The following is a 170787-nucleotide window of genomic DNA, read 5'->3' as shown; positions in this document are numbered from 1 at the left end:
CCGGCCGAGACCGGTACAACGCCACCGCGTCGGCCTTGAACTGCGCGGGATAGTGCTTGTTCGCCATCGTGCTCCAGGACTCCTGATCTACCCGGACCTCACGATCCAAGGTTCAAGTGTCCAAGATCAAGGGGGAGGGCCCACGGTCACGGGCACGTCCTTGTTGCCCGGCGCGATGGCGCAGTGGACCACCGACTTCAACAAATCACTGGAGTTGTTCTCGACACCAGGACCTGCGCAGAGCCTGGCGCTGTGGAATCGCGCAGGGTTCAACCCCCGCCCGCATTGGACGTGGAAGCAGCGTGGCGGCCGCGGCAACGGCCCGGTCTTGATCAAGCCGAACCATGTCGAGGCGGTCATGCAACAGTGGCTTCGAGTTCGGCACGACGTCGCCCATGGGCACGCGACGATCACCGCAGCGCGAGTGCTGGGAGCCGTGCGAGATCCTGGGGCCTCGGCGGCCACCCAGGCCGCGCCTACGATCCGACTGACGGACGCGATCGACTGCATGCACTTCTTCCGGTCCGTCGTCAAGGTGACGGCTGACGCTGGCGCTCAGTATGTCGGCGCTGCCCCTCCTTCCTGGACCACGGTCCCAGCTCTCGCGCTTGGTTTGCACGTCACGGCCCTGTGACGGATCAGCTGGCTCTATGTCACTGACAAAGATCTTGTAGGCAACTGCTGACATCACTTGACGCTCAACACGTGTCAGTGCGTGCGGCATGTCGTATGGGGCCTGTGAGGTGCTGCTCGTAGCCTGGCGCAACAGATCCATCGGGACCGATCGAGGGCGGCGCTGGGGTGAGCACGGCAGGCGAGCCGAAGACCACGGCGCTGCGCGACGCCGCGGTGCGGAGGTTGGTGGAGCTCGCGGCCGCCGGCCCGTTGCCAGCCGCGCAGGTCGCGTTGGTGGCGCAGGGTCTGGGTGTCAGCGAGCGCACGGTGTGGCGATGGGTGGCGGCCGCGACCGGTTCGGCCACCCCGACCAGAAAGCGGTTCGTGGTCACGGCCGAGGTGCGGCAGCGGCTGGCGTTCTGGCGCGGCAACGTCGTGGCGGTGCACCGCGAGCTGGTCGACGCCGCGGCGGCCGGCGGCCCGGAGGCGCCGTCGCTGGCCACGCTGTACCGGGCCGTGGATCGACAGCTGTCGCCCGGCGACCGGGCCGGGCTGCGTAAGGGTGAGCAGGCGGCCCGGGCGCGCATGACGTGTTCCTGCAGCGGCCGCCGGCGCACCGCAACGAGGCGTGGGAGTCCGATCACGTCGAGGCGCCGGTGGAGGTCGACGTCGATGGGCGGCTGGTGAAGCCGTGGGTGACCTGGTTCGTCGACACCGCGACGAACATGGTGCTGGGCACCGCGGTGACGCCGGGCTCGCCGAGCCGGGAGAGCATCCTGGCGGCGCTGCGGGCCGCGATCAGCGTGGAGGACCCGTACGGTCCGGCCGGCGGTCTGCCGCAGGCGATCCGGATCGACCGGGGCAAGGACTTCCTGTCGCGCACGGTGGCCGCAGCGTGCGCGGTGTTCGCGGTCCGGATCGCGGACCTGCCCGGGTACACGCCGCACTTGAAGGGCTCGGTGGAGACGCTCAACGGTGCGGCGAAGTCGATGTTCTTCGCCGGCCTGCCGCGTTACACCCAGGCGCCGCGGCTGGCGAACCGGCGCCCGGCGGATCCGGATGCGCCGGCGTTGCGGTTCGAGGTGTTCGTCGACGAGCTGCTGGCCTGGGTCAGCTGGTGGAACGAACATCCGATGGACACCCTCGACGGGCTCAGTCCGCTGCAGGCGTGGGAGCAGGACCCGACGCCGCTGAGCACGGTCCCGGCCGGTGACCTACGGCTGTTCACCCTCGAAGACGACGGCCGGGTCCGGCGGATCACGACCAAGGGCGTGCAGTGGCGATCGCGGTACTACGTCGGTGCCTGGATGGCCGGGTACGCCGGGTGCAGGTCAGGGTGCGGTGGATGCCGCATCACGACCACGAGGTCGAGGTCTTCGACGCCCGCACCGGCACGTACCTGGGTTCGGCCGGGCTCGCCGATCAGGCCAGCGCGGAACAGGTCAAGGCGGTGCGCCGGGCCCGCCAGTCACGCCGCGATCGGCTGTCGGCCGAGCTGCGCCGGGCGGAGAAGGCCCGCCGGCAGCGGTACGCGGCGGTGACGACCGCGGAGCCGGCCCGGCCGCTCGGCGCGATGACCCGCGACGAGGCCACGGCCGAACTCGTCGACGCGGGCGACGCCGCGCTGCGCTCGCAGGCCCGGCCGCGGGTGGTACCGCTCGGGCCGCCGGAGCCGGGCTGGGTGCTGCCGCGCTCGGCCCAGCAGCGACCGGCTGATGCCGCCGGCATCAGCTCCGGATCCGAGGAGAAGGACACGCCCGCGCCGTGACGACCTGGTTAGAACTCGACGAACGCGACGACCACTACCTGGGGCTGTCCGGGGCGCATGTGGTGGCCACCGAGTCGCTGCTGGCGCTGCGCGACAACCTGGCCGACGTGCTGGCCGCGCGGGCGATGATGTGCGTGCACGGCGACGCCGGGCTGGGCAAGACGCTGTCGGTCAACGCCTCGCTGCGGGCGCTGGCGCCGGAGGAGGTGTGCCGGGTGCAGTTCCGGGCCCGGCCGACCCCACGCGACATCCGGCACGTGCTGTTCGACTCCCTCGGCTGCTCCGGAGCGCCGCCGGCACGGCCGATCGAGTTCGACGCGCTGCTCAAGCGGGTCCTGGCCGAGCGGCCGCGGGTGCTGGTCTGCGACGAGTCGCAGTGGCTGTCGCGGGAGTGCTTCGAGTTCTGGCGGCATCTGTGGGACGACCCGCGTACCGACATCGCGATCGTGTTCGTCGGCGGTGGCGACTGCTACCGGGTGCTGCGCCGCGAGCCGATGCTCTCCTCGCGGGTGTACGTGTGGCAGGAGTTCCGGCGGATGAGCCGTGAGCAGGTCCTCGACGTGATCCCGGTGTACCACCCGGTGTGGGCAGGGGTGGACGCCGAGTTGATCGCCTACGCCGACACCCACGCCGGGCACGGCAACTTCCGGGCCTGGTCGAAGATCACCTCGCACGTAGTGACCGGTATGGCCCGGCTGCATCGGCCGGCACCGGACCGCGACGTGATGCAGTGGGTGTTCTCCCGGCTCGGCGGCCGTGACGAGTGATCCCGTCCGGGTGGGCATTCTGCTCGACCCCGACGACGACGTGACGGTGACCCGGACCCTGCTGGCCTTCCACGATCCGGCCACCGAGACGTTCGTGATGCATCCGAGCGCGACGAGCCGGCGGCCACGCGATGTGGCCCACGACGTACTGGTTGCGCTCGGCGCTCCGGCGGCCGCGCTCGGCGCCCAGGGGCTGGCCCGGGCGGGCAACGCCTGGGCCGCTGTCCGGGCATGGGTGTCGGCCTACCGCATCGACTACCTGATCGTTCTGCGCGCTCACCGGTTCGACGCCGACACCTGGGAGCACCTGATCGACCTGACCCGCACCACCGAGATCTCGTTGCTGCTGGTCTGCCACACCCCTATGGTGCCGGCGGTGCTGGCCGCCACGGTTCGCGGCGTCACGTGCCGGGTCACCGACTTCGCCGGGCTGCTCCAGCTGGCCGACGAGCAGCCGGCGCTGCGGCCCCGGCGGACCCGGCCGCAGCCGCGCCGGCGCTACGGCGATCTGCCTGCCGGTCTGCCCGTCAGCCAGGTGATGCACTACCGGGCTGACGTGTACCGCCGGCAACCACCGGAGGTGTTCGCGCTCGTCGACGAGCTGTACGGCCGCGGCCTGGACACGGCCTGCCGTTGGTTGCAGCCTCCGCAGCGGCTGGCGGTCGGCGAGACCACGTTCGCCGGCGAGCGCCTGCAGCGCCTACTGGCCGAACTGGTGCACGACAGTCCCTCCCGGCAGCACACCCTCGCTCTGCTGCGCGGCCTGCAGGCCGGGTTCCTGCTGCACGGGCACTGGCTGGCGATCCCGAACCTGGCCAACCTGGCCGGGCCCGGAACGACCAGCCCGCCGGTCACCGCCGAGACCGTGGCCCGGATCCGTGCCGGCGTCGCCCACCCGGTGCTCGCCGCCGGCCTCGCCCTGGCGCTGATCACCGGCGTCGACCTGGCGGCGCTACAGTCGTTGCGCCTGGACGCGCTCGTCGCACCGATGCATCAGGTGCGGATCCCGTTCGACGTCGGCGAGGTCCGTGGCGCGAGCAAACAGCGCTACGCCGCCGGCGCCCCGCCACGCTCGGTCGCGGTGTTCTACGTCGCGCCCGCGGCCCGGCCGCTGCTGCACGCCGCCCGCGCCTTCTTGTTGGCCCGTCACCCCGGCGACCGGGGGCAGCGGCTGTTCGCGGGGTTCGACCCGGTGCGGGAGCACCTCGAGCAGGCCGCCGCCCAGTGCGGGCTAACCTTGCCCGCTGCGCCGCCCGACCTGGTCGGCTACTGGCCGATGCGGGTCCGCTGGTCACGCCACGACCGGCCGGTGCACACGGCCACTCCGCGCCACCCGGCGCCGGGCCGGTCCTGCATGACCGCAGTGACGCCTGCGGCCTACCCGGTGCTCGCCCCGGCGCCGTACCGCTACTTGCACGAGCGCGTCGGCAAGCGCTGGCACGACACCGGCCGCAGTCCCGGCGTCGTGGTCCACCTGGTGCATGCCTTCCTCGACGGCACTGCCGCGCTGCGCGGCAGCTACCAGCACACCGGCCGCAAACGCCGCCTGCGGGTCCTCGAACAGGACCTGATCGCCTGCCACTTCGCCGTGCGGACACCACCGGTTCCCTTCCACGATGAGGTCACCGTGCACCCCGACATCGCGTTCGCGCTGCGGCTCACCGACCGGCCCGCCCCCGCCGAAGCACGGCGGCCGCGATGACTGACGCCCGTACCGGGCGGGTCACCATCCTCATGGACGCCTCGGACGACGTCGCGGTGACCCGGGAGCTGCTGAGGCGTCATGATCCCGGCGGCGGCCGGGTGGTGGTGCACCCCACCCCCGCGACCCTCGGCGCGGCCGCGCTGGCGCACGACGTGCTCGCCGCGCTGGGTCGGCCGGTGCACCTGCTGCGCCGGGAGAAGCTCGTCTCCCCCACGCTGGCATGGCGGGCGGTCGCCGGCTGGATCACCGGTGAAGGCGTCGAGGAGCTGATCGTGCTGCGTGCCCATCGGCTCGGCGCCGGGGCCTCCGCGCACCTGGTCGACCTGGCACACCGCACGCCGGTGACGATGTTGCTGGTCTGCCACGCGAGCGTCATCCCGCCCGCGCTGCGGGCGGCGGTGCATGGCATCGGCCACCAGCTGCTCACCACGTTGCCTGCCACGGCGCTGATGCGATCGCCGCGGGCCTTGCCGGGGCCGCGCCCTTTCGTCCGGCTCCCGAAGTTGCCCGGGGGCGCGGTCCTGCACTACCGGGCCGACGTTCACCGCCGGCACGTCCCGGAGGTGATCGCCGAGGTCGAGCGGCTGTACGGGCACGGCCTGGACTCGGCCTGCCGCTGGCTGCCCCACCGCAACCCGCAGACCGACCAGCCACAGCCGGGCACCTCCACGCCGGTTGTCGCAGGAAACGTGTACGAGTCGAGGGTGCCAGAGGGGTACGACGTATTTCGATGTCTGCCGGTCGGCGTGGCGGGCGTGTCACCCGTCCGGGTGGGTTGTCGCGGGGAATGGGTCATTTCCTGCGGTGACGGGGATTGCGCTGGCCCGGCCTCGGCGGCCACCTCTGCCGGCGGCCCGGATCACCTCCGGATCACGCGCCTCGGGCAGTCCGGGTCGTCGCAGTCCGGGAAGACGGTAGTCCCGCCACGCAGGTCAGCCCAGCGCGAGGACCGCTTCATGCAGCTCGAGTCGGCCCGGCGTCGTCGGAAAGCGGGTCGCCAGCACGGTGTCGAGGGTGCGCAGTTCCGTGCCGATGCGGGCCGAGCCGGTGAACGCGGCCGCCGTGGCGCTGCGCAGGCCGAGCGCGATCGCCCGATCCGGCTCCGGTTCCTTCACGGCGAGCACCGTGTTGGCGAGTTTGGCCAGCAGATGCCCTTGATCCCGGCGCAGGTGCTCGCCCGTCGCCTTGATCTTGTCTTCGAGGATGCGGACAGCGGCCGCGGCCTGCCCGCACGCCCGATAGCCGCCGGCGGACTGCTCCTGCAGCACGTCGAGACTGTATTGGTGCAGGTAGACCGGCGCGGCCGGGTCGTAGTCGGCGGGGTGCTCGCGCAATAGGGTGGCGGCGTCGTCGATCTGCCGCTGGAAGCGGGTGGCGTCTCCGTAGAGCGCCCAGCCGCGGGCCTGTTGCTGCGCGGCCAGGGCGTGCAGCCGAGGATGGGTCGCGCCGGGCACCTTGCGAGCGCCGGCCGCCAACTCGATGACCTCACGCGGATCGTTGTCCAGCAGCGCGATGTTCGACTTGCGGATCATCAGGTACGCGACCATGGTGTAGTCGCCCGCGGCCTGCGCCCATCCGGTGGCGCGGTCGGACCAGTACCGGGCGGCTGTGGTGTCCCCGAGGTCCTGCTGGAGCCAGCCGGCGAACTCGGCGTACTGGGCCAGCAGCCGTAGCAGCGGCTCAGTGCTGTCGGGTGAGGAGGTACGCCGCAGCCGATCGAGCACCCGAATCTGGGCGAGGGTGGTGCCGAGCAACTGCCGCGGGCCCATCATCTTGTCGGCGGTGAAGTGCTCGGTCAGCAGCCGGGAGAAGTAGCCGAGCACCTGCGTGTCTACCGGATACTGCTCGGCGATCACCTTGGCGACGCGGTCGGCCTGATCCTGATCGGTGACGCCGGCGGGCAGCGCGCTGCGTAGCAGGCCGGTGGCCAGGAGCTCGCCGAGCTGGCGGCGGGACAGCTTCACCTGCACCGTCCTTCCGTCCGGTGTGCACATCTGCAAGGTCACGCTATCGCTGGGGTCATCATCGACACGTAGACCGGCCAGTGGTAGAGCCGTACGCCCTTTCGAGGGCGGCGGTTGGGCGGGGGCGAGCGAGCGCAGCAGCGTGAGCAGGCCGCCGGCGTGCAGGGCGGTGTCGATGTCTTTGACCCAGTCGGCGGCGGGCAGGTGCTCGCCGTGCTCGGCGCGGCTGAGCCGGGTGTGGTCGTAGCGGGCCTGGGCGGCCAGGGCGCGCAGGCTCAGGCCGGCCTCGGTGCGCAGGTGGTGCAGGACCACGCCGAAGACGTGGCGTACGGCGTCGCTGTCGGCGTCCATCGGGCCGCCTCCTCGGGATCCGTTGCCGTCGATGTTGCCGCAACACCGAAGCCCTTCTCAACCCGCAGCCGTCCGATGACGCTGAGTGCATCGGGCGGGACGTGCTCCACAGGCCCCGGCCGGATCCTCTCCCCTTCTGGAAGGAGCACCGCCATGACCACCGAACTGGACATCCCCGTCGTCGGCGCCCGGGCCGCCGACATCCTCGCCCAGATCGAGGCGCACCCGCTCTACACCCACCTGACCGAGAGCTCGCTGAAGTACACGTGCTGCTGGTTCACCACCACCGGCTACGCCACGATCAGCGACTGGAACGTGGAGCAGGACTCGCCGAAGCTGGCGATCGAGGGCCTGCGGGTGCTCGCGCTCAAGGCCGCCGTGCTGGAGGCCACCGGCGACGAGGACCGCGCCGAGCTGCTGGTCGCCGCCCCGGTCGACGAGATGGTCCACGCCATCCTCGCGCAGTGGAACGTGATGACGAAGATCCAGGAGGATCTCGGGATCCGGTTCAACCACGCCACCGACCTGGAGGAGTTCGGCTACGAGGTCGGCGGCGAGACCGACCAGCTGTACGCGGCGGCCGGCTGGGGCCCGAAGCCGATGCGGTACTGGCTGCCCACCAGCGAGGTCAACCGCCGCCTTGACGTGCTCGGCCGGCTGTACGAGTCGATCGGCATCCAGGGCCACGGCGCCTCGACCCGGATCAACTTCGACACCCCGGTCCCGGCCGCCGGCTGAGAGGCTCAGGTCCGGGTTAGCTCCCGCGACATGACTTTCCGCATCGCCTTCACCACGTCGCGGGAGGCGAACCGGGTAGCGGCCTCGCGTTCGGCGCGGGCGACCGCGCCGAACATCCGCTCCTGCGGCACGCTGCGCAGCATCGCGACCAGCCACCCTTCGAGGTCCTCCAGCCGCTCCGGCAGCTCCAGGGCCTCCGGCGTGGGTGCCGGCGCCGGGCTGTCGAGGTCCGGCACCGGCGCCCCGGCCGACTTGTACTCACCGACGGGCATCCCCACCCGGTACGGGTGCACGCACACCGGCACGCCGTCCGAATCGGCCCGCCAGCCAAGCTCAGGGTGGTACGGGTACCGCGGGCCGGGCCTGGCCAGGACGTCGAATGCGCCCGGCCCCAGTGTCTGGGCCGGGCACACCGCGCAGGTATCGGCCTCCCAACGAGGCAACGGACCCGTCATAGCCCGCCATGGTAGCCATACCCAGAGAGGGTCGCCATGACCGTATTGTCCAATCCCCGCCATCCGCTGGTCGTCACCGCGTACCGCGACGCCCGCGCCCTCTACGGCGATCACCTGGTCGAGGGCCGGCCCGCCCTGGCCCACTCCGCCGCGGTCGCCGCCGCACTGGTCCGGCACGTGCCCGACGCCAGCGCCGAACTCGCCGCGGCGGCACTGCTGCACGACCTGCCCGAGTTCGCCCCGGCCGGCGTCGACGCGAAGGCGTTCCTGGCCGGCCGGTACGGCGAGGAGACTGCGCACGTCGTGCTGGCGCTGGCCGGCGAGCACCAGGCCCTCGACCAGCCGGACCCGCCGATCGAGACCGGTGACTACCCGGTCCTGCTGCTGTCCACCGTCGACAAGGCCGTCGCGTTCGCCTCGAACATCCGGCGGGCCGAGCAGACCGGCGACGCGGGCGCCTACTTCGCCGCCAAGACCGCCCTGGTCGGCCTGCTGGACTACTTCCGCCGCTACCACCAGGCCGGGATCGGCCTGCTGCCGGTGTCGCTGACCGACGAATACGGCCACGTCATCGCCCAGGTCGACACGGCGCTGGCCGCGCACCGCGCCCGGCACGCCACGCCCGTCGGCGGTGCGAGTGCCCCGTTCGCGGCCAACAGCGGCCGCGGCTGGTGAGCCCGGTCCGGCCGCGGTGAGCGGGCAGCCGTCGCGGTCGGACCGCCCCAGCACTCGCGGCGCAGAGGGCCGCTGCACCCACGATCCGCTCCCGCGCCAGAACCCACGACTTGTCAGCAGTGGCGAATCCTGCTGACAGCGAGATGGCGAACGAGCGCTGACAACGACGTGGCGACTCCCAGCAGCCTCCCCGGCGGGGACCTCCCGGGCGTGGTCCCCCGCCGGGGCGCCGGCTTCTCGGCGCGCCGGGGGACCACTCAGGACCGCGGTGCGGGAACGACGTCGAGCAGTTGCTGGGCGCGGTCGAATGCGATCTTGCGGTGGCCGTAGCTGGGCCACCGGGCGTGCATCATCTCGTGGACAATGACGAGCTCGGCCTGGCCGCGGGTCGGGCACAGTTGCCGGTTGAGGTAGATCAGTGGGACCGGAACCCGGGCACCGGGCTCACCGACGAAGGCCGCACCGGCCCACCACCGCCCCACCTGCAGTCCGGTGCGCCGGCACCAGGTCACGGCGTCCAGCACGACGTCGACCGTGATGCCGGCGGCCGCGGCGAACTGATGGGTGCGGGTGACCAGCCACCAGGGGTCGGCGGGCATCGCCGCGAGGTGCGGGTCGAGGTGATGGCGCAGTTCCTGGGTTCGCAGCTGGGTGATCGTCATGGCGCGGGCGGCTCCTCGGCGGCGGTACCGGACAGGACGCGGTCGAGATAGCCGGGCTCGACCTGCAGGATCGCGGCGAGCTCGGCGCGGCGTTCGTCGATGTCGGCCTGACCGTTCTCGAGCTGGCTGTAGCGGGCCTGGCTGATGCCGAGGCGCTGGGCGACCTGGCCCTGAGTGAGGTTGCGCAGCGCGCGCAGCAGCTCGAGGGTGACGGGGGCGTCGGGGTCGAGCAGCTCCGCGGGCTGCACCTGCAGCACGTCGGCGAGCGCGTGCAGCCCCTTGGCGCTGGGCTGGTGGTTGCCGTTCTCGTAGCCGAGGACCTTGAGTCGCTCGCGGGTCACCGCGGCGACCGAGGGATCGCCGGCGCGTTCGGCCAGACGCCGGCCCAGCGCCTCCTGGCTGCGGAAGCCGGCGCGCAGGCGCTGCTCGCGCAGGCGGGCGCCGCTGAAGGCGGTGATGACGTGACGGGCGCGCGGCATGGGTGGTGCTCCGTTTCGGAGGTCGGGCGTGGAGGCGGCGCTGGAAACGCCGGCGCGCGGCACGTGCTCCGTGCCGCGCATCGGGAGCCGGGTCAGGACGCGGACAGGTCGTCCATCGCGAACCGGGTCGCCAGCATGAGCACGATCTGGTCGAACCGGCCGGGGGCCCAGCCGCGCGCGGCGGCGAGCGGGCTGTGCAGCGCGTCGCGGATCGCCCGCGCCAGCGCGGCGGCCGCCTGCTCCGGGGTGTCGCCGATGCCGAACAGGTCCTTGTGGAAGTCGTGCTGGCCGGTGCCGATCCCCGTGGCCATCCAGCCCATGCCCGGAACCGGGGCGAGCACGTAGCCCGCGACGTACGTACTCCGGGTGATCTTCATTGCGAACTCCCCCGATCCATCGATAGTGATATCACTGTAACGTTAGATTGATATTCGCACAACGGGGTTGCCGGGCGTCAGGCGTAGCGGCCGGTCCAGGAGTCCTCGAGGAGGGCGTCGAGGGCCTGCTCTTCGGCGCCGGTCAGCCGGGATCCGACGAAGGTGTCCCAGATGTCGAGGACCTCCGCGGCGGTGCCGGTCGCCGGGCGCAGATGGGCCTGCTGGCCGTTGGCCAGAGGTAAGAGCAGGCCACCGCCGTCGGCGGGTGTGGGTGGGCCGGCGACGTCCAGGCCTCGCCGGCGGCATTGGCTCAAGGAGAACACGAGGGTCTCGTCGGGGCCGGTGAAGGGTGCGGCGAGCGGGCGCAGCCAGAGACAGCGGGGGTTGTCGGCGTCGGGTCTGCAGGCTCGGGCCAGGGGTGCGGAGAAGACGGTGTCGCCGGTGGGGTCGGTGATGACGAGCTCGGCGCCGTCATCCACCAGTTGCTGCACGGTGTCCTGCCAGAGGGGGTTCATGGGCGCTCCTGTTCGCGGTGTGCGGTCTTCGGTCAGGTGACGACTTGGTCGATGGGCCGCCCGCGCAGATGGGTGACGCCCTTGGCGGTGAGCAGTTTGAGGATGCTGGCGCGTTCCTTCTGACTGGAGCAGACGATCCGGCTGGGGGCTTCGGCGCCGAGCAGGTCGATGCCGTCGCGGAACATGATCTCGTTGTTCGAGGCGCCGAACTTCGCGATCTTCGCCGGGTCGCGGGTGACCGAGGTGGAGTAGTGGTGGTTCTTCGGGTTGATCGCGCCGTAGTGGTCGCCGTCGTAGCCGTAGTAGTCGGTGCGTCGCATCAGCACCTGGGGGTCGTCCCAGACCAGTGCGGGGCCGCTGCTGGGCGCTGAGGAGTTGACTCGCAGGAACACGGCGTTGGCCCCGCCGGACTTCTTGTCGGCGTCCTCGCTCTTGCCGAGGCCTTGTGCGGTGCCCATCGCGGCGCGGCGTTCGGTGCTGGCCAGCACGCCGGTGGACAGCATCGGGGCGAGTCCTCCGCCGCCGAGGTGGTGCACCAGCTTCTTGTTCTTCCACGCCTGTTGCAGGTGCTGCGGGTTCGCGGCGACGTCGAACCGCGACCAGGTCAGCCAGCCGCCGCTGCGGATCGGGGTGGGGTCGTAGCCGGCGCTGGCGGCCAGGGCGGCGCCGCTACCGTGGCCGGTGGCCGCGGCGACGGCGTCGCGTACGGCGGTGACCTTCTTCGGCAGCACCCGGGCGGCCGCCTCCAGCTGGAGGTCACGGGCCATGATCGCCAGTTCTGTCTCGCTCTTGCCGACGGCCTGGTGGGCGTGGCTGTAGAACAGCTCCTGCAGCACCAGGTTCTGCAGCTGCGCCGAGTCGGCGAGCGCGCCGGAGACGGCCGGGTGCGTGCCGAGGCCTTGGGCGGTGATGTTGGCCTGCAGGTAGCTCCACTCCCCCTCGCTGGCGGTCATCGGCCGGTTGACCAGGTGCAGCTGGCCGAGCCGCTTGACCAGTTCGGGGGCATTCCCGCCGCCGGGTGGGGCGATCACCTCGAGCTTGCCGCGCAGGCTGTAGTCGGCGTTCTTCTTCTCGTTGGCGCCGTAGGGCCGGTAGATCGCCTGGTAGCCGTCGCCGAGATCGATGTCGTACTGGGTGCCGGACGCGGAGCTGCGGCTGGTGCCGTCCCAGCTGCTGGCGCCGGTGACCGGGTCGATGACCGCGCCGATGCGGCTGGCCGGGCCGGAGACGGTGGGCAGCCCGTCGGTGGAGCTGACGGTGACCGCCACCATCTTGGTGACGGTGGCCATGCCGGTGTGCAGGTACGGATCGACGTGCGGGACCTTGCCGCCCTCGGCGTAGGCGGCGGTGACGGTGCCGTCGACCCGCGCACCGATGGCGTCCAGATGGGCGCGGTAGTAGGCGGCCATCGCCTTCTCGTCGTCGGTCGCGTCGGGGTTGGCCTCCACCGCGGCGACGGCTGTCTCGGCGGAGTTGACCAGCCCCAGCACCGGCTCCGGGATGGGGCCGCCCTTCTTCAGGGCGCCGTTGACCTTCTTGGCGGCCAGGGCGAGCTGCTCGTGCAGTTGCTGCTCCTTGTCCATCGGCAGCCGGCCGGTGACCTTCTCCTGCACCTGTTGCGGGACCATCTCCTGCTTGCCGAGGGCGAGCGCGTCGAGCAGTTTGGCCTCCGCCTGCTCGTCGACGGTGGCCAGCAACACCTCGCGGGGCCCGTCGGGGCTGTCGTAGGCGACCAGGGTCACCGCGGCGTCGACGAGGTCGGCGCCGCCGACGAGCGCCGGCACGCCGGTGGCCACCCCGACGGGCACCTGCTCGGGCACCGGCAGCACGGGTTTGTCCCGGGGGTCGACGTCGTCGGCGTCGCGGGCCGGCTCCGGCGGCGCGGGCTCCCCGGGTGGTTCCGGCCCGGCCTGCTCGACGCCGGCCGGGTCGGTGAGCTCGTCGCCGGCGGGATCGCCCGATGCCGGTGGCGTGCCGGTGGCCTCGGCCGCCGGTTCGGGCACCGGCTGCTCGAGCACGTCGGCCGGCTCGACCGCCGCCGGCGGGTCGCCGAGCTTGGTGTCGATCGCCTCGAGAATGCCCTCCAGTAGCTCGGTGGCCTTGTCGGCCGTCAGCGTGTCGGCTGGTGTGGGGCCGGCCAGGGTGATGGTCGGTTCCACGGTGTATGACTGGTGGCTGTTCTTGCCGCCGGTACCCATGGTGGTCTACCTCCCCGAAAGCAGTGCGGTGGCCGAGGAGAGCTTGAGTTCCTCGGTGAAGAAGGTGCTGAAGGCCTGCCGCAGGCCGTTCTTGCGCTCGACGGCGGCGTCGAGGAAGGCCTCGGCGACCTGCGTGGTCGTGACCTTCTCCGCGGGGATGCCGAGGCTCTTGGCGGCCCGCTTGCGCATGCCCGCGACCCAGGGCACGTCGGCTTTGGCGCCGGTGTAGGCGGTGTCGTGCAGCATGGTGCGCCATTGGGCGTCGGGGATCTTCTCGATCGCGGCGAGCACCGGATGAGCCACCGCAGGGTTGACCGTGACGCCCTTGGCGAGTTTGCCGCCGAGGTGGGCCTGGTACAGGTCGTGGGTGACCGTCGCGCCGACGGGGTTGTAGGAGAGGCTGAGCTTGTCCTTGTCGCAGAACTTGTAGGCCTGGCCGAGGTCGATGGCGACCATGCCGCCGGCGGGGGTGCGCAGCAGGTTGTCCTTGTGCCCGTCGTGGTTGCTGACCGCCCAGGCACCGACGTGGTACCGCACGATCGCGTCCACGTCGGCCTGGCTCCAGGACTTCGGAGCGCCGGGGAAGTGGGAGGCCTGGGTGAGCAGTGGTTGCACCGAGCCGCTCTTGCCGTTGACGGTGCGGTGGTAGACCGGGACCGCCGGCAGTCCGGCGGAGCGGAAGACCGCGGAGGCGTCGGCCTCGGCGGCGGCGCGGGCCCCGCCGCTGGAGTCGCGTTTGAACATCCACTGCTTGCCGTCCGGCCCGGTGTGCAGGCTCTTGCTGTGGGTGCCGCCGAGGTGGCCGGCCGAGGTGCCCTTGCCGAAGTCCCAGGCGCTGACCACCTTGGTGTCCATCGGCTGCGGCAGGCCGCTGTTGCTGGCCGCGTGGTGCTTGAGCGCGGCGACCAGGTCGGCGTGCTGGGCGGCCCAGCTGGATCCCTTCGCCGTGACCACGGGCTTGGCCGCCGCGGTGGTGCTCGTCGTGACGGTGGTGCTCTTCGCGCCGATCAAGTCGCCCACGGTCGGCGCCGCAGCCGCGGCCGCGGGGCTCGCGGCCGGTGCCGGCGCGGTGGCTTTCGCGGTCACGGCCGTCTGGATGTCGGTGGTGTCCTGGGCCGCGTCCCACTGCCCGGCGATGTAGTTCTGGACCTGCGCCCGGGTGGCCTTGTCGGCGTGCTCGAGGCCGAGTTCGGTGGCGGCTTGGCGCAGCTGGCCCAGCGGCTGGGTCTTGGCCCACTTGCGGAAGCCCTGGGTGTAGGACTCGGGCCAGACGGTGGTGTAGTCCTTGCCCTGGACCGGGACGAACGCCTTGTTGCTCCAGGCCTTGATCGACTCCTCGGTGCCGTGGAGCTCGCCGGTCAACGTCGCCATCGTGGTCAGCGCGGCCGGGTCCATCGCGGCCCAGTGCGCTTCGTTGTACGGCGTGAACTTCTTCCCGATCAGGGCGGCGTGCTGCTCGATCAGGTCCTGGTGCTTGGCCAGTTGACCGGCCCGGGTGCCGGCCAGCTCCAGCAGTTGCGCCCGCTGCTCGGCGACGGTGCCGGGCCGGGCGATGTCGATGACCTGTGAGGTCGACAGCACGCTCGCCTCGGCGCCGGTCAGCGTGCCGGCGTCGACCAGGTCCTGCCGCAGCTGGATGGCCAGGTGCGGCTGGATGAGGCCGTTGTCGAGGGCCTGGGTGATGCTGTGCGCGGCGGCGGCCTGGGCCGCGGCCAGGGCCTGCGGGTCGTCGGGGCAGGTGGCGGTGGCCAGCTTGTTCTCGAGCGCGATCAGCTCGGCGAAACCGGTGTTCACCTTCTGGGCGTGGTCCAGGTCGGTGTAGGCCTTGGAGGCGATCGAGATGTCGGCCAGGGTGGTGGCGAGCTGAGCCTGCAGCCCGGACACCTCGGCCACGGTGGCGGTCCACTGCCCCTCGGCGGCGGCCGGGGACGGCGGCGGCAGGTCGGCCAGGGTGAGGCCGTTGATGGTCTCGCCGGCGGCCAGAGCGGCGTATCGGGCGTTCGCCACCGCCTGGATCTTGATTTTGGAGGCGCTGCCGTTGTCGTAGTACGGGTCGAGCACGTGTACGAGCGGGTGTGGCTGTTTACCGGAGAGCCCGACCAGCTGCGGATGGTCGAAGCCCTCGGCCGCGGCGAGGTGCTGGAGCTGTTCGGGGGTCAGTTGCTGCAGCCAGGCGAGGGTCAGCGCATGGCTGTCCTGGTACGCCGGGTGGTCCCCCTGTTCGGGGGTGTTGGCCGATTCCAGATAGGCGGCGTCGGTCAGTTGCACCAGCTGCTGGTAAGTGTCGCTGATGGCGTCGAGATCGCCCAGCGGCTGGCCGGTCAGCGCCTGGATCTGGGCGAGGGCTGCCGATTCGGCGAGGGCCGGCACCGTCGCGGGCACCTCGTCCTCTCCAGGCTCCTTACCTGCGGTGGGGGCCACGTTGTAGGCCTGGTGGCTGCTCTTGCCTCCGGTGCCCATCAGCGCTCCGGGGTGAACAGCGGCAGCAGCACGGCCAGGACCTCATCGAGGGCGAACTCGGCGGCGGTGCGCAGGTCCACCTCGGCGGGCCCGGCGTCGATCTCGGCCAGGGCGAGCCCGCCGTCCTGGGCGAGCCATTCCGGCAGTGCCGCGGCGATCGCGGCAGTGGTGGCACCGGCCAGCCGCTCGCGCCAGCCGTCCGCGTCGTCCCAGGTGCCGGGCACCCACACCACCGCGTGACCGGGACGCGCCGGGTCGGTGTCGACGGCGAGCACGGCCACCGGGTGGACCGCGGCGCCGAGTGTGGTGTCCCAGACGGTGAGCAGGAACCGGCGGCGGCTCGCGGTCATCGCCGGTCCTCGGGCAGCAGCGACGCCATGTAGGTGACGCTGGCGGTGAACGCGTCGACGGGGCGGGCGTGCAGGTCCTGCCGGCCCTCGGCGGTCATCACCGCGCCGTGCAGCGCGAACTGGTGCGGGTTCTGGCTGACCAGGTGCAGCCGCGGCCCGAACAGGTCGACCGCCAGGTCGATGCGGGCGGCCCGCGACAGTCCGGTGATGATGACCGGCAGCTGCGGGGGCAGGTTCTCGGCCAGCCAATGCAGTCCGGGCAGCACCCAGGTCTGCCAGTCGCTGTCCTGCCGCACGGTCTGCAGGTTGATCGCGACGGCGGGCGGGGCGGTGTCCTCGACCCAGGCCGCCCACCGGGCCAGGTCCTCGAGCCGGTACCAGTACAGGTTCGGCACGGTGGTCATGCCGGCCTGGACGAACTCGTCGGCGATCAGCAGCGACATCCGCATCGACAGCAGGTGCTGCGAGCGCGGCCAGTTCCCGAAGATCGAGTAGTTGGGGGCGAGGACCAGGTCCCAGCCCTGCGCGGCGATGCGCTCGACGAGCCGGTCGGTGCGCCGGCGGGTCCAGAACGCTTCGACGAGTGGGTCGAGGCCGTAGCCGACCAGCACGGCGAGCTGGCCGGGCCGCAGCCCGAGCACGTCGTGGACGTCGCGGTCGACGAACCGCGGGTACAGGGCGGCGGTGTCCGGGCTGAAGACCCGGCGCAGGCCGACGCCGTAGGCGCCCCACCGCAGCTGGGTGTCCAAGGCGCCGACGGCGGAGCCGTCGGTCTGCGGGATGAACCGGGGCAGCCCGGCCGGCAGCCGGCCGCCGCCCAGGTCGATGTCGTCGAACTCGAGCGTGCCGCCGACGTCGGCCATCCAGGCGCCGATGTCGGTCCGTGATCCGCACCGCACGGGGCAGGTACGGCACACGTCCCCGACGCCGGGCCCGGGCCGTGCCTCGGCGCGGGCGCAGCCGCAGTAGGAGCAATCGGCGTTGGAGCCCGAGCACAGCGGCGCGATGACCGCCGCCGGGTCGGCCGGGTCGGGGCCGGCGTACCAGGGGCAGCGCCGGCAGTCGCAGCCGGCGGCCGGCGCCAGCAGGGGCAGGGAGACGGGCATGGCGGGCTTCTCCGAACTCTTCTCAGGCGGCCACGGCCGGGGCGGGTGGCTGATCGGCGTCGGGGGTCAGTGGCGCGCCGTCGAGCAGGCGCAGGATCTGCTCGGCGAGCAGGCGCAGCGAGGCCGTGTCGTAGCGGCCGGGCCGGGCGCCGCTGCGCAGTTCGGCGGACAGTTGCCGCAGGGCGCCGAGCGCCTCGCTCATCACCGGCCCGTCCAGCACGGGCGCCGCCCCGGGCGCGGGCGCCGGCCCGGGCGCGGGCGCCGGCCCGGGCCCGCCGGGTGCGGTGCCGCGGCCGGGGTCGGCGGGGTCGGCGGTGCCGTCGTCGGTGCTGGCGGGGTCGGGGCGGGGCGCGACGTCGTCGCGGGCGCGCAGTTTCTCCGCCCGGGCCAGGTTGGCCAGGTCCCGGGCGGCTTCGGCGGCGTCGACGACCTCGACAGCGGAGCCGGCCGGTTGCGGCCGGTGGGCCTCGGCGACCGCGGCCGCCAGCAGGTCGGGGCGGCCGCGGCTCTTCACCGCGGCCCAGATCTCGTCGGCGACCGACGCCTGGTCGCGGCGCAGCCCGACGAACCGGATCCGGGTGTGCAGGGCCACCTTGTGGGCGTCCATGTCCTCGACCAGGTCGCGGGGCAGCGCCTCGAAGGCGCGGACCAGTTCCCGGGCTTTGCGGGGGCTCATCTGCAGGCCGAGCCGGTCGAGGACCTCACTCCAGGGGGCCGCGCACCGCGCGTCGTTGGCCCGCAGCCGGTCGAGTTCCCGGAACCGCTCGGCGGGGTCGTCGATCGCGTAGATCTCGGCGGGCACCGGCCGGCCGGCGGCCAGCAGTTTGCCGACCAGCACGGCGCAGCGGTGAAACAGCAAGCCGGCGGCCTGCTCGCCGGGAGTCAGCGGTTCGCGGGCGAGGTTCTCCACCAGCTGCCAGACCCGGCGTTCCTCCTCGGTCAGCGGGCCCGGGCAGACCACTGCCGGGATGCTCTGGAAGTGCGGGTTGTCGGCCATGTGGACCGCACCCCACCGGCCGGCGCGCAGCCGCCGCTCGCCGAGGGCCAGCAGCCGCCGCGGCGGGCCGTCCGCGGTGGTGATCTCCTCCACCAGGATCGGCTGCAGGTAGCCGATCTCCGCGATCGACGAGATCAGGTCCGCGAGCTCGCGCGGCACGGTCGAGTCCCCCGGTGCCCGGCCCTGCACGTCGGTGCCGGGAGCACCGGGGCCGCGCAACGGCAGCAGCTCGAAGCGGCGCTGCCGCAGCCGCGGCGACAGCGCGCCGAGGCGCCGCAACAACGACAGCTGGTCCTCGCCCGCGTCCATCCGGTCCTCACCTCCCTACTGCCACCAAGCGCATCGGGGCGCCGTTGGCGTACAGCCAGAGGTATTGCGGCGGCGAAACCGCCGGTGGAGGTCGCCGTCGCGGTGCTGGCGCGGGAGACAGCACCGCGGTCGGCACGCCGGGCTGCGTCACCGGATGCGACGGGTATGCGGCCGCGCCCTGCATCGGCCGTGAGTCGTTGGGGATGTGGTGGCCAGTGTCGTGGCCTCGGGGGCAGGGAGGGCCGCGTGGTCTGCGTACAGGTGACCGATGGCGAACTGTGGGCCATGGACATGATCGACCACGAGGTCGTGCAGGCGGTGGTTGGGCTCGCGCTCGCCGCGGGCTGCCACAACGTGGCCGTGGATTTCGACCAGAAGGACCAGCGCTTCCACGTGGTGGTGCGGCGCGGGCCCTGCGCGGGGGCGACGGAGTATTTCGCGCAGATGCTGTCGCTGGCTGCCGCGATCGAGGAAACCTCGGTCGACGGTGCCATCCGCGGGTTCCACGAGGAGGCGCCCGGCTTCTCCGAGGCGTGTCAGCGGCTCGCGCCCGCGGTGGCCCGGCACGGACGCAGGCCGGCCCCGCCGGTGGCCGCGGCGGGTTGACCGGCCCCGGGTTCGCCGGCCGCCGCGGCGTGGCCCGGTGGCGGGGCTGGGTCAGACCGGGGCTGCAGTCGTCGACGGCGGTGACGACGGCGGCCGCGGGCTGAGCAGGTCGAGCAGGGAGGGCTGCTGATACGCCGGCCGCGGCCGGGTCACGATCGGCGGCGCCGAAGCGTCGGGCTGCTGGGCGGCCGCCCAGGCGGCGGCGCCGGCGGCGAAGCGGCGGGCGGACAGGACACCATCGACTGCCTGGCGGATCGCGGTCCAGACCAGCCCGCGGGCCGGATCGGCGGGCGCGGCCGGCTCGCCGCGCACGCTCTGGATCGTGGTGACGGTGCTGCTGGCCGGCGGCTGGTTGCGGTGGACCAGGATCACCGTCGGGGTGCCGTGGCCGGGGATGTAGGCGCCGGAGGTGTCGATGACCCAGGTCAGGTCGTAGGCGGGCAGGTACTGCTCGATGAAGGGCCTGCCGAACTCGCGCTTCATGAAGCTGTTCGCGGTCAGCTGGGCGCAGAACCCGCCCGGCACCAGCAGCTCGTTGATCAGCTGCATGAACGGCAGGGCGAGCGAGAACTTCCCGTGGCAGGTCTGCCGGTAGCGGGCCCGGATCGCGGCGTTGGCCACCGGGTCCTTGACCGTGATGTAGGGCGGGTTGGCCAGCGCGACGTGGTAGCGGGCCCGCTGCAGCAACGGCTCGGCGTCGTCGAGCAGGCTGTCCGCGGCCGCCACCTGGATCGGCAGGTCAGCGGGGGCCTGGCCGGCGGTCCAGCGGCGACCGTCGGCGCGGCAGGCCAGCGTGAGCAGCCGGTACCGGGCGATCTGTGCCGCGTACGGGTCGATGTCGACGCCGTGCACCGCGGCGAGGGCCTGCTCGATGCTGCGGTGCCGGCCGCCCGGGCGGCCGGCGAGGGCGCCCGGCAGCCTGATCGCGGCCTCGACGAGCAGGTGGCCGGTGCCGCAGGCCGGGTCGATGAGCCGGATGCCGGGCCCGAACGCCGTGACGGCGTCGGGCACGGTGAGGTCCCACAGCAGGTCGGAGACGAACTGCGGGGTCTGGCACAGCGCGCGGCTCTTGCGCGACTCCGCGGACAGCGCCTGATAGAGGTCGCCGAGGCTCCGGCCGTCCGGGCGGTACGGCGGGTCCGGGATCGGGTGCGCCCGCCAGAGGTCCTCGACCGGGGTGAGCTCCGGCGCCGACACGGTGAGCGCCCGGTTGACGTGCGGGTCGGCCAGGCCGGTCAGGGCCGGGTGAGCGCCGGCCAACGCGGCCAGCGTCGCGGGGAGGCTGCCGTGGTCGTCGACGAGCCCGTTGTCGAGGGCGTGCCGGACCAGGGCGGCGGTGTGGACCCAGCCGACGGCGGCTGCGGTCGGCATCTCGGCGGCCAGCCGGGTCACCGTGGCGTGGGCGGCGCGTAGCGCCGCGCCGGGCAGGCCGGCGCTCATCGGCCGGCCCGTGGGCAGCCGAGATGGGCGGCGGTGCACCAGTGCAGATCGGCGAAGGTGATCCCGCCGGGCTGGTAGGCCGCCACGGCCAGTCCGCGGGCCAAGGCGTTGAACGCCTCCCGGCAGTGCTTGCCGCCGTACTGCAGGTCGTCGCCGTGGGCGGCCACGACGTCGGCGCACCTGCGGGCGATCGCGATGCGCTGCTGATCGTCTTGCGCGCGCAGTTCCAGGATGTGCAGCGGAACCGCGGCCAGCAGCGTGATGGCGAGCGTGTCGAGGGTGGGCTGAGGACGGCCGGGTCCGGGCCGGGTCATGACGGGACCTCCGGGAAGAGCGGTGAGGGGCCGGTCTTGCCCGGCCGGGAACCGTGAGCCGGGCAAGACCGGGTCGGTCAGGGCAGCTGCTCGCCGTAGAGGGCGCTCAGCGCGGTGATCAACTCGTCGCGCGTGCTGGTCGTGGTCACGGCCTGGCGGATGCTGTCGGCGGTCACCGTGACGTTGCCGTCGGCGTCGCAGTCGGCGGCGAACAGTGATCCGCCCGGGATGAAGCGGTACAGGGTGCCGGCGAACTCGTACTTGGGGTCCTGCCAGACGGTGAAGCCGAACTGCAGCGGCTCCCGCTCCTCGTCGGCGTCGCCGTCCATCAGCCGCATCAGGTCGGTGGCGATGTCCTCGGCGGTGCCCAGCCTCATGTCGTCGGCGCTGAGCCAGGTGGTGCCCGGCTGGGTGATCTCGGTGATCGTCTTGGCGTCGACGTCGTGGCCGGTGTGCTCGCTGAAGACGTCGGCGGCCGCCTGGGCGTAGTTCTGCGGCAGGGCGTCGTGGAGGTCGAGGGTGAGAGGGCTGCGGTCGCTCATCGCGGTGTCACTCCTGCCGTCGTGCGGGCACGGGGGAACCGCCCGGGACGCGCCTGGGCCAAGGAGGATTACTGAGGGAAACGGCGGGTCAGGCCTCGCCGTGGTCGGCCTTCCAGCACCCGTAGCAGTTGCCGTCCGAGAACAGCTTGTGCACCTCGTGGCGGCGCTTCGGGCAGGTCGTCAGGCGGACGTCGTCGTACCGATCCGTGGCCTCGGCTGCCCGGTAGGCCTCACAGGTGCGCTGGTGCGGCTGCTGGTCCTGGCAGCGAAAGCCCATGATCGCGGCGCCGTGGTCCTCACCGACCGCCCACGCCCCGGCGGTGACCAGGCCGTGAACGTTGTCACGCAGCGCGAGGTACCAGGCGGGCAGCTGTCCCAGCAGAGTGGTCAGCTCGGCCTCGGCCGTGGTCAGTGACTCCTGGACCTCCGTGGCCGCGTCCGCGATGTCCGCCGTGCTGCTCATGCTCGCTCCCCGTGGTCGACGTCTGCGCCCTGACCCCCTAATGATATCAATCTAACTATAGAAGTACAAAGGTTTTTTCGGTTGGGGTGGCACGGCGCCCGGCCAGGGTTCTCCGGGGTCAGCGGCCACCGGATCGCAGGCCGGCGCCGAGCTCTACCACCGGTCCGGGGCGCGCCTCGGCGAGCAGGTCGGCGGGCTCGTCAGCCAGCGGGGTGCGCCAGATCGGGGCGTAGGGGCCGGCGTCGAGGACCTCGTCGAGGCGGGCGCAGCCCAGCCACAGGGTGTCCAGGTGCGCACGGATGTGCCGGTCGGCGTGGCAGAGCTCGGTGAGCACGTCGATGCGGTGCCCGGCGGCGGCCGGACTCTGGTCGGCGAAGACGATCAGCAGTTTGGGGAAGACCGGGTAGACGCGCGTCCAGGCGGGCCGCGGCGGGGCTGCGCCGGGCGCGAGCGCCGGCCCGGTGTAGGTGAGCAGCTCCGCGTACGTGCGGATCTTGTTGCGGAGCACCAGCGGGCTGTACTGGCCGCGGTCGATCTCGCAGAACCGGGTGAGCAGGGTGTCACCGGTGTCGTGGCGCAACCAGCACCGCACGACCAGGTCCGGCACGACGGTCTTGGCCCGGGGGGCGTGCCCGTAGCGGTGGCCGACCTCGTGGTCCCAGTCGAAGGGGCCGCAGTGGTGGCCGAGCCGGCGGGCGTGGCGGGCGAAGGCGATGCCCACGTCGTTGCCGAGCAGGGTGTGCCGCTGCAGGGCGTTCGCGGCCTTCTCTGCGGTCATGACGTGGCGGCGTTCGTGCACCAGGTGCTGCACCGCGGCGCGACCGGTGTCGGTGGCGTACCACACCAGCCGCGGCCGGGCCCGGCTGGTGTTGCGGTCGGAGACGTGCGCGAGCATCCCGATGTCGGCCAGGCGCCGGGTGACGGTCTGCATCCAGCGGGTCTTGCGGTGCGGGGCGAGCAGCGCCCGCAACTGCTCGGTGGTGAGCAGCCGGTGGTGCAGGCAGGCGGTCAGCACGTCGGTCTCCAGCTGCGACAATCTGCGGGCGACGGCGGGCTGCGCCGTGGTGGCGCTCACTGCTGCTGCACCGGTCGGGTGCGGCGCCCGGCGGGCAGGTTCAGCACCGTAGCCTCACCGCCGGCCGGTTGTTGCTGCGGCCGCGGTGCCGGGCGCGGCCGCCGGCCGGCGAGCAGGGCGGTGGCGATCCGTTCGTCGAGGGTGTCGAGGCCGGCCAGGGTCTCGGCGATCGGCGCGCGGCGCAGGTTGACGTCGACCGCCTTCTCGATCACGGCCGGTGCGGTCTCGTCGTACAGATCCGGATAGGTGTCGGAGACCTCGAAGCCGTACAGGAACATCGGCTCGGTGCTCTTGCCGTTGAGCCGGAACGACGCCAGGGCGGTGTACTTGTCCAGGCCGGTGATCTGGTCGGGCGGGAACTTGCTGCCCCATTCCCGGGCGATGACCCGGGCGCTGTCGGCGCTGGACGCGGTGGTGATCAGGTGGGAGCGGTTGGTCAGGAAGGCCTCGCGCAGGTAGTCGGGCAGCCGTTCGACCGACTGCGCGGCCGCGGCCACCCGCAGCCCGAACTTGCGGGTCTCCTCCAGCATCCGGGCCAGGTCCCGGGTGGCGTACTGCTGGATCTCGTCGGCGAACAGGAAGAACGGCCGGCGCCGGTCCGGCGGCAGGTCGCGGCGCGACAGGGCGGCACGCAGGACGTCGTAGAGCAGAAGCGCGGTGATCAGCTTGTCCTTGTCGCCGGAGCCGGAGGGGCACGCGAGCACGATCTGGCCGGCGTCCATCGCCGCGCGCACGTCGTAGGTGGAGTGCGGGCTGCCGAACAGCGCGGCGACCCGGTCGGAGGCGCGCAGCCGGTCCAGCATGTTGGTGACCGGGGTGATCGCCTCCGCGCTCAGCTTCGCGAACCGGGTCTCCCAGAAGCTGCGGGTGTGCTCGCCCAGGTACGGCAGCACGGCGGCGCGCCAGTCCTCGTCGGCCAGGATCGTGGTCATCTGGAAGATCGTGGGCTGCAGGTCCGAGGGCAGCCGCAGTCCGAGCTCGCACAGCGACTGGGCGGCCATCTGGGTCAGGGTCTGGGCCCGGTTGTTGACGTTGCCCCAGCCCATCGCGGAGGCGAACGAGGCGACCACCGCCGATACCCGCTCCTCGACCTCGGCGGGGCGCCGGCCGGCCATGTTGAGCGGGTTCCAGCCGGCCTGGGTGTCGCCGCCGGCGGACAGGTTCAGCTCCAGGACCCGGTCGGCGGCCGCGCCGAGGTAGGGCTTCATCCGCTCCAGGGCGTCGGCGTGCGGGTCCAGGTACATCAGGCCGACCGGCACCTCGACGTTGGCGATGTGCACCGCCTGCACGATCGCGCGTTCGCTCTTGCCGTACTCGGCCCGGCCCAGGTTCAGGCTGAACAGCGACTCCTTGGCGCGGGTGCCGACGGGTCGCCAGCCGCCGCCGGTGACCGGCGCGAAACCCTGCGGCAGCAGCCCGGGCGTCTTGGCGGGGCTGACGTAGAGCGGCATGTCCTCCGGTGCCGCCGGCAGTGCCGGGGTGCGGGCGACCGCGGTGCTGGCGCATTTGGCCGTCGGCGGTTTCAGCAGCCCGAGCAGCTCGGTGGTGCGCACCCGCCGGGTCCGGCGCGGCGCGAACAGGCCGGTGCGCGCCCGGTGGTCGAACCAGCCGCGCCGCCACCAGGAGTCCGCGCCGTCGAGCCAGCCGCGGCCCAGGTGCACCCCGCAGACGCGCCAGTAGTTCTCGCCGGCGAACTGCTCCCACGCGGCGAGCATCACCCGCAGGTGCCCACGGGCGCGTTCGGCCGACACCGACTCGACCCGGATGAGGACCTGGACCTGCCAGAGCGGATCGGTGGCGAACAGCTTGCCGCTCAGCGCCCGGGTCTGCACCCGCATCTCCTCGGCGACGATGCCGACCCGGCGCAGGCGGGTGGATCCTCCCCCCAGCATCCCGCTCTGCTTCTGCCGGGCTTCCGCGGCTTCGTCGCGGCCGCGTTGCTCGCGTTCGGCGTCGGCGACCGCGCGGCGCCGCCACAGCCGCTCCCGGGCGTGGGTGACCGCGGCCAGGTCGACGTGCACCACCACCCGGTCGCCGTCGTCGACCAGGGCCATGGCGCGGGCGAACGCGTCGAGCGGGTCCGGGTCCAGGCCGCGGTCCTTCAGCGGCAGCCGGTCGGTGCGCGCCAGGGTGAGCTCGGCGCGCAGCACGGTGCGCCGCCCGGGCCCGGGGGAGGATCCTCCGTCGCCGCTGTCGCCGCTGTCGCCGCCGGGCTCGTCGGGGTCGGGGTGGAAGCGCGGTGGGGCGCTGGTGGCCGGGCTCTCCCCCGGCGCCAGCGGTGCCACGCCGGGCCACAGGGCGGCGTGCAGCACCGGCCGGGCGTGGTCGGGCACCGACAGGCGGTAGCGCAGCAGGCCGTCGCCGTCGCCGGCCAGGGTGACCCGGACCGCGCTCGCCGAGCGCGGGAGCAGGCTCACGGCCCGACGTGCCCGAGCCAGCTGGGTAGCGGTCAGCAGAACTGGACCGGGAGCGGGGTCGAAGACTGAGTCCGGGATCAGTTCGTAGGTGACTCGGGTCTTCAAACCGAGATGCGCCAGCAGGGCGTAGACGCCGACCACGCCAAGAGCCAGGCCGGCCGCCGCGCCACTCCACGTCGCGACGGCAGTCACTGTCACGTGGCTGAACCACTCCTGCAGATGCGGCAGCACACTGTCGGGGGTGGGTAAAGATGTCGGCTTCGACAACAGGGTGTTGTCACCGGGGCTGGGCTGGGCAAACACTGCGCCCGCCGAGATCGTCAATGCGCAGTCTTGACGCACTCTAAACGCAGTCTTGACGCACGCGGCGCGGGACCGCAGCGGGTCTCGGCGGGGCGGCGGGATCCAGGGCACGACGGTGGCCTCCTCGCGACGACGCAGCACACGAAGCTCTCGACCCACCAAGCGCATCGTGGGCCTCGCGCCGTACAGAACCGGCCGTCCCGGCAACTGCCGGCCACCGCCGCCGGGCTGGGGGCAGCGGTGGCAACGGGGGTGTTGTCACGTCGTGAGCAGCGCCGATGCCCGGCTCAGGGGTCTGCCGGTTCCGGCTCGCGCGGGTGTAGCAAGGTGGTCCGGTGGATTTCATCGAAGACCTGCTGCACCGCCGCACCGACCTGTCGACGTTCCTGATCCACCTGACCCGCGACAGCCCGGAGAAGGGCGGGCCGACCGCCCGGGAGAATCTGCTGTCCATCCTGGACGAGGGCCTCATCGAGGCGCGTACCGCGTTCGGTCCCGCGGCGCATCTGGAGGACGAGTTGCGGCCCGTGGTGACGCAGAAGGTGGTCTGCTTCACCGAAACCCCGCTGGAGCACACCTGGATGATGCTCAAAGACATCAAGGGCCGCACGGTGCACTTCCAGCCCTACGGGCTCGCCATCACCAAGACGACGGCCCGCAAGGGCGGTTGCAACCCGGTCTGGTACTCCCACATGGCGCTCAAGAAGGGCCAGTGGAAGGACTTCGCCATCACGGCGATCAACGAGATGGTCAGGGCGGCCAAGGCCCGCGCGACCGGCGAGGACGGTGCCGTCGACTATGAGCAGCTGAGCGCGGAGCCGGTCTTCAAGTTGACGCCGTTCTTCGAGCAGATGGGCTACACGTCCAGCACCCGCAAGGAGTTCTGGTGGGAGCGCGAGTGGCGGCATATCGGCGACTACCACCTGCCCCAGCCGCGCCGGATCGTCGCGGTGCTGGCTCCCGCCGACGACCACGATCAGCTCCGCGAGGACCTGGCCGAGATCGACGAGCGGTGGAGCCGGCGGCCGCTGCTCGATCCCCGGTGGGGACTGGAGCGCATGATCGCGGCGATGGCGCAGATCAGTGACGAGCACATCGGCCCGTTCCCCGAACGCGACTGAAGCCCTGCCACGAGGCGGTACGTCCGGTCGGCGGGGCGCGGTGGCGTCCGGGCCGGTGGGTGCGTGATGACCTTCAGGGACGCATGGCTTCCGCCGGCACCGGACGTCCCGCCATGATGCTCATCGGCAGCTGCGGCGCCGGTGCTGAGCAGGTCCACGAGCGTCGGGCCGAGGCGCATCGTGCCGTGCGGTCCCGGCCGCGGCACCGGCCGTCACGGTGACCCCTGGTGGAATCCTCAGCCGGCCGGAGGCGGCGGGATCGCGCCGTCAAGCGGGCTGCGCCATCTCCCGGACGTGTCGTCGCGGCCGATGACCGTGGGGTGTCGGGACGCGAGCCACTCCTCGACGGTGCCCGGGTCGTCGCCGCAGGCGCGCTCGAGCTCGGCGAGGGTCGCGTACTGCCGGGAGGGCAGCCGGGGCTGGTCGGCACGGGGCAGCCGCGACACCTCGGAGATCTCGGGCAGGGCGAGACCCGGCTTGCGGGCGGCCTGCAGCAGCTGCGCGAGCAGAGCGCGGAGCTCGTTGTCGGGGCGCTGGCTCATGTCTCCTCCGGGGGTCACCGCTGGTCGATCACATCGAGGGCCAGGCCCGGGGCACGCGGTCCGCGCGCCCCTGGGCCGTCTACGCGTCGTCGTCGGGGCGGTGCTCGTAGCGCAGGTACCTGCCGGGCTTGAACTCCAGCTGCAGGTCGAAGTGGTGGCCGGGCACCCATTCACCTTCGCGCTCGCCGCGCACCGGCGGCACCCAGTCCTGGCCGATCTCGCCGTCGTACACGATCTGCTCGTCGCCGTTCTCGTCGCCGGGCTCGTCGGCGAGCCAGGCCAGCAGCGGCATGTCGTCGGGGTGTTCGGCGATCGCGGCGAGCAGGCCGGCGACCGTGACGGGCTCGACCCGGTGCTCGTACTCCTCGCCGCGGACTTTGTATCCCCTGCCGTTGCTGGTCAGCCGGTTGTAGGTGCCGGTCGGGTGGTCGAGCACCAGCACGAACCGCATCCGGCCGTTCTCGGCCACCACCGGCGAGGCGCTCAGGAAGGTGCCGCGCACGACCTGGGTGTCGCCGTCGAACTCGCCGCCGGGCTTCTCGGCGGTGAGGGCCATGACCGGCATGTCCCCCGGCACGGGCTGCAGCGCCCGCCGCAGATCCCCGACGGTCCAGGCCGTGACGGTGTGCTCGAACTCGATCTCGATCTCGTGGCGGCCGACCGGTCCCCGGCCGACCTCTCGCTGGGTGGGCCGCGCCGCCGGTGCCCGGCCGGCCCGGCGCGCGGCCGTGGCCAGGTCGGCCAGTCCGGGCCAGCGGCTGCGGGCGCCCTGGCGGGTGATACCGGCCGCTGTGCCGAGCTCGGTGTAGGAGGCACCGGCCTTCGCGGCGGCGGTGGCCTCGGTCTTGGCCCATTCCTCGGCGAAACCCGCGGCGGCCATCGCGATGGCGACCTCGGCCACGTGGGCGCGTCTGGCCTCGGACGTGGTCCCGCGGCGTAGGGCGGCCACGGCGTCGCGGTCGGCTACCTCCAGCACGCTCACCGCGACCGTGCCGAAGACCTCGATCATCTGCGCCCGCAGTGCCGCGTGCTGCTCCGGTGTGAGCACTCCACCCTCCTTGACAAGACTTGTTGTCACCATGCCGCCTGACAACAAGTCTTGTCAACTTAGAGGGCGGCGCCGACGGAGATCATGAAGGCGACCGGGTCGGTGGCGGTGGCGCTCGTCTGGTCGCCGCGGTGGACTTCGAAGTGCAGGTGCGGGCCGGAGGAGCGGCCGCTGGAGCCGCTGAAGCCGATCTGCTGCCCCGCGGTGACGTGCTGCCCGGCGGTGACGAGGGGCCGGCGGATCTGGTGGCAGTAGCGGGTGTAGATGTCGCCGGCGTGCCTGATGTCGACGTACCAGCCGCACCCCCTGAGCCCGGGGTTGCCGTCGCGGTCACAGCCCCAGTCGGCCGGGCTGACGTTGCATTTGACGCGGGCGACGACCCCGGCGGAGGCGGCGTAGATCGGGGTGTTGGACGCGACCATGATGTCGACGCCGTGGTGGCTGGGCCGTTCTGCGGTGCGGAAGCCGCTGCCGACCGATCCGGTGGTCAGGGGCCTGGTCCAGCCGGAGGCGGCGATCTCACCGGACCCGGCGCAGTGCTGGTCGACGGCGGCGCCGGCGGCGTTGCCGGCGCCGTCGGCGAGCGCGTTGACGATCGCGGTCGCCTGGGGTTCGTGCTTGGCGTAGGCGTCCGGGTAGGCGCTGATCTGCACGGCCTGGGCGGCCCGGGTCAGGGCCATGGTGGCCCAGCCGTCGACGGTGAGCAGTTTGTCGTAGAACTTCCCGGCGGCGTAGGCCGGGTCGAGCAGCTGCGCGGGCGTGCCCCATCCCTGGCTGGGGCGCTGCTGGAACAGCCCGAGGGAGTCATGGTCGTTGTCGTCGCCGAGGTGGCCGAGGTTGCGTAGCCCGGACTCCTGCAGGGCGGTGGCGATCGCGATGACCCAGCCGCGGGCGGGGACGTTCTTACGCTGTCCCACGGCGATGATCACGGCGGCGTTGCGGCGTTGCTCGTCGGTGAGTTCGCCGACGGCGGGCAGGGGTTCGTCGGGGTCGACGGTGACGTCCCCGCCACAGTCGGCGGCCGCGGCGCTGGTGAGCATGTCGCCGCCGCCGAGCACGGCGGTGCCGCCGCAGCACAGCAGAATCAGAAGCACGGTGCCGGCGGCGATTTTGCCGATCATCGGGCGGGCTCCCAGTCGAGGGTGTCGACCTTCCAGCCGCCGCCGGTCTGCTCGATCAGCGTCAGGCGCAGGGTGCCGGCGTCGGTGGGGATGCTGGCGTCGGCGCCGCCGAGGGTGGCGGTGAGCGTGGGTGCTGCGGTGACGGTGTCGGCGGGCACGACGGCCGGGTCGATGCCGGGCAGGGCCCCGGCGAGGGTGGGGGTGGCCAGCGCGGTGAGCCGGGTGGCCCAGGTGGTGGCGTCGGAGCCGGTGTGCCGGGTCCAGGCCCGGGCGAAGCGGTCCGCGACGGCGGCGGCGCCGGCGATGTCGGCGTGCGGGTCCGGGGCGTAGAGGGAGTCGTCGTCGATGTAGTCCGCGTCGCTGGCGGTGGGGCTGACGGCCGCCGCGCCCGCGCCCGGGTCCGCGGCGGTGGCGGTGGCGGTGGCGGTGGCGGCCGGGGCGGTGAGGGCCGGGGTGGTGGCGGCCGGGGCGGTGTTGATGCGCAGCAGGAGAAGGACGGCGGCGGTGAGCGCGGCGAGCAGCGCGAGCAGCCGCCGGGGGTTCACCCGCGGGTGGTCAGCGGTCACGGTTCTGGCCCCTGCCGCCGGAGGAGGTACGCGTCGTCGTCCGGAGCCGACCGCCGCACATCAGCGCGGCCGCCGCGGTGGGGAAGTGGCGGTCGAGTGGTCATGCCATTCCGGTCCCGCCGCAGGTGGGACATTCGATGTCCTGGAAGTCGCCGATCGCGTCGACGTAGACCTGCAGGGTTCCGGTGCCGGTGCAGGACGGGCATCCGCCGCGGCCGGCGCCCTGGCGGACGCCCTGGGCGAACGTGCGGCCGGCGGTGATCGGGTGCCGGACGGTGGCCTGGACGTCGTGCCAGACCGCGCGCATGCTCCAGGCCTGGCCGCCGACCCCGCCCATCCCGGAGCCGCCGATGCGGGCGCGGTCGAGGCGGCGGGTGGTGTGGCGCACGTGGGTGCGGGCGTTGTGGCTGATCCGGCGGTGCACGGCGAGCAGGATGAGCGCGATGACGTCGACCATCAGCAGGCGCAGCAGGAACCCGCCACCCTCCACTTTGATCATGGCCCCGGTGGTGACCAGGAAGAAGCTCAGGGAGCCGAAGCCGACGATGATGACGGCGACCACCGTGGTGGTCGCCCCGACCCACACCCACAGCGCGCGGCGTCCGGGCCCACCGGTCAGCGAGACCGGCAGCGCGATGACGAGCAGGGCGGCCAGGAACGCCAGGGCGACCTGGCCGCCGAGGACCGGGATGACCACGCCGACGACGACGTAGATCAGCAGGATGAGTGCGCCGATGGTGACCAGCAGGGTGCCGATGATGCGTGACCCGGTGTCCTGGCGCAGGTGTTCGGCCAGGCGCGGATCGCAGTCCTTCATCGGCAGGTACATCGGGCTTTCCTCACGCCCGGTCTTGAGGATCTTGTTGTAGGTGTCGAGGCAGGGGTGCGCGCCGTCGCCGGTGTCGTCGAAGACGACGCCGTAGGCCAGCTGCTGGTGGGGCTGGCGGACGAAGACGTCGACGATCGCCTCCTCGAACGGGTCAATGACGTTGTTCGGGGTCAGCCGGCCGGTGTTGGTCGCCGGGTCGGTGTCGTCCAGCGGCAGGGCGGCCAGGGTGATGCCGATGTCGCGGGTGGTGCCGAGCAGGCCTTCGTCGCCGAGGACGGTGTCGGCGGGTGCGGCCAGGACCACGCCGCTGATCCCGGCGAGGGCGAAGGAGATCAGGATCTCGCCGGCGCCTTTGCCGACGCGGCCGCGCAGGGCGGCGAACCCGAACCAGAACACGCAGATCATCAGTGCCATGTGGACGATGCCGAACCGGTCGACGACCTGGGTCTGGTACTCGTCGGCGACGTGCGCGGCGGGGCCGAGCAGCGCGTCGGCGACGCCGAAGGTGATGCTGGCGTTGAGCAGCCAGCACGCCGCCCGGACGATCATCTTGTCGAGGCTGAGCACCCAGTCGGCGATCATCGTGCCGAGTCGGACGTCGCTGTTGGTGAGACCGTCGACGGTCCCGTAGGCGGCGTCGAAGTAGTAGGCGTCGAGCAGGTTGCCTTCGCGGTCCTGCACGATGTTGTTGGCGTCACCGAACAGGGTGCTGGGCTGGGTGTAGGCGTTGAGCTTCTCGCAGTCCATGACCGGGCTGTCGGGCGGCAGGATGTCGATCAGGGGCGGGTCGTACGGCTTGCCGGAGCCGACGTAGCACTTGTCACCGGGGTCGGCGGCCGCGGGCACGGTCGGCAGCCAGGCGATCAGTGCCACGGCCAGCAGCACCAGCAGCCGGGCCCCGGTGCGCCGGTGCTGCCGCGGGCGCGGGGTCATGGCCGGCCTGCCGTGGCGTCGGGGGTGGTGCGGATCGCGGCCTGCAGCCGGTCGACCGGGGGGATCAGGACCCGCAGCCGCCCGATCCGCTGGTGGATCTTGGCGAGGAACTCGCCTTCGCGGCCGGGCTGCACGATCGAGTCGCCGGTGGCGGGGTCGATGTGCGACAGCGGCGACAGGTCGTCGGTGATGGTGCGCAGCAGCCGGGCCCGCACGTCGCGGTCGGTGACGCCGAGCGCGTCGACGTAGCGCTCGGCCAGGCGCCGGTTGCGCTGGCGGCCGATGAAGGTGGCCGACAGCAGACCGAGCAGGGTGTCGTCGCCGGTGTCGTCGGGGTCGTGGCCGGCGAGCAGGATCCCGGCGTGGTTCTTGCGGCCGTCGCGGATGAGCTCGAGGACGGTGTCGTAGCCGGGTGAGCCCTCGCCTTCGCGGGTCAGCCAGTAGCACTCGTCGGCGTGGACCAGCACGAACCGGCGGTCGCCGAACGCCACCGTCTTGGCGATCAGTGCGGAGAGGGTGAGCACGGCGCGGCCGAACAGGGCGGCGAACGGCAGCTTCGCCGCGTGCAGGTCGGAGCGCAGTTCGTGGCGTTTCGGCAGGGCCATCTGGTGGGTGGCGAACACGATGTGGTCGGCGGACAGGTCCAGCGGCGGCAACCGCTCGTCGAAGATCACCGCGCAGACCGGTCGGCGGGCGGCCGCCGACAGCTGCCGGGCCAGCATCCCGGCGGCGGTGTTGCCGCGGTCGGCGTCGGCGGCCAGGACGTCGATGACGGCGTTCATGCTGCGGCCGGGCTGGTCGGCGACGGCGGTCAGGGCCTCGGCCAGCACGGTGCCGGTCTCGCTGGTGGCTTCGACGCCGAGCAGCTGGGCGATGAACGTCTCCGCCGCGGTGAGCCCGTCCAGGCCGGGCAGCACCCGCAGCGGGTCGAGGCTGAAGGCACCGGGCCGGGCCAGGTCGACGACCTGCACCGACCGCTCGCCGAAGACCGCGCGCAGGAACACCGACTGTTCCTGGGAGCGGGTGCGGTCCCAGCCGATGGTGCGGCCGCCGCCGGCGCCGACGTCGGCGAGGATCTTCTTCAGCGTGACGGACTTGCCGGCGCCGAGCTCGGCGAACAGCCCGAGGCTGGCGGAGATGTCGCGCTGGGTCCAGCCGGCGATGTTGAGCTGCACCGGCTCGGCCAGGCCGGTGTCGGCGGTCAGGCCGAGAACCTGCCCGGTGCGGTCGCCGAGCCGGGCACCGACCAGCGGCATCGCCTTGGCCAGGTCGTCGGCGAGCAGGAACTGCCGGTAGTCGTCGACGACCCGCGGGGACACGACGCCGGGCAGCATCGCCGCGTAGCAACCGATCTGGTCACCGGTCGGCCGGACCGCGATCATCTCGTCGGAGAAGGTCAGCCGCAGCGCCTCGGCCCGTTCCTCGCACTCGCCGCGGGTGGCGCCCCACACACCCAGAAACACCGTCATCTGGTACTCGACCTCGGCCTGGTTGGCGTCCAGGCCGGCCTGTTCCTCGGCGAGCTGCCGCTGGCCGGTCAGCACCCAGTCCGGCACGTCCTCGGTCAGGCCCGGGTCCTCGTTCTCGCCCGGCGTGTACTCGCCGAGCTGGTCGGCCAGTTGCCGCCGTTTGCGGCCGACCCGGGTCTTGGCCTCAGGCCCGGGCAGCACGGTGGCCCGGATCGCCCAGTCCACCGGGAACGGCACGTCCTCGTGCAGGCCGGCCAGCCACTCCCCGCCGGGGAACAGCCACTCGGCGGGCAGGTCCGACAGGGTCAGGAACGCCTGGTGACTGACGCCGGCGTCCGGGGTGGTGACCCGCAGGTAGCGGTGGCTGAACGGGTTACCGCCGGTGGCCGGGCCCCCGTCCCGCAGCCACCGCAGCCCGGCGTCGACCAGCGACCGGCCCCCGCCGGGGGCGGTGGTGGTCTGGGCCGTGGTGGCGGCGCGGCCGCCTTCGTCGAGGTGGACCTCGCCGAGGGCGGCGTAGCTGGCGGTGCGCAGCCGTCCGCCGCGCCACACCGTCTCGCGGCGCTGCCGGTGGGCTGCGGCCAGTGGCGGTTCGCCGGCGGTGCCGCGCCGCGGTGCCCGCCGGTGGATCCACAGCACCTCCTCCGGGCGGGCCGGGGTCAGCCCGGCGATCGCGCGGGTGACCCGGGTGGCCTGCGCGGCGCGGGCCCGGACCTCGGCCAGGCTCGGCGCCGCCGGCGCGAGCCCGAACGAGCGGGCCAGCTGGGAGGCGGCACCGGACAGCGCCCCGAACGCGGCCGCCGCGGTGTTGGCGGCCGGCAGCGGCAGCGCCAGCCAGTAGCTGCGCTCACGCAGGTCGCTGCCGGCCAGCAGCGTGCGGTAGGCGGCGGCGAGCTCGGCGTAGACCGGGTGCCGGGCGGCGTCGATGCCGGCCAGGCTGCGCTGCACCGTGTCGTCGGCGCCGATGCGTCCGCACAGGCTCAGCAGCAGCGGCTCGCCGCGCAGCGCCCGCAGCAGGGCCGCCGCGGACCGGCCGTAGGAGATCTGGTCCTCGCCGGTGGCGTACCGGTACGGGACCGGGTCCAGGCGCCACAGCGCCCAGACCGTGCCGTCGTGGGTCCAGGCCAGGTTGCCGACGATGGCCCGCAGCGGTTCAGCCGGCAGGTTCGCGGACAGCATCAGCGGCCTCCGGTCCTGGCCGTGGCGAGCAGCTCGGCCAGCCCGACGGTGCGCGGCCGCGGTGCCGCCGGCGTCACCGCGGCGGCAAGAACGCGCGCGGGCTCGAGCTGCGCGGCGGGCAGCTCGGCGACGACGCAGCCGCGGCCGGACATGGTGACCGGGGCCGGGGTGCGGTACGACTGGCCGCGCAGGTAGCCGGCGCGCGGCTGCAGCAGGTAGGTGGCCGCGGCGAGCAGGGTCCGCACCGGGTCGCGGCCCTCGATCCGGGTCCGGCGGGCCGCGTAGGTCAGCGCCGCCGGCAGGCCGACGCCGATGAGCAGGTTCCCCGGGCCGAAGTGCGCCCACAGCATGCGGGTCTTGACCAGCAGGTAGATGCTGCCGACCAGCAGCGCCAGCTGGGTCAGCGTGTAGGGCCCCAGCGGCAGCGTCCACCGCGAGCCCGGCCATTTACGGATCAGGTACGGCTGCCGGCGCCCGGCGGTGTACGACCGGCCGACCGATCGATGGTCGGTGCCGGCCATCAGATGGCCCCGCCGTCGACGGCGGCCGGGTGGGTGCCCAGCACCCGCTGGGTCGCGAACTCGCTTTCGAACATGTCGCCGAACACGTCGACGTTGGTCAGCAGCATGTAGACGAACGCGGCGCCGATCGCGAAGACGACGAGTTTGCGGATGCCGCCGCGGGTCACGATGAGCAGCCAGACCCCGAAACCGACGACCAGGGTGAGGAAGAAGAACGGCAGCTGCTCGTCGGCCCAGTTGAACAGGCTGTCGATCCGGTTGGTGATGTCGCCGGCCAGCACGACGCTCGGTTCCACGACGAAGGGCTCCTTTCTAGCGGGTGGACCCCGACGCGGCCGGCGCCGGGGCGGGGCCGGACGAGGTGCCCGGCCGGTCCGACGGCCGGCTGCTGCCGGTCCGGGTACTGGTGTCGGCGCTCGGCAGGACGGGCGCCGCGTCGATCGCGGTGATCTCCCAGCGGCCGCCGCGGACCGCCATCGACAGCGGGTAGGTCAGCCGCCACTCCCCCGGCTGCTCGCCAACGGTGGCGGCGACGGTGGCCAGCAGCCGGGCCTGGGTGCCGTCGGCGGGCACCTGCCCGCCCCGCAGCTGCTCACCGCCGGCGGCGGCCAGCCGCTCGAGGCGCACCTGCGTGTACGGGGCCGGGGTGACCGCGGCCAGGCTCACGCCCGGCGCCAGATAGCGCTCGATCTCCGGGCCGCCGGCGAGCAGGGCGGTGAAGAACCGGCTCAGGGTGTCGGCGAGCGGCTGCCCGCTGGTCGACAGGGTCCGGTCGTAGGCGAGTTCCTGCCGCTCGGCCGGGGCCAGACCGGCGACCTGCGCCGGCAGGGCCGGCGCCGACCAGCCGGCACACGTACCGTCCGCCGTCGTGGTGGCCGGGCGGCGGGTGAGCGTGACAGCGAAGAACTGAATACCGACCGCGGTGCTGCCGCCGTTCTTGGCGGTGGCGGCGACGTCGGCGCCGACCACGTACGACCAGGTCGCCGGTTGCGGGCCGGGCTGGACACTGACGGTGTAGGTGCGGGTCGCGGTGCGCTGCCGCTGCGGCAGCCGCGGCTGCTCGGCGCCGAGCAGGGTGGCCAGCACGGGGGCGTCACCGGTCAGCCAGGCGGCGACCAGTAGCTCGGCACAGCCACCCGGCGGCTGCTGCGCCGGGGCGGCCGACGCCGGGATCGCCGACGGCGCGGGGCCGCGGCTGCCGCCGGGCCGGGCAACGCCGAACAGCCCGAGCCCGACCGCGCCGATCAGCAGCGTCCACAGCAGCGCGTACAGGCCACGGCCGGTCATCGCCTGCTGGCGGCTGGACCCGCGCAGCCCGTCCGGAGCCGGCCAGTCGTCAAGGGATTCGGCGGCCGCCGGCGGCTGCGGGGTGACCGCCTGCGGGGTGGCGACGAAGGACGGCACCGAGGCCGTGTTGCGGCGGCGCATCACGCGGCCGCCAGCCGCGGCCGGACCTGGCGCATCGCCTCGAGCAGCACCGCCATGTCGACCTCGGCGAGGTCGTCGAGCAGTCCGAGCGCGTGCAGGGCCGGGCCGTGCAGGAACACGTCGAGCCGCTCCAGCAGCGTGCGGTCCAGGGCCCGCCGGGAGGCGAGCAGTTCGTCGAGTAACGCCCGCAGTTGCTCCTCGGTCCCGGCGACCCGGGCCAGCCGCACCGCGACCTCGTGCACCTCCACCACCACAGCGCCCCTCCTCGTGCCGGTTGCCCTACCGCCACCAAGCGCATCGAGGGGCCTGGCGCGTACAACCCGCAGCTCAGGCGACGTGCGCCAGGGCGGTTCGCAATCGCTGCTCGGCCTGGCTGCGCAGCGCGAACAGGCCGGTCGCGGAGCGCCCGAACCGGCCGGTCAGCGACCGGACCGGTGCCTCGTCGACGCGGTGGGCGGCCAGCAGCAGCGCCTCCTCGCCCGACAGGACCCCGGTGCGGCGCGCCCACAGGAACAGGTCGATCACCTCGACCCGTTCGCCGGCCTCGTGTTCGGCGCGCGGATCCGGTTCGTTCTCGTCGACCGGCAGCAGCCCCACCGGCACGCTGCCCTGGTCGCGGCGGGCCGCCCGGCTCAGCCGCTGCTGGCAGTCCAGCAGCAGGTTCGCCGCGATCCGCTTCGGCCGGCGCCGCCACGGGTAGGTGCGGATCAGCGTGGACAGTTCGGTCAGCACGTCGGCCTCGGCTTCCACCGGGTCTCCGGTGACCGCGGTGATGCGCCGGATGAGCCGGACGGCGCCGGCCAGCATCAGCTGCAGCAGCACCCGCGCGGCCAGCTCGTCGTCGCCGCCGTCGCGGGCGGCGAGCCGCGCCAGGGCGGCGAGGATCTCATCGGAGCGGTCCTTGTCGAGGCGGTCCTCGGTGGCCGTCCGCACCGCCTGCAGGTCGGTGAAGGGGGCGAGGGCCGGTTCCGTGGCCGCCCACCGGGTGAGCGCCGCACCCGCCGTTCTCGACACGACCAAGGCCTGCCATTCGGCTTCCATCCGCCGTAGCAGTCCCATCCCCTGTCGGCTCATGGCCGTCCTCCCCGCTCGTTTTGTGGTGCGAGCAGGAGCCTGCTGAGCAGGTGTTATCGGGGGTGTGGGCGTTGCCATTGGCGGGACCGCTGCCCCGTGCTGCCACCCGCGGACCAGCCCGGCCGGTCCGGACCGGCGAATCAGCCGGCGACGGCACGGACCGCCCTCCGCGGGCCGTAAACATTTTGTTTACGCGGTGGGAGACTGAGGGGTATGAGCCGCACGCCGGACGAGCCGGTCCCGCGCTACGCCCTCGCCGACGCCGCCCGGGCCGCCCGCATGATCCGCCGTCTGCGGGCCGAGGCCGGCGACCCGGATCTGGACGCCCGGTTCCCTGCGGATGTCGTCGACGACGCCGACGTCGACGCGGTCGTCGAGTACACCCACACCCACCGGCGGGTCAGCGCGCTGGTCCGGGCCGCCGAGCTCGAGCATCGGGCGTTGCTGGTGCAGTACCAGCACCAGCGCGACAGCGCCGCCTACGAGCGGCGGCTCTTCGCCGTGCTGGAGACCGGGTATCAGCTCGGCGTGCGGCCGGCCAGCTACGGCGATCCGATGGGCCTGCACAGCCGGCAGGCCGTGTACCAGCGCCGGACCCGGCTCGCGCGTCAGCGCGCCGCTGCCGGGGTCAGCGATCGCGAACTCGGTGACGAGGGCCGCGCACAGGATTGGCTCGACGAGCACACGGCCGAGCTGCGGGCCCTGGCCGACGTTTTGATCGACCACCGCGACGCGCTGCTCGACCTGGTCGACGGTGAGCCCGCCCGGCAGGAACTCGCCCGCAACATCGACGCGGCCGGCACGCTGATGAGCTCGCGGCGCCCGTCCCTGGAGTTCTGCGGCGCCGTGGCCTACGCCGTCCACGCCCTGCGCCCGGGCGCTGCCCGGCCCGCGCCCGACCCGGCGGTGCAGGAGCAACTCGCCTGGGGCCTGCGGCTGCTCTGGTAGGCCCCGCGGCACACCCACCTCGCCCCCGGGACTCTTCGCGCGTCGGCGGGCTACAGCCCCGGCCGGGGCGCCGTGTGAAGGGGGTGTTGTCCCCCGTTGCTACCCGTTGCCACCCTGGTCGACAGGTCACCTGGCGAGGGGTCGGCACCGGGCCGGACGACCCCGGCGCCGCCGGCGGAGGCGTGAGTTTGCCTGCCGGGCACGGGGGTATTTCGACCTTGCAGAAGGCCCCTTCCTGCGGGTGTTGCTACCCCTGCCGGGACGGTGTTGCTACCCCTTGCGCTGGCAAGTTGCGACCCACGCAGGTGGCCCGGTTGCGACCCTCCGCGCAGCGGTTGCGCCCCGGGTTGCGACCCCCTCCGGGAACGACTTGCGACCCTCGCAACCCTGAGCTTGCGGGAACGCGCGGGCCCATCGCGGCGCCTCGTCGCATCACACCGCCGCGGCCCTCTGCCGACCCGGCACAGCGGACGGACGCGTCCACGGCCGGGCACCGCGAAGGCGCTGCGAGGCAGCACACCACCCACCGGCGACAACCCCGGCCGCACCGGCACGGCGGGTCGCAGATCCGCTGGTGAACCAGGGTTGCTACCCACTTGCGCAAGGCCTGCGTGACGGTGGCGCAACGCCGCTCTGCGACCCTTCCGGCGCTCACTCAGACGACCGACCACAAGCCCCTGCTGGCTCCCGGAACCGCCAGGACCGCCGGATCCCCCGACCACAGCGAGGCTGCGAGGCAGGTCCCGCAGTCTCGCCGCGGCATTTGCGACCCGGGGACCGGCGAGTCTGCGACCCCGAGGGCGCAGGGCTTTGCGACCCCGACCGTGGGGATTCTGCGACCCCTTGCCACCGGGGGTGCCGCAACGACGGACGGCGGTTTGCGACCCCCGCGTGAGGAGGGTGGCAAACCGCCGTCGGTGTGCGAGCGGTCGCTACGGCACGGCTATGCCGCCATGGCGGGATCCCGGTCGCCGGCCGTCTGGTCGACGGTGGTGGACTCCGGCTCGGCCGTCGGCCGCGGCGTGGATGCCGCGGTCACGGGTGCCCGTTCGACCGGTTCCTGGCCGGCCGCTCGCTGCATCTCGGCGAGCCGCTCCTCAGTCAGCTGTCCGTTCTGGCCGGCGCTGCGGATGTTGGTGATGGTGCGTTCGGACATGCGGTGCCGCTCAGCGAGAACCCGGTTCTCGGCCGGCTCGGCCTGGATCGCCTGCCAGACCGTCAGCCACTGCTGGTAGGTCCCGACAGTCCGTGGCGTGGCTACCTGACGCTGCCGCGGCGGCGTGACGGCGCCTTCCTCGGCGGCCCGCTGAGGGTCGCCGGCGGGCAGCTCGGGCGTCGCCGGGTCGGGCGCCGGCGAACCGTTTGTCACGGGCCCCGACGTCGCCGCGTCCTCCCGCGCAGGTTCGACGGTGGCAGGGGCCGGGTCCGGATCCGCGAGGGCCGGGTGGTCCGCGGCCGCGGTGACGGGCTCACCCAGGTGGCGAATCGCCTCAGGGCTGGTCAACTCCTCTGCCCGCATCGCGAGCGCGACCCGCCGTTGCACCTCGCTGAGCATGTCGTTGGTGGCGTTCAGGCCCATCCGGCTCAGGCGCTTGCGCGACCAGCGGCGCCGCCAGGCGCTGAGGTCCTCGTGGTGGATCCGATAGGCCAGCATCGCCATCTTGGTGATGCGGCGCTCGACGGCGAGGCGTTCCAGGTCAGGATCGTCGTCGGGGATGAGCCAGCCCCAGCGCTCGGCCAGCCGGCGTGGGCTGTAGGCGAACCGGCCGCGGGTGCGGCGCTGTCCCGCCGCGGTGAGCGCGGCCCACCACATCAGGAAGATCATGCAGGGCAGCGCCAACCGGAGAAGCTTCTCGGTTCCCGTCACGGCGTTGCTGGCGACCACGACGCCGGAGAGGCCGGCGATCAGGGCCGCGATGTAAAGCATCGGCCCCGGATGGCCGGGGCTGACCACGTTCCCGGCGGCGTCGTACGTGGTGGTGCGCCGATACTGCTCGGCCGCCAGCGACGTGGCGGTCAGGAAGCAAATCTCGAAGACGGCGAAGACCAGCACGGCGAAGACCTTGGGCAGCCGCAGCTCGTCGACGGCGATGACCCACATGCCTTCGGCGTTCAGCAGCAACGCGAGGTTCATGCTCAGGGCCAGCGCGAACGGGCGCAGTGGCCGCTTGGTCCGCTTGGCCCACACCACCAACCCGAGCATCGCCAGCAGACCGAGCAGTCCCCCACCGAGCAACAGCGCACCGGCATAGTCACGGACGAAGGCAGTGATGCCGTCCCAGGACATGTCGGGCATACGGCTACGCCCCCGTTTCTGTGATCAGAGTGTTCATCTGGCTCTCCTCGTGACTTCGGTGCGGCGAAGATCGTGTCACGTTCGGTAGGCGAAATTCAGGACCTACTCCACCAAGCGCATTAGGGAGTCGTATCCGTACGGCCCCGTGATGGATACCGAGTGCACGCGCACGCGGTCCGCAGATCGCGTGCTCCACCGGACGGCCGGACCGCCTGGCGACAGATCGCGTAGGCAGTGCCGCATACGGCCGCCGCCATGGCGATCGCCTTACGGATGGGCACGGTCCGCCCTGTCCCGGGTTCCACCGAGGGGCGGCCGTGTCGAGGGTTTAGCGCGTTAAACGTGGGCCGGGTCGACGGCAACCACCGGTGCCAGCCACACCGTGTGCGGCGTTTAGCGCGCTAAACGCCGCACACGGTGTCGAGCGCGCTAAACGCTCTCACCCTCCGGCGCCGGCTCCTGCAACAACGCCTCCAACGCTGTGCGGTCGACACCGGGGAAACGCAGCAGAAGCGCGTCCAGGACCGTGTCTCGGTCGACCTTCACCAGCCGTGAACTCAACTTCTGGGCCGGGGTGTACGAGGGTCGTCCCGTCCGCTTGACCGGCTGTGGCTCAGGATCCACCGGCGTTTGCGGTTCTGCCTCGGCCGGTGTCTCCGGCAGTTCCTGATTGAGGAGCCTCGCCTTGATCGACAGGGCCTCTTGCAGCTGCGCAGCAGGATTCGGCATGTCGTAGACCCGTCGGGCCTGACGGAGCGAGAAGGGCGCCGCCTCGATCACGTCCTGGACCTCGGCGGGCAACTCAGTGAGTTGTTGATACTGGGACACCCAGCCCGGCGACTTCTTCATCGTCTGCGCCACCGACCGCCCGGAGCTGAGCTGCAGCATCTCTTTCACGCCGCGAGCGGTCTGCATGACGGTCAGCGGCTCCTGGTGGACGTTCTCTTCCAGGGTCAGCGACATCCAGTCCGCAGGGGTCTGCGGCGCTCGATCGCCATGCAGGACGTTGATCTTCAGTGACAGCAGACCTTCAGCGGTCGCGGCGACGAATCGCCGACCACCCCCGATGATCACGAATCCCGAGCGCCCGACCTGGTTGACGTACGGGGTGTCATGGAAGACCCGGCGGAAGTGCTCGACCGTCACGACCGGGACCGGATGGAGTTGCTGCTCCTTCAGCGACTGACGGAGCTCCCGCATCTTCGGGGAATCGGGGTCGATGTTCGTGCGGGGGTTGAGCGGGTTCGGCGAGAGTTCGCCGAGCTTCGCCATCGTTCGCGCCTCGGCGATCGCTCCAGGATCATTTCGGGGCGCTGGGGGAGTGGCGGCAGGAGGCACGTCCGGCGCCGTCCGGGCGGCCGGCGCGGCAGCCTTCACGGGCGCGGCGGGGCTGGGGCTGGCCGGTTTCGGCAAGGGACTGCCCTTGGCCGCACCCTTTGCTGCGTCCTTGGCCGCCTTCGCCGCCTGGATTTCCGCGAGGTTCGCCATAGTCAGATCCCCCGCTGCGTCGTCTCGATCGCCAGCGCCTGGAACTCCCCGAGGACCTCCAGCGCCGGCCGTGTCCGCCGCCCCACGGTGCAGATGGTCTTCTTCGAGACGAGGGTCCATTTGCGGATCGTCGTGTTCATGAGCGGATATCCGCGCTCGGTGATCCACTCCACGGCGGACAGCAACTCGCCGTGCCCGTTACGGGCTTCCCAGTTGACGATGACGATCGCGAAGTTGTCGCCGACCTGGGGCCTGATCATCGTCTCGATCGTCCGTTCGGTGGGCTTGCGCGACATCTGCTCGGCCAGCATGGGCACCAGGATGAAGTCGGCGATCTCGATGGCGGCCTCTGACCGGGACAGGTCGTCGAACGAACCCGCTGTGTCCACGAGGGTGTGCCGGTACTTCTTGGCGATCGCCGGGACGGCTCTGATCTCGGCCGGCGTTGTCGCCTGCAGGAAGTCGAAGGGAAGGCCGGTCGACTCACCGGTCGCCAGATTGCGGCCGTTCAGCACGGTGCCGCGGGTCATCTGCTCGGCCTGCGCTGCCGCGTCGGCTGCATCTTGGACGGCGTCCGCTCCGGACGCCTGCTTGTCGGTGTCGACGTACAGCACGCTCGACTGGTCGGGCACCTCGGGAGACGCCGTGTTGGTATTCGCCGACGACAGGACTGCCGCCAGGTTCAGAAGGGTGGTCGTCTTACCGACGCCGCCCTTCTGGTTCACCGCGCTGATGATCAAGACTCTGCCTTTCCTGGGGTTCACCCTGGACCCGTTCCAGGGCTACTGAGGAGTGGGGGACAGACAACGAACGGGTACGCCCAGCACGCTCATGGAGTGCGCGGCGCTCGACTTCCTGAACAGCCTCCCAATCGTGACGATTGACCCGAAACGCCGAAGACCGTAAATGGTCAGCCGCAGGTCATGGCGACATCCTATGAGGCTGACGATGACAGCGAGAATTCAATGCACTAACGATGCATCTGAGGCGTTATGGCAGCGCCAGGACCGTCAGCACGGCCGCACCCCAGAGACCAACACGCCCAGACGTTTAGCGCGCTAAACGTCAACGGATCTCGACCGGGCCCCATCACAGCCCACCCGCTCCTCGTCACGCGTGAGGGGGAGGCGTTTAACGCGTTAAACGCCTCCCCCTCACGCGTGACGAACCACCTCGCACTCAGCTTCGGCGGCGGGTGGCTCCGGGACGAAGTCGATGGTTGTGAATCGTGGTGGGGATGCCATCCGGGTCGACGCATTGATGCCCGGCCGGGGCGCTGCAGAACGGGCAGGCCTGCTGCAGTGCCTGGTCGCGTTCGGCGCGGATAGCGGCTTTCACCGCCGGCGGGAGATGCGGCCAGCAGCTGGCAGCGCGGGTGCCGTCAGCGAGACGGACACGGGTTCCGTTGCAGCGCTTCTTCTGAGCTCCGCCGTCGCAGCTCAGCTCCGTCGCGGCCGCGAGCTCCAGATTGTTGCGGCCGCGCAGGTAGGACACACTCGCCGGCACCTCGGGTGCCGCTGCCGCCAGGTCGACAACGTCGCTGGGGGAGAGCTTGCCGGCCCAGCGTTCACCGTTGTGTCGCGTCGTGGCCAGCGGCTCATCCCGTGTCACTACCTCGGCGGCGGCCTGGAGCACGAGGAACTCGCTGTGCAGACGTCCCGCCGCGTTCTTCACGATGGTGTTCAGCGCCGCGGTGTCGAACAGCGCCTCGGGATCGTCGGCGTCCGCAGCGGTCAGTTCAGCCGCTTGCTGAAGCTGCTCGAGCACGCTCACCAGTTGGCATTCGATGTCGCGAACGCGGCCCATACCAGGGATCCCGGTAGCCACCGACCCGGAGTTCTGCACCGGGACGCGACTCGGCGTCCCGGTCGGCGGCTGCGGTGCCCGAACATGGTGGTCGGCTGACGGTACGGAGAGGCGAGCGCTGCCGGCGGTGCGGCGCGCGGCTTTCCCCCGGGTCTTGTGCTTCGCCACCGCCACAGCTTATGGCCCCTTCTATCCGTTCCCTGGTCGTGCGCGCCGGGGCCACAGCCACTCAGTTCCCGTCGCCGCGGTGCCATTCGGCGGGCAGCCCGCTACCCGGCTGGCGTGCCGCGGGCCAGTCATGATCGTGCGGGTCGATCTCGGTGGCCGCGGGCCGGCTGCGCAGGGCGTCCAGCTCGGCCCGGGCCTGGGCCATCCGGTCCGGGTCCGCAGCCGTGCGGCGAGGCGTGGTCGGGGCTGCCGTTTGCGCCGCGGCCGCCGCGACGGCCCGGGCGGCCTTACGGCCGAGCTGGGCTCCGGACTGCTCGACGCCGGCCTCGGCGTCCCGCGCCTCCAGCGCGGCGCGCACCGCGGCCTGTGCGGCCGCGTCCGCAGCGCGCTGGGCTGCGGCCCGCTCGGCCTGCCATGCCGCCCGGACCGGGCTGTACCACCGCACCACTGCGTCCGGGTTGGTCAACGCCCGATGCAAAACGATCTTGATGTAGCGCAAGGGGGAGTGCGCCGCCCCGGGCGGCAGCAGCCCCGACGCCGCATCGGCAAGCCCGTGCTGCTCGATCAACGTCACCAGCTCGTCCGGATGCTCGAGCCACTCCCGGCTCAGCTGAGCGCCCAAGGTCAGCGCCAGCTGACGCAGCCGAAGACCACGTTCCCGGGCCACCTGGCGATCGTGCTGAGCCGGATGACGGCGCGAATCGTCCAGGAACCGCTGCGCCATCGGCAGCTGCCGTGCCACCGCGGCCGCCAGCGGTTTCGCCCACCACAGAGTTGCTGGAGCCCGGCGCTGCCGCTGTGAAGCGCGACCATTCCCGTAGTCCGTCCTAGGACGCGTAGAGGTGGGGCCCGAGTCCACTGCCGTCGATGCGCGCGAAGCGCGGCCTTTGGGTTTGCCACCCCGGCCGACAGGCCGCTTCCCACCGGCTAGCGGTGACGTTGGTGGAACAGGGCTAGACAGACCCCACAGCAAACCGGAAGTAGATCTCCTAGCTGAACCCCTAACGGGGGAGGTAGCAAAAATTCGAATCCTCTCTGCTCTCTCGAACGCCTCCTCCACCCGCGCCTCCGCAGCCGCCGCGGCCGCTCGGATAGCCCGATGAGCCGCCACCCTGGCGTAGGCATCCAGCGGGGGAGAGGCCGCCCGCGTGGCCCGGGCCCGCCACGCCAACGCCTCATCGGCGGCCTGCTTGGCCTGCGCCTGCCACGACCCTGCCGCCTGCGCCTGCAGCTGCCGGCCCGGGTCCGTGGGCGCTGCCACAGCCGCCTGCAGCAGCAAGTCCTCCGCACGGCGCTCGGCAACCACCGCACGAGCCTCCAGCAGCCGGGCCTCCACCGCCTCGGCCTGCCGGTGGGCATCAGCCACCACCCGCTCCTCGGCCGCCACCAGGTCCTCGGCGATCTGCAGCAGCTGCGCCAGCAACCGAGCCGACTCACCCAGATACGCCGTGGGATCCATCTCACTGCGATGCACCGGCGCGAAGTCGTACACACTGCGACTGCGCCGGCGACCGGTCGCCTCCCGCACCGCGAGCGTGCAGGAGCGGCCCACCATCACCCGCCGAGTGCTGCCGAGCTCCACGCTGCGCGCCCAGCCGGTCGTCACGGTCCGCGACGCCACCCGCGCGAACCGCGCCGTCCGGTGCAGCCCGGCCATGGTGCGCCGGCCCGAGCCGGTCCGCGCGTCCACCGCCATCACCGCCACCACCAACGGGTACGCCGACGGCCGGCCCCGGGCCGACACCTGCCGGGCGGTCCGGTCGGCAGCGTCACGGGCCAGGAAGTCCGCCAGCAGCCACCAGGCACGAGCCTGTCGCCGCTCGCCCCGGGTCAGACGCAACCGGCCACCTGACCCCGTACGCGACAACCGGGGCAGCGCGTCGACGACCTCGGCCACCCGATCGCGCCAACCCACGGTGTCGTCCAGGCGCCGCTGCGTGCGCCGCACCCAGGCCAGCGCCTTCCGATGCTCGAGCGTGAGCTCGTCGACGGCCTCACGCTCGCGGGCCGCCTCGGCCTGGTCCTGCTCGTGCACCGCGCGGACGCCCGCGATCCACACCGGATCCTCGCAGCGCCAGCACCCGGACCGCCGCCGCGCCGGCGCCGGCCGGGCCGGCCGCGAGCGCTGTCCGCGCCTCCACCTCCGCCGGGCCTCCACCGCCGCCGGCGGCAGATCCACCTGCGGATCGCTGTCCTGCCCGCACGCCTCGCAGCGCAGCCGCTCCACCAGCTCAGCCAGCTGCCCGGCCTCATCCGCGCTCAGCCGCCGGTCTCCGCGGCGGGCCCGTTCCTGGCGCGATCGCCAGCACGTCAAACACAGCGGGGTCGCGTCACCCGCGGTGCGCTCGCTCAGCCCGCGCCGCGGCCGGGGCACACCGGCAGCGACACAGTCCGAGCACCACTGCTGCTCGCCCGTCGCATACGGCGCCCGCAGCGCCGGCGGGACCTCAGCCACATCAACCAGCGGTAACTGCCCCGCCATCGCCGGCCGCCGCGGCAGCAACGGCAGATGCGTCTGGCACAGCTGCAGCACCAGGTCGACCGCGGGCACGAACCGGCCACCGCTGTGACACGCCGCGCACCAACCGAACAGGTACGCGGGCACGCCCGAGTCCATCAGCACGGTCATGACGCGACACCCACGTCATCACCAAGCGCATCGCGACCCACGACGCGTACAAAATCCCAGCTCAGCCGGGTGATAGCTGCAACGAGACGGACAGCCGACTCCGCGACAGCGACACGAACGGGCACGGGCTCGAAGGCACCCGAACCGAGGGCGCGCGGCATCACACCGACACGCCGAAGGCTGATTCGGGCACAAAAGAAGCCCCCACCCGGGGGCTCTGCTATCTTTGCCTCCAGGTAGTTGCAGGAGCCCTGGACCCCACACCACTTGCGGCCAAACAAGACTTGGGGGTTCGGGGCTCCCTATTTTTTTGTGAGCGCTCTTGTGGCTTAGGCCTCCAAGGTCAGACTGGGTCCTCGCGGATCGTACGGGTCAGCAGAGACAAAATCGGGCATCGACACGCTAGGACGCGGTTCAGGACGTTGTGACGCTTCCGTAACGACGAAGAACCGGTAGATAGCTTGGCTTCCTTCTGACCCCCATCCGACGTCCCACATGGCAAGTTGTCGGCGGTAGTCCCCTCCAGATCCTTCTGAACGGGTTGTAGCCTGCCCAGCGTGTCGAATCCCACCGAGAGTCTCTTCCCCTATGTGGTGGTTCCCGCGCTGAGCCCAGGCGCGCAAGGTCGGCTCGTGCCTGCCTATGCACAGCGGGCCGCCGCGACGTGGATCGATGCTTTCCTGTTGTCCGGCTCTACCACGCGCGGGGATCTGCTCTCGGTTGGACAGCGCGCGAGCCTGATTGATCAGTGGCTGGAGCACCTGCCGGCGCACCGCTTGATCGCGTGCTGCTGGACGGATCACGACGTTCAAGAAGCGGCCAGGCGCCAGGTCCCTGCCATGGTCGTGATGCGGGACCTGCCGAGCCAGCAGGCGGCTCTCGATCTCTTCGCAACGCTGCCTACCGGCACGTACGTCTACAGCCATCCGATGTACTCGCCCGCCACCCTGGATGCGGCCCTCGCCGCGGCGGCTGCGGCGGCTGGTGTTCTCCCCGCCGGCGGGAAGATCGCCAAAATCGGGTTGGCCGAAATCGCTCAGCTCCGCGCCGCGACCGGCCCGGGGTTCCGGCTGTGGGATGGGTCGTCGCGCGACATCGCCGCACGGCTGCAGGCCGGAGCGGAGGGCGTCATCGCTACCCCTCTGTGTCACCTTCCGACCCCCTTCCCATCTCAAGATTTGCCAGTCCTGCAGGCTGCGCTCGACTACGTCCAGGCGGAACTCGACGCGCTACCCACCCGCCCGCAGCGCACCAGTCTGTTGCTGACCTACGCGTTCGGCGATGAGCCGAGCAGCCTCAACGGGGTTGACAGTCCCGGTGTCGATGCTGATGTCAACGCTTCCCAGGCGGGGGGTGCTTAGCACCGCTGCGACGCGCTGATCGTCGTCTCCGGTATCCCGCTGCCGGATGCGTTCTCGAAGCACCTCCAGATCGCAGTGCAGCTCGACGATCAGCCACGACGCCTCAGGTGTCCGCTCCACCACTGCCTCAACGGCTTCCGGCTGACCAAGGTGCACCACCGGGACCTGGCCTTCCTGCCAGATCTGCTGGAGTCCAGGCAGGTCAACCAGGTAGATGGCACCGTACCGACGGTTAGCCCAGAGCACCGCAGTCGCCGGCATAGATGTCGCTTGTTCCATGCTGATCATGCGATAGCCAGCCGTTCGGCCAGGTCCAGCCTTGAGCCGCTCGAAGTGCGCGTAGCCGGAGTGGCTGCCAGTCAGCGCCCTGGTCACGGTGTCTTTTCCCGTGGCTGGGGCGCCGTAGAGAATCACGCCTCTCATCGGACTCCAATCGCTGCCAGAAGTTCAGCGGCTTGCTCCTGCAGCGGGCGAGCGCCGGCCGAGTTGTCGATGATGCGGTGCGACAGAGCTGGGCGGTACTCAAGGTCGACGCCCTCAAGGTAGTTTTCCCAGGCTGTGAGCTTGGCCGCGTCGCGCGCAGCTCCCCGATGCCGGAGGTAACGCCGCATCGAGTCGGCATCACACCGCACCCAGATCGTGTGAAGGTCTGCACCCAGTCCGTCAATCGTGGCTGCCGTACGGTCACACCACGCCTGATCCCGCAGCTCCCGGACAAACGGAGCCGTGACCACCACAGACACGCCACAGCTGGCGTTCTCCGTAGCCGTAGTCATCAGGGCCTCGTACTCAGCTGGGCGAATGGTCGACAGGTACGTATCAGACTCACGATCATTCGGTGAGGTGCCGAGTTGCTCCAGCGCGGCCTCGACCACCGGTCTGGTCGTCGAATCCTTGTCGAGGATGGCAAAACCGGTCCGACGCGCCAGGATGCGCCCGAGCTCGGTCTTCCCGGAGCCGGCATAGCCGCCGATAAGGATGACCTTTGCACGGTCGCGCACCGCTTCAGACGCTGGTGGGCAGTGCACGATCCGGCTGGACCTCGCCCGGTTCACGACAAGGCCCTCTTCAGCCAGGATGCCCATTGCTCGGTTGATCGTGGCGACGGACGTGCTCCACTCCGCAGCAAGCTCACGCGTGGAGGGCATCTGGCGGCCATGCACCAGCTTGCCGGCGTGAATGTCGTTGCGGATCGCCTGGGCGATCACCAGAGCGCTGGTGCCTCGCTTGAGAGGGGGCTCCGTCATGCAGTTCCTTCTCCGATCAGAGTTCTTGGAACAGACGCTAACAGAGCGCGAACAGATCAACGATCAATGCCCACGATCGGGGATCGTTTTCGGGCTTTTTCGGCGGTTCAGGGGGCCTTGCCGACTGCCAGTAGGTGGGAGCTGGCCGCAAGTAGCTCGGGGTACGGCTCGGCCATCCGGGCTGCAGTCAGGACGGACTGGAAGAGTTCCTCTCTCGGTTCTGATCCGGACTGCTCTACTGCCTTGAGCAGCGACCAGGCCGGCCCTTCGACCCCGAAAACCCTTACGTCTATGAAGCCGGCGTCGCGTAGCTCGTTGGCCAACTCCTCCGCGCGGTGGAAGTAGGCGAGGGTGAATCCACGCTTTCCGTCGTGAACAGCTGTGCGGAGGATCGATGCGATGGAGAGTTGTAGGCGCTCGGTCTGTAAATGCGCCAGGGCAACGTGCTCGAACAGTGAGGCGTATCGGTTGATCGCTGCGGCGGCCACGAGCCCTCCGCGCCTCACCACGCGGCGGGCCTCGCGAAGTGCCTGTTGCCGGTCCGCCGGGTCGGGAAGGTGGTAGAGGGGGCCCAGCAGTTGCACTACGTCGTAGCTGGCGTCTGCTTTCTCCAGCGCGCGAGCATCACCCAGCGCCGCGGAGCAAACCGTGGCGGCTAACTCGACGTGCCGCACGATTGGATCGATCAGGTCCACGTGGTAGCCGTCCTTGACGAGCCATTGCGCATGAACTCCCGCCCCGCCCCCGACGTCAAGCACATGGGCGGGCGGCGCCGGCAGGAAACGGCGCAGAATCTCCTGTGTTCGCAGCAGCTCAAGTCGACCATCTGCCGACATACTGAGCCGCACGCTCTCATCGATGACCTGGGTGTAGAAGCGGTCGACCTCCGGTGCAAGCTCTGGCCTTGACATAGCCACAGGCTAACCTGTGTACCGGTGGACCAGTCCAACGTCTCTTTCGACCAGACGCGGAACCGAGAAGGAGATTTAGTGGCGCTGCTGAAGTATGAGGAGATCGCAGAGTCCTTGCGGTCTCGGATCGCGGCCGGAGAGTTCGCACCCGGCGACACGCTTCCCTCCGGGCGGGATCTGGCCGAGCAGTGGGCTGTCGCGCGAGCCACCGTCGTCAAAGCGATGGATGTCCTACGAGCCGACGGAGTAGTTGAGGCCCGGCAAGGGACGGGATTCATCGTCGCCGAAGCAGCAATCGGCCGGCCTACCGGCGGCCGCCGAGCCGGCACAACTCGCGTCACGGGCGGCATGCCCTTCCGGCGAGTGGGCGAGCCTGACTGGTTGGTGCCACCTGATCACATCGGTTCGGTCCTCAAGCTTGCCGCCGGTGCAGAGGCGTTGCGGCGTGTACGCGTGATGCTGTTGCCTGATGGCAGCCCGCACAGCTATGTGCAAGCCTGGTTTCCCCCCGACGTAGCCGGCCCTTCGCCCCGGCTCGCTCAAACCGCCCCAATCGCGGAAGGCACCACGCGATACGTGCGTCGCCAGACAGGTCGTTATCCGGTGGAAGGTGTGGATGTCACCAGCGTCCGACTCGCGACGGAGGAAGAGGCGATGCACCTCGCGCTGCATGGGCCAACGGCTGTAGCTGTTGTCCGGCACACGGCTTATGACCAGGAGGGTCGCCCGCTGGTCTGCGAGGAAGGCGTCACACCCGAGGGGTTGTACGAACAGGTGGACACCTACGAGATGTAGACCCACCACCGCAGATTACGCCGGACCGGTCCACCGGTCCGGCGTTTTGTTCGCCTCGGTCAGCTTTCACCTGGAGAAATGGCCCACGGTGGGGCTCATGCAGGCGCATCCTGGCTTGACTGGACCGGTCCACCGGTCCAGTCTTGCTACAGGTGCGGACAGCGAGTGAATCCGTTGACGCTCTCTGCTACCAACTGTTACGTTCTGTTTCGTTCAGTATCGGTGTCACTCGGGCCAGTTCCGAGAGGCTGTCGCCTCCCCGAAAACGGCCAGAGGGCCGAGCCATTGGCCGGCTCGACCCTCTGCAACACCCGACACCAGTCCCCACCTGGAAGGAAACGACAAGTGCCTCTCACCAGAGTAAGGGAACCCGGATCGTCGGTCGTTCCTGCTCCCCGCCCGGTTCCCTCCCCTACTCAGTACGAAAATCGGCCCTCTGAGGTACATGCGTTGGTCCACCGGTTTCGGACCGGTGACCAGGACGCATTCGCCGTTCTCTACCGCCGCTACCAGCCGCGGGTCTTGGCCTTCATCCGGCGCCGCGTTCGTGACGCGCATCTGGCGGAGGATCTGACCTCGGACACGTTCGTCAAAGCGGTAACCGCGCTGCCCCGGTTGCAGGTTTGCGGTGATGACCTCGGTGGCTGGTTCACCACGATCGCGCGGCATGTGGTCGCGGATCATTTCCGAGCGGCTGACGCGCGGCCGGTGGTGAGTCTGCTGCCGGATCGGGACTTCGGGGTGGTCGAAGAGACCAGCGCGGAGGACGCGGCGGTGCAGCGGGATCAGTGGCGTCGTCTTCTCGCCGCGATCCAGGGGCTGACGCCGCGGCAGCGTTCGGTGGTGGTGCACCGGCTGCTGCTGGAACACACCAGTGAGCAGACTGCGGAGTCGCTCGGCTGCGGGGAGCAGAACGTCCGTCACATCCTGGGTCGGGCCCGGCAGCAGCTGACCGGTCTTCTCCGTCCGGAGGCGGTGACGGCCGCATGAGGACTTCCACTGTGGTCTCGGCGGTGCTGGCGGCGGATAACCGTCGGCTGCGGCGGCGGGTACGGGCGGCCCGGGCGGAGCTGGTGCAGGTCCGCGCGCGGCTGGCGAAGGTGCAGGCGGCCTCGTTGCGCGATCCGCTGACCGGGGCGGCGAACCGGGCCGGCCTGATGGCTGAGCTGCGGCGCCGCTCGGCCGGTGAGGGCGAGTTCGCGGTCGCGCTGATCGACCTGGACAAGTTCAAGCAGATCAACGATGTTCTCGGGCACGCCGCCGGGGACGAGGCGCTGATCGGCGTGGTGTCCCGGCTGCGGGCGGTCGTCGACGAGCTGGGCGGCCTGGTGGGCCGGCTCGGCGGTGACGAGCTGGTCGTGGTCGTGCCCTCGGCGTCGGAGGAGAACTCCATCGAGCTGGGCACGGACCTGGAGCTGGCGGTCGCCGAGCCGATCGACGCGGACCTGTGGGTCTCGGCCTCCATCGGGCTGGTCCACGCAACACCCGGCGACGACCCCCGGCAGCTGCTGGCCACCGCCGATCACCTGATGTACGAGGCGAAGGCCGCTGGTGGCGGTCGGCTGGCCGAGTACGACCTGGGCGACGAGTTGCTCGAGGTGACGGAGCGGCCCGTGTTCCGGTCGCGGGAGCTGCTGCGCACCCAGATCGCCGTCGCCGAGGCATCGGGGAGGGCCGAGCGATGAGCTTCGCGACCCCTTCCGCTGCTGCGGTGCCGCTGGTGGCGGGCTGGTTCCGGGTGCAGGTGCAGCTGGACTGGACCGCACCCGGCCACTACGACGCGGGCGCCGAGCTACCCTGCCGGATTTGCACGGTCGCCACTCCGCAGCGCGACGAGCTCGGGGGGCCGGCGCACCAGGCGTGTGTGCAGGCCGAACTGGAGGCGCGCGGGCTGGAGTTCCTGCGGTCGCTGGTGGCTTCGGCGGCGGTGCCGTCGCGGCGGCCGCGGCCGTCGGTTCGTACGCGGCGCTCGGTGCGGCCGCGCCGGCGTGAGGCGGTGGCGCGATGACGGCCCTTCCTGTTCCCTCGCCCGGATCGGCGGCTTGGCGGGCCCGCTACCCGGTCCCGCCGGACCTTGACCTGGAGTGCGGCCCGTGGTGCCGGCTCTGTGACGCGGTGCTGGTCATCGAGCGACACGGCTGGCTGTGCGCGCAGTGTCTGGCCTGGTGGGACCGCAACGGCCGGCGCGGGGTGTGGGTCGCCGACGGTCCGGCGCTCGAGGGCGTCACCGTCAGCACGGTCGTCGACCTTGGTGAGCAGCCGGGCCCGGCGGCCGCGCGGTGGCGCCGGTTCGACCTGGCCCTGGCGCTCACGATCCCGGCCGGGATCGTGCTGGGCCTGGGTGCTGCCGCGGGCCGCGAGTTGGTGCAGCAGGCGGAGCAGCCGCTGTTGTGGGCCGCGGTGTTCATGCTGGCCGGTCTGCTGCTGATCGGGGCGGGCCTGGTTCTGGCGGCGCGCTGGTGGGCCGGGCACGCCGGTGGAGGTGCCCGATGAGTGGCCTCGACCTCGGTGGTCCGGACGGCACGGGCGCGGTGCTGGCGGTCTTCCAGCGGGTGCGTCTGGACTGGTCGGACGCCTCGCACTGGTCCGACGACGTGGCGTCCTGCCGGCGCTGCGACACCCCGACCAGAGGGCGCGACTCCGTCGGCGCGATTCATCTGTCGTGCGCGAAGGCGGAGCGGGCCGAGGAGATCCTCGGGCGCCGCACCGACCGGCTCGGCCACGACCTGATCGACGAGCGGTTCGGGCTGGCTGCCGGACGGCCGCTCGCCGACGACCTGACCGGGCACCCTGTGCCCCTGGCGCCGGAGGTACGACGGTGAGCATCGATCACGAAACCGGCGTGGTGGCGTGGCTGCCGGCCGTGGGCCCGGCCGTGCCGCGGTTCGTGCAGCGTGGCGGTCTGCTGCTGCCGGCGGACCTGGACGTCGAGCCCACGGCGGCCGCGGCCGCCGAGCCGGGCGAGACCGAGCCGGAGCCGGTCGTGGCCCCGGAGCAGGTGGAGCAGACCGGGCCGGGCACCGATCTGCAGCCGCGCGATCAGGGAAGTGACCTGGAGCCGGCCGAGGTGGAGCCGGAGCTGGTCGACGCCGACGACGAGCCGGTGGGCGACGAGCCGGTGGGCGACGAGCCGGTGGGCGACGAGCCGGTGGGCGACGAGCCGGGATCGCGGTGGGCGTGGCTGCAGCCGCGGCGTACCAAGGCCGACGAGTCGGCCGGCGAGCTGGCCCGGCGGCTGGCCGCGGACCGCGCGGTCATCGAGGTCGGCCGCGAGGACGAGTTGAGCCGGCGGCTGTCCGACGCCGAGCACCAGATGGCGCTCGACGGGGTGGCCGAGCAGGTCACCGCGGTCCGGCGTGAGCGGGCCGAGCGGGCCAGGGACGCGGTCGAGGCGGAGAAGCTCGCGGCGCTGTACCGGCACACGGCCAGCGCCGGTGAGCGGGCCCGGATCGCCGCGGAGATCAGCCGGACCGGAGAGATGCGGGCGCTGCGGATCGCCAAGCTGCAGAAGGCAGTCCTGGCAGCCGGGCTGCCCGCGCTGGTCGGGTTCGGGCTCTGGTCGACCGCCGGTGTGCACGGCGGCCTGGTCAAGCTGATGAACCTGACCGAGTGGTCGGCGGGCTGGATCGCCGCCTGGCCGGTGGAGCCGCTGCTGATCACCGTCGTGGCCGGGCTGATCGTCTTCAAGGCACTGCTGAAGATGTCCGGCGGCGACGTCGACTGGCGGGTCGTGGCCGCCGAGGTCGGCGTGTTGGGACTGTCGCTCGGGCTGAACCTGTTCGGCGGCTGGCCGGAGCACGACGTCGCGGTGGCCACCGCGATCGGCACCGCGATGGCCCACTCGGTCGGCGCGATCATGGCCGCGGTGACCGCCTGGCTGATCGGCGTGCTGATCGATCTTCTCGCCAAGGCCGACCCGTGGACCGGGGCGCCGCGGATCGCCGATCTCGGCCTTCTGCCTTCCGGAAATCCTTCCGGCAGCCCTTCCGCAACGGCTTCCGCCAGGGCTTCCGGACGGGCTGCCGAAACCGCGATCAGGCGGGGAAAACGTGCTCCGCTGCCGGTCGACCGGACGGCGCTTCCGGAAGAGATGCAGAAGCTTCTCGACGCCGTCCGCGACGCGATCACGCAAGGCCGGCTGGGCCCCGATCCGACGGCCTACTCGATCTACCGGCACGTGATGAACAACCGGGGTGACCGGGCCCGGTCCAAGGTTCTCGCCGAACTCGTCGACGGGTGGCGGCCGCCGCTGCGGGCCGTCGGCGAGGTCGACAGCGCCGCCGGATGAGCCAGCCGGCCCGGACGGCTTGGCCGCGACGTCCGGGCCGGCTCTCCCGATCGCTGCCACCCCCCATCACGGGTCCAGTCCAAGACCCTCATCCGACGGGCATCACCCACACAGAAAGGCAGGCCGGGCGGTGAGCGCACTCCCTGCAGAAAACTACCCTCAGTCACACGAGCCGCGGATTCCAGTCCGGCCGGAGGCGGAGGTCGTTGACCTCGCCGATCGCAGGTCAGCGGCGCGAGAGACCCCTCCCCCACCGGAAAAGAACCGGCACGAATCGGCACAGAAGGTCACCTCCGATTCCGGCCCGGATTCCGGCCCCGGAATCACTCTCGGTGACATTCCCGGGGACTGGGACAGCATCCGCGCGGTCTGGACGGGCACCCCGGAGCCGCTGAGCGCGATGACCGACCGGGTCAAAGCGGCCCGCGGCGCCGAGGACCCCCAGCAGGTCGCGCTCGCCTGCTGGGCGCTGCTGGTGATCGTCCCCCGCGCGGTGCTGCACGGCGTCTCGTGGGCGCTGGAGCACCCGCTGCGCACCATCGCGATCGGCCTGCTGCTGGCCGGGCTGATCGGCGCGCTCACCCTCTGACACCCCTTGCGGAAAGGAGCCACGTTCCCATGACCGAAGCAATGACCCTGCTGGGCGGCGCCGCCTTCATCGCCCTGTCGATCTTCTTCAAGTTCACGCCCCGCCTTCGGGTGCTCGTCGGCCTGGTGGTGGGCGCGCTGCTCGCCGGCGTCGTCACCCACTGGATCACCCACTGGTTCTCCCAGGGCGTCACCGCCGTCTCCGGGCCGCTCGCCCAGGCGGTCGGGCAGCCCACCAACGCGGTGCGCGTCGCCTTGCCGAGCGTGGTCGGTTTCATCCTCGCCGTGATCGTGATCGTCTTCCTCAAGGGCAAGGGCGGCAAGGGCGGCGGCAAGGGCGGGGGCGGCGGTAAGGGCGGCGGTCTCGCGCACGCCGCGCTGGCCTGCGCGCTGCTGCTGCCGATCGTGGTCACCTCGCTCGGCAGCGTGATCAGGAGCGTGTCCTGATGGATCCCGTCTCCTTCTTCACGATCCTGGTCTGGCTGGCCTTCGCGAAAGGTGCCGTGATCCTCGCCGAGGACGCCGCGTACGCGGTCCGCGGCAAGCAGAGCCCCCGCCAGCGTGAGCGGGCCGCCCACCAGGCGGCCGAACGGGCCGCCGTAGCGGCCGGGCAGCCCACTCCGCCCCCGCCCGGCGGGGCGTGGGGCCGGGCCAAGGCCGCCGTCGGCGGCTACCTGGCCGGGGTGGCCGAGGACGCCACCGCCAAGGCCCGGGCCCGCAAGCGCCGCGCGCAGGCCCGCCGCGACGGCAACCGCGCCATCGACGGCATCTTCCTGGACTTCGAGGACGAGGCCGGCTTCTACAGCGACTGCGACGTCTGCGGCTGGTCCAGCCGCCGGTTCCGGGTCGAGGCCAACGCCCTGGCCGCCGGCCGCGAACACACCCGCGCCGAGCACCCCGAGCACTTCCAGCACCGGCCGGAGATCGATGACCGGCCCGATCCGGGCACGGCGGGCAGTCCCGGCACGACCGGCAGCGACGGGGAGGCCGGCCCGCAGCCGGCCGAGAGCCGGCCGCGGTTGCGGGTGATCCCCGGCGGAGCCCGGGACGATCACGCCCCGCAGGGCGCCCGACCTGATCAGGACCAGCAGGTGGCCGGCGGCTCCGGGTGGGACTGCTCGGCCTGCGGGGCCGGCGCCGACGGCTACGCCAGCGACGAACTGGCCTGGGCCGCGTTCGAGCAGCACGCCTGCCGCCCCGCCGACACGGTGCCCGCACCGGCGGCCACCCTGCAGGACAAGCAGCGTGCCCGGGTGCTGTTCGGTCGGTGCACGCACCCGTCGCTGACTTGTGACCGGTTGCCTTTCTCCGGCTTCTCCGAGATGTGTCTGCAGCACGATGTCGAGGTCACCGGCCGGTGTGTCTTCATCAAGGACTCCGTCAGCATCGACGCGGTGCGCTGTACCGCCCGGGTGTTGCCGGGGCGGATCCATTGCCCGGAGCACGACGCCGTCGTGCGGCGCCTGGCCGATCCCGGCCCCGCCCCGGCCACTGATCACGAAGCGGCCTGCCCCACCCCGCAGCCGTCCGCCACGGACGACGACCTGATGGCGCTGGCGGAGGCCACCCATGACCCCGGTGCCGGCACCCCGGCCGGCACCGGTCAGCAGAAGAACACCACCGAAGGGAGCACCACCGTGAATCTGGATGCCACTGGTCCCGAGGAGATCCGTACCGCTTTCTCCACCGCCGCGGCGACCGCGGGTGAGCGGGCCGAGGAGATCTCCGGCCTGGCCGGCGTGCTGGCCGAGGCCGCGGACCGCTTCGAGGGCCTGCAGATGGCGCCGACCACCGTCGAGCACATGCGGGAGGCCTCCGAGGCCTTCCAGGCGGCCAAGGCGCTGATCGACAACGCGCAGGAGTCGCTACAGGCGGCCCTGGCGGACTTCAACGCCAAGGACGGTCACGTGGCCGACACCGTCGCCGACACCGGCGGCAACCTCGCCAACCAGGAAGTCCTGGTCGGCGGCTGACCCACCCCGGGGGCCTCGCGCCGGCGTCGGCCGGGGCCCCTACCCCCTCTCCCCTGCTTCCCCGTCACCGCCCTTGGTTCAGGAGGACATCCCATGTCGAGCACCACCAAGCAGCCCTCGATCGGTGAGGTTCGCACTCGGCGGGCCCGCAAGCTGGGCATGTTGTCCGTCGCCGGTGTCGCCGGCATCGTCCTGGCGCTGCGCTGGGCGGTCCGCAAGACGTGGCGGCGGGCGTTCCCCCTGTACTGGGTCGGCGCCGAGCTCGGCCTGGTGTGGCTGTCCGGGCCGCTCGGGATCCCGGCCGGCACCGTCGGCCTGGCCGCGCTGATCGCCCTGATCACCGCGGTGGTGTGGCCGGCCCGCAGCCGCCTCGTACGGGCTTGGCGGGCAGCGATCGTGCTGGTGCTCGGCGCGTTCGCGGTCGCGTCGGTCGCAGCCGGCGGCCCGGCCGCCCTGACCGCGCACCCGTTCCTGACCGGGTTCCTGCCGCTGCTGGCCGCCATGGCGCTGGGCTGGCCGTGGTGGCACCACCTGCGCTCCGACCAGCCGGTGCTGCCCGAGCCCGAGCCGGAACTGCAGGCCGCGCCGCGCAACGAGATCGACCCGCTGACCGCCCACTGGATGCGCCGCTGGGACCACGAGGTCGTGGCCTCCGGAGTGTGCGCGGGCACCCAGGTGCTGCGGGCCATCGAGCCCCGCGCCGGGGTCACCGACCTGATCCTCAAGCTCATCCCCGGCCGCGGGGTCACCCCCGCCTCGCTGATGAAGAAGGGCGGCGAGGTCGAGGTCGCCCTGGAACTCGACGAGAACACCGTCGGCTTCTCCTCCACCGGCAAGGCCGCCCGCATCCGCTGCTCGCTGACCCAGCGCTCCTACATCGCCGGCGGCGTGCCGTGGACCGGGCCGACCATGCGCGACGGCCAGTGCGTGATCCTCACCTACGTCGACGGCACCCCCGGCCTGTGGACGTTCATGCCGCCCGGGTTCGGCGTCAAGGGCGGCCTGGTCGTCGGGACCACCGGCTCCGGCAAGTCCCGCGCCCTGGGTGTGCTGATCGCGAACCTGCTGCACGACGGCTGGATGGTCGCCATCGGCGACTCCCAGAACGGCCAGAGCCTGCCGGCGTGGAAGACCAAGACCGACTACCACGCCGGGCCCGCCGCGGTGATCCTGCTGATCGCCCGCTTCCACGCCGAGATCATGTACCGGTCCAAGAAGCTGGCCGACGCCGGTGTCGAGGTGTTCGACGAGAACGACCCCCGGGTTCGCAAGCTCGGCTTCAAGAAGATGATGGGGGTCATCGACGAGTGCCAGCTGGTGCTCATCCGCAACACCCCCGTCGTGCCGCTGGCCGAGCAGGCCGCCGAGACGATGCGCAAGACCGGCTGCGGCCTCATCTTCGCCACGCAGATCCCGCAGAACGGCTCCCTGGGCGGCTCGATCCGGCTGCGTGACGCCCTGGTCGGCGGCAACACCCTGGTGCTACGGCTGTCCAACCGCGGCTCCGGCTCGACGATCCTGCCCGACGACTTCGTCGGCGACCCGTTCGCCATCCCGGACATGGACGCTCAGGGTGTGCCCACCGCGGGCATGGGCTACCTGCGTTCCAGCAAGAAGGTCGGCATGATCGGCCGGACCGCGAAACTCGACGAGGCCGCCGCGGCCGCCGCCGCGCCGCACGTGCCGGTCGTCTGGAACGTCGAGGCGGTGGAGTCGATCACCCCCGTCAAGACCACCACCACGGCCGCCACCGGCGCCGGCACCGACACCACCGGCAACGGCGGCAGTAGCAGCCTCGCCAAGATCGCCGCGCTGTTCGGCGGGGGAAAGCCCGCCGCGCAGCCCGCCGCCCCGCAGTCCAGCCCCGAGTGGGTCATCTCCTGCCTGCGCGCCGGACCGGCCTCCGCGCAGGCGCTGCTGGACCGCCCCGACGTCCCCGTCGGCAAGTCCCAGCTGTACGCCCTGCTCAAGACCATGCACGAGCGCGGTCAGATCGTGCGCCCGGCCGAAGCCAACGGCGCCTACACCCTGCCCGCCCCGGTCAGCGCCGGACGCTGACCGCCGCGGTGACACCCGGCCCCTACTCGGGGCCGGTGGTCGCCGCGGCCGCCAGACCCGCAACCGCCACGGCCGCACCACTTCGCCCGCATCCCCTGCCCCGGACCTCGCGCGCCCTGAAGAACGGGAGACCACCCATGGCCCGCCGCCGCAAACAGCAGGAACCGACCCCCGAACCGGCCACGTTCGGCCCCATCGCCCGCGCAGCCTGGAACGGCATGACCACCGGCACCGGCCGGGCCGTACGCGGCATCACCCCCCTGGCCGACGGCGCCGACCGCGAACACGGCCAGCCCCACGACGCCCTCGGCACCGTGCTGCTGCTGACCGGACTGCTGCTCGGCGTGGCGATGTGGACGCACCCGGCCGGCGCCGTCGGCACCGCCCTCGGCGCGATCGCCGCCGTCGCCGACGCCCTCATCGGGATCCTCGCCTACGCCGCCCCCATCGCCCTGGTATGGCTGGCCGTGCAGGTGCTGCGGCTGCCCGCCGGGCTGGCCACCCCCACCCTGATCCGGCAGACCGGCGGCACCGCCCTGGCCGCGGCCGCCGTCGCCGGCATCGCCCAGCTGCTCACCGCGGCGGGCGGGCTGCTCGGCCGGCTCACCGGCACCGCGCCCGCGTCGCTGCTGTCCGCCTGGGTGATGCTGCCGGTCCTGATCCTGGCCCTCGCCGCCGGACTGATCACCGTCGTCGGGTTCACCGTCCCCCGCCCGCGGCGCCGCCCCCAGCAGGCCGCCGACCCACTGCTCGACGACCTCGACGACCTCGACGACGACACCGACGACCTGGACGGCGGGTTCCCCCTGCCGGCCGGGCCCGCCGCAGCGCCGGTCTCCCCCGCCGGCCCGGCCGCCACCCCGGCGACACCGGTCCCGGCCGCCCCGGCGCCCGCCGCCGCGGCGGCACCCGGCCAGGCGTCACCGCGGCAGGCCGCCACGACCGGGCAGGCCGCCGCGAACGGGCCGGTATCCGTCGGCAACTGGACGCTGCCGCCGCTGAGCCTGCTCAAGGCCGGTGACCCGCCGAAGAAGCGCAGCGCGGCCAGCGACGCGGTCAAGGTCAAACTGCAGGAAGTCCTGCACCAGTTCAAGGTCGACGCGAAGGTGGACGGCTACCGGCGCGGCCCGGCCGTGACCCGCTACGAGATCGCCGTCGGGCCCGGGGTCAAGGTCGAGAAGGTCGAGGGCCTGCAGAAGAACTTCGCCCTCGCCCTGGGCACCCCCAGCGTCCGGATGCTCTCCCCGATCCCGGGCAAGAGCGCCGTCGGTGTGGAGGTCCCCAACAGCGACCCGGACACCGTCACCCTCAGCGACGTCATCGCCGCCTACAACGCCTGGTCCAGCCGCAACAGCCACCGCCTGCTCGTCGGTTTGGGCAAGGACGTCGACGGCAACGCCGTCACCGCCGTGCTGGCCCGGATGCCGCACCTGCTCATCGCCGGCGCGACCGGCTCCGGCAAGTCCGCCTGCCTCAACACCCTGCTGGTCTCGGTGCTGACCCGGGCCACCCCCGACGAGGTCCGGCTGCTGCTGATCGACCCCAAGCGCGTCGAACTGGCCGCCTACAAGGGACTGCCGCACCTGGTCATGCCGATCGTCACCCAGCCGGCCAAGGCCCACCAGGCACTGCAGTGGCTGGTCGCCGAGATGGACAGCCGCTACGACCAGCTCGCCGCCGCCGGCGTGCGCAACATCGACGACTACAACACCAAGGCCCGCAAGGACGGCACCGCCACGATGCCGTACCTGCTCGCCGTCGTCGACGAGCTCGCCGACCTGATGATGGTCGCCAAGGCCAACGCCAAGGCCGCCAAAGCCGCCGGTGACGACGACGGCGAGCCCACGGTCGAGGACCTGATCGTGCGGATCCTGCAGCTGGCCCGGGCCGCCGGCATCCACCTCGTGCTGGCCACCCAGCGCCCCAGCGTGGACGTGGTCACCGGCCTGATCAAGGCGAACCTGCCGGTCCGGCTGGCGTTCGCGGTCTCGTCGCTGGCCGACTCCCGGGTCATCCTCGACACCCCCGGCGCGGAGAAACTGCTCGGCCGCGGCGACGGCCTGTTCGTCCCGCCCGGCACGTCGGTCCCGGTCCGGCTGCAGGGCGCCTGGGTCGACGACACCGAGATCGCCGCGATCGTCGCGTTCTGGCGCCGCCAGCAGCCCACCGGCAGCAACAGCCCGGCCCCGGCCGCCCCGGTGCAGCAGCCTGCCGCCCCGGCCGAGACCGCACCGCCTGCCGAGCAGGCTCCGGCCGGCCGGCAGCTGGCCGACGTCGACGCCGGCGCCGACCAGGAGGTGTTCCTGCAGGCCGTCGAGCTGGTCGTGTCCAGCCAGTTCGGTTCGACGTCGATGCTGCAGCGCAAGCTGCGCATCGGCTACGCGAAAGCCGGCCGCCTGATGGACCTGATGCAGGACGCCGGGATCGTCGGGCCGTCCGAGGGCTCCAAGGCCCGCGACGTGCTGATCAAGCCCGACGAGCTGGCAGGTGTGCTGGCCGGTCTCGACACCGACGGTGACCCCGAGGCCGGCGCCGCCGTCCTGCCGTTCCCGCAGCGCCAGCGCCGCTGACCCCCTGTCTCCCGGCCGCCACCGGCGGCCGGGGCATCACCCCGCACCGAAAGGACCCGATCATGCTCGACACCGCCGCCCGCCTCGACCAGGTCAGCCGGTTCTGCGACGACCTGCAGGCCCTTCGCCGCCCGGTCCCCGGCGTCGCCCGCATCGACAATGCCGGGACCGTCACCGTCGGCACCTACGCCGACGGCACCCCCGCCGGCTGGCCGCTGTGGCTCGCCGGCCACGGCCGGCACACCACGGTGGTCGGCGCCGCCGGCTCCGGTAAGACGCTGCTGCTGCGCTCACTGCTGTACGGCGTGGCCGCCGCCGACGTCAACGCCCAGATCATCGACCTGGGCCCTGGCCAGCTCACCGGCCTGCCCCATCCCACCGCCCGTGACCTGGACGCCGCCCGCACCGTGCTCGCGACGATCTCCGGCATCGCCCGCCGCGACCGTACGGGCACGCTGCGGCTGCTGGTCATCGACGACCTGACCCTGCTCACCCGCGACCCGGTCGCCGCCAGGATGCTGCACCACCTGGCCTTGGTGGCCGCCGACGCTGGCATCGCCATCGTCACCAGCGTGCAGTCGCCGCAGCTGCGCACCTACGGCGCGGCCGCCCTCGGCCGCGACGCCGAGCATCTGCGCGACCTGCTGTCCCAGGAACTCGTGCTGCAGCGCATCCCCGCAGCCGCCACCGCCACCATGCTGCTGCCGCACGGCCCGGACCTGCCCTACCTGGCGTCGCGTCTCGGCGACGGCACGCCCACCGCAGGCCTCGGGTTCCTGCCCCGCCACCGCCCGACGCCGTTCCGGGCCTGGCTGCCCTGACCACCACCCTGCGGCTCCTGACCTGGCACTCCCATCCCAGAGAAAGGCACCCGATGACCGCCACCACCTCCCACACCACCGACCTGGACACCCTCGCCGCTCACCTGGTCGAGATCGGCCGGACCTGGTCCCACCCGGCCCCGGCCACCGCCGAACAGACCCGCCAGCGCCTGCACTGGGCCGCCGAGGACCTCCTCGACCTGCTCGACGGCACCTCCCGGCTCGGCCCGCTCGAGCTGACCCACCCGTGGAAACACGGCGGGCAGATCATCGGCGGTGACCTGCGCCGAATGTTCGTCAACGGCTACCCGAAGGGCACCGGCATCGACCAGCAGCTCCTGCTCTCGTGGATGTTCGAGCTGATCCACGACCACGCCGGGCAGACCGGCCCGGACCTGTTCGCGATGGGCGCGTTCCTGACCGGCTTCTGCCGGGTGCTCGTCGCCGGTGCCAACGGCATCAGCTACCAGCTGGTCCTGGTCGACGTCGACGAGCACGGCCAGACCGTGCGCCGCGGCGAGGACCTGGTACCCGCGCTGACCGACGTGTTCGCCGCGGCCTGGGCCCGGTGGATGCAGCAGCGCGGCGAACCCGTCGCCGCGCAGGCGGAGCCCGCGACCGGGATCGCCGGCGTCGACCCGGCCGACCCCACCGTCATCGACTGGCCGGCCCGGCAGCAGGCGGCGCTGCTGCCGTTCACCGTCACCGGTGGCCGGCCGTTCAACCCCGTCGAGCAGGACTGCGCCGTCGGGGAGGGCCGCGGCGAGCTGTACCTGTGGGGCGAGAACCGGACCGCGGACGCCGTGGTGCTCGCCGTCGACGAGCACGGCCACCGGCACCTGCTGATGGTCTGCCGCGACGACGGCCGTGGCTGGGCGCTGCCCGGCGGGTTCGTCGACGATGGTGAGGACGCGGTCGACGCCGCGATCCGGGAGCTGTTCGAGGAGACCGGGCTGCGGCTGCCCGGCGTGATCTGGACCGTGCACGGCTCCCGGTACGTCGCCGACTCCCGCAACACCCTGCGGGCCTGGATCGTCACCACCGTGGTCCGCACCGAGATCACCGCCGGCCGCTACGGGCCCAGCCCGCTGCCGGCTGTGTTCGGCGGCGACGACGCCACCGACGCCGCGTGGCTGCCCGCGGACAGCGTCGACCAGCTCATCACCGAGCTGGACGCCCGCTACGACGGCAGGCTGTTCCCGGCCCACCGGCCGCTGCTCGACGAGCTGCTCGACCCCGACGAGACCGAGGCCTGGCTCCGTGAACACGCCCACGAGCAACTCGACGGCCGCACCCCGGAGCAGCTGCGGCTGATCGCCGAGCGGGGCCTGCGACTGACCGCCGCCATCGAGATGACCATGGGCCGCCTCGACGACTGGTACAGCGACGACACCCGGGTGCCGGACCTGACCGCCTACCTGCGCCACCTCACCCAGGCCCACCACGGCATCTGCACCCACTGCGACCGGGCCATCTGCGCCCCGCACCCGGTCACCGAGCTGCAGCCGCGCCCCGTCTGGCACCCGGGCCGCTGGTGGCAGGCGGCGCGCGAGCTCGGCCGCGGGCTGGCCACCGCCTGGCACACCCTGCGCTACGGCGACGTCCGCATCGCGCACATCAGCTGCCGCCCGCCGCAGCACTGGTCCTGACCCTCACCTGGAACGGGCGGCCCCACCTTCTTTGCACGGACTGCGGGGCCGCCCACCACCTCGAAAGAGAGGCACCACCATCATGCACACCACCCCCGAGCAGACACTCGCCCCGCTCCCGCACTCTGCCGACCTTGACGACCTGGTCGACGAGACCGACGCCGTCGTGCTCACCCTGCGGCTGGACGCCGAGACCGCCACGCTGCGGATGCTCGAGCCCCGCGTCGACACCAAGGCCGGCACGCTGCTGTCGCTGTCGTCCGGGCTGCTGGTCGCCGCCCTAACGCTGCTGGGCACCGGCAAACTGCCCGCCGCGGCCGCCGCGACCGTCGGTATCGCCGCGCTGCTGCTCGGCGCCGCGGTGCTCGCCCTGACCGCCGCGCTGCGCCCGAACGTCGGCGCCAGCTTCGGGTTCGTCCGCTGGGCCCGCATCGGCTCCGACACCCAACTCGTCGCCGAACTCGCGGCCGCGCCGGTCGTCGACAGCCTCGCCGGCTGCACCGAACGGGCCGCTCAGCTGCGCTGGCTGTCGGCCAGCCTGCTGGGCAAGTTCTCCCGGCTGCGGACCGCGCAGAGCCTGCTCGTCGCGGCCCTGGCCGTCGGCATGGTCGCCGCGGTCCTGTCCGCGATCGGCCGGTGACCGCCATGACCGTCACCGACTCCCCCGCCCGCGGCCCGCTCTCCGCCGACGCCCTCGAGGCCGCCCGCCGGGCCGCCCAGGGCACCCCGCCGCGGCACGGGGCCGTGCCGATGGGGATCCGCTACCGCGATACCGCGCCCGCCCGCCCCAGCGAGCCGGCCCCGCAGCGGCCCGCCTGGCTCCAGGCCCTGGTCTCGACCCCCACCGAGCTGCTGGAGGACATGGACCCGCGGCCCGCCAAGCCCCGCACCCGCCGCACCTCCGGCCCGGTCCCGGCCCCGAAGGCACCCGTCGCAGACCCGGCGAACGGCTCGGCGTCGGCGGCCACCACCCGTCCGGCGGTCCTCGTCGATACCCCGACCGAGGCCGCCCCCGAGCCCGAGTCCGTCGTCGTGTTGACGCCCGACCCCGAACCCGTCGTCGCGCCAGCGCCGGTGTCCGAGCCCGCCCTCGTTTCGGAAGTGAGTGCCACCATGCCGTCCACCAGCGCCGCGCCCGCAGAGCAGCAGGACCCGGACCAGCAGGACCCGCAGCAGCAAACGCCCCTCGCCGAGCACAGCACGGCTGAGGAGACGATCGAGCAGATCCTGGCCCGGGCCGAGGCGTGCCCGAGCGACGCCGTGCAGGTCGCCGCTGCGGCGCTGCGCGATCAGGCACAGCGCCTGGGTGAGGCGCTGCGCATCGAGGCGCAGGCCGGTGGGCTGCGCGAGCAGATCGCCGCCCTGGACGCCGAGATCGCCGACCGGACCACCCGCCGCGACGCGCTGCGCGCCGAGCTGGAGAAGCTGCTCGCCGGCGACGTGACCGTCTCGGCCGAGTCGGGGCCACGCCACGAACCGACGGCGGCCGAGGTGCGGGCCTGGGCCCGCGACAACGGCTACGAGATCAGCGACAAGGGCCTGATCCCCGGCGGAGTCCGGGCCGCCTACCAGCGGGCCCAGGACGGCACCCGATGACCGCCGCTCCCGGCGAGCGCCGGACGCTGATCGTCACCCGCGGCCTGCCCGGCAGCGGCAAGACCACCGCCGCGCTGGCCTGGGTGGCCCAGGACCCGACCGGCCGGGCCCGGGTCGGCACCGACGGGATCGTCGCCATGATCCGCCCGCCGATGCCGTACACGCAGATCGAGGCCGTCGGCCTCGGCCTGCAGGCCGACCGGGTGGAGCAGGCGGCCGTGCACGGCGCGATCGCCGGGCTGCTGGCGGCCGGTGTCGACGTGGTGTGTGACGACGTCAACCTGCTGCCCCGGCACCTGCACGCGCTGCACCAGCTCGCCGACCGGTGCGGAGCCGACGTCGAGGTGTGGGACCTGACCCACGTCGACGTCGCCACCTGCATCGAGCGTGACGCCCAGCGCGGCCGCGACGGCGGCCACACCGCCGGAGCCGACCAGATCCGGGCCAAGCATCGGATCTGGCTCGCCCATCAGGCGGCCGATCGTTGCGGGCTGGTGGGCGCCCGATGACCGTGCTGAGCCTCACCGGCCTGACTGACGGGCCGCTGTCGCAGGTGGGGGTCGCGCTGGCGTTCCTCGGAGCCCTGGCGGCCCTCGGCGTCGGGCATCTGGCCGGCGACACCATCCTGCAGTCCGACACGGCAGCCCAGGGCAAGGGCTACCCGTCCGACGACCGGCTCGCCGCCGGCGTCCACCCGTGGACCGGCTGGGGGCACTGCCTGGCCCATTGCGGTTCGTACCTGGCCGCGCAGGCCGTGATGGTGGCGATCGTGGCGCAGGTCGTGCCGATGACCTGGCCCGGTCTGGCCGCCGCCCTCGCGCTCAGCGGCTGCACCCACGCGGTCATCGACCGGCGCTGGCCGGTGCGGTGGGTGATCGCCCGTAAACGGTGCACCGGCTGGGCCGATTCGCATTTCTGGATCGATCAGGCCATGCACTGGGTGTGCCTGCTGGTGGCCGCTGTGCTGGCCGCGCGCGTCAGCACCGGCACCGGCGCCGCGCTGGCCGCCGCCGCCGGGCTGGTGCTGATCGGCGACGCGCTGCGCTACGAGGCCCGCCACGCCCGCGGCGTCACCGCGGGCGCCGCCCCCACCGACCGGTTCTGACCACAGGAGACGTGCCATGACTGCTGTCCTGCCCACCCCCGCCTCCGTCACCACGATCGGCGCCCGGCCGGCCGACCCCGTCACCCAGATCCGCAAGGCCGCCGACCGGCTGCTCGACCTGCCCGCCACCTCCCTGGTCGCCGCGATGGCCGGCGTGCTGACCACTGCGGCCGGCGACATGTACGGCCGCGGCGCCTATGAGCTGCCCGGTGCCGACGGCGAGCCGCTGGTCGCCGACCCGGCCGGTCCCCGCCCCGACTGGAGCGCCGCGCTCGGCCTGGCCCGGGCCGTGCTGACCCACCGTGATCCCGCCCCGGCCGTCGCCGGTGTCCGGCCGAAGACCGTGACGATCTGCGGCTCCACCCGATTCCGGACCGCGATGACCGCGGTCAACTATCGGCTCACCCTGGCCGGGGCGATCGTGCTGGCCCCCGGCGTGTTCGGCCACGACGGTGACCCGCTCACCGACGACGACAAGAACCGCCTCGACACCCTGCACCTGCGCAAGATCGACGCCTCGGACGAGATCGTGGTCGTCAACGTCGGCGGCTACATCGGTGAGTCGACCCGCGCCGAGATCGCCTACGCCCGCTCCCGCCGCATCATGGTCACGTTCCTGGTCGACGCGGCCGGTGAGCCGAAGCCCTGGTACCGGCAGCTCGGCGGCACCGCCGACGAGCTGTTCACGGCCGCCCCGGTCGAGGGCGGCCGGCGATGAGCCTGACGAAGATCTCGTGGGCCGACCGGGTGTGGAATCCGCTGCTGGGCTGCACCCGGGTCTCCGACGGCTGCGACTCCTGCTACGCGATCTCCACCGTCCACCGGTGGGCGCACAGCCCGAACCCGACGGTGGCGGCCGCGTTCGGCGGGCTCACCGAGCACCGCGACGGCCGTCTCGACTGGACCGGCCGGGTCAACCTGCTGCCCGGGCGTCTCGAGCCGCTGGGTGTCCGCAAGCCGCAGCGCTGGTTCGTCAACTCTCAGGCCGACCTGTTCCACGAGCAGGTGCCGCTGTCCCACATCCAGCAGGTCCTGGCCGTCGTCGCCGCCGCTCCCCGGCACACGTTCATGGTGCTGACCAAGCGGCACGCCCGCATGGCCGCGGTCATGCGCCGGCGCGGCCTGGCTCGGGCCGTCTGGGACATCGCCGCCGACACCCGCGGCGCCCACCCGGCCGCCGACGGGTGGCCGCTGCGCAACCTGTGGCTGGGCGTCTCCGTCGAGGACCAGCGGTGGGCCGACATCCGGATCCCCGCGCTGCTGGACACCCCGGCCGCCGTCCGGTGGATCTCCGCCGAGCCGCTGCTCGCCCCGATCGACCTGCGGCCGTACCTGGCGGCCGCCACCGGCACCGAAACCCAGCCCGGCCTGGGCAGGGTCGCCGGGCACCAGCCGCAGCTGGACTGGATCGTCGCGGGCGGGGAGTCCGGCCCGCACGCCCGGGCGATGAACCCCGCCTGGGTCCGGGCGGTCCGCGACCAGGCCCTCAGCACCGGCACTCCGTTCTGGTTCAAGCAGTGGGGCGCCTGGGCGCCCACCGGCCGCCACGCCAGCACGCTGAGCCCGCGCAACACCCGCGAGCTGCTGGCCGGGCCGCCGCTGGACGCGCACGGCAACCGCGAGGTCATCGAGCATCTCGGCACGACCCGGGCCGGTGACCTGCTCGACGGGCGCATCTGGCAGCAGCTGCCCGTACTCGGTGAGAGGAGCCCGGCGCGATGACCACCACCGACCAGCGCACCCCGGCCGCAGCCGCGGCCGATCGGCGGCCGACCGGTGCCGGGCTGGACCACGAGCGGCTGCGCGCCGCCCTCGGCGATCTGCCCGGCCTGCTGCGCATCGCCGACCTGGCCCGCTACTTCTACGGCCCGGGCGACTGCGCCGAGGGCGAGTGCGAGCACATCGGCGAGGCGGAGCAGTGCCCGCTACTGGCCGTCCGGTACGCCCGCGCCGACGACCTGGACCGGCTCCACGACGCCGTCACGATCCTGGACCGCGTCCACGAGCTCGCTCAGCGCGGGCTGACCGTCAACCCGGCCGTCGGCCTGGAGCTGTTCGCTCAGATCGTCGACCTCGCCGCCGCCGGCGCCCGGCTGCGGGAGGCGCCGTGAGGACCCGCCGCCGCGGCGTTCAGGCCGGCGACGACGATCCGGAGTTCGTGGCGATGGTCGCCGCCGTCGAGGCGTTGCGGGCCACCACGTGGCCCGGGCCGGGCCCGCAGCCGCCCCTGGCGGTCGCGCACCGGCACCCGGACACCGGCCTGGTGACCTTCCACCTGCACGGCCTCCCCGAGCAGTTCGACTTCCTGCGCGCCGCGATCGCCGCGATCGCCTGCGCCGACCACACCCTCGACCCCGCCGACATGACCCGAGACCAGCTGGTCGCCGAGGTCCTCGCCCTGCGCGGCGAGCTGCACCAGGCGACCGGACAGCAGACAGGAGCGAGGCGATGACCACCACCGCACACCGCACCCCCGGATCCGGATCCAGGGCCCGGCTGCGGTTCCGTACCGCCGGTGACCTCGCCGAGGCCTTCGCCGCGGACGTGCTGACCGCCATGCAGGCCGACGCCCAGGCCCTGGCCGAGAGGTCCGGGCCGTCGGCCGGGTCCTGGCAGGCGCTGGCCGACAGCCTCGGTGAGGCCTGCGCGATCGCCGAGCGCGAGCAGCAGCTGCAGCGCACCGAGCGCCGGCGCAGCGGCCGCTGATGGGCCGGATCAGGGCCGCCTTCCACGATCCCGAAGGCCAGGCGTTCGGGATCCCGACGTTCTGGTGGAAGGGCGCCCCGGACGGGCTGGCCACCGTCCGGCAGCTGCGGGCCAAGGGCCTGCGGCCCGGTGGCCAGCCGATCGCCGCCCAGGTCCTGTGGGCCGGTGTCGGCGGCACCCGCACCGCGTTCCTGTACGACGTGTCCCGGGCGGTGCCCAAGCGGACCGCCACCCCCGCCCAGCAGCGCGCGATCGCCGCGGCGCTGCTGGCGCGGCGGACCTGTTCCACCTGCGGCGAAGTCCGCGACTACTACATCCCCCGCAAGTTCGGCGAGTGCCTGACCTGCCACGACCACCCCGGTACCGCGGTACCGGCCGCCAGCAAGGGAGCGTGATCTCGATGCCCCACGCCGCCACCCTCGACGTCATCCACCACGACGACACCCGCACCCGCTTCACCGACGTGCGCTACCAGCTGCACCGCGACGGCATCCGGATCTGGAGCGCCGACGGCGAGCACGCCATCACCGACATCCTCATGACCCAGGCCTACCGCCCCGCACCGACGGGAGACGACCGGTGATCCTCGACGCCGTCGGAGCCGACCAGATCCGCTCCGGACTCGCCACGGCCACCACCACCGCGCAGGAGCACACCACGAACGTCGGCACCCTCGCCGGCATCCTGGCCGAGGCCTGCGACCGGTATGAGCAGTGGGGCATGGCAGCCTCCACGCTCGCGCTGCTGCGCGACGCGGCGGTCAAAGCCACCTCGGCGCACACCCTGCTCGACGCGGCCACCTGGCAGCTGCAGGAGGCCACCAGCGACTTCGACGCCCGCGACGGCCGGGTCGCCGAGGCCGTCGCCGACGCCGGCAACCTGATGCAGGCCGCCGGCTACGCCGAGACGTTCACCCTGCCCAGCACCGGCACCACCGTCACAGCCCCCGTCGCGAACGCGGGCGGTGAGCCGGATCAGCCCGGCACCGAGCCGCAGATGAGCCCGGCGGAGTACCTGCTGGCTCTGGAGGACATCCGCAACGGCATGGCCTGGATGGCCAACAACGAGGGCAACCCGCACTGGCGGCCGTCGCCGCCCAGCCCGGAACTGGACGCCCAGCTGACCACCGACAGCGCAGCCGACCAGGCAGCCGAGGACCAGGGGCTGCCCGCTCCGGACCGGGTGACCTGCTACACCCACCAGAGCTGGCTGGCCGACTGCGTCTCCGACCCCTCGCACTCGCGGCCGGGACTGGCCGACGGCGCGGTCGCCCCGTACAACTGGTGCGTCGATCACCGGCTGCCGGTGCAGGTCTGCCAGTGCTGGCCGGCCACCGTTGACGGCACGCCGCCGGCCGCTGGCGACCCCGGCCCGGCCGGTGAGGCCGGCGATCCGGCGGCCGCGTGGGCCGGCAGCTACCGGATGAGCCCGAAACCGGTCGCGTCCGGCGCGATGATGGGCGACGACGAGTTCCGGCAGCTGCTGGACGACGGCCTGCCCGAGGGGCAGGCCATGCAGGCCCGCACCGACGGCGAGTGGGCCGACGTGCCGGTCCGCACCCCGGACGGCTGTGATCACCGCAGCGGGGTGTGCGTCGACTGCACCGCCGGCTGGTCGCAGCGTGAGCGCCTGCGGGTGGTCCAGGCCCCGCCGCCGTACGAGGCACCGCAGCAGAGCGGCGACGATTTCTACGCCTTCGGCGGCGAACTGGACACCGGCAAGCCGCCGTACTGGACGCGCCGTGACGGCCGCACCGTCGTCTCCCAGTCCCTCGGCGGCGAGGTCACCCGCACCGAATACCCCGACCTGGACACCGCCCGGGCCGCGTTCGCCGAGGAAAGCTGCGACCCCGACGGCGCCGGCGCACCCCACCCCCACGACCTGATCACGGTGCACTGGGGTGAGCACGAGGGCACCCGGTTGCGGGTCGTGGCGGTCACCCGCGGGCCCGGCCGCGGTGACTACACGGTGCAGGCCCAGCCCGCCGACGGCGGCCCGCCGGTGCAGGTCGGCCTGCACTTCGGCCAGTACCGCATCGAGCGGCGGCGGCCCGCGCCGCGCACATCATGACCGGGGTCGCGATCGTCGCGGACGCGGCCGGCCCGGAACAGATCCGGGCCGGCTTCACCGCAGCGCTCACCGCCGCCGACGACCACACCAGCCACATCGACGGCCTCGCCCGGCTACTGTCCGAGGCCGCTGACTGGTATGAATCCCTACAGATGGCCGGAACCACCGTGGCTCACCTGCGTGACGCCGCCACCGCGCTGACCGCCGGCTCCGGGCACCTCGACGCCGGGAGCGAGCGGCTGCAGGCCGCCGCCGGCGACTTCGAGGCCCGCGACGGCCAGGTCGCCGCTGCCGTCGCGGACGCGGGCAACCTCATGGACGCCGCGGGCTACGGCGAGAGCTTCACCCTCGCCGCATCGTCGGGCACCCCGACCTCCACGGATGGGAACGACAGCATGAGCACTGCCTCTACCACCGGCGCCGGGGACGATCCGGGCCCGCGCTCGGTCCGGATCAAGTCCGACGAGACCGAGCCGTTCGACGTGGTTGTGACGCCCAGCGCCGGGACGGTGCGTATCGATCTTGCCGCTGGTGATCCGGAGGACTCGGACGAGTACGAGAGTCCCTTCGTCGTCCTCGACGAGGCGGCTGTTGCCGCCTTGAGTGACGCGGCTGCGGTCATGGAGGCTGCTGAAAAGCAGGCCCGGGCGGCGCACAGGAAGCTGGATGTCGCGCTGGACCGGCTCGAGCGGCGGCGCGACACGTTGCAGAACAAGCCCTACGAGTCGCCGCAGGCCACGGCCATACTCGATGAACTGCGGGAACTCGACGATCACAAGGGCCAGTTGTTCAAGCGGCTCCGCCGGCAGGCGCGCAGCCAGCTCGGCACCGAGCAGCTGAAGGCGTTCCACGACCTCGAGTCCCAGCTCGCCCCGGGCACCGATTGGAGTCCGATCCGCGCCGCCCAGCGACAGGTCATGGCTGAGGCCGGCGTCGCAGCCGAAGACCCGTTCTTCGCCGATCAGGCCGAGCACGACGATCTCGTCGGACGGTGCGCGGACCTCCGCCGGCAGCTGCAGGCCGTCCCGCTCGTACCGTTGACTGCGAAGGAACAGGCGGAACTCGATCGGATCACGTCCGAGATCACCGAGACGGAAGCCGCCCTTGCCGCTCAAGGCGACGACCGGGAACTCGCGGACGGCACGATCGCCACGCAGGACGGTTCGGGTCTGGCCTGGCGTACGACAGTCCGTGACGGTGCCACCGTCACGCACCGACTCGCCGCGGCCGCCGACGACACCGACGTGCCCGAACTCACCGGCGGACAGCTGCGCCAGGTGATCCGGGCTGTCACTCATGCCTGGGAACAGGCCCGATGACCAGTGGTGAGGTGCTTGAGGCGGCCGGCCCGGAGCAGATCCGGGCCGCGTTCAGCACCGCCGTCGACACCGCGGGCACCCATGCCGGTGACCTGACCGGCCTTGCCGGCGTTCTCTACGCGGCCGCCGACCGCTACGAGGCTCTGCAGATGAGCTCCAGCACGCTCGAGCATCTGCGCGAGGCCGCGAGCGCCCTGGCGGCCGCGGCTTCCACGGTCGGCACCGGTGAGCAGCAGTTGCGTGACGCCGCCGCCGACTTCGACGCCCGCGATGGCCAGGTCGCCGCGGCGGTGGCCGAGGCGGGCAACCTCATGGACGCCGCCGGCTACGGCGAGAGCTTCACGCTCGCCGCACCGTCGGGCACCCTGACCTTCACGGATGGGAGCGACAGCATGACCACTTCCTCCACCCACGTCGGCACCGGCGCCGAGCCCGCAGAAGAGCGGGACCTGCGCAGCGAACGTGACCGGCTGGCCCGCGGGTTCTACCTCAACGGGTGGGACAGCTACGGCCGTGACCGGGCCTGGGAGTGGGACGCCGGCCGGGTCGATGAGCAGCAGCGGGCGGACGCCTACGAGGTGGCCGACAAGATCCTGGCCGACAGGGCAGCGATCGCCGACGGCCCCGGTGCCGACCGGATGCAGGTGATGCGTAAGCACGGCGTCACCGCCTGCCCGGACTGGTGCCCGCAGCCCGACGACGAGGACCAGTACGAGGAGCACATCGGGCCGGGCAGCTCGTTCACCACCGCCAACGGCGACACCGTGACGGTGCGGCCGCGGGTGAGCTGGTTCTCCGACGTCGACCCCAGCGTCGACATCATCGCCAACCCGGGCGAAGGCAGCGACGGCGTGGTGCTCAACGCCGCGGAACTGAGCCGGCTGCAGCAGATCAGCGGGGACGTCTTCGACGACGCCCAGCACCACCACGTCTACGCCCCGGCCGAGCAGAGCAAGCCTGCCTACCCGGGTGCTGTGTTCGACGCCGCGGACGCTGCCTGGGACGTCAGCGACCCGGCCGCGGCTGCCGAAGCTTTGGACTTGACCAGCCGGGCCGGCGGCTACTACTTCACCGAGGCCGACGACGCCGCGGACGACGAGACCGACGGGGGCCCGTATCTGGACTGGTCGTGCGGCAACCGTCAAACCCAGGTGCGGCATCTGGAGGCCGGGGACGGCGTCGACGCCACCGTCCTGAAGCTCAGCGGCTCCGAGCTGCGGGAGCTGCGCGACGGCATCGGCCGGCTGATCGGCGCCGTCAACGACGGCCAGGGCGATCCCGGCGTGCTGCGCCCGGGCGACGAGGACGAGGGCGCCTACATCGACTGGAGCTCCGTCGAGGACGGCATGCGGTTCGTCGAGTTCAGCGACGGCGACACCGCGGTCGTGCTCGACATGCCCGAGCACCGGCTGCGGGAGTGGTACGAGCGGCTGGCTCTGCAGGTGCAGCTCGACGAACAGGACAGCCAGTGAGCGGCGGTGAGGTGCTGGACGCCGCCGGGCCGGAGCAGATCCGGGCCGCGTTCACCACCGCCGTCGACACCGCCGACGCCCATGCCGGTGAGCTGGGCGGGCTCGCCGGGGTGCTGGACGCGGCCGCCGACCGCTACGAGGGTCTGCGGATGACCGCCAGCACCCTGGAGCACCTGCGCGATGCCGCGACCGGGCTCGCCGCCGCGGCGGCCGCGGTCGGCACCGGGCAGCAGCAGCTGCAGGCCGCCGCCGCGGACTTCGACGCCCGAGACGGCCAGGTCGCCCAAGCGGTCGCCGACGCCGGCAACCTCATGGACGCCGCCGGCTACTCCGAATCCTTCCCCGTCGGCACCGCAGCCGGCGCTCACTCCTCTCGTCAGGAGACCTCCATGTCCAGTGAGGCGGCAGCGCCGGCGGCCCAGCGCGGCCACTACAACCCTGATCAGCCGCGCGCTGCCGATGGCAAGTGGGTCAAGGTCGGTGACGCCCTGGGCTACGCCGACGGGGAAACCTGCTTCGCCACGGACCGGGTGGCCGCCGGTGCCGGCGGAGCCGACACCGATCTCGCGCTGATCGAGTACCCCGACGACGGCACCAACCAGGTCGGCACGTTCGTCAGCGTCGCCACCCCGAAGGGCCAGTTCAACCCGGCTACCGGCCGGGAGAGCCCGCGCGACGACGAGGACGGCAGCTGTGAGTTGACCTACTGCGCTCCGCAGCTGGCCCCCGACGAGGCCGAGGCCGCAGCCGACCGGCTCGACGAGCTGGCCGGGATGGTCGAGTCCGGCTACCGGCCGCCCGAGCCGACCAAACACACCCGGGCCCGGCAGCGCCTGGAGCTGCTGCTGGCCGAGAAACACGCCAGCAAACGCGAGCGCATCGGGGTCGGCCAGGACGAAGAGTTCCCGCTCACCACCGGCGAGCTGCTGAAGCTACTGGTCGAAGCCGACCCGACGCTCAGCTCCCCGCAGACCCGGCACCCGGTCCGGGCCCGCGCCGCCGTCGCCGGCGGCGGTGAGGACGGCACCGTGTGGCTCGACATCGCCCCGGACAGCACCGGCCAGATGCGGGTGATGGTCACCGCGGTCGAAGGCACCGAGTCCCCCGACGACGAGTTCTGGCAGCCCTACGCGTCGCAGCACACCCCGGAGAGCGCCCGCGAGCTCGCCCTCAAACTGCGGGCCTTCGCCCGGACCGCCCGCCGCCGCCCGTGGGACTCCGACAGCTGAGCCTTCACCCTCAAGCCCCGCAATCAACGGTGGGCCCCTCTCCCGGTTCGGAGAAGGGGCCCACCGCCCGTTCCGGCCCGATCCCGCCCTGTGGATCCGGGACGCCACACGCCCCACGGTCCCCGTCTGCGCGCCCACTTCGCCATACAGTGACATCCGTCGCTTCGTAGTCGATCGATCACGGAAAGTGGGCGCGGATGGGGAAGGCGGATGAGGCTGACGCGGCCGAGGTGCGGCGCCTGCAGGAGGAACTCCAGCAGGCGCACACCGCGCTGGCCGGGCTCGGCAAGGGCAGCCCGGACCGGGCCGAGCAGGTGCTGACGGTGTTCGCGGCGACCGACCGGCTGCTGGACTTCGAGGACAAGGTGCCGCGGCGGCGTGATGCCCGGCTGCGCAAGGTCTCCAGCGCGATCGTGTACGTCGCCGGGGGGCTGGCCGCGCTGGGGCTGATCGCCTCGGCGCTGCTGATGGCGACCCACCGGGCCAGCTGGTGGTACCTGATCGCGGTGATCCCCACGGCGATCCTGGCGGGCGGGCTGACGGCGGCGGAGCAGCGGTCCCCGGTCAGCGGGCATCGGCTGCGCGCCGGTGCTCTCGTCGTGCTGGCGCTGACATCCGGGCTCATCGTGACCGTGGTCGCCGGGTTCCTGACCGCCTGGGCGCTCGCCGGTGTCGTCGTCGGCCTGATCGCCGCGTTCGCGCTCTGGGCCGCCGCTCCCGACGACGACGCGGAGGTGACCCGGTGAGCGACCCGACCAACAGCGCCGACACCGCGACGGCACTCAAACGGCTGCAGCAGAAGGTGTCCTCGCTCGCCGACGACGTCGACGACCTGCAGACCGAGCAGCGGCGGCTGTCCAGCCGTATCCGCGACGTCGACGACCACGCCGACGAACTGGACACCGGACTGGAACAGGTCCGCGAAGATCAGGACGAACTCCGGACCGCTGTCCGCGACGACCTGGAGGCGATCGCGGCGACGGTGCGGGACCTGGCCTCCTCGGTGGGCTGGATGGAACGCCGGCTACGGGCCGAACACGATCTCAGGCCGGCGCCGCTGGACGATGCCGACGACACGCTGCGGCAGCTGGCCGCCCGGGCCCGCCGGGGCAACGAGTCGGAGTCGGTGCTGCTGACCCCGGCCCAGCGGGCCGCCGAGCAGCGGGAGATCACCGGGCTGGACAACGCCCTCAAGCGGATCGCGCAGAACACCGAGCTGGCCCTGCAGCAGAGCGCCACGCTCGCCGCCACCGCGATGGGTACCCCTGAGCACGCCAGCGCCGCGGCGTCTTTCCGGACGGCTGTCGCGACGATCGAGGGCACCCAGCAGCAGCTGCCGCGGCTGCGTAAGGACGCCGCCGAGGCCCGCCGCAAGCTCGAGCAGGACGACGAGCACCGGGAGGTCCACGGCCCGCAGGTAATGACCGGCACCTCCGCCCGGGCCCAGCTGGCCGCCCGGCTACGGGCCCGGCTCGACACCGCCGTCGCCGACGGGGCACCGCTGCCCACCTGGCTCGTCTTCGCCCTGGGCCACCAGCCCGTCGCCGAGGACGTCGACGCCTGGATGAAGCTGGCCACCGCGCTGCTGGCCTACCGGGTCACCTACGAGGTCACCGATCCCACCGTCGCCCTCGGCCCCGGCACCCACGACGACCCCCGCCGCGAGGCCTGGCGCACCGAACTCGACGAGCAGCTGCAGGCCCGGCGCCGGTGGCCGCTGGGGCCACGTCGCCGGTGAGCCGTACGCAGCACCGGGCCCTCGTTCACGGTGCTGACCTCGTGACCGGGAGAGGCCGGAGGCCGATGATCGCACCGCTGATCATCTGACCCCCAACGCTGTCCGGGCGCGACCGGGTGCCGGCTTCACCGGAAGCCGGCACCCGGTGGTTTCTCCTCTTCCTTTTTAGGAGTGTTTGGATCCTCGTATGCGCGGCGGTTCGCCTTTCCCGGCCCGGGCCGCAGAGGGTGCAAAGCCCGGTGCGGCGGGTCCGGGCGGCGCCGGGCACGCCTCGGTGATACCGCCCGGTGGAGGGTGCCCGCCGACCACCCCGCTTGCCATCTACGGCAACGGCCGTTTACCCAGCTCACGGCCCACTTTCAGTGGTATGACGTTGTCGGATCAATCGGTCCCCGCAGCGATGGGAACGCAGGCACCTCGGCGAGTCCGCCGGGCCGCCTGGTGCGGTTGGCGGGCGGCACCGGCGGCGAGGGCTGGTGTTGCCGGACCACCCCTGTCCGGCAGGGGCCGCGGCGAGAACCGGCCCGGTGGGCTATAGGCCCATCGACGGGCCGTGGTCGGGGTGCGGATCCGGGTGGTCGCGGTAGTGGTCGATGCCGGTGGCTACCTGCCGCCTGTGCTGTCGCCGACGTGGTTGCTGGCGAAGTAGAGCAGCCGGAGACCGTAGGTGAGGGCGCTGTAGCCGTCCTCGGCCGCCCGCAGCTCGTCCTCGGTGAGCCCGCCGTTCTCGGCGGCGTGCTGGAGGGACTGCGCCAGGCGTTCGCGCGCCAGAGGCGCCCGCCGGGCGGTCTCGTCGAGATCATGGTGGAGAAGACCCCGGCCCAGCTCGGCGGCGTCACGCAGGGTGGCCTGGACGTCCTCGCGTCGTTCGGCCTCGCTGTGGTCGCGGTAGGGGTCGTTCTCCCAGTCCTCGATTTGGGACGGCAGGGTCGTGCCGGGGGTAGGCCGGCGCCGCGGGATGCGGCTGCTGTGGACCAGGCATGGCTGCTCCCCGGCTCGCTGGTGCGGCACCGGGGCGCCGGCGATCGCCGTGGGGCAGGAGCAGCCGAAAGCCGCCAGCACTGCGGCACGGATGGCTTGCGGATCGGTGCCGGGAGCGGCGGCCGCGGCGGCTCGGTCGGCGATCAGGTCGGGAAAGGACCTCACGGTGCTCATGCCGATACCTTAAGCAACTGTCCACACCGTTCGGATCGGCGTGTCACCACGGTTCGGTGGACGTCCGGCGGCCGATCTCGTGAAGTTGCGTGAAGAGGTCCTCGCGTTGCTGCACCGCCTCCCGGGCGGCCTGGGCGGTGGCGGCCCGTTCCAGCCGTTCGGCTTCCGCCCGGCGCAGGCGGGCCTGGTTCGCGGCGGCGGACGCCACCTCGAGGGCTGCGCGCCGGCCTTCCCCGCCCCGCGCGTAGTAGGCGGCTCTGCGCTGGTCGGTCCACTGGTGGGCACGTTCGGCCGCGTGGTGCTGCTGCCGTTGGCTGACGACGGTCATGGCGTGGCGCATCTCGCTCCAGCCTCCCGGCATGATGTCGTCCAGCTCGTCGCGGTCGACCCACCGCCACTGGCGTAGCCGGCGCTGCACCCGGTAGAGCAGTTGCTTGCGGGGTAGCCGGTCGTTCCAGCCGGTGTCGGGGTGCGGGGTGGTGTCCGGCATCTGGTTCAGGGCGTGGATCACGTCGCGGACGCACCAGCCGCCGTTGAAGTAGGGCCGGCAGATCTCGTAGAGGTCGGCGGGATCGAGCGGGCCTTCCTGGCTGTGGCGCAGGCCGACGACGAGCTGCTGCAGCACGGCGATCGCGGCCATGCCCTGCTCGAGTCCCGAGGGTGCCTGGCGCGGGTCGAACGCGAGGTTCTCCGGTTCGGCGGGGGTCAGGCAGTGCTGGCACTGCCACACCCGGCCACGGGGTGTCCGGAACGTTCCCCATTTCGTGTTCGGGGTGAAGCAGGTCTGACAGTCGCTGGTGGGGGGTGGATTGTCGACGGAGCCGGCGCCTTCCCACATTGCTGTTCCCCCTCTGCCTCGCGGTACCTGGCGCAGCATACCGGCGTAATGGCCGTCGATCTCGGACACGGATTGTGGACTCGCCGCGGACGGCGGCGCGGAGACGCGGGGCTCCTCGGTGCGGCCAAGCCCGAGGAGCCCCGCGGGCATGAAGGGGTCGAATGCCGGGTCGCGCGGCTGGGTGATCAGCCCCAGTGGCCGCGGGCTTCCAGCTGGTCGGCGTGCGGGCCGCAGTAGCCGTCGTAGCCCTCCCCGTCGTCGAGGCGGGCTCCGCACACCGTGCCGTCTTCCGCGAAGCCGCAGACGTCGCCGGGATCGGCGTCCAGGTCGGCGGCGTGGGCAGGGCGGGGCGGTTCAGTAACCGAACTCATAGGTCTGCCCGACCAGGGTGGGGTCGCTGCAGGCGGTGACCGTCACGTCGTACCAGGCGTCGCCTTCGGTGCGGCCGGTGCCGGTGAACGCGAAGATGTGTTCGTAGAGCCAGGCGCTGTGGGCGTTCTCGTCGTCCGGTGACGGCGGGGCGGGGATGACGGCGTCGGTCACGTGGGTGTCGATCGTGTCGCCGTCCTCGTAGGTGTTCTCGATCGTCAGGCTGATGGTGATGGTGGCCGCGGCTGACGGGGCACCCATCGCCTCGGTGCCGAGGTCATCACCGGGATGCGACACGGGCCGCTCCTTTCGGCAGGCGCTTGTTTCCTGCTCCCATTATCCCGCAAAACCTATGCAAGTAACAAGGTTTTTGGAGATCGGATCGAGCAGCGCGGGACGGCTCTCGCTGTTCAGTCCGGTCGGCGCGGTCGACGCCGAGGCCTGGTCCACAGCCGAGCTCAACGGAGCTCGCACCTGTCCACCGTGGGATCCAGCAGCCCGGCAATCCGCTCCGGTCACCGCCGCCTCCGGCCGTGCGGTGAAGGACCGGCCGGGAGCCGGTATCCTCAGGTCTACGGTGGCCTGCGCTGCCGGCTTCTCCTGTCGTTGCCAGCCCACGCCCGGCGATGCGACACCGAGGGACAAGGCGATCGTCACGCAGTCGTAGCGGCTCCGGCACCGTCCATGACACCGGTGATCGCGTGGGGACCATCGGGGAACAGGATCAGCCGTGAGCAGGGACTACGCTGCCAAGAACCTCGCCGACCAGCTGGGCATCCCGTATGCCGCCGCCCTCCGCCAGATCCGCGCGGGTGCGGCACCGGCCCCCTCTCCGGAAGCGGACGCCACCGGCCTCCCGGTCCGGGCCGCGGCGCCGATGACGAGCGGCCTCGCGGCCCTCGACGCTCTCACCGGAGGCTTGCGCCCCGGCCAGCTCGTCACGTTCGCCGGCCCGTCGATGTCGGGGCTCAGCGTCGCGCTGGCCACCGTCGCGGACCAGGTGGCCGTGCGACAGAACGTCTCGACGCTGTGGGTGGAGATGGAGTCCGACACCCGAGTCGTCGGGGAACGGCTGCTCGCCGGCGTGGCGCAGGTGGAGCTGGATCAGCTGCGCAAGGGCTCCGAGGACGTCCTCGAGCGGCTTCGCCCGGCCCTGCAGGTGATGGCCCGCACCCCGCTGTTCATCGAGGTCGACCTGACCTCCACCGACGCGGTCAAGCGCGCGGTCCAGGTCTCGCCGCACCGCCCGCGGCTGCTGATCATCGACGGGGTCCGCCTGCTCGACCTGGACCGCGACGAGGACGACTACGGCGCCCATCTCGACCGGCTGGCCCGGCGGCTCAAGGAGTTGGCGGTCGCGCTCGACATCACGATCTGCGTGTCGCAGCCGGTGCTGTCGGTGACCGACGTGACGACCGCTCCCGATCTGGAGGGCTTCGTCACCCACGCCGATCAGGTGATCCTGCTGCATACCACTGGCCGGGACTCGCGCCACTCCACCTGGACGCTGGCCGAGATGGAGTTGGTGAAGAACCAGGCCGACCCGACCGGCCGGATCCCGGTCGTGGCCCACTTCGCGGTCGGCCGGTTCGCCTCGGATCCCGGCGCCGCCGGCGCCGCGCGGCGCTAGACCGGCGATCGACGGACGCCCGGGCTCACCGAGCCGGGCGCTCCGGTTCGGTGTGGGGTGAGGAACCCCCGGACACGAAGATGGGGCCTTCGGGCAAGGTCGAAGGCCCCATCGGGGTGTGGCGGGCCGGAGCCCGCGGTCGGTCAGCCGACGTGCTCCGCCGGCGGCGCGGCGGCCGCCTTGGCGGGCCGGCCGCGCTTGCGTTCCCAGCCGGCCGCGAAGCGGCGCCAGGTGCCGGCGAGCCAGATGCGGGCGCCCTGCCTGCCGGCGAGCTTGGCGACCATCGGCAGCTTCTCGGGCTGTTCCTTGACGAGCTGGTCGATGCGCGCCGGACTGACCCCGAGGAACTCCGCGGCCTCGGTGACGCCCCACAACTCCGGTACGCGCGGGCGCAGCAGGCGCAGGTCGAACTCCTGCTGAGTCATGACCTCGATCGCGACCGGCTCGGCCTCCATCAGGCCGGCGGCGGCGTCGGCGACGGCCTTCTCGGCCCGGGTGAACGCGGCACGCATGGTGCCGGCGCCGACGGTGAGGTGCAGGGCGACGCGAGCGTCATCCTCCACAGACACCGCGGGGGCAAAGTCGGCCAGCCGGTCGGCGAGCTCGTCGACGACGTCGTCGCTCACCTCGCCGGCCACGGCCAGCTCGACCCGGACGCTCCAGGGTGCGGTTGCCATGCGGGTACTGCCTCTCCTCGTATGACGCTCGGGGGCGGGACCGGCCCGGCCGATCCCGCCCTCCCCGTTCTACCGACCCGGCGGCGGCCAGATCAGCCCGGCCCGCAGCATGGCCGCGAGCCCGTTGGCCCAGGCACGGGAATCGCTGGGCGTTCCGGAGAACGTGGCAACCGGCCGGTTGCTCTCGTCCTTGATCATCCAGTGGCCGCGGCTGGTTCGGCGAACCGTGAAGCCTTGGTCTTCGCAGGCGTCGAGCAGCAGACGCAAATCCTTCGCGCTCTGCAGCTTCCTACCAGATGCCATCATGTCCCCTTGCCTTTGGACTTGTCAAGGATAAGCATAGATCAAACCTATGTACTTGTAAAGGTTTTCTGGGTACGGTGATCGCACGGCGGCACTACTGCGCAAGCCCTCCGCAAGCGCCGCGAAGCCGACTTCACCAGGGAAGACACGGATACGCATGCAGCAGATCATCACGACGTCCACCGGACGCGGCCCTTGAGGAACATCGGAACGAAAACTGGCGCTAAAGATGATCTTGAAGTCGGTCGAGCGGGCACAGCCTCGATGCCGCTCGTGGTGCTGGGTGATCTACTCCTGTGGTGCGCGAGATCGAGTGGGACGAGGTCCAGGATTGGTTCGATCCTGTGGGGAACGGCAGCGCGCCGGACATTGCCATTGCAGACACGACGCTGGACGACTGGCAAGCGTTGCTCACGATGATCCGGACGGATGGCTGGCGCGCGGAGTACGAGATCGGCGATGAGCGTGTCGGTGTCCCGGCCTCGGCCGCTGATCTCTTCGTGCCCAATCCGGAGGGCTGGCTACGGTCGCTGTGGGTGTGGCCCCAGCCGGACATTGAGCTGATCTTGAGGGTGTGGACTCCGGAGGTGATCGTCGGTGACGTCAGCCTGCACGAGTTGCAGGGGCAGGAGCGTCTGGACGACTTCTGCGGAATCCTGCGTCGCTTGGGACAGCGGCTGGGCAAGCGGGTGGGAATGTACGCGGAGGGCTGCTACGACGCCTACCCGCCGATGCTCGCCTACGAGGTCACGCAGGACCGCGTGGTGTTCCTCGCCGGCCCATGGCGGGCCTGAGCTCCCGGGCTCAGATCGCGCCATGGGCTTCGTTGACGTGCAGTGGCAGCCTGTGAGTCCCGGACGACCCGATTCACCTGGTGATCTGCTCGCGGGTGGCGCTTATAGCGGCGAGCAGCATCTCGTCCGCACGCATATCGGCGTCGAGGTCGCCGAGGGTGAGGTCCACCCGCTGCCGCGAGGCCAAGAACCGATCCAGGTAGGGAAGTATCGGCCGCGCATGCGGCCCCATCAGTGCGAGGACGCGCAGCGCCTGGGGCGCGTACAGGTCGTCGGCCAGGTACTTCGGCAAGGCCTTCAGTAGTTCAGGCGCTATTGCGGGACCGTCCTGGAGCCATAGCGCGCCTGCCGATTCCACTTCCTCAAAGCCCGCAACCCGGAACAGGCTCCGCAGCTGCTTGCGCTGGCGGACGGTGAGCCCGCCGTTCTGGGCGAGCCAAGTCAGTAGGCGTGATGCGAAACGCCCTCGACGAGGTTCTTCCGGTAGCTCGGCGAGATACCGTTCGGCCACCTCACGGTCTGCTGTGACGTGGAGAAGGGCGAGCGTTGCGTCTTGTGTCGGGTACTGCCGCAGCTCGGAGGCTGCTGCGGCGGCACCTGGGCCGATCTGTCGCAAGGCGTAGAAGGTCAGGTCCGGGGTGTCGTTCTCGGCGCCTTGGAGTCTGGCGATGAGTTCCGGCACCGCGGTTGCCGCGGCCGGGCCGAACGCGGCGAGCACTCGCATCGGCAGTTCCGGCGCGCAGGAGGCCGGAAGCGCAGCCAAGATCTGCCGGGCGGCGGCTACTGGCGTGTCTGGATCGGCACCGGCATGGGCGACCGCTCGGAACGCTTCGGCCAAGCGAGGCTCGCGGCTGTCGTTGCGCATCAGCTGTACCAGATATGGCACCGCTCGGTGGTCGCCGACGCAACCCAGCGCGGTTGCTGCCAGCGAACCGACCTCGGGGTCGTCCATCAGCTCCGCAAGATTGTTGGCGGCCAGCCGTGATGCGGTCAACGACGCCGCCACCGCGTGCAGCGCCACCGATCGGATCTCGGGAGGGCCATCCTTCAGTAGGCCAGTCAGCATCGGAGTTATCCGGCCAGGGGCTGCCCGCCACGCATGCATCGCGGTGACAGCCATCTGTACGCCTTCGAGCCTGACCTGTGGACTCTCAGTCGGGTTCGCCAGCCGCCGCGCCCAGGAGCAGCAGGTGTTCTCTCGGTCGAGGCTGACCAGCGCCCGGGCCCAGCGCTGACCTGCTGTCTTCACAGGCCGGAAGCCCGGCGCGTCGAGAACGCCGGCGGAGGCCTGCAGATCGGTGCGGATCGCAGCGTCCAGCGCCGGCCAGGCCGCCGGATCGTCTTCGTCGAACACGGCGATGTTGGCCAGTAGCCGGACGGCCGGAACGGGATCCGACTGCAGGTGTCGCAGAATGGCTCGCCGTCGCGGAATCTTGTGCCAGGGCATGGCACTCACGAGGGCGACCCGGACGGTCGCATCGGTCGAGGCATTCAACGCGGCCAAGGCCCGCTCGGGTTCGGCGGTGTTCGCCAGTAACGTCGCCGCGGAGCGCCGCACCACGATGTCCGCGTCGGGCAGGGCCGGCTCGGCGGTGTCCGCGAGCAGCGGCCAGCCGGAGGAGGCCTGGTCGCATAACTGGTTCAGCAGCTCGAAGATCGTTCGGCGCGCCGACACGTTCTCGTTGGTCGTGAAGGTCAGCAGGCGACGGGTCATCAGCCCGTCCCGGTCAGCCCGGACGAAGTAGGAGATGTGTTGCCGGGCATCACTGCTGGATTTCAAGACGTCGCCCGAGGCGACGCCGGTCTCCAGCCATTCCCAGTTGGTAGGCGATCCTGTCGCCGCCGGGCCGTTCACTCTGCGAGGCGCGAGGCGCCTTTCCGGTAAGTCATGAACCTGATCTTCGCTTACGACCGTTCCCGGATGCAATGCGGGCAAGTATTCGCAGCGCAGCATGTCGGACATGATCAGTGCTTCGTGCGACGGGGCTCTCGCAGAAACGTTCGTTTGCGATAGACCCCTGCTGGGCCGACCGCCCCAGGGGTCGTCGCAGCGCAGCAGTCTACCGAAACCCACATCGAAAACAAGACACCGTAACTTCGCCCAGCAGACGAATTTCGATAGAGTCGGTCGGTGGGACACAAGATCGGATACGCCCGAGTCAGCACCGCCGACCAAGATCCGCAGCTGCAACTCGATACGCTCGCCGCCGAGGGCTGCCTAAAGATCTACAAGGACGTCGCCACCGGAACTAAGGCCGAGCGTCCTCAATGGCAGGCATGTCTGGGTGACCTTCGCCCTGGCGACACCCTCATCATCTGGAAGATCGACCGGCTCGGCCGCAACCTGCGCGACCTGGTCGACATCGTCGCCGCGCTCGAAGAACGCGGCGTCGGGGTCAAGTCGCTGACCAACGGCATCGTCGACACCACCACCGCCCACGGCAAGCTCGTCTTCGGCATGTTCGCGCTCCTGGCCGAATACGAGGCGGCCCTCATCAAAGAGCGCACCCTCGCTGGCCTGACTGCGGCCCGAGCGCGGGGCCGGGCCGGCGGCCGCAAACCCAAGATGACTCCCGCCCTGATCAACAAGGCGCAGCGCATGTACGACTCGAAGCAGTTCACCATGGCCGAAATCGCGGCTTCATGCGGCGTCACTCCCATGACCATCTACCGCAACATCAAAACCACCCCGGATACCACCACCTGACCAGCATCCGGAGTCAAGATCACCTACTTTGCCCTTTGCCGGGGCTTCGGAGTTCCGGACCTCGGGTCCTCAGCGTGATGCAGCGCTGCGCTGCCGCAGGAACGGTACGACTGCGTCCAGGAAGCCGGCTGGCTGATCCCGGTGCACATAATGACCGGCGGTGATCGTGACCAGCCGGGCGTCCGGCATCCGGGCTGCCGACTGCGCCAGAAACGCCTGCCGGTCGTGGCTGCTGGCCCCGTCGACGATGAGCGTCGGGGTCTTGACCGCGTCCGTGCCCTCCCACCAGGACGGATCCGGATCGGTCAGCTGAGCACGGATCGCGTTGATCACTGCGAAGTCGAACGGCGTCGGCTCGTCCGGTGCGGCCAGCGGCGGCCGGTGCAGATCTCCGGGCCGCGGCACTGTCGCGTCCTCCAGCACCAGATGCGTGACCCGATCTGGGGCCGCCTGCGCCACCAGCACCGCAACAACAGCCCCCATGGAATGCCCGACCAGCGCAACCCGCTCCAGCGGCACCGCATCTAAGAAGCCGAGAACGTCGTCGCGCATCAGTTCGAACGAGTAGTCACCAGGACGGTCGCTGTCCCCGTGCCCGCGCAGATCCAGCACGAAGACGCGGAACGCGGCGGCCAGCCCGTTCAGCACAGGGTTCCAGTCAGGCCCGCTGTCACCCAGCCCGTGCAACAACACCACAGGTTGCCCGCCCGGATCCCCGGCTACCCGATAGCGAATGCTGACATCGCCCACATTCATCGATTCGAACACGCGGTCACCGTAGCCAACTACCGCGACGCTGACGAACTCGGGAAGCAGTAGCGGAGGAGCCGAACCCTGGCGGTGGAGCGGCTGCTGTCCGTCGAGGCGCTGGACTTGTCCGTGGCGCCCAATGGTGACCAGGTGTATTGGCTGGCCATCGGATTGCGGTGCCGGGTCGTCGGTGGCGACGCCCGGGTCAACGATGACGAGTCCGTCGACGTCGGCTGGTTCGACCCCAAGGCGGTGCCGGCTCTTGCCCTGCATCAGGCTCGCTGCCTGCAACTCGCGCTGGCTGATGACGCCGATGCTTGGGTCGCTGGCCGTTCCGCTCTCGCCCAGTCGGCGTAGTTTGTGGCGCGGGCAAGATCCAGCGGCATGCTGGCATCAGCCCACGTCGGTGTCCGGATCGCGTAGCGGCCTGAGTCGCTGTGCGCTCGTGTAACTGCCGGAGCCAGGCGATCTCCCTGTCTGTCCAGGTGCCGCCGTGGTTCGCCGGGGTATTCCGCTGGGGACGGGAAGGATCCGCGTTGGCGGCCGCGGAGAGCAACCCGGCCAAGACGTGAAGGTGGGCACGAACCGGCATGTGGCCGTCGATCCGGGTGATGATGTCGCCGTCGCCGTCGGCCCCCGTGACCTCGATCGTGATGCCGGTCGCGTCGGTGGACATCCTCAACCAGCCCGAGCCGCCCGGCTGATCACGCGTGGCCCCGGCCCGGCCTACCCGCAGCTCAGACGGCCCCGCTGGCCAGGTGCACCGTCAATGAACTCCGCCGAGTCTTCCACGCGCTGGTCATCGAACCCGCCGCCGCATCGCCGACGTCATCGCCTGGTCCCTATTTCGCCGACGGCATCAAGCCGCACCGCGAGAACCAGCCACTACGCCCGACAAGCCCTCAAAGAGCCGTAGAACAGATCTCCTGCTGGAGTATTAGATCAACTGCCTAGTGTTGATCTAATACCTGGGAGCTACGGCGACCCTTAAGGGACAAGCTGAGGCGCTCACTATGCCGTTCATAAATCCCCGTAGCAGCGGGCCAGCACCAAAGGCAGCGCTGGTCAGCACCAATACGCTGAGCAGGGCGGTCGCACGCCGAGTCGCCGCTGAAATAATCAGCATTTTTGTTTAACTTCGGGCTCGAAGCTACGGCTTGGGCCAACAAAAATCAGAGGTAATGTGTCGAACGTTAACAACTTTGTTTATTTTTAATGAGCAATCTCTTTCACCCGAGCCAAGACATAGACAGATGACAATCATGCTGGGTACGCTGGTCGGCACGGGGGCCCTTTTTTGTATCAAAACCGGAAAGATCTTTCTTTCGCGGCCCCTCTACCGTTCTTCCTTGATGGAGGGTACGTCAATGAAGCATGCCTTCAAGGCAATGATCGTCGCATTGGCCGTGGCAATGGCGGCCATGGTGCCTACATCCAGTGCGTCGGCCTCTATCCCACGATCGCCGACCCCGTCGGCGACTGCGGATCCGGTCGTATCGATCATGAGCGCCTTCGGGACCGCCCCGGTGCACACCTTCAGCTACTCCTGGGGCGGCGCAACCATCTCCGTCCCCGCAGGCTGCCTGTTCAACCACGCTATCCACGGCTCCGGCAACTACGTGCAGAGGCACATCGTCGGTACCGACTGCATCGGCCCGGGCTACTGGTGGGGCGGGTTCTGCAACTACCAGTTCCGGATCCGCTACTACAGTACGTCGAATCAGAACTACTCGACCTACACGTCGCCATTGACTTCTCGGTGTGACTACAACACCAGCTATACGTTCAACCAGAATCTGAATTTCCGGACCGGCTACGCATGCGCAATCCTCGTCATCAACGGCGCCGAGCGAGCGCGGCAGTGCCATAACATCTTGGCATCATAGGCCCTGATAGACCAAATCGGCTGACGACTCTGACGGCTCTGCAATCGCCGCACCCGGGCCGTCAGCCGATTTTTTTTTCTTTACGGACACGGCGACGCCGGATCACGTCGGCTACGCCGTAAAAAGCAACGCTCACCAGTAGGGCCGGCACGAAGTAGGTGCCGATGATATGGCCCAGCCCCCAGCCCGATTCACTGAAAATAAAATCTAAACTCATCGCTATGTTGCCCCTTTTTCCTTCGATAACGTCAGCCCTTGGGCATGACTCGATCGTTGTCTATAGCTCTAGCACCATAACCGCCTAAGCCATCTGAAGTCACCCTGACGCACCCCCAGCCAGAAACATCAACTAGACAGACGCCCCGGCAGCGGCTCGTAGCCGAGAGCAGCACACCGATCAGGACGGCGGGAGCCTGCGCGCCAGGTCGATGTCCTGGGAGGCGCCCACCGGACGCAGAAGCTTCGGGCGGGCGGCTGACAGCATGTGCTGGACACCGGACGACCTCGGGGAGGCGCTGTGAAGCCCGTCGTGTTTCATCAGGCCGATGGCCGATGGCCGGCTGGTACGTCGTTGCTGCATGTGTATGTGCTGGTGGATCCCGATCGGGACGCCGAGGTGGTCCGGCTGGTCGACGCCGGCCAGGGCGCGGCCGCCGGCTTCGCGGTCAGCCCGGTGGCGCGGCGATGGCTGCATCTGACGATCGACCAGGTCACCGACCCGCCGGGGGCGGACATCTCGCCTGCGCAGCAGACCGCGCTCATCACCGAGCTACAGCGGCGCGCCGCCGGGCTGGCCCCGTTCGAGGTGCAGATCGGCTCGCTGCTGTCCTACCACTCCGGGGTGATCGCCGATGTGCACCCCGACGACGATCTGGCCGAGCTGTACGCGGCCGTGCACGACGGCATCCACAGGGTCCTCGGGCCCGCTGCCGCCCGCTACCCGTACCAGCCGCCGCATCTGAGCATCGGCTACGCCCATGCCGAGGGCGACTCCGACCAGCTCCAGCGGCTGCTGCGCCGGGTCCGGCCCGGCCACGCCACGCTGCACGTCGACACGATCCACCTGGTCGACGTCACCGCGACCACCGGCACCATCCGAGAGATCACCTGGAGACATCTCGCAGCGATCCGGCTCGGCACCGGCACCGCGCTGGTCACCACCCCCGCGGCAACGCCGCCCCGCTTCCCCGCCGATGTCCGGCACCCGGTGGGATCCGCTGAGCTGGCCACCGGCCTTCAGCTGGTGTCGCTGGCCGGTCGCGCGGTCGCCGCGCGCCACCGGGGCCAGCCCATCACGGCGATCCGCCCCGGAGCCGAGGGGGCCTTCGCCGAGATCCGCTACGCCGGCACTCTCGACGCGGACGTCCAGGCGCTGAGCGTGCTGGCGGCCATCACCGCCGCCACCCGGTATCTGGAGCACCTGGGGCAGGACGACCCGCAGAACCTCGCCGTGATCATGGACTCCACCCGGGCCGAGGTCGCCCGGGAACGCGTCCAGGTCCCGTGGGACACCCTGGCCGCCGAAGCCGGCCAGGTCGTCGACCGCCACTGGGACGCGGTCATGAGCCTGGCGCAGCGCCTGGCCGACAACGCGGGCATGCACGGCGCCCTCTGAGGAGCGCTCCCGGCACGGGCGCTCCCGCCATCGCGGCCAGACGTACTCTGACCTCATGATCACCCCCGCGTTCGGTCCCGTCGCCGATGCCACCGCGGACGTGGCCGCCGCCAACATCGCCGCGTTCGCCGCCGACGTGCACACCAACGCCACCGAACGCGGTATCGCGCTCGGCTACACCCCGCAGGTCGGCGAACCGCAACGCGATCCGGACCACGACGCCGACGGCCGTTTCGCCTGGACCATCACGGTCAACGGGGCGACCGTCCGGGTGCTGATGCCCGGCGTCGACGCCGCGGTGCTCCGGCACGTCACGTCGGGCCAGCGGGTCGGCGGCTACCTGCCGAGCGATGTGCCAGCGCTGCGGGTGGGCGACTCCTGGGCCTGGTGGACCACCGCGGCGATGTGGGCGGCACCGCTACCGGCCCGACCGTGACCCCGGTAGCACCCGGGCCCCCGGCCCGGCCCCCGCAGCCCGTGGACTGGGGTGCCCTCACCCCGCGACTGCGGCCCGGCGACCGGGTCTGCATCACCCACGGCCGAGTCGCCGGGCACATGGCGGCGATCGGGATACCCGTCTGCTCGCACTGCCGTCAGATGATGAGCACGGTCCGGTTCGGCCGCGACGGCGTCCCGAACCGCTTCGAGGAGCCGATCCCACCGCACTGCGACGCTCCGGAGCGGCACCCGTTCATCGGCGGGGCCGTGACGATCAGCTGGCTACCGTGCCCCTGCCCAGCCGCCCAGTCCGGGCAGGGCGGCCACCGGGCCTGGCGGTGCTCAGCGTGCACCACGCAGGGCCGGACCACCGTGCTCCAGTGGCCGACGTGCTCACGCACCGACTAATTCCTTCTCCTGGACGAGACGGCCCTCGACTGACGATCTTGTGAAAACTAGCGGTAAGGCTGGTCAGAGGGCATTCGGATGATCTTGGGGCTCCGCCTGTTCGTGGCTGCTGGTTGCCGGGTTGCCATGGATGACGCGGTGGATGGTGGAGCGGCCGACGCTGTATTCCTCGGCGCGGTCGGCCAGTGTCGATTCTGAGGTGCTGTGCACGGTTGCCCGAAGTCCTTTGCACGGGGTGAAGCTCAGAGCATTCGCGAACGTTGAGGAGCCACAGAAGCGTCGTACCGGTAGGGCATGATCGCGGCGTGATTGAGATTTGTGAGCCCGGCGGAGAGCAGGACGTCCGGTGGGTGATGGCGGCACTACGTGGGGCCGGCGAGCCGGAGTTGGACGCCGTTCCCTGGGCGCGGTTCACTGACGAGTGCTGGGCACCCGACGCCGTTCCCAATCTGCTGCGGGCGCTGTCTAATCCCGACCACGCTTCCAGCAGCCTCAGCGAGCTGTGGACCATCGTGCGCACCGAGGGCACCAGCGACGTCACCGGAGCCCTCGCGGTGCCGTTCCTGCTGCGAATCGCCGCTGACCCTGCGGCGTCCCAGCGCGGCGAGCTGTTAAAACTTGCCGCCGAGGTGGGACACCGAAACCACTTCGGTACGGACATGCGCGCGTCCTTGTTCCAGATGGTCGACGAACAGGACCGCGAGACGATCGACGGGTACGGGCGCACCGTCGCGTGGACCTGCCAGGCGGCGCGGGAGGCGGTCACGGTCGACGCCCCGCTGCTGATCGGCCTGCTCGACGATCCGACTCCACCGGTCCGGGCGAACGCGGCATACGCCCTGGCCGGCGCGCTGATGCCACCGCCCGAGGTGACGGCCGCGATGCGGGAGCGCCTCGCGGTCGAAACGTCCCCGGCCGTACGGATCAGTCTGGTGCTGGCTCTCGCGCAGTTGGCGGTGGAGCACGCGGACTCGGACGTGACGGGGTGGACGGCTGCGCTGTGGGCCGACCTGGGCAACCTGCCTGACGTGCGGTTCGCCGCCGCGTTGGCCTGGTTGTGCGCGACGACCGAGCCGGTGCCGGATCGGATGCTGGACTTGTTCGCCGAGGTAGTCGACGTTCGCCTGGCTGAAGCGATGGATGATGTGCCGTGGCCCAACCACAACCTTCGCCGTGGCGGGCTGGCCGCGTGGCTCGTTGCCTTCCTGGGCGACATGCCAGATGTCCAGACGGATCTGGTGGCACTCCTGGCGGTGTCGCCCCACCCAGCTCTGCGCGCATCGGCCCTGCGTGCGGCCTACGCTGTGGCCAGCGAGTGGCGGTCGCGGACCGACGCGATGATCGGCTTGCTGGCGGATCGGCTGCACGACACTGATCCGGCCGTACGGCGCAGCGCTGCTCGGCACCTGGTCCGGGCCGGAGCCGCCGTCGCGTCCGCCGCCGATCGGATCGCTGTCGCGCTCGACGACCCGGACCCCGAGGTGTGGGCCTGGACGGTCGTAACGCTGGCTCGTCTGGGCGACGCCCGCGCGGTCGAGCCGCTGGCGGACCTACTGAGCCGGCCGGCCTATCCCTGGCCCGAGCCCCGCTGGCATCCGGATGGCAACCCCGATCCGGGCAATCTGTTACCGGCGATGAGCCCGTACGCCGAGCGGCTCGCACCGGTTGTCATAGCACGTCTGGCCGACATGGGCAACGGCTGGCAGCGTCTCCGGTGTGATCTTCTCCAGGGCATCAGCCACTGGGGCGAACATGGAGCCGGCGCTGTCGCACTGCTGACCGAGCTGCTGACCGTGCCGAACAGCGATCGCACCACCGTCGTATCCTGCCTCGCTCGGATCGGTCCGCCGGCCGCCGCGGCGGTGCCCCTTCTCGACCGACTGGCCGCTGGCGCCGAACCCGGCCTGCTGGCCATCCTGGTCTGGACACGCTGGCGCATCACCGGGAAACGCGCCGAAGACACCGCCGCTACGCTGGCCCAGCTCGCCTCGCTGGCAAATAACGGATCCCAGCCTCTGCGCCTGCTCGCCGACCTGGGTCCCGTCGCCGCGGCACACGCGCCGGCAATCCGCGCCCGGCTGAGCGCCGACAATCACTTGACGACCAGAGTGCAGGCAGCTTTCGCGCTGTGGAGCGCCACCGGCAACACAGCCGACACGGTGCCTATTCTCACTGCCGTCCTCGATGAGTCCTGGGAGTGGAATCCGTTCGGCTCCGCTGACACCACCGTCGTGGACTACCTTGCCCGGATGGGTCCGGCGGCAGCGGCCGCAGTGCCGGCGTTGACCGCCTTCCTCGAAGCCGATCGCCGGATCGGGCAGTTTGGTTTGAACGATCCAGTCGACTGGGACCAGCGTTGCCGACAGTCGGCTATGGCCGCGCTGCGCGCCATCCGTCCAGCGCCGCGCTGACTGAGGGATCCTGTTGGGTGTCCGCGACATCTCCGTCAGATCCCAAACCCATCATGTCATTTTGGGGTACACCCCAACACCACAGTCACCACCAGCCGCAAAGAACGTCAGAATAGGGTCCGGTGTGGTGTTTCTTGACGCTTGCCCGATGGCTCCATAGAGTCCAACCTGACAAAAGGCGGTCAGGAAGGTGAAGAGGATGCGCGTCGGCTACGTCAGGGTCAGTACCGTCGACCAGAACACCGTCCGGCAGCTCGACGGCATCGAAGTGGAGCGCGTCTTCACCGACAAGGCCTCCGGCAAGGACACCACCCGCCCCAAGCTCGACGAGATGATCGCGTTCGTCCGCGACGGCGACACCGTCCTCGTGCACTCGATGGACCGGCTGGCCCGCAACCTCGACGACCTGCGCCGCCTGGTCCGGACGCTGACCGGCAAGGGCGTGCGGGTGGAGTTCGTCAAAGAGCACCTCGTCTTCACCGGCGAGGACTCGCCGATGGCCACCTTGCTCTTGAGCGTGATGGGCGCCTTCGCTGAGTTCGAGCGCGCCCTGATCCTCGAACGCCAGCGCGAGGGCATCGCCGCGGCCAAACAGCGCGGTGTGTACACCGGCCGCAAACCCGCGCTCACCGTGGACCAGGCGCAACAGCTGCGCGAGCGGGCCGCCGCCGGCGAGAGGAAGTCCGCGCTGGCCAAGGAGTTCGGTATCAGCCGGGAGACGGTCTACAGCTACCTGCGCCCTGCAGCCGTCACAGGGTGATCGGCGGCGAAGAGCCGGTCGAGTTCGGCGGCGTCCGGTAGGAAGTCGGCCGGGATGCCGAGGCGTTGCAGGATGAGCACCTCCACCTCGTACCGGTCCCGGGTGCGGCGGTTCGTGGTGGCCAGGTCCAGTAGTTGCCGGGCGGCGGCGCGGTCGGTTCGGGCTCGGTTCATCGTGTCCCTCGCCGCGTGGGCGAGGTCGCGCCAGACATTGCGATACGGGGAGGGCCGGTCGCCGTTGTACACCCGGCCCGGCGTGGGCGGCCGGATGGCGGGACCGAGAACGCCGCGAGCCGTGATCCGGCCTTCGGCGGCCAACTGCACTGCCACCGCGGCCGCGCGCAGCATCGCCTTCTGGACCGGCCACGCCAGATACTCGTACGGCTGCCAGAGCTTCAGCCCGGCTCGGACTGGATGCCCGGCGGTCTCCCAGACCAGCTCCAGCGTGCCGCCGTCGCGCCGGCCTACCGTGCCTGGTGACAGGCTGACCTCGTGCAGCAGAGTGCGCAGCAGCCGGAACCACACGCCGGCGTGCAGGTCGCGGCCGGGCAGGCTAACTCGGCCCGTGAGCAGCGCCTGCTGGGTGTAGCGGTCCAGGGTGCCCAGCGGCTCGGCCACCGGCACCGGCTCGGGCGGCTTGCCGTGCAGGATCATCTCGATGTTGACGGTGGCGGCGTCCTCCAGCCGGCAGCCGTGCTCGGCGCAGCTGGCCATCAGCGGCAGCCGGTCGAACAGCGCCCGGGTCCGGCCCGGCCGGCCGGCGCAGACCGGGCACGTCTGGTGGTGCCGATACCGCGGCAGCCACGGCCCGCGCCACAACTGGTATCGGCTCAGCGCGTTCCCGACCCCGGCGCGCGGCGCGAGCAGCACCGAGTGGGCGCGGACGTAGTTGTCGAACGAGGCCTGCCGGTCCGAGGCGTCGAGGGTGTCCAGCAGCCACGGCCGCCAGCCGGCCAGGGTCGTCGCCCGGATCCGGGCCAAGTCGACACCGGTCCGCTCCGCGAGTGCGGCGAGCATGGCCGCAGGCGGGTCCCGGTCGAGATCGTGTGGCACGGTCAGGCCGACCAGTCCGAGGTTGCCGGTGAGCAGCTCGGCCGGCGGAAGGGCGTAGAGCTCGGCGAGGCGGGCGAGCCACGACGACAGCGCTTCCAGCGGGCCGGGCGGTGGGTGCAGCGGCCACCGCGGCGGGCTCATACGAGTTCCCGCTCGAACAGCCGGCGCCGCTCGGTGGGCCCGAGGTAGGAGGCCAGCTGCAGGGTGCGCTGGTTGATGGCCTCCTCACCGGAGTTGATCGCCGTGATCGCGGCGCCGGTGAGCAGCCGCGTCAGCTCGCCGATCGTGCCCTCGCTGCGGGTCAGCAGGTAGCGCGCCATCTCCTCGGTCGCGATCGGCGACGGCCGGCGCAGCGGAAACGAGGCGGCGAAGCTGGCCAGCAGCGAGCATGCCTCAGCGCCGGGCTGCCAGAGCGGCAGGGGGAACGGCTCGAACCGGTTCTCCAGCTGGTCGTCGGAGCGGATCGCCAGGTACGCCTCGCGGGTGCCGACCCCGACCAACGGGATCCGCAGCTCGTTGCCGAGGAACCGGATCAGGTTGAGGAACTCGCGGCGTACGTCGCCGCGGCCGGCGAGGACGTTGTGCAGCTCGTCAACGATCAGCACTCGCACGCCGGTGGCGCGTAGCACCGCCAGGGCGACCTGCTCGAGTTCGGCCAGACGCTGCCGGGGCCGCAGCGGTGCGCCGAGCGCGGCGAGCACCGCGACGTAAAAGCGGAGCACCGACGGCTCGGACGGCATCTGCAGCGCCAGCACCGGGATCTCCTCCCGATCCGGGTGCGAGATCGGCGGGTGCAGACGCCGGAACTTCTCCACGATCATCGACTTGCCGTTGTTGGTCGGGCCGATCAGCAACAGGTTCGGCATCCGCTGCCGGGCAGGCCACACCAGCAGTTCCTCCAGCCGTTCAACGGCCTCGGCAGCGCGGGAGTAGCCGATCCACCGTTCAGCGCGCACGTGCCGCAGCCGCTCCTCGTCCGGCAGCAGCGCGACCGGCCGAGCACCGAGGTGCAGATGGTCCAGGTCCATGGCCTTCCCGCCGGTGCTCACCATTCCTCGATCACCGCGAACGGCTCCGCGACGGCCACCGATCCGGCCGACTCCGGCGGCGGCACCACGGCGTTCGGCGCCGAGGTCCGAGCCACCGGGACTGCGGCCCGGCGCTGGACGTCCCGGCGGGCCCGGCGGGTGGTCGCCGCGGCGGTGTCGGTGATCGTGCGCATCTGCTCGACCATCCGGAACAGGGCGGTCTCGTCGACCTGGGCGCGGCCCTGCTCCCGCAGCCGGGCGACGGCGGCCTGCTGCTCCCACAGGGTGACCGGCGGGTGGGCCAGGGTCCGGTACGGCACCTCCAGGTAGGCGCCGCCGTCCGGGTCGAGCACCCAGATCCGGCTCAGGTCCCGCGGGTCGCGGCGCAGCACGAACCGGTCGAGGCGGTTGCGGCGGGCGATCCACGGCTTGAGCGCATCGCTGAAGTACCGCACGTGATCGATGACGAACCCGGTGCGGGTCAGCGTCCGGCGGATCACCGGCAGGAAGTCCACCAGGAACGCCGTCTGCCCGGTCACCGTGATCGGCGGGGTCACCGCGGTCCCGGCGCCCCAGACCGCGGCCGGGGTCTGCCCGAGCGTGGAGTGCACCTGCCCGTGATAGGAAGCCACCGCCAGGGCCAGCCACCGCTCCAGCTCCCGGACGGTGAGCACCGCCTTGCCGTCGGAGTCGTAGCCGCCGCGCTGGCGCGGATTGGAGAACGTGGTGCCCGGCAGTTCATGGACCAGCTGCATCATCGTGCCGATCACCCGCTCGACGATCCCGCCGAAGTGCGGCAGGCCCGGCGGCCGCCACTTCACCTTGATGCCGTGCTGCTCACAGCCGCGACGCAGCGCCTCGCCCTGGAACTCGGCCGCGTTGTCGACGTAGATCTCCAGCGGCTTGCCGCTCATCGGCCACACCGCGACCACGCCGAGCCGCTCCAGCCAATCCCGCTTGTCGAGCACCGCGTGCGTCAGGCACAACCCGACCGACAGCGCCGACGGCGCCTCCAGAGTCACCACCAGACCGACCACGCAACGGCTGAACACGTCAATTGCCGCGGTGAGGTACGGCCGGCCGATCGGCAGCCGGTGCCGGTCGTCGACCACGATCAAGTCCACCGGCGTGTGATCCATCTGCACCTGCTGCAGGATCGCGGTCACCGGCGGCGGCTCCCCACCGGCAGCCTGCAACGCCCGCGCGGCGTCCGGGCCCTGCCGGGCGGTCGTGGTGGCCACCGGATCCAGCCGTGCCGCACGGCGAGCGAGGGTGCCCCGCGACGGCACCTGCAACCCCTGGGCGCGGCACCGGCGGACGACCTCCCGGTGAACCGCCGCCAGCGACCGGCGCTGCCGGGACACGTACTTACTACGCAGCACCTCGCGCATCACCGTCTCGACCGGCTCCGGCAGCAGCTCACGGCCCCGGCCACCGCTGGACCGGCCCGGAACCAGATCGGATGCCAGACCGGAACCGGCCCGCCATCGGGCCAGCATCGCGTACACCTGCCGTCGCGACACCCCGAGCTCCGCCGCGGCCGCATCCGCGGCGGCGTGCCCGACCGTCCTCCCGGCAGCAAGCCCGCCGATCACCTCGGCTCGGCGCACCGCCAGATTCCAGGCCTCCACAGGTGCGGTCAGCACACCCCGCTCGAGTAACGCCGGCTCATCGACCATGCCCAAACCTTCACTGCCGTGCACAGGAGTACGGAGCAAATCGACCGTAGTGCACACGAGTCCAGACCAGCGGAAAGTTCACACTCCCGTGCACGGCACCCGGTCAACCCCATAGCTCCATGCAGAGGACTGCGGAAACTGACAGCTGACCTGGGGAGCCGACCCACCGCCGCCCTGAGTCCCGGGGCCGTTCCACAACCATGGAAGTGGAACGGCAAGTTCAGAAGTTCAGTTAGACACGCCCGAGGCATCGAACACCAAATTGCCCCAATCCCCGTCTGGCTCATCGACGACCTGCCAGCCTGCTGGCCACACATCTTGGTGCCGTAGTCCCAGAAGGACCCGTACACGATCCATACCTGGGCGCCCCTGCTGAAAGATCGCCCCGTCGAACTTCACGGTGCCGCTGAACTTCGCCCTGACGAACTTCACGGCGCTAGTGAAGGTCACTTCATGGAACCTCGCGGCATTGGAGAAGGTCACCCAGTCGAAGGTCGCGGTGTTGGAGAAGGTGGCTCTGTCAAACCTCGCGGCGTTGGAGAAGGTGGCTCCGTCGAACCTCGCAGTGCTGATGAAGGTCGCTTCATCGAATCTGGCGGTGCCGGTGAAGGTCGCCTTGCTAAACCAGGCAGCACCGGCGAAGGTCGCTGTGGTGAAGTTGGCCTGGCCTACATGGGCTCGATTGAAGTGCCAGTTAATGAGATATGCGCCAGCTAGGTCGAGGTTGATGCCCCGCCAGAACGGCTGGTCGGTTGCGGTGCTGGCCTGCTCAAGGGTGACCTTAGCGGGCAAGGTCAGGTGGGTGATCAGGATGCGTTGCGCCGTGATCCGTACTTGCAGTTCCTGCTGAGGGTCACGGCCCACGGCCGGTGGCGCGGCGGGCATGGACAGGTCGGTGACCGGTCCGGTGGCGGCCGGCACGGTGGCAGCGGGTGGGGTGTAGGGCATGCGCAGGTAGGCGCAGAGCACGTTGACGATGGTCTGCCGCTGGCCAGGATTGTCCTGTGCGACACGCTCCAAGGCATATAGGCCACCGAGGCGTACGGCTGCGTCGGCGGAGCCGAGTTGCTCGACCGCTTTGGTATACAGGTCTGTTACCCGTCGGGCGGCTGCATCGGTCTGGGTGTGTTCCTGCGCCTCTCGGGAGAGCTGGTGGTTGTTCTCGGAGATCTCCTGAGCCTTGAGTGCTACCTGATGGTTACGTTCGGCGAGGCGATGGGTCTGCAGGGCGACTTCGTGGGCGCGTTCGGACAGCCGCTGTCGTCGCACCGCAAGCAGGAGCGCGGCAACCGCTCCGGCAGCGGCAAAGAACCCCAGTCCGTACTTAAGAGCTTCGATTTGCAACTTGGCTTGATCGGTCGCGTCGGCGGGGTGAGCGGCGATCTGCAGCATCGCCACCACAATCGCGGCACCCGCCACGGCGACCACGGCAACCACGGTTGCAATACCGGCATCCGACAGCACCCATGGCACCCGCAAGGGCTCGAGAACTGCGACTTGGCCGCCGTCCGAACCGGATTGCGCTGTTCGTTCGCCGGCATGGGACCGCCACAGCACGACACCACAAGCCGCCACCACCACGGCAGCAGCCGTTAGAGCTGGATAGTCATGGGCCAAGCCCGTGACCCACCGGACCCATGGCCACTTCCACGCTTCAAAATCGATTAGGCAAGCAGATGCCAACACCATCACCGCGAAGGTGATCACTCGTCGGTACGACACGACCCCATCTTGCACACCGTCCGCACCTACCCCGGAACGTTCCGCTTCCTTGGAACCGGAACGTTCCGGTTCCAAGGAAGTGGGACAGCAGCGGATCCAAGATCATCGCTAACGCCAGTTCCCGTTCCGGTGCTCCTCAACGGCCGACGCCGGCTGACGGTCACCGTGACCCCGACCCAGTACGGACGGGTCCTCTACGCGGTCGATCGGGTCGGCACCTTCACCCTCGAACCGCCCACCTACACCTACGACCTGACCGGCATGGGACGGCGGGTGCACGTGCGCTACGGCCGCGTTGACGGCCCCGATCCTTACCACCGCTCGCGCGACCTGCCGGACCCGCCGCGGGTGTGCACGATCGTCCTGGGCGGCGCTGCGGTGCTCGACGTCGACGACCTCGGCCGGTCCTCGTGGCGGACGCTGCCGGTCACCCGCGTCGACGGCAGCGAGGTGCCGGACGGCACCCGCCGCCGGACCTGGGAGATCGTGCTGGCGCTGGTCCAGGACTGGCTGAACCGCGCCGACCACGACGAGCTCGCCGGGTTCCACGCCTGGCACCACGCGCCGCGCCGGATCGCCGATGCGGAGCGCAGCATCGACCGGCTGACCGCCAAGATCACGCCGCTGCTGACCGAGCTCGCCGCCGAGCACCACCGGCGCGCCGCCGAACTGGCGGTCCTCGGGCGCGCTGCCCCGCCCACACCCGCCCTGCCCGATCCGGCGACTCGCGAGGGCCAGGCCATCCTGACGCTGCGCGCCGACCTGGCCGCGCTCTACCAGCGTCACCAGCTGCCGCCCGGGGAGCTCACCGCGATGCTCGAGCGCTGGCTCGCCGCGCAGGGTTTGGCGGTGAGCCACCGGTGACCAGCACTGCCACGACCGCGGCGCCGCGGCACAGCCCGGTGCCGGCGATGACCGGTCTCGCCGACTTCCGGCGCCTGGCGGTGGAGGGCAGCCGGTGGCACCGCTGCGGACCGCGCGTCGGCTCGGCGATCTGCACCGTCACCCACGCCGCGGCGGGCAGGGTGCCGCGGTTTCGCGGGATCCACGACGACGCCTCGACGTTCACCCGGGCCCGCCTGGACCTGCCGCCTGCGCCGTACCTCCGCTTCGACGGCGACACCATGCACGTGCTGGCCGACCCCCGCGACCCGACCGCGATCGTCGTCTCCTGGCGTTACCTGGGCCGCATGCCCGTACCGCCGCAGCGCCCGCCCGCGGGCCCGGGTCCGCGGGTGGTCTGCCGCGTCGACCGGCTGCAGCCCGGCGACGTCGTCTACGGCCCGGCCGAGCTGGCCGGTCCCGGTGCCGGCGGCTTCACGGTCACGGCCGTCGACCTGACCACCCAGCCCGCCACCGTCCACACCCGCGAGCAGTGGCCGCTGCGGTACGCGCCGTGGCAGCTGCTCGTCACCGTGCCGGACGGCCGGCCGGAACGGTGCCATCCGGTCCCGGTCCGGCCGCGCCGCGAACCGGCACGGGTCTACCTGACCGTGAACACCGTGGCCTGGCTCGGCCGGCCGGATCTGGCCGACATGCCCAAGTGCATCAGCCGCAACCGGCTCGCCGGCTACCGCGGCCGGCGGATACCGCGGTCGCTGGCGCTGCTGCTGCTGGACTCCGGCGGCTTCACCGAGCTCAAGGACAACGGCGGATGGCGCCAGGACGCCCAGCAGTTCGTCGACGAGGTCCGCGGTCATGTGGCGCAGCTGGGCCCGGACCGGGTGGTGGCCGTCGCCCAGCAGGACTGGATGTGCGAGACAGAGGTCATCAACGGCGGGCACACCAAGGACGGCCGGTTCGTCGGCACCCGCTGGCTGCTGGACCCGCACTGGCGGCTGAGCCTCGACGAGATGGTCGCGCTGCATCAGCGGCTCACGGTGGACAACCTGGTGCAGCTGCGCCGGCTCGCTCCCGACCTGCCGATCATCGCGGTGCTGCAGGGCCAGACCCTGCAGCAGTATCTGCGGCACATGGCGATGTTCGAGGCGGCCGGCGTGCGTTTCGGTGAGGAGCCCCTGGTCGGCCTCGGCAGCGTCTGCCGGCGGCAGGGAACCCAGCAGACCGCCCGGATCGTGCGCGCGCTGGCCGCCTTCGGGCTGCGGCTGCACGGCTTCGGGGTCGGCGCACAGGGCCTGAGCCTCTACGGGCGCGAGATCGTCTCCACCGACTCCAACGCCTTCTCCTATCACGGCCGGCGGCTGGGGCTGTGCCCGCACGGCGCTGTGCGGTGGGAGGCCAACTGCCCGGTCAACGCCCGTTCCTGGTGGGTCAAGGCCCAGGCCCGCCTGGCCCGGGCCACGCCGCGCCCGGGGCGCGAGGGACGTCACGCCCGGCTCGGGGCAGCCGCACGTCGCCCGCCGGGTCACAATGAGCCGTGACCGGTCTGCGAATCTCCCGGTAAGGCAGGTAGCCCGCTGATGCCCGACCTCACCACCGCCCAGCAGGATCGGATGCAGCGCCTGCTCGTCACCGCGCTGCGCGAGGCCGTCGACGCCCTGCCGGACAGCACCGGTGAGACGGCCGCTCGCGCTCTCGCCGACCGCCGCACCGCTCTCGACGCGCTCATCGACCGGCCGCGGCAGCCGTAACCGACAGCTCGCCGCGGGCGGCCAGGACGTCGGGCGCCCAGAGCGCCAGGTCCGCGGGCTCCAGGTCCATCCGCAGACGCTCGTACCGCGCACCGTGACGCAGCCGGCCCAGCTCGTAGGCGGTGTCGACGCGCACCTCGGCCACGAGCTCCGGCGCGACAGGGTGGAAGCCCAGCGGCTCGCCGCTGCCGGGCAGCCCGGTCCACGTGGCGGGCAGCGGCACCGGCCACGGGTGCCGCCCCGCGGACACCGGCCGCAGCAGCCCGGCGAAGTCCTGCCGATGGGCGCTCGCGATCGCGTGGGTACGCCCGAGGAACCGCAGCCGTCCCTGTTCGTCCCAGCGCCCGAGCAGCAGGGCCCGGGGCGCGGACACCGAGCCGGTCACCCCGCCGATGATCGCTTCGATGGTGTGCAGCGCCTTGTGCTTGATCCACGCCGCTTTGCCGGGCACGTACCGGCCGGTGAGGGGCTTGGCCACGATGCCTTCCACTCCGGCCGCCGTCCAGTCCCGCAGCCACTCGCGGGCCCAACCGACATCCGGGGTCTGGGGGCAGACCGGCAGTTGAGGGCCGGCATCGGCCAGCAGCTCGCTCAGCCGGGCCCGACGCTGCAGCAAGGGCTGGTCCAGCAGCGCCGTACCGCCGGCATCGGCCAGCAGGTCGAAGGCCACCAGGTGGACGGGATGGGCGGCGGCTTCCTGCGCCAGTGCCCGCCCGGCCGTGACCCGGCGCTGCAGGGCCCGGAAGTTGGTGCGCCCGGTCTCCAGGTCCCAGCTGATCAGCTCACCGTCCAGTACCACGCCGGCCGGCACGCCACGAAGGCATTCCAGCAGGTCAGGATAGTAAGGCGACAGGTCACGGCCCCGCCTCGACTGCAGATACACCCCGTCGCCGAGCCGCCAGGCAAGGCACCTCCAGCCATCCCACTTGGGCTCGTAGCCGAGCGCGGCACCGCCGGCGCCGGCGACCGGCAGATCCGCGACAGCGACCGCCCGCATCGGCTCGACCGGTGGCCGCAGCAGGCGCGGCAAGGACCGGCTCACCACGCCACGCTATGGCCGGGCAGTGGCCTTGACAGGCGAAAACACGGAATCCATGGCGGCCCGGGAAGGTGATGCCTCGCCCTCCACCATGATCAACAGCTACGCTGGACATAGAACATGTGTTCGACATCGGTGGGTGTTCCCGCGAAGATGCCCGCCGAGCCGGACGCCGAGGTAACCGCCGTCGCTTCCCCGCGGCACAGGTCCGGCCAGTGGGGAGGAGCACGGGCGTGGCAGGCAGACAGGCCGTCTGGGCCGGCACCGGCCGCATCAACGGCGTCGCCGGCGTGCGCGCCGCCCTCGACCGGGTCAACACCGCCGCCGCCCGGCGCGCGGTCACCGGCACCCTCGCCCTGCCGCTGCAGACCGGCACCGAGGCCGAACTGGCTGGCGACACCACCGAGGTACTGCCCGCCGTCGAGCAGCTGCAGCCCCTGCTCCCGTGGCCCGGCGGCTTGCGGCGGGGAGCGACGATCGCCGCGGTCGGCTCGACCACCCTGCTGAACCTGCTCCTGGCCGGCGCGATGCGTGATGGATCTTGGGCCGCCGTTGTCGGCCGGCCCGACTACGGGGCGCTCGCCGCCGGCGAGGCCGGCATCCCCCTCGAGCGGCTGGCGCTCGTCGCCGATCCCGGACCGGACTGGCCCGCCATCGTCGCCGCCCTGATCGACGGCGTGGCCGTGGTCGTCGTCCACCACCACGGCCCGGTCGCCGAGCCGATCGCCCGGCAGTTGCAGAGCCGTGCCCGCCAGCGCGGCACGGTGCTCATCCCCACCACCGCCTGGCCGGCCAGCGACCTGGTGCTCACCGCGACCGGCCGGGGCTGGACCGGCCTCGCCGCCGGCCGCGGCCGGCTACGCAGCCAGCACCTCAGCATCCACGCCACCGGCCGCGGCCGCGCCGCCCGCCCACGTACCGGGGACCTGGTCTGGCCGCCGCCCGTCCCGGAGCCGTCACAGCGCATCCCGCCGCCTGCCCCCGAGCCCGCGCCGGTGCCCGAGACTCCCAATCCGCTCTGGGACGACCTCATGCCGGCGAGTGCCCCGCAGGACCCCTGGGCGCCGCTGCGCCAGGAGATCGGGCTCCGCCGCTGACCTCGCCGGCCCTCGCCCGGACCCGCTCAGCCCCGGTGACGCTCCGGGAGCGGCACGGTGTGCCCCACCGCGTCGCTCCACCACCAGGGGCTGCCGTTGACGATCACGCACGGGGCCGCGAGCGTCAGGCCGCGCACCTGGTCGAGGTCGACGCCGGGCATCAGGATGACCTGGTCGCGCCCGTTGACGGACAGGCGCCATCCATAACGGCCGTCATGGTCGGAGGCCTCGTCGCGCTCCGGCTCACCGACCACCGCGGTGTAACTGTCGGGCCGGCCGTCGATCTCCGCCCGCGTGATGGCTTCCCGTTCGGCCGCGGCCGCCACCTCCGCAGCGAAGGTTCGCATGTTCGCGGCGGCCACCTCCAGGTGAGCGCCGTCAACGGCCTGCATTCCAGGAATGATCATCGGTCAACCGTAGGCCGGGACGGCCCGTCCCGGGATCGGGGTTGCGGGGGTGTGTCGCTCGTCGTGACGAGCGGGGGCGGGCGGCCGGCCCTGCTGCAGGAAGCCACCCGCCCCACTCACCCCAAAGAGACCCTCACGACTACCTGACTAGCGCCTATAGTCATGGTGTGAGTGACGACGTCGGCCCTCTTCTGGGTGCCCACGAGATCCGGATCCGGCTCGGCAACGTCAGCAGGCAGCGCGCCTATCAACTGACCAGCCGCGCTGACTTCCCGAGGCCCATCGCCGACCTGGCCCAGGGCAAGGTGTGGCGCGCCGAGGACGTCGACACGTGAATGGCCGTGCACCGGCCGCCGGCGTCGCGCTGACGGATGGGCCGCTCTGCCGCACCGGCGGTCGCGCCCGGGCGCGCGCCGACTCGCGGCGCCGACAACCGCCTCGATGCCGCGGCAACACCGTACGGTGACGGGCATGGATGCATCCGGTGCCAAGCCGGCACGCGCGCGGAGCCTGGCGCTGCTCGGTGAGCACGCCGGGGCCCGGACCCGGACGGTCGACGAGCACATGTTCACCGTCGGGCAGTCCTCATGCCGCCTGCAGTTGTTCACTGGAGCAGGACTGCGGCCGGTGGCGATCGCGACGCAGACCGACCGGGAGGGCGCGTCGTTGATGAACCGCGCGGAACGGTTCGTCGAGGCGGTGTGGCAACGGCACTGCCCGGGCGAGTCCCAGCCGCCGATCTTCATCGCCCATCATCTGCGGGCAGCCGGTGACCGCGGGTTCAGCCACTACGGCTTCACCGTCACGGGCCCGTTCGCGGTAGGCAGCCCGCCGAGCTGGGGGCCTCGCCTGACCATGGACGAGCTCATGGCGCTGGTCGGCGGCCCGGTCGATGCCGGGCGAGGCGACGGGTTCTCCGCCCCGCCACCGCCGGCTGAGCCGTGGATGCGTTTCGAGGTCGCCGCGGTGATCGGCCTGCCCCGGCCCGACCTGGACGGCGAGCCGGCCTGCATGCCGGCGGGGACGCCGTGGTGGCGGCGCCTGGTGCGGCAGGTGGCTCCGAGCCGCGCCCAGCGGGGCTGCTGCTGGTATCACGACGTCGACTGGCGCGCCGCGTCGCAAGCGGCGATCACGGCGCTCGCCGCGGCGCACGCGCGGCGTCTCGAGCCTGATCCGGACGAGGACCCGCAGGATGCCCTCCTTGACGCGGCGGTGACCGCGCTGGAGGAGCAGGACCTCGACGCCGCGACGGTGGAGGCTGCGGGAACCCTGTTCTTCGACCCGATCCAGCCGGAGAGCCCCGGCGGTGCCGTCCCCTACATCAACGGCCGGCACCGGGCCCAGGCGATGCTCGACAGCGGGGTGCGCCGCACCGTGATCGGCCGCTGGATCTACCCCGACGAGGCCGACCGGTGACCGGGCCGTCCGACACGACGATCAGCGCGCTCATCGCCTCTACCACTCAGGTCGGCCGGGTATCGGGCCGCGAACCGTGGCGCGAGTTCCTGCTCCGGCTGACCGGCGGCCGATGGCCGCGGCGTCGTGGCTGGCCGGTCGTGCCCCGCCTGGCCACGCCCTGGCAGGACACCGTCTCCCCCGAGCGCACCGGCTGGCGGATGCGCGCTGCCAACCTGCCGTCCACGACCCCCGGTGACACCGACCGCGACGAGTTCGCCTTCGCCGTCGACTACCAGCGCTGCACCCGCTGCCGTATCGGCTGGGTGGAGCAGCCCTGCACGCTGTTGCTGCGCTCGTCGAGGTTGAACGCGGTGCGCTTGGCCCGCTCGTCGGACTCCGCGGCCCGGAACCCGAGCATGTAGAGCAGCCGCGGCGGACGGCCGAGGTCCCCGAGCCGCCGGTACTCGGCGGTGATGGTCGTCGATCCCGGCCCGGACTTGTGCTCCGAGGTGCAGAACCTGTTGCCGTTATTGGGGAACCGGCCCCGCCGTTCGATGTGGTCGAGCAGGTCCTGCTCGTCGGGGTAGTTCTTCGGGTTGCGGCTCGTGACAACCAGCCGCAGCCCGAGCAGGTCGGCCTGCTGTTCCACCAGCTGGCGGGTGCCGGGCCGGTCGCCGAACGCCCTCACCAGGGGCTCGGCGTTCGGGCCCATGTCGGCGGTGCCCGGCCACGTCACCCGGTCGCCGAGCGCGTTGTACTGCACGACCAGCCGGTCGAGCGGGTAGCCCTGCGCAAGCGCCAGCCGGTAGACGGCGATCTTCATGGCCAGCGAATCCTTGCCCGCCGACGAGTTGAGGATGCCGCCGTCGTAGTCCCACAGGTCGATCTCCGGAAGGTCGATGTCGAGCAGCGCGAGCCGGCGGGCGGTCGCGCATTCGACGGCGTGCAGGTCAAGCACGGATCAGCTCCTTCGGTGCGGGGTCCGGGATGAGCGGGTACGCCAGGACGTCGAGCCCGAGCGGCGTGTGCCGGCGGGTCACCCGCCCGCCGAGCCGGAAGACGAAGCGGTGGTTGCCGCGGTGCCGGACACGGATGACGCCGATCTCGGCGAGGGCGTCACGCAGCCAGCCGGCGTCGGCCAGTCCGGGCGGCGGTGGTGTCGCGCCGAGCTCCACGAGCCGCCGGATCTGCCCGGCAGCGCCCTGCTCCTGCCTGCGGATCTTCTGGGCCGACCGGTCCGGGAACACGGTCAGATCCGGCAGGAACGTCAGGGTGCGCGCGGTGGCGCGGCCGCAGTAGGCAGCCCCATAGGCGCGGTACAGGTCTCCCACATGACCGTGCATGCCGACCATGGGCCGGGGCATCGGGTCGGAGAACGCCACGACGCCGCGTAGGCCGTGCTCGGCCGCAGCGCCGAGCACCCGGCGCACGAACCAGGTCTCCTGGCGGAGTGTACGGATTCGTATGTGACGAATGGGTCGTCCTGGACCGACCTTGAACGCCGGCGTTCCCCAACCACTTGACCTTCTGTTGGCGGTCCCGGGTGCGGGGCCACGGTTGCGGCCGCGTACTGCAAGGTTGGGTAGCGGCGTGTCGAGTGATGCCTCCATTCGTTGTCGATGAAGGAGCATTGCGAGATCTGGCTGTTTGATTCGCGGCCGGAAGAGGAGTGGGTGATGACCTTCGAGGCACATCGCGCAGTGATAGACGAGCTGCTGGCCACGTGGGACTCGGATAAGGACTTCGAGGTACGGATCAAGCACGCGCCGCGCGGCAGGGCCGCCGTCGCATTCACGGCGAACGCCTATCGGTACGCGAATGTTGTTCGGATGTTGTGGGACCAGGAGATTTATGCGGAGACCGTTCCACTCGCCCGCACCTGCTTCGAGTCCGCGGTGCTTGCGGCGTGGGTTCAGCAATCCGATGCCACCGTCGTTGATGCCCTACTGCACGAGACCTTTCGTAACGGGTACAACCTCATGAAGCAGCTCAAGGAGGCGAACGTCCCGGTACCTGCGGAGGTCGAGGCCCGGGTGACCGCGCTCCGGAGCGCTATCGCGAAGCCTGCGCCGGACATATCGGTCCAAAAAATGGAGGATATGTGTCGATCCTTCCGTGGTGGCAGTCAGCTCTATTTGATCTTCAGGGTCCTCAGTGGCGAGACCCATGCGCTCGACGCGTTGCGGCGCTACCTCGTCGAGGACGATGGCGAGCTGGTTCCGATCAAGAACGCTGGGGATCAGCCGGGCGGAGCCGTGCAAACGTCGTACCTCGTAGCGTCGTCGCTGGTATGGGCCGGACGCGCGTCCGATGAACTTGAGATGCATCATCCGCACAAGAAGGTCCTCCGCAAGGCCGCAAGAAGTCTGCGTTGCTATCCGATCTTGCATAGGTGAACGAACCCATAAGATGCCGATTTGCATCGGCTGTGTCCTTCCGTGGTCTATTCCTAATTTCTTGGCGGAGTGCACGGATTCCTTGGTGACGAATGCGTCTGGCCGGAGCGGCCACCAAGAGCCCAGCACGTTCGGCGGCAAGGTAACCGCAAGCTAGCCAGGGTTGATTCTGGCGCCACCGGGAACGGGTGCAGGACTTCGTGCCTACGGACGCTACTCCTCGCCACCCTCGTCCCATCTTCGCTGATTAATCTCGTGCTGAAGGTCATCCAGGCGGGAATCGTACGAAGCCAACCGCGTGCGCCGGGGCGGCCGCTCTCCGGGCAGCAGATCCAGGCCGTCCAACGGGGGTTGCCACCATTGGGGGATCGGAGGCAGTCCGAGGCGTCGAACCGCGTCATTGGCATTCGGCCGAGTCAGGATCTGATAAACCGTTTCGACCGCTGGTCGCTTCAGTGCTTCGTCGTTAAAGGTGTAGTACAGGGGCCTCACCTCCTTGTCAGCCCACATGGCGGCGAAGTTGGCGACCTTACCGGTCAGGAAGTTGCGGTTGGGATCCGGACGCCGATCGACTACGCCGAACCGGTGCAGCAACTCGGTAGACCGCCATGCATGGCGACTCAGCCGAAACTCGGTCTGGCGCCGCTCGGCGGTGAGGTAGACGCCCATAAGTTTGTGCTCCCGAGCGTGCCGCCACCGTAGTAGCGACAACACGAGGTATGTCGCGATCTCTGAGTCAGTCAGGGCGAACAACCATAGGTTCGTGAAGAAGTGCCTGGATACCGGCACGGCGTGATCATGGTCTGGTTTTGTGTATCCGTATTCAGCAGATGTGCCGTCCTCGGCCTTAAGCCGCTGCAGGTCATAGCTCCGGCGCCCTTGCCTTTGACGGTCCCGTGGAACCGTGAGTACACGGTGCTTCTCGAGCCCTCTGATCGCCTCACTGATCTGCCTGGCTCGCAGATCACTTGCGGTACGGCCGGTGCCACGTGCCGGCGCAGCATCGGTGAGTACCAGTTGGAGCCACGACAACCGGGTGTCCCCATGCTTGGGCGTAACCCTTCTGCCGGGGACTGTGTACGGCGTCCAGTCCAGGGTGCACTGCTCGTTGAAGATCATAAGAAGTAGCAGGCGCAGCTGTAAGCCCTTGGACTGGATCAAGCGCGGCAGCAGTGGCCCTTCCGGACGGTCCAGGCCGGAGATAAATCCGGAGCGAATGTAGATCCACTCGCTCCGGTGGCTTCCCTCCCAGATTCGAGTCAAATTCTCCTGGACGACATCGGACAGGAACCGGCCGTGTCCGATGTCCTTCGCGGCGCGCAGTCCGTTGATTAGCTGGACACGTGCCGCGTTGGTCCTCGTCACTCGGCACCACGGCCGCGCATGGCCTCGACATACTTGGTGATATGTGACAGCACGTTGAGATAGTGACGCCGTGAGCTCGGGCGCCGAGCGAACAGGGCCGCGACGGCTGTGATCATCATGCAGAGGGTGACGGCGGCCAGGGGGGCGGCGATTACGAGAGCCCCCAGGCCAAGCTGGCCAACGAACTCCGGCATGTGAGAACCTCCAACTGAGTCAGCACTGAGGTCCGCTTCCCATGCTTTCCAGGGCGATTGGGAACGCGGGCCTTTGTGTTGTGCCGAGCGGCGACAACACGGTCAAGGATCGCGATGATTCCTCGCCCTGTCGCGTTGCTGATCTTGTGGGAGGGGGTGTCAGGTCGTCGATCCGGACAGTCAGTAATCAGCACCTAACATTTATCTGGTTGTTGAGGGGTTGTCGTCAAGGGGCGTACATCAGCTGATCCTGGCGGTGACGCAGTCCGGCGTAGTCGCTGCGAGCGGCCCCGGCGGCCTTGGACCACATCCTGACCTGGCTGTCGAGCACGGTCAGCGGTATGGGGTGGTGAACGCCCACGGCTCGGCTCGTCGGTTCTTGATGATCACTTGGGTGCTGGAGGCGCTGAGTGGTTCGTCCTCCGGAGATGCACTGCCGTAGAAGTTGTCACCGGGTCCGAAGGTCGACGTAGGTACCACGTGTAGCGCCGGTGGCTTTGGACCACTTGGCGGCGGCGCCGGCCGAGAGGCCGATCTGCTCGGCGAGTAGTGCTGGTGGGAGCTGAGCGGCGAGGGCGGCGAGGGCGGCGTTGCGGGCTTGGAGAGCGTTGTGTAATCCCAACTTGGCGGCTCGGTCGCGCAGCCGTTCCCCGGATAGGGGCCGATTGCCCTGGCTGCTGGGAAACAGCCAGCGTGAGCCGGTCGTGCGAGAGTGGTCGGCGACCCCGCGGGCGAGGCTGGCCAGAGGTTCGCGGAGCCGGATGGGCGTGGCGGCCAGAGTGATGGTGGTTCGGCCGTCGGTCACAGTGACCGCGTCGAGGTCGAGGGCGGCCAGTCGGGTGATGCGCTGGCCGAAGAGCAGGACGAGGACAGCCGCGAGGCGTGCGGGTGGATCGTCGTCTTGATCGCGCAGCAGGCGCTGGGCCAGGGCGAGGCGTTCCTCGTCGTCCAGCATCGCCCGTTGATCCCGGCTGACGCTGGCGGGAACGTCCAGCTCCGCGGGCATGTAGTCGTGGGCGACGGCCCATTTCACAAACGAGCGCAGGGCGGATCGGTGGCTGGGTAGTTCAGCGACCCATGCGTCGAGTTGTGTCTGGGTGACGCTGGTAAGGCCACCGGCGTTGGCAGTGGTGGTGGCGGCGAACAACGTGGCGGTCTTGATCCGATCCAGGGGCCAGCGCAGGAGCTCGGACCGGACGGCGGCGCCTTCGCTGATCTTGCGTTGCAGCGGGCGGGTGACTGACCATCGCACGTAGCGGCGGATGACGAGCCGCGTTGGTTCCGGCACGGTGGCCAGCAGCGCGTCGACGCGCTGGTGGTAGGGGTCGAGCGTCGGTGCGCGCTCTGGTTGGCGTCCGTTGATGAGGTTGCAGGTCGGGCACCGGTCGTCGCGGAGTTGTCGGGTGAATAGGCCGCAGCCGACGCATTGGTATAGAAATCGCAGGTCAGCGCAGGGTGGGCACTGTGGTGGTGTGCCAGCGGCGGCGACGTTGGGCTGGACGGCGTAGCAGGTGGCGCAGGCCTGAGGGTCGGCAAAGGCCAGTTCGACGCACGGGCGGCAGATCGGGCCGGCGGGCCAGCGTAGTTCGGCCTTGGTGATCGTGCCGCAGCGGGCGCACTCGAGCCGCTCGTAGGCCCAGCAGCGGGTGCAGCGTGGGGGACCGCTAGCTCCGCCGAGGTCGTGGTGACCGACGCGACCGCATCCCGTGCAGGCGACCGGCGGCTTGCTCTTACGGTGGCAGACGGCGCATAGCGCGGTGCCGTCGTCGTTACGGACGACGGGCCTCCTGATCCGGCTGCAGCCTAAACAGCGTGCGAGGTGCGTGGCCTCCCAGCACCGGTAGCACCGGCTCGTGCCGTCCGCCACCCGGGCGATGACCATATCGTCGGCTCCGCAGCCGCCGCATCGTTCCGGGCGTCGGCGGCGCCCGGCGCAGGCAGAGCAGAGGTGCCCGCCGTCGACAGCGGTGTGGGGGTAGCGCTGTTTGCCGCAGCCCCGGCACTGGATGCGGCCGCGTCGCTGGACAGCACACCGAGCGCAGATTGGTCGACCGTCTTCGTCCGAGCCACCAGGCTTGCGGTGGCGCCCGCAGGCGGCGCAGTCGACTGCGGGTCGCGCCGCGTGCCAGCAGTTTCCACACAGCGGCGGGTCGCTGGCCCGGTTGACTCTCGGCCGGACACGGTCACAGGCCGAACAGGTGACCTTGTTGCGGTGCGCCCAGCAGTTGCCGCATACCGGGCCGGTGTCGCGCAGCTTGGCCGGCCGCTGCTGCTTGCCGCAGTCGGTGCAGGTGATGCGGGGACGGCCGCGGTCGTAGCAGCGCGAGCAGCGGTTGCGAGCGGCGATCTTGCAGTTCGTGCGGCCGCATTCAGCACAGGTGCCGATCATGGTCCGGACCGGACGAAGAACGACGGCGGCACGGCAGAGGGCGGCAGCGGCGTCTCGCCGGCGGCCTTCTTGCGGGCCGCGCGTTTCGCCGGGCGGGCAGCGTTGGCTGGGTCCGGCGCGGCGGCGAGGTCGGTCAACTGGCAGTCGAGGATGTCGCAGAGCGCCAGCAGCAGCGAGATGGTGACCCGTTCCGGTGTCTCGGCGACCAGCCGGTAGACCTGCGAGCGCGACAACACGATGCCGCGATCGGCGAGCGGCTCGATGAGGTCGGAGGTGGAGAACATGCCTCGGATGGCCATGAGCTCACGTAGCTTCCACTCGAATGCCGGTCCGCTGGTCATGACGTCGCTCCTTGCTCGGCGTCGTCGTCCCATTCCAGGCCCAGGCTCTGGTAGAGCACCCGGTCCTTGAAGTCGTCGGACAGCGCGGTGTAGACGGCGGTCGTGGCCACGTGAGTGTGCCCGAGCTGGTCCTGCACCAGCGCCATCGGCCAGCCCATCTCGATCAGCGTCGTCGCGTACGTGTGCCGCAGGCAGTGTGGATTGAGATATTCGGGCAGCCCTGCCTCGTCCCTGATCGCGGCGAAACGCAGGTTGATCTGTCGTGGTGTGATCCGGGCCTGCCGCTCGGTCGGCAGCAGCACCGTACTGTCCACCTCCGGGTAGCAGGCCGTCCGCCCGACCTCGACCCAGTGCTGAGCCGCTTCCGCGGCCCAGGGGAATGCCGTCAGTACGGTGCGGCGTCGCGGTGGTCCGCCCGGGAAGCTCTTGGCGTTGCGCACGACGAGCGCGCCGTAGCGGGAGAATTTCGGGCTCTTGGCGTTGCGTCGGAAGTCGCTCACATCGAGTCCGGCCGTCTCGGTGCGGCGGGTGCCCCACCCCAGCATGATCAGGAACATCGTCGCGTCGCGGTGTGCCGACGCGGCGCCCTTGCGGTGGAACGCCGCGGCGTTGCGCGCACGCGCGTCGACCGTGCCGAAGAACTTGTCCAGCTCTGCCCTCGTTAGGGGCCGGTTGCCGTCCGGGCGGCCCTCGTAGTCGCCCTTGTGCCGGATCAGGTTCAGCTCGTGCGTCACTCGCGCCGGCGTGGCATCGAAGATCTGCTGGCAGACCAGGCCCCACTCGTATCGCGGGTCGGCAACGAACCCGGTGAACGCCACGATGGCGTTCTGGTAGCCGCGCATCGTCGCCTTCGTGCGACCGGCCCGCAGGTGCGCCGCGGTCCATGCCTCGAAATGCGCCGGCGTCCATTCCCATGGCCAAGCACCGGATGCAGCCCGGAGCTGACGCACCAGCCGCTCACGGCCGCGCCGGGTGTCCGCGGCCAGACCCCGAGCTGCCTGCTGGCGGTCGAAGCCCTCCAACATGGCATCGAACACCGCCTGCGGCAGGTCCAGATGCACAACCGAAGAATCCAGGAACGCCGCCGCCCCGAGGTTCGGCACGGACGCTCGTTGCGCCCGAGCAACGGTCAACGGCGATGCTCCTCGTCCCATGGCACGCATCGTTGTCGCATCGGATGCAACATGCAAGGGTGATCGACGACGGACGACCTCTGTGATGTACTTGCGACGCCTGGCGCACCCGACCCGCACCACATGGTCGAGTTGTTGCACGCGCTGCAACAGTGCCTACTTTCCCCGTTGGCGGGAACCTCGTCGATCAACACCAGCCGGGACAACTCGGCGCCGGTGCGGTTGTCCAGGGTCGGGAAAGGGTTGGTGATCACCTTCGGATGCATGGGCTCGCCCAGGACGGCCACGCCGACCAGGTGGTGACGCTCGAGCATCCCGTACGCCAGCCGGCCGACCGGGTACGAGCGGGAGTAGTGGTGCAGCAGCACGAACGCCTTGGCGACCTCCTCGGAGATCTGGAAGACGTGGTAGTTGCGCGGATCGAACCCGCCCTCGCTGGTGTGCCGCCAACTGGGAACGCGTTCTGTAGTGCGCTGGCACCAGCCGGACTCGTACAGCGCCTCGTCGACGGCCGCGCCGGGGACGACGAGGCCGGCCACGCTCACCGCAGCCCTCCACGCCCGGGTGACCACGGGAGCGGATTGCGCTCCTGACCGAGCCGGCCGTGCCCGACATCGCCGTGCCGCTCCGCGACGATGCGCCGCGGCGCGAACGGCGCCGCCCAGCAGCTCGCGTCGGCCAGGGCGGCCAGGCCGCCGGGGGCCGGCTCTGCACTGGCATCCGTCACGGCACCGCCCACTTGCTCACCACCCTGTCGATCTCTTGACGTTTACTCTACTGATGCTAGATTAAAGGTCAAGTATCGATGCGGGGGGATGTGATCGTGCAGCTGCTGCAGATGCCCAAGCCCATCCGGACGTGGCAGTCGCCGGAGCCGCGGCGCATGCCCGCGCTGCGGGGCGTCCTGTCGCACTGGCTCGCCGCCGAGGGCGCGAACTTCTACGAGATCGCCATCCGCAGCGGTCGGCAGCAGATGGGCCTGATCCGGGCGCTGGCCCCGCGGGAGAACGCGCAGCAGCTGGCGACGGCCGAACGCGACCGCGTCACCGGCGGGCTGACCTGGGTGGACGCCACGATGACCCGGTTAGCGGTGCAGGCCGGCCGCCAGCTGCCCAGCTACGACCTGTTCCCGTACCACCTGCCGTCACCGCGTGGATTCATGGTCTTCGAGGACCCGATCGGGCTGCTCTGGTCCGACGAGGGCACACCGGTGGAGATCGCGGCGGTGAGCTGGGGGCCGTGGGCAGGGCCCGAGGGCTGGCAGTGGACCGACGGCGGCACCTGGATGACCTTCTACTCCAGTCACCGGGATGCGCGATACACCCGCAGCACCAAACGGGTCGTCGGTGAGCTCGGCCTGGCCGACGTGCACCCGTTGCTGCCGTACAACGAGGCGGGCTGGCCCTTCGGTGAGCTCGCCGCGATCGAGTTCCCCGCGGAGAGCACCGCGCAGTGGGCGCGCACGGTCGTCGCCGCCTGGCTGCTGATGCGCCAGCCGTTGCACGCCGAGATCGTCTCCGCACCGGCCATGCCCACCTCGGCGAAGAAGCGGATGCGCCGGGTGGGCCTGCCGACCAGCGGCGTCGACATCGTGCGGGTGCGGCGCCGGGCGAGCGGATCGCCCAGCGGCAGCCGCGACGGCAACTACACCTGGACCCGCCGAGTGACGGTGCCGCCGTTCTGGCGGCGCTACCACGTCGGCCCGGGCCGCTCCCGCATCGAGTGGATGTGGATCGACGAGTACGAGGCCGGCCCGCCGGACGCGCCGCTGCACGAAGTCGAGCGGGTGCGGGTGTGGAACCGCTGACCGCGATCACCGAGAAGGGGAAACGGATGCGCGACCTTCTGCGCCGGCTCGCCGCCGGGCTCGATGCGATGTTGCAGCGTGAGCCGATGCCCGAGGCCGATCGGGTGTGGTGGCTCTCGGCGACCACCATTCCCGAGCTGGCCAGGGTCGGGGCGTTGTGGCTGGAAGGCTGGATCGGGTCGCAGCCCGCTTACGCGCCCGGGTACGGCCCGGACACCGAGACGCTGCCGTTCGTGCCGCTGCTGGCCGACGTCAACCGGGCCGGTTTCTACACCACCGGCTCGCAGGCGCCCGACTCCGGCGTTCCGGGCCTGCAGGTGACCACGTCGCTGGACGGGTTCGCCGATGACGCCGTCACGGCACGGCTGCTCAGCCTGCTGCGCGGGTCCGGGCTGGCCTGGTCGGCGTGGCACCAGTCGTCGCGCCGCTTCGAGTCCGAGAACAGGCGGCGCCGCGCCTGGCGCGGGCATCCGGCTCGGGAGATCACCGACTTCTGGGGGTCCTGCCGAGCCGAGGCCGTCGACGCGCTGCGGGCGGGCTGGCAGATCACCATCACGGACCCGCAGCCCGGCCGGGGCCGGCTGCTGTGGCCGGTGCTGGCCGCGTTCGCGGCCGAAGCCCCGGCCGCCGACGACCGGCTGCTGGCTCACCACCGGGGCTTCGGTCCGGCCATGCCGACCGAGCGCGCCCACGCCGTCTACGACGTGCTGACCACCCTGGCCGGCGCCCCGGACGCCGAGCGAACGCGGTTCGTCGCCGCGCACACCGCCCGGTTCCTCCACCGCGGCCAGGTGCCGGGCGGTGGGCACGGCGACGTGCTGGAGCTCTGCCGGCACCGCCACGGCGACCGGCTGTACGTCACCACCACCATCCGGGCCCTCAGCGATCCCGCGGTCCTGGAGCAGGTGACCCGGATCAACACGCGCCTCGACGACCTGCTCGGCCCGGGCGACAACCGGTGGGCACCGCCCACCGAGCACTTCCACCGCGAGGAGAACCCGTGACCTTCCCCGACCATCTCGCGTACGGACCCGCGCCGGCGGCATCAGGCGGTGAGTCGGCATGACGCTCGCCCCCGAACGGATCGCCGACGTCGACGTCGCGCTCGCGTCGTTGTCCCCGCGGCCGGAGCAGATCGATGCCCTGACCGCGTTGCACCGCACCTTCGCGCTGCACGACCGGGCTCAGCTGGTCATGGCGTGCGGCACGGGCAAGACCCTGGTGGCCCGGTGGCAGGCCGAGACCATGCAGGCGCAGCGCACCCTGGTGTTCCTGCCGTCGCTGGGGCTGCTGGCACAGACCCTGGCCGAGTGGCGCCGGGCCCGCGGCTGGGATTTCGAGGCCCTGGTCGTGTGCTCCGACCCGAGCACCTCGGCCGGGCGGGCCGAGCGGAGCTGGGACACCGACGACGGTGAGCAGGACCTGCGGCCGTACTGGGCCCGGTCCCGGGCGCTCGTGACGACCTCACCCGCCAAGGCCTCCGGCTTCCTGACCCGCAAGGTCGACGGCAGGCCGCAGGTCGTGTTCTGCACCTACCACTCCACGCCGGCGCTCGCCGAGGCGCTGGCGGCGGCACACGCCAGCTTCGACTTGGCCGTGTACGACGAGGCCCATCGGGTGGCCGGCAAGCCGCGCGACGAGTTCCTGATGGCCCTCGACGCGCGGGCGGTCCCGGCACGCAAGCGGCTGTTCATGACCGCGACGCCCCACATCGTCGATGGCGACGACGTGGTGTCGATGGACGACCACCACCTGTTCGGTCCCGTCGCGCACACGATCAGCTTCGGTGCGGCGATCGCCGCCGGGCGGCTGGCCGACTATCGCGTGCTGGTGGCGGTGGACCGCGGCACCGTGGTGGACAACCACGAGCCCACCACGGTTCCGGCCGCGCTGCTGAACGCTATCGACGGGCACGGGATCCGCCGGGTGCTCACCTATCACAGCCGCGTGGCCCGGGCCCAGGCCTTCGCCGACACCATGGATCTGGCCCGCAGCCCCGCGAACGCGTTCGTCCGGGCCAGGACGGTGCACGGGCAGATGCCCGCCGCCGACCGCGCGGACACCCTGACGTGGCTCGGCGCCGATCAGGACACCCAGGTACGGGTGGTCTCCAGCGCCCGGTGCCTGACCGAGGGCATCGACGTGCCGTCGGTGGACGCGGTGATGTTCGCCGACAAGCGCACCTCGATCATCGACATCATCCAGGCCGTCGGGCGGGTGCTGCGGCCCGCGCCCGGCAAGCGGTACGGCAACATCATCATCCCGGTGTCGCTGCCGGCCGACCTCGACGACGACACCGGCCTGGCGCTCAGCGAGTTCGGGCACGTGTGGGCGGTCCTGCGGGGCCTGCGCGCCCACGACCAGCGCCTGGCCGAGGAACTGGACGCCGCTGTCCGTGACGGTGTGCGCCGTGGCCGTCGGCGGGCGCCGACCGATCGTGTGCACTTCCTGCTGCCCGACGGGCTCGACGAGGTTGCCGTGCAGCTGCGCCTGGTCGAGGAGGTCGGATCGCGGTGGGAGAAGTTCTACACCGCGGCGACGGACTGGGCCGCGGCCAATCCGGGCCGGCGGATCTCGGCGACCACGGTGCACCACGGCTGCGGCATCGGTAGCTGGGCGGCCGGCCAGCGACGCGCCCGGACCAAGGGCGTGCTGACCGTCGAGGTGGTCGAGCGGCTGGAGCAGATCCCGGGCTGGTACTGGGACCGCGACGAAGCCGACTGGGACGACACCTACCAGCTGCTGCAGTCCTACGGCGCGGCCCACGGAACCGTCGCCGACAACCCGACCGGGGACACCCGGTTCGCGAAGGTCTACAGCCCGGGCCTCGTGCAGTGGCGCCTCGGCGTGTGGGCGGCCATGCAGCGGCAGCTGCACCGCGACGGCATGCTCGACGGCGTCCGCGTCGCCCGGCTGGAGGAACTGCCCGGCTGGGACTGGAACGCCGGGCTGCGGGAGCAGGACGTCGCCATGGTGCAGGCCCTGCGGCTGTTCTGCGACTTCGAGAAGCACGCCGACGTGCCGGAGGACCACCGGGAGAACGGTCTGCCGCTGGGCCGCTGGGTGTGGGCGGTCCGGCGGGCGAACCTGCTCGGCCAGGTCCCGCCGGCTCTCGTCGACGAGCTGACCGCGGCGTGCCCGCGTGACGTCAAGGGCAACAGCCTCTGGCGCTGGGAGCAGCCGGAGGCCCGGTGGCGGCTTGCCTACGCGGCGCTGCGCCAGTACGTAGACCGCGAGCAGCGGCTTCCCACCGGGCACACCGCGGAGGACTTCGCCGGGACCTCCGTGAAGATCGCCCAGTGGGCGGCGCGGCAGCGGTTCCTGCATCGCCGCGCCGAACTGGACGCCCGGTACGCCGGCTGGCTCGAAGCGATTCCCGGCTGGCAGTGGGAGCGCCCGCGCGGCAATGAGTTCGGCGAGCCGATCGATCTCGGCGGCAAGGAGCACGGCGGCGGCTCGCGGGAGGCCATGAAGTGCCCGTGTGAGCCGTGCGTCGGACGGCGCCGGGCCTCGCAGCGGGAGTGGATCGCCCGCAAGCAGAAGATGGCCGATCCGGTGCCGGCCAACCGGGCAGCCGCCCACGTCGCCCGGCTGGAGAGCGCCGGGTGCACGCGCGGGATGGTCGTCGCGGCCTCCGCAGTACCGCTGGGCGTGATCCGCAAAGTGGTCAGCGGCGAGTGGACCCAGCTCGAGCGCGAGCACGAGCAGATGCTGCTGGCCACCACCGTCGAGGCCTGTCACGCCGTGCAGAGCGAGATCGGGTCACGGGGCCGGACGGTGTCACCGATGAACCGCAAGGTCGACGTCGCCCCGACACGCGCGCTGCTCGACGACCTGGCCGCGCGGGGATTCGGCAACGGCTGGGTGTCTCGCGAGTTGGGGTACGCGCGCGGTGGTCTGCAGATCGCCGGCGCCCGGATCACCGCCCGATTGGCCGAACAGGTCGCCGACCTGCACCAGCGGGTGGGAGATCTGCGTTACCCGAGGCAGCGGCACAACACCGCTCCGCCGAGGCTCGCTGAGCTGCTGGCCATGACCGGTGAGACGTCATGACCGCGATCGGCGACGTGCCCGACCCGGTGCTGTCGTACTGGCCCACTCCGCCTGAACTGGCCGACGACGTCGTGTTCCGGTGCCTCACCCCCGGGTGGGCTGACGGGGCCGCCTGCGGCGGGTGCCCGCAGGTGCGGATTCTGGAGCCGTCCGCCGGGCGCGGCGACCTGCTCGTCCCAGTCCGCAAGTACCTGCCCGGCGCGCACATCACCGCCGTCGAGCCGGCACCGCAGCGGGCAGCACAGCTGCGGGCGTCGGGATTGGCCGATGAGGTCATCGAGGCGACGCTGGAGGACTACCTGGAGACGGTGGTCTGGGCAGCGATGGCGGGCACGTTCGAGCCCTTCGACCTGGTCGTGGCTAACCCGCCCTTCACCCTCCCGGATCGACCGGAGGCGTGGGCCGAGCATTTCCTGGCGATGTACGAGCACCCGTACCTGCTCGCACCGGTGGCGCAGATCAGCGCCATCGTGCCGCGCATCGTCACGACCGGGAAGTCCAAGCGGGTGAAAGCGGTCCGGGCTCTGCTGGATCCGTACTTCGGCATTGACATTCACGACAAAGGCACCTGGAAGGACATCGGCGCCGGTGTGAGCACCGCCACGATCTGGGTGGAGGCCCGCGACTGTAACGGCCGGATTCCGACGTGCCCGCACCCGAACTGCGAGTACGAGGCCTGCGACCGCAGAGCCACCAGTTCACCAGCAAGTGAAAGGACCTGATCCGTGCAGACTCAGGACGAGTTCTGGCATCATCTGCGCTGCTCGATCGGTACCGGGCGCCGCATTGACACCACGTGGCGCGAACAGGCTCTGGCCGCCTCTTCCCCCACGTCGGCCGAGGGCGGCGGCCTCTGATGCCGAAGCGGATCCAGCGTCGACGTGTCGCAGGGTGGCGGATGCCTGAGGGCGCCGTGTACGTTGGCCGGCCTTCGGTCTACGGCAATCCCTTCCGATCTGGGGTGCCGTTCTGCGGGCCGACGATCCGGTGCCTCTACACACCGGCCGAGCTGGTGGCGAAGTTTCGCACCTGGCTGGCCGCGGACGAGCTGCACCCGCTGTTCTGGGACGCCGCCTTGATCTCCGCGCACACCGCGATCAAGGCAGCCCTGCGGCAGGGAGGCCTCACCGGCCGGGACCTGGCGTGCTGGTGTCCCCTCGGCCAGCCGTGTCACGCCGACGTGCTGCTGGAATTCGCCACCGGTGCCTACCCGCCTTCGGCCGGCCAGCCCGCTGACCGGACGGGGTGCCACCGGTGATCGCCGCGGACCGCGCCGGGCCGCTGGCAGCGGCGCTACCGGTTGCGGCGCAGCACGCGCCGCAACCCCCTGATCTCGTGTTCTCCGGTCGCGTAGGTCATGCTGACGGCGTGCGCCGTGGCAGCTCCTTCTTCTCCCCCACCCGCCTGCGTCAGTGCCGGACCGAACGCGGTCTCACGCTGGAGCAGCTGGCGACCGGCGCCGTCAGCGAGGGCGCCCGTGGGCTCGACCCCACGGCCATCTCTCACTATGAGGGCGGCCGGCGACAACCCGACGTGACGCTGATCGGCCCGCTCGCCCGGGCGCTCGGCGTCACCAACGCGGACCTGCTGGAGCCGGTCGGCGATCTGACGCTGCGGTACCTGCGGGAACGCGCCGGGCTGTCGCAGGGCCAGGTCGCCGACGACCTCGGCATCAAGACCGCCGCGTACAGCAAGCTCGAGCTCGGCCAGACGCTGCGGGTCTCCCCGGACCGGGTCAGCGAACTGACCCGGGTGTTCGGCGTCGACCAGGCCACGGTCCTGGACGCGCTGCGCAACAGTCAGGACCAGCCGCGGCAACGTCCAGCTGCGGCCGGGTCCTGACGTCTGCAGACCCCGGGTCGGTCACCGCTGCGGCGCCGGCAGTCCTCGCCGCGGATGGGTCGCCACCGGGGTCGTGCCGTCTTTGCCGCGGCACGGCTGTCCCGCCAGGGCGCGGCATCGCCGGCAGGGGCTGGCCAGTGCCCGCGCCTGCCGGTCGGCCGGTGCTGACGTCACCTTCGCCGGCTGCACCGCTCGCGGGGCGCGTGGCGCCGTCCCGTCGTCGGTACGCAGCACGCGTTTCCGGTCCAGGCTCCAGCCCACCGCGTCGGCCGCCGACCTGACCTGTTTGCCGCTGCCGGGATCGATGCGGGTAGCCGCCGGTCGCGGCTCGGCCCGCGCCGGCGTCCGGGACGGGTGTGCGGGATTACGGCTCTCGGCGGCCTCGTCTCGTTTGCCGAGGCGTCGCAGCCGCGACACCTCACGGCGGCGCGCCAGCTCGATGCGCTCGGCATGGCCCCGGCTGTAGGCGCGGCCGCGCTGGTCGCGGCACGGGTCACCGGCCTTCGCCAGGCAGCGCGGGCAGGCGAAGGACCGGACCTGGTCGGCGGTCACCGTCACCGCGGGGGTGTACTTGCCGGCCCATTGGCGGGCCCGGCGTGCCGGGGCCGGCTTGCGGTCCCTGCCCCGGTAGACGCCCGTGCCGTCGGCGGGCAGGCCCGTCCCGAGCTGAGCCGGCAGCGGCTCGTCCGGGGCGATGCCGAGCTGCTGACGGTACTGCCGGTCCCGGGCGGTGCGCGCCCGGACCGCGGCCGCCGAGTCGGCCTTGCGTTTCTTACCCACGGTCGTCGCTGCCTCGGGTGCCGACGGCCTGGCCGGTCGGTCGTACCGACGTCCATGATGGCGACTTCGCCTTGCTGCAGTGAGGTTTCACGGCCGCCACAGTAGAGCGCCGACAGCCGCCGCACAATGCTCTAAAAGCGTGTCTGACCTGCTAAAACACCGGGGGTTAGGGCTGCCCTAACCCCTGTTTCCGTGCGGGTGCCGGCGGGTGGGGGACTCGGCACCGGGCCGGCTCAGCCGGGTGCCGACCTCTGGGCGGGCAAGGACCGCGGGTCGTCATCCCCGTACGGATCGGTGGCTGCGGTCAGCGGTCTGCGGTGCGACAGCCACGGGCGGCTGCGTAGTTGCTGCGCGGGGGACCGAGCGAACAGCTGCCCGCATCCGAGATCGACCAGCAGCCCTTCGCCCACAGTGGCGCACCGCACGACGTGAGCAGCTGCCGGGCACGGCACCCGTAAGCCGCGGGCGGTGCCGTCGCCGAATCGCATGCAGCCCAGGTGCATCGCGGTGGAGTCTGGGTGGGACAGCGCGCGCTGCTCGGGGCCGAGGGGATGGACGGTGGCGCAGCAGGCACAGCAGGCCACCGGGTGGAGGCCGGCCGTGCTGGTCCAGGCCGCGGGCGTCACCAGCCGGCACGTGGGGCACCGGCTGTAGGTGACCGGCTCGGTGGTCATCGCCTGCAGGAAGTCGTTCATGGTTGGCGGCACCGGGCTGCTGATCGCCGCGGCGGCACGGAGGGCTGGTTGCGCGATCGCGGATCGGGTCCGGGCCGGCGTGCCGGGCGCAAGCCGTCGATCTGGACGAACACCGATCGGCGCTCGACCGCCTCACCGACGGAGTTGATCTCGTAGCCGTCCAGCCAGACCCAGCCGACGTAGGTGGGCCAGTCGTGCACGCGGATGACGCGGAACAGCATGGGGTTGGCGAACTGGACGCTCGCGGCGCGGGTCAGCCGCAGCAGGTCCCCGCTGCGCGGTAGCGGCATGGCCGTCAGCCTTCCGCCGCGGGCAGCAGCTCGCGCAGCCGGCTGGCGGCCAGCCGCCGGGCCGAACAGCCCCAGACCTGCACGTTTCGCTGCGGAGCGTGCCAGGGGCCGCCGCATCGTCCGCATCGGCTGGTGCCGCGCCGCTGGCGGTGCCGGGCAATGCTGGCCAGCACCACGCCGAGTTCCTCCTCGAGCGTCATCGCGGTCGACCCCGTTACCTTTTTGATCGTCCCCACCGGGGACTGCTCGGTCGCTCGGTCCGGTATGACTTACTGCCCCTGTCGTACGCATGATCCGGGGGGTGTTGTCGCCGGGCCGGGTGGCGTCGGCGGACCGCTGATAGGGACCCGGCCACCCGATCCTGGGTAGGTCTCTCCGTAACGTGGCTGCCGGCAGTCCGACGCTCTGACCAGCGGCCGAGCCCATGATGGACATCGTGGGAGGCGAAAGCGTGCACAACGAGTACGGCGTGTTCCTGGGTCTGGATGTCGGCAAGAGCGATCATCACGCGGTCGGGTTGGCCCCGGCCGGTAAGCGGCTGCACGACGCAGCACTGCCGAACACCGAGGCCGGGCTGCGGAAACTGTTCGACAAACTCGGCCGGCACGGCCGGATCCTGGTCGTGGTCGACCAGCCCGCCTCGATCGGCGCCCTCCCGGTGGCGGTCGCCCGTGCGTGTGGGCATCAGGTCGCCTACCTGCCCGGCCTGGTCATGCGGCGGCTCGCTGACCTGCACCCGGGCACCGCCAAGACCGACGCCCGCGACGCCTTCGTGATCGCCGACGCGGCCCGGACTCTGCCGCATACGCTGCGCCGGGTCGATGCCGGCGATGACACTCTCGCCGAGTTGGAGATGCTGGTCGGCTACGACGACGACCTCGCCGGGGAGGTCACCCGCATCGCCAACCGGATCCGTGGCCTGCTCACCCAAATCCACCCGCCGCTGGAGCGGGTCCTGGGCCCGAAAGTCGGGCATGCGGCTGTGCTGGAGCTGTTGTCGCGGTGTGGTGGCCCGGCCGGGCTGCGCAGGACCGGCCGGTCGAAGCTGGCCGAGATCGTCACGCCCCGAGCTCCGCGGATGGGCGCCCGCCTGGTCGAGCAGGTCTTCACTGCTCTGGACGCCCAGACCGTGGTCGTTCCCGGCACCGTCGCGGCCGAGACCATCCTGCCGAAGCTGGCGGACAGCCTGCGTGAGCTGCTGAAACAGCGCGACCAGGTCGCCGCGCAGGTCGAGGAGATGCTTGATGCGCACCCTCTCTCCGAGGTCCTGATCTCGATGCCCGGCATCGGGGTCAGGATCGCAGCCCGGATCCTGCTCGAAGTCGGCGACGTCGCCGCGTTCCCGACCTCCGGCCACCTCGCCGCCTACGCCGGTCTCGCCCCGGTCACCCGCCGCTCGGGCACCAGCATCCGCGGCGAGCATCCACCCAAAGGTGGCAACAAGCAGCTCAAACGAGCGTTCTTCCTGTCCGCGTTCGCGGCCCTGTCCGACCCGCTCAGCCGGGCCTACTACGACCGGAAACGCGCTGAAGGCAAGAAACACAACGCGGCCCTCATCTGCCTCGCCCGACGCCGCGTCGACGTCCTGCACGCCATGCTCCGCACCCGTACGCCTTACCAGCACAAACCGGCCGAAAAACTCGCCCTCGCTGCTTGACAAAAACCATAGGGACACCCCCCTCCAGCGGGACTTGCTGCGTCGCGATGCGGGGGCGTGAGTGCCACGGGGGAAGCTCTCACGCCCCCGCACCGTGTCCCTGCCGCGCCGGGCATCGGTGCCGGGGAGCGGCCTGACCGCGGCCGGGTGATGCAGGCCCAGGACCTGCGGGACACCGATGGCGCGCTCACGCGTGCCGTTACCGGTGTTGCCAGCGACTATGTCGTGTTCAACGCCGGCAGGCCATGCCGTTGCGACGCCTTTTGCATGCCTTTCGGGTGCCGTTCTCGGCGCCCGGCGGACGTCGCCGTACGGTGGGATCGGCTCCGCGCGCATCCGACGAGACGGGATGAGGCGACGATGGACGAGTCCGGTCCGGGCACTCTGCTCGGCTTTGAGATCCGGCGTCGGCATTGGACGTTCGAGGACGCCCGGGCCGCGATGGCACGCACCGCCCGCGGTATGGGCGTGCAGGGCTTCACGCTCAGCGTTCGGCAGCTGAATCGGTGGCTGGCCGGGGACGTGCGCCGCCCCCGCGGGATCGCCTGCCAGGTCGCCGAGCGGCTGTTCGGTCACCGGATAGAGGATCTTCTGGGACCGGCACCGGCACGCCGCGGGCCCGAACGCCCATCAACCGGTTCATGCCCGCTGCCGCCGGCCGACGCAGTACCGCTGTCGCGCCGCGCCGCCGAGCACACCCGCCGGCATGCTCACGCCGCGGCCGCCGCGGTGGTCGACCCGGTCAGCATCGACGCGCTGCACCAGAAGGTCCGCACGCTGGCCCGCGGCTACGCCACCACCGCGCCGCTGGCGCTGCTCACCGACCTGGTCGACGTCCGTGACGACACGTACCGGCTGCTCGGCCTCACGCAGCGGCCGGGTGACCTCGCCGAGCTGTACCTGATCGCCGGGCAGGTGTGCGGCCTGGCCGCGACGACGTCGTGGGATCTGGGCGACCCCGAGGCCGCCGACGCGTTCGCCGACGCCGCCTGGACGTATGCGCAGCTGTGCGGGCACACCTCGTTGAAGGCCTGGGTGCGCGGTGTGCAGGCGACCGTCGCGGTCTGGGCCGGGCGGCCGGCGGAGAGCCTGCAGCACACCGAGGACGGGCTGCGCTACGCCGTCGGCAAGCCGGCGGTGCGGCTGCACGCGGTGGCCGCCCGCGCCTGGACACTGCTGCCGGGGGCCGCGGAGCGCGCCACGGCCGCGCTGCGGCTCGCGTGCGCCGCACGCGAGCACGACCCCGGAACCGACGAACTCGCCGACGCCGTCGGCGGCGAGTTCGGCTTCTCCCGCGCCCGGCTCTCGTTGTGCGCCGGCGCCGTGTACCTCGGGCTCGGTGACGGCGGCCAGGCGGCCCACTACTCCCACGAGGCGCTGTACCTGTACGCCCAGACCCCGCCGGCTCAGCAGCGCTGGGCGGTCGAGCACGGAGCGCTCATCGACCTGGCCACGGCCCGCGCCCTGCAGGGCGACCTCGAGGGCGCGGCCGAGGCGCTGCACCCGGCACTGCAGCTGGACCCGGAGCGCCGGACCGCGCGGCTCACCGGCCGGCTGCAGACCTTGCGCCGGGTGGTCGCCGTCTCCACCGTCCGGACCCTGCGCCGGGCCCACGGGCTGACGGAGGCCATCGACGACTGGACGGCCGGGGCGCTGGTCAGCGCCCCGTTGGAGGCCGCTGCCGCCACCGGGCCAGCAGTTCGTGTTCCCGGTCCGGATCCATACCGTGGATTGCCTGCCGGTCCGTGGTGACCGGCGTGCCGCCCGCCGACAGCCACGCCCAGGTGTCCGCGACGGTGTGGTCCAGGGGCCGACACGTCAGCCCGGCCGCCTCGGCCCTGCTCGTGTCGATCCTCCAGGTGCCCGCCGCGGTGCGCCACATCGGCAGCTCCACCCACTGCCGCACATCGGCGTCCGCCAGCCACTGCCCGTCCACCCAGACCGGCTCGCCTGCCGACCCGGTGACGCGCAGGCAGTCGCGCAGCAGACCGCCCCAGGTGTCGCGGCCGGCCGGGCCGGCCACGTTGTAGACCCCGGCGGCACCTTGGCCGATCAGGTGCAGCAGGAAGAGCGCCAGGTCCCGCACGTCGACCGGCCGCAGCGGATCGTCCGGCCGGCCGGGTGCCAGGATCGGGCCGGCCGCGGCCGCTCGGCGCAGCCACCAGGTCAGCCGGCCACCGTACTCACCCGGTCCCAGCACCACGCCGGGACGGAGCACCAGGGATCGCTCGGGCGGGTACCAGCGTGCGAGGGCCGCCTCGGCGCCGGCTTTCAGCGGTCCGTACGCGCCGCTGCCCCAGACCCAGTTGCCCGGGTCGGCATCCGGATCCGCGTCCGGGTGCAGCGGCGATCCTTCCTGGACCGGCTGCCGGGGCCAGTCCCGGTAGGCGCTCACCGAGGAGACCAGCACATACCGTTCGGCCACCGCCTGCAGTGCTGCGGCCGCCGCGCCGATCTGGCGCGGCACCACCCCGTGCACGTCGATCACCGTGTCCCACCGGCCGGACCTGGCCAGCCGGGCCAGGTCGGCCGGGTCGGTCCGGTCGCCGCGTACGTGCGCGGCCGCCGCGGGCGGAGCCGCCGACCGGCCGCGGTTGAACACTGTGACGTCCAGCCCGGACCGCAGGGCCGTGTCGACCACCGCCCGCCCCAGGAACCAACCTCCGCCCAGCACCAGGATGCGCATGCCGTGATCCTGCACCAGCGGTACGCGACGAGCAGCGCGTGCCGGGTCGGCTAGGGAAGGACCAGCAGGGCGACGTTGTAGGCGCCGTAGGCCTCGGGCAGGGTCGTGACCACGACGGCATTCATGGCGGTCGCTTCGTCGACGATCTGCCCCACCATGATCGGTCCGATAAGGGCGGGCTGCATCGGGTGGTGCTCCAGGCGCGGTGCGGCGATCAGCCCGGCGTCGATGGCCCCGTTCCAGGTCAGCGGCTGCTCATGGATGCCGGGGTAGGCGAAGATGTGGTGCCACATCGACGGCGCCGCGCGCAGCACCGCTTGCGCTTCGGCGACCGCCATGGAGGGCAGGGTGAGCGTCATCCGCCCGGCCTCGGCCTCCTGCAGCATCATCATCACGTCCGGGTGGCCGGCGAACAGCGCGACGACCGCGGACGCGTCGAGGATGCGCGGCGGCCGCGGGTTGGTCACGCCGCGGGCCGGGTGCGGCGGGCGATCACCTGGGCGAGATCCTGGTCGGCCTGGTCCTGCCGGGCCCGATAAGAGCTCCACTGCGCGCCGGTGAACGGGCCGGGCACGGGCAGGTTGAGCGCCGCGGCCAGTTGCGTGAGAGCGGACTCCTGCGGCGGGGTGGCTGTCTCGTCGGGCATGGGGCCAGGGTAACCAGGGATGGGACGCGCCGGCACACCCTCACGCTTAGGGGTGGATCGCCGGCGCCGATCGGCGTGAGCCACCGCGCGCGGCCGACCCACGCCGTTGATCATGAGAATTTGTGTACGGGATCGCCTCTACCCGCTGACCGCACCAGAAGTGCGCGGCGAATCATGTGACGTTCTGGTGTGGTCAGCGGGCACACCACAACCAAGATCACCAACGAGACATCCGGGCCGCGAGCCGTCACTCTTCTTGCATCGCTGTTGATCGCAGTGATGGAGCGGGCTCCGCCCGTCGTCGACCGTAGGAAGTTGGGCGACGGACGGAACCCCATACCGATCGGAGAATGACACATGTTCGGCCTCGAAGACCAGCAGGGCTGGATCGCCGCCGCCCTGCTGATCGCCCTTCCCACGGGGTTGGTGTCCCTCGGCGTGGTTCTGGTGGCGGTCCTGGCCCTGGCCGCCCGCCGGCCCCGGACCCAGCGCCACTGCATCGACGTCCTCGCCCAGCTCACCCGGTACGCCCGGGTGCTGCGGGGCAGGCGTTGAGCCTCGACTCGCCGCCGCCGGGACGCCCTCGGGCGTCCCGGCCGGACCGGGCGAGCATCAACAACCGGCTGCTCACCGCCTGCGACGGGCCCGAGGGCAGCACCGCGCTGCACGAGGAGGTCCAGCAGAACCTGGAGCACCTCTGGCGGTACGGCAACAACCGCGACGGCAAGACCCCCGGCCGGCAGCCCGAGTGGATCCTGATCCGACCGCCGTTCCTCCGGCAGCAACCCGATACCGACGAGGGCCCCGTCCTGCCTCGGCTGGTCCCGACCCGAGGGCTCACCCTGCGGCTCGAGCTGCTGATGCTCTTCGACGCGCAATGCCGGTACGAGCCCGACACGCCGGTCCGGATCGGCCGGACCTTCGACGACGTGGAGGACAACGCGCCGATCCGGAGCTGGCCGAAGATCGTGCTCGCCGACACCAGCTCCGACTACCGGGAGGCCGCAGCGCTCCGGGGCCGCCAGATCAAGGACGCGTTGCGGGCCCTCTACAAGCAGCACCTGGTCAACATCGGCCCGGACAAGAGCCGCCCCGCCCGGCGCGACCTCGACCGCATCACGTTGCTGTCCGAGGCCAGCACCCGGTTGAACCGGCCCAGGTACACCGTCCCGACCGCCGGCGTCTTCGTCTCCCGTCACTTCTTCACCAGCGCGTGGGTGTTCGCGCTGACCAACACGGAGATCGCCACGTTCCTCGCCCTGTCCGCGCGCCGGGCGGAGTACCCCCTCGCCCACAACGACGCCGGCATCTTCGTGGTGCAGAAGCACCGGCGCCAGTTCGGCCTGAAGGACAACACCTGGCGCAGCGCCCGGGCGCTCTACATGTTCGGTCTGATCAACCGGGCCGGCGACCCCCACCGCGACGCCCTCAACGGCAAGATTCGGGACTTCGGTGACCGGTGGAAGAAGCACGAGGTCATGCCGACCCACTTCTCCATCATCGACCACGCCCTGCAGCAGCCCGCCGTACCGGCCATCGACCGCGTTCTGAATCACCCCTCGTTGGGCGACCAGTTCCGGCGGTTTCTCGGCTGACCCGTCCCTTCACCGGCCGGGGAACGCGGCCGCCCCCGGTGCGCCGAACGCGACCTGAACATCCCGCCCGCACTGACCGGCTACTCGCTGCCCAAGGCCATGGGCCTCGACGGCAAACTCGACGCCGAGACGTACAACGCGTTCTTCGATCGTGCACTGCCCCGGAAGCTGAGGCGTTCCCCCGGCCACGTATGAGCCTCCCCGGAAGACATAAAGGGAGGGTTCACGACCTCGAGGAGATCAGCCAGACGCGCTGGGTGATCGGAGAGGGGGAGGCAGGGAAGCCTGACCGACCCCGGCCTGGCTGACCCGGCCGGGGCTGCAGCGGTGAATCAGAGGCGGGTGACGTTTCGTAGCAGGATGATCGTCCGGCACCCGCTTCCCACGTCCACCTTGCCCACCACCGGGCACGACCCCGGCCCGCACCGCAGCCCACCGTACGGACACGACATCAGCTCGCGCCGCCAACCGTGCCTCGGCCGACCGTCTCGCCGGAGGGCCCGACGCCCGCGTCATGATCTCCCTGCCCGACCCCGCCGGTGAGCCGCACATCGTCGTCCTCGACGCCTGCACCCCGTAGACCGCGCCCTGCGGCCCTGCACCGTGAGGGCCGGGCTGCGGTGCCCGCGCGGCCACGCGCGCCGGCTGCACGCCGAGTACGACGACGCCGACGCGTGGGCGCTGTTGTACGCCCACATCCGCGACCGGCACGACCTGACGCAGCCCTCTTACCCCACAAGCACGCCGCCGGCCTGCTGGCCACTGCGGCGATGCGGCTCGCGCGGGATGAAGTGCCCCTGAGCTGAGGTGATGCGGCCGGGCGGCGCCTTTCGTGGCCGGCGTTCGCGGGTTGCACCGAGATACGAGACGGCGCACCGGCATGCAAAGTAGAAGATGCCTCTTTGATTAATAAGTTTCAGATTCGGCGATGGTGAGTTCTTCTACTTCTATTTGCGATCCGATCGCAAACTTGCGATGCTTGCCGCCGAGACGACTTGGTAGGCATGCCTACCAAGTAGAGGAGGACGCCTCGCGGGAACGAGACGCCCTCCGGCACCACAGTGATCAGATGATCGAGCTGATCCACTTTACGAGAGCGTCGGCCACCGATCCGGTGTCCGGCGCTCCGTCCTGTTGCAGCAGGTCCCACAGGCGGACAGCCTCGAAGGCGGCCCGGATGGCGTCTGCCACCTTGGCCACGGTGCTGTCGTTGCCGCAGTCCCTGGGGTGCGGGTCCGGCTCAGACCCGGTGGGGTCGTCCTCGGGCTCGCGACGTTCATTCCGCGCCATTGCGGGGTCCTCCTTCGGAGGGCCGTGACCTGCGCCTGATGCGCCGGCCTCAGCTGAGGGCAAGCGGACGGCGCCAGCCCGAGTGAAGGAGTTCTTCCGCCCCTGGCGGGACGTGGTTTGTAACTGGGACCAGAGTGGACGTCCCGGGCCGCCGATGCAAGTTCAGTGCCGGGAGCCGACCGCGCTCCGTAACATAGATGATTGGCTATCTCGATCACGCGTTCGGGCACGTCAGCCCTGTTAATATCAACCGCGAAGCGCCAGGTGGCGACCGGCTTACCCGCTAGTAACATGGCAAATGTCGTGAGCCAAATCACGAGGCAAACAGCCCGGTCAATATACATTCAGATGCTCTACGTCGATCATTGATCAACACAGAGTAACTACATGCCCACGCCCTGAAAGGCCGCCACCACAAGCCCACCCGGCCCTGTGCGAGTGAGCAGCCGGTCCCACCAGATCGCACCGCTCCTACGCTCCCACGGCGGCCCGAAAGACTCTACCCGGACTGCCTGCCTGCACCGGCCGGGCCAGCCGTGCAGGGAGCCGTGGCCGGCGCAAGCAGCCCGGGCGGGCGGCTACGTCGTGCGGCCGGGGATGGGCACGGCCATGCTGGCCGCGTCGTTCCACCACCAGGCGCTGCCGTTGACGATGACGCACGGGGCGGACAGGCCGGTGCCGTGCAGGCGGGCCAACTCGACGCCGGGCATCAGGATGGCCTGGTCGCGGCCGTTGACGGCCAAGGTCCAGCCGAAGCGGCCGTCGATGTCGGCGGCGGCGTCGCGCCGCGGTTCACCGACGTGCGGGGTGTAGCCGCGGGTGTCGCCCTCAATCCGGGCGCGCTCGCGCACCGCCTCCACGAAGGCCGCCAGGTTGGCGGCCGCGAGCTCCAGGGCGGCCTCGTCCACCGCCTGCATGCCCGGGATGACCAGCTGCACGCTGACGGCCGGTTCCTCGGCTGCCGCGACCGGTGCCGGCGGGGTCTCGGACAGCGGGGTAGAGGGTGCGATGCCGAGCGGCTGGCCCGGATGGAACCGCTCGGTGAGCGAGGCCCGGTCCACGGCGGAGCGCGTGATGGCCTTCTTCTCGCAGACCCGGCTCCCGCGTGACTGGGTGATCACGGGCGGGCGGGGCCGTTCGGCGGCCTCGACGCTGCCGCCGCGTTCGGCGACCACGTCGTTGTAGACGGCGGTCGGGATCCAGGTGGTGCGTTGCCCGCCGACCGGATAGGGCCGCCATCCGTCGTTGAGGATGCCTTCGAGCAGGTGGTCGAGGTCCGGGGTGGGGCCGCAGGGGAACCGGGCGTTGGGGTCCGAGCGGTAGGCGTACGCGTTGAAGGTCGGGTACAGGTGCCGCCGGCCGCAGGACTGGAGCCGCCCGGTGACGGGGCAGCGGATGCTGTTGTCGCGCCACATGTCGGACCAGCCGCAGGGCTGGGACTCGAACGCGGTCCAGCCGGAGATCACGTTCAGCTGCGGGGTCCGGTCCTGCCGGTACAGGCGGTAGTCCTCGAGCGCGGGCACCACAAGATGCGGCACCTGGCGCAGGAACGCGACGTCGGCGGAGTCGTTGTCGGTGGTCCAGACGACGCGATCGCCCGCCGAGGCGAGGGCGTTCTGCCTGCGGTTCACCGCCGCCGGGGTGAGGGGAGTGTGCTGGATCTCCCCCGCCACAGTCAGCCGGGCACCGACGGCCAGCACGTCGGGACGGCGCTTGGCGCGGGGACGCCACGTCTCGACGGTGACGTCCGTCGCGCCGGCCGCGGTCCAGGTGGCGGCCTCGCGGTCCTTCAGCGCCTTGTGGATGTCGCTCTCAACGGTGTGCTCGACGTGCGGGGAACGACCGTCCTCGTGCCGGAACACCGGTGCGTGCGGCCCGTCGACGAACGTCATCCACACCGGCTGCGGCGGCAGTCCTTCGTCGGCGCGCAGTCGCATGCAGAGCAGGCAGAGCAGCTTTTGCCCGCTGATTCCGTGCGGCCGGTCGCCGGCGACCCGCTCGCGCAGGCCGGGCCGGGCGGGGTGGCCCCAGCCAGGCAGGCGGGGCTGCAGCTCGATGCCGGCAGGGACGTAGTACACCCCGTCAGAGAAGGCGTACGGATCGATGTCCCAGGCGCTGGTCGGTGCAATCAGAGCAGACAAGTTCCTCCTATGAGGTGGGTGTGGTACGACCGCGGCTCGGTCGATGAAGGGGGTCGCGGCCATGTTCGCACGGGGGTACGACACTTACGCTCCGCGTTTCCGGACGCTTCCGGAAGCCCGTCTCTTGTCATGTGCTGAATCCGGGCACCCAGCGCCACGGGCCGCGCCGAAGCGGCAGAGCCCGGCAGCCCGTTGTCTGGTCGCCGAGAAGCGGCAATCCCTCCCGGCCGATGGTGGTGGAACAGGATCGTCGCGGCACCCACGGCTGCGCATCGGGCAAGTAACGCCGCGGCGACGGGTTGCTCAGCCAGCTAGGTGAGCGCACCGGCGGTGAATCCGGGCGAGGACGGCGAGCAGGAAGACCACGTAGCCCGCCGGGGTGAGGTTCGCGGGTACCCAAAGCTGCTCTGGTGAGGGCGTTCCACCTGCTCAGAGTTCGTGCGGCCCCGGAAAAATCTCTTCCTGGTCTCGTTGCCTCGGTGCGGCACCATCCTGGTGTGGATCCGTACCCAGAGGACAGCGACCGCAGGCAAGGGCTCACCAAGGTCGCCGAGATGGCCATCTCCTTCATCCCCGTCGGGGGCAGTGCCATTCAGGTGGCCTTCAACGAGGCCGCCGGGCGAGGCCTCGCCGACCGGCGAACGCGGTGGCTGAACCTGCTTGCCGAGAAGGTTCACCAGCTCGAGGACCGCATCGGGGACTTCGAGCACCTCGCCGGCGAGGACACATTCATGGACGCGCTGACGACCGCTTCACAGATCGCCGACCGCACCTCCCGCGCCGAGAAGCTGGAGGTGCTGCGCAACGCGGTGGTCAACTCGGTGATGCCGGATGCGCCGGACGACGACACCCAGCAACTCTTCTTCGACATGATCGACCGGTTCACCGCGACTCATGTGCGGATGCTGACGCTGTTGTCCGATCCACCGACGTGGTTCGAGCGTCACGGCATCGACAAGCCGAACATCTACGCGGGCGCGAAGGCCGTCGTGGTGGAAGCGGGTATGCCGGAGCTCGCGGGCCGCCAGGACCTCATCACCCGGTACGCCGGCGCGCTCATGAACGCCGGTCTGATCAGCCAGCCGGTCACCGGGGTGATGAGCGAGAGCGGTGTCTGGGCGAAGGCGGCGACGCCGCTCGGCATCGAGTTCCTCGCATTCGTCGCCGACCCGGAGGCCAAGATTGACTGAGTCTCCGCGCCGCCGCTAACGGGGCGGGATCGTCGGGTACAACACGACCTGGCCGATCCCCGCTTCCTCACACGAACGACCGAGGCTGGCCCCACTCATGGGGTCGGCCTCACTCATGGGCTCACTGCGCGGAGGTCAGCTCCTGCGAGTGGAATCCAGCGCGGCCATCTGGGCCGATGCCCACTGAACTGCCTGCGGTGATCCCTTCGCAATCAGGAACTCCAGCAGCGGACGGGCGCCGTCGAACGCGGCGAAGCCGTTCTGCGCGGCGTAGTTGTCGCCGGCGGCCAGCAGCAGCGGGTGCGTCGACGCCTGCCGGGTCTCGTCGCCGTCGGCCACCAGGCCGCGAAACAGCTCGGCAGCACGATCGTCGTCGCGGTCGGCGATAGCCAGCGCCGCCTCCAGCAGGTCCAGCCGGCCGGCGACCTCCGGCGTCCGGGCCGAGAGGTGCGTGCGGGCCTCGGCGATCGCCTCCCGAAGGCCGTCGTCGTCGCCGAGCATCGCGTACGCCGACGCCACCCCCGCGTACAGCTGCCCGGCCGTCAGCAGCATGACTTCGCCCTCGGCGAGTTCGCGCAGCCGGGCCGGCGCCTCGGCGAGCCGGCCCGCACCCTGCATCAGCTGCAGGTAGATGGCCACGGCGTCGTCGTCGGAGAACGGGACGGTCAGGACGTGCTCCTGGGCGTCGACGGCGGCCGCGAAGTCACCGCCGGCGGCGTGCATCCGGGCGATGTGCGCCCACAGCCGGTGCGACAGCGGCCCGGCGTGCTCGATCGCGGTCGCCATGGCCGACAGCGCCTGCTGCTGTTCTCCGGCCGCCCAGTGGATCGTCGAGCGCAGGCTCCAGGCGTCGGCGAGCACGCCCGATCCGGGGTCGGCGTCGAGCAGCTGGTCAACGATGGCGGCCGCCGCCGCGTGATCGCCGTCGTCGTACGCCTGCCCGGCCAGCCACATCCCGGCCCGGGGTGACACCTGCGGATGGTTCAGCGCGAACGCCCGGCGCTGCCACTCGGAGGCCTCCTCAGGCCGCTCCCGGGTCTCGGCCAGCTCGGCCATGGCCGCCTGCCCGAAAGCGAGTCCGTCGGGGTCGCCGCTGTCGATCGCCCGCTCGAAGCACCGCTGCGCCGCGTCCAGATCGACCGGGTCATGACCGTGGTGCTCGTGGCCGGCACGGATGGCCTCCAGCGGCGACAGCCGGACGGGGTCGTCCTTGCGGGCGCGCATGGTGTCCAGGTAGAGGCCCGAGCCCACCCCGAAGATGTCGAATTCCGGGTTGGTCGTCGCCGACCGGTACCGCCCGGCCTCGTCGGCCTCCAGCAGCGCCGGCTCGCGGAGCGCCTCCTCGATCGCCTGCGTCACCGCGGTCTCGGACAGCTGCGCCGGGCCGGCAGTGCCCGCGGCCACCATGTGCCGGGCCGCCGTCACGACCTGCTCGCGGGTACGCCAGTCCCGGCGCCCCACGTGGTCCCATGCCTGCAACCCCATGCACAGCGCGTACACCACCGGCTGCTCCTGGGCGGCAGCACGCAGGCGCATCTCCGCCGGCGACAGCCACCCCAGATCAGCGAGGAGGTCGTCGTAGCTACGCATCGGCTCTGACTGATCTGTCACAGCCCGCGACGCTACCGCGCACACCGGGTCACCGAAAGGCCCGCTCCCCGCGAGGCTGACAGCCCCGCCCCGGGCCGCGGCCGACACACTGGCTCGGCAAGTCCACCTGGGCCATGCTGTGGGTCGCCGAGGCCCCGCACCGGCGGGCCAGGCTCAACCGCGACGCCATCCGCACGATGCTGCACGGCGAGTCGGCACACCGGGCAGTAGCCGGGGCCCACACCGGCCGTAACCCCCGCTCGGGCCCAGGTCTTTCCCCGAAATCTGATCTCGGCCGCGCACCGGCACGGCGGAAAGTCGTACTGCTTTACGCGTGCAGAATCGTGTTGGCCTGACACGATATCGGGCATGAGGACGTTCTCGGTGCGCTGCGATCTCGTTTTGGCGGAGACGGTCGCGGCGCGGGTGACGATCGCCGCGGCGGTGGAGGCGGACTGGTGGGCCCAGCACCGGGAGCGGCTCGACGAGCGGGCCGAGGCGGAGCAGTGGACGACGGCCCGGCTCGCGGCCGAGCGGCGGGTCCTGGCGGCCGAGCACGCGCGGCTGCGGGAGGCCGGGGTGCTGCGCGGGGCCCGGGGCGCCTGGGTGCTGCCCGCGCTGCGCGAGGAACTCACCGAGCGGGGCTGGCTGGGCCGGCGGTGGCGGCCGGTACCGCACGGCGCCCGGCGGGGCCGGCCGTGGGGCGCCGGCGACGCCGGCTACGCGGGCCTGGTCGTGCTGCAGCTGCCCGACGACGTCGCCGAGGTGCTGGTGCGGGCGTGCTGGTGGTCGTCGGCGCCGGCGGTCCGCGGGCTGCAGCAGTGGTACGACACGCACGGCGATCACTGGCGCGGTACTGGACGGTGCTCGACGACGGGTTCGCGCCCGTGCAGGACGCCGACGCATTCCTGCGTCACCTCCGGTTCGGCCGGGACGCGGCCGAGAGCACAACGGCCTCGTACGCCGGCTCCCTCGCACTCTTCCTGGACTGGTGCGGCCGATCGAATCGGCGATGGGCGGACGCGGCGGGAGCCTTGGGCTCGTTCATGCTGTGGCTGCGGCACCAGCCGGTCTCCGGCCCCGCTCGCGGGCCGGGTGCCGCCGCCGCGCGGGGTGAGAAGCGCGTCAACGCGATCCTCGCGGCGGTTCGCGGGTTCCTGGCGTTCGCGGTCGCGGAGGGCCGCGCTCCGGCGCTGATCTTGTCGCAGCTCTACGAGCTCGGCGACGATCGCGATCTCCCGGCTGAGTTGCGGGGCGAGGACGGTCGACTACGGGTGCGGGCCAGGGCGCGGCATCGGCTGGTCGAGCCGCAGGACCCGGTCGACCGGGCGACCGACGACGAGGTGCTGGCGCTGCTCAAGGCTGCCAAGACGGCCCGCGACCGGTTCCTGGTGCTGCTGCTGGCCCGGGCGGGGCTTCGGCGCGGTGAGGCGGTCGGGTTGCGCCGCGAAGACATTCATTTCATGGCGGACTCGTCCGCGCTGGGTTGCCGGGTCAGCGGCCCGCACCTGCACGTGGTCCGCCGCGACAACGTCAACGGCGCCTGGGCGAAGTCTCGTCACTCGCGGCACGTCCCGGCGGACCGGCTTTTGATCCAGTCCTACGACCAGTATTGGCCGGAGCGGGAGGCCGCCATCTCGGGCGCGGACAACGACTTCGTCCTGGTGGTGCTGCGGACCGGCGACCCGATGGGGCTCGGCACGGTCAACGAGGTCTTCGAGCGGCTCTGCGGCCGGGCCGGACTCGATCGGACAGTGACGCCGCACATGCTCAGGCACGCGTTCGGCTCGAACGTGCTGGACGCCGGCGGCGCGTTGGACGAGGCCCAGGCGCTGCTGGGTCACCGGTCACCGTCGTCGACTCAGGTCTATTTGCACCCGGACTTCGGCCGGCTGCGCGACGCGGTCGACCGGGTCGCCATCGCCAGCCGGATGACCACCACCGGGCCGACGCGATGAGCACCGCGCTCGCGATCGCGTCGAGGCCGCGCGAACCGGACGCGGCCCAGCTGGAGGCGCTACTGGACGAGGAGTTCCTCGCCGGGATCGGCTGGGATCCGCAGCGGCAGATCATGCTGATCGCGCCCGAGCACCGGACGCTCGGTTACGCGGTCTGCCGGGTGACCGAATGCGGCGTGGTCGCCCAGCGGGCGGGCGGGCTCTGCGCGACCTGCACGAACCGGTGGAAGGCCTCCGGCGAGGCGCTGGAGGAGTTCCTGCTCCGGCCACGGCGCGGCCGCACCATCGGCGAGCCGCCCTGCGTGGTCGACGAATGTCAGCGGCCGGCGTTGAGCACCCGCAAGAGCCTCTGCCGCGCCCACGAGTGGCAGCGAGCCAAGACCCTGCTCGGCCTTCCCCTGGAACAGTTCCTGCGCCGCAGCGACGTGGTCGGGCTGGCCGGCTTCGGATCCTGCGCGGTCCCGGCCTGCCCGCGCCCGCGCGACCGGAGCGTCTCAACGCTCTGCCGGGCGCACGACGGGAAGTGGAACCAACACCGGCGACGCGATCCGAACCTGAAGCTGGACGACTGGATGGTGGACCAACCGGCAGTCGTTGAACGGGGTCTGATCAGCCTGCGCGGACTGCCGCCGCTGGCCCGCGCCGAGCTGCTGTTCGGCGTCCAGCAGCGCTGCGCGTCCGGCACCCGAACCGTCCTGCCGCTGCTGCGCGGATTCACCTACCGGGTCCGCGACCGCCGGGTGAACTCGCTCGCCGACCTGGGCGACAACTGGAGCTGTCACACCTTGCGCGGCATCTGGCGCTCGATCGTCGGGCACGTCGAGCTCGCGCTGGCCACCCCGGAGACCGAACGGACCAAGGACGTCTGGAACGCCGCGGTGTTCGGCGGCACCGGGCTGATCGACTTCACCGGCATCCACCAGCCCTGGCTGCGCGAGGCGACCAAGCGCGTCATCTTCGAGGACTTCCCCCGGCGCCGCGGACACCGCTCGGCCCACGTCCTGCGCCGCCGGGTCATCGACGTCGTGCACCTTTCGGAGAGCCTGCGCCTGCAGCGCGTCGACGCGGGCCAGCACCCGGGTCTGCTCGGCCGCACGGACATCGTCGCCTTCCTCAACCGGCTCGGACACCTGAACGCCACCGGCAGGATCAGCCACTACCAGCACGTCAAGATCGCCCGGCGGGCCGCTGCACTGCTCCGCGACGTCCGCGCGGTCGGTCTCACCCGCCCCGGGGAACCGGCCGCCGGCCTCGGTGACGACTTCGTGCTCCGCCCCGGTGACATCCCCGCCGAAACTGTCCAGGAGAGCCCGGGCCGCGCGATCCCCGACGAGATCTTCACCCAGCTCATCGCGGAACTACCCGTGCTGGAGACCAGCTCGTTTCCCGAGGCCCGCGTCGCCGTCCAGCTGCTCATGGACACAGGCCGCCGGCCCGGCGAGATCTGCGTCCTCCCGCTGGACTGCCTCGACCGCGACCCGGACGGGAAATACCTGCTCGTCTATGACGACGCCAAGACGCACCGCCGCGGCCGACGCCTGCCGATCAAGGACAGCACCGGCGAGCTGATCCTCACCCAGCAGCACGCTGTCCGAGCGCGTTTCCCCGGCACGGACCCGGCCCGCCTCGTCCTGCTGCCTGCCCCGCTGCGCAACCCGCACGGCACCCGGACCATGCCCATGCACACCCTCGGCGAGGTCCACCGGCGCTGGGTCGACGCGCTTCCCGACCTGCTCCACGCCGACGGCGCGATCTTCCCGAAAGCCGCGATCGTTCCCTACGCCTGGCGGCACAGCTACGCCCAGCGGCACGCCGACGCCGGCGTCTCGCCCGACGTCCTGCGCGATCTGATGGGCCACCGGTCGATGGACACCACCCAGATCTACTACCGGATCACCGAGAAACGCACCCGGGCCGCGGTCGAGCGCATCACCGCCCACCAGTTCGACCGGCACGGAACCCCGCTCTGGCGGCACGCCGAACAACTCCTCGATCACGAACACGTCCGCCGCAACCTCGGCCAGGTCGCCGTCCCCTACGGCCTCTGCACCGAGCCGACCAACGTCCAGGCCGGCGGCGGCGCCTGCCCGCTGCGGTTCCGCTGCGTCGGCTGCCATCACTTCCGCACCGACCCGTCCTACCTGCCTGACCTGCGCGCCTACCTCCAGGACCTGCTCCGCGACCGCGAACGCATCCTCGCCGCCACCGACCTCGACGGCTGGGCGCGAACCGACGCCGCCCCCTCCGAGGACGAGATCAAGAAGATCCGGCACCTGGTCCGCCGCGTCGAAGAGCACCTCGACGAACTCACCGACGACGACCGCACCCAGATCCTGGAGGCCACCGCCATGCTGCGCCGCACCCGTCCCGCCGTCGCGCTCGGCATGCCCACCGTCCGGACCTCGGCATGACCACCGCCGCGGCGCTGGCCCGCGCCCGCCGGGACGACACCGCCCGCCGCCGGCAACGCGTCCTCGACGTCCTCGCCGGCCCGCCCGACTCGCTCAACGAGCTGTCCGTCGCGTCCATCGCCCGCGCCGCCGGCGTCCACCGCAGCTTTCTCTATCGCCACCCGGACCTGCTCGCCGCGGCGCTCGCCCACATCGCCGACCCGCCGACCGCACCCAGGGGAATCCAGGCCAGCCGCAGCTCGCTGCTCGCCGACCTCGCGAACGCCGCCGAACGCAACGCCCGCCTCACCCGCCAGATCACCGACCTGGAGAACGCGCTGTCCCGGCACCTCGGCGACCAGGTCTGGCGCCAGACCGGGCTCGGCGCCCCGGACGACGTCGCCCAGCTCCACGCCCGCGTCGCCCACCTCGAACAAGAAGTTCTCGATCTCCAGCGAGATCTTCACGAGCGCGAGGAAGAGCTCGACGCTGCACGAGTCGCGAACCGCACTCTGCTCGCCCAGGCGAATCGCGGCCTGGGCAGCCCCAGCTGACCACCATGCGCAGCCGCTCACACGGCAGGCAGGAATCCGATTTGGGGGAGATGCGGAGACATTCTAAAAAATCTTGGTGCGGTGGTTGGACGCTTCGGGCGGCTCGTGAGACCTACTGGCATGAACGACGCCAACGGCGAGATCCTCAACGAGATCCTCGCGCACCTGCCCGGTCTCCCCCCGTCCTGGATGTTTGGGGCTTTCATGATCTTCTCGATGATCTTCCGTCTGCTCGCCGAGCGGCAGCGCCGGATCACCTACGTCGACATTCTCCGACACGCCCCTGGAGGCAGCGTGATCATCCAGCCGAAGAGCCTCTTCTCCCCGGGGATGTCGATCTGGGTGGGCCACGGGATGTCTGACCCGCCTCCCGACGCGGTTCACCTCGTGGTCCATCCGCCTCAGCAGCAACGGGCCCTTCCCGCCGGCGGTGATCGGTGACCAGCAGCCTCGATCCCGAGGAGCGGCGCCTGTTCGAGGCTCTGTTCCGTGCTCACGCCGCGCGCCTGCACTCGGTCGCGCGGCGCGGAGTGAACCCCGCCATCGCCGAGCAGCTCGTCCAGGACGTGTTCAAGGACGCGATGAAACAGCGGGACACGCTGCTGCTGCTCGATGCTGACGAGCAACGCGCATGGCTGCGCCACGTGCTCAACCTCAAAATCATCGATTCTTTTCGGCTTGGCGCCGGCAAGCACGAGCGACTCTTTCGCGATCCGGATTACAGCATGGACCAGCGACTTGCCAGACAGTCCTCGACATCGCGAAATGCCATCTTGCGAGAGATCGTGGGCAAATGCTGGGACGTGATCAAAACCATGCCTGAGGAACGCCGGAGGATCTTCTACCTGCGCGCCGACCAGGACTGGACAACTAGGGCGATTGCCGAACATCTCGGAATCACCCCCTCAACCGTCCGAAGCCATCTCCACCTCGGACGCAAGCAACTCGAAGAGAAGGTCGGCCCGCGCGCGGAGATCTTCATCGACCTGGAGGACGACAGCGAGGACGGGACGCAGCGATGAACGACGAACAGCACAACACCCCTCAGTCCGTCGAGCGCATCTCCCTGACCGACCTCTACCAAGAGCTTCCCGAGCACCTGGACAGCGCCGAGCCCTACGACGTCGAGGCGGGCCTCGCCCGCTTCAACACCTGGATCGACTCGCAGGACGAAGCGCCGGACCGGGCCATCGAGCCCACCGAACACGCCAACGTGACTTTCACTCTCCACGAGACTGGCACCGGGAAGTCCATCGAATTCGGCCATGCGCTGACCCCCGAGTTGGCCGCTCGTTGGTTGCACCTCGAAGAGCAGCGGTTCGAACTGGAGAGAAAGCGTGGCAAAGCTGAAGTCGCTGCTCTGAACCACAGGCTTGATCAAGAAGCGCTCGAGGCCGAGCATCGACGTCAGCTCGAGGTCGCTGAGGCGGAACACCGGCGCACCGTTGAGCTTCGGAAAATTCATGACCCCGAGGCAGAGCGCAGAGAGCTGCAGGAATTTAGGATCGCAGCCCGGCGGATCCGAGCTCGCGTCATCGCGTTCACAGTCCCGACTCTGACTTGGCTCGCCGCCTTCGTTCTCTCAATCCTCAGAGAGTGGAGCAACGGAAGCATTCTCCTCGGCGCCGGACTATTCGCCCTCGGAAGCGCATACGGCTCTGCTGTCTTGCTTGCCACCAGGACAGCGACAACCGCGCCCGACCCGTTGAAGAGGGAGCACGCAGCGAGGATCTTGCGCTTCCTGATGTTCAGAGAAGAACCTGCTCATGAGGCAAGGGAGAAGCCAGCCGACGCGTCACGACCGCGTCGCAAGGTATATCGGCGGCTTTAACCAGTCGCTGGCGCGACGCTGTTCACCCCTTGCAGAACAGCGTCGCGCACTCAGAAAGCTGCCCTGAGCTGCCCATACTCGCCTAGTCGGCCGCCGAAGCCCGACAGAAGCGGCGGCCCGATCGTGGAGATCGCGGTGATCGACGCCGCGACCGGCCGCAAGCTGCTCGACACGCTGGTCAACCCGGGATGCCCGATCACCGAGACCGCGACGGCGATCCACGGCATCACCGACGCCGACGTCGCCGACGCGCCCACCTGGGACAAGGTGCTGCCTCGGCTCAAGCGGATCACCAAGGGCCGCATGGTGTTGGCCTACAACGCCGACTACGACATGAGCGTCGTCCTCAGCGACACCGAGCGGGCTGGCCGCAAGGCCGGTCACCTCGCCGACCACGACCGGTGGGCGTGTGTGATGCAGGCCCGCTCCGACTGGGAGGGCTCGCCGCGGTGGCTGCCGCTCGGCGGCGGTCACCGCGCCTTGGGCGACTGCCAGGCCGCCCGGCAGGTGCTGCTCGACATGAGCCAGACCCCACAGCAGCGCCCGGCCCGCCAGCGGCGCCGCCGGGCTGCGCCGGATCTGGTGCCAGCGGCTGGCTGATGTCCGGGAAAGGTGGGGGCGGGATCAGCGCTATTGATCCCGCCCCCACCTCACGGATAGCGGATGACCGCTCAGGTGCGGGACGCGTTGACGCGGGCGGTGAAGGTGATCCCGGCACGTCGCAGGGCATCGGCCGGGGTGCCGTCACTCCAGTCCGGAGCGCTGCCGGTCATCGGCAGCGGCGTGTGCCGGCGGGCATACTCGCGGATCGTCTCGGCGGGGGCGTCCCACACGGTGGCCGGGTTCCCCTCGCCGAGCTCGAGGGCGCAGGTGCCGCCGATCTCGGCGAGGTAGCGCTCGGCGGTCTCGCGGAACGCCGCGGTGTACGCGGCCTGGTCCTGCTCCCACAGCTGGTAGATCGCGTCGAGCAGATCCTCGCCGGCGGCCTGCTCGGCCTCGGTCAGGGTGCCGCCGTTGACCTGAGCAGCGATCTGGTCTTCCTCCTGCTGGTACAGGTCGCCGATCCCGAGGTCGTCGAGGACGTCCGCCGCGTCGAACCAGATCCGGATCGGCTCGGTCCGCCAGCGCACCAGCTCGTCGGCGTCCTCGCCGGCGGTGCCCTCCAGCAGCCGGCGCAGCAGGTCGGCCTCCCAGGACCCGGGGCGGCCGGCGAGCAGCGTCGCAACGCTGCCGACGTTGGCCGCGACGGCGGTCAGCACGTGGGCGGCGAGGTCGGCGAAGTCGACGGGCTCGGACGTCGCGGCCGGCGTGCCGGCGCCGCGGATCCGGGTCTGCCGGGCCAGCGCGGTCAAGGCCGTGATCGCCTGTCCGGTCAGCGCGTCGGCCGTGTGCTCGGCGGGTTCCATGGGCGTCTCCTGGGGCGCGGCGGTGCTCGGGATATGACTCGGGCGCGGGTCAGCGCTGGTGATCGGTGGGCGGCGGCTCGTCGGCCGGGGGCAGGGGGAGATCGGGCAGCAGTTGGCGCAGGGCGTGGCGGGCTTCGGGCCGGCGGGCCTTGGTGATGCTGGTGCCGGGTTCGGTGGTCAGCAGGAGCGCGGCGTGGGCGGGGCAGCCGCCCTCGTCGTAGTGCAGCCGGGGGATGTCGACGAAGACGGTGTCGGTCAGATCGGCGGGGGCACAGGGTTGGTCGTCGTCGACGATGCCCTGCTCGACCAGGCCACAGCTCTGCCCGAAGCGGGTGGCGTCGCGGATCTGCTCGAGCGCCGCGGCGAGGTGGGTCTGGGCGGTGAGCAGACGGCGCCGCACCGGTGGGGCGAACGGCTGCCCGGCGTGCACGCCGGTGATCTCCTCGTCGAGGCCGGTGACGGCGTCGGCGAGTTCCATCAGGTAGCGGCCGATGTCGCCGTCGGGGTCGTCGAGGGCCTCGGACCGGCGCTGGTCCGGATCGGCGGGTACGGCGGTCGGACCGACCTCGCCGGCCACGGCGAGGTGCCGGCCCCGCAGGCTGAGCACGGGTGTGCTGGCCAGGTGCCGGGTGACGGAGCCGTCCGCCTCGATCCGTTCGTGGATCCCGATGGCTTCGCCGGGCTTGGCGAGCTCGCCGTCGTCGTTGACCGGTACCGCGATGGTGCTGGCGACCACGGCCCAGGTGTCGGGGTTGCGGGGGTCGGCGCCGGGTTCCACCTCGTCGGGGTCGACGAAGACCGGAGTGCCGGCGGCGACGCTGGCGGCCACTGCGGCCAGGTCGCCGGCGGTGGTGATGATCTGTGGCCGGTCCCTCCGGGTCATGAGCCGGTCACTGCTGTCGGCGGCGTCGGCAGTCGGGTCGGGCGCTGCGCGTCGTCGAGCCAGTGTCGCGCCGCCGCGGCGCCGCTGGTGAACTGCCAGCCACGCCCCTCGCGTTCGCGGGTCCACAGCAGGCACTCCTCGATCATCCAGTTGGGGAACTCGCGGAGGTGGTCGCGGATCGACCGTTCGGACGCCGGCGGATGGGTGCGGGCCGCCGAGCGTTCGCGCGCCGGGGGTGCCTGGGGTGCCACGTGGGTGTCCGCCGGCCTGCACAGGTCGCGCCGGCAGTGCCGGCAGTTCTGGTGGCGCCAGCCGTCGGTGATGTGCAGCAGCACGGTCTCGTGCCGGCCGAGGCGGCACATGAGCTTGCGCCATGTCGTCATGCTGTTCCTCCTGTTGCGGCGAAGCCGCCGCCGGCGAGCGCGTCGACCAGTTCCTGGTAGCGGCGCTCGGCGTCGGCCTGCCGTTGTTCGGCGTCGCTGGCCCGGCGGGCCAGGTCTTCGGCGGTGCGGGTGGCGTCGGCGCGGGTCAGGTTCAGGTCGTTCTGCAGGTCTGCGGCGTGCTGCTTGGCGTCGGCGGTTCTGCGCTGTTCCTGTTCGACGCCCATGGCCAGGACGTCGGTGCGGGTCTTCAGTGCCGCGATCTCCTTACCGGCGGTCTTCAGCGCGGCTTCGGCCTCCCAGAGCTTGCGCTGTTCGGCGTTCAGCTGTTCCTGATGCTGCAGCCGCAGTTCGGCATCGGCGCGGCCGGCGTCGGCAAGGGCCTGCTTGAGGCTGGCGTTCTCACGGCGCTCGGCCTGGAGCTCGGCGGTCAGCCGCCGGGCCTGCTCTTCGGCGTCGGTGCGGGCCTGGCGCTCGGCGTCGAGGGCGCGGCCGCGTTCGTCGGCGAGGGCCTGGGCCTCGCCCCGGCCGTGCTCGGACTGCAACGCCCGGCTGATGGCCTCGCCGGCTTCGCGGCGGGCTTGGAGGCGCTCGGCGACGGCGGCCTTCTCGTTCTCGATCGCGTCGTCGCGGTCGGCGAGCGCCTCTTGGCGCAGCTGCTGGGCGCGCGCGGTGCGCTGGTCGGCCTCGCGGGCGGCGCTCTCGGCGGTGCGCTGGGCGGCCTCGGCCCGCAGTTGCGCCTGCTCGGCCTGCTCCGCGCGGGCGATCGCCGCGTCCTCGATCTGCTGGAGCCGGTCCTGTAGTTGCTGCAGCGGCCCGAGCACGGGCAGCAGGCCGGCCAGCAGCCGATCGCTGTCGGTACGCCAGGCGGCGACCAGCGCGCCGAGCCCGGCACGCTCCATGGCGTCACGCTCGCGCCGGTCGAGCTCCAGGCAGCTGGTGCCGGGCTCGTCGGCGGAGTCGGGGCAGAACCGGAAGGGCCGGCCGCCCTTCGGCTTCTTCGGCACCGGGCGCCCGCAGCGCTCACACGTGTGCTCCAGGCCCTGATCGATGGTCGTGGCGCTCATAACAAGCAGCCTAGAGGTTGGGTTAGAACGATGTCCAACCCTGTTAGACATTTTCCAACTTCTAACCGGATCAGGTGAAGACACCCAGACTAATCACCCTTATCCTTGGGCTATGACGAATTCGCTTTCCGGTGGAGCCCCGGACGCCGATGGCGGTGCCGCGACCGGCAGGGTCGTGGACCCGAGGTATCCGGACCCGCCGCAGCACCCGACGACGTTGGCCGACGCCGAGCGCGTGAACCCGATCGAGTTGGCCCAGCGGGTCGGCGACGTGTTCCGCTGGCTCGGCCCCGAAGCCTTCGCGACCGAGGTCGCACCGCTCGATCCGCGGCGCCTCGCCCGCCGGGACCTCGAACTGGAGAAGCTCGCGACCGTCCGGGCGCTGCACGCGCACCTCGGCGCCATCACCGCGAGCCGCATCCACCAGGCCGTCATCAGCGGCGCCACCGCCGAGCAGATCACCGCCGCCACCGGGCTCAGCGTCGCGGCCGCCGCGGAGATCTGGGCTCCCTGGGCCGCCGGACAGCGCCGGCTCGAAGCCGACCTGCCCCATCTGCCGCAGCACGCCGCCCAGTACGACCACGTCGCCCGGGTGCTGGACGCCACGGGGTAGGCAGCGCGCAGCCAAGCCCTCTCGCCCACCGACGAGCCGAGGAGCTCCGCCATGCACATCCTGGACACCCGCATCGACCACGCCGGCCGCCTGCAGATCCTCGTCGACCGCCTCGCCCGCTGCGAGGACCTGACCTGGAGCGCGTACCCGTACGACCTGAGCGACCGTCACGGTCGGCGTGCCGGCGTCATCTACCTGGCCGTCGACGAGCCGAGCGGCCTGGTCAGCTTCCTGGCCGACACCGGTAACCCGGAGGGCTACAACGGCGCGGTGTTCACCCTGCCCATGCACGACGGCACCGTCCGGCGCGTGCACGGGCCGTGGAGCAGCAATCCCGGCTTCGTCCAGCAGATCACCGGGCTCGGCCTGCACCGCGACGACGTCTGTCTGCACGACGAGGCCAACCGGGACAGCTTCGAGCGCGGCGCCGGCGGTCACGTCTTCCACCTGACCGCGGCCGCGGCGCCCGCCCTCTACGCCCGCGCCCTGGGCCTGGAGCAGATCCGGCTCGACGACCGGGACGCGGGCGCCGCCGGCGACCTGCGGCGGCTGCTCGACACCGCGGTGCTCGCCGCCCGCAGCGCCCAGCTGCTCGAGCGAGCCACCGCGATCGAACGGTGGACGTCGGCACCGGGGGCTCCGGTCGGCGCCGGCATGGAGGAGCGGCCCTGGTGACGAGTCCCGATCCGTCTGGCAACCGGCTCGTGCCGGTCCTGTCCGGCCAGCCGGCCGGCACGCACGCCGCGCCGGTGCCGGTGGCCGCAGCGTCGCCGGGTGCCGCGGTCAACGAGCTGATGCTCTGGTGTGCCGCGCGCACGGCCGGCTATCCGGCGCTGCCGGTCGACGACGGGGCCAGCCGCTACGGCGTGCGGCGGCTGACCGCGGGATGGCTGTTCGAGGCCCGCTCGCCGCGGACCCGCACCGCCCACGACGCCGATCTGGGCACCTTTCTGGCCTGGTGCGAGCGGGAACGACTCGATCCGCTGACCGCCCGGGCCACCGATCTCGGCCAGTACCGGGTCTGGCGGGAACTGCATGGGCCCCACGGCCGGCCGGCCAAGCCCAGCACCGTCAACCGGGCGCTCGCCTCGCTGTCCAGCTGGTACACCTACCTGCTGACCAACACCGCCGGCGTGCTCGACCGTAATCCCGTGACCGGTGTCCAGCGGCTCGAGGTCGACCATCACGTCTCCCGCACGGTCGGGCTGACCGAGGACGAGGTCGACCGGCTCCTGGCGGCCGCCGACGAGCAGATCCGCACCCGCGAGACGCGGTTGTTGACGGCGCGGCGGGATCGGGCATTGCTGTGGCTGCTCGCCGACCGGGCGCTGCCGGTCGCCGAGGCCGTCGGCCTCGACGTCGCCGACCAGACCCGGCCCGATCCGCGAGGGCGACTCGCGCTTCGGGCCCCGGGCGGCGGCGACCAGGGCCAGCAGCCGGCGTCGGCCGGAAGTCTGCACGACTACCTGCGGGCCCGGGCGAGGGCGGCGGGGATGAGCGTCGACGAGCTCACCGGGCCACTCTTCGCCGGTACCGGCTCGGACGACGGCCGCGAGCGGCTCACCGAACTCGAGGTCACCGACGGGCTGCGCCGCCTGGTGAGGGCGGCCGGTGTCCGGCCGGCGCACCGGTTGTCGCGGCGGTGGCTGTGCGAGGCTTTCGCCGGCGACGCCGAGGGGGGTGTGGGGTTCACAGCGGCGGAGGTGACCACGCTGCTGGCCTGCGCCGAGCAGCAGGTTGCGACCTGGTCGTTGCGGCTGCTGGCGGCATGGCGCGACCGCGCGCTGCTCCGGATGCTGGCGGACCTCGGTCTGCGTATCAGCGAGGCGCTCGACCGCGACATCAGCGATCTGACGGCCAACCGCGGCCAGCGGACCCTGTGCTACATCGGTAAGGGCGGCCGGGCGCGGGAGCGGACGTTGCCGGCCCACACCCTCGAGGGGATCGACGAGTACCTGCAGGCGCGCGCCGCGGCGGCCGCGGTGGCCGTCGACGAGCTCGCCGGGCCGCTGTTTGCCACCACCAGCCCGGACGGCGGGGTCGGCCGGCTCGCCGAGCCGGAGGTGTTCCTGATGATCCGGCGCCTGGCGAAGGCCTGCGGCATCGCGGCGGCGGACCGGTTGTCCCCGCACTCGCTGCGGCACGCCTTCGCCACCGGTTCCCGCGAGGCCGGGGTGCCGCTGGAAGACGTCCAGGACGCCATGGGCCACGCCGATCCGCGGACCACCCGCCGCTACGACCGCGACCGGCACAACCTCGACCGCGATCCGTCACTCGTACTCGGGGCCCGCCGCGCCAGCCGGCGCAGCGCCTCCGCGAAGGACGCGTAGCCCGCGCCGGCTCCTCGGCCTCACCCTGCCGGGGGTGCGGGCCCGGGCGTGGCGCAGCCCGCGGGCAGCCCCAGCGGGGGAAGGGGCGTGGCCGCGGGCTGCGGGGGTCGTCTACTGGGCGTTATTTCCGGCGGCGATGGTGTCGAGCATGGTGAAGGCGTCGTCGAAGGTACTGACGCCGTGGTCGGAGGTGAGGGTGCCGGTGACGAGCCGGAATCCGTAGGGCGTCTTGCGCCAGCCGTTCGGGCCGCGGTCGTAGGCGAACGAGGCCGTCCAGGCGAACCGGTGGCCCGGTTTGGTGGTCTGGCCTGCCGCCTTCAGCGTCGGTGCCTCAAGGTCTCCGGTGAGCGGCGACGGCTCGTCGCTGGTGGCCAGGCCCATCCAGCCGTACCCGGCGAGGAAGGCGTCCGCCTCGCCCATCACGTATTCGGTGATGTCGATGCTGCCGTTCCAGTTCACCGGCAGCAGGTTGTCGTACCGCTCGTCCGGCAGCACGCCGGGGAAGGCGATGTCGTGGTGCAGCGGGGACCGCCGCGGGATCCACACCTGCTCGCTGCGCAGCTCTGCCAGGTCCCGCGCGCACGTCTTGCACCAGCGGCTGCTGACATCGCCGCGGCTCACCAGGGTCCAGAAGTTCTCGCCGCAGCCGACGCACAGGAAGCCGTGCCGGTCGCGGGTCCATCGCGGCAGCGGGGCGGTGGGCATCCCCGCCTCGGACCAGGTCGCCAGGCCGGTAGCGGTGGCGTCCTGCTCGGCGAGGGAGGTGTCCAGCCAGGAGGTGTAGACCTCCGCCACCTCCTCCAGGCCGTAGAGCAGCTTGAGGATCGTGACGCGCCCGGCCTGGCGCAGGACGGCGGCCGGATCGGGACTCTCCTCGCGCGGGCCTCGCAGCGGGAGTTCGGCGAGGATCGGGATCAGGCGATCCCGGACCTGGGCGCGGCGGGAGGGCAGGGTCGTCGTCGGCATGGTGCTCCGTTCCGTCGGGTCGATGTTCTCCCGCCGCAGGTCGGCGTAGACGGTGTCGCGGCGGACGCCGGCGGCGCGAGCCAGCTCGGCGACGTTGTGGACGCCGGCGCGCCAGGCGGCGGCGATGAGCCGCTGCCGGGCAGTGGCCTGATGCTCAGTCCATTCGCGGAGATCAGCCAGTGCGGCGGCGCGGGGGTCGATCGGGGTCACATCGACGACCATAGTGTCGAACCATTCGACATGTCGAGTGAGTCGACACTATTGGCACATCGGCTCGGATCAGAACGGATCGGCGTCAGGGACGGGCGGCTCCCGGTCACCGAGGGCCTGCCCCATGTCGGCGCCCATCGCCTCGAGCTCTCTCGCGTCGGCGTCCATCGCCTCGAGCAGGCCGGGGAGGTCGTCGTACGCGGCGGGGAGGCCGCTGGCCCGCTCTTCGGCCCGGCTGCTCCAGTTGAAGTCGGCGTTGGTCGGGCTCCAGCTGAAAGTGCCGTCGTCGTGCTCGACGGCCCGCCCGTCGGCGAGTTCCTGCGCGGTCGGGGGCCGGCCCTGCGGCGGCCAGGTCGGGGATGACGTCATGGTCTTCCTTTCGGTGAGCGGGACAGCCCCGCGCGGAGGCGATCGAGGGATTCAGGACGGTGATTCTGCGGATGGCTCGCCCACCGGGCCGGGCACAGGCTTCACGGTCAGGGTGCGGTCGGCCGGCACGAGGACAACGGCGTTGCCGTCGTCGGTGACGGTCAGGGTGAAGCCGCCGACCACCGCCCGGCGACCTTCTGGGGTCGGGTGCGCGGTCACGTCGCCGCCGGCGACGACGGCGGTGTCGAGGTACTGCACGTTGCGGGCGTAGCCGCGCCGGCCCCAGGCCCGGCCGGGGTTCGGTTGCCCGATCAGGTGCGCCCATCGGGTCGACGGCACGCCGGCGAACCGCACGGTGTTCTTGTCGACGAACGTGGTCGCGTCCGGGTCGATGTCGTAGACGGCCACGATGACGTTCTCGTGCACTGCGCCCAGGACGTCGCCGTACTCCTCGAGCGCCGCGCGCGCGATCGGCGCCCAGTCGCCGAGAACGGACTCCTCGGCGGTCAGTTGGCCGCCGAGGTGCTGGGGCCAGGTCTTCTTGACGTGTACCAGAATCACCATCAACTCCTATGTTCCTTCAACATATGCCAATGTACTCGATAACATTGACGGGAAGGAGTCCCGAAGGAGACGGTTGGTGTCGGCCCTCGTGCCGATCCCCCGCTATGGGCCGGCCCCGGCGGGTACGGGTCGGCGGCTCTTCTTCTGCTGTGATCGGAGGCTTCATGAGCACCACGATGTCCGCCGGCGGCCTGCTGCTGTTGACCGTCGGGGCGCCCGGGGCGGGCAAATCGACCTGGGCGCACCGGCACTTCCCGCCGTCGGCGATCATCAGTTCCGATCAGTTGCGGTTCCGGGTGTGCGGGCGGCACACCGACCAGGCCGCGACGCCGGCGGCAGTCAGGATCCTGCACGCGATCGTGCAGGGCCGGATGCAGTTCGGGCAGACCACGGTGGTCGACGCGACCAACGCCGAGCCGCGGCACCGCGACGAACTGCTCGAGGCGGCGCATCAGCACGGGCGCCCGGTGGTCGCCGTGGTCTTCGACGTGCCGTTGCAGATCTGCTTGGACCGCAACGCCCGCCGCCGCGGTCGCCGCCGGGTTCCCGAGTCCTTCGTCCGCGCCACCCACGCCAGGATCTGCGCCGAGTTCCCGGCCGGCCTGCTGCACGTGCCCGACGGACTCGCTGCCGTGCTGTGGATCGACGCCGACGGTCAGGCCCGGCTCCGTGGGCAGGTGCCCGCCGAGTACCGCACGCGAACCTGGCTGACCGGCGCACCGGTCTGACCCCCAGCCGCCCCGGTGTGAGGAGACGACATGGCCTACGGCGAGGGCTACAGCGACGAGGAGCTCGACGAGATCGCCCGCCGCTACGCTGCCACCGACGACGACCAGGACTATCAGGTGGTGCTCGGCACCATGGTCCTCCGGGTTCGCGGGATCAACTCCGCCCGAGCGGTGGCAGGCCGCGACGGCACCTGGACGGCGTTGCCCGTCGATCCCCAGCCGTGACGGCTCTTGTCAGGGAGTACGGCGGGCCCGTGGCCGGGGTGGCTGGCGCAGCGAGACCTTGAGGTGGTCGATCTGGCTGTAGCCCATCTGCGGCGTGACCCGGGAGATGAGGAAGGCCGCCTTCATGCGCTCGTCGTCGACGAGCTGGTCACCGGCCTGAACATCGGCGTCGGGAGCCAGGAAGGCGTGCCGGGTGGAGTTGATCCGGCCTCGCACCGTGGCATCGGGTTGTCCCTCCCGGCGACGGACGAGGTTGTAGAAGAGGTGGTTCATGGCGCTGCGCTGCACGGAGGGCTCCTGACCTGGCGGATGGTTCTGCAGCTTCTTCTACCGGGTCCGGCCGGGGCGGATACGCGCTTTCGCCGGATGGGGCCGGCGGCGTCAGGGGGTGCGGGTGCGCAGGTAGCCGGCGGCGCGCTGGTCGACCTGGACATGCTGGCCGCCCAGCTGCGGGACCTGGGCGTGGTGGTGCACCGGCCGGCCATCGTCGACCACGGGCGAGCGTTCGCGGCGCCCGGCTGGTCCAGCAGCAGCGGGTTCTCCAGCTACTGTCCGCGCGACGTGGCCCTGGTCCTCGACGACACGATCATCGAGCCGCCCGGGTGACCGGCGTCGGCAGCCAGGCGATCTACCAGGACCTGCAGCGGCATCAGATCGACCTGTCCACCGGCCGGGAGGAGTCTTCGCCCGCGCCTCCCCGCGACGGCGAGGTCGACCGGCTCATCGGTGGCCGGTGACACCGCGACCTTCTCGCCCGTGCAGATCGGGGAGCCCTCGGCCGCGATGGTCGAGGGCTCCCGTCATGCCCGGGTGGCATCTGCGTCAGCTGGCGGCGCGGTGCGGGTAGGGCATCAGGCGCCGCACCAGTTGGTAGGTGCCGGGGTCGAGGTCTTCGGTGTCGGCAGCGTCGACGTGGCGCATCAGGTCGTGCAGCAGGGCCTTGAGCTCGGCGTCGCGGCCGTCGGCATGGGCGATGCGCATGGCGTCGCGCCACGGTTGGGCCTCGTGGCGGTCCGGGTCGGCGTGCCAGGCGCGTTCCAGCGCCCAGCGGGCGCCGGTGATGTCGTCGGCGGCCAGGCACAGGTTGATGAGCTGGTGTGCGGTGTCGACGATGGCGGCGACCAGGTGGGTGGGGGCGATGTCGGAGTCGGGCAGCCAGGCATAAGCGATCCGGTCGCCGGTGTAGGCGTCCTGGACGCCGGCGAACGGGGCACCCCGGACGAGCTCGAGCGCCTGGCGCAGGTCGGCGGCGCCGTCGTCGCCGCGAGCTTCGCCGCGGGCCCGCAGCCGGCGGAACAACGCCCAGTCGAACAGGTAGCCGTCGGCGATGCGGTAGAGCTGCTCGGATCCGGCCATCAGCGGCAGCCACTTGCCGCCGTCGGCGGTGTCGCCGAGCCAGGTCCGGGCGCGGGAGATCGCCGAGCGGCGGGTGCTCGAGCTGGCGTCCTGCTCCCGCCAGATGGCGTCCTCCAGCTGGGCTGCGGTGGCGCCGCGGGCACCGCGGGAGGCGAGGTAGACGACGAACTCGGCGTAGAAGCGCTGCCGGTTCCTCGGTGTCGTCCCCGGTGCCTGGATCTCGACGGGCCCGAGGATCGCGATGCGCGGCCGGGACAGGTCGCCACTGGTCCAGGCGGTGAGGTCGGCGTCCAGATGGGGGTCACGTTGCTCGCGATCGCGGCGCCGGCGTTCGGCGACGGCCGGGTCGACGGGGGTGGCTGGCAGGGTGATCAGCACCGAGTCGACGGGCTTCCAGGCGGCCGGGCCGTGGGTATCGGTGCGGGCGGTGATCGGCACCGGTGACTTCACCGGCGGGGCGGGGTGCTCGCCGGGCGTGTCCGCGGCCGTGGGCTGCTCGCGGTCGTCGTCGGGCTCGTCGCTGTCGTGGGCCTCGTCGACGTCGAGCATGTCGCGCAGGCCGCCGGCGGCGTCGGTGCCGGCGGCCCACTCTTCGGTGTCCGGGGCCGGTGGGACCGGTTCATCGGTGACGATGTCGGCGGCCTGCAGCAGGTCGGCGAGCGGCTGCAGCATGTCGGCGGGAAGTGCGGACGCGGTCAGCGGGCTGTCGGTCAGGAAGGACACGCCCAGCGCGCCGTCGGCGGTGACGGTGACCGGCCACCGGCCGTGCGGCTGGTCGCCTCCGGTGACGACGGCGGCGAAGCCACTGGACGGGTGCGTGGTCAGCAACTGCTCGAGGTCGGCCAGCAGCGGCTGCAGGTCGGGGTCCGGTTCAGCGATGAGCAGCACGTGCGGGGGCCACGCGTCGCCGCTGTCGTCGGTGCCGCGGCCGTGCACGGTGGTGGGGGTGCCCGTGGCGTCCAGGGCGGTGCGGGTGTCGTCGAACTGGCGGCGTAGCTTGGCCACCGCGGTCTCGATGGTCTCGGCGACCGTGATCCGGTCCGGATTGAGCTGGCGCAGCAGCCGGGCCTGATCGGGGTCGAAGCCGGCGAGGGTGACGTACACGTCGTCGGACCAGTGGTTGTGGGCGAGTTCGCCGGCGATGTAGCGCAGCAGGTCCAGCACCCGGGGGCGGTCGCCGGTGAGCGTCAGCATGCCGAGCCGCTCGAGTTCGACCAACAGGTGCTGCTCGGGCTGGGAGCCGAGGGCTACCAGGGTCGGCAGCGGTGCGAGCTGGTCGGAGGCGGCCGGCAGCGACTGCGCGGCGGGCAGGGTCCAGATGGTGTCGCCGTCGGCCTGCCAGGGCGGTGGCGGCCCGGCCGGGCAGGGGTTGGTGAGGACCAGGTTGATGGTGCCGTGCTCGAGCCAGGCGGCGACGGCGTCCGGCCACTGGTCGTCGGGGCGGTCGGCCAGTCCCGCGGCCAGGTGGCGCAGCGCGACGTCGAGCCGGTCGAGATCGGTGGGTGTGGCGGCGACGCGGAGTCTGGCCTCGCTGGTGCCGTCGACCGGCTGGGCGATGCGTCGTCCGGGGCGGCGGTGCTGCTGCTGCCGCGCGCGGCGCCGCCGCAGGGTGAGCAGGGTCAGCAGGGCGAGCACGGTGAGGCCGGTGGCGGCTGCGGTGAGCGGAACGGCCAGGTCGTCGTGCTGTTCGGTGTCGTTGTCGCCGGAGGGGGCCTCGGTTGCCGTGGCCGCAGTGTCAGGCGCCGCTGGCGGGGTGGCGGGGGCGGAAGCAGTGGCTTCCGGTGCCGGCGCGGCGGGCGTGGCCGTGGCGGGGGCCGGCTGCGGTGTTGCGGGCTCGGCGGGTGCCGGGGTCACGGCGTCGGCGTCGACTTCGGTGACGGTGCCTTTGGCGTGGGCCTGCACGCCCCGGTCTTCTGCGCTGGCCGGCAGTTTCAGCTTCCATCCGGGCTGGATGAGGTCTGGGTCGTCGATGCGTTCCTTGTTGAGTTCGGCCAACTGGGGGTAGGCGCTGGCGTCGCCGAGGACGCGATCGCTGATGGCGGAGAGGTGGTCACCGCGGCGGACCGTGTAGGTGCTCGACCCGGCGTCGGCGGTCTCGGCCTTGGCGGCTACCGGCCTGGCGCTGGTGGTCTCGGTCGTGGCGGCTATCGCGGGTGGGGTGGTGGTGGCGGGTTGGTGTGGTGCTGCCGTGGTGTGCTGCTCGACCACGGCGGCGGAGATCGCGGTGGTGGGGGCGTTGGCGTATGCGGGTGTGCCGGTGGTCGCGGCGACCGCCGGGGAGGCGATGACCAGGCTGACCGCGGCCAGTAGTCCTGCGGCGACGCGCTGGGGTGCGCTGAGCCCGGGGAGGCGGGGCGTGCGGATGCCCCGCAGCCGGGCGACGGCTTCGACCATGATCGGTACCGCGAACGCCGCCCAGGCGATCCAGCCGATGACGGTCAGCACCGCGATGAACAGGGTGCCGTCGTCGGGCCGCATCAGGGTGTCGAAGGCCTGCGGCCAGGTGGGCAGCTGTTCGGGAAGGGGATTACCGCCGAGCAGGGCGAGCCCGGCCGGCACCCCGACCAGCAGGACGATCAGGGCGAGTAGGGCGGCGAGACCGGTCAGGATCTGTCCGGTGCGGCGCAGGGTGCGAGATGCCATGCACGACCTCCTGGTCAGCCGGTGAGCAGCTGGGCGGTGCCGTGACCGGTGACGGTGAGCCGGGAGTAGCCGATCATCGCGAGGAGCACGGTGTTGTAGTGACCGGTGACGGTGACGGTGATCTGCCGGCGGTCGCCGCTGATCGACACGGTCCCGGTGGCGCCGGCGGACCGCAGGTACTGCTGGGCCGCGGCGGCGGCGAGCGCCGGGTCGGCGACCTTCTCGCCGCCGGCGGCGGCCTGGTCGAGGTCGATGGCCTGCCCGGCGGCGCGGGCCGCCTCTGCGGCGATGTTGTCGGCGTTCTGCAGGGTGCGCATCTTGCCGCCCCCGTCGACGGCCAAGCCGATCATCACCAGGACGGCGAAGGCCATACCCACCACGAGCAGGGCGATGCCGCCGTCGTCCTGGCGGCGGAACCGGCGGATCATGTACGGCTCCTGAACACGTCGATCGGGGACACGAACTCGGCCTGCATGCGGCGGCTGCCGGGCAGGCCGGCGCCGGTCACATCGGCGAAGGTGACGGTGCAGCCGATCACCACGCGGACCACCGCCACCTCGCCGGGTTCGGTGGTGAAACCGCCGGTGTCGACGGCGATGTCGAGGTCGGAGCAGCGCAGCCCTTGCCGGTCGAGGCTGCTGCGGGCGGTGGTCAGGGCGGCGGCGTGCGCAGCGCGGCCGGAGCGTTCGATGCTGGCCGCCCGGGCGGCGTCGTGGGCGGCGCCTTCGATGGATCCGCCGGCGATCTCGATGCGCATGCCGATGATCGCCATGGCGATGAACAGCAGCATGGGCGGAGCGAGGATGGCCGTCTCCAGCGCCGCGGAGCCATCGTCGCGCCGCCACCGCGGTGCTCGTCGGGTCATTGCGTCCACCGTTCGACCGGGCCGACCGCGCTCTGGCTGACGTTGAACCCGCTGATGCCCGGGACCAGGGACAGGCTGCGGCCGGTGACCGTCACCGTCGCCTGCTCGCCGGCGCGGCTGACCGACACTCGGGTGCCGGTCAGCGAGTCCCCGGCGGCGCGGTCGATGAAGCTGCGGGCGCGCTCCGAGCCGGCGCCGGCGCTGCCGTCGTACGCGCGGGCGGCGGTCAGACCTTCCTGTGCCGCGGTCAGGGCGATGGAGCGGGCGTAGGAGTACATCGCGACCTGGATGGCGAGGAACATGACGGCGAGCACGACGGGCACCACGATGACGTACTCGAGGGCCGCTCCCCCGTCATCGTGGCGCATCCGTGCTGCCAGCTGCCGCCACCGGTGCAGGTGGCGGTAGCTGGCAGCCGAGCGCTGGGGACTCATGTGATCTGGGCGGTCCGGGTCTCGACGGCGGCCCGTACGGCGAGGTAGATGAGCCCGGCGATCAGCAGGCCGCCCAGCGCGAGGACGACGTACTCGATGGCGCTGGCGCCCTCGTCCTCACCGGCAGCTTCCCGGGCCTGGGCCCGGACCAGCGCCCATAGGACTCTGATCATGTTCCTGTCGAACATGTTGTTCCCTCCGTGAGTGGCTCACCCGGCGGCGAGCCTGATCAGAAACGGGTAGCCGGCGATGACGAACAGCACCATCACCGTCAGGCTGGTGGGGATGTAGAGCACGGTGGTCGCGGTGTTGGCGCGGCCCTGCTCTTTGGTGCGCAGCAGGACCCGCAGGGACTGTGCGCGGCTGACCAGGGTGTCGGAGACCTGGGCGCCCTCGGTGCCGGACAGCCGCATGATGTCGCCGACGTCGCCGAGTTCGGGCACCCCGATCTCCTCGGCCACCCTGGTCAGGCCGTCCCAGGGGGCCACGCCGGTGACCCGGGCGCCGTCGAGGCTCTCCCGGATGCGTTCGAACACCCAGCCCTCGCCCACCCGGGCGGCCCGCTCGAGGGACTCCACGGGCCCGTGCGCGGCCGATCGTTCCAGGGCGACCAGGTCGAGGTAGACGGCGACGGCCCGGATGAACTGCTCGCGGGCCTCTGCGGCCTTCTGCTTGATGCTGACGTCGACCAGGAAGAACATCAGCACGGCCAGGCCCAGCGACCCGGCCAGGGGGACGACGAACGACAGGTGGATGTCCGCGGCCGACAGCACGAAGGTCATGACGGGTGGGAACAGCAGTCCGACCAGGGGGTAGGCGAGTTTCTCGACCACGTAGCGTTCGGTGCTCTGACCGGTCAGGCGCAGTTCCCTGGTCGGCGGCCGGAACCAGTGGCCGATCCGAGCGGCGATCCACCGGCCGGCCGGGCTGACGTCGGTGGCGGGAGCCGCGGACGTCGCCGGGGCGGTGGGATGCAGGCGTTGCAGGGCCGGCCCGAGCGCCGGGCCGGCGGGCAGGGCTCCGCGTAGCATCAGGTACAGCCCGAGACCGGCCAGGCCCCCGAAGAGCATCGCGGTGATGGCGAAGGTGGTCACGGCTGACTCCCCTGGCTGATGTCGAGGACGCGGGGCACTTGCCGGGCGGAGCTCAGCCGGCGGATCCAGATCAGCAGCACCGCGTAGACCGCCAGACTGGCGGTCAGCACCACCTGGCCGAGCAGGGTGCCGTACGGGCGCATGTAGACGGGGTTGGCGAACAGGAACGTCAAGACGACGATCGTCAGGATGGTCATGAACCGGGTGGTCAGGCGCGGGTCGGCGCGGCTGGCCCACACCTCACGCCGCATGGTGATCTCCCGGCCGATGTTTTCGCTGATCTTGCCGAGGATGTCGGCGAGACGCTGACCGCGGTCGGTGGCGTGCAGCCGCAGCGCCACGATGACCTCGTCGCCGGTGGCGTCCCCGAGCGCGGCGGCGAAGCGGTCCAGCGCGACGAGGATCGGCACGCCGGCCCGCAGCTGGGCCTCGAGGGTGCGCAGGTCGCCGGCGATCGCGTCCGGGGCGTCGCGGGTGCTGACGATGATGGCTTGGTTGAGGCCCAGTCCGGTACGGACCAGGTCGGTCAGGCGCCGGGTCCATGCTTCGAGGGCTTCGAGCTTGGTGATGGCGCGTTGCTCGGCCCGCCCGGCGGTGAACAGCCAGGGCACCCCGATGGTGGCGAGGCCGGCGATGATGCCGGCGATCGGGATGGTGGTGATCAGCCACACCGCCGTGGTGCTGACCACGGCGGCGGCGGCCACCAGCTGGCGGGCACGTCGTTCGCTCGTGGAGAGGCCTTCACCGGCCCAGAGCCGGTGCAGCGTGCGACGGGTCCTGGAGGTGGGGGCAGCCGGCCGGGAGGTGCCGACGATCCCGACGACGACGAGGATGATCCCGGCCACCGCGACGGCGACGGCCAGGCCGAACAGCAGCGCCGGCATCATCGCCCCCGCTGCCAGGTGCCGTCGCCGGTGAGCAGCTGCGGGTCGAACCCGCCGTAGAGCAAGGCGTCCAGGATGTCGTTGGCGGGTCGCACGCCGGTGGGCTCGGCCAGTCCGCCGGGAGTGCGCGGAGCGAACAGCTCGCTGCGGGCGATGCCGATCCCGTTCTCCGACAGCCCGTTGACCTCCAGTACGTGCGAGACGTAGCGGCGGCCGGTCCGGCGGTCCCGGCGCTGGAACACCACCAGGTCGACCGCGTTGACGATCTGCATGTAGGCGCCCTGCGGGTTGGGGCTGGCGCCGTAACGCATCAGGAGGCTGGCCAGCCGGTCGAACACCAGGTGCGGGCGGCGGGCGTGGATGGTGCTCAGAGTGCCCTGGGTGGTGTCGCCGGCGTCGAACATGGAGACGATCTCGGCCTTGCGGACCTCACCGACGACGACGCGGCGCACGTTCATCCGCAGGGTGTCGGCGAACAGGTCGGCCAGGGCGAGCTCGCCCTCCGGCCGCCCGTTGGCGCCGATCTCCCCGTGCCCCTGCCGCTCTTCGATGGGGATCACCCACGGGTGCGGCAATCCGAGCTCGTGCTCGGTCTCCATGGTCGCGAACCACTCGGTGGCCGGGATCTCCGAGGCGATCGCCCGCAGCAGGGTGGTCTTTCCGGAGCCGGGCTCACCGGCGATGATCGCGCTGATGTCGCCGGCGACGACGGCCTTGAGGAAGGCCGCCAGGATCGGGGTTATCGAGCCGATGTCGACGAGGCCGTCGAGGCTGATGTTCTTGATCCGGTGCCGGCGGATCACCGCGACCGGGCGGGGCGTGACCACGTACACCGCGACCAGCCGGGAGCCGTCGGGCAGCCGCAGGTGCAGGACCGGCTTCGACGTCGACCAGGTTCGTTCGGTGTTGCCGCCGCGCGCGGCCAGGCGCTGCAGCATCTCGATGAGGTCGGCGTCGCTCGCGGCGGCCTGGATGGCGTTCTCCTCGACCCGGCCGTCGGCGTATTCGACGCGGACCTGGTCGTAGCCCAGGACGGCGATGTTCTCCACGTCGGGGTCGTCGATCAGGGGCTGGAGCCGTCCCAGGCCGAGCAGGAACGCGGTGACCGCCTGGATCAGGGCGTCCGCGTAGCCGGGCGGGACCTGGTCGCGGTCGCCGGCCTGGATCCGGTGGTCGACGTGTTCGTTGACCACCCGGCGGGTCTCTTCCTCGGTGATCGCGCGCAGCTCGGCGTTGAGCACGTCGCGCCCGAGAACCCGGTCCCGGATCCGGTCTCCCACTGTGGCCTGCAGCGTGGCCACGACCTCGTAGTCGATCTCGGTGGGGGCCGGGGCGGGCCGGAATTGGTACGGCAGGTCGGCGGGCCCGGCGGGCCGGCTGATGTCGGTGGTGACGACCGGGGTGACCGCCGTGGAGGTGCTGTCCGTGGGTGCGGTGATCGAGAGGGTCGATCGGCCGTTGCCGTTGCCGTTGGTGGGCGGTGGCGGGGCGTCGCCGGGGGGCCGGAAGAAGACGGGTGGCTTGGAGCTAGGCACGGGCGGTCTCCCGGGCGGTGGCGCCGGACGCGGGCACCGCAAGGGCGTTGCGGCGCTGGTCGATGAGGGTCTGCAACGGTTCGGCGGCCGAGCGGGCCGCGCGTAGCAGGGTGGCGCTGGGGCGGGGTGTGCCCGTGCCGAGCGACAGCATCCCTGCGGTCTTGGAGTCTTCGGGCAGTTCGGTGAGCACAGGAGTCTCCAGGCGCTTGGCGATCTCGCGGGCGTCGTAGTCGCCGCGGCCGCGCACGATCAGCCGGACCACGCCGCCGCGGGATTCCACCTCGCGGCGCAGCAGGGCGAGACGGCTGGCGGCCGCGTCGACGGCGCCGAGCGTGCGGCCGATGACCACCAGGACGACGTCGGCGTGCCGGATCAGGGCCAGCGGGGCGTTCAACGCGGGAATGCGGCCGCAGTCGGCGATGACGTCGACCGGCGGCTCGGAACGGTCCAGCTGGCGCAGGTAGTCGCCGAGGCGGTCCCAGGAACTGGTCAGGCCGGCGGCTTGGGCGGGGTCGGTGACCCCGGGCAGCAGCAGCCGTTGCGGTTCGCGGTCGTCGAGGTAGACCAGTTGGCTGGCGAAGGCGTCGTAGAGCCGGCCGTGGTAGTCGGCCACGGCCAGCTGGGCCAGTCCCCGGTCGGCAGGGGTGTGCCCGGCGAGATAGCCGGTCAGCACGCTGCCGCCGGACGGATCGCATTCGGCCAGGACGGCGGCGCGAGGCCAGGCGAGGGTCAGCGCCAGGCTGGTGACGGTGGCGCCGGGCGAGCTCTTGCTGGCGGTGACGGCGATGAGGGCCACGGCCTACCCCGCCACCAGCGAGATCGCGACACGGCCCTGTGATGCCCGTTCCAGCAGGCCGGGCCCGTTCGCGGCCGGGACCACGACGTCGATCACGATCTGCCCGTCGGTGGCGGTCGGGCCGACCCCGGCGACGGTGGCGGGGAAGGTCGGCGGGTTCGGCAGGGTCTGCGCGGCGGCGCCCTTGGCGTCGAGGGTGACGTTGCGAGGGTCGGACGTGATCACCAGCTGGACCCGTTCGCCGGGGCGCAGTGCCCGGGCGGGAAGCTGCGACGGCTTGAGCTCCAGGCCGATGAGCTGCTGGCCGGAACCCGGAATGGCCTTGTCGGTCAACTGCTGCTCGACCAACAGCGTGCCCGCGACCAGTTCGGTGCGCGCGTACTTGCCGATCACCTGGTCGCGGGCGGTTTCGGCGATGGGGGCCAACCCCGAGCCGGCGCTGACCTGCACGATCTTCAGATCGGCGGCGGTGATCTGGTGTCCGGCGCTGATGGTGGCCGCCACCGCCAGCACCGGCTGGTTGTTCCCGGCTGCGGTAGCCCAGGTGTAGGCGCCGAGGAAACCCAGGACGACGGCGACCACACCGATCGCGAACATCCAGGGCCGCCGCCGGCGCGGGAGCGCCGCCTTGGCGGCCGGCACGCTCGCCGGCAGGACGCTCGCCGGTGCGGGAGCACCGTTGGGCCGGGTGTCGGTGAGGCTCATCGGTTGACCACCTGCAGTTCGTCGATCTGAACGGTTGTGCTTGCCGTGCGGTCGGTGTTGATCACGCCGGTGGAGCCGCCGCCGGCCCAGTCGACGCGCCAGAACGTCGTGGCGGTCACCCGGTACTTGCCGCCGGCGCGGTCACGGCTCGGCTTGGCATAGGTGTAGCCGCACGTGGGTGACTGCTTGCCGCCGTTGCCGGCGGTGAACTTGGTGCCCGGGCTGGTGCAGGTCACCGAGTGCCCGTCACCCATGTCCCAGACGATGCGCTCTGCCTTCGCGGTGATGGTGACCGTCAGGCCGGAGTCCGAGGCCGAGGCGCCGATCGGCCCCCACGTGTTGGGGGTGACCGTCGTCCACATCCAGACCGGCAGGTACACCAGGCCGGCACCGTTCTGCTGGGGGGCCATGCCGATGTCGGCGCCCTTGAGCGTGATCGTGGCCAGGGCGCGGCGGGCGAGTTCCTCCGGGTCCGGGGGCTGCTGCAGCGGTGCCCCGGGCACCCACTCGATGCGGGCCTCGACCGGGCCGCCGTTGTACATCCCGCACGTGATGGTGTACCAGTTGCCGACCTCGCCAGCGGGAGGTTCGTCGCCGAGGCCGGGCGGCGGGGGCGGGGATTTCTGGTAGTAGCAGCCGTCACGGTTGTTGAACCAGCCGAGGCTGGGGATGGAGCAGCGCACGGTCCGGCCGCCGTAGTGGCAGCCGCTGCTGCCGCCCCCGCTGCCGCCGTCGTCGTTGTCGCGGCCGTTGTCGCCACCGTCGCCGCCGTCGCCGCCCCACACGGTGCAGTCGGGTCGGCCGCAGTCGCCGCCGCCGGTGGGGTCGGCGAGCGCCGGCGCTGCGGCGGCCAGCGTGGCCAGCAGCACCGAGGCGGCAACGGCGAGCAGGCGCCGGGTCAGCACGTCCGGTCCGGGAAGCTCTGGGCCCGGGTGAACAGCCACCCGCGCGCGCCGAAGTCGGTCGCGGTGGTCTCGATGATGTAGCGGCGTGGCCCGCTCTTGATCGGCACGGGTTGGTTGTTCTTGGTGAAGTACAGCAGGAAGTTCGTGGCGTCGTAGCAGTCGGAGACCAGGACGGTCGGCGGCGTGGCCTTCAGATCGACCTTGGCGATCGTCGGTTGTGACTGCGGCTCGCCGCGGTAGGCGGCGCCGTTCTGCTTGGTCTGGGCCAGAAACGCCACGACGTTTTGCTTCAGCGGCGTCTCGAGGAAGCTCAGCAGTTCCTCGTCCTGCGCGTTGGCGGCTAGCTGGGCCCGGGTGTAGGCGGCGTTGTAACCGCGGTACCGGTTGAGCACCTCGTCGCGGACGGCGGCGTCGTCGGTCGCGGCGGATGGTGTCGCCGTGGCACTGGGAGCCGGCGCGGGCGCCGAGGGCGGTGGCGGGTCGGGATCGTCGCCCGTACAGGCACCGAGTGTCAGCGCGGTGATGGTCAGCGCAGCAGTGAGCCTGGTGGTCCTGAGTGCGCGCATGCAGATTGTCGCCTCCCCGTGGCGTCGAATCGCGGTGCGTGGCGGCCCATGGCCCATCCGAGCGGCGGCCAGGCCGTCCCCAATGGATCAAGTCCGCGAGGCGCGACTGTAGCTGATTGACGAACTCGTTGACCAGGCACTACTTTCCGAGCAGTTCCAATGTTGACCGATTTCTACTACCGATAGTGATCGATGCTTTGCATATCCTGTGGGAACAAATGCGGTCATACATCCCCACAGCGGCTACGCGACAGGTGCGTACGCACGACACCGTTCCGACGTAGTCACCAACAGTGACGTCACGGATTCTTTACTCGAGGAGTGCCCCACCGTGCCTGATGCGCCTTCGGCTGACGCGCGGCTGCTATCGGTCAAGGAACTGGCCGCGCGCCTGAACCTGTCGGACAAGACGGTGTACGTCATGGCGCGTGCCGGGGAGATACCCGCCATCCGCCGACAGGACAAGCCGCGGGCGCCGTGGCGGTTCGACCTGGCCGAGGTCCTGGCCGCGCTGCGGCACCGAAACGGTCGGCCATGACGCGCGCGTCCACTGTGAATCCGTCCGCACGGCCGGGATCCGGCACGGTACGGCCCTGGCGGGCGCTGTCGCCGCCGGCCTGGATTCGCGCCCTGTCCACCGTGTACGCCGTGCCGGCGGGCACACCGTGGCGACGGGCGTGCCCGGGCTGCGGCATGAGGCTGATGGGGTCCGCGGGGCCGTCGGTGACCGCTCGGTCGCGGTGTGCCGGCTGTGGCGCAGGTCTGGGCGGGGCGCCCTGGGTCGTCGAAGCGGCTGCCGTCCTGACGCTGGTGGCGCTGGCGCTGAGCACGCGATCGGGCTGGGAGTTGCCGGCCTACCTGTGGTTCGGCGGGCTGGGGGTGGCCGCCGCGGTGGTGGACGCCCGGGTGCGGAGGTTGCCGAACGCGATCACCGCGGCCTGGGCGGTCGGCACGGTGGCTGGCTTGCTGGTGCCGGCGGTGATCGAGCAGCGTGGTGACGACTGGCTTCGCGCCGTCCTGGCGGGCGTGACGCTGACGGTGGTCTTCGGCCTCGTGGCACTGTCCGGCGCGCTGGGCTGGGGCGACGTCAAGGCCGCCGCCGCCGTCGGTGTGATCTTGGGATGGCTGGGGTGGGTGGCCGTCTACGCCGGGATGCTTGCCGCGGCCGTGCTGGCGGGCGGATGGGCTGTGGTGCTGCTCGCCCGGGGAAGGGCCCGACGGCGCACACGCATCCCGCTCGGCCCGTTCCTGGTGGCGGGCGCGGTCATTGCGCTGACCGCGCTCCGCGCGTAGGAGAGCCCGGTGTCGCTCGCCGCGGCACGGCGTGCATGGTCCACTACGGGCTGACGCCGTCCCAGGCTGCCCCCAGGTGCGCCAACTGCTCGGCGTACTCGATGCGCTCAGACCACCCGGACGGCCAGGCGTCCATGCCCGCGGCCGCGCCGATGAAGGCACCGGTGAGGCAGGCGATGGAGTCGCTGTCGCCCGAGGTGGTGGCCGCGCGGGCCAGGGCGACGACCGGCTTGTCGGGGAACATCAGCGCGCAGTACAGGCCTGTGGCCAGCGCCTCCTCGGCGATCCAGCCGGCTCCGGTCGCCTGGCACGGGTCGGCGGAGGCGTCCGGGGCGACGAGGGCGTCACGGAGCCGGCCGACGGCGGCTGCGCATTCGTCCCAGCCGGTGGCGATGAACGCTTCGGGGCTGCGGGAGCGGGCCACCGACCACAGGTCTCCCAGCCAGGCGTGGTGGTAGCGGCGGCGCTGGCTGCTGCAGCGCTCGTGCAGCAGTCCGGGAAGGTCGGCCAGGTCGGCGCCGTCGCGCAGCATCCGGATCGCGTAGGCGGTCAGCTCGGCGGCGGCCAGGGCGGTGGGGTGCCCGTGCGTCAGCGCCGCCTGGAACTGGGCGATGCCGGCGACCTCGTCGAGGTCCAGCGAGGCGACGAGGCCGACCGGGGTGACGCGCATGTTCGCGCCGCAGCCCTTGGAATGCACGGCGGTGGCCTGCTGCCAGCGGCCACCGCGGGCAAGCCGGCCGCAGGCGCCCATGCACGTGGCGCCCGGTGCCCGGTTGTTGTCGGGGCTGCGCGACCAGGCCACGAATCCGTCGCGCAGCAGCGGCTCCAGGGCCTGCGGCGTGAACTCGTCGGTGTTGTGCAGTGCGTGCGCGACCGCGAGCGCCATCTGGGTGTCGTCGGTGACGAGGGCCGGAGTGCCTTCCAGGTCGCGGGGCCCGCCCGGGCCGTAGCGGGCGACGATCGCCGGGACGCGGAGGAACTCGGTGGCCTTACCGAGGGCGTCGCCGTAGGCCAGCCCGAACAGCGATCCGGTGGCGGTACTGGTGGCGTTGCTGGTCAACATGCTGCTGTCCTTCCGGGCGGAGGGGCGGTCAGCCGGGCGGGAACGGCGGCCGCCGGGCGGGGAAGGCCTGGTCTCAGCGCTTCCCCGCCCGGCGGCACGTCACTGCTCGGTCGGGCCCTCGGTGGGGTAGAGCGAGACGTCGAGCAGCATGACCCGCTTGAACCGGCCCGCGCTGAAGCCCCGCGTGGCACCGAGCGGTCCGTTCAGCGCCGCGATGATCGTCTCCGCGAGGCTGCTCTTGGCCTCCGCCTCGGTCGCGCCGAGGGCGAAGAGGTTGTCGTGGAAGCTGCGGCCGTGGGCGGTCGCGACGAAGCCACCGTCCTCGTGCGGCCGGACCTGGACGAACGCCTGGTACACGTCGCGAGCGATCTTCTCGATCATTGTGCCTCCCCTGTCGACTGACTGATATCAGTCTAACGTTAGATTGATATTGATGCAAGGGTCGCAGTGGTCGTGGCACCGGTTTCGACGCTTTCAGTGCTGCGCGCCGTGAGACTTCTCGCTTGGATGTCAGTGGATTCCTCACTTCCTGTCAGTAGGTCTTCTCATCTTGTGTCAGTGCGTGCGGCATGTCGTACGAGGCTGAGGTGCTGCTCGCAGCCTGGCGCGACAGATGTTGAGTGACAGGTTGTTGCCACTCGAACCAACAGGTGATGCCACGGTCGCCGACAGGTTTGTCACTGGCCGGACGCGCCGAGGCGCCTGGCCCCCGATGGCGGGCGCTACTGGTAGCGGCTGAGGAACGCAACGTGCGGATGTAGCTCGGCGTGGTGCGGGGCCGTTGAGGTTGCGGACTAGGCCGCGGTCCAGTGGCCTTCTCCCCGGTGCGCCAGACCGCCAGGTCCGCCGGTGTCGGCACCTGCTCCGAACGCGCGCTGCAACGTGCGCTCGATGACCGGCTGCGCCCCAGATCAGCCGGTCACGAGGAAGTCCGGCACCGGCTCCCCGGCGACCGGGGCCTAGCCCCGGCCTAGCCCGGACACCACCGCCGTCCGGGCCGCCCGGGCAACCGCAGCGATGTTGCCGCGGAAGTACGCGAACGCCTCCCGGTCCACCGGGACCGGTTGGGCGCGGCGGGTACCGGCTGGGCCCGGTCATCTCCAGCCACCCGCCACACGGTCCGCACGTCGACGCCCAGTCCCGACTGGCAGTGCCGGCGCCGGCAGATGTTAGTGACGGTGGCTCGTTCGACTCGCTGACAGTGCGTCAGGCGTTGTAACCGGTTCCCTTCGGGATCCAGGTCTTGATGCTGGGCCCGTATGGAAACAGTCGTCTTCCTATGCCGATCAAGCCAGGGGCCTCCTGGACGACGATCTGCCAGGCAGTCTCATCGAGGCCTTGCGGGCATGGCGGGTTCCACCCCTTGCGGGATGAGGGAACGTCCGCGATCGCAATGAGCAGGCGGCCGTCGAGGTGTTCTACGCCCCGGTCGGTGATGGCGAGATCGCCGGTGAGCCGGTGCAGCGACGTGGTGATCGGGGCGTCGTCCGGCAGTGTCAAGCCGAGTGCGCGCTGCACGTTGCGCGCGGCGAGGCTCCAGTCCGGGCGGTTGTTGGGCTGACGGTAGTGCCCTTCCTGGCGAAGTTTGTCCTTGATGCGCCCTGCCACCTCAACGAGCGTCTCGTCCGGGCGCCATTCCTCGGATACCTGGCTGCTGCTAACCGGGCTGAACGTGTCGGGCTTGCCAGCGGGATACGCGGTGATCATGATGACGTTGTCCGATACCTGCTGCTCGTATTGGAAGTAGGCGCCGTAGCTGAAGGCGAGCCAGATTCCTTTGACGTCGGCGTTGGCCTGGACCCGGATCCAGCCGCTGTCGATCGCCTTGAGCCGGGTAGCTTCGGCGAGCGCGGCCGCCACGTTGCCGAAGGCCATGTCGTCCATCGCGGTGACGAGGTCGTGATGCCAGGAGTGTTGTTTCTCGATCTGCTCGTCGACATTCGCTTGTAGATCATCGATTCGGGTGCTTAGGCCGGCCAGGCGTCGTTCCAGCGGGGCGACAAGTTCCTCCTGTACCTGCCGCGTGACGGTTCGTGTCACCTGGCGGGTAAAGCCGCGTTCCAACACGAAGAAGAGTGCGAGTAGGACCCATGCCGCGGAGGCCTCCACAAGGAACGAGAGCATGATGTCCTCCGCCTTATCACCGCCGGCGATGGCGAATGTAAGTCGGACAAACACCGCTCCGGCCAGCGTGCAGAGAACCACGGCACCCCACCGGATCCTGGTTCTGGGCTGTTCCTCGCTCACGCCTCGGCAGCCTACTAACGTCGATCAAAGTCGAGTTGCTCGGCAAGGCTGTGAACCACAGCTGAAACAGTGCAACGGTGCACGGCCCGAAGAAGATCGACCCGTTGGACAGAATAGGGCCACAGGCTGTTTCACTGACTCTGATTCATGCCGCCCACGGGCACTACGGCCGGACGGATCTTCTGAGACCTCAAAGCCGCGGCGCTACTGGTAGCGGGTGAGGCTGAATGCAACGTCCAGATGCAGCTCGGCGTGGTGCGGACCGTTGAAGTCGCGGATCAGGCCGCGGTCCGATCGGGCACGCCTCGCTCAATTTCACCCGGATCTACACTGCCTACCGACGCGTACCCGGCCCGGGCCGTCGAGTTGCTACACACCGACCGTTGACCTCGACCAGACCGTCGCCCCGGGCCGACGGTCCCTCGGCGATCACCATCAGTTCGATCTACAGCGGCGACTAAGGGGTTCGATGGACGTCCAGCAGGCTGTTGACAACTTCGTCGGCGCGCTCAAGCACTGTGAGAACCTGGTGGCGGTTCATCGAGCCGCTGGCAACGGCGGCCGGGGTCGACGCGACCAGGAGACCTCGCTCAATCGCGGCACGATCGTCATGGCGGTGGCCACCTGGCAGGCATTTGTGCAGGATCTGGCGCTGGCGCTCCATGACGCAGCACAGGCAGAACTGCAGACGGGGCCTTACCCCCGGAACTTGGACACGGGGTTTATGCGGCTTGTGGGATGGTAGCTGATCTTTCTTGGATCCGCTCGTAGGTGATCGGG

General features: G+C 71.3%; 179 protein-coding genes and 1 pseudogene. 86 read left to right on the top strand and 94 right to left on the bottom strand.

Annotated elements, in window-relative coordinates; translation table 11 throughout:
• Nucleotides 1-175: 175 nt before the first annotated feature.
• The 4 genes and pseudogenes from ACQ0O7_RS31015 (at nt 176) to ACQ0O7_RS31000 (ending at nt 4852) form a co-directional block, all read left to right on the top strand.
• Nucleotides 176-634, top strand: coding sequence for a hypothetical protein (locus tag ACQ0O7_RS31015; protein ID WP_430787186.1), 459 nt, complete (start codon nt 176-178; stop codon nt 632-634).
• Nucleotides 635-849: 215 nt separating this feature from the next.
• Nucleotides 850-2383, top strand: a pseudogene (locus ACQ0O7_RS31010) (Mu transposase C-terminal domain-containing protein).
• Nucleotides 2380-3150, top strand: coding sequence for an AAA family ATPase (locus ACQ0O7_RS31005; protein WP_430787184.1), 771 nt, complete (start codon nt 2380-2382; stop codon nt 3148-3150). The pseudogene ACQ0O7_RS31010 and the gene ACQ0O7_RS31005 overlap by 4 nt, the downstream one beginning before the upstream one ends.
• Nucleotides 3140-4852, top strand: a complete 1713-nt coding sequence (locus tag ACQ0O7_RS31000) for a hypothetical protein (RefSeq protein ID WP_430787182.1) — start codon at nt 3140-3142, stop codon at nt 4850-4852. Before ACQ0O7_RS31005 ends, ACQ0O7_RS31000 begins: the two co-directional genes overlap by 11 nt.
• A 935-nt stretch (nt 4853-5787) precedes the next feature.
• Here the strand turns inward: ACQ0O7_RS31000 and ACQ0O7_RS30995 are convergent.
• Entirely contained in the window at nt 5788-7170 is a 1383-nt protein-coding gene (locus ACQ0O7_RS30995) for a helix-turn-helix domain-containing protein (protein WP_430787180.1), read from the bottom strand.
• Nucleotides 7171-7323: 153 nt separating this feature from the next.
• Between ACQ0O7_RS30995 and ACQ0O7_RS30990 the strand changes: the two genes are divergently transcribed.
• Nucleotides 7324-7908: a hypothetical protein gene (locus tag ACQ0O7_RS30990; protein ID WP_430787178.1), complete on the top strand. Its 585-nt coding sequence runs from the start codon at nt 7324-7326 to the stop codon at nt 7906-7908.
• A gap of 5 nt (nt 7909-7913) precedes the next feature.
• Here ACQ0O7_RS30990 and ACQ0O7_RS30985 read toward each other — a convergent pair whose 3' ends face one another.
• Nucleotides 7914-8180, bottom strand: a complete 267-nt coding sequence (locus ACQ0O7_RS30985; RefSeq protein ID WP_430787176.1) for a hypothetical protein — start codon at nt 8178-8180, stop codon at nt 7914-7916.
• 219 nt (nt 8181-8399) lie between these two features.
• On the opposite strand from ACQ0O7_RS30985, the gene ACQ0O7_RS30980 reads away from it, so the two are divergent.
• Entirely contained in the window at nt 8400-9038 is a 639-nt protein-coding gene (locus ACQ0O7_RS30980; protein WP_430787174.1) for an HD domain-containing protein, read from the top strand.
• 257 nt (nt 9039-9295) lie between these two features.
• On the opposite strand, the gene ACQ0O7_RS30975 is transcribed toward ACQ0O7_RS30980, so the two are convergent.
• From ACQ0O7_RS30975 to ACQ0O7_RS30935, 9 genes are all read right to left on the bottom strand, one after another.
• Nucleotides 9296-9700, bottom strand: a complete 405-nt coding sequence (locus tag ACQ0O7_RS30975; RefSeq protein WP_430787172.1) for a hypothetical protein — start codon at nt 9698-9700, stop codon at nt 9296-9298.
• Nucleotides 9697-10179, bottom strand: a complete 483-nt coding sequence (locus ACQ0O7_RS30970) for a helix-turn-helix transcriptional regulator (RefSeq protein WP_430787170.1) — start codon at nt 10177-10179, stop codon at nt 9697-9699. The genes ACQ0O7_RS30975 and ACQ0O7_RS30970 overlap by 4 nt, the downstream gene beginning before the upstream one ends.
• 92 nt (nt 10180-10271) lie before the next feature.
• Nucleotides 10272-10556, bottom strand: a complete 285-nt coding sequence (locus tag ACQ0O7_RS30965) for a hypothetical protein (protein WP_430787168.1) — start codon at nt 10554-10556, stop codon at nt 10272-10274.
• A 77-nt stretch (nt 10557-10633) separates the two neighbouring features.
• Nucleotides 10634-11071, bottom strand: a complete 438-nt coding sequence (locus tag ACQ0O7_RS30960; RefSeq protein WP_430787166.1) for a hypothetical protein — start codon at nt 11069-11071, stop codon at nt 10634-10636.
• A 32-nt stretch (nt 11072-11103) separates the two neighbouring features.
• Complete coding sequence (locus ACQ0O7_RS30955) at nt 11104-13269, bottom strand: hypothetical protein (RefSeq protein WP_430787164.1); 2166 nt, start codon at nt 13267-13269, stop codon at nt 11104-11106.
• Between the two features lie 6 nt (nt 13270-13275).
• The gene (locus ACQ0O7_RS30950; RefSeq protein ID WP_430787162.1) at nt 13276-15729 is read right to left on the bottom strand and encodes a hypothetical protein; all 2454 of its coding nucleotides are present in this window, start codon (nt 15727-15729) and stop codon (nt 13276-13278) included.
• Nucleotides 15729-16079, bottom strand: coding sequence for a hypothetical protein (locus ACQ0O7_RS30945; protein ID WP_430787160.1), 351 nt, complete (start codon nt 16077-16079; stop codon nt 15729-15731). Before ACQ0O7_RS30945 ends, ACQ0O7_RS30950 begins: the two co-directional genes overlap by 1 nt.
• Complete coding sequence (locus ACQ0O7_RS30940; protein WP_430787158.1) at nt 16076-17185, bottom strand: hypothetical protein; 1110 nt, start codon at nt 17183-17185, stop codon at nt 16076-16078. Before ACQ0O7_RS30940 ends, ACQ0O7_RS30945 begins: the two co-directional genes overlap by 4 nt.
• 22 nt (nt 17186-17207) lie before the next feature.
• Nucleotides 17208-18491 carry a ParB/RepB/Spo0J family partition protein gene (locus tag ACQ0O7_RS30935; protein ID WP_430787156.1) on the bottom strand — a complete coding sequence of 428 codons (1284 nt, stop codon included), beginning with the start codon at nt 18489-18491 and terminating at the stop codon, nt 17208-17210.
• Nucleotides 18492-18737: 246 nt separating this feature from the next.
• On the opposite strand from ACQ0O7_RS30935, the gene ACQ0O7_RS30930 reads away from it, so the two are divergent.
• Nucleotides 18738-19097: a hypothetical protein gene (locus ACQ0O7_RS30930; RefSeq protein WP_430787154.1), complete on the top strand. Its 360-nt coding sequence runs from the start codon at nt 18738-18740 to the stop codon at nt 19095-19097.
• A gap of 51 nt (nt 19098-19148) precedes the next feature.
• Here the strand turns inward: ACQ0O7_RS30930 and ACQ0O7_RS30925 are convergent, their stop codons facing one another.
• The 6 genes from ACQ0O7_RS30925 to ACQ0O7_RS30900 form a co-directional block, all read right to left on the bottom strand.
• A complete protein-coding gene (locus tag ACQ0O7_RS30925) occupies nt 19149-20537 on the bottom strand; it encodes an Eco57I restriction-modification methylase domain-containing protein (RefSeq protein WP_430787152.1) in 1389 nt (462 codons plus the stop codon).
• Nucleotides 20534-20851 (bottom strand): hypothetical protein, encoded by a 318-nt coding sequence (locus tag ACQ0O7_RS30920; RefSeq protein ID WP_430787150.1) that lies wholly within the window; start codon nt 20849-20851, stop codon nt 20534-20536. The genes ACQ0O7_RS30925 and ACQ0O7_RS30920 overlap by 4 nt, the downstream gene beginning before the upstream one ends.
• A 77-nt stretch (nt 20852-20928) precedes the next feature.
• Nucleotides 20929-21393 carry a DUF3145 family protein gene (locus ACQ0O7_RS30915; protein ID WP_430787148.1) on the bottom strand — a complete coding sequence of 155 codons (465 nt, stop codon included), beginning with the start codon at nt 21391-21393 and terminating at the stop codon, nt 20929-20931.
• 88 nt (nt 21394-21481) lie between these two features.
• Complete coding sequence (locus ACQ0O7_RS30910) at nt 21482-21856, bottom strand: hypothetical protein (RefSeq protein WP_430787146.1); 375 nt, start codon at nt 21854-21856, stop codon at nt 21482-21484.
• 118 nt (nt 21857-21974) lie between these two features.
• A complete protein-coding gene (locus ACQ0O7_RS30905; RefSeq protein WP_430787144.1) occupies nt 21975-22931 on the bottom strand; it encodes a replication-relaxation family protein in 957 nt (318 codons plus the stop codon).
• Entirely contained in the window at nt 22928-25546 is a 2619-nt protein-coding gene (locus tag ACQ0O7_RS30900; RefSeq protein ID WP_430787141.1) for a hypothetical protein, read from the bottom strand. The genes ACQ0O7_RS30905 and ACQ0O7_RS30900 overlap by 4 nt, the downstream gene beginning before the upstream one ends.
• A gap of 440 nt (nt 25547-25986) precedes the next feature.
• Here ACQ0O7_RS30900 and ACQ0O7_RS30895 point away from each other — a divergent pair, with 440 nt between their 5' ends.
• On the top strand, nt 25987-26772 hold the full coding sequence (locus ACQ0O7_RS30895; RefSeq protein WP_430787139.1) for an abortive infection system antitoxin AbiGi family protein: 786 nt from the start codon (nt 25987-25989) through the stop codon (nt 26770-26772).
• Between the two features lie 236 nt (nt 26773-27008).
• Here the strand turns inward: ACQ0O7_RS30895 and ACQ0O7_RS30890 are convergent, their stop codons facing one another.
• The 11 genes from ACQ0O7_RS30890 to ACQ0O7_RS30840 all read right to left on the bottom strand — a co-directional run bounded on the left by ACQ0O7_RS30890 (nt 27009) and on the right by ACQ0O7_RS30840 (nt 37482).
• Nucleotides 27009-27314: a hypothetical protein gene (locus ACQ0O7_RS30890; protein WP_430787137.1), complete on the bottom strand. Its 306-nt coding sequence runs from the start codon at nt 27312-27314 to the stop codon at nt 27009-27011.
• 79 nt (nt 27315-27393) lie between these two features.
• The gene (locus tag ACQ0O7_RS30885) at nt 27394-28362 is read right to left on the bottom strand and encodes a DUF6225 family protein (RefSeq protein ID WP_430787135.1); all 969 of its coding nucleotides are present in this window, start codon (nt 28360-28362) and stop codon (nt 27394-27396) included.
• 59 nt (nt 28363-28421) lie between these two features.
• A complete protein-coding gene (locus tag ACQ0O7_RS30880) occupies nt 28422-29483 on the bottom strand; it encodes a M23 family metallopeptidase (RefSeq protein WP_430787133.1) in 1062 nt (353 codons plus the stop codon).
• The gene (locus ACQ0O7_RS30875; protein WP_430787131.1) at nt 29480-30049 is read right to left on the bottom strand and encodes a hypothetical protein; all 570 of its coding nucleotides are present in this window, start codon (nt 30047-30049) and stop codon (nt 29480-29482) included. The genes ACQ0O7_RS30880 and ACQ0O7_RS30875 overlap by 4 nt, the downstream gene beginning before the upstream one ends.
• Before the next feature lie 100 nt (nt 30050-30149).
• The gene (locus ACQ0O7_RS30870) at nt 30150-31811 is read right to left on the bottom strand and encodes a hypothetical protein (RefSeq protein ID WP_430787129.1); all 1662 of its coding nucleotides are present in this window, start codon (nt 31809-31811) and stop codon (nt 30150-30152) included.
• Complete coding sequence (locus ACQ0O7_RS30865) at nt 31808-34459, bottom strand: ATP-binding protein (protein ID WP_430787127.1); 2652 nt, start codon at nt 34457-34459, stop codon at nt 31808-31810. Before ACQ0O7_RS30865 ends, ACQ0O7_RS30870 begins: the two co-directional genes overlap by 4 nt.
• On the bottom strand, nt 34459-34980 hold the full coding sequence (locus tag ACQ0O7_RS30860) for a hypothetical protein (RefSeq protein ID WP_430787125.1): 522 nt from the start codon (nt 34978-34980) through the stop codon (nt 34459-34461). Before ACQ0O7_RS30860 ends, ACQ0O7_RS30865 begins: the two co-directional genes overlap by 1 nt.
• Entirely contained in the window at nt 34980-35276 is a 297-nt protein-coding gene (locus ACQ0O7_RS30855) for a hypothetical protein (protein WP_430787123.1), read from the bottom strand. The genes ACQ0O7_RS30860 and ACQ0O7_RS30855 overlap by 1 nt, the downstream gene beginning before the upstream one ends.
• A 16-nt stretch (nt 35277-35292) precedes the next feature.
• Nucleotides 35293-36408 (bottom strand): hypothetical protein, encoded by a 1116-nt coding sequence (locus ACQ0O7_RS30850; RefSeq protein ID WP_430787121.1) that lies wholly within the window; start codon nt 36406-36408, stop codon nt 35293-35295.
• Nucleotides 36408-36662: a hypothetical protein gene (locus ACQ0O7_RS30845; RefSeq protein WP_430787119.1), complete on the bottom strand. Its 255-nt coding sequence runs from the start codon at nt 36660-36662 to the stop codon at nt 36408-36410. Before ACQ0O7_RS30845 ends, ACQ0O7_RS30850 begins: the two co-directional genes overlap by 1 nt.
• 73 nt (nt 36663-36735) lie before the next feature.
• On the bottom strand, nt 36736-37482 hold the full coding sequence (locus tag ACQ0O7_RS30840) for a hypothetical protein (RefSeq protein ID WP_430787117.1): 747 nt from the start codon (nt 37480-37482) through the stop codon (nt 36736-36738).
• Nucleotides 37483-37695: 213 nt separating this feature from the next.
• Between ACQ0O7_RS30840 and ACQ0O7_RS30835 the strand changes: the two genes are divergently transcribed.
• Complete coding sequence (locus tag ACQ0O7_RS30835; protein WP_430787115.1) at nt 37696-38430, top strand: hypothetical protein; 735 nt, start codon at nt 37696-37698, stop codon at nt 38428-38430.
• Between the two features lie 943 nt (nt 38431-39373).
• Here ACQ0O7_RS30835 and ACQ0O7_RS30830 read toward each other — a convergent pair.
• From ACQ0O7_RS30830 to ACQ0O7_RS30810, 5 genes are all read right to left on the bottom strand, one after another.
• Nucleotides 39374-40726, bottom strand: a complete 1353-nt coding sequence (locus tag ACQ0O7_RS30830) for a hypothetical protein (protein ID WP_430787113.1) — start codon at nt 40724-40726, stop codon at nt 39374-39376.
• Between the two features lie 429 nt (nt 40727-41155).
• Nucleotides 41156-42214, bottom strand: coding sequence for a ParB/RepB/Spo0J family partition protein (locus tag ACQ0O7_RS30825; RefSeq protein ID WP_430787111.1), 1059 nt, complete (start codon nt 42212-42214; stop codon nt 41156-41158).
• A 2-nt stretch (nt 42215-42216) separates the two neighbouring features.
• Entirely contained in the window at nt 42217-42939 is a 723-nt protein-coding gene (locus ACQ0O7_RS30820) for a ParA family protein (protein ID WP_430787109.1), read from the bottom strand.
• Between the two features lie 454 nt (nt 42940-43393).
• Nucleotides 43394-43987: a hypothetical protein gene (locus ACQ0O7_RS30815; protein WP_430787107.1), complete on the bottom strand. Its 594-nt coding sequence runs from the start codon at nt 43985-43987 to the stop codon at nt 43394-43396.
• Nucleotides 43988-44249: 262 nt separating this feature from the next.
• Nucleotides 44250-46817: a hypothetical protein gene (locus tag ACQ0O7_RS30810; protein WP_430787105.1), complete on the bottom strand. Its 2568-nt coding sequence runs from the start codon at nt 46815-46817 to the stop codon at nt 44250-44252.
• Between the two features lie 557 nt (nt 46818-47374).
• Here ACQ0O7_RS30810 and ACQ0O7_RS30805 point away from each other — a divergent pair.
• Nucleotides 47375-48178, top strand: coding sequence for a hypothetical protein (locus tag ACQ0O7_RS30805; RefSeq protein ID WP_430787103.1), 804 nt, complete (start codon nt 47375-47377; stop codon nt 48176-48178).
• Nucleotides 48179-48597: 419 nt separating this feature from the next.
• Here ACQ0O7_RS30805 and ACQ0O7_RS30800 read toward each other — a convergent pair whose 3' ends face one another.
• Complete coding sequence (locus tag ACQ0O7_RS30800; protein WP_430787101.1) at nt 48598-49425, bottom strand: GntR family transcriptional regulator; 828 nt, start codon at nt 49423-49425, stop codon at nt 48598-48600.
• A 107-nt stretch (nt 49426-49532) separates the two neighbouring features.
• Nucleotides 49533-50336, bottom strand: coding sequence for a class I SAM-dependent methyltransferase (locus tag ACQ0O7_RS30795; RefSeq protein ID WP_430787099.1), 804 nt, complete (start codon nt 50334-50336; stop codon nt 49533-49535).
• A gap of 78 nt (nt 50337-50414) precedes the next feature.
• On the opposite strand from ACQ0O7_RS30795, the gene ACQ0O7_RS30790 reads away from it, so the two are divergent.
• The 31 genes from ACQ0O7_RS30790 (at nt 50415) to ACQ0O7_RS30640 (ending at nt 78313) form a co-directional block, all read left to right on the top strand.
• Complete coding sequence (locus ACQ0O7_RS30790; protein WP_430787097.1) at nt 50415-51131, top strand: GntR family transcriptional regulator; 717 nt, start codon at nt 50415-50417, stop codon at nt 51129-51131.
• Between the two features lie 450 nt (nt 51132-51581).
• Nucleotides 51582-52121: an RNA polymerase sigma factor gene (locus ACQ0O7_RS30785; protein WP_430787095.1), complete on the top strand. Its 540-nt coding sequence runs from the start codon at nt 51582-51584 to the stop codon at nt 52119-52121.
• A complete protein-coding gene (locus tag ACQ0O7_RS30780; RefSeq protein WP_430787093.1) occupies nt 52118-52816 on the top strand; it encodes a GGDEF domain-containing protein in 699 nt (232 codons plus the stop codon). The genes ACQ0O7_RS30785 and ACQ0O7_RS30780 overlap by 4 nt, the downstream gene beginning before the upstream one ends.
• Complete coding sequence (locus ACQ0O7_RS30775; RefSeq protein WP_430787091.1) at nt 52813-53139, top strand: hypothetical protein; 327 nt, start codon at nt 52813-52815, stop codon at nt 53137-53139. The genes ACQ0O7_RS30780 and ACQ0O7_RS30775 overlap by 4 nt, the downstream gene beginning before the upstream one ends.
• On the top strand, nt 53136-53624 hold the full coding sequence (locus ACQ0O7_RS30770; protein ID WP_430787089.1) for a hypothetical protein: 489 nt from the start codon (nt 53136-53138) through the stop codon (nt 53622-53624). Before ACQ0O7_RS30775 ends, ACQ0O7_RS30770 begins: the two co-directional genes overlap by 4 nt.
• Complete coding sequence (locus ACQ0O7_RS30765) at nt 53621-53953, top strand: hypothetical protein (RefSeq protein ID WP_430787087.1); 333 nt, start codon at nt 53621-53623, stop codon at nt 53951-53953. Before ACQ0O7_RS30770 ends, ACQ0O7_RS30765 begins: the two co-directional genes overlap by 4 nt.
• Nucleotides 53950-55419 (top strand): hypothetical protein, encoded by a 1470-nt coding sequence (locus ACQ0O7_RS30760; protein WP_430787085.1) that lies wholly within the window; start codon nt 53950-53952, stop codon nt 55417-55419. The genes ACQ0O7_RS30765 and ACQ0O7_RS30760 overlap by 4 nt, the downstream gene beginning before the upstream one ends.
• A gap of 400 nt (nt 55420-55819) precedes the next feature.
• Entirely contained in the window at nt 55820-56008 is a 189-nt protein-coding gene (locus tag ACQ0O7_RS30755) for a hypothetical protein (protein WP_430787083.1), read from the top strand.
• Nucleotides 56009-56037: 29 nt separating this feature from the next.
• Nucleotides 56038-56454, top strand: coding sequence for a hypothetical protein (locus ACQ0O7_RS30750; RefSeq protein WP_430787081.1), 417 nt, complete (start codon nt 56038-56040; stop codon nt 56452-56454).
• Entirely contained in the window at nt 56454-57980 is a 1527-nt protein-coding gene (locus tag ACQ0O7_RS30745) for a hypothetical protein (protein WP_430787079.1), read from the top strand. The genes ACQ0O7_RS30750 and ACQ0O7_RS30745 overlap by 1 nt, the downstream gene beginning before the upstream one ends.
• A gap of 93 nt (nt 57981-58073) precedes the next feature.
• Nucleotides 58074-60038 (top strand): ATP-binding protein, encoded by a 1965-nt coding sequence (locus ACQ0O7_RS30740; protein ID WP_430787077.1) that lies wholly within the window; start codon nt 58074-58076, stop codon nt 60036-60038.
• Between the two features lie 137 nt (nt 60039-60175).
• Nucleotides 60176-62608, top strand: coding sequence for a DNA translocase FtsK (locus ACQ0O7_RS30735; protein WP_430787075.1), 2433 nt, complete (start codon nt 60176-60178; stop codon nt 62606-62608).
• A gap of 62 nt (nt 62609-62670) precedes the next feature.
• Nucleotides 62671-63429 (top strand): hypothetical protein, encoded by a 759-nt coding sequence (locus ACQ0O7_RS30730; protein WP_430787073.1) that lies wholly within the window; start codon nt 62671-62673, stop codon nt 63427-63429.
• A gap of 53 nt (nt 63430-63482) precedes the next feature.
• Nucleotides 63483-65078, top strand: a complete 1596-nt coding sequence (locus tag ACQ0O7_RS30725) for an NUDIX domain-containing protein (RefSeq protein ID WP_430787071.1) — start codon at nt 63483-63485, stop codon at nt 65076-65078.
• Between the two features lie 82 nt (nt 65079-65160).
• Complete coding sequence (locus ACQ0O7_RS30720) at nt 65161-65718, top strand: Pycsar system effector family protein (RefSeq protein ID WP_430787069.1); 558 nt, start codon at nt 65161-65163, stop codon at nt 65716-65718.
• Nucleotides 65719-65723: 5 nt separating this feature from the next.
• Nucleotides 65724-66674, top strand: a complete 951-nt coding sequence (locus tag ACQ0O7_RS30715) for an Lsr2 family DNA-binding protein (protein WP_430787067.1) — start codon at nt 65724-65726, stop codon at nt 66672-66674.
• Entirely contained in the window at nt 66671-67183 is a 513-nt protein-coding gene (locus tag ACQ0O7_RS30710) for an AAA family ATPase (protein ID WP_430787065.1), read from the top strand. Before ACQ0O7_RS30715 ends, ACQ0O7_RS30710 begins: the two co-directional genes overlap by 4 nt.
• Nucleotides 67180-67779, top strand: coding sequence for a DUF3307 domain-containing protein (locus ACQ0O7_RS30705; RefSeq protein WP_430787063.1), 600 nt, complete (start codon nt 67180-67182; stop codon nt 67777-67779). Before ACQ0O7_RS30710 ends, ACQ0O7_RS30705 begins: the two co-directional genes overlap by 4 nt.
• 16 nt (nt 67780-67795) lie before the next feature.
• Entirely contained in the window at nt 67796-68497 is a 702-nt protein-coding gene (locus ACQ0O7_RS30700) for a hypothetical protein (RefSeq protein WP_430787061.1), read from the top strand.
• Nucleotides 68494-69501: a phage Gp37/Gp68 family protein gene (locus tag ACQ0O7_RS30695; protein ID WP_430787059.1), complete on the top strand. Its 1008-nt coding sequence runs from the start codon at nt 68494-68496 to the stop codon at nt 69499-69501. The genes ACQ0O7_RS30700 and ACQ0O7_RS30695 overlap by 4 nt, the downstream gene beginning before the upstream one ends.
• On the top strand, nt 69498-69890 hold the full coding sequence (locus tag ACQ0O7_RS30690) for a hypothetical protein (RefSeq protein ID WP_430787057.1): 393 nt from the start codon (nt 69498-69500) through the stop codon (nt 69888-69890). Before ACQ0O7_RS30695 ends, ACQ0O7_RS30690 begins: the two co-directional genes overlap by 4 nt.
• Nucleotides 69887-70231: a hypothetical protein gene (locus ACQ0O7_RS30685; RefSeq protein ID WP_430787055.1), complete on the top strand. Its 345-nt coding sequence runs from the start codon at nt 69887-69889 to the stop codon at nt 70229-70231. Before ACQ0O7_RS30690 ends, ACQ0O7_RS30685 begins: the two co-directional genes overlap by 4 nt.
• Nucleotides 70228-70485, top strand: a complete 258-nt coding sequence (locus ACQ0O7_RS30680; protein ID WP_430787053.1) for a hypothetical protein — start codon at nt 70228-70230, stop codon at nt 70483-70485. The genes ACQ0O7_RS30685 and ACQ0O7_RS30680 overlap by 4 nt, the downstream gene beginning before the upstream one ends.
• A complete protein-coding gene (locus ACQ0O7_RS30675; protein WP_430787051.1) occupies nt 70485-70880 on the top strand; it encodes an RRQRL motif-containing zinc-binding protein in 396 nt (131 codons plus the stop codon). Before ACQ0O7_RS30680 ends, ACQ0O7_RS30675 begins: the two co-directional genes overlap by 1 nt.
• 5 nt (nt 70881-70885) lie before the next feature.
• Nucleotides 70886-71068, top strand: a complete 183-nt coding sequence (locus ACQ0O7_RS30670; protein ID WP_430787198.1) for a hypothetical protein — start codon at nt 70886-70888, stop codon at nt 71066-71068.
• Nucleotides 71065-72555 carry a hypothetical protein gene (locus tag ACQ0O7_RS30665; RefSeq protein WP_430787049.1) on the top strand — a complete coding sequence of 497 codons (1491 nt, stop codon included), beginning with the start codon at nt 71065-71067 and terminating at the stop codon, nt 72553-72555. The genes ACQ0O7_RS30670 and ACQ0O7_RS30665 overlap by 4 nt, the downstream gene beginning before the upstream one ends.
• Nucleotides 72552-73874 carry a hypothetical protein gene (locus ACQ0O7_RS30660; RefSeq protein ID WP_430787047.1) on the top strand — a complete coding sequence of 441 codons (1323 nt, stop codon included), beginning with the start codon at nt 72552-72554 and terminating at the stop codon, nt 73872-73874. Before ACQ0O7_RS30665 ends, ACQ0O7_RS30660 begins: the two co-directional genes overlap by 4 nt.
• Nucleotides 73871-75346 carry a hypothetical protein gene (locus ACQ0O7_RS30655; RefSeq protein ID WP_430787045.1) on the top strand — a complete coding sequence of 492 codons (1476 nt, stop codon included), beginning with the start codon at nt 73871-73873 and terminating at the stop codon, nt 75344-75346. Before ACQ0O7_RS30660 ends, ACQ0O7_RS30655 begins: the two co-directional genes overlap by 4 nt.
• A complete protein-coding gene (locus ACQ0O7_RS30650) occupies nt 75343-76575 on the top strand; it encodes a hypothetical protein (RefSeq protein ID WP_430787043.1) in 1233 nt (410 codons plus the stop codon). Before ACQ0O7_RS30655 ends, ACQ0O7_RS30650 begins: the two co-directional genes overlap by 4 nt.
• Before the next feature lie 197 nt (nt 76576-76772).
• Nucleotides 76773-77321, top strand: a complete 549-nt coding sequence (locus tag ACQ0O7_RS30645; RefSeq protein ID WP_430787041.1) for a hypothetical protein — start codon at nt 76773-76775, stop codon at nt 77319-77321.
• Nucleotides 77318-78313 (top strand): hypothetical protein, encoded by a 996-nt coding sequence (locus tag ACQ0O7_RS30640; RefSeq protein ID WP_430787039.1) that lies wholly within the window; start codon nt 77318-77320, stop codon nt 78311-78313. The genes ACQ0O7_RS30645 and ACQ0O7_RS30640 overlap by 4 nt, the downstream gene beginning before the upstream one ends.
• 603 nt (nt 78314-78916) lie before the next feature.
• Here ACQ0O7_RS30640 and ACQ0O7_RS30635 read toward each other — a convergent pair.
• From ACQ0O7_RS30635 to ACQ0O7_RS30620, 4 genes are all read right to left on the bottom strand, one after another.
• Complete coding sequence (locus ACQ0O7_RS30635) at nt 78917-79468, bottom strand: hypothetical protein (RefSeq protein ID WP_430787037.1); 552 nt, start codon at nt 79466-79468, stop codon at nt 78917-78919.
• Between the two features lie 43 nt (nt 79469-79511).
• Nucleotides 79512-80198 carry a hypothetical protein gene (locus ACQ0O7_RS30630; RefSeq protein ID WP_430787035.1) on the bottom strand — a complete coding sequence of 229 codons (687 nt, stop codon included), beginning with the start codon at nt 80196-80198 and terminating at the stop codon, nt 79512-79514.
• A gap of 293 nt (nt 80199-80491) precedes the next feature.
• On the bottom strand, nt 80492-80677 hold the full coding sequence (locus ACQ0O7_RS30625) for a hypothetical protein (protein WP_430787033.1): 186 nt from the start codon (nt 80675-80677) through the stop codon (nt 80492-80494).
• Nucleotides 80661-80972 (bottom strand): hypothetical protein, encoded by a 312-nt coding sequence (locus ACQ0O7_RS30620; protein ID WP_430787031.1) that lies wholly within the window; start codon nt 80970-80972, stop codon nt 80661-80663. The genes ACQ0O7_RS30625 and ACQ0O7_RS30620 overlap by 17 nt, the downstream gene beginning before the upstream one ends.
• 433 nt (nt 80973-81405) lie before the next feature.
• On the opposite strand from ACQ0O7_RS30620, the gene ACQ0O7_RS30615 reads away from it, so the two are divergent.
• Entirely contained in the window at nt 81406-82305 is a 900-nt protein-coding gene (locus ACQ0O7_RS30615) for a DnaB-like helicase C-terminal domain-containing protein (protein WP_430787029.1), read from the top strand.
• A 143-nt stretch (nt 82306-82448) separates the two neighbouring features.
• On the opposite strand, the gene ACQ0O7_RS30610 is transcribed toward ACQ0O7_RS30615, so the two are convergent.
• Together ACQ0O7_RS30610 and ACQ0O7_RS30605 are read right to left on the bottom strand one after the other, a co-directional pair.
• Nucleotides 82449-82982: a hypothetical protein gene (locus ACQ0O7_RS30610; RefSeq protein WP_430787027.1), complete on the bottom strand. Its 534-nt coding sequence runs from the start codon at nt 82980-82982 to the stop codon at nt 82449-82451.
• A gap of 69 nt (nt 82983-83051) precedes the next feature.
• Nucleotides 83052-83249, bottom strand: coding sequence for a hypothetical protein (locus ACQ0O7_RS30605; RefSeq protein ID WP_430787025.1), 198 nt, complete (start codon nt 83247-83249; stop codon nt 83052-83054).
• Nucleotides 83250-83584: 335 nt separating this feature from the next.
• Here ACQ0O7_RS30605 and ACQ0O7_RS30600 point away from each other — a divergent pair, with 335 nt between their 5' ends.
• Entirely contained in the window at nt 83585-84079 is a 495-nt protein-coding gene (locus ACQ0O7_RS30600) for a hypothetical protein (protein ID WP_430787023.1), read from the top strand.
• A gap of 73 nt (nt 84080-84152) precedes the next feature.
• Here the strand turns inward: ACQ0O7_RS30600 and ACQ0O7_RS30595 are convergent, their stop codons facing one another.
• A complete protein-coding gene (locus ACQ0O7_RS30595) occupies nt 84153-86042 on the bottom strand; it encodes a HEAT repeat domain-containing protein (RefSeq protein ID WP_430787021.1) in 1890 nt (629 codons plus the stop codon).
• A gap of 168 nt (nt 86043-86210) precedes the next feature.
• On the opposite strand from ACQ0O7_RS30595, the gene ACQ0O7_RS30590 reads away from it, so the two are divergent.
• Nucleotides 86211-86786, top strand: a complete 576-nt coding sequence (locus ACQ0O7_RS30590; RefSeq protein ID WP_430787019.1) for a recombinase family protein — start codon at nt 86211-86213, stop codon at nt 86784-86786.
• A gap of 69 nt (nt 86787-86855) precedes the next feature.
• On the opposite strand, the gene ACQ0O7_RS30585 is transcribed toward ACQ0O7_RS30590, so the two are convergent.
• Nucleotides 86856-87536 carry an alpha/beta fold hydrolase gene (locus tag ACQ0O7_RS30585; protein ID WP_430787196.1) on the bottom strand — a complete coding sequence of 227 codons (681 nt, stop codon included), beginning with the start codon at nt 87534-87536 and terminating at the stop codon, nt 86856-86858.
• Nucleotides 87537-87626: 90 nt separating this feature from the next.
• Here ACQ0O7_RS30585 and ACQ0O7_RS30580 point away from each other — a divergent pair, with 90 nt between their 5' ends.
• Nucleotides 87627-87893 (top strand): hypothetical protein, encoded by a 267-nt coding sequence (locus ACQ0O7_RS30580; RefSeq protein ID WP_430787017.1) that lies wholly within the window; start codon nt 87627-87629, stop codon nt 87891-87893.
• Nucleotides 87894-88789: 896 nt separating this feature from the next.
• Nucleotides 88790-89422 carry a hypothetical protein gene (locus ACQ0O7_RS30575; protein ID WP_430787015.1) on the top strand — a complete coding sequence of 211 codons (633 nt, stop codon included), beginning with the start codon at nt 88790-88792 and terminating at the stop codon, nt 89420-89422.
• 61 nt (nt 89423-89483) lie between these two features.
• On the opposite strand, the gene ACQ0O7_RS30570 is transcribed toward ACQ0O7_RS30575, so the two are convergent.
• Nucleotides 89484-89639: a hypothetical protein gene (locus tag ACQ0O7_RS30570; RefSeq protein WP_430787013.1), complete on the bottom strand. Its 156-nt coding sequence runs from the start codon at nt 89637-89639 to the stop codon at nt 89484-89486.
• A gap of 363 nt (nt 89640-90002) precedes the next feature.
• Between ACQ0O7_RS30570 and ACQ0O7_RS30565 the strand changes: the two genes are divergently transcribed.
• Entirely contained in the window at nt 90003-91037 is a 1035-nt protein-coding gene (locus ACQ0O7_RS30565) for a 2'-5' RNA ligase family protein (RefSeq protein WP_430787194.1), read from the top strand.
• Between the two features lie 55 nt (nt 91038-91092).
• A complete protein-coding gene (locus tag ACQ0O7_RS30560) occupies nt 91093-91473 on the top strand; it encodes a hypothetical protein (RefSeq protein WP_430787011.1) in 381 nt (126 codons plus the stop codon).
• A gap of 157 nt (nt 91474-91630) precedes the next feature.
• Here ACQ0O7_RS30560 and ACQ0O7_RS30555 read toward each other — a convergent pair whose 3' ends face one another.
• Complete coding sequence (locus ACQ0O7_RS30555) at nt 91631-91876, bottom strand: hypothetical protein (protein ID WP_430787009.1); 246 nt, start codon at nt 91874-91876, stop codon at nt 91631-91633.
• 70 nt (nt 91877-91946) lie between these two features.
• Nucleotides 91947-92093 carry a hypothetical protein gene (locus ACQ0O7_RS30550; protein WP_430787007.1) on the bottom strand — a complete coding sequence of 49 codons (147 nt, stop codon included), beginning with the start codon at nt 92091-92093 and terminating at the stop codon, nt 91947-91949.
• Between the two features lie 95 nt (nt 92094-92188).
• Here ACQ0O7_RS30550 and ACQ0O7_RS30545 point away from each other — a divergent pair, with 95 nt between their 5' ends.
• Together ACQ0O7_RS30545 and ACQ0O7_RS30540 are read left to right on the top strand one after the other, a co-directional pair.
• On the top strand, nt 92189-94294 hold the full coding sequence (locus ACQ0O7_RS30545; RefSeq protein WP_430787005.1) for a HEAT repeat domain-containing protein: 2106 nt from the start codon (nt 92189-92191) through the stop codon (nt 94292-94294).
• A gap of 199 nt (nt 94295-94493) precedes the next feature.
• Entirely contained in the window at nt 94494-95054 is a 561-nt protein-coding gene (locus ACQ0O7_RS30540; RefSeq protein WP_430787003.1) for a recombinase family protein, read from the top strand.
• Here ACQ0O7_RS30540 and ACQ0O7_RS30535 read toward each other — a convergent pair.
• The 4 genes from ACQ0O7_RS30535 to ACQ0O7_RS30520 form a co-directional block, all read right to left on the bottom strand.
• Nucleotides 95024-96247 (bottom strand): TniQ family protein, encoded by a 1224-nt coding sequence (locus tag ACQ0O7_RS30535; protein WP_430787001.1) that lies wholly within the window; start codon nt 96245-96247, stop codon nt 95024-95026. The two genes, ACQ0O7_RS30540 and ACQ0O7_RS30535, sit on opposite strands and share 31 nt — an antisense overlap.
• Nucleotides 96244-97155, bottom strand: coding sequence for a TniB family NTP-binding protein (locus ACQ0O7_RS30530; protein ID WP_430786999.1), 912 nt, complete (start codon nt 97153-97155; stop codon nt 96244-96246). The genes ACQ0O7_RS30535 and ACQ0O7_RS30530 overlap by 4 nt, the downstream gene beginning before the upstream one ends.
• Nucleotides 97152-98813: a Mu transposase C-terminal domain-containing protein gene (locus ACQ0O7_RS30525; protein ID WP_430786997.1), complete on the bottom strand. Its 1662-nt coding sequence runs from the start codon at nt 98811-98813 to the stop codon at nt 97152-97154. Before ACQ0O7_RS30525 ends, ACQ0O7_RS30530 begins: the two co-directional genes overlap by 4 nt.
• Before the next feature lie 228 nt (nt 98814-99041).
• Nucleotides 99042-100535 carry a pentapeptide repeat-containing protein gene (locus tag ACQ0O7_RS30520; RefSeq protein ID WP_430786995.1) on the bottom strand — a complete coding sequence of 498 codons (1494 nt, stop codon included), beginning with the start codon at nt 100533-100535 and terminating at the stop codon, nt 99042-99044.
• Nucleotides 100536-100700: 165 nt separating this feature from the next.
• Here ACQ0O7_RS30520 and ACQ0O7_RS30515 point away from each other — a divergent pair, with 165 nt between their 5' ends.
• The 3 genes from ACQ0O7_RS30515 to ACQ0O7_RS30505 are packed head-to-tail and all read left to right on the top strand — an operon-like array spanning nt 100701 to nt 103126.
• Nucleotides 100701-101399 carry a hypothetical protein gene (locus ACQ0O7_RS30515; RefSeq protein WP_430786993.1) on the top strand — a complete coding sequence of 233 codons (699 nt, stop codon included), beginning with the start codon at nt 100701-100703 and terminating at the stop codon, nt 101397-101399.
• Nucleotides 101396-102916, top strand: coding sequence for a DUF7221 family queuine tRNA-ribosyltransferase-like protein (locus ACQ0O7_RS30510; protein WP_430786991.1), 1521 nt, complete (start codon nt 101396-101398; stop codon nt 102914-102916). Before ACQ0O7_RS30515 ends, ACQ0O7_RS30510 begins: the two co-directional genes overlap by 4 nt.
• 39 nt (nt 102917-102955) lie before the next feature.
• Entirely contained in the window at nt 102956-103126 is a 171-nt protein-coding gene (locus ACQ0O7_RS30505) for a hypothetical protein (protein WP_430786989.1), read from the top strand.
• Here the strand turns inward: ACQ0O7_RS30505 and ACQ0O7_RS30500 are convergent.
• Nucleotides 103101-104168: an ATP-dependent DNA ligase gene (locus ACQ0O7_RS30500; RefSeq protein WP_430786987.1), complete on the bottom strand. Its 1068-nt coding sequence runs from the start codon at nt 104166-104168 to the stop codon at nt 103101-103103. The genes ACQ0O7_RS30505 and ACQ0O7_RS30500 overlap by 26 nt on opposite strands.
• A gap of 230 nt (nt 104169-104398) precedes the next feature.
• On the opposite strand from ACQ0O7_RS30500, the gene ACQ0O7_RS30495 reads away from it, so the two are divergent.
• On the top strand, nt 104399-105262 hold the full coding sequence (locus ACQ0O7_RS30495; RefSeq protein WP_430786985.1) for a hypothetical protein: 864 nt from the start codon (nt 104399-104401) through the stop codon (nt 105260-105262).
• A 26-nt stretch (nt 105263-105288) separates the two neighbouring features.
• Here the strand turns inward: ACQ0O7_RS30495 and ACQ0O7_RS30490 are convergent, their stop codons facing one another.
• The gene (locus ACQ0O7_RS30490) at nt 105289-105669 is read right to left on the bottom strand and encodes a hypothetical protein (RefSeq protein WP_430786983.1); all 381 of its coding nucleotides are present in this window, start codon (nt 105667-105669) and stop codon (nt 105289-105291) included.
• Nucleotides 105670-105860: 191 nt separating this feature from the next.
• Here ACQ0O7_RS30490 and ACQ0O7_RS30485 point away from each other — a divergent pair, with 191 nt between their 5' ends.
• Both ACQ0O7_RS30485 and ACQ0O7_RS30480 read left to right on the top strand, forming a co-directional pair.
• The gene (locus ACQ0O7_RS30485; RefSeq protein ID WP_430787192.1) at nt 105861-106004 is read left to right on the top strand and encodes a DNA-binding protein; all 144 of its coding nucleotides are present in this window, start codon (nt 105861-105863) and stop codon (nt 106002-106004) included.
• Nucleotides 106005-106140: 136 nt separating this feature from the next.
• Entirely contained in the window at nt 106141-107085 is a 945-nt protein-coding gene (locus ACQ0O7_RS30480; protein WP_430786981.1) for a hypothetical protein, read from the top strand.
• Nucleotides 107086-107356: 271 nt separating this feature from the next.
• On the opposite strand, the gene ACQ0O7_RS30475 is transcribed toward ACQ0O7_RS30480, so the two are convergent.
• Nucleotides 107357-108025 (bottom strand): hypothetical protein, encoded by a 669-nt coding sequence (locus ACQ0O7_RS30475; RefSeq protein ID WP_430786979.1) that lies wholly within the window; start codon nt 108023-108025, stop codon nt 107357-107359.
• Nucleotides 108018-108497: a hypothetical protein gene (locus ACQ0O7_RS30470; protein ID WP_430786977.1), complete on the bottom strand. Its 480-nt coding sequence runs from the start codon at nt 108495-108497 to the stop codon at nt 108018-108020. Before ACQ0O7_RS30470 ends, ACQ0O7_RS30475 begins: the two co-directional genes overlap by 8 nt.
• Before the next feature lie 189 nt (nt 108498-108686).
• On the opposite strand from ACQ0O7_RS30470, the gene ACQ0O7_RS30465 reads away from it, so the two are divergent.
• Nucleotides 108687-109463: a DUF5677 domain-containing protein gene (locus ACQ0O7_RS30465; protein ID WP_430787190.1), complete on the top strand. Its 777-nt coding sequence runs from the start codon at nt 108687-108689 to the stop codon at nt 109461-109463.
• 213 nt (nt 109464-109676) lie between these two features.
• Here the strand turns inward: ACQ0O7_RS30465 and ACQ0O7_RS30460 are convergent, their stop codons facing one another.
• The 7 genes from ACQ0O7_RS30460 to ACQ0O7_RS30430 all read right to left on the bottom strand — a co-directional run bounded on the left by ACQ0O7_RS30460 (nt 109677) and on the right by ACQ0O7_RS30430 (nt 115612).
• On the bottom strand, nt 109677-110828 hold the full coding sequence (locus ACQ0O7_RS30460) for a hypothetical protein (RefSeq protein WP_430786975.1): 1152 nt from the start codon (nt 110826-110828) through the stop codon (nt 109677-109679).
• Entirely contained in the window at nt 110825-111022 is a 198-nt protein-coding gene (locus tag ACQ0O7_RS30455) for a hypothetical protein (RefSeq protein WP_430786973.1), read from the bottom strand. The genes ACQ0O7_RS30460 and ACQ0O7_RS30455 overlap by 4 nt, the downstream gene beginning before the upstream one ends.
• Before the next feature lie 448 nt (nt 111023-111470).
• Nucleotides 111471-112904, bottom strand: coding sequence for a hypothetical protein (locus ACQ0O7_RS30450; protein WP_430786971.1), 1434 nt, complete (start codon nt 112902-112904; stop codon nt 111471-111473).
• A gap of 503 nt (nt 112905-113407) precedes the next feature.
• Nucleotides 113408-113752, bottom strand: coding sequence for a helix-turn-helix domain-containing protein (locus ACQ0O7_RS30445; RefSeq protein ID WP_430786969.1), 345 nt, complete (start codon nt 113750-113752; stop codon nt 113408-113410).
• A complete protein-coding gene (locus tag ACQ0O7_RS30440; protein ID WP_430786967.1) occupies nt 113749-114855 on the bottom strand; it encodes a tyrosine-type recombinase/integrase in 1107 nt (368 codons plus the stop codon). Before ACQ0O7_RS30440 ends, ACQ0O7_RS30445 begins: the two co-directional genes overlap by 4 nt.
• A 26-nt stretch (nt 114856-114881) precedes the next feature.
• Nucleotides 114882-115430, bottom strand: a complete 549-nt coding sequence (locus ACQ0O7_RS30435; RefSeq protein ID WP_430786965.1) for a hypothetical protein — start codon at nt 115428-115430, stop codon at nt 114882-114884.
• The gene (locus ACQ0O7_RS30430) at nt 115427-115612 is read right to left on the bottom strand and encodes a hypothetical protein (RefSeq protein ID WP_430786963.1); all 186 of its coding nucleotides are present in this window, start codon (nt 115610-115612) and stop codon (nt 115427-115429) included. Before ACQ0O7_RS30430 ends, ACQ0O7_RS30435 begins: the two co-directional genes overlap by 4 nt.
• A gap of 78 nt (nt 115613-115690) precedes the next feature.
• Here ACQ0O7_RS30430 and ACQ0O7_RS30425 point away from each other — a divergent pair, with 78 nt between their 5' ends.
• From ACQ0O7_RS30425 to ACQ0O7_RS30395, 7 genes are all read left to right on the top strand, one after another.
• Complete coding sequence (locus ACQ0O7_RS30425; RefSeq protein WP_430786961.1) at nt 115691-116692, top strand: hypothetical protein; 1002 nt, start codon at nt 115691-115693, stop codon at nt 116690-116692.
• Nucleotides 116680-117696, top strand: a complete 1017-nt coding sequence (locus tag ACQ0O7_RS30420) for a DUF6919 domain-containing protein (protein ID WP_430786959.1) — start codon at nt 116680-116682, stop codon at nt 117694-117696. The genes ACQ0O7_RS30425 and ACQ0O7_RS30420 overlap by 13 nt, the downstream gene beginning before the upstream one ends.
• Before the next feature lie 58 nt (nt 117697-117754).
• Nucleotides 117755-120745 (top strand): Helicase associated domain protein, encoded by a 2991-nt coding sequence (locus tag ACQ0O7_RS30415; RefSeq protein WP_430786957.1) that lies wholly within the window; start codon nt 117755-117757, stop codon nt 120743-120745.
• The gene (locus tag ACQ0O7_RS30410; RefSeq protein ID WP_430786955.1) at nt 120742-121467 is read left to right on the top strand and encodes a hypothetical protein; all 726 of its coding nucleotides are present in this window, start codon (nt 120742-120744) and stop codon (nt 121465-121467) included. Before ACQ0O7_RS30415 ends, ACQ0O7_RS30410 begins: the two co-directional genes overlap by 4 nt.
• Before the next feature lie 3 nt (nt 121468-121470).
• Complete coding sequence (locus ACQ0O7_RS30405; protein ID WP_430786953.1) at nt 121471-121602, top strand: hypothetical protein; 132 nt, start codon at nt 121471-121473, stop codon at nt 121600-121602.
• The gene (locus tag ACQ0O7_RS30400) at nt 121602-122003 is read left to right on the top strand and encodes a DUF4326 domain-containing protein (RefSeq protein WP_430786951.1); all 402 of its coding nucleotides are present in this window, start codon (nt 121602-121604) and stop codon (nt 122001-122003) included. Before ACQ0O7_RS30405 ends, ACQ0O7_RS30400 begins: the two co-directional genes overlap by 1 nt.
• A 110-nt stretch (nt 122004-122113) precedes the next feature.
• The gene (locus tag ACQ0O7_RS30395) at nt 122114-122587 is read left to right on the top strand and encodes a helix-turn-helix transcriptional regulator (protein ID WP_430786949.1); all 474 of its coding nucleotides are present in this window, start codon (nt 122114-122116) and stop codon (nt 122585-122587) included.
• 21 nt (nt 122588-122608) lie between these two features.
• Here the strand turns inward: ACQ0O7_RS30395 and ACQ0O7_RS30390 are convergent, their stop codons facing one another.
• The 4 genes from ACQ0O7_RS30390 to ACQ0O7_RS30375 form a co-directional block, all read right to left on the bottom strand.
• Nucleotides 122609-123367, bottom strand: a complete 759-nt coding sequence (locus tag ACQ0O7_RS30390) for a hypothetical protein (RefSeq protein ID WP_430786947.1) — start codon at nt 123365-123367, stop codon at nt 122609-122611.
• Between the two features lie 233 nt (nt 123368-123600).
• A complete protein-coding gene (locus ACQ0O7_RS30385; RefSeq protein ID WP_430786945.1) occupies nt 123601-124062 on the bottom strand; it encodes a hypothetical protein in 462 nt (153 codons plus the stop codon).
• Nucleotides 124059-124352: a hypothetical protein gene (locus tag ACQ0O7_RS30380; RefSeq protein WP_430786943.1), complete on the bottom strand. Its 294-nt coding sequence runs from the start codon at nt 124350-124352 to the stop codon at nt 124059-124061. The genes ACQ0O7_RS30385 and ACQ0O7_RS30380 overlap by 4 nt, the downstream gene beginning before the upstream one ends.
• 5 nt (nt 124353-124357) lie before the next feature.
• Entirely contained in the window at nt 124358-124552 is a 195-nt protein-coding gene (locus tag ACQ0O7_RS30375; protein WP_430786941.1) for a hypothetical protein, read from the bottom strand.
• Nucleotides 124553-124803: 251 nt separating this feature from the next.
• On the opposite strand from ACQ0O7_RS30375, the gene ACQ0O7_RS30370 reads away from it, so the two are divergent.
• Both ACQ0O7_RS30370 and ACQ0O7_RS30365 read left to right on the top strand, forming a co-directional pair.
• Nucleotides 124804-126009, top strand: a complete 1206-nt coding sequence (locus tag ACQ0O7_RS30370; RefSeq protein ID WP_430787188.1) for an IS110 family transposase — start codon at nt 124804-124806, stop codon at nt 126007-126009.
• A gap of 360 nt (nt 126010-126369) precedes the next feature.
• Complete coding sequence (locus tag ACQ0O7_RS30365) at nt 126370-127761, top strand: hypothetical protein (RefSeq protein ID WP_430786939.1); 1392 nt, start codon at nt 126370-126372, stop codon at nt 127759-127761.
• On the opposite strand, the gene ACQ0O7_RS30360 is transcribed toward ACQ0O7_RS30365, so the two are convergent.
• From ACQ0O7_RS30360 to ACQ0O7_RS30350, 3 genes are read right to left on the bottom strand one after another with little or no spacing between them, the layout of a single operon-like run.
• Nucleotides 127667-128695: an NAD-dependent epimerase/dehydratase family protein gene (locus ACQ0O7_RS30360; RefSeq protein WP_430786937.1), complete on the bottom strand. Its 1029-nt coding sequence runs from the start codon at nt 128693-128695 to the stop codon at nt 127667-127669. The two genes, ACQ0O7_RS30365 and ACQ0O7_RS30360, sit on opposite strands and share 95 nt — an antisense overlap.
• A 50-nt stretch (nt 128696-128745) precedes the next feature.
• Nucleotides 128746-129162, bottom strand: coding sequence for a hypothetical protein (locus ACQ0O7_RS30355; protein WP_430786935.1), 417 nt, complete (start codon nt 129160-129162; stop codon nt 128746-128748).
• Nucleotides 129159-129341 carry a hypothetical protein gene (locus tag ACQ0O7_RS30350; protein WP_430786933.1) on the bottom strand — a complete coding sequence of 61 codons (183 nt, stop codon included), beginning with the start codon at nt 129339-129341 and terminating at the stop codon, nt 129159-129161. Before ACQ0O7_RS30350 ends, ACQ0O7_RS30355 begins: the two co-directional genes overlap by 4 nt.
• A 357-nt stretch (nt 129342-129698) precedes the next feature.
• Between ACQ0O7_RS30350 and ACQ0O7_RS30345 the strand changes: the two genes are divergently transcribed.
• Both ACQ0O7_RS30345 and ACQ0O7_RS30340 read left to right on the top strand, forming a co-directional pair.
• Nucleotides 129699-129896, top strand: a complete 198-nt coding sequence (locus tag ACQ0O7_RS30345) for a hypothetical protein (protein WP_430786931.1) — start codon at nt 129699-129701, stop codon at nt 129894-129896.
• The gene (locus ACQ0O7_RS30340; RefSeq protein WP_430786929.1) at nt 129893-130936 is read left to right on the top strand and encodes a hypothetical protein; all 1044 of its coding nucleotides are present in this window, start codon (nt 129893-129895) and stop codon (nt 130934-130936) included. Before ACQ0O7_RS30345 ends, ACQ0O7_RS30340 begins: the two co-directional genes overlap by 4 nt.
• A 1065-nt stretch (nt 130937-132001) precedes the next feature.
• Here ACQ0O7_RS30340 and ACQ0O7_RS30335 read toward each other — a convergent pair.
• The gene (locus tag ACQ0O7_RS30335; protein ID WP_430786927.1) at nt 132002-132226 is read right to left on the bottom strand and encodes a hypothetical protein; all 225 of its coding nucleotides are present in this window, start codon (nt 132224-132226) and stop codon (nt 132002-132004) included.
• Between the two features lie 578 nt (nt 132227-132804).
• A complete protein-coding gene (locus ACQ0O7_RS30330; RefSeq protein WP_430786925.1) occupies nt 132805-134367 on the bottom strand; it encodes a competence protein CoiA family protein in 1563 nt (520 codons plus the stop codon).
• 497 nt (nt 134368-134864) lie between these two features.
• On the opposite strand from ACQ0O7_RS30330, the gene ACQ0O7_RS30325 reads away from it, so the two are divergent.
• Nucleotides 134865-135557 (top strand): hypothetical protein, encoded by a 693-nt coding sequence (locus tag ACQ0O7_RS30325; RefSeq protein WP_430786923.1) that lies wholly within the window; start codon nt 134865-134867, stop codon nt 135555-135557.
• A 135-nt stretch (nt 135558-135692) separates the two neighbouring features.
• Here ACQ0O7_RS30325 and ACQ0O7_RS30320 read toward each other — a convergent pair whose 3' ends face one another.
• Nucleotides 135693-137168 (bottom strand): hypothetical protein, encoded by a 1476-nt coding sequence (locus tag ACQ0O7_RS30320; protein ID WP_430786921.1) that lies wholly within the window; start codon nt 137166-137168, stop codon nt 135693-135695.
• Between the two features lie 800 nt (nt 137169-137968).
• On the opposite strand from ACQ0O7_RS30320, the gene ACQ0O7_RS30315 reads away from it, so the two are divergent.
• The 7 genes from ACQ0O7_RS30315 (at nt 137969) to ACQ0O7_RS30285 (ending at nt 144480) form a co-directional block, all read left to right on the top strand.
• Entirely contained in the window at nt 137969-139105 is a 1137-nt protein-coding gene (locus tag ACQ0O7_RS30315; protein WP_430786919.1) for a tyrosine-type recombinase/integrase, read from the top strand.
• Entirely contained in the window at nt 139102-141516 is a 2415-nt protein-coding gene (locus ACQ0O7_RS30310; protein ID WP_430786917.1) for a tyrosine-type recombinase/integrase, read from the top strand. Before ACQ0O7_RS30315 ends, ACQ0O7_RS30310 begins: the two co-directional genes overlap by 4 nt.
• A complete protein-coding gene (locus ACQ0O7_RS30305) occupies nt 141513-142049 on the top strand; it encodes a hypothetical protein (protein WP_430786915.1) in 537 nt (178 codons plus the stop codon). Before ACQ0O7_RS30310 ends, ACQ0O7_RS30305 begins: the two co-directional genes overlap by 4 nt.
• 120 nt (nt 142050-142169) lie before the next feature.
• Nucleotides 142170-142490, top strand: coding sequence for a hypothetical protein (locus ACQ0O7_RS30300; RefSeq protein WP_430786913.1), 321 nt, complete (start codon nt 142170-142172; stop codon nt 142488-142490).
• The gene (locus ACQ0O7_RS30295; RefSeq protein WP_430786911.1) at nt 142487-143071 is read left to right on the top strand and encodes an RNA polymerase sigma factor; all 585 of its coding nucleotides are present in this window, start codon (nt 142487-142489) and stop codon (nt 143069-143071) included. The genes ACQ0O7_RS30300 and ACQ0O7_RS30295 overlap by 4 nt, the downstream gene beginning before the upstream one ends.
• Nucleotides 143068-143880, top strand: coding sequence for a hypothetical protein (locus ACQ0O7_RS30290; RefSeq protein WP_430786909.1), 813 nt, complete (start codon nt 143068-143070; stop codon nt 143878-143880). Before ACQ0O7_RS30295 ends, ACQ0O7_RS30290 begins: the two co-directional genes overlap by 4 nt.
• A gap of 123 nt (nt 143881-144003) precedes the next feature.
• Entirely contained in the window at nt 144004-144480 is a 477-nt protein-coding gene (locus ACQ0O7_RS30285) for a 3'-5' exonuclease (protein WP_430786907.1), read from the top strand.
• Between the two features lie 71 nt (nt 144481-144551).
• On the opposite strand, the gene ACQ0O7_RS30280 is transcribed toward ACQ0O7_RS30285, so the two are convergent.
• From ACQ0O7_RS30280 to ACQ0O7_RS30265, 4 genes are read right to left on the bottom strand one after another with little or no spacing between them, the layout of a single operon-like run.
• Complete coding sequence (locus ACQ0O7_RS30280; RefSeq protein ID WP_430786905.1) at nt 144552-145286, bottom strand: hypothetical protein; 735 nt, start codon at nt 145284-145286, stop codon at nt 144552-144554.
• A 49-nt stretch (nt 145287-145335) separates the two neighbouring features.
• Nucleotides 145336-146169, bottom strand: coding sequence for a hypothetical protein (locus ACQ0O7_RS30275; RefSeq protein WP_430786903.1), 834 nt, complete (start codon nt 146167-146169; stop codon nt 145336-145338).
• Nucleotides 146166-146552 (bottom strand): hypothetical protein, encoded by a 387-nt coding sequence (locus tag ACQ0O7_RS30270; protein ID WP_430786901.1) that lies wholly within the window; start codon nt 146550-146552, stop codon nt 146166-146168. Before ACQ0O7_RS30270 ends, ACQ0O7_RS30275 begins: the two co-directional genes overlap by 4 nt.
• Nucleotides 146549-147616 carry a hypothetical protein gene (locus ACQ0O7_RS30265; RefSeq protein WP_430786899.1) on the bottom strand — a complete coding sequence of 356 codons (1068 nt, stop codon included), beginning with the start codon at nt 147614-147616 and terminating at the stop codon, nt 146549-146551. Before ACQ0O7_RS30265 ends, ACQ0O7_RS30270 begins: the two co-directional genes overlap by 4 nt.
• Before the next feature lie 112 nt (nt 147617-147728).
• Between ACQ0O7_RS30265 and ACQ0O7_RS30260 the strand changes: the two genes are divergently transcribed.
• From ACQ0O7_RS30260 to ACQ0O7_RS30250, 3 genes are read left to right on the top strand one after another with little or no spacing between them, the layout of a single operon-like run.
• Complete coding sequence (locus ACQ0O7_RS30260; RefSeq protein WP_430786897.1) at nt 147729-148229, top strand: hypothetical protein; 501 nt, start codon at nt 147729-147731, stop codon at nt 148227-148229.
• Nucleotides 148230-148280: 51 nt separating this feature from the next.
• Nucleotides 148281-148904: a hypothetical protein gene (locus tag ACQ0O7_RS30255; RefSeq protein ID WP_430786895.1), complete on the top strand. Its 624-nt coding sequence runs from the start codon at nt 148281-148283 to the stop codon at nt 148902-148904.
• Nucleotides 148901-150559, top strand: a complete 1659-nt coding sequence (locus tag ACQ0O7_RS30250; RefSeq protein WP_430786893.1) for a tyrosine-type recombinase/integrase — start codon at nt 148901-148903, stop codon at nt 150557-150559. Before ACQ0O7_RS30255 ends, ACQ0O7_RS30250 begins: the two co-directional genes overlap by 4 nt.
• A gap of 111 nt (nt 150560-150670) precedes the next feature.
• Here the strand turns inward: ACQ0O7_RS30250 and ACQ0O7_RS30245 are convergent, their stop codons facing one another.
• From ACQ0O7_RS30245 to ACQ0O7_RS30235, 3 genes are all read right to left on the bottom strand, one after another.
• Nucleotides 150671-151735, bottom strand: a complete 1065-nt coding sequence (locus ACQ0O7_RS30245) for a hypothetical protein (RefSeq protein WP_430786891.1) — start codon at nt 151733-151735, stop codon at nt 150671-150673.
• Between the two features lie 69 nt (nt 151736-151804).
• Nucleotides 151805-152104: a hypothetical protein gene (locus ACQ0O7_RS30240; RefSeq protein WP_430786889.1), complete on the bottom strand. Its 300-nt coding sequence runs from the start codon at nt 152102-152104 to the stop codon at nt 151805-151807.
• Nucleotides 152105-152155: 51 nt separating this feature from the next.
• Nucleotides 152156-152668: a hypothetical protein gene (locus ACQ0O7_RS30235; protein WP_430786887.1), complete on the bottom strand. Its 513-nt coding sequence runs from the start codon at nt 152666-152668 to the stop codon at nt 152156-152158.
• Between the two features lie 164 nt (nt 152669-152832).
• On the opposite strand from ACQ0O7_RS30235, the gene ACQ0O7_RS30230 reads away from it, so the two are divergent.
• Both ACQ0O7_RS30230 and ACQ0O7_RS30225 read left to right on the top strand, forming a co-directional pair.
• On the top strand, nt 152833-153396 hold the full coding sequence (locus ACQ0O7_RS30230) for an AAA family ATPase (protein ID WP_430786885.1): 564 nt from the start codon (nt 152833-152835) through the stop codon (nt 153394-153396).
• A 30-nt stretch (nt 153397-153426) separates the two neighbouring features.
• The gene (locus ACQ0O7_RS30225) at nt 153427-153621 is read left to right on the top strand and encodes a hypothetical protein (protein ID WP_430786883.1); all 195 of its coding nucleotides are present in this window, start codon (nt 153427-153429) and stop codon (nt 153619-153621) included.
• Between the two features lie 9 nt (nt 153622-153630).
• Here ACQ0O7_RS30225 and ACQ0O7_RS30220 read toward each other — a convergent pair whose 3' ends face one another.
• Complete coding sequence (locus ACQ0O7_RS30220; RefSeq protein WP_430786881.1) at nt 153631-153909, bottom strand: hypothetical protein; 279 nt, start codon at nt 153907-153909, stop codon at nt 153631-153633.
• Nucleotides 153910-153987: 78 nt separating this feature from the next.
• Here ACQ0O7_RS30220 and ACQ0O7_RS30215 point away from each other — a divergent pair, with 78 nt between their 5' ends.
• Nucleotides 153988-154227 carry a hypothetical protein gene (locus ACQ0O7_RS30215; RefSeq protein WP_430786879.1) on the top strand — a complete coding sequence of 80 codons (240 nt, stop codon included), beginning with the start codon at nt 153988-153990 and terminating at the stop codon, nt 154225-154227.
• Nucleotides 154224-154358: a hypothetical protein gene (locus tag ACQ0O7_RS30210; protein WP_430786877.1), complete on the top strand. Its 135-nt coding sequence runs from the start codon at nt 154224-154226 to the stop codon at nt 154356-154358. The genes ACQ0O7_RS30215 and ACQ0O7_RS30210 overlap by 4 nt, the downstream gene beginning before the upstream one ends.
• A gap of 85 nt (nt 154359-154443) precedes the next feature.
• On the opposite strand, the gene ACQ0O7_RS30205 is transcribed toward ACQ0O7_RS30210, so the two are convergent.
• From ACQ0O7_RS30205 to ACQ0O7_RS30150, 12 genes are all read right to left on the bottom strand, one after another.
• Nucleotides 154444-157620, bottom strand: coding sequence for a LysM peptidoglycan-binding domain-containing protein (locus ACQ0O7_RS30205; protein WP_430786875.1), 3177 nt, complete (start codon nt 157618-157620; stop codon nt 154444-154446).
• Between the two features lie 14 nt (nt 157621-157634).
• On the bottom strand, nt 157635-158048 hold the full coding sequence (locus ACQ0O7_RS30200) for a pilus assembly protein TadG-related protein (RefSeq protein ID WP_430786873.1): 414 nt from the start codon (nt 158046-158048) through the stop codon (nt 157635-157637).
• Complete coding sequence (locus tag ACQ0O7_RS30195; RefSeq protein ID WP_430786871.1) at nt 158045-158485, bottom strand: TadE/TadG family type IV pilus assembly protein; 441 nt, start codon at nt 158483-158485, stop codon at nt 158045-158047. The genes ACQ0O7_RS30200 and ACQ0O7_RS30195 overlap by 4 nt, the downstream gene beginning before the upstream one ends.
• A complete protein-coding gene (locus tag ACQ0O7_RS30190) occupies nt 158482-158853 on the bottom strand; it encodes a TadE/TadG family type IV pilus assembly protein (RefSeq protein ID WP_430786869.1) in 372 nt (123 codons plus the stop codon). The genes ACQ0O7_RS30195 and ACQ0O7_RS30190 overlap by 4 nt, the downstream gene beginning before the upstream one ends.
• A gap of 62 nt (nt 158854-158915) precedes the next feature.
• Complete coding sequence (locus ACQ0O7_RS30185; protein WP_430786867.1) at nt 158916-159092, bottom strand: hypothetical protein; 177 nt, start codon at nt 159090-159092, stop codon at nt 158916-158918.
• A 36-nt stretch (nt 159093-159128) separates the two neighbouring features.
• Entirely contained in the window at nt 159129-160013 is an 885-nt protein-coding gene (locus tag ACQ0O7_RS30180; RefSeq protein ID WP_430786865.1) for a type II secretion system F family protein, read from the bottom strand.
• On the bottom strand, nt 160010-160900 hold the full coding sequence (locus ACQ0O7_RS30175; RefSeq protein ID WP_430786863.1) for a type II secretion system F family protein: 891 nt from the start codon (nt 160898-160900) through the stop codon (nt 160010-160012). The genes ACQ0O7_RS30180 and ACQ0O7_RS30175 overlap by 4 nt, the downstream gene beginning before the upstream one ends.
• Nucleotides 160897-162432: a CpaF family protein gene (locus tag ACQ0O7_RS30170; protein ID WP_430786861.1), complete on the bottom strand. Its 1536-nt coding sequence runs from the start codon at nt 162430-162432 to the stop codon at nt 160897-160899. The genes ACQ0O7_RS30175 and ACQ0O7_RS30170 overlap by 4 nt, the downstream gene beginning before the upstream one ends.
• Nucleotides 162425-163228 carry a ParA family protein gene (locus ACQ0O7_RS30165; RefSeq protein ID WP_430786859.1) on the bottom strand — a complete coding sequence of 268 codons (804 nt, stop codon included), beginning with the start codon at nt 163226-163228 and terminating at the stop codon, nt 162425-162427. The genes ACQ0O7_RS30170 and ACQ0O7_RS30165 overlap by 8 nt, the downstream gene beginning before the upstream one ends.
• Nucleotides 163229-163231: 3 nt before the next feature.
• The gene (locus ACQ0O7_RS30160; protein WP_430786857.1) at nt 163232-163933 is read right to left on the bottom strand and encodes an SAF domain-containing protein; all 702 of its coding nucleotides are present in this window, start codon (nt 163931-163933) and stop codon (nt 163232-163234) included.
• Nucleotides 163930-164838 (bottom strand): hypothetical protein, encoded by a 909-nt coding sequence (locus ACQ0O7_RS30155; RefSeq protein ID WP_430786855.1) that lies wholly within the window; start codon nt 164836-164838, stop codon nt 163930-163932. Before ACQ0O7_RS30155 ends, ACQ0O7_RS30160 begins: the two co-directional genes overlap by 4 nt.
• Nucleotides 164832-165404 carry a hypothetical protein gene (locus tag ACQ0O7_RS30150; protein WP_430786853.1) on the bottom strand — a complete coding sequence of 191 codons (573 nt, stop codon included), beginning with the start codon at nt 165402-165404 and terminating at the stop codon, nt 164832-164834. Before ACQ0O7_RS30150 ends, ACQ0O7_RS30155 begins: the two co-directional genes overlap by 7 nt.
• A gap of 331 nt (nt 165405-165735) precedes the next feature.
• On the opposite strand from ACQ0O7_RS30150, the gene ACQ0O7_RS30145 reads away from it, so the two are divergent.
• Nucleotides 165736-165942 (top strand): helix-turn-helix domain-containing protein, encoded by a 207-nt coding sequence (locus ACQ0O7_RS30145; RefSeq protein ID WP_430786851.1) that lies wholly within the window; start codon nt 165736-165738, stop codon nt 165940-165942.
• 272 nt (nt 165943-166214) lie between these two features.
• Nucleotides 166215-166697 carry a prepilin peptidase gene (locus ACQ0O7_RS30140; protein ID WP_430786849.1) on the top strand — a complete coding sequence of 161 codons (483 nt, stop codon included), beginning with the start codon at nt 166215-166217 and terminating at the stop codon, nt 166695-166697.
• Nucleotides 166698-166740: 43 nt separating this feature from the next.
• On the opposite strand, the gene ACQ0O7_RS30135 is transcribed toward ACQ0O7_RS30140, so the two are convergent.
• From ACQ0O7_RS30135 to ACQ0O7_RS30125, 3 genes are all read right to left on the bottom strand, one after another.
• Nucleotides 166741-167760 (bottom strand): ADP-ribosylglycohydrolase family protein, encoded by a 1020-nt coding sequence (locus ACQ0O7_RS30135; protein ID WP_430786847.1) that lies wholly within the window; start codon nt 167758-167760, stop codon nt 166741-166743.
• Nucleotides 167761-167859: 99 nt separating this feature from the next.
• Entirely contained in the window at nt 167860-168141 is a 282-nt protein-coding gene (locus ACQ0O7_RS30130) for a hypothetical protein (protein ID WP_430786845.1), read from the bottom strand.
• Between the two features lie 825 nt (nt 168142-168966).
• Nucleotides 168967-170007 (bottom strand): hypothetical protein, encoded by a 1041-nt coding sequence (locus ACQ0O7_RS30125; RefSeq protein WP_430786843.1) that lies wholly within the window; start codon nt 170005-170007, stop codon nt 168967-168969.
• A 469-nt stretch (nt 170008-170476) separates the two neighbouring features.
• Between ACQ0O7_RS30125 and ACQ0O7_RS30120 the strand changes: the two genes are divergently transcribed.
• On the top strand, nt 170477-170752 hold the full coding sequence (locus ACQ0O7_RS30120) for a hypothetical protein (protein ID WP_430786841.1): 276 nt from the start codon (nt 170477-170479) through the stop codon (nt 170750-170752).
• The last annotated feature ends 35 nt before the right edge of the window (nt 170753-170787 follow it).

The organism is Actinoplanes sp. G11-F43 (assembly GCF_050589265.1).
GTDB lineage: Bacteria > Actinomycetota > Actinomycetes > Mycobacteriales > Micromonosporaceae > Actinoplanes.
Note: the sequence above shows the minus strand (reverse complement) of the source record. Positions and strands in the feature narration are given on the sequence as shown.

Excerpts from the sequence above, each read along its gene's own strand:
- ACQ0O7_RS30535 (WP_430787001.1), bottom strand. The coding sequence starts at position 96,247 with ATGAGCCCGCCGCGGTGGCCGCTGCACCCACCGCCCGGCCCGCTGGAA.
- ACQ0O7_RS30240 (WP_430786889.1), bottom strand. The coding sequence starts at position 152,104 with ATGACGTCATCCCCGACCTGGCCGCCGCAGGGCCGGCCCCCGACCGCG.
- ACQ0O7_RS30880 (WP_430787133.1), bottom strand. The coding sequence starts at position 29,483 with ATGATCGGCAAAATCGCCGCCGGCACCGTGCTTCTGATTCTGCTGTGC.
- ACQ0O7_RS30660 (WP_430787047.1), top strand. The coding sequence starts at position 72,552 with ATGACCGGGGTCGCGATCGTCGCGGACGCGGCCGGCCCGGAACAGATC.
- ACQ0O7_RS30800 (WP_430787101.1), bottom strand. The coding sequence starts at position 49,425 with ATGACGGAGCCCCCTCTCAAGCGAGGCACCAGCGCTCTGGTGATCGCC.
- ACQ0O7_RS30725 (WP_430787071.1), top strand. The coding sequence starts at position 63,483 with ATGACCGCCACCACCTCCCACACCACCGACCTGGACACCCTCGCCGCT.
- ACQ0O7_RS30465 (WP_430787190.1), top strand. The coding sequence starts at position 108,687 with ATGAAGGAGCATTGCGAGATCTGGCTGTTTGATTCGCGGCCGGAAGAG.
- ACQ0O7_RS30450 (WP_430786971.1), bottom strand. The coding sequence starts at position 112,904 with ATGGTCATCGCCCGGGTGGCGGACGGCACGAGCCGGTGCTACCGGTGC.
- ACQ0O7_RS31015 (WP_430787186.1), top strand. The coding sequence starts at position 176 with ATGGCGCAGTGGACCACCGACTTCAACAAATCACTGGAGTTGTTCTCG.
- ACQ0O7_RS30255 (WP_430786895.1), top strand. The coding sequence starts at position 148,281 with ATGCACATCCTGGACACCCGCATCGACCACGCCGGCCGCCTGCAGATC.
- ACQ0O7_RS30945 (WP_430787160.1), bottom strand. The coding sequence starts at position 16,079 with ATGACCGCGAGCCGCCGCCGGTTCCTGCTCACCGTCTGGGACACCACA.
- ACQ0O7_RS30965 (WP_430787168.1), bottom strand. The coding sequence starts at position 10,556 with ATGAAGATCACCCGGAGTACGTACGTCGCGGGCTACGTGCTCGCCCCG.
- ACQ0O7_RS30715 (WP_430787067.1), top strand. The coding sequence starts at position 65,724 with ATGACCGTCACCGACTCCCCCGCCCGCGGCCCGCTCTCCGCCGACGCC.
- ACQ0O7_RS30270 (WP_430786901.1), bottom strand. The coding sequence starts at position 146,552 with ATGACGACATGGCGCAAGCTCATGTGCCGCCTCGGCCGGCACGAGACC.
- ACQ0O7_RS30675 (WP_430787051.1), top strand. The coding sequence starts at position 70,485 with ATGGGCCGGATCAGGGCCGCCTTCCACGATCCCGAAGGCCAGGCGTTC.
- ACQ0O7_RS30185 (WP_430786867.1), bottom strand. The coding sequence starts at position 159,092 with ATGATCAGAGTCCTATGGGCGCTGGTCCGGGCCCAGGCCCGGGAAGCT.
- ACQ0O7_RS30385 (WP_430786945.1), bottom strand. The coding sequence starts at position 124,062 with ATGAACGACTTCCTGCAGGCGATGACCACCGAGCCGGTCACCTACAGC.
- ACQ0O7_RS30235 (WP_430786887.1), bottom strand. The coding sequence starts at position 152,668 with ATGGTGATTCTGGTACACGTCAAGAAGACCTGGCCCCAGCACCTCGGC.
- ACQ0O7_RS30540 (WP_430787003.1), top strand. The coding sequence starts at position 94,494 with ATGCGCGTCGGCTACGTCAGGGTCAGTACCGTCGACCAGAACACCGTC.
- ACQ0O7_RS30915 (WP_430787148.1), bottom strand. The coding sequence starts at position 21,393 with ATGAGCGACCGCAGCCCTCTCACCCTCGACCTCCACGACGCCCTGCCG.
- ACQ0O7_RS30850 (WP_430787121.1), bottom strand. The coding sequence starts at position 36,408 with ATGCGCCGCCGCAACACGGCCTCGGTGCCGTCCTTCGTCGCCACCCCG.
- ACQ0O7_RS30690 (WP_430787057.1), top strand. The coding sequence starts at position 69,498 with ATGACCACCACCGACCAGCGCACCCCGGCCGCAGCCGCGGCCGATCGG.
- ACQ0O7_RS30135 (WP_430786847.1), bottom strand. The coding sequence starts at position 167,760 with ATGTTGACCAGCAACGCCACCAGTACCGCCACCGGATCGCTGTTCGGG.
- ACQ0O7_RS30290 (WP_430786909.1), top strand. The coding sequence starts at position 143,068 with ATGAACGACGAACAGCACAACACCCCTCAGTCCGTCGAGCGCATCTCC.
- ACQ0O7_RS30700 (WP_430787061.1), top strand. The coding sequence starts at position 67,796 with ATGACTGCTGTCCTGCCCACCCCCGCCTCCGTCACCACGATCGGCGCC.
- ACQ0O7_RS30985 (WP_430787176.1), bottom strand. The coding sequence starts at position 8,180 with ATGCCCGTCGGTGAGTACAAGTCGGCCGGGGCGCCGGTGCCGGACCTC.
- ACQ0O7_RS30570 (WP_430787013.1), bottom strand. The coding sequence starts at position 89,639 with ATGAGTTTAGATTTTATTTTCAGTGAATCGGGCTGGGGGCTGGGCCAT.
- ACQ0O7_RS30195 (WP_430786871.1), bottom strand. The coding sequence starts at position 158,485 with ATGACCCGACGAGCACCGCGGTGGCGGCGCGACGATGGCTCCGCGGCG.
- ACQ0O7_RS30910 (WP_430787146.1), bottom strand. The coding sequence starts at position 21,856 with ATGAGCAGCACGGCGGACATCGCGGACGCGGCCACGGAGGTCCAGGAG.
- ACQ0O7_RS30365 (WP_430786939.1), top strand. The coding sequence starts at position 126,370 with ATGGACGAGTCCGGTCCGGGCACTCTGCTCGGCTTTGAGATCCGGCGT.
- ACQ0O7_RS30375 (WP_430786941.1), bottom strand. The coding sequence starts at position 124,552 with ATGACGCTCGAGGAGGAACTCGGCGTGGTGCTGGCCAGCATTGCCCGG.
- ACQ0O7_RS30755 (WP_430787083.1), top strand. The coding sequence starts at position 55,820 with ATGACCGACCGGGTCAAAGCGGCCCGCGGCGCCGAGGACCCCCAGCAG.
- ACQ0O7_RS30130 (WP_430786845.1), bottom strand. The coding sequence starts at position 168,141 with ATGATCGAGAAGATCGCTCGCGACGTGTACCAGGCGTTCGTCCAGGTC.
- ACQ0O7_RS30695 (WP_430787059.1), top strand. The coding sequence starts at position 68,494 with ATGAGCCTGACGAAGATCTCGTGGGCCGACCGGGTGTGGAATCCGCTG.
- ACQ0O7_RS30525 (WP_430786997.1), bottom strand. The coding sequence starts at position 98,813 with ATGGTCGATGAGCCGGCGTTACTCGAGCGGGGTGTGCTGACCGCACCT.
- ACQ0O7_RS30490 (WP_430786983.1), bottom strand. The coding sequence starts at position 105,669 with ATGATCATTCCTGGAATGCAGGCCGTTGACGGCGCTCACCTGGAGGTG.
- ACQ0O7_RS30655 (WP_430787045.1), top strand. The coding sequence starts at position 73,871 with ATGACCAGTGGTGAGGTGCTTGAGGCGGCCGGCCCGGAGCAGATCCGG.
- ACQ0O7_RS30160 (WP_430786857.1), bottom strand. The coding sequence starts at position 163,933 with ATGAGCCTCACCGACACCCGGCCCAACGGTGCTCCCGCACCGGCGAGC.
- ACQ0O7_RS30175 (WP_430786863.1), bottom strand. The coding sequence starts at position 160,900 with ATGATGCCGGCGCTGCTGTTCGGCCTGGCCGTCGCCGTCGCGGTGGCC.
- ACQ0O7_RS30730 (WP_430787073.1), top strand. The coding sequence starts at position 62,671 with ATGCTCGACACCGCCGCCCGCCTCGACCAGGTCAGCCGGTTCTGCGAC.
- ACQ0O7_RS30870 (WP_430787129.1), bottom strand. The coding sequence starts at position 31,811 with ATGACCCCGCGCCCGCGGCAGCACCGGCGCACCGGGGCCCGGCTGCTG.
- ACQ0O7_RS30970 (WP_430787170.1), bottom strand. The coding sequence starts at position 10,179 with ATGCCGCGCGCCCGTCACGTCATCACCGCCTTCAGCGGCGCCCGCCTG.
- ACQ0O7_RS30360 (WP_430786937.1), bottom strand. The coding sequence starts at position 128,695 with ATGCGCATCCTGGTGCTGGGCGGAGGTTGGTTCCTGGGGCGGGCGGTG.
- ACQ0O7_RS30835 (WP_430787115.1), top strand. The coding sequence starts at position 37,696 with ATGAGCCGCACGCCGGACGAGCCGGTCCCGCGCTACGCCCTCGCCGAC.
- ACQ0O7_RS30860 (WP_430787125.1), bottom strand. The coding sequence starts at position 34,980 with ATGGCCGGCACCGACCATCGATCGGTCGGCCGGTCGTACACCGCCGGG.
- ACQ0O7_RS30670 (WP_430787198.1), top strand. The coding sequence starts at position 70,886 with ATGCCCCACGCCGCCACCCTCGACGTCATCCACCACGACGACACCCGC.
- ACQ0O7_RS30625 (WP_430787033.1), bottom strand. The coding sequence starts at position 80,677 with ATGAGTTCGGTTACTGAACCGCCCCGCCCTGCCCACGCCGCCGACCTG.
- ACQ0O7_RS30410 (WP_430786955.1), top strand. The coding sequence starts at position 120,742 with ATGACCGCGATCGGCGACGTGCCCGACCCGGTGCTGTCGTACTGGCCC.
- ACQ0O7_RS30890 (WP_430787137.1), bottom strand. The coding sequence starts at position 27,314 with ATGAGCCAGCGCCCCGACAACGAGCTCCGCGCTCTGCTCGCGCAGCTG.
- ACQ0O7_RS30925 (WP_430787152.1), bottom strand. The coding sequence starts at position 20,537 with ATGAGCGCCGGCCTGCCCGGCGCGGCGCTACGCGCCGCCCACGCCACG.
- ACQ0O7_RS30780 (WP_430787093.1), top strand. The coding sequence starts at position 52,118 with ATGAGGACTTCCACTGTGGTCTCGGCGGTGCTGGCGGCGGATAACCGT.
- ACQ0O7_RS30635 (WP_430787037.1), bottom strand. The coding sequence starts at position 79,468 with ATGAGCACCGTGAGGTCCTTTCCCGACCTGATCGCCGACCGAGCCGCC.
- ACQ0O7_RS30645 (WP_430787041.1), top strand. The coding sequence starts at position 76,773 with ATGGGGAAGGCGGATGAGGCTGACGCGGCCGAGGTGCGGCGCCTGCAG.
- ACQ0O7_RS30445 (WP_430786969.1), bottom strand. The coding sequence starts at position 113,752 with ATGACCAGCGGACCGGCATTCGAGTGGAAGCTACGTGAGCTCATGGCC.
- ACQ0O7_RS30505 (WP_430786989.1), top strand. The coding sequence starts at position 102,956 with ATGCCCGACCTCACCACCGCCCAGCAGGATCGGATGCAGCGCCTGCTC.
- ACQ0O7_RS30280 (WP_430786905.1), bottom strand. The coding sequence starts at position 145,286 with ATGGAACCCGCCGAGCACACGGCCGACGCGCTGACCGGACAGGCGATC.
- ACQ0O7_RS30345 (WP_430786931.1), top strand. The coding sequence starts at position 129,699 with ATGTTCGGCCTCGAAGACCAGCAGGGCTGGATCGCCGCCGCCCTGCTG.
- ACQ0O7_RS30770 (WP_430787089.1), top strand. The coding sequence starts at position 53,136 with ATGACGGCCCTTCCTGTTCCCTCGCCCGGATCGGCGGCTTGGCGGGCC.
- ACQ0O7_RS30415 (WP_430786957.1), top strand. The coding sequence starts at position 117,755 with ATGACGCTCGCCCCCGAACGGATCGCCGACGTCGACGTCGCGCTCGCG.
- ACQ0O7_RS30990 (WP_430787178.1), top strand. The coding sequence starts at position 7,324 with ATGACCACCGAACTGGACATCCCCGTCGTCGGCGCCCGGGCCGCCGAC.
- ACQ0O7_RS30775 (WP_430787091.1), top strand. The coding sequence starts at position 52,813 with ATGAGCTTCGCGACCCCTTCCGCTGCTGCGGTGCCGCTGGTGGCGGGC.
- ACQ0O7_RS30230 (WP_430786885.1), top strand. The coding sequence starts at position 152,833 with ATGAGCACCACGATGTCCGCCGGCGGCCTGCTGCTGTTGACCGTCGGG.
- ACQ0O7_RS30150 (WP_430786853.1), bottom strand. The coding sequence starts at position 165,404 with ATGCGCGCACTCAGGACCACCAGGCTCACTGCTGCGCTGACCATCACC.
- ACQ0O7_RS30190 (WP_430786869.1), bottom strand. The coding sequence starts at position 158,853 with ATGCGCCACGATGACGGGGGAGCGGCCCTCGAGTACGTCATCGTGGTG.
- ACQ0O7_RS30380 (WP_430786943.1), bottom strand. The coding sequence starts at position 124,352 with ATGCCGCTACCGCGCAGCGGGGACCTGCTGCGGCTGACCCGCGCCGCG.
- ACQ0O7_RS30740 (WP_430787077.1), top strand. The coding sequence starts at position 58,074 with ATGTCGAGCACCACCAAGCAGCCCTCGATCGGTGAGGTTCGCACTCGG.
- ACQ0O7_RS30120 (WP_430786841.1), top strand. The coding sequence starts at position 170,477 with ATGGACGTCCAGCAGGCTGTTGACAACTTCGTCGGCGCGCTCAAGCAC.
- ACQ0O7_RS30710 (WP_430787065.1), top strand. The coding sequence starts at position 66,671 with ATGACCGCCGCTCCCGGCGAGCGCCGGACGCTGATCGTCACCCGCGGC.
- ACQ0O7_RS30950 (WP_430787162.1), bottom strand. The coding sequence starts at position 15,729 with ATGGGCACCGGAGGCAAGAGCAGCCACCAGGCCTACAACGTGGCCCCC.
- ACQ0O7_RS30765 (WP_430787087.1), top strand. The coding sequence starts at position 53,621 with ATGAGTGGCCTCGACCTCGGTGGTCCGGACGGCACGGGCGCGGTGCTG.
- ACQ0O7_RS30455 (WP_430786973.1), bottom strand. The coding sequence starts at position 111,022 with ATGCCGGAGTTCGTTGGCCAGCTTGGCCTGGGGGCTCTCGTAATCGCC.
- ACQ0O7_RS30200 (WP_430786873.1), bottom strand. The coding sequence starts at position 158,048 with ATGATCCGCCGGTTCCGCCGCCAGGACGACGGCGGCATCGCCCTGCTC.
- ACQ0O7_RS30935 (WP_430787156.1), bottom strand. The coding sequence starts at position 18,491 with ATGGACGCGGGCGAGGACCAGCTGTCGTTGTTGCGGCGCCTCGGCGCG.
- ACQ0O7_RS30825 (WP_430787111.1), bottom strand. The coding sequence starts at position 42,214 with ATGGCGAACCTCGCGGAAATCCAGGCGGCGAAGGCGGCCAAGGACGCA.
- ACQ0O7_RS30425 (WP_430786961.1), top strand. The coding sequence starts at position 115,691 with ATGCGGGGGGATGTGATCGTGCAGCTGCTGCAGATGCCCAAGCCCATC.
- ACQ0O7_RS30940 (WP_430787158.1), bottom strand. The coding sequence starts at position 17,185 with ATGCCCGTCTCCCTGCCCCTGCTGGCGCCGGCCGCCGGCTGCGACTGC.
- ACQ0O7_RS30720 (WP_430787069.1), top strand. The coding sequence starts at position 65,161 with ATGCACACCACCCCCGAGCAGACACTCGCCCCGCTCCCGCACTCTGCC.
- ACQ0O7_RS30215 (WP_430786879.1), top strand. The coding sequence starts at position 153,988 with ATGGGGCCGGCGGCGTCAGGGGGTGCGGGTGCGCAGGTAGCCGGCGGC.
- ACQ0O7_RS30560 (WP_430787011.1), top strand. The coding sequence starts at position 91,093 with ATGATCACCCCCGCGTTCGGTCCCGTCGCCGATGCCACCGCGGACGTG.
- ACQ0O7_RS30980 (WP_430787174.1), top strand. The coding sequence starts at position 8,400 with ATGACCGTATTGTCCAATCCCCGCCATCCGCTGGTCGTCACCGCGTAC.
- ACQ0O7_RS30680 (WP_430787053.1), top strand. The coding sequence starts at position 70,228 with ATGACCACCACCGCACACCGCACCCCCGGATCCGGATCCAGGGCCCGG.
- ACQ0O7_RS30610 (WP_430787027.1), bottom strand. The coding sequence starts at position 82,982 with ATGGCAACCGCACCCTGGAGCGTCCGGGTCGAGCTGGCCGTGGCCGGC.
- ACQ0O7_RS30350 (WP_430786933.1), bottom strand. The coding sequence starts at position 129,341 with ATGCCCGACGAGACAGCCACCCCGCCGCAGGAGTCCGCTCTCACGCAA.
- ACQ0O7_RS30865 (WP_430787127.1), bottom strand. The coding sequence starts at position 34,459 with ATGCTGTCCGCGAACCTGCCGGCTGAACCGCTGCGGGCCATCGTCGGC.
- ACQ0O7_RS30260 (WP_430786897.1), top strand. The coding sequence starts at position 147,729 with ATGACGAATTCGCTTTCCGGTGGAGCCCCGGACGCCGATGGCGGTGCC.
- ACQ0O7_RS30705 (WP_430787063.1), top strand. The coding sequence starts at position 67,180 with ATGACCGTGCTGAGCCTCACCGGCCTGACTGACGGGCCGCTGTCGCAG.
- ACQ0O7_RS30275 (WP_430786903.1), bottom strand. The coding sequence starts at position 146,169 with ATGACCCGGAGGGACCGGCCACAGATCATCACCACCGCCGGCGACCTG.
- ACQ0O7_RS30310 (WP_430786917.1), top strand. The coding sequence starts at position 139,102 with ATGAGCACCGCGCTCGCGATCGCGTCGAGGCCGCGCGAACCGGACGCG.
- ACQ0O7_RS30575 (WP_430787015.1), top strand. The coding sequence starts at position 88,790 with ATGACAATCATGCTGGGTACGCTGGTCGGCACGGGGGCCCTTTTTTGT.
- ACQ0O7_RS30300 (WP_430786913.1), top strand. The coding sequence starts at position 142,170 with ATGAACGACGCCAACGGCGAGATCCTCAACGAGATCCTCGCGCACCTG.
- ACQ0O7_RS30810 (WP_430787105.1), bottom strand. The coding sequence starts at position 46,817 with ATGACCGTGCTGATGGACTCGGGCGTGCCCGCGTACCTGTTCGGTTGG.
- ACQ0O7_RS30750 (WP_430787081.1), top strand. The coding sequence starts at position 56,038 with ATGACCGAAGCAATGACCCTGCTGGGCGGCGCCGCCTTCATCGCCCTG.
- ACQ0O7_RS30975 (WP_430787172.1), bottom strand. The coding sequence starts at position 9,700 with ATGACGATCACCCAGCTGCGAACCCAGGAACTGCGCCATCACCTCGAC.
- ACQ0O7_RS30920 (WP_430787150.1), bottom strand. The coding sequence starts at position 20,851 with ATGACCCGGCCCGGACCCGGCCGTCCTCAGCCCACCCTCGACACGCTC.
- ACQ0O7_RS30595 (WP_430787021.1), bottom strand. The coding sequence starts at position 86,042 with ATGTCCGACATGCTGCGCTGCGAATACTTGCCCGCATTGCATCCGGGA.
- ACQ0O7_RS30205 (WP_430786875.1), bottom strand. The coding sequence starts at position 157,620 with ATGGCATCTCGCACCCTGCGCCGCACCGGACAGATCCTGACCGGTCTC.
- ACQ0O7_RS30400 (WP_430786951.1), top strand. The coding sequence starts at position 121,602 with ATGCCGAAGCGGATCCAGCGTCGACGTGTCGCAGGGTGGCGGATGCCT.
- ACQ0O7_RS30960 (WP_430787166.1), bottom strand. The coding sequence starts at position 11,071 with ATGAACCCCCTCTGGCAGGACACCGTGCAGCAACTGGTGGATGACGGC.
- ACQ0O7_RS30955 (WP_430787164.1), bottom strand. The coding sequence starts at position 13,269 with ATGGGTACCGGCGGCAAGAACAGCCACCAGTCATACACCGTGGAACCG.
- ACQ0O7_RS30795 (WP_430787099.1), bottom strand. The coding sequence starts at position 50,336 with ATGTCAAGGCCAGAGCTTGCACCGGAGGTCGACCGCTTCTACACCCAG.
- ACQ0O7_RS30995 (WP_430787180.1), bottom strand. The coding sequence starts at position 7,170 with ATGGACGCCGACAGCGACGCCGTACGCCACGTCTTCGGCGTGGTCCTG.
- ACQ0O7_RS30265 (WP_430786899.1), bottom strand. The coding sequence starts at position 147,616 with ATGAGCGCCACGACCATCGATCAGGGCCTGGAGCACACGTGTGAGCGC.
- ACQ0O7_RS30830 (WP_430787113.1), bottom strand. The coding sequence starts at position 40,726 with ATGCCCGACATGTCCTGGGACGGCATCACTGCCTTCGTCCGTGACTAT.
- ACQ0O7_RS30480 (WP_430786981.1), top strand. The coding sequence starts at position 106,141 with ATGGATGCATCCGGTGCCAAGCCGGCACGCGCGCGGAGCCTGGCGCTG.
- ACQ0O7_RS30305 (WP_430786915.1), top strand. The coding sequence starts at position 141,513 with ATGACCACCGCCGCGGCGCTGGCCCGCGCCCGCCGGGACGACACCGCC.
- ACQ0O7_RS30735 (WP_430787075.1), top strand. The coding sequence starts at position 60,176 with ATGGCCCGCCGCCGCAAACAGCAGGAACCGACCCCCGAACCGGCCACG.
- ACQ0O7_RS30840 (WP_430787117.1), bottom strand. The coding sequence starts at position 37,482 with ATGAGCCGACAGGGGATGGGACTGCTACGGCGGATGGAAGCCGAATGG.
- ACQ0O7_RS30225 (WP_430786883.1), top strand. The coding sequence starts at position 153,427 with ATGGCCTACGGCGAGGGCTACAGCGACGAGGAGCTCGACGAGATCGCC.
- ACQ0O7_RS30335 (WP_430786927.1), bottom strand. The coding sequence starts at position 132,226 with ATGGCGCGGAATGAACGTCGCGAGCCCGAGGACGACCCCACCGGGTCT.
- ACQ0O7_RS30745 (WP_430787079.1), top strand. The coding sequence starts at position 56,454 with ATGGATCCCGTCTCCTTCTTCACGATCCTGGTCTGGCTGGCCTTCGCG.